208 protein-coding genes, 5 pseudogenes and 1 other annotated feature (2 of these 214 cut by a window edge) are annotated in these 227586 nt (G+C 67.0%); of the genes and pseudogenes, 113 read left to right on the top strand and 100 right to left on the bottom strand.

All coding sequences use genetic code 11. The features are described 5' to 3' along the window. The 3 genes in view from QFZ42_RS15365 to QFZ42_RS15355 are tightly spaced (at most 54 nt apart) and all read right to left on the bottom strand, a layout consistent with a single transcriptional unit that may run on beyond the window. A protein-coding gene (locus tag QFZ42_RS15365; protein ID WP_307701784.1) for a Bug family tripartite tricarboxylate transporter substrate binding protein crosses the window boundary here: on the bottom strand, positions 1–758 show its 5' portion. 220 nt of this gene lie to the left of the window's left edge; the window shows 758 of its 978 coding nt (coding positions 1–758); its start codon is at positions 756–758; its stop codon lies beyond the left edge, outside the window. A 54-nt stretch (positions 759–812) separates the two neighbouring features. Further along, complete coding sequence (locus tag QFZ42_RS15360) at positions 813–1784, bottom strand: Bug family tripartite tricarboxylate transporter substrate binding protein (RefSeq protein ID WP_307701783.1); 972 nt, start codon at positions 1782–1784, stop codon at positions 813–815. Positions 1785–1837: 53 nt separating this feature from the next. Continuing rightward, positions 1838–2791 carry a 2-hydroxyacid dehydrogenase gene (locus tag QFZ42_RS15355; protein WP_307701782.1) on the bottom strand — a complete coding sequence of 318 codons (954 nt, stop codon included), beginning with the start codon at positions 2789–2791 and terminating at the stop codon, positions 1838–1840. Between the two features lie 121 nt (positions 2792–2912). Here QFZ42_RS15355 and QFZ42_RS15350 point away from each other — a divergent pair, with 121 nt between their 5' ends. Together QFZ42_RS15350 and QFZ42_RS15345 are read left to right on the top strand one after the other, a co-directional pair. Next, complete coding sequence (locus QFZ42_RS15350) at positions 2913–4073, top strand: citrate synthase family protein (RefSeq protein ID WP_307701781.1); 1161 nt, start codon at positions 2913–2915, stop codon at positions 4071–4073. A 6-nt stretch (positions 4074–4079) separates the two neighbouring features. After that, positions 4080–5021: an AraC family transcriptional regulator gene (locus QFZ42_RS15345; RefSeq protein WP_307701780.1), complete on the top strand. Its 942-nt coding sequence runs from the start codon at positions 4080–4082 to the stop codon at positions 5019–5021. Positions 5022–5041: 20 nt separating this feature from the next. On the opposite strand, the pseudogene QFZ42_RS15340 reads toward QFZ42_RS15345, so the two are convergent. Further along, positions 5042–5952 (bottom strand): annotated as a pseudogene (locus QFZ42_RS15340) (LysR family transcriptional regulator). Between the two features lie 165 nt (positions 5953–6117). On the opposite strand from QFZ42_RS15340, the gene QFZ42_RS15335 reads away from it, so the two are divergent. The 9 genes from QFZ42_RS15335 (at position 6118) to QFZ42_RS15295 (ending at position 13845) form a co-directional block, all read left to right on the top strand. After that, the gene (locus tag QFZ42_RS15335) at positions 6118–6837 is read left to right on the top strand and encodes a pirin family protein (protein ID WP_307701779.1); all 720 of its coding nucleotides are present in this window, start codon (positions 6118–6120) and stop codon (positions 6835–6837) included. Between the two features lie 141 nt (positions 6838–6978). Then, entirely contained in the window at positions 6979–7632 is a 654-nt protein-coding gene (locus QFZ42_RS15330; RefSeq protein WP_307701778.1) for a hydrolase, read from the top strand. Between the two features lie 17 nt (positions 7633–7649). Further along, positions 7650–7925 (top strand): DUF1427 family protein, encoded by a 276-nt coding sequence (locus QFZ42_RS15325; protein ID WP_307701777.1) that lies wholly within the window; start codon positions 7650–7652, stop codon positions 7923–7925. A 107-nt stretch (positions 7926–8032) separates the two neighbouring features. Continuing rightward, on the top strand, positions 8033–9922 hold the full coding sequence (locus QFZ42_RS15320; RefSeq protein ID WP_307704250.1) for an amidohydrolase: 1890 nt from the start codon (positions 8033–8035) through the stop codon (positions 9920–9922). Next, on the top strand, positions 9922–10323 hold the full coding sequence (locus QFZ42_RS15315) for a DoxX family protein (RefSeq protein ID WP_307701776.1): 402 nt from the start codon (positions 9922–9924) through the stop codon (positions 10321–10323). Before QFZ42_RS15320 ends, QFZ42_RS15315 begins: the two co-directional genes overlap by 1 nt. After that, positions 10316–11911, top strand: coding sequence for an MFS transporter (locus QFZ42_RS15310; protein ID WP_307701775.1), 1596 nt, complete (start codon positions 10316–10318; stop codon positions 11909–11911). The genes QFZ42_RS15315 and QFZ42_RS15310 overlap by 8 nt, the downstream gene beginning before the upstream one ends. Before the next feature lie 38 nt (positions 11912–11949). Then, complete coding sequence (locus QFZ42_RS15305; RefSeq protein WP_307701774.1) at positions 11950–12486, top strand: Dps family protein; 537 nt, start codon at positions 11950–11952, stop codon at positions 12484–12486. A 63-nt stretch (positions 12487–12549) separates the two neighbouring features. Further along, positions 12550–13371: an alpha/beta fold hydrolase gene (locus tag QFZ42_RS15300; protein WP_307701773.1), complete on the top strand. Its 822-nt coding sequence runs from the start codon at positions 12550–12552 to the stop codon at positions 13369–13371. A 159-nt stretch (positions 13372–13530) separates the two neighbouring features. Then, positions 13531–13845 (top strand): GNAT family N-acetyltransferase, encoded by a 315-nt coding sequence (locus QFZ42_RS15295; RefSeq protein WP_307701772.1) that lies wholly within the window; start codon positions 13531–13533, stop codon positions 13843–13845. A gap of 18 nt (positions 13846–13863) precedes the next feature. Here QFZ42_RS15295 and QFZ42_RS15290 read toward each other — a convergent pair whose 3' ends face one another. Beyond that, positions 13864–14568 carry a YoaK family protein gene (locus QFZ42_RS15290; protein WP_307701771.1) on the bottom strand — a complete coding sequence of 235 codons (705 nt, stop codon included), beginning with the start codon at positions 14566–14568 and terminating at the stop codon, positions 13864–13866. 176 nt (positions 14569–14744) lie between these two features. Beyond that, on the bottom strand, positions 14745–15134 hold the full coding sequence (locus QFZ42_RS15285) for a LysR substrate-binding domain-containing protein (protein ID WP_307701770.1): 390 nt from the start codon (positions 15132–15134) through the stop codon (positions 14745–14747). Between QFZ42_RS15285 and QFZ42_RS15280 the strand changes: the two genes are divergently transcribed. Next, positions 15102–16256: a hypothetical protein gene (locus tag QFZ42_RS15280; RefSeq protein ID WP_307701769.1), complete on the top strand. Its 1155-nt coding sequence runs from the start codon at positions 15102–15104 to the stop codon at positions 16254–16256. The genes QFZ42_RS15285 and QFZ42_RS15280 overlap by 33 nt on opposite strands. 62 nt (positions 16257–16318) lie before the next feature. Here QFZ42_RS15280 and QFZ42_RS15275 read toward each other — a convergent pair whose 3' ends face one another. The 7 genes from QFZ42_RS15275 to QFZ42_RS15245 all read right to left on the bottom strand — a co-directional run bounded on the left by QFZ42_RS15275 (position 16319) and on the right by QFZ42_RS15245 (position 22987). Beyond that, on the bottom strand, positions 16319–17836 hold the full coding sequence (locus QFZ42_RS15275) for a tripartite tricarboxylate transporter permease (RefSeq protein WP_307704249.1): 1518 nt from the start codon (positions 17834–17836) through the stop codon (positions 16319–16321). Between the two features lie 10 nt (positions 17837–17846). Then, a complete protein-coding gene (locus tag QFZ42_RS15270) occupies positions 17847–18269 on the bottom strand; it encodes a tripartite tricarboxylate transporter TctB family protein (protein WP_373423343.1) in 423 nt (140 codons plus the stop codon). Between the two features lie 211 nt (positions 18270–18480). After that, complete coding sequence (locus QFZ42_RS15265) at positions 18481–19230, bottom strand: TerC family protein (protein ID WP_307701767.1); 750 nt, start codon at positions 19228–19230, stop codon at positions 18481–18483. 122 nt (positions 19231–19352) lie between these two features. Then, complete coding sequence (locus tag QFZ42_RS15260) at positions 19353–19784, bottom strand: SgcJ/EcaC family oxidoreductase (protein WP_373423394.1); 432 nt, start codon at positions 19782–19784, stop codon at positions 19353–19355. A 216-nt stretch (positions 19785–20000) separates the two neighbouring features. Further along, the gene (locus tag QFZ42_RS15255) at positions 20001–20684 is read right to left on the bottom strand and encodes a response regulator transcription factor (RefSeq protein WP_307701765.1); all 684 of its coding nucleotides are present in this window, start codon (positions 20682–20684) and stop codon (positions 20001–20003) included. After that, positions 20681–22306: a sensor histidine kinase gene (locus QFZ42_RS15250; protein WP_307701764.1), complete on the bottom strand. Its 1626-nt coding sequence runs from the start codon at positions 22304–22306 to the stop codon at positions 20681–20683. The genes QFZ42_RS15255 and QFZ42_RS15250 overlap by 4 nt, the downstream gene beginning before the upstream one ends. 93 nt (positions 22307–22399) lie before the next feature. Beyond that, a complete protein-coding gene (locus QFZ42_RS15245; protein ID WP_307701763.1) occupies positions 22400–22987 on the bottom strand; it encodes an NADPH-dependent FMN reductase in 588 nt (195 codons plus the stop codon). Positions 22988–23021: 34 nt separating this feature from the next. On the opposite strand from QFZ42_RS15245, the gene QFZ42_RS15240 reads away from it, so the two are divergent. The 6 genes from QFZ42_RS15240 to QFZ42_RS15215 all read left to right on the top strand — a co-directional run bounded on the left by QFZ42_RS15240 (position 23022) and on the right by QFZ42_RS15215 (position 28162). Further along, a complete protein-coding gene (locus QFZ42_RS15240) occupies positions 23022–23747 on the top strand; it encodes a GntR family transcriptional regulator (RefSeq protein WP_307701762.1) in 726 nt (241 codons plus the stop codon). A gap of 313 nt (positions 23748–24060) precedes the next feature. After that, the gene (locus tag QFZ42_RS15235; RefSeq protein WP_307701761.1) at positions 24061–24921 is read left to right on the top strand and encodes a fumarylacetoacetate hydrolase family protein; all 861 of its coding nucleotides are present in this window, start codon (positions 24061–24063) and stop codon (positions 24919–24921) included. Between the two features lie 104 nt (positions 24922–25025). Next, the gene (locus QFZ42_RS15230) at positions 25026–25964 is read left to right on the top strand and encodes a tripartite tricarboxylate transporter substrate binding protein (protein WP_373423393.1); all 939 of its coding nucleotides are present in this window, start codon (positions 25026–25028) and stop codon (positions 25962–25964) included. A gap of 28 nt (positions 25965–25992) precedes the next feature. After that, positions 25993–26571 (top strand): amino acid synthesis family protein, encoded by a 579-nt coding sequence (locus QFZ42_RS15225; RefSeq protein WP_307701759.1) that lies wholly within the window; start codon positions 25993–25995, stop codon positions 26569–26571. 2 nt (positions 26572–26573) lie between these two features. Then, positions 26574–27578 (top strand): zinc-dependent alcohol dehydrogenase family protein, encoded by a 1005-nt coding sequence (locus QFZ42_RS15220; RefSeq protein WP_307701758.1) that lies wholly within the window; start codon positions 26574–26576, stop codon positions 27576–27578. 23 nt (positions 27579–27601) lie between these two features. Further along, positions 27602–28162: a VOC family protein gene (locus tag QFZ42_RS15215; protein ID WP_307701757.1), complete on the top strand. Its 561-nt coding sequence runs from the start codon at positions 27602–27604 to the stop codon at positions 28160–28162. A gap of 7 nt (positions 28163–28169) precedes the next feature. Here QFZ42_RS15215 and QFZ42_RS15210 read toward each other — a convergent pair whose 3' ends face one another. From QFZ42_RS15210 to QFZ42_RS15200, 3 genes are read right to left on the bottom strand one after another with little or no spacing between them, the layout of a single operon-like run. Further along, on the bottom strand, positions 28170–28592 hold the full coding sequence (locus QFZ42_RS15210; protein WP_307701756.1) for a secondary thiamine-phosphate synthase enzyme YjbQ: 423 nt from the start codon (positions 28590–28592) through the stop codon (positions 28170–28172). A 41-nt stretch (positions 28593–28633) separates the two neighbouring features. Next, a complete protein-coding gene (locus QFZ42_RS15205) occupies positions 28634–29053 on the bottom strand; it encodes a DUF6766 family protein (protein ID WP_307701755.1) in 420 nt (139 codons plus the stop codon). Further along, positions 29050–29493 carry a low affinity iron permease family protein gene (locus QFZ42_RS15200; protein WP_307701754.1) on the bottom strand — a complete coding sequence of 148 codons (444 nt, stop codon included), beginning with the start codon at positions 29491–29493 and terminating at the stop codon, positions 29050–29052. The genes QFZ42_RS15205 and QFZ42_RS15200 overlap by 4 nt, the downstream gene beginning before the upstream one ends. A gap of 230 nt (positions 29494–29723) precedes the next feature. Between QFZ42_RS15200 and QFZ42_RS15195 the strand changes: the two genes are divergently transcribed. From QFZ42_RS15195 to QFZ42_RS15185, 3 genes are all read left to right on the top strand, one after another. Then, positions 29724–30215 (top strand): DUF2231 domain-containing protein, encoded by a 492-nt coding sequence (locus QFZ42_RS15195; protein WP_307701753.1) that lies wholly within the window; start codon positions 29724–29726, stop codon positions 30213–30215. A gap of 201 nt (positions 30216–30416) precedes the next feature. Continuing rightward, the gene (locus QFZ42_RS15190; protein ID WP_307701752.1) at positions 30417–31193 is read left to right on the top strand and encodes an enoyl-CoA hydratase/isomerase family protein; all 777 of its coding nucleotides are present in this window, start codon (positions 30417–30419) and stop codon (positions 31191–31193) included. A 107-nt stretch (positions 31194–31300) separates the two neighbouring features. Continuing rightward, positions 31301–32536: an acyl-CoA dehydrogenase family protein gene (locus tag QFZ42_RS15185; RefSeq protein WP_307701751.1), complete on the top strand. Its 1236-nt coding sequence runs from the start codon at positions 31301–31303 to the stop codon at positions 32534–32536. A 22-nt stretch (positions 32537–32558) separates the two neighbouring features. Here QFZ42_RS15185 and QFZ42_RS15180 read toward each other — a convergent pair whose 3' ends face one another. After that, positions 32559–33527: a Bug family tripartite tricarboxylate transporter substrate binding protein gene (locus QFZ42_RS15180; protein ID WP_307701750.1), complete on the bottom strand. Its 969-nt coding sequence runs from the start codon at positions 33525–33527 to the stop codon at positions 32559–32561. 199 nt (positions 33528–33726) lie between these two features. On the opposite strand from QFZ42_RS15180, the gene QFZ42_RS15175 reads away from it, so the two are divergent. Both QFZ42_RS15175 and QFZ42_RS15170 read left to right on the top strand, forming a co-directional pair. Beyond that, positions 33727–34956 carry a CaiB/BaiF CoA transferase family protein gene (locus QFZ42_RS15175; RefSeq protein ID WP_307701749.1) on the top strand — a complete coding sequence of 410 codons (1230 nt, stop codon included), beginning with the start codon at positions 33727–33729 and terminating at the stop codon, positions 34954–34956. Beyond that, positions 34956–35576: a glutathione S-transferase family protein gene (locus QFZ42_RS15170; RefSeq protein WP_307701748.1), complete on the top strand. Its 621-nt coding sequence runs from the start codon at positions 34956–34958 to the stop codon at positions 35574–35576. The genes QFZ42_RS15175 and QFZ42_RS15170 overlap by 1 nt, the downstream gene beginning before the upstream one ends. A gap of 13 nt (positions 35577–35589) precedes the next feature. On the opposite strand, the gene QFZ42_RS15165 is transcribed toward QFZ42_RS15170, so the two are convergent. From QFZ42_RS15165 to QFZ42_RS15150, 4 genes are all read right to left on the bottom strand, one after another. After that, positions 35590–36981, bottom strand: a complete 1392-nt coding sequence (locus QFZ42_RS15165) for an amidohydrolase family protein (RefSeq protein WP_307701747.1) — start codon at positions 36979–36981, stop codon at positions 35590–35592. A gap of 14 nt (positions 36982–36995) precedes the next feature. After that, complete coding sequence (locus QFZ42_RS15160) at positions 36996–37880, bottom strand: alpha/beta fold hydrolase (protein WP_307701746.1); 885 nt, start codon at positions 37878–37880, stop codon at positions 36996–36998. An 83-nt stretch (positions 37881–37963) separates the two neighbouring features. Further along, on the bottom strand, positions 37964–38938 hold the full coding sequence (locus QFZ42_RS15155; RefSeq protein ID WP_307701745.1) for a LysR family transcriptional regulator: 975 nt from the start codon (positions 38936–38938) through the stop codon (positions 37964–37966). Positions 38939–38998: 60 nt separating this feature from the next. Then, positions 38999–41599, bottom strand: coding sequence for an ATP-binding protein (locus QFZ42_RS15150; RefSeq protein WP_307701744.1), 2601 nt, complete (start codon positions 41597–41599; stop codon positions 38999–39001). 246 nt (positions 41600–41845) lie between these two features. Here QFZ42_RS15150 and QFZ42_RS15145 point away from each other — a divergent pair, with 246 nt between their 5' ends. After that, a complete protein-coding gene (locus QFZ42_RS15145; RefSeq protein WP_307701743.1) occupies positions 41846–45088 on the top strand; it encodes a sensor domain-containing protein in 3243 nt (1080 codons plus the stop codon). A 73-nt stretch (positions 45089–45161) separates the two neighbouring features. On the opposite strand, the gene QFZ42_RS15140 is transcribed toward QFZ42_RS15145, so the two are convergent. Beyond that, entirely contained in the window at positions 45162–45854 is a 693-nt protein-coding gene (locus QFZ42_RS15140) for a GntR family transcriptional regulator (RefSeq protein WP_307701742.1), read from the bottom strand. Positions 45855–45933: 79 nt separating this feature from the next. Between QFZ42_RS15140 and araD the strand changes: the two genes are divergently transcribed. The 5 genes from araD (at position 45934) to QFZ42_RS15115 (ending at position 50336) form a co-directional block, all read left to right on the top strand. Further along, positions 45934–47661, top strand: coding sequence for an L-arabinonate dehydratase (araD, locus tag QFZ42_RS15135; RefSeq protein WP_307701741.1), 1728 nt, complete (start codon positions 45934–45936; stop codon positions 47659–47661). 51 nt (positions 47662–47712) lie between these two features. Further along, entirely contained in the window at positions 47713–48423 is a 711-nt protein-coding gene (locus QFZ42_RS15130; protein WP_307701740.1) for a ribonuclease activity regulator RraA, read from the top strand. Between the two features lie 43 nt (positions 48424–48466). Continuing rightward, complete coding sequence (locus tag QFZ42_RS15125) at positions 48467–49456, top strand: Bug family tripartite tricarboxylate transporter substrate binding protein (RefSeq protein WP_307701739.1); 990 nt, start codon at positions 48467–48469, stop codon at positions 49454–49456. Positions 49457–49575: 119 nt separating this feature from the next. Continuing rightward, complete coding sequence (locus tag QFZ42_RS15120; RefSeq protein ID WP_307701738.1) at positions 49576–49800, top strand: YgaP family membrane protein; 225 nt, start codon at positions 49576–49578, stop codon at positions 49798–49800. Continuing rightward, a complete protein-coding gene (locus tag QFZ42_RS15115; protein WP_307701737.1) occupies positions 49797–50336 on the top strand; it encodes an RNA polymerase sigma factor in 540 nt (179 codons plus the stop codon). Before QFZ42_RS15120 ends, QFZ42_RS15115 begins: the two co-directional genes overlap by 4 nt. Before the next feature lie 39 nt (positions 50337–50375). Here the strand turns inward: QFZ42_RS15115 and hpaI are convergent, their stop codons facing one another. The 3 genes from hpaI to QFZ42_RS15100 are packed head-to-tail and all read right to left on the bottom strand — an operon-like array spanning position 50376 to position 53807. Continuing rightward, positions 50376–51179, bottom strand: a complete 804-nt coding sequence (gene hpaI, locus QFZ42_RS15110; protein ID WP_307701736.1) for a 4-hydroxy-2-oxoheptanedioate aldolase — start codon at positions 51177–51179, stop codon at positions 50376–50378. Between the two features lie 60 nt (positions 51180–51239). After that, complete coding sequence (locus QFZ42_RS15105) at positions 51240–52763, bottom strand: UxaA family hydrolase (protein ID WP_307701735.1); 1524 nt, start codon at positions 52761–52763, stop codon at positions 51240–51242. A gap of 48 nt (positions 52764–52811) precedes the next feature. Further along, complete coding sequence (locus QFZ42_RS15100; protein ID WP_307701734.1) at positions 52812–53807, bottom strand: tripartite tricarboxylate transporter substrate binding protein; 996 nt, start codon at positions 53805–53807, stop codon at positions 52812–52814. Between the two features lie 134 nt (positions 53808–53941). Between QFZ42_RS15100 and QFZ42_RS15095 the strand changes: the two genes are divergently transcribed. The 3 genes from QFZ42_RS15095 to QFZ42_RS15085 all read left to right on the top strand — a co-directional run bounded on the left by QFZ42_RS15095 (position 53942) and on the right by QFZ42_RS15085 (position 56328). Continuing rightward, positions 53942–54883 carry a LysR substrate-binding domain-containing protein gene (locus QFZ42_RS15095; RefSeq protein ID WP_307701733.1) on the top strand — a complete coding sequence of 314 codons (942 nt, stop codon included), beginning with the start codon at positions 53942–53944 and terminating at the stop codon, positions 54881–54883. 123 nt (positions 54884–55006) lie between these two features. Next, positions 55007–55747, top strand: a complete 741-nt coding sequence (locus QFZ42_RS15090; RefSeq protein WP_373423342.1) for a Crp/Fnr family transcriptional regulator — start codon at positions 55007–55009, stop codon at positions 55745–55747. Positions 55748–55908: 161 nt separating this feature from the next. Then, the gene (locus QFZ42_RS15085; RefSeq protein WP_307701732.1) at positions 55909–56328 is read left to right on the top strand and encodes a helix-turn-helix transcriptional regulator; all 420 of its coding nucleotides are present in this window, start codon (positions 55909–55911) and stop codon (positions 56326–56328) included. 34 nt (positions 56329–56362) lie between these two features. On the opposite strand, the gene QFZ42_RS15080 is transcribed toward QFZ42_RS15085, so the two are convergent. After that, positions 56363–56563, bottom strand: coding sequence for a hypothetical protein (locus QFZ42_RS15080; RefSeq protein WP_307701731.1), 201 nt, complete (start codon positions 56561–56563; stop codon positions 56363–56365). Between the two features lie 233 nt (positions 56564–56796). On the opposite strand from QFZ42_RS15080, the gene QFZ42_RS15075 reads away from it, so the two are divergent. Genes QFZ42_RS15075 through QFZ42_RS15065 form a run of 3 tightly spaced genes read left to right on the top strand, consistent with a single transcriptional unit; the run spans position 56797 to position 59176 of the window. After that, entirely contained in the window at positions 56797–57318 is a 522-nt protein-coding gene (locus tag QFZ42_RS15075) for a hypothetical protein (RefSeq protein ID WP_307701730.1), read from the top strand. A 35-nt stretch (positions 57319–57353) separates the two neighbouring features. Beyond that, on the top strand, positions 57354–58721 hold the full coding sequence (locus tag QFZ42_RS15070) for an SDR family oxidoreductase (RefSeq protein WP_307701729.1): 1368 nt from the start codon (positions 57354–57356) through the stop codon (positions 58719–58721). Next, on the top strand, positions 58703–59176 hold the full coding sequence (locus QFZ42_RS15065; protein ID WP_307701728.1) for a DUF2269 family protein: 474 nt from the start codon (positions 58703–58705) through the stop codon (positions 59174–59176). The genes QFZ42_RS15070 and QFZ42_RS15065 overlap by 19 nt, the downstream gene beginning before the upstream one ends. On the opposite strand, the gene QFZ42_RS15060 is transcribed toward QFZ42_RS15065, so the two are convergent. Then, a complete protein-coding gene (locus QFZ42_RS15060; RefSeq protein ID WP_307701727.1) occupies positions 59177–59437 on the bottom strand; it encodes a hypothetical protein in 261 nt (86 codons plus the stop codon). A 53-nt stretch (positions 59438–59490) separates the two neighbouring features. Further along, positions 59491–60396, bottom strand: a complete 906-nt coding sequence (locus tag QFZ42_RS15055) for a ZIP family metal transporter (RefSeq protein WP_373423341.1) — start codon at positions 60394–60396, stop codon at positions 59491–59493. A gap of 325 nt (positions 60397–60721) precedes the next feature. Here QFZ42_RS15055 and QFZ42_RS15050 point away from each other — a divergent pair, with 325 nt between their 5' ends. Further along, complete coding sequence (locus QFZ42_RS15050; RefSeq protein WP_307701726.1) at positions 60722–61006, top strand: hypothetical protein; 285 nt, start codon at positions 60722–60724, stop codon at positions 61004–61006. Positions 61007–61095: 89 nt separating this feature from the next. Here QFZ42_RS15050 and QFZ42_RS15045 read toward each other — a convergent pair whose 3' ends face one another. The 3 genes from QFZ42_RS15045 to QFZ42_RS15035 are packed head-to-tail and all read right to left on the bottom strand — an operon-like array spanning position 61096 to position 63414. Beyond that, on the bottom strand, positions 61096–61401 hold the full coding sequence (locus tag QFZ42_RS15045) for a hypothetical protein (RefSeq protein WP_307701725.1): 306 nt from the start codon (positions 61399–61401) through the stop codon (positions 61096–61098). Next, positions 61307–62881 carry a hypothetical protein gene (locus QFZ42_RS15040; protein WP_307701724.1) on the bottom strand — a complete coding sequence of 525 codons (1575 nt, stop codon included), beginning with the start codon at positions 62879–62881 and terminating at the stop codon, positions 61307–61309. The genes QFZ42_RS15045 and QFZ42_RS15040 overlap by 95 nt, the downstream gene beginning before the upstream one ends. After that, a complete protein-coding gene (locus QFZ42_RS15035) occupies positions 62881–63414 on the bottom strand; it encodes a protein-tyrosine phosphatase family protein (RefSeq protein WP_307701723.1) in 534 nt (177 codons plus the stop codon). Before QFZ42_RS15035 ends, QFZ42_RS15040 begins: the two co-directional genes overlap by 1 nt. Positions 63415–63648: 234 nt before the next feature. Between QFZ42_RS15035 and QFZ42_RS15030 the strand changes: the two genes are divergently transcribed. After that, positions 63649–65034: a UDP-glucose dehydrogenase family protein gene (locus QFZ42_RS15030; RefSeq protein WP_307701722.1), complete on the top strand. Its 1386-nt coding sequence runs from the start codon at positions 63649–63651 to the stop codon at positions 65032–65034. Positions 65035–65062: 28 nt separating this feature from the next. After that, the gene (locus tag QFZ42_RS15025; protein ID WP_307701721.1) at positions 65063–66115 is read left to right on the top strand and encodes a UDP-glucuronic acid decarboxylase family protein; all 1053 of its coding nucleotides are present in this window, start codon (positions 65063–65065) and stop codon (positions 66113–66115) included. On the opposite strand, the gene QFZ42_RS15020 is transcribed toward QFZ42_RS15025, so the two are convergent. Both QFZ42_RS15020 and QFZ42_RS15015 read right to left on the bottom strand, forming a co-directional pair. Further along, a complete protein-coding gene (locus QFZ42_RS15020; RefSeq protein WP_307701720.1) occupies positions 66034–66990 on the bottom strand; it encodes a beta-xylosidase in 957 nt (318 codons plus the stop codon). The genes QFZ42_RS15025 and QFZ42_RS15020 overlap by 82 nt on opposite strands. Next, positions 66987–68138: an inositol-3-phosphate synthase gene (locus QFZ42_RS15015; protein WP_307701719.1), complete on the bottom strand. Its 1152-nt coding sequence runs from the start codon at positions 68136–68138 to the stop codon at positions 66987–66989. Before QFZ42_RS15015 ends, QFZ42_RS15020 begins: the two co-directional genes overlap by 4 nt. Positions 68139–68435: 297 nt before the next feature. On the opposite strand from QFZ42_RS15015, the gene QFZ42_RS15010 reads away from it, so the two are divergent. From QFZ42_RS15010 to QFZ42_RS14965, 10 genes are read left to right on the top strand one after another with little or no spacing between them, the layout of a single operon-like run. Then, a complete protein-coding gene (locus tag QFZ42_RS15010; RefSeq protein WP_307701718.1) occupies positions 68436–69554 on the top strand; it encodes an NAD-dependent epimerase/dehydratase family protein in 1119 nt (372 codons plus the stop codon). Then, the gene (locus QFZ42_RS15005; protein WP_307701717.1) at positions 69551–70681 is read left to right on the top strand and encodes an NAD-dependent epimerase/dehydratase family protein; all 1131 of its coding nucleotides are present in this window, start codon (positions 69551–69553) and stop codon (positions 70679–70681) included. Before QFZ42_RS15010 ends, QFZ42_RS15005 begins: the two co-directional genes overlap by 4 nt. A gap of 2 nt (positions 70682–70683) precedes the next feature. Beyond that, the gene (locus QFZ42_RS15000) at positions 70684–71637 is read left to right on the top strand and encodes an MDR/zinc-dependent alcohol dehydrogenase-like family protein (protein WP_307701716.1); all 954 of its coding nucleotides are present in this window, start codon (positions 70684–70686) and stop codon (positions 71635–71637) included. Between the two features lie 14 nt (positions 71638–71651). Then, entirely contained in the window at positions 71652–72695 is a 1044-nt protein-coding gene (locus QFZ42_RS14995; protein WP_307701715.1) for a Gfo/Idh/MocA family protein, read from the top strand. Beyond that, a complete protein-coding gene (locus QFZ42_RS14990; protein ID WP_307701714.1) occupies positions 72685–73878 on the top strand; it encodes a glycosyltransferase family 4 protein in 1194 nt (397 codons plus the stop codon). The genes QFZ42_RS14995 and QFZ42_RS14990 overlap by 11 nt, the downstream gene beginning before the upstream one ends. Further along, positions 73866–74987 carry a CgeB family protein gene (locus QFZ42_RS14985; protein ID WP_307701713.1) on the top strand — a complete coding sequence of 374 codons (1122 nt, stop codon included), beginning with the start codon at positions 73866–73868 and terminating at the stop codon, positions 74985–74987. The genes QFZ42_RS14990 and QFZ42_RS14985 overlap by 13 nt, the downstream gene beginning before the upstream one ends. An 8-nt stretch (positions 74988–74995) precedes the next feature. Continuing rightward, positions 74996–76093: a CgeB family protein gene (locus tag QFZ42_RS14980; RefSeq protein ID WP_307701712.1), complete on the top strand. Its 1098-nt coding sequence runs from the start codon at positions 74996–74998 to the stop codon at positions 76091–76093. Beyond that, on the top strand, positions 76090–77187 hold the full coding sequence (locus tag QFZ42_RS14975; protein WP_307701711.1) for a CgeB family protein: 1098 nt from the start codon (positions 76090–76092) through the stop codon (positions 77185–77187). Before QFZ42_RS14980 ends, QFZ42_RS14975 begins: the two co-directional genes overlap by 4 nt. Before the next feature lie 18 nt (positions 77188–77205). Further along, on the top strand, positions 77206–78027 hold the full coding sequence (locus QFZ42_RS14970; RefSeq protein ID WP_307701710.1) for a TIGR04290 family methyltransferase: 822 nt from the start codon (positions 77206–77208) through the stop codon (positions 78025–78027). Continuing rightward, positions 78014–78574 (top strand): DUF1003 domain-containing protein, encoded by a 561-nt coding sequence (locus QFZ42_RS14965; protein WP_307701709.1) that lies wholly within the window; start codon positions 78014–78016, stop codon positions 78572–78574. The genes QFZ42_RS14970 and QFZ42_RS14965 overlap by 14 nt, the downstream gene beginning before the upstream one ends. A 37-nt stretch (positions 78575–78611) precedes the next feature. On the opposite strand, the gene QFZ42_RS14960 is transcribed toward QFZ42_RS14965, so the two are convergent. Further along, positions 78612–79205, bottom strand: a complete 594-nt coding sequence (locus tag QFZ42_RS14960; RefSeq protein WP_307701708.1) for a DUF4142 domain-containing protein — start codon at positions 79203–79205, stop codon at positions 78612–78614. A 156-nt stretch (positions 79206–79361) separates the two neighbouring features. On the opposite strand from QFZ42_RS14960, the gene QFZ42_RS14955 reads away from it, so the two are divergent. Next, positions 79362–79646 carry a hypothetical protein gene (locus tag QFZ42_RS14955; protein ID WP_307701707.1) on the top strand — a complete coding sequence of 95 codons (285 nt, stop codon included), beginning with the start codon at positions 79362–79364 and terminating at the stop codon, positions 79644–79646. Positions 79647–79717: 71 nt separating this feature from the next. Here QFZ42_RS14955 and QFZ42_RS14950 read toward each other — a convergent pair whose 3' ends face one another. Genes QFZ42_RS14950 through rpoN form a run of 4 tightly spaced genes read right to left on the bottom strand, consistent with a single transcriptional unit; the run spans position 79718 to position 81959 of the window. Further along, positions 79718–79972 carry a hypothetical protein gene (locus QFZ42_RS14950; protein ID WP_307701706.1) on the bottom strand — a complete coding sequence of 85 codons (255 nt, stop codon included), beginning with the start codon at positions 79970–79972 and terminating at the stop codon, positions 79718–79720. Beyond that, on the bottom strand, positions 79969–80199 hold the full coding sequence (locus QFZ42_RS14945) for a hypothetical protein (RefSeq protein ID WP_307701705.1): 231 nt from the start codon (positions 80197–80199) through the stop codon (positions 79969–79971). The genes QFZ42_RS14950 and QFZ42_RS14945 overlap by 4 nt, the downstream gene beginning before the upstream one ends. A 19-nt stretch (positions 80200–80218) precedes the next feature. Further along, positions 80219–80467 (bottom strand): hypothetical protein, encoded by a 249-nt coding sequence (locus QFZ42_RS14940; protein ID WP_307701704.1) that lies wholly within the window; start codon positions 80465–80467, stop codon positions 80219–80221. Between the two features lie 55 nt (positions 80468–80522). Beyond that, a complete protein-coding gene (rpoN, locus tag QFZ42_RS14935; RefSeq protein WP_307701703.1) occupies positions 80523–81959 on the bottom strand; it encodes an RNA polymerase factor sigma-54 in 1437 nt (478 codons plus the stop codon). Between the two features lie 250 nt (positions 81960–82209). On the opposite strand from rpoN, the gene QFZ42_RS14930 reads away from it, so the two are divergent. The 4 genes and pseudogenes from QFZ42_RS14930 to QFZ42_RS14915 all read left to right on the top strand — a co-directional run bounded on the left by QFZ42_RS14930 (position 82210) and on the right by QFZ42_RS14915 (position 90154). After that, positions 82210–82524: a histidine kinase dimerization/phospho-acceptor domain-containing protein gene (locus QFZ42_RS14930; protein WP_307701702.1), complete on the top strand. Its 315-nt coding sequence runs from the start codon at positions 82210–82212 to the stop codon at positions 82522–82524. Between the two features lie 118 nt (positions 82525–82642). Beyond that, positions 82643–84092: pseudogene (locus QFZ42_RS14925) on the top strand (sigma-54-dependent transcriptional regulator). 358 nt (positions 84093–84450) lie between these two features. Further along, a complete protein-coding gene (locus QFZ42_RS14920; RefSeq protein WP_307704246.1) occupies positions 84451–89061 on the top strand; it encodes a PAS domain S-box protein in 4611 nt (1536 codons plus the stop codon). Between the two features lie 73 nt (positions 89062–89134). Further along, on the top strand, positions 89135–90154 hold the full coding sequence (locus tag QFZ42_RS14915) for a chemotaxis protein CheB (RefSeq protein ID WP_307701701.1): 1020 nt from the start codon (positions 89135–89137) through the stop codon (positions 90152–90154). A 19-nt stretch (positions 90155–90173) separates the two neighbouring features. On the opposite strand, the gene QFZ42_RS14910 is transcribed toward QFZ42_RS14915, so the two are convergent. Continuing rightward, complete coding sequence (locus QFZ42_RS14910; protein ID WP_307701700.1) at positions 90174–91094, bottom strand: manganese catalase family protein; 921 nt, start codon at positions 91092–91094, stop codon at positions 90174–90176. A 221-nt stretch (positions 91095–91315) separates the two neighbouring features. Here QFZ42_RS14910 and QFZ42_RS14905 point away from each other — a divergent pair, with 221 nt between their 5' ends. Next, complete coding sequence (locus tag QFZ42_RS14905; RefSeq protein ID WP_307701699.1) at positions 91316–91813, top strand: YciE/YciF ferroxidase family protein; 498 nt, start codon at positions 91316–91318, stop codon at positions 91811–91813. Positions 91814–91908: 95 nt separating this feature from the next. Continuing rightward, positions 91909–92112: a KGG domain-containing protein gene (locus QFZ42_RS14900; RefSeq protein ID WP_373423340.1), complete on the top strand. Its 204-nt coding sequence runs from the start codon at positions 91909–91911 to the stop codon at positions 92110–92112. A gap of 30 nt (positions 92113–92142) precedes the next feature. On the opposite strand, the gene QFZ42_RS14895 is transcribed toward QFZ42_RS14900, so the two are convergent. Beyond that, positions 92143–92724, bottom strand: coding sequence for a hypothetical protein (locus tag QFZ42_RS14895; protein ID WP_307701697.1), 582 nt, complete (start codon positions 92722–92724; stop codon positions 92143–92145). A 329-nt stretch (positions 92725–93053) separates the two neighbouring features. Here QFZ42_RS14895 and QFZ42_RS14890 point away from each other — a divergent pair, with 329 nt between their 5' ends. Beyond that, complete coding sequence (locus QFZ42_RS14890; protein WP_307701696.1) at positions 93054–93293, top strand: hypothetical protein; 240 nt, start codon at positions 93054–93056, stop codon at positions 93291–93293. Between the two features lie 17 nt (positions 93294–93310). Here the strand turns inward: QFZ42_RS14890 and QFZ42_RS14885 are convergent, their stop codons facing one another. The 3 genes from QFZ42_RS14885 to QFZ42_RS14875 are packed head-to-tail and all read right to left on the bottom strand — an operon-like array spanning position 93311 to position 96446. After that, positions 93311–94195, bottom strand: a complete 885-nt coding sequence (locus tag QFZ42_RS14885) for an SIR2 family NAD-dependent protein deacylase (protein ID WP_307701695.1) — start codon at positions 94193–94195, stop codon at positions 93311–93313. Positions 94196–94204: 9 nt separating this feature from the next. Next, a complete protein-coding gene (gene ctaD, locus QFZ42_RS14880; RefSeq protein ID WP_373423339.1) occupies positions 94205–95854 on the bottom strand; it encodes a cytochrome c oxidase subunit I in 1650 nt (549 codons plus the stop codon). A 52-nt stretch (positions 95855–95906) separates the two neighbouring features. Next, a complete protein-coding gene (locus QFZ42_RS14875; RefSeq protein ID WP_307701694.1) occupies positions 95907–96446 on the bottom strand; it encodes a DUF2244 domain-containing protein in 540 nt (179 codons plus the stop codon). Positions 96447–96659: 213 nt separating this feature from the next. Here QFZ42_RS14875 and QFZ42_RS14870 point away from each other — a divergent pair, with 213 nt between their 5' ends. Beyond that, the gene (locus tag QFZ42_RS14870; protein ID WP_307701693.1) at positions 96660–96926 is read left to right on the top strand and encodes a hypothetical protein; all 267 of its coding nucleotides are present in this window, start codon (positions 96660–96662) and stop codon (positions 96924–96926) included. Between the two features lie 22 nt (positions 96927–96948). On the opposite strand, the gene QFZ42_RS14865 is transcribed toward QFZ42_RS14870, so the two are convergent. The 3 genes from QFZ42_RS14865 to QFZ42_RS14855 form a co-directional block, all read right to left on the bottom strand. Beyond that, complete coding sequence (locus tag QFZ42_RS14865) at positions 96949–98244, bottom strand: Coenzyme F420 hydrogenase/dehydrogenase, beta subunit C-terminal domain (RefSeq protein ID WP_307701692.1); 1296 nt, start codon at positions 98242–98244, stop codon at positions 96949–96951. A gap of 136 nt (positions 98245–98380) precedes the next feature. Continuing rightward, positions 98381–99484 (bottom strand): polysaccharide pyruvyl transferase family protein, encoded by a 1104-nt coding sequence (locus tag QFZ42_RS14860; protein ID WP_307701691.1) that lies wholly within the window; start codon positions 99482–99484, stop codon positions 98381–98383. A 128-nt stretch (positions 99485–99612) separates the two neighbouring features. Next, a complete protein-coding gene (locus tag QFZ42_RS14855; protein WP_307701690.1) occupies positions 99613–100395 on the bottom strand; it encodes an OBAP family protein in 783 nt (260 codons plus the stop codon). A gap of 337 nt (positions 100396–100732) precedes the next feature. Between QFZ42_RS14855 and QFZ42_RS14850 the strand changes: the two genes are divergently transcribed. Further along, positions 100733–104863, top strand: coding sequence for a chemotaxis protein CheB (locus tag QFZ42_RS14850; RefSeq protein ID WP_307701689.1), 4131 nt, complete (start codon positions 100733–100735; stop codon positions 104861–104863). 354 nt (positions 104864–105217) lie between these two features. On the opposite strand, the gene QFZ42_RS14845 is transcribed toward QFZ42_RS14850, so the two are convergent. After that, positions 105218–106582, bottom strand: coding sequence for an NUDIX domain-containing protein (locus QFZ42_RS14845; protein ID WP_307701688.1), 1365 nt, complete (start codon positions 106580–106582; stop codon positions 105218–105220). A gap of 51 nt (positions 106583–106633) precedes the next feature. After that, entirely contained in the window at positions 106634–106825 is a 192-nt protein-coding gene (locus QFZ42_RS14840; RefSeq protein WP_307701687.1) for a hypothetical protein, read from the bottom strand. Positions 106826–106873: 48 nt separating this feature from the next. Here QFZ42_RS14840 and QFZ42_RS14835 point away from each other — a divergent pair, with 48 nt between their 5' ends. From QFZ42_RS14835 to QFZ42_RS14820, 4 genes are all read left to right on the top strand, one after another. Further along, complete coding sequence (locus tag QFZ42_RS14835; protein ID WP_307701686.1) at positions 106874–107008, top strand: hypothetical protein; 135 nt, start codon at positions 106874–106876, stop codon at positions 107006–107008. A gap of 37 nt (positions 107009–107045) precedes the next feature. Beyond that, positions 107046–107831: an exodeoxyribonuclease III gene (locus QFZ42_RS14830; RefSeq protein ID WP_307701685.1), complete on the top strand. Its 786-nt coding sequence runs from the start codon at positions 107046–107048 to the stop codon at positions 107829–107831. A gap of 120 nt (positions 107832–107951) precedes the next feature. Then, positions 107952–108764, top strand: a complete 813-nt coding sequence (locus QFZ42_RS14825) for an AP2 domain-containing protein (protein WP_307701684.1) — start codon at positions 107952–107954, stop codon at positions 108762–108764. 81 nt (positions 108765–108845) lie between these two features. After that, the gene (locus QFZ42_RS14820; RefSeq protein WP_307701683.1) at positions 108846–109589 is read left to right on the top strand and encodes an EAL domain-containing protein; all 744 of its coding nucleotides are present in this window, start codon (positions 108846–108848) and stop codon (positions 109587–109589) included. Positions 109590–109631: 42 nt separating this feature from the next. On the opposite strand, the gene QFZ42_RS14815 is transcribed toward QFZ42_RS14820, so the two are convergent. From QFZ42_RS14815 to QFZ42_RS14805, 3 genes are all read right to left on the bottom strand, one after another. Further along, a complete protein-coding gene (locus QFZ42_RS14815; RefSeq protein WP_307701682.1) occupies positions 109632–111524 on the bottom strand; it encodes a GspE/PulE family protein in 1893 nt (630 codons plus the stop codon). A 134-nt stretch (positions 111525–111658) separates the two neighbouring features. Next, the gene (locus QFZ42_RS14810) at positions 111659–114703 is read right to left on the bottom strand and encodes a sensor domain-containing diguanylate cyclase (protein ID WP_307701681.1); all 3045 of its coding nucleotides are present in this window, start codon (positions 114701–114703) and stop codon (positions 111659–111661) included. Between the two features lie 152 nt (positions 114704–114855). Beyond that, on the bottom strand, positions 114856–116520 hold the full coding sequence (locus tag QFZ42_RS14805; protein ID WP_307701680.1) for an alpha-amylase family protein: 1665 nt from the start codon (positions 116518–116520) through the stop codon (positions 114856–114858). A 57-nt stretch (positions 116521–116577) separates the two neighbouring features. Between QFZ42_RS14805 and QFZ42_RS14800 the strand changes: the two genes are divergently transcribed. The 3 genes and pseudogenes from QFZ42_RS14800 to QFZ42_RS14790 all read left to right on the top strand — a co-directional run. Continuing rightward, entirely contained in the window at positions 116578–118188 is a 1611-nt protein-coding gene (locus QFZ42_RS14800) for an alpha-amylase family glycosyl hydrolase (protein ID WP_307701679.1), read from the top strand. Between the two features lie 79 nt (positions 118189–118267). Further along, positions 118268–119158, top strand: a complete 891-nt coding sequence (locus QFZ42_RS14795) for a helix-turn-helix domain-containing protein (RefSeq protein WP_307701678.1) — start codon at positions 118268–118270, stop codon at positions 119156–119158. Positions 119159–119286: 128 nt separating this feature from the next. Next, positions 119287–119727 (top strand): annotated as a pseudogene (locus QFZ42_RS14790) (IS5 family transposase); the annotation flags it as partial. A gap of 40 nt (positions 119728–119767) precedes the next feature. On the opposite strand, the gene QFZ42_RS14785 reads toward QFZ42_RS14790, so the two are convergent. Next, positions 119768–120999 (bottom strand): IS3 family transposase gene (locus QFZ42_RS14785; RefSeq protein ID WP_307701677.1). Its coding sequence is split into 2 segments (ribosomal slippage): positions 119768–120711 and positions 120711–120999, totalling 1233 coding nucleotides; the frame shifts between segments, so codons are not numbered across the junction. Continuing rightward, positions 120605–120721, bottom strand: a sequence feature (AL1L pseudoknot). It overlaps the preceding gene by 117 nt. A gap of 50 nt (positions 121000–121049) precedes the next feature. Here QFZ42_RS14785 and QFZ42_RS14780 point away from each other — a divergent pair. The 6 genes and pseudogenes from QFZ42_RS14780 to QFZ42_RS14755 form a co-directional block, all read left to right on the top strand. After that, a pseudogene (locus QFZ42_RS14780) lies at positions 121050–121589 on the top strand (IS5 family transposase); the annotation flags it as partial. 191 nt (positions 121590–121780) lie between these two features. Further along, complete coding sequence (locus QFZ42_RS14775) at positions 121781–123466, top strand: thiamine pyrophosphate-binding protein (protein ID WP_307701676.1); 1686 nt, start codon at positions 121781–121783, stop codon at positions 123464–123466. A 34-nt stretch (positions 123467–123500) separates the two neighbouring features. Further along, positions 123501–124490: a Bug family tripartite tricarboxylate transporter substrate binding protein gene (locus QFZ42_RS14770; RefSeq protein ID WP_307701675.1), complete on the top strand. Its 990-nt coding sequence runs from the start codon at positions 123501–123503 to the stop codon at positions 124488–124490. A 60-nt stretch (positions 124491–124550) separates the two neighbouring features. Then, positions 124551–124868 carry an NIPSNAP family protein gene (locus QFZ42_RS14765; protein ID WP_307701674.1) on the top strand — a complete coding sequence of 106 codons (318 nt, stop codon included), beginning with the start codon at positions 124551–124553 and terminating at the stop codon, positions 124866–124868. Positions 124869–124919: 51 nt separating this feature from the next. Further along, positions 124920–126521, top strand: coding sequence for an L-lactate permease (locus QFZ42_RS14760; RefSeq protein WP_307701673.1), 1602 nt, complete (start codon positions 124920–124922; stop codon positions 126519–126521). A 40-nt stretch (positions 126522–126561) separates the two neighbouring features. Then, positions 126562–127374 (top strand): SDR family NAD(P)-dependent oxidoreductase, encoded by an 813-nt coding sequence (locus QFZ42_RS14755; protein WP_307701672.1) that lies wholly within the window; start codon positions 126562–126564, stop codon positions 127372–127374. 53 nt (positions 127375–127427) lie between these two features. Here QFZ42_RS14755 and QFZ42_RS14750 read toward each other — a convergent pair whose 3' ends face one another. The 5 genes from QFZ42_RS14750 to QFZ42_RS14730 form a co-directional block, all read right to left on the bottom strand. Next, positions 127428–128774 carry an erythromycin esterase family protein gene (locus tag QFZ42_RS14750; protein ID WP_307701671.1) on the bottom strand — a complete coding sequence of 449 codons (1347 nt, stop codon included), beginning with the start codon at positions 128772–128774 and terminating at the stop codon, positions 127428–127430. Further along, positions 128771–129454, bottom strand: coding sequence for a phosphoribosyltransferase (locus QFZ42_RS14745; RefSeq protein ID WP_307701670.1), 684 nt, complete (start codon positions 129452–129454; stop codon positions 128771–128773). The genes QFZ42_RS14750 and QFZ42_RS14745 overlap by 4 nt, the downstream gene beginning before the upstream one ends. 134 nt (positions 129455–129588) lie before the next feature. Beyond that, positions 129589–129927 carry a hypothetical protein gene (locus QFZ42_RS14740; RefSeq protein ID WP_307701669.1) on the bottom strand — a complete coding sequence of 113 codons (339 nt, stop codon included), beginning with the start codon at positions 129925–129927 and terminating at the stop codon, positions 129589–129591. A 43-nt stretch (positions 129928–129970) separates the two neighbouring features. Beyond that, positions 129971–130375, bottom strand: a complete 405-nt coding sequence (locus QFZ42_RS14735) for an Hsp20/alpha crystallin family protein (RefSeq protein ID WP_307701668.1) — start codon at positions 130373–130375, stop codon at positions 129971–129973. A 24-nt stretch (positions 130376–130399) separates the two neighbouring features. Continuing rightward, positions 130400–130837 (bottom strand): Hsp20/alpha crystallin family protein, encoded by a 438-nt coding sequence (locus QFZ42_RS14730; RefSeq protein WP_307701667.1) that lies wholly within the window; start codon positions 130835–130837, stop codon positions 130400–130402. 260 nt (positions 130838–131097) lie between these two features. Here QFZ42_RS14730 and QFZ42_RS14725 point away from each other — a divergent pair, with 260 nt between their 5' ends. From QFZ42_RS14725 to QFZ42_RS14675, 12 genes and pseudogenes are all read left to right on the top strand, one after another. Continuing rightward, positions 131098–131454, top strand: a complete 357-nt coding sequence (locus QFZ42_RS14725) for a hypothetical protein (RefSeq protein ID WP_307701666.1) — start codon at positions 131098–131100, stop codon at positions 131452–131454. Between the two features lie 103 nt (positions 131455–131557). Continuing rightward, positions 131558–131878 (top strand): hypothetical protein, encoded by a 321-nt coding sequence (locus QFZ42_RS14720; protein ID WP_307701665.1) that lies wholly within the window; start codon positions 131558–131560, stop codon positions 131876–131878. Positions 131879–132070: 192 nt separating this feature from the next. Next, positions 132071–133969 (top strand): 1,4-alpha-glucan branching protein GlgB, encoded by a 1899-nt coding sequence (glgB, locus tag QFZ42_RS14715; RefSeq protein WP_307701664.1) that lies wholly within the window; start codon positions 132071–132073, stop codon positions 133967–133969. Further along, positions 133966–136017: an alpha-1,4-glucan--maltose-1-phosphate maltosyltransferase gene (locus QFZ42_RS14710; RefSeq protein WP_307701663.1), complete on the top strand. Its 2052-nt coding sequence runs from the start codon at positions 133966–133968 to the stop codon at positions 136015–136017. The genes glgB and QFZ42_RS14710 overlap by 4 nt, the downstream gene beginning before the upstream one ends. A gap of 10 nt (positions 136018–136027) precedes the next feature. Continuing rightward, on the top strand, positions 136028–139360 hold the full coding sequence (treS, locus tag QFZ42_RS14705; RefSeq protein WP_307701662.1) for a maltose alpha-D-glucosyltransferase: 3333 nt from the start codon (positions 136028–136030) through the stop codon (positions 139358–139360). A gap of 58 nt (positions 139361–139418) precedes the next feature. Next, entirely contained in the window at positions 139419–140165 is a 747-nt protein-coding gene (locus QFZ42_RS14700) for a mechanosensitive ion channel family protein (protein ID WP_307701661.1), read from the top strand. A gap of 63 nt (positions 140166–140228) precedes the next feature. Further along, positions 140229–142391 (top strand): glycogen debranching protein GlgX, encoded by a 2163-nt coding sequence (gene glgX, locus QFZ42_RS14695; RefSeq protein WP_307701660.1) that lies wholly within the window; start codon positions 140229–140231, stop codon positions 142389–142391. After that, positions 142388–144241, top strand: a complete 1854-nt coding sequence (treZ, locus tag QFZ42_RS14690; protein ID WP_307701659.1) for a malto-oligosyltrehalose trehalohydrolase — start codon at positions 142388–142390, stop codon at positions 144239–144241. Before glgX ends, treZ begins: the two co-directional genes overlap by 4 nt. Then, positions 144234–149291, top strand: coding sequence for a malto-oligosyltrehalose synthase (locus QFZ42_RS14685; RefSeq protein ID WP_307701658.1), 5058 nt, complete (start codon positions 144234–144236; stop codon positions 149289–149291). The genes treZ and QFZ42_RS14685 overlap by 8 nt, the downstream gene beginning before the upstream one ends. A 289-nt stretch (positions 149292–149580) precedes the next feature. Beyond that, positions 149581–150363: pseudogene (locus tag QFZ42_RS28325) on the top strand (DUF6531 domain-containing protein); the annotation flags it as partial. A gap of 594 nt (positions 150364–150957) precedes the next feature. Further along, positions 150958–154062, top strand: a complete 3105-nt coding sequence (locus QFZ42_RS14680) for an RHS repeat-associated core domain-containing protein (protein ID WP_307701657.1) — start codon at positions 150958–150960, stop codon at positions 154060–154062. A 20-nt stretch (positions 154063–154082) separates the two neighbouring features. After that, positions 154083–154637 (top strand): tetratricopeptide repeat protein, encoded by a 555-nt coding sequence (locus QFZ42_RS14675; protein WP_307701656.1) that lies wholly within the window; start codon positions 154083–154085, stop codon positions 154635–154637. A gap of 308 nt (positions 154638–154945) precedes the next feature. On the opposite strand, the gene QFZ42_RS14670 is transcribed toward QFZ42_RS14675, so the two are convergent. The 6 genes from QFZ42_RS14670 to QFZ42_RS14645 form a co-directional block, all read right to left on the bottom strand. Beyond that, positions 154946–155758, bottom strand: coding sequence for a hypothetical protein (locus QFZ42_RS14670; RefSeq protein WP_307701655.1), 813 nt, complete (start codon positions 155756–155758; stop codon positions 154946–154948). Between the two features lie 115 nt (positions 155759–155873). Next, positions 155874–156488, bottom strand: coding sequence for a BRCT domain-containing protein (locus QFZ42_RS14665; protein ID WP_307701654.1), 615 nt, complete (start codon positions 156486–156488; stop codon positions 155874–155876). Next, positions 156485–156871 (bottom strand): hypothetical protein, encoded by a 387-nt coding sequence (locus tag QFZ42_RS14660; protein ID WP_307701653.1) that lies wholly within the window; start codon positions 156869–156871, stop codon positions 156485–156487. The genes QFZ42_RS14665 and QFZ42_RS14660 overlap by 4 nt, the downstream gene beginning before the upstream one ends. Positions 156872–157209: 338 nt before the next feature. Beyond that, on the bottom strand, positions 157210–157548 hold the full coding sequence (locus QFZ42_RS14655; RefSeq protein WP_307701652.1) for a PRC-barrel domain-containing protein: 339 nt from the start codon (positions 157546–157548) through the stop codon (positions 157210–157212). 149 nt (positions 157549–157697) lie between these two features. Next, complete coding sequence (locus QFZ42_RS14650; protein WP_307701651.1) at positions 157698–159272, bottom strand: hypothetical protein; 1575 nt, start codon at positions 159270–159272, stop codon at positions 157698–157700. A 26-nt stretch (positions 159273–159298) separates the two neighbouring features. Beyond that, positions 159299–159745: a helix-turn-helix domain-containing protein gene (locus QFZ42_RS14645; RefSeq protein WP_307701650.1), complete on the bottom strand. Its 447-nt coding sequence runs from the start codon at positions 159743–159745 to the stop codon at positions 159299–159301. Positions 159746–159817: 72 nt separating this feature from the next. Between QFZ42_RS14645 and QFZ42_RS14640 the strand changes: the two genes are divergently transcribed. Both QFZ42_RS14640 and QFZ42_RS14635 read left to right on the top strand, forming a co-directional pair. Next, positions 159818–160705, top strand: coding sequence for a class I SAM-dependent methyltransferase (locus tag QFZ42_RS14640; RefSeq protein WP_307701649.1), 888 nt, complete (start codon positions 159818–159820; stop codon positions 160703–160705). Next, positions 160698–161222, top strand: coding sequence for a DUF2938 domain-containing protein (locus QFZ42_RS14635; protein ID WP_307701648.1), 525 nt, complete (start codon positions 160698–160700; stop codon positions 161220–161222). Before QFZ42_RS14640 ends, QFZ42_RS14635 begins: the two co-directional genes overlap by 8 nt. Positions 161223–161244: 22 nt before the next feature. Here the strand turns inward: QFZ42_RS14635 and QFZ42_RS14630 are convergent, their stop codons facing one another. From QFZ42_RS14630 to QFZ42_RS14620, 3 genes are read right to left on the bottom strand one after another with little or no spacing between them, the layout of a single operon-like run. Further along, positions 161245–163773, bottom strand: coding sequence for a cbb3-type cytochrome c oxidase subunit I (locus QFZ42_RS14630; RefSeq protein WP_307701647.1), 2529 nt, complete (start codon positions 163771–163773; stop codon positions 161245–161247). Continuing rightward, positions 163770–164723: a cytochrome c oxidase subunit II gene (locus QFZ42_RS14625; RefSeq protein ID WP_307701646.1), complete on the bottom strand. Its 954-nt coding sequence runs from the start codon at positions 164721–164723 to the stop codon at positions 163770–163772. Before QFZ42_RS14625 ends, QFZ42_RS14630 begins: the two co-directional genes overlap by 4 nt. After that, positions 164720–165133, bottom strand: coding sequence for a c-type cytochrome (locus QFZ42_RS14620; RefSeq protein ID WP_307701645.1), 414 nt, complete (start codon positions 165131–165133; stop codon positions 164720–164722). Before QFZ42_RS14620 ends, QFZ42_RS14625 begins: the two co-directional genes overlap by 4 nt. 78 nt (positions 165134–165211) lie before the next feature. Between QFZ42_RS14620 and QFZ42_RS14615 the strand changes: the two genes are divergently transcribed. Further along, positions 165212–166084, top strand: coding sequence for a c-type cytochrome (locus QFZ42_RS14615; RefSeq protein WP_373423338.1), 873 nt, complete (start codon positions 165212–165214; stop codon positions 166082–166084). A 20-nt stretch (positions 166085–166104) separates the two neighbouring features. Here QFZ42_RS14615 and QFZ42_RS14610 read toward each other — a convergent pair whose 3' ends face one another. Next, positions 166105–166359 (bottom strand): hypothetical protein, encoded by a 255-nt coding sequence (locus QFZ42_RS14610; RefSeq protein WP_307701643.1) that lies wholly within the window; start codon positions 166357–166359, stop codon positions 166105–166107. A gap of 60 nt (positions 166360–166419) precedes the next feature. After that, positions 166420–166851 carry a hypothetical protein gene (locus QFZ42_RS14605; protein WP_307701642.1) on the bottom strand — a complete coding sequence of 144 codons (432 nt, stop codon included), beginning with the start codon at positions 166849–166851 and terminating at the stop codon, positions 166420–166422. A 252-nt stretch (positions 166852–167103) separates the two neighbouring features. On the opposite strand from QFZ42_RS14605, the gene QFZ42_RS14600 reads away from it, so the two are divergent. Beyond that, a complete protein-coding gene (locus tag QFZ42_RS14600) occupies positions 167104–167535 on the top strand; it encodes a hypothetical protein (RefSeq protein ID WP_307701641.1) in 432 nt (143 codons plus the stop codon). 12 nt (positions 167536–167547) lie between these two features. Here QFZ42_RS14600 and QFZ42_RS14595 read toward each other — a convergent pair whose 3' ends face one another. Continuing rightward, positions 167548–169329, bottom strand: coding sequence for a thiamine pyrophosphate-requiring protein (locus QFZ42_RS14595; protein WP_307701640.1), 1782 nt, complete (start codon positions 169327–169329; stop codon positions 167548–167550). Between the two features lie 204 nt (positions 169330–169533). On the opposite strand from QFZ42_RS14595, the gene QFZ42_RS14590 reads away from it, so the two are divergent. Both QFZ42_RS14590 and QFZ42_RS14585 read left to right on the top strand, forming a co-directional pair. Then, positions 169534–169848, top strand: coding sequence for a plasmid stabilization protein (locus QFZ42_RS14590; protein WP_307701639.1), 315 nt, complete (start codon positions 169534–169536; stop codon positions 169846–169848). A 38-nt stretch (positions 169849–169886) separates the two neighbouring features. Next, positions 169887–170375 (top strand): CBS domain-containing protein, encoded by a 489-nt coding sequence (locus QFZ42_RS14585; RefSeq protein WP_307701638.1) that lies wholly within the window; start codon positions 169887–169889, stop codon positions 170373–170375. 30 nt (positions 170376–170405) lie between these two features. On the opposite strand, the gene QFZ42_RS14580 is transcribed toward QFZ42_RS14585, so the two are convergent. Both QFZ42_RS14580 and QFZ42_RS14575 read right to left on the bottom strand, forming a co-directional pair. Next, positions 170406–171002, bottom strand: a complete 597-nt coding sequence (locus QFZ42_RS14580; protein WP_307701637.1) for an isochorismatase family cysteine hydrolase — start codon at positions 171000–171002, stop codon at positions 170406–170408. Positions 171003–171142: 140 nt separating this feature from the next. Beyond that, a complete protein-coding gene (locus QFZ42_RS14575) occupies positions 171143–171346 on the bottom strand; it encodes a hypothetical protein (protein WP_307701636.1) in 204 nt (67 codons plus the stop codon). A 297-nt stretch (positions 171347–171643) separates the two neighbouring features. Between QFZ42_RS14575 and QFZ42_RS14570 the strand changes: the two genes are divergently transcribed. The 6 genes from QFZ42_RS14570 to QFZ42_RS14545 all read left to right on the top strand — a co-directional run bounded on the left by QFZ42_RS14570 (position 171644) and on the right by QFZ42_RS14545 (position 175964). Further along, complete coding sequence (locus tag QFZ42_RS14570) at positions 171644–172459, top strand: SDR family NAD(P)-dependent oxidoreductase (protein ID WP_307701635.1); 816 nt, start codon at positions 171644–171646, stop codon at positions 172457–172459. Positions 172460–172475: 16 nt separating this feature from the next. Beyond that, entirely contained in the window at positions 172476–173648 is a 1173-nt protein-coding gene (locus tag QFZ42_RS14565) for a DUF3182 family protein (protein WP_307701634.1), read from the top strand. Continuing rightward, complete coding sequence (locus tag QFZ42_RS14560) at positions 173629–174408, top strand: alpha/beta hydrolase family protein (RefSeq protein ID WP_307701633.1); 780 nt, start codon at positions 173629–173631, stop codon at positions 174406–174408. Before QFZ42_RS14565 ends, QFZ42_RS14560 begins: the two co-directional genes overlap by 20 nt. Before the next feature lie 148 nt (positions 174409–174556). Beyond that, entirely contained in the window at positions 174557–175054 is a 498-nt protein-coding gene (locus QFZ42_RS14555; RefSeq protein ID WP_307701632.1) for a hemerythrin domain-containing protein, read from the top strand. A gap of 91 nt (positions 175055–175145) precedes the next feature. Further along, the gene (locus QFZ42_RS14550) at positions 175146–175736 is read left to right on the top strand and encodes a hemerythrin domain-containing protein (RefSeq protein ID WP_307701631.1); all 591 of its coding nucleotides are present in this window, start codon (positions 175146–175148) and stop codon (positions 175734–175736) included. A gap of 45 nt (positions 175737–175781) precedes the next feature. Continuing rightward, positions 175782–175964: an aminoglycoside phosphotransferase gene (locus QFZ42_RS14545; protein ID WP_307701630.1), complete on the top strand. Its 183-nt coding sequence runs from the start codon at positions 175782–175784 to the stop codon at positions 175962–175964. Positions 175965–176042: 78 nt separating this feature from the next. Here the strand turns inward: QFZ42_RS14545 and QFZ42_RS14540 are convergent, their stop codons facing one another. From QFZ42_RS14540 to QFZ42_RS14530, 3 genes are all read right to left on the bottom strand, one after another. Then, on the bottom strand, positions 176043–176228 hold the full coding sequence (locus QFZ42_RS14540) for a hypothetical protein (RefSeq protein ID WP_307701629.1): 186 nt from the start codon (positions 176226–176228) through the stop codon (positions 176043–176045). A 147-nt stretch (positions 176229–176375) separates the two neighbouring features. Next, positions 176376–177689: an NAD(P)/FAD-dependent oxidoreductase gene (locus QFZ42_RS14535; protein WP_307701628.1), complete on the bottom strand. Its 1314-nt coding sequence runs from the start codon at positions 177687–177689 to the stop codon at positions 176376–176378. Further along, the gene (locus tag QFZ42_RS14530) at positions 177690–179114 is read right to left on the bottom strand and encodes a homospermidine synthase (protein ID WP_307701627.1); all 1425 of its coding nucleotides are present in this window, start codon (positions 179112–179114) and stop codon (positions 177690–177692) included. Positions 179115–179347: 233 nt separating this feature from the next. On the opposite strand from QFZ42_RS14530, the gene QFZ42_RS14525 reads away from it, so the two are divergent. Beyond that, positions 179348–180955 carry a phospholipase D family protein gene (locus QFZ42_RS14525; RefSeq protein WP_307704244.1) on the top strand — a complete coding sequence of 536 codons (1608 nt, stop codon included), beginning with the start codon at positions 179348–179350 and terminating at the stop codon, positions 180953–180955. Between the two features lie 34 nt (positions 180956–180989). Here QFZ42_RS14525 and QFZ42_RS14520 read toward each other — a convergent pair whose 3' ends face one another. From QFZ42_RS14520 to QFZ42_RS14505, 4 genes are all read right to left on the bottom strand, one after another. Then, the gene (locus tag QFZ42_RS14520; RefSeq protein ID WP_307701626.1) at positions 180990–181493 is read right to left on the bottom strand and encodes a murein hydrolase activator EnvC family protein; all 504 of its coding nucleotides are present in this window, start codon (positions 181491–181493) and stop codon (positions 180990–180992) included. Between the two features lie 152 nt (positions 181494–181645). Further along, positions 181646–182158: a CreA family protein gene (locus tag QFZ42_RS14515; RefSeq protein ID WP_307701625.1), complete on the bottom strand. Its 513-nt coding sequence runs from the start codon at positions 182156–182158 to the stop codon at positions 181646–181648. A 5-nt stretch (positions 182159–182163) separates the two neighbouring features. Beyond that, on the bottom strand, positions 182164–182715 hold the full coding sequence (locus QFZ42_RS14510) for an NUDIX hydrolase (RefSeq protein ID WP_307701624.1): 552 nt from the start codon (positions 182713–182715) through the stop codon (positions 182164–182166). A gap of 19 nt (positions 182716–182734) precedes the next feature. Then, entirely contained in the window at positions 182735–183436 is a 702-nt protein-coding gene (locus tag QFZ42_RS14505; protein ID WP_307701623.1) for a fumarylacetoacetate hydrolase family protein, read from the bottom strand. A gap of 153 nt (positions 183437–183589) precedes the next feature. On the opposite strand from QFZ42_RS14505, the gene QFZ42_RS14500 reads away from it, so the two are divergent. Genes QFZ42_RS14500 through pgeF form a run of 3 tightly spaced genes read left to right on the top strand, consistent with a single transcriptional unit; the run spans position 183590 to position 185973 of the window. Then, positions 183590–184507 (top strand): tetratricopeptide repeat protein, encoded by a 918-nt coding sequence (locus tag QFZ42_RS14500; RefSeq protein WP_307701622.1) that lies wholly within the window; start codon positions 183590–183592, stop codon positions 184505–184507. A 47-nt stretch (positions 184508–184554) separates the two neighbouring features. Then, positions 184555–185193 (top strand): maleylacetoacetate isomerase, encoded by a 639-nt coding sequence (maiA, locus tag QFZ42_RS14495; protein ID WP_307701621.1) that lies wholly within the window; start codon positions 184555–184557, stop codon positions 185191–185193. Between the two features lie 12 nt (positions 185194–185205). Next, positions 185206–185973: a peptidoglycan editing factor PgeF gene (gene pgeF, locus QFZ42_RS14490; RefSeq protein WP_307704243.1), complete on the top strand. Its 768-nt coding sequence runs from the start codon at positions 185206–185208 to the stop codon at positions 185971–185973. Here the strand turns inward: pgeF and QFZ42_RS14485 are convergent. Then, positions 185905–186225 (bottom strand): hypothetical protein, encoded by a 321-nt coding sequence (locus QFZ42_RS14485; protein ID WP_307701620.1) that lies wholly within the window; start codon positions 186223–186225, stop codon positions 185905–185907. The genes pgeF and QFZ42_RS14485 overlap by 69 nt on opposite strands. Before the next feature lie 118 nt (positions 186226–186343). Between QFZ42_RS14485 and phaC the strand changes: the two genes are divergently transcribed. Then, complete coding sequence (gene phaC / locus QFZ42_RS14480; protein ID WP_307704242.1) at positions 186344–188095, top strand: class I poly(R)-hydroxyalkanoic acid synthase; 1752 nt, start codon at positions 186344–186346, stop codon at positions 188093–188095. A gap of 43 nt (positions 188096–188138) precedes the next feature. Then, a complete protein-coding gene (locus QFZ42_RS14475; protein WP_307701619.1) occupies positions 188139–189317 on the top strand; it encodes an acetyl-CoA C-acetyltransferase in 1179 nt (392 codons plus the stop codon). Positions 189318–189807: 490 nt separating this feature from the next. Here QFZ42_RS14475 and QFZ42_RS14470 read toward each other — a convergent pair whose 3' ends face one another. Further along, positions 189808–190719 (bottom strand): LysR family transcriptional regulator, encoded by a 912-nt coding sequence (locus tag QFZ42_RS14470; protein ID WP_307701618.1) that lies wholly within the window; start codon positions 190717–190719, stop codon positions 189808–189810. A gap of 161 nt (positions 190720–190880) precedes the next feature. Between QFZ42_RS14470 and QFZ42_RS14465 the strand changes: the two genes are divergently transcribed. The 5 genes from QFZ42_RS14465 to QFZ42_RS14445 all read left to right on the top strand — a co-directional run bounded on the left by QFZ42_RS14465 (position 190881) and on the right by QFZ42_RS14445 (position 195914). Continuing rightward, on the top strand, positions 190881–191858 hold the full coding sequence (locus QFZ42_RS14465) for a tripartite tricarboxylate transporter substrate binding protein (RefSeq protein ID WP_307701617.1): 978 nt from the start codon (positions 190881–190883) through the stop codon (positions 191856–191858). A gap of 10 nt (positions 191859–191868) precedes the next feature. Beyond that, positions 191869–192777, top strand: a complete 909-nt coding sequence (locus tag QFZ42_RS14460; protein ID WP_307701616.1) for an FAS1-like dehydratase domain-containing protein — start codon at positions 191869–191871, stop codon at positions 192775–192777. Positions 192778–192794: 17 nt separating this feature from the next. After that, positions 192795–193976 carry a CaiB/BaiF CoA transferase family protein gene (locus QFZ42_RS14455; RefSeq protein WP_307701615.1) on the top strand — a complete coding sequence of 394 codons (1182 nt, stop codon included), beginning with the start codon at positions 192795–192797 and terminating at the stop codon, positions 193974–193976. Then, a complete protein-coding gene (locus tag QFZ42_RS14450) occupies positions 193973–194854 on the top strand; it encodes an HpcH/HpaI aldolase/citrate lyase family protein (RefSeq protein WP_373423337.1) in 882 nt (293 codons plus the stop codon). Before QFZ42_RS14455 ends, QFZ42_RS14450 begins: the two co-directional genes overlap by 4 nt. Positions 194855–194954: 100 nt before the next feature. Beyond that, positions 194955–195914, top strand: a complete 960-nt coding sequence (locus QFZ42_RS14445; RefSeq protein ID WP_373423392.1) for a tripartite tricarboxylate transporter substrate-binding protein — start codon at positions 194955–194957, stop codon at positions 195912–195914. A 22-nt stretch (positions 195915–195936) separates the two neighbouring features. Here QFZ42_RS14445 and QFZ42_RS14440 read toward each other — a convergent pair whose 3' ends face one another. The 11 genes from QFZ42_RS14440 to QFZ42_RS14390 all read right to left on the bottom strand — a co-directional run bounded on the left by QFZ42_RS14440 (position 195937) and on the right by QFZ42_RS14390 (position 209251). Beyond that, positions 195937–198189: a xanthine dehydrogenase family protein molybdopterin-binding subunit gene (locus QFZ42_RS14440; RefSeq protein WP_307701613.1), complete on the bottom strand. Its 2253-nt coding sequence runs from the start codon at positions 198187–198189 to the stop codon at positions 195937–195939. 13 nt (positions 198190–198202) lie between these two features. Continuing rightward, positions 198203–198676, bottom strand: a complete 474-nt coding sequence (locus QFZ42_RS14435) for a (2Fe-2S)-binding protein (RefSeq protein ID WP_307701612.1) — start codon at positions 198674–198676, stop codon at positions 198203–198205. Between the two features lie 35 nt (positions 198677–198711). Further along, positions 198712–199089, bottom strand: coding sequence for a c-type cytochrome (locus QFZ42_RS14430; RefSeq protein WP_307701611.1), 378 nt, complete (start codon positions 199087–199089; stop codon positions 198712–198714). A gap of 195 nt (positions 199090–199284) precedes the next feature. Further along, positions 199285–200763 (bottom strand): NAD-dependent succinate-semialdehyde dehydrogenase, encoded by a 1479-nt coding sequence (locus QFZ42_RS14425; RefSeq protein ID WP_307701610.1) that lies wholly within the window; start codon positions 200761–200763, stop codon positions 199285–199287. A 30-nt stretch (positions 200764–200793) separates the two neighbouring features. Next, the gene (locus QFZ42_RS14420; RefSeq protein WP_307701609.1) at positions 200794–201882 is read right to left on the bottom strand and encodes a tartrate dehydrogenase; all 1089 of its coding nucleotides are present in this window, start codon (positions 201880–201882) and stop codon (positions 200794–200796) included. Continuing rightward, the gene (locus tag QFZ42_RS14415; RefSeq protein WP_307701608.1) at positions 201879–203528 is read right to left on the bottom strand and encodes an ABC transporter ATP-binding protein; all 1650 of its coding nucleotides are present in this window, start codon (positions 203526–203528) and stop codon (positions 201879–201881) included. Before QFZ42_RS14415 ends, QFZ42_RS14420 begins: the two co-directional genes overlap by 4 nt. 117 nt (positions 203529–203645) lie before the next feature. Next, positions 203646–204551: an ABC transporter permease gene (locus QFZ42_RS14410; protein ID WP_307701607.1), complete on the bottom strand. Its 906-nt coding sequence runs from the start codon at positions 204549–204551 to the stop codon at positions 203646–203648. A gap of 13 nt (positions 204552–204564) precedes the next feature. Then, a complete protein-coding gene (locus QFZ42_RS14405) occupies positions 204565–205521 on the bottom strand; it encodes an ABC transporter permease (RefSeq protein ID WP_307701606.1) in 957 nt (318 codons plus the stop codon). Between the two features lie 40 nt (positions 205522–205561). Beyond that, positions 205562–207184, bottom strand: a complete 1623-nt coding sequence (locus QFZ42_RS14400; RefSeq protein WP_307701605.1) for an ABC transporter substrate-binding protein — start codon at positions 207182–207184, stop codon at positions 205562–205564. 77 nt (positions 207185–207261) lie between these two features. Continuing rightward, positions 207262–208554 carry an NAD(P)/FAD-dependent oxidoreductase gene (locus QFZ42_RS14395; RefSeq protein ID WP_307701604.1) on the bottom strand — a complete coding sequence of 431 codons (1293 nt, stop codon included), beginning with the start codon at positions 208552–208554 and terminating at the stop codon, positions 207262–207264. Positions 208555–208585: 31 nt separating this feature from the next. Next, positions 208586–209251: a haloacid dehalogenase type II gene (locus QFZ42_RS14390; RefSeq protein ID WP_307701603.1), complete on the bottom strand. Its 666-nt coding sequence runs from the start codon at positions 209249–209251 to the stop codon at positions 208586–208588. 500 nt (positions 209252–209751) lie between these two features. Here QFZ42_RS14390 and QFZ42_RS14385 point away from each other — a divergent pair, with 500 nt between their 5' ends. From QFZ42_RS14385 to QFZ42_RS14370, 4 genes are all read left to right on the top strand, one after another. Next, positions 209752–210630 carry a GNAT family N-acetyltransferase gene (locus QFZ42_RS14385; protein WP_307701602.1) on the top strand — a complete coding sequence of 293 codons (879 nt, stop codon included), beginning with the start codon at positions 209752–209754 and terminating at the stop codon, positions 210628–210630. A gap of 155 nt (positions 210631–210785) precedes the next feature. After that, complete coding sequence (locus QFZ42_RS14380; protein ID WP_307701601.1) at positions 210786–211718, top strand: 2-hydroxyacid dehydrogenase; 933 nt, start codon at positions 210786–210788, stop codon at positions 211716–211718. Between the two features lie 150 nt (positions 211719–211868). Continuing rightward, positions 211869–213272 carry an aspartate aminotransferase family protein gene (locus QFZ42_RS14375; RefSeq protein WP_307701600.1) on the top strand — a complete coding sequence of 468 codons (1404 nt, stop codon included), beginning with the start codon at positions 211869–211871 and terminating at the stop codon, positions 213270–213272. 75 nt (positions 213273–213347) lie between these two features. Then, positions 213348–213842: an Lrp/AsnC family transcriptional regulator gene (locus tag QFZ42_RS14370; protein WP_307701599.1), complete on the top strand. Its 495-nt coding sequence runs from the start codon at positions 213348–213350 to the stop codon at positions 213840–213842. Positions 213843–213911: 69 nt separating this feature from the next. On the opposite strand, the gene QFZ42_RS14365 is transcribed toward QFZ42_RS14370, so the two are convergent. The 4 genes from QFZ42_RS14365 to QFZ42_RS14350 are packed head-to-tail and all read right to left on the bottom strand — an operon-like array spanning position 213912 to position 215862. After that, complete coding sequence (locus QFZ42_RS14365) at positions 213912–214298, bottom strand: VOC family protein (RefSeq protein ID WP_307701598.1); 387 nt, start codon at positions 214296–214298, stop codon at positions 213912–213914. Then, a complete protein-coding gene (locus tag QFZ42_RS14360) occupies positions 214267–214761 on the bottom strand; it encodes a helix-turn-helix domain-containing protein (protein ID WP_307701597.1) in 495 nt (164 codons plus the stop codon). Before QFZ42_RS14360 ends, QFZ42_RS14365 begins: the two co-directional genes overlap by 32 nt. Before the next feature lie 46 nt (positions 214762–214807). Then, positions 214808–215161, bottom strand: coding sequence for a cupin domain-containing protein (locus tag QFZ42_RS14355; protein WP_307701596.1), 354 nt, complete (start codon positions 215159–215161; stop codon positions 214808–214810). 2 nt (positions 215162–215163) lie between these two features. Then, on the bottom strand, positions 215164–215862 hold the full coding sequence (locus QFZ42_RS14350) for an HAD-IA family hydrolase (RefSeq protein WP_307701595.1): 699 nt from the start codon (positions 215860–215862) through the stop codon (positions 215164–215166). A 490-nt stretch (positions 215863–216352) separates the two neighbouring features. On the opposite strand from QFZ42_RS14350, the gene QFZ42_RS14345 reads away from it, so the two are divergent. Then, entirely contained in the window at positions 216353–219493 is a 3141-nt protein-coding gene (locus QFZ42_RS14345; RefSeq protein ID WP_307701594.1) for an autotransporter family protein, read from the top strand. A 214-nt stretch (positions 219494–219707) separates the two neighbouring features. Continuing rightward, positions 219708–220646 (top strand): YihY/virulence factor BrkB family protein, encoded by a 939-nt coding sequence (locus tag QFZ42_RS14340; RefSeq protein WP_307701593.1) that lies wholly within the window; start codon positions 219708–219710, stop codon positions 220644–220646. A gap of 26 nt (positions 220647–220672) precedes the next feature. On the opposite strand, the gene QFZ42_RS14335 is transcribed toward QFZ42_RS14340, so the two are convergent. The 5 genes from QFZ42_RS14335 to QFZ42_RS14315 form a co-directional block, all read right to left on the bottom strand. After that, the gene (locus QFZ42_RS14335) at positions 220673–221737 is read right to left on the bottom strand and encodes a bifunctional nicotinamide-nucleotide adenylyltransferase/Nudix hydroxylase (RefSeq protein WP_307701592.1); all 1065 of its coding nucleotides are present in this window, start codon (positions 221735–221737) and stop codon (positions 220673–220675) included. Between the two features lie 7 nt (positions 221738–221744). Further along, complete coding sequence (locus QFZ42_RS14330) at positions 221745–223445, bottom strand: NAD+ synthase (RefSeq protein WP_307701591.1); 1701 nt, start codon at positions 223443–223445, stop codon at positions 221745–221747. A 5-nt stretch (positions 223446–223450) separates the two neighbouring features. After that, positions 223451–224638, bottom strand: a complete 1188-nt coding sequence (pncB, locus tag QFZ42_RS14325; RefSeq protein ID WP_307701590.1) for a nicotinate phosphoribosyltransferase — start codon at positions 224636–224638, stop codon at positions 223451–223453. A 39-nt stretch (positions 224639–224677) separates the two neighbouring features. Beyond that, positions 224678–225541 carry a cysteine hydrolase gene (locus QFZ42_RS14320; RefSeq protein ID WP_307701589.1) on the bottom strand — a complete coding sequence of 288 codons (864 nt, stop codon included), beginning with the start codon at positions 225539–225541 and terminating at the stop codon, positions 224678–224680. Between the two features lie 68 nt (positions 225542–225609). Beyond that, on the bottom strand, positions 225610–226350 hold the full coding sequence (locus QFZ42_RS14315; RefSeq protein WP_307701588.1) for an NUDIX hydrolase: 741 nt from the start codon (positions 226348–226350) through the stop codon (positions 225610–225612). Positions 226351–226506: 156 nt separating this feature from the next. On the opposite strand from QFZ42_RS14315, the gene QFZ42_RS14310 reads away from it, so the two are divergent. Next, on the top strand, positions 226507–227586 hold the 5' portion of the coding sequence (locus QFZ42_RS14310; RefSeq protein WP_307701587.1) for a helix-turn-helix domain-containing protein. It continues 141 nt past the right edge of the window; only the first 1080 of its 1221 coding nucleotides appear in the window; it begins with the start codon at positions 226507–226509; the stop codon falls past the right edge of the window.

Genomic DNA, 227586 nt, shown 5'->3' with positions numbered 1-227586 from the left:
TTCGTATTGGCGTCGTAGCCCTTGAAGCCCTGTTCGTCCGCGGTCGGCACGTCGGGCAGCAACCGTGTCCGCTTGCGCGTCGACACTGCAACCGCCCGTACGTTGCCGGCCTTCACTTGCGGCAGGATGGCACTGATGGTGTCGATGAAGAGCGCGGTACGTCCGGCCAGCAGATCCGGGTGCGCGGCGGACGAGCCCTTGTACGGGACCAGCAGCATCTGCGCACCGCTCGCCATGCGGAACATCTCGGCCGCCATTTCCTGTGCACTGCCGCGGCCGGAGGTGGCCACCTTGGTCTCGTCCGGATGGGCCTTCATCCAGGCCACGAACTCGGGCAGCGTCTTGGCCGGAAGCTGCGGGTAGATGGCGAACACCAGCGGGACCTCGTGGCTGTAGACGATGGGCTCGAAGCTCGTCGAAGGATCCCAGCCGAGGTTCTTGAACAGGAACTTGTTGATGTTGTGGCTGCCGCCCACGATACCGATCGTGTAGCCATCAGGCGCCGACTTGGCGAGAACGTCCGTGCCCAGGTTGTTGGATGCGCCGGGTCTGTTGTCGACGATCACCGGCTGGCCCATCGACACCGCGAGCTTGTCGCCGACGACGCGGGCGATGGTGTCGATCGCGCCGCCCGGCGGGGCGGGCACGATGATCTTGATGGCGCGCGCCGGGTAAGCCGCCTCGGCCGATGCCGCGATCGGCATCGCGGCTAGCGACGCCGAGACCGCAAGGACCTTGACGAGGGATGTGAGCTGCATGGATGTCTCCTCTTCGGGGTGGATCTGTCGTTTTGAAAGGCCGGCCTGCCGCGCTCACTCGATCGTGATCTTGCGGCTGCGGATGATCTGGGCATAGCGCTGCCTGTCGTCGGCAATCAGCCTCGCAAACTCCTGCGGCGAAGTGGCGCGCGGTACGCCGCCCAAGCCCACGAAGCGTGCCTTGACCGCTTCGTCGGCCAGCACGGCGCGCAGGTCGGCGGCAATCTTGTCGACCACATCCTGCGGCGTGCCCGCGGGCGCCAGCAGGCCGATCCAGGAGATGGCGTTGAAGCCGGGAGCCACGCTTTCCGCGAGCGTCGGAACTTCGGGAAACGCCGGCACGCGCTTGTCGCCGGTCACGGCCAGCGCACGCAGCTTGCCCGCCTTGATGTGGCCGGAGGCCTCCAGCACCGTCATGAACGACAACTGCACATGGCCCGCGAGCAAGTCGGCGATGGCCGGGCCGCCGCCGCGGTAGGGCACATGCAGGATGAAGGAACCGGTCTGGTCCTTGAACATCTCGGCCGCCAGGTGCGGCGCGCCGCCGGCGCCCGAACTGCTGTAGCTCATCTGTCCCGGCCTGGACTTGGCCAGCGACACGAACTCGGCCGCCGTCCTCGCGGGGACCGACGGATGGACCATCATGGCCAGCGGCAGCTCGGCCACCAGCGAGACCGGGGCGAAGGCCTTGTCGGCGTCGTAGGGCAGCCTGGGGTACAGCAAGGGGTTGATCGCTTGCGTGCCGATGTTGCCCAGGAGCAGCGTGTAGCCGTCGGATCTGGACTTGGCAACGAAGTCGGCGCCGATCTGCCCTGCGGCACCGCCCCTGTTCTCCACGATGACAGGCTGGCCCCAACGCCGGCTCAATTGCTCGGCGATGACACGGCCGCCCGTGTCCGTCCCTCCGCCCGGCGGGAACGGAACCACCAGCGTGACGGGGCGGGAAGGAAAGGTCTGCGCAAAGCTTGGCGCGTGGATCGCGCAGAGGGCAAGCGCCAGGAAAATCGCAAGGCGTCGGGTGAACAAGGGTGTCTCCTTTTTTGGTGTAGGTGCGGTCGCTGCGCCCCGCGCGCAGGGGTTCAAGTGGTCAGACTCATGGCGGGGCGCTCGCCTGAGAGGGCCTGGGCAATGCTGGCCAACACCATCTCGGCCATGGCGGTGCGCGTCTCCCAGGTGGCGCTCGCGCGGTGGGCCTGCAGGGTCACGCTGTCGCACTGGCGCAGCGCGAGCGGTACGCGCGGTTCGTTGACGAACACGTCGAGGCCGGCACCCGCGATGCGGCCGGCGACGAGCGCCTGCGTCAGGTCGGCTTCGTTGACGAGCCGGCCCCGGGCCACATTGACGAGAAAACCGCGCGGTCCCAGCGCGTCGAGCACGGCCGCATCGATGATGCCTTCGGCCTGGTCCGCGGCGGCGCACAGCACCAGCGCGTCCGACTCGCGCGCGAGGTCCACCAGGCTCGGCACGAAGCGGTGCGCGACGTCGTCCATGGCGCGCAGGTCGGTGTAGGCGATGGGGCAACCGAAGGCAGCCGCGCGCACCGCCACCGCGCGGCCCACCCGGCCCATTCCGACAATGCCGATGCGCATGCCGCTGAACCGCCGGGCGAGCGGAATGGCGCTGGGCTGCGGATGAAGCTCCCACTGGCCGCCACGCACGAAACGGTCGCCGGCACACAGGTTCCGGCAGGCCGCGATCAGCAGGCCGATGGCCAGGTCGGCCACGTCTTCCGTCAGCGCGCCCAGTGTTGCGGTGACAGGCAGGCCGCGATCGCGGCAGTACGCCAGATCGACGGCGTCGGTGCCGACGCCATTGACGGCCACCACCTTCAGGCGGGGCAGCTGCTCCAGCATCGCCCGCGAAATACCGGTGTGCCCGCCGGTGATCACGGCATCGATCGATGCGCCATGTGCACGCAGCCAGGCCTGCGGATCGGGTAGCTCGAAATGCTTGTGCACCACGTAGAGAGACGCGAGTTTGTCGTTGATCGCCGGGATCAGGATCGGATTGAGTTGAAGGACTTGGGGTTTCATATCGCTGTTCGTTCACGGGAGGCCGAGGTTTCGACGGCTTGGCCGCATGCTAGTAATAGATTGACATACAGGTCAATATTGATACATATAATCAATGCAAATTGACTCTGTCAGAACAGCGATGGCTTCCTGGATTCCGATGAACGAGGCGTGCGACCTCCTGGGCGTTCAGCCCCAGACGATCTACGCCTACGTGAGCCGCGGCAAGCTGGAAGTCATGGCCGACCCCGCCGATACGCGGCGCAGGCTCTACCGCGCCGAAGACGTTGCCGCCTTGGCCAAGCGCAAACAGGCCGGCCGCAAGCATGAGACGCTGGCCTCGAACACCTTGTTCGGTTCGGAGCCGAGCATTCCGACCGCGCTTTGTGCGTTCTCTCGCGGGCGCCCGTACTATCGCGGCCAAGATGCCGTGAGCCTGGCCCGAACGGCCACGTTGGAAGACGTGGCGCAACTGTTGTGGGGCGCAGAGCACGCCGTCAATTTCTCGTCCGCGACGCCGATGCACTCCGGAAAGCCGGGGCGACACGCGGCCTTCGCGGCGCTGGGCAGCCTGGCGGCCGCCGGGCATTCCACAGGGGGGCGTTTGACCCGCGTGCTGCACGCCGAGTGCCAGGGTCTGGTGGGTCAGGTGGCCGCTGCGTTCGGCGCCGGCCCCGGGGACGAACCGTTGCATCTACGCCTTGCGAAAGGATGGAAGCAACCTTCCAGGGTGGCCGATCTGCTGCGAACCGCCATGGTGCTGCTGGCCGACCACGAACTGACCAGCTCAGCCTTCGTCGCACGCATTGCCGCTTCGACCGGCGCTTCGCTGCCGGCCTGCCTTCTGGCCGGATTGACCACGCTCTCCGGCCCCTTGCATGGCGATGCCTCGGGCCGCGTGCGCGCGCTGTTCAGCGAGGTGGAGCGCCTGGGCGAGGACCAGGTGCTGGCCCACTACCTGTCGAACGGCTTGTCACCGGCCGGGTTCGGCCATCACCTCTACCCCGACGGCGACCCTCGCGCGGCCGCATTGCTGGCGTTGTTCGAGCCCCCCAAGGTGATCGTGCGCTTTATCGGAAAGGTGACGAAGCTGACCGGACTGCAGCCCAACATCGACGTCGCCCTGGCCGCGATGGCTGCCCACCATCGGCTTCCCGCCGATGCGGCTTTCGGCCTGTTCGCCACGGCGCGCAGCGTCGGGCTGCTGGCGCACAGCCTGGAGCAACTCGGCACCGCGCAGGTCATTCGCCCGCGCGGACGCTACGTGGGGCCGATGCCCGAACCGTACGCCGAGGGCCGCTGAATGTGCATGGCAGGCCACGCCGCTCCCACGACGTCGAACACGCTTCGCTCCGACTGCCAATTGGGACGGCAGCTGGCGTCGCAGTACGGCATCGACGCAGTTCAGTCGCTCGTGAGCAGGTCGCGCGCCGGGTCTGAACTCGGAATCGCGCGCCTGCGCTATGAGTTGCCGCATCTCTTCGTGCTGGCGCCTCTGCCGCCCGAGGATGCGTTCCTCCTCAGTGTGGAGATCAATTCGGGCGGCAGCCGGCGCATCATCCGGGACGGCGATTCGCGGCAACTGGGCCTGCAGCAGGAGGGCGCTTTCCACATCGCCGATCTGTCGCAGCGCGCCTCGGCCCATGTCAGCAGCCCCTTCCACTCGATGTTCTTCCACCTGCCGCGCGCAACCATCGATGCGTTCACCGAAGAAATGGAAATGCCGCGTGTCGACCGGTTGCGCTGCGACGCCGGTACGGTCGACCCGGTGGTGGCCAATCTGGGCCGGGCCATGCTGCCGGTGCTGATGCGCCCGCAGGATGCGAGCCGGCTGTTCGTGGAGCATGTGGCGCTGGCTCTGAAGGCGCATGTGGTCCATGCCTACGGCGACGTGGCCGGCGCTGCCCCCGTGCGGACCCGGGGCCTGGCGCCTTGGCAGGAGCGTTGCGCCAAGGCGTTCCTGATGCAACACCTTGCCGGCGACGTATCGCTGGCCGACGCTGCTCGCGAATGTGGGTTATCGCGCAGCCACTTCAGCAAGGCGTTCAAGCAGACGATGGGGCAGACGCCACATGCATGGCTCGTGGCGCAGCGCGTGGAAGCGGCACGCCGCCTGCTGCGGCAGCCTCGTCTTCCGATCGCCGAGATTGCCGTGACCTGCGGTTTTTCCGATCAAAGCCATCTGACGCGCGTGTTCACCGCGCACACGGGTACATCGCCGGCGCGCTGGCGACGCTTGAACGCGGGCTGACCCGCGCGCGGCCCTTGCGTTCAGGTCGACCGCGGCAACAGCGCTGGAACCAGCTGCCGGTTCAGCTGCTTCACACCCACCACTGGAGCGCCTTCCCCTTCGCGCCGGTCTTCCAGGCCAGCCAGAACGCCTCTGGGGCGCGCGGCTCTTCGGTCTGCAGCTCGATGAGCGTGCCGCGCTTCAGTTCGCCCTGAATGCAGGCTCGTGGCAGGAATCCGTGGCCCAGGCCCGCGGCCTGGCAGGCGATCTTCGAGGCCATGGTCGGTACGGCCACGCGGTGCTGGCCAGCGAGCAACCCCACGGTGCGGTCGGAGAGAGTGCGCGCGCTGTCGCTCACCACGATGGCATTGTGTTCCAGCAGGTCGCCGCGATGCAGCGGACGCTCGAGCCGGGTCAGCGGATGCGTGGGCGCCACGCAGAACGCGAACTCGAGGCTGCCCACCATCACCGCCTGGTAGCCCCCGCCGGCCGGTCCTTCGCCCGCCGCAATGACGATGTCGGCGCGTCCTTCGCGCAAGGCCTCCCAGCTGCCGGTGAGCGCCTCGCAGCCGATGCGCAGCCGCGTGCCGCAGCGCAGTGCCTCGAACGCGCGGATGTCGTCGATCAGTGCCTGCGTCGGAATCAGCGAGTCGTGCACCAGCCGCAGCTCCGATTCGAACCCGGTGGCGATCTGCCGCATGCGCGATTCGAGATCGCCCGCGGCGCCAAGCAGCCAGCGGCCTTCCTTGAGCATTTCTTCGCCGGCCGCGGTCAGCGTCACGCGCGGCCCGTTGCGCACGAACAGCAGCATGCCCAGTTGCTCCTCGAGCTTGCCGACGGCGTACGAGATGGTCGAGGGCACCTTGTTCAGGCGCGCGCCGGCAGCAGCGAAGGAGCCATGGCGTGCGATGGCGTCGACGAGTTCGATGGCTTCGAGGCTTAGCTTCCGCATGGGCAGGTCCTTGGAAATGAATCATCGAAAAATTCGATGATGAACGGATAAAAATTTCGTCAACAAGCGCCGGTGAAAGAAAGATGATTCAGCCATGCCTCGGGAATTTCTCTCCGGGGCCATTGTGAATCAGATCGAACTCGTCGGACACAAAGGACATAAATCATGTTGGAAATTCGCAGCGCCAACGACCGCGGACTCGCAGACTTCGGCTGGCTCAAGTCCCGCCACACCTTCTCTTTCGGCCATTACCACGACCCGGAGCAAGAGGGCTTCTCGGATCTGCTGGTGATCAACGACGACCGCGTGCATCCCGGCCGCGGCTTCGGCACCCACCCGCACCGCGACATGGAAATCTTCTCGTACGTGCTCGACGGCGCGCTCGAGCACAAGGACTCGATGGGCACGGGGTCCGTCATCCGGCCCGGCGACGTGCAGATGATGAGCGCGGGCACCGGCGTGCGCCACAGCGAGTTCAACTCGTCGGCGACAGACCCGCTGCATTTCCTGCAGATCTGGATCGTGCCGAACGCCAAGGGCGTCGCCCCGCGCTATCAGCAGGTGCACTTCACGCCTGAAGAAAAACGTGGCCGCCTGCGGTTGATCGTGTCGCCCGAGGGCACCGACGGCTCGCTCGCCGTGCACCAGGACGCCCGCGTCTACGCCGGCTTGTTCGATGGCGGTGAATCCACCTCGCTCACGCTCGGCACCGATCGCCATGCCTATGTGCATGTGGCGCGCGGCAGCGTCGAAGTGAACGGCCAGCGGCTGGGCGAAGGCGACGGTGCGCGGGTGCGCGGCGAGCAGCGGCTCGACCTGTCGCACGGCGAGGGCGCCGAGGTGCTGGTGTTCGATCTGCGCGGGAACGAGTTGCCTTCCTTCTGACAGCGCATGTGCGCCCAGGGCCGGCGCGGACGCAAATGTCCAAACGGCCTCACTAATCGACAAGACATGCATCGACGCCGAAACGACGATGCATGACAAGGCAAGACCATTTTCTTAAATCACCAACTCGCGGAGAGTCTCATGTCCATCAAAGCCACCCCCATCGCCGGCGCCAAGCTGCTGACCCCCACCGACCATACGCTGGTCATGATCGACTTCCAGTCGCAGATGGCGTTTGCCACGCATTCGATCGACGCGGTCAACCTGCGCAACAACGCTGCCCTGGTGGCCCATGCGGCGGCCGGGTTCGGCGTGTCGACCATTCTCACGACCGTGGCTGAAAAGAGTTTTTCGGGCCCGATGTTCAGCGAGATCGCCGATGCCTTCCCGGGCCAGAAAATGCTCGACCGCACTTCGATGAACACGTGGGAAGACGCCGCGGTGATCGACCGCGTGAACGAGATCGGCAAGCAGCGCATCGTGCTGGCGGGCCTATGGACCGGTGTATGCATCGTCGGCCCCGCGCTGTCGGCCATCGACCAGGGCTTCGAGGTGCTCGTGATTGCCGACGCCTGCGGCGACGTGTCCACCGAGGCGCACAACCGCGCCATGGACCGCATGGTGCAGGCCGGCGCACAGCCGATGACCTCGCTGCAATACCTGCTCGAGCTGCAGCGCGACTGGTCCCGCACCGACACCTACGAACTCACCACCGGCATCGCGAAGAAGTTCGGCGGCGCCTATGGCCTGGGCATCACCTATGCCAAGACCATGTTCGGCGCCCACGAAGGCTGACCACCGGCGTGAAAGCAATGAAGCCCTACGTCCTGTCGCTCGCGCTCGGCCTGCTGGTCGGTGTGATCTATGCACTGTTCCAGGTGCGCTCGCCGGCCCCGCCGGTCATCGCGCTCGTGGGGCTGCTCGGTATCTTGCTTGGCGAGCAGATCCCGCCGCTCGTCAAGGGCGCGATGAAGCCCGATGCCGCGGCCACCTCGTGGCTGCAGCACCAGGTCAAGCCGCACATGTTCGGCGAACTGCCGCAATGCGCCAAGGCCGGCCAGGCCGTCACACCGGACAAAAACGCATGAGCGATCCATCTTTCGACGAACAGCGCCGCCGGCTGTGCCTCGGCACGCTCGGCGCCGCGCTTGCCGGCACGGCCATGGCCCAACCCAACCCTTCGAGGACGCCCGACATGGCAGGCACCACCGCCCCCCAACTGATCCTGCACAACGGCCGCTTCACCACGCTGGACCGCGCCAACCCCGTCGCCGATGCGGTGGCCATCAAGGACGGCCGCTTCACCCGCGTGGGTCGCGCACAAGAGATCCTGCCGCTGGCGGACGGCAGCACGCGGGTCATCGACCTGCAAGGCAGGCGCGTGCTGCCGGGCCTCATCGACAACCACCTGCACATCATCCGCGGCGGCCTCAACTTCAATCTCGAACTGCGCTGGGATGGCGTGCGCAGCCTGGCCGACGCCATGGCAATGCTGAAGCGCCAGGTGGCGATCACGCCGGCGCCGCAATGGGTGCGCGTGGTGGGCGGCTTCACCGAACACCAGTTCGTTGAAAAGCGCCTGCCGACCATTCAAGAGCTCAACGCCGTGGCGCCCGATACGCCGGTGTTCCTGCTGCATCTGTACGACCGTGCGCTGCTCAACGGCGCAGCGCTCCGAGCGGTGGGCTACACCAAAGACACGCCCGCACCGCCGGGCGGAGAAATCGTGCGCGACGCGGCCGGCAACCCGACCGGGCTGCTGCTTGCCAAGCCCAACGCGAGCATCCTCTATGCCACCCTGGCCAAGGGACCGAAGCTGCCCTTCGAATACCAGCTCAATTCCACGCGCCACTTCATGCGCGAACTGAATCGTCTCGGCGTGACCGGCGCCATCGATGCGGGCGGCGGTTTCCAGAGCTTTCCCGAGGACTACCAGGTGATCCAGCAGCTGGCCGATGCCGGCCAGCTCACCATCCGCCTGGCCTACAACCTGTTCACGCAAAAGCCCAAGCAGGAGAAGCAGGACTTCCTCAACTGGACCGCCACCTCGAAGTACAAGCAGGGCAACGACTACTTTCGCCACAACGGCGCGGGCGAAATGCTGGTGTTCTCGGCGGCCGACTTCGAAGACTTTCGCCAGCCGCGGCCCGACATGGCGCCCGAGATGGAAGGCGAACTCGAAGAAGTGGTGCGCGTGCTGGTGCAGAACAAGTGGCCATGGCGCCTGCATGCCACCTACGACGAAACCATCGACCGTGCGCTCGGCATTTTCGAGAAGGTCAACCGCGACACACCGCTTGCCGGCCTGAACTGGTTCTTCGACCACTGCGAAACCATCTCCGAAAAATCGATCGACCGCATCGCCGCGCTGGGCGGCGGCATCGCGGTGCAGCACCGCATGGCCTACCAGGGCGAATACTTCGTCGAGCGCTACGGTGCTGGCGCGGCCGAGGCCACGCCGCCGGTCAAGCGCATGCTCGAAAAAGGCGTGAAGGTGTCCGCGGGCACCGACGCCACGCGCGTCGCCTCCTACAACCCGTGGGTGTCGCTCTCGTGGCTGGTCACGGGCAAGACCGTGGGCGGCATGCAGCTCTACCCGCAGCGCAACTGCCTGGACCGCGAGGCCGCGCTTCGCATGTGGACCGAGAACGTCACCTGGTTTTCGAACGAGGTCGGCAAGAAAGGCCGCATCGAAGCGGGCATGTTCGCCGACCTGGTGGTGCCGGACCGCGACTTTTTCGCCTGCCCGGAATCGGACATTGCCGACACCACGGCGCTCCTGACCATGGTCGGCGGCAAGGTGGTGTATGCCGCAGGCCCGTTCCAGCCGCACGACGAAGGCGCGCCGCCGCCGGCCATGCCCGACTGGTCGCCGGTGCGCAGCTTCGGCGGCTATGCCGGATGGGGCGATGCCGAGGGCGCGCCGCTGCAAAAGGCCATGCGCCACGCCGCCATGGCTTGCGCCTGCGCCAATAACTGCAGCGTGCACGGCCACCAGCACGCAACCGCCTGGAGCAGCAAGCTGCCGATTGCCGACCTGAAGAGCTTCTGGGGCGCGCTGGGCTGCGCCTGCTGGGCGGTGTGATGGCAACGCGCTGGACCACTTCACCCGCAGTGCGCTGGGTTGCCTTGCTGATGCTCTGCGCGGCCTACCTGCAGGGCGGGCTCAACAAGGCCATGGACTTCAACGCGGCCATCGCCGAGATGAACCACTTCGGCCTGTCGCCGGCGGCGCCGCTGGCGCTGGCCGTCATCGTGCTGGAACTGGGCGCCTCGGCGCTCATCCTCACGGGCTTCCTGCGCTGGCTCGGCGCGCTGGCGCTGGGCGGCTTCACGCTGATGGCGACCTTCGTCGCATTGCGCTTCTGGGAGATGCCGCAGCCCGAGCGCTTCATGGCGGCCAATTCATTCTTCGAGCATCTGGGCCTGGTCGGCGGCTTTGTGCTCGTGGCCTGGCTCGACCTGAAAGAGCGCACCCATGACTGATCCCCTCAAAGGCGCTGTTGCTTCGCCGCCCGGCGCCTTTGCGCCGTTGCGCCAACCGGTGTTTGCCGTGCTGTGGGCGGCCACCGTGCTCGGCAACATCGGCAGCTTCATGCGCGACGTGGCGAGCTCGTGGCTGGTCACCGATCTCTCGGCCAACCCGACCGCGGTGGCGCTGATCCAGACCGCGGCCACGCTGCCGGTCTTTCTGCTGGCGATTCCGGCGGGCGTGCTCTCCGACATCCTCGACCGGCGGCGCTTCCTGATCTTCGTGCAGCTGGTGCTCGCGGCCGTGAGCGGCACCCTGCTGGTGCTCTCCCACACCGGCGCGCTCACTGTCGAATACCTGATTGCGCTGACCTTTGTCGGTGGCATCGGCGCGGCGCTCATGGGGCCGACCTGGCAATCGATCGTGCCCGAGCTCGTACCGCGCAGCGATCTGAAGAGCGCGGTGGCGCTGAACTCGCTGGGCATCAACATCGCGCGCTCCATCGGGCCGGCGGCCGGCGGGTTGATTCTGGCGAGCTTCGGCGCGGCGGTGACCTACGGCCTGGACGTGCTGAGCTATGCGTTCGTCATTGCGGCGCTGCTGTGGTGGAAGCGCCCCGCGGCCGCCGACACCGGACTGTCGGAGAACTTCTTCGGCGCCTTCCGCGCGGGCATCCGCTATACGCGGGCGAGCAAAGAGCTGCACGTGGTGCTGCTGCGCGCGGCGGTGTTCTTTCTGTTCGCAAGCTCCGTGTGGGCGCTGCTGCCGCTGGTGGCACGCCAGATGCTCGGCGGCACTGCCGGCTTCTACGGGGTGCTGCTCGGCGCCGTGGGCGCGGGCGCCATCGGCGGCGCGCTGGTCATGCCGCGGCTGCGCGCCCGGCTCGATGCAGACGGCATGCTGCTGCTGGCTTCGCTGCTCAGCGCCGCCGTCATGGGCGGGCTGGTGTTTGCGCCGCCGCAGTGGCTTGCGGTGGTGCTGCTGTTGCTGCTGGGTCTGGGCTGGATCATTGCGCTCACTACGCTCAACGGCGTGGCGCAGTCCATCTTGCCGAACTGGGTGCGCGGCCGCGGGCTGGCCGTGTACCTCACGGTGTTCAACGGCGCAATGGCGGCCGGCAGCCTGGGCTGGGGTCTGGTTGCGCAGCAGATCGGCGTGCCGTACACGCTGGTGGCGGGCGCCGTCGGCCTGGTGGTGGCCGGCCTCGTCTTCCACCGGGTGCGCCTGCCCGCCGGCGAGGCCGACCTGCAAGCCTCGAACCACTGGCCCGAGCCATTGCTGGCCGAACCTGTGGCGCATGACCGCGGGCCGGTGATGGTGCAGGTCGAATACCGCATCCGCAAGGAAGATCGCCCTGCCTTCAAGGAGGCGGTAAGGCGCCTGTCGACTGAGCGCCGCCGCGACGGCGCCTACGCGTGGGGCGTGACCGAGCACACCGGCGACCCCGAGCGGGTGATGGAGTGGTTCCTGGTCGAGTCATGGGCCGAGCACCTGCGCCAGCACCATCGCGTGTCGCATGCCGACGCCGACCTGCAGAACGAAGCCGTGCGCTTTCACATGGGCCCCGGAAAGCCCGAGGTTCACCACTTTCTTTCCCTCTGATCTTCTTCACTGCCTTTCAATCAACTTCGAATAGAAACATGGCCAATCCGAAAACCGCCAAGTCCATCAAGACCACAAAGGCACGGCGCCAGGCACCGCTGCATACGCCGAGCGACCTTGGCGCAGACGCCACGCGCGACATTTCCGCCGCGCTCAACCTGCTGCTGGCCGACGTATTCGCGCTGTATTTCAAGACCAAGAACTTCCACTGGCACATGTCGGGCCCGTCGTTCCGCGACTACCACCTGCTGCTCGATGAACAGGCCGACCAGATCTTCGCCACGGTCGATCCCATTGCCGAGCGCGTGCGCAAGGTAGGCGGCACGACGCTGCGCTCGACCGGCCACGCCGCGCGGTTGCAGCGCCTCTCGGACAACGACGCCGACTTCGTGACCCCCATCGGCATGCTGGCCGAGCTGCGCGAAGACAACCAGCGCCTGGCCGGCTTCATGCGCGCCACGCACGGCGTCTGCGACGAGTACGGCGACGTGGCCACTGCGAGCGTGCTGGAGAACTGGATCGACGAGGCCGAGCAGCGCACGTGGTTCCTTTTCGAGTCGGTGCGCCAGAGCTGAGAACGGCCGCGCCTGTTGCATTTCCCTCCTTCCCTTCAATCCACTCCAACACCCAAAAAAATCATGACCACACTCACATTGCGCGACGGCACCGAGCTCTACTACAAGGATTGGGGCACGGGCCAGCCCATCCTTTTCAGCCACGGCTGGCCGCTCAGTGCCGACATGTGGGACGCGCAGATGCTGTTCTTCGCGGAACGCGGCTACCGCGCGATCGCCTTCGACCGCCGCGGCTTCGGCCGCTCGAGCCAGCCCTGGACCGGCTACGACTACGACACCTTCGCCGACGATATCGCCGAGCTGATCGAGAAGCTCGATCTGAAGGACGTGGTGCTTGCCGGCTTCTCGATGGGCGGCGGCGACGTCACGCGCTACATCGCGCGCAAGGGCAGCGCACGGGTGGCAAAGCTGGCACTCATCAGCGCCGTGACGCCGCTGTTCATGAAGACTGAAGACCACCCCGTGGGCCCCGACGCATCGCTGTTCGCGGGCATCCGCGCCGGCCTGGCCGCCGACCGTCCGCAGTTTCTCGACGATTTCAGCACGCTCTTCTACGGCACCAACCGCCCCGGCGCCAACGTGTCGCAAGGCGTCTTCAAGCAGACGCTGCAAATTGCGCTGCAGGCCTCGATCAAAGCCACCATCGACTGCGTGACCGCGTTCTCGGAGACCGACTTCCGCCCCGACATGGCCAGGATCGACGTGCCCACGCTCGTGATCCACGGCGACGACGATCAGGTCGTGCCGATCGACGCCACCGGCAGGCTGGCGGCCAAGATGATCAAGGGCAGCCAGTTCAAGGTTTATGCAGGCGCGCCGCACGCCACCTGCACCACGCACAAGGACCAGGTGAACGCCGACCTGCTGGCGTTCATCCAGGCCTGACCGTTCGCGGGCGAGGGCGTGCAAGGCGCCTGCGGCGTCTCCTGGGCGGTACGTCGCGCTGCCTTCCGCACCCGCCCTCGTCATGCGGCCGCGTGCCGGACCCCGCGGCACTCGCGGTGCATGCACTGAATCCACCTCTGCCCATTCGAGATCCTTTTCATGACCACGCCTTCTTCATCCCTCGTTCAAGACAACCCCTCGAAGCACCGCTTCGAATTCGCATCGCAGGGCGAACGCGCGGTCGCCATCTACAGCCTGGCGGACGGCGTCATCACTTTCGTCCACACGCTGGTGCCCGAGGCGCTGCAAGGCCAGGGCGTGGCCCGGCAGCTGGTTCTCGCGGGCCTGGCTTCGGCGCGCGAACGCGGCCTGCGCGTCATTCCGCAGTGCCCGGTGTTCGCGGCCTACATGCGCTCGCATCCCGAGACGCATGACCTGCTGGCCGAAGAAGGCCGCACGCTGCTGGGCCTCTGACCCGGCCGGGGCGGACCTTCAGCGGCGGGAGCCGGCCGTTTCGGCGGCCTCGCCTTCGTGCGTGGCGCGCTGGAGCAGCACGGCGCAGGCAGCCAGCACCGGTGGCACCACGAAGCACCAGACATTCACGCGGCTGTAGATGAGCGCGGCGGCGGCGCAACCCGCGGCGAACACGGCGACGCTGCGGGTCATGCGCCGCAGCCGGGCGCGCGCCACGACGGCATCTTCCGGCGGCAGGCCTCGCAGCAGGTCGGTGATGTCGATCATCACCTGCGTGGTGGTGCCTGTCATGAGCGTGGTCGGCGGGGCGTTGCCCAGATGCAGCCGGTGCACGGCGTTCTGGATCGCCATGGCCGACACCAGCGACATGCCGGTGAGCATCGCGAGGCCGCTGTCGCTGTCGTTGAAGGGCCCGTGGCAGATTGCGAAGGCCGCGCCCGCCGCCAGCAGCAGCGCCTTGAGCACCAGCATCGTGCGCAGCACCGGCAGGCCGAGAGCGGGCAACCCGTGACCGAGCCATCGCGCGAGGACCACCACGGCGCAGAACACCGGCAGCGCGACCAGCTTGGTCAACGCGCCCGAGGTGCCGTGCACCAGCGCCGCGCCGATGGTCACGAAGTTGCCCGTGACATGGGCCGTGAACAGGCCCTGCAGCGCCAGGAAGCCGGCGGTGTCGACGAAGCCGCCGTTGAGGCTCATGAGCAAGGGGAGGCTGGGTTTCATAGGTCACCTTCGCGCAAGGAGAAAGAGGAGGGAATGCATGCTCCATGCTGCGTCGTTTCGCGCGCAACCCGCGCGAGTCCAGCGCTGCAATTTCAATGCAATCTTGTCACGGCCAGCGTGTTGCATGCAGTGCCGCCTCACCTGGATCCGGCAACCTCTGCGATCAGCGACCTCAATCACTGCTGCGCGGGATGGGCATCGTTGCGCCGATGCCAGATCAGGTTGAAGGCAATGCTCGGCAAGGGCACCGGGGGCGGGAACATCACCAGCTTTCGCCGTGCAGGCGAGGCCAGCGCCACCTGCCTGGGAACGGTGGCGGCCAGATCGGTTTCCGCCACGATGGCCGGCGTTGCGAACATCTGCGGCAGGGTCAGGCGCAGCGTGCGGCGCTTGCCCGCCTGCGCCAGCAACTGATCCACCAGGCCGTGCCGGTCGCCTTCCGGCGACACCAGCACGTGCTCGAACGCCCCGAGTGCCGAGTGCGGCTGAACGGCCGACTGTATTCCAGCGCAATGTCTGGTAGAAAAGTGCCCATGACCGTCTCGCTCGCGGCTTCCCTCGCCCACCTCCTGCTCGGTTCGGAACTCGGGCCTTCAGGCAGCGCGGCTCGCAACCGCTGCTCGTTCGAGGGCATCTCTTGGGAGCCCAGGCAGGAGGGCGTGCTCGAGGTCGGAATCCGCGAGTTCGAAGCGACGGCGCTTCGGCTGGCATCGGGAGCGCTTGTGCTGGAGATCGGCCGCGTCGCCGTGCACCAACTGGCGGGGCAGGTGCGCACGGAGGCCGGCATCCCGCGTCTGTCTGCCGCCCAGGCGGTCGAGGCCGAGCTCTCGGGAGTGACGCTGCAGGGCCCCTTGGTCATGCCGCCGCACCTGCTGGCGATGTGGGAGGCCTTGCGGGAAGCGGGCAGGGCGGCGTCCTCTGCCGGCGCCGCTCCGGCGCTCCCCATAGCAGCCAACGCATGGTGCCTTGGCCCGCTCGGCGAGGCCGAGGGCACGATTCGCGGGCAGATCACCGACGCGCACTTGCTGTTCGACGCCGAGGTCACGGTGCCCATACGGCAGGGGCAGGTCGACTTCAACGACGCGACCGTCGAGCATGTGGGGCCGGACTCGCGCATGGGCGTGAGCCGGCTGGGCCTTTATGTCGATGCGCCGAATGGCCGCAGCTACCTGTACCAGTTCGCCTCGGCGCCGCTCGCAGGTGTGGAGTTCGAGCGCCGCGGGGCCTTGCTGAGCCCATGGGTCTCCGAGCGCGGCAAGCTGCACCTGCAGGATTTTGCCGAGGCGATGCTGCGCCAAGGCGTCGATGGCGGAAGCCAGGGATTGACGCAGCAGGCGCGCCTGCTGCTGGGCCGCACCGCGCTGTCGGGCAAGGTGCAACTCGGCGACGGACGCATGGCCGTGCCGGGAATGCAAGCGCACATGGAGGGAAGCGGTCAAGGTGCCAATGCGGTCGGACTGCGCTCCGAGGCGCTGGACGACGGTTTGACCGTCGAGATGGCTTCACTGTCGGTCCGCGATGCAGCGGCGACGTGGAGGGACCTGCGGCTGAGCTGCGACACGATCACGGCGCGGCTCAAGCTCCAGATTCTTATCGATGAAGGCGCGCGCATGCGCTTCGTCCTCCACATCGAGGACTGCAAGATCGCAGGGCCTCGGCTCGGTCTTCATCGCCCCGAAAGCGCGTGAAACCGGTCACGAGCGGCCTGTCGTTCAAGAGGCCGCTCGTGTGAATGCACTCCGGCTTACTTTTATGGCTCCAGCGCCGCGAGAGGAGGTTCGACGACGCTTTTCTTTCGCGCCTGCAGGATGAACGAAGCCAGCTGCCAGACGATGAAGATGGCAATCAGGGCCATCAGCGTGCCGCTGATCGGGCGCGTGGCGAAGGGGCTGAAGCTGCCGCGGCTCAGCAGCATTGCGCGGCGGAAGTTTTCTTCGAGCATCGGACCGAGGATGAACCCGAGCATGAGCGGCGCCGCATCCAGTTCCAGCCGCATGAACATGTAGCCCATGAACCCGAAGGCGGCCGTGATGAAGACGTCTTCCAGATTGTTGTTCACGCTGTACGTGCCGATGCAGCAGAAGAACAGGATCGACGGGAACAGCACGCTGTACGGAATCTTGAAGACCGAGAGCCAGTAGCGCACCAGCGGCACGTTCAAGACCAGCAGAAAGACGTTGCCGATCCACATGCTGGCGACCAGGCCCCAGAACAACTCGGGGTGGCTGGCGATCATGTTCGGGCCCGGCTGAATGCCCTTGATGATGAAGGCGGCCAGCATCAGCGCCATCACGGCGTTCTCCGGAATCCCGATGCTCATCAGCGGAATGAAGCTCGTGCGCGCGGCCGCTTCATCGGCAGCGGCCTGCCCGGCCACGCCTTCGATGCAGCCGGTGCCGATCTCATGCTTGTACTTGCTGACCTTCTTGTCGAGCGCATACGCCGCAAACTGCGCAATAGTCGGGCCGCCGCCGGGAAGGATCCCCAGCAGCGAGCCGACCACGCTGCCGCGCAAGGCACTGGGGATGATCCGCTTGAACTCCGCCCAGGTGGGAATCAGGTTGATCTTGCCGTTGAACGGCGAGCGCTCTTCCCGGGAGTCGAGGTTCTTGGTGATCTCGGCAATGCCGAAGCAGCCCAGCGCGATGCTCACGATGCCGACGCCATCCGTCAGGAAAGGCAAGTCGAGCGTGAACCGCGCCATGCCGCTGTTCACGTCGGTGCCGATCGTTCCCAGCAGCACGCCGATCATGCACATCGCCAGGCCGTTCAGCAGGTTGCCGGTGGTGACAAAGCTCACGCACACGAACCCCACGAGCATCATCGCAACGTAGTCCGCGGGGCCGAACAGGAAGGCCACCTCGCCCAGCATAGGTGCGAAAAACGACAGCACCAGGATGGCGACCGTGCCGCCGATGAAGCTGGAAAAACCGGCCGTGAACAGCGCCAGCCCCGTCTGCCCCTTCAGCGTCATCTGGTAGCCGTCGATGCAGGCCACGATGCTGCTGGCATGCGGGATCTTCATCGTGATGGCGCTCACGCTGTCGCCGTATTGCGCACCGTAGTAGATGCCGGCCAGCATGATGAGCGCGCCGGTCGTGGGAATGGAATAGGTCAGCGGCAGCAGCAGGCTGATGGTGGCCAGCGGACCCAGGCCGGGCAGCAGGCCGACCAGCGTGCCCACGGTGCAGCCGATGGCGCAGAACATCAGGTTCTGCCATGTCAGGGCGTGTGAAAAGCCAAACGCCAGGTTGTGGAGGACTTCCATCATCGGCCTTTCAGAAGAGCGGCAGGTTCAGGCCGAGAAGTTTCTGAAGCGCGAATGCCATCGCGATCAGGCCGGCCGAGACTTTGACGTTGCGCACCCACGAGTACGAACTGCCCGCGAATGCCGAACAGAACACCATGAAGACAATGCCCACGACCATGTCCAGGTACATCGAGATCAGCGCGAACCCGCAGAGGCTTCCGAGAATGAGCGCGATATTCCTGAAGTTGAGTTGCAACGGCACCTGCTCGACGAAGAACGACCGGAGGACCGTCGCAATGCCGATCAGCAGCAGCATGCCGCTCACCAGGGCAGGGAACAGCCCCGCCCCCGCGCGGCTCAGATCTCCGATGGGGTAGCGCAGCGCCGTCAGTCCGAAGGCCAAGGCGATGGCCATGAGGAACAGACCTCTGACAAGGTTTCTATTTTTCATACGCTCAGGATGTGATGTGAATTGAATCCACCCGAGCCGGAGCATCGGCGCGGGTTTGTCTCCGTCCGGATGAAACTCCGGACGGTCACATGCTCTTTTTCCGAACTGATCGGAATCTGACGAGCGCCTGAGGGGAACTACTTACGCCTGCATGCCCGAGCGGGCTGCAGGCCTGCACCGAACTGGCCAGCGGCAACCGGCGCGGGCCGCCTCAATCCCCGGGGATATGGGGTGGGTGCAGTTCCACCCGCTTGGCCGACTTCTTGCGCATTCTGATGTTGAGCATCTCCACGGCCACGGAGAAAGCCATCGCAAAGTAGACGTAGCCCTTCGGCACGTGATGGCCGAAGCCCTCCGCGACAAGGACCACGCCCACCACCACGAGAAAGGCCAGCGCCAGCATCTTGATGGTCGGATGGTTCGAGACGAAGCGGCCGATCGGGCCGGCGAACAGCATCATCAGGAACACCGAGACAATCACGGCGGCGATCATGACGCGCACGTCGTCCACCATGCCGACGGCGGTGATGATCGAGTCCAGCGAGAACACGAGATCGATGACCATGATCTGCAGGATCACCGACGCGAAGGTGGCCTTGACGGCGCTGGGCTTCTCTTCGTGGCCGCCTTCCAGCGACTGGTGAACCTCGCTCGTGCTCTTCCAGATCAGGAACAGGCCGCCCAGGATCAGGATCAGGTCGCGGCCCGAGATCCCCTGGCTGAAGATCGAGAAAAGCGGCGCCACCAGGCCGACGATCCAGGCGAGCACCAGCAACAGCCCGATGCGCATGAACATGGCCATGAACAGCCCGACCCGGCGTGCGAACTCACGCTTGGCGGCGGGGAGCTTGTCGACCAGGATCGAGATGAAGATGATGTTGTCGATACCCAGAACGAGCTCGAGCGCGGTCAAGGTAGCGAAGGCGATCCAGACCTGCGGATCGGTCAAGAGTTCGAGCATGGAAGTCCTTTCAGCGCGGCGGTGCCGGGGAAGGTGGGCCGGAAATATCCGCAGAGGATGCCACGAGAAGACGGGTGCCGCCGCGCTTGTGCAGCCGCGGGGGCACCGATGGCGGGGCTTTTTTACCTCGCCGCGACGACTTCGGGCATTGCCGACGAGTGGTGGTGGGCAATCAGCCATTGGCCGTTCACCCATTCGTAGACATAGGTGTACCTGGCATGGACGGTCTTGCCGTCCTTGAACTTGAAGGTGTAGGTGCCGACGTCCTGCGCCACGTTGCAGCCGACCTTGATGATGCGGTGATCGATCTTGCCCTGCGGCGATCCCTTCAGAAACTTGACGAAGTAGTCGCGAATCTCCGCCGGGTTGGTGCGCGGCGTGTTCGACACGGTCGGCAGCAGCACACCGTCCACGGCGTAGTTGGCCACCACCTTGTCGGCATCCAGCGTGCGCAGCGAGTCGTTCCAGCGGTCGAACAGCGCCGCAATCTGCGGCTCGGTGGCCGGCACGCAAATCCCTGCGGCCGGCGCCTGCGCGAAGGCCGAGGTCGACATGGCGAGCACCGCCGCCGTGGTTGCCGAGAGAGAAAGCGTACGAAGCACGTTCATGGAGTTTTCCTTTTTTTCCAATGGAGGGTCGAATCACCGGCATCTCCGGTGCCGCATCGTTGTTGCGATGCAGGACTTCATTGTTCGGTTTCTCCCTGAACGCCACCGGGGGTCCGCGATGAATCGGGTGTGACGCGCAGATGAACATCGGATGAACCGGCATCAGGCCGCCGCGGCATCGAGCCGATAGCCGAGCCCGCGCACCGTCTTCAGCAAGGCCACGGGATGGCCTTCGTCGATCTTGCCGCGCAAGCGCCGCATGTAGACGTCGACGATGTTGGTCAGCGGGTCCTCGTTCGTGCCCCAGACGTTGGAAAGAATCCGCTCGCGGCTGTAGACGCGGCCGGGTGCCGCCATCAACAGCTCGAGGAACGCAAGCTCCTTGGCCGTCAGCGGCACGAGCTTGCCGGCGCGGGTCACCTCCATGCGTTCGCGGTCGAGCACCAGGTCGGCCACCTGCAGCGTGGTGGCCCTTGGCCGTTGCTCCCGGCCGCGGCGCAGCAAGGCCTCGATGCGCGCCAGCAGCTCCTCGAAGGCGAAAGGCTTGGTGAGGTAGTCGTCGGCGCCCAGGCGCAGGCCGCTGACCTTGTCCTCCGTGTTGCTCAATGCGGTGAGCATCAGCACCGGCACGTGGTGGCCTTCGGCGCGCAGCGTCTGGCACAGCTCCAGCCCGCTCAGGCCCGGAAGCATCAGGTCCAGCAGCAACAGCGACAGCTCGCTGCTGCGCGCGAGTTCGAGGCCTTCGGGCCCCGTGCGCGCAAGTTGCACGCGGTAGCCCTCGGCGCCCAGGCCGCGCAGCAGAAAGTCGGCGACGCGCGCGTCGTCTTCGACAACCAGGATGTTCATGTTTGATGTGTCAGGTTGGGAAAGTGGCACGGCAGCTCGATGCGCACCTTTGTGCCCTGTTGGGGAGCGCTCTCGATCTCGATGCGGCCGTGGTGGGCCTGCACGATGGCCTGCGCGATCGACAACCCGATACCGGTTCCATCGGCGCGGTGCAGGCGCGCCCGGCGGCCACGCACGAAGCGTTCGAACACCTTCGGAAGTTCATCCGCATCGATGCCGATTCCCTCGTCGGCCACGACCACCTGCACGCGGCTGTCGAGCAACCGCCAGCTCACACGCACCGTTCCTTCGTTGCGCGAGTAGCGCACCGCGTTGTCGAGCACGATCACGAGGGCCTGCCGCAGGCGGTCGGCATCGGCCTGCAGCATGACCGCGGGCCGCTCCGCTTCGGGGGCTTCGAGTTGAACGCAAACGTTGTGCCGCGCACCCAGCGTCGAGGCCGTTTCGGTGGCGTCGCCCAGCAGTTCCGCAAGATCGACCGCGCCGAAGCGCATTGCGAGTTGATCCGCCTCGGCCCTGGCGACCAAGAGAAGGTCGTCGATCACGCCGGTGAGCTGCTTCACACCGCCGACGATGCGCGTCAATGTCTGGTGGTACTCGGCGATCGGCTTCTCGGCGCCGCGCAGCGCGATCTCCGCCTCGCCGCGGATCGCGGTGGCCGGGGTGCGAAGCTCGTGGCTCAGGTCGGCAAGAAGCTGGCGCCGCCGCTGGTCGATCTGTTGCAGCGTCTGGTGCGCGGCGCTCAGTTCGCTGGTGCGCTCCAGCACCGCATCCTCGAGCCGGCGGCGCGCGGCGTCGGCCTCGAGCCGATGCCGCTGCAGCTCGGCCGCCATCGCGTTGAAGTGCTCGGCAACGCGTCCGAACTCGTCGCGCGAAGGCAGTGCGATGCGGTGGTCGAGTGCGCCGGCCTGCAATGCCTGCGTGCCTTCGAGCAGGCGGTCCAGCGGCCGCTGCAGCCGCCGGTTCAAATACAGCGCCAGCACGATCGCGGCGGCCAGCGTGAGCGCTGCAAGCCGGACCGCCTGCTGCCGCAGCTGGTCCAGCCCCCGTTCGGTCGCGGCGCGAGCCACGGGCATCACATTGCGCTGCCGTTCGATGGCGCCGTTGATCAACTCGCGCAGATCGCGGCCGCGCGCCACGTCGAAGACTTCGTTCAGCTCCTTCCAGACGCTGGCGAACTCCGCACCGCGCTCCAACGGCGCCAGCCTCAGCAAGCGCGTGCGAACGGCGGCGATGTTGTCGTTGAGCAGTTCGCTCACGGAGACGAGCTGGTCGACTTCCGGCGGTATCGGCACGCCGTCGCGCGCGGCGATACCGTTCCAGAGGAAGAGGTCGCGGCGGGCGAGCTGCCTGAGCGTCTCCGCGCTGTTCTGCATGCGCGCCAGCTGGCTGTCGCGCACCTCGGGCGACGCATCCGCATCCATCAGCTGCTGGGACGCCCAGACGCGCAGCCTTTGCTTGCTGGCCGAGAGATCCAGCAGTTCCGACAGGATGTCGCTTGCCAGGCGGCTGTGCTGGGCGTAGTCGTTGACCCGGTTCGAACCCCAGTAGACGAAACCGGCCTGGGCGCAGACCAGCGCGACAAGAACGGCGAATGCGATGGACAGGCGGAGGCGGAACATGAAGCGACTTTAGCGCCGCCTCGGATGCTCCCGCATGAACAACAGATGAACGCAAGAGGCAGCGGCAGTTCCCGGAATCGAGCCGCTGCCGCCTCAGGCCTGCCGCTGGCGCGCGCCGGCCAGCAACGCGATTTCGTCCAACAGCTCGCCGAGCGCCACGCGGATGAAGTCGAGCGTCGGCGCGTCGACCAGCCGGCCGTCCTGGATGCGCGAGGCCACGTTCGCGATGGCGACATGCTGGCGCACCAGCGGGCGCGCCAGCGTGGCAGCCAGCGCATCGCGAATCTGCGCCTGCGCGCGCACGCCGCCCGCGGTGCCGGGCGACGCGGTCATGATGAGCGCCGGCTTGCCCTTGAGCGGCGATGCAAAGCTCGGCCTCGATGCCCAGTCGATTGCATTCTTCAGCACGCCCGGCATGCCGTAGTTGTATTCGGGAGAGCACAGCACCAAGCCGTCCGCCGCGGCGATGGCGCTCTTGAGCCGCACCACCGGCTCGGGCGGCGAGCCGCCGTCGAGGTCGGCGTTGTAGGGCGGAATGTCGTCCAGCGGGACGATCTGCAGTGTCGCGTGCGGCGGCAGCAGGGGTTGCAGGCTGCGGAGCACGGCGGTGCAATTCGACGCGCGGCGAATGCTGCCGGAGATGGCGACGAGCTGCAGGGTGGGTGGGTGATCGGCCTTCAATGCTATCGACTCCTGTTTCATGAGGCGCGAGTTTATGCATAAAATTGAAACCATGTACAAAAATGACGTGCCTGCCGCGCGGGCGCTTCCGCTGGTCGACCAGGCCTTCCTTCGGTTGCGCCAGGACGTGCTGTCGGGCACCTACGGGGCAGGGGCCAAGCTCAAGCTGGACGAGCTTCAAACCGCCTACGGCTTTTCCAGCAGCCCGTTGCGCGAAGCGCTCAGCCGGCTCGCGCAGGAGGGGCTGATCCGCGCCGACGAGCGCCGGGGCTTCAGGGTTGCGGACATCTCGGCGGAGGACCTGGCGGACATCAGCCGGATGCGCCTCATGCTCGACATCCCCGCGCTGCGGGAATCGATTGCGAACGGCGACGACGCGTGGGAAGCCCTCGTGGTCGGCGCCTTCCACCGCCTGGAGAAAGTCGAAGGCCGGCTCAGCGACGGACCGGTCGTGCTCGACGACAACTGGACCCAGGTCCATACGGCGTTCCATGCCGCGCTGATTGCGGCCTGCCCGTCGGAGCGCATGCGCTCGTGGAGCGCGAGCCTGTTCGACCAGGCGGAGCGCTACCGCCGCTATTCGGCCCGCTTTCGCAAGACGGCCCGGCGCAAATCGGCCGAGCACCGCAAGATCATGGATGCCACCTTGCGGCGCGATGCGAAGACGGCCTGCGCGCTGCTGGAAGAACACATTCTCAGCACCCAACGCAATGTCACGGCGGTGCTCGGCACGCTGGCCGGCCGCGCTGGCCGAAGCTAAAGCCTAGCCGAACTGAAACCGCCGCGTACAGGCGTCTGTACGCAAGACGAGAGATGCGCACGCCCGCTCGCGGCGTTCGATGGACCGGTGCTGCGCACCGGGCTCCACTCACCAAGCGATCCCACCCTTGACTCTGCGCCCCTCGCGCAGCCGCAGGCGTGGGCGCTCGCGTTCATGGCCGTCTTCATGCTCGGTAAAAACCACTATGCATGACATCAGTTTTATGCACAAAAATATGTTCATGCATTAATCTGTGCATCGAGCGGGTCGAGGTCGATCCGGTGTGCAACGTCCCATCCGAAAGAAGCAACGCATGAAATTGATGTCCTACTCACTCGCCGGCCGCGAAACCTGGGGCGCCGTCGTCGACGGCGGCGTGGTCGAACTGGCCGCACGCACCGGCCACGCCACCTTGGCCGACTTCATCGCCAGCGCCGACTTCGCGCGGCGCGACGCATTGGTCGCGGGCCTCGCCGCCGATGTGCCGCTCTCCGACGTCCGCTACCTGCCTGTGATTCCGAAGTCCGAGAAGATCGTCTGCGCCGTGCGCAACTACATGGACCATCACCAGGAGGTGCTGGCCGCGGGCATGCACCGCGAACTCTCCGAGGAGCCGCCGATCTTCCTGCGCGTGTGGCGCTCGCAGACGCCGCACGAAGGCCCCATCGTCCGCCCGCGCGTGTCCGAGTCGCTCGACTGGGAGGGCGAACTGGCCGTGATCATCGGCAAGGCCGGCCGCGACATCCAGGAGGCCGATGCATGGGCGCACGTGGCCGGCTACAGCTGCTACAACGACGGCAGCGTGCGCGAGTGGCAGTTCCATGCCAAGCAGATCGCCTCGGGAAAGAACTTCGAATCCACCGGCGGCTTCGGCCCGTGGATGGTCACGGCCGACGAGATCGCACCGGGCCGCGAACTCAAGCTCGAGACGCGCCTCAACGGCGAAGTGGTGCAGTCCAGCCACACGGGCCACATGATCTTCCCGATCCCGCGCCTCATCGCCTATGCGTCGACCATCTTCACGCTCGTGCCCGGCGACCTGATCATCACCGGCACGCCGGCCGGCGTGGGCTGGAGCAAGAAGCCGCCGCGGTTCATGAAGCCGGGCGACGTGGTCGAAGTCGAGATCGAAGCCGTGGGCCTGCTGCGCAACCACGTGGTTGCACAGGACTGAAATAAAGAAAGCCTCTTCGACCGAGCATCGTGCGAGACGTCCCGCGAAGGACGCCGCCTCAGGAGACAAACTTGAAACGAAGAACACTTCTCTCCGCCTGCGCGATGACGGCGGCCGCGTGGCCCGCGTTTCGGGCCTTTGCGCAAGGCTACCCGGAGCGCGCGGTGAAGCTCTACCAAGGCTTCGCGCCGGGCGGCAATGCCGACGCGATTGCCCGCGCCATCGGCGCCGAGATGGGCAAGGCGCTCGGCCAGCCGCTGGTGGTCGAAGCGCAGGCCGGCGCGGGAGGAACCATTGCCGCCGCCACCGTGGCGCGCGCCAAGCCCGACGGCTATACGCTGCTGCTGGCCACCGGCGGGCATGCGGTGGCGGGTGCGCTGTACAACACGCTGCCGTACAAGACGGTGGGCGACTTCGAGGCGGTTTCGACCATCACCTACTTTCCGTTCCTGATCGTGGTCAACGCCAGTTCGAAGGTGCAGGGGCTGGCCGAAATCATCGCGTCAGCCAAGACCGCGCCGGGCACTGTTGCCTACGGCACCGCGGGCATCGGGTCGACGCACCATCTGGCCGGTGAACTGCTCGCGAAGATGGCGGGCGTCTCGCTGATGCACGTCCCCTACCGGGGCGATGCCGCCGCCGTCACCGCGCTGCTCGGGGGCGAGGTGCCCTTCATCATTGCGCCGCCGACGGCCGTGATGTCGAACATCCAGGCCGGCAAGCTGCGCGCCATTGCGACGACCGGCCCTCAGCACTGGCCGGGCCTGCCCAAAGTGCCTGCGGTTGCGGAGCAGGGCGTGGCGGGCTACGACGTGAGGTCCTGGGCCGGCATCCTGGCGCCGGCGGGTACGCCGCGCGCCATCGTCGAGCGGCTCAATGCCGAGACGCTGCGCGCGCTGCAATCGCCGGCCGTGCGCCAGCGGCTGGAAGACATGGGCGGCGAAGCGCGCGGCAGCACGCCCGAAGAAATGAAGACGATGGTCACCCGGGAACTCGAGAGGTGGACCCAGGTGGTCGCCGATGCCAAGATTCCCAGGCAATGAATGAATGAATGAACGAAAGAACCGAGCCATGTCACTGATCGCGCTGCGCAAACGAAGCCTGACCATCGAAACCGTCTTCCACGAGGGCGGCCCGCCGTCCGGGAAGCCGCTGCGCATTGCCGCCGCGTGTGCGGTCATCCGCAATCCCTACGCCGGCCGCCACGAGCCCGACCTGATGCCGTTCATGGCGGAACTGCGGAGCCTCGGCACCTCGCTGGCGGAAGAACTCGCCGCCGCGCTGGGCAAGGACACGGTCGAGGCCTACGGCAAGGCGGCCATCGTCGGTGTCAACGGCGAGCTCGAGCATGGCGCCGTCTGGCACGAGGCGGGCGGTTGGGCCATGCGGCAGGTGCTCGGCGAACCCAAGGCCATCGTGCCTGCGGCCAAGGCGGTGGCCGCAACCGGCTACCGGCTGATGGTGCCGCTGCACTACATCCATGCCGCCTACGTGCGCAGCCACTTCAACACCGTCGAAGTCGGCATCCAGGACGCGCCGCGGCCCGACGAGATCCTGTTCGCGCTGGCGATGGCGGACGGCGGGCGCATCCACTCGCGCCTCGGCGGCCTGACCAAGGACAAGGTCTCGATGAACGACGGGCAGCGCTGAGCATGGCGATGCACACCATGCGCGCCGTGCAACTGTCGGAGACGGGCGGGCCCGAAGTCCTTGGGCTGGTCGATCTGCCGCTGCCCGAGCCCGGGCCGGGCCAGGTCCGCGTCAAGGCGGCGGCCATCGGCGCCGGCGGACCCGACGTGCTCATCCGCAACGGCACCTACAAATGGATGCCGCCGCTGCCTGCCATTCCCGGCAACGAAATGGCGGGAACGGTCGATGCGGTCGGTCCCGGTGTCGCGCGGCTGCCGGTGGGCGAGCGCGTGCTCGTGAGCGCGCGCGAGCTGCCGCAGCGCGGCGGCTGCTACGCCGAATACATCTGCGTGAGCGAAGCGGCGCCTTTCGTGCTGCCGGCGTCCATCGGCTTCGAGGACGCCGTGAGCCTGGGCAACTTCCAGCTTGCCATCGCCTTGCTCGCGAGCAACGGCCATCTGCCGGCGCAGACCGTCCTCGTACCCGGAGCCGCCGGGGGCGTTGCAACCGCGCTGGCGCAGGTCGCCCGCGCGCGCGGCCTGCGCGTGATCGGCACGGCTTCTTCGGAAGAGAAGCGCGCCTTCGCACGCGAGAACGGCGTGAGCGAGGTGATCGGCAGCGACGCCGCGGCGCTGCCCGAACGCGTGATGGCGCTGACCGATGGACGCGGTGCGGACCTGGCGTTCGACCACGTCGGCGGGCCGCTCTTCATCGCCTGCCTGCGGTCGCTCGCGCCCTTCGGCATGGCGGTCTCCTACAACATCCTCGCCGGCCCGCCATCGAGCGATGTGTTCGACGAACTGCGCAAGCTGCTGGGCAAGAGCCTGGCGATCCGCACCTTCTCCATCCACACCGTCGACAACGACGTGGCGCAGCGCCGCGGGCTGATGGAGGAGGCGATCGCGCTGATGGCGGCGGGAAAGGTGCGCGCCCCGCGCGCCACCCGCATGCCCCTCGCCGATGCCCGGCAGGCGCATGAACTGCTCGACCGCGGCGGTTCGCTCGGCAAGCTCGTCCTGATTCCCTGAACCCCCGAACCCTGAAAGCCGCCGTGAACGCACCCTACATTCCCAACCTGTCCCACTGCGGCATCTTCTGCCGCGACCTCGTGGTGATGAAGCGCTTTTACACCGGCGTGTTCGACATGCAGGAGACCGACCGAGGCGTCGGCGGCACCTTCCGGTACGAGCTCGTGTTCCTGAGTGGTCGCGACGACCAGCATCATCAGCTGGTCCTGGCGGGCGGCCGCGGCGCCGATACGCCCAGCACCGTGATGCAGCTCTCGTTCAAGGTCGAGACCATCGATCATCTGCGCGAGGCACGCCGCCGCGCACTGTCGCTCGGCGCGACGAAGATGCGGGGCCTGAACCACGGCAACGCGCTCTCCATCTACTGCATGGACCCTGAAGACAACACGGTCGAGGTCTACCTCGATACGCCGTGGTATGTCAGCCAGCCACACGGCGATCCGCTCGAGCTCGACGAGACGGACGAAGCGATCTGGGCCCAGACCGAACGGGTGGTCCGATCGGACCCGAGCTTCATGCCGGCCGAAGAATGGGCGGCCCGCTTCGCCCAGCGCAGCGAGGCGCTGAGGGCCGCGAGCCACTGAAGCGACGCTAGGAGCCGATCAAGTGCAGGACCACTTGCCTTGAATGCGGCTTCAGCCGGTGCTCCCAGAGATAGATGCCCTGCCAGGTGCCTAGCGCCATGCGGCCCTGCGTGACCGGAATCGACAGCTGAACCGCGGTCAGCGCCGCACGGACATGCGCGGGCATGTCATCCGGTCCTTCGTCGCGGTGCCTAAAAAGAGAGTCGCCGTCGGGTACCAGCCGCGCGAAGAAGCGGTCGAGGTCCGCCTGGACATCCGGATCCGCGTTCTCCTGCACCAGCAGACTGGCCGACGTATGCCGGACGAAGAGCGTCAACAGGCCGGTCTGAAGGCCGGAGCGCTCCACCCACTGGCCAACGGCGCCGGTGATCTCGACAAGGCCCCGGCCGCGGGTGCCGAAGTCGAGCGTTGTCGTTGTCTGCTCGAGCATGAATGAAGGCTTCCCGGCTTTCCTTTTTGCACGCGGGCGACTTACGACGCGTCTTTCTCTGCCAGCTTTGTCCAGCGCCGATCGGTGTGCCGTCCCGCGTATTCCTGGTCGATTTCGTCGATCAGGACATCGGCATTCTTCGGGTCCACCGCCGCCAGGATCGCATCGATCTTGGCCTCCATCCGGTCGTCTCCCTCCTTGGATTGCGGCGAGCCGACATAGAGAAGGAAAGCCAGGCCCCCGATCTGCCACAGCAGTTGCAGGAACTCCGACTGCCAGTTCTCCAGGGTGTCCCTCGACATCTGGATCAAGTAGCCCGACATCTCCGGCGGAACGCCGAAGTTCTTTTGCTCGTCGACATAGGCGAACCAGCCAAAGACCCAATGCCCGACCAACGAAACGAGGAAGAAGCCGAGGGTGACCCACCCATAGCCGTACAGTTTCCAAATCGATTTCTTCATGTTTTGCTTTCCGCTCTGGTTGCTTCGTTGACTACGCCCTTGTGCGCGCGCCGCACGCGTTCGTTGCGCGTCTTGTCGAGCGCCGCGTGGCTCACTTTGGCTGCCCGTTCGCATTTCTCGTGCAGTTCGGCCAGTTCCTTGTCCGTCAACTTCTCGATGCCGATGAACTCGTCACCGGCGCTCGACGAACGGATCAACTCGTCGAGCTTGGTCTGAAGCGCCGCCCCGTCGCGGTTTTGCGTGTTCTGGATCAGGAACACCATCAGGAACGTGATGATGGTGGTGCCCGTGTTGATGGTCAGCTGCCAGTTTTCCGAAAAATGGAAGAACGGGCCCGAAACCGCCCACGCGATGACCAGCGCGATGCAGATCAGAAAGGCGAGTGGACTGCCGGCCGCGTGCGCCGTGGCATTGGCGAAAGATGCAAAGAACTTGTCCATGCCGCGAAGCCTGATGCATCGGGGCGCGCGAGGCGTCATCCATCGCCGATAAAAGGAAGTTGAAATTTCCCTTTGGAGGTGTGGGTGGCGAGCTATCTGCTCGCTTGACGGCGTAGTGCGCGCTGCCGTGCGAGGGTAGGACAGTGCCGACCCTGACTGGCGGCGGCGGCCCGCGCGGGGGTGCCGCCGTTGTGGCTCAGATGGCGGTCTCAGTCAACGGAGGTGATCCCATGCACGCAAGAGCCCGTTTTCTCGGCCACCCGGTGCACCAGATGCTGGTGGTGTTTCCGCTGGGACTGCTCGCCACGGCGGTGGTGTTCGACATCATTTACCTGATCAGCAGCAGCCAGGTCATGGCCGCCGTCTCTTACTGGATGATCGCGGCAGGGCTCGTGGGCGGCCTGCTTGCCGCGCCTTTCGGCACCATCGATTGGCTGGGCATTCCGGCAGGGACCCGGGCGAAGCGCATCGGCGCGATGCACGGCGCCGGCAACGTCGTCGTCCTGCTCCTGTTCGTCCTGAGCTTTCTATTGCGCGACAGGGAGGACTATGCCCCGGGCTTGGCCCAGATGATCTGGTCCTTCGCGGGCGCCGGCCTCGCGATGGTCACGGCCTGGCTGGGTGGCGAATTGGTGGACCGCCTGGGCATCGGCGTCGATGAAGACGCCGGCATGAACGCATCCAGCTCGCTGGACAAGCGGCATGTCGCGACCGGCAAGTAGCCTCCTGCCGTCGATTCCGCAGCTTGCACCGGACGATCGGTAGCCGGGCCAGGCGAGCGCCCCGCTCGTACGGGCGCCGGTATGCATCGAAGGCCATATCAGGTCTGCACGCCGCGGAGCCTCCCCGCGTGCATCCGTCGATAGACTGGCCGGACGGCCCCTCGGCACGATGCACGAGGCAGGCCCCGGAGACAAGCAACGATGAACGACCTGACCCAGCTCGACTACCAACTGCACGACCACGTCGCAACGCTCACGCTCAACAGCCCGCCGGTGAACGCACTCACGCGCGTGCTCAATGACGAGCTCACGCTCGCGCTCGATCGCATCTCGGAATTGGACGACGTGCGTGTCGTCGTATTGACGGGCGCAGGCAAGGTGTTCTGCGCCGGCGCCGACCTGAAGGGGCGCGCCTCGGTCATCAAGGGACCGGGCGATCTCCCGGCGCATTCGCGCCGCACGCGCGAGTGCTTTCATGCCATTCGCGAATGCGCCAAGCCCGTGATCTGCGCCATCAACGGCGCCGCGCTCGGTTCGGGCCTTGCCATGGCCGCGTCGAGCGACATCCTGATCGCTTCCGAAAAGGCCACGCTCGGGCTGCCCGAAGTCGACGTGGGCCTGCTCGGCGGAGGCCGCCATGCAATGCGGCTTTTCAGCCACTCGCGCCTGCGCCGCATGATGCTCACGGGCATGCGCGTCACCGGCGCCGAACTCTACCGGCTTGGAATCGTCGAAGCTTGCGTGGCCCCCGATGAACTGATGCCCGCCGCACTCGATATCGCCACGGCCATTGCATCCAAGAGCCCGGTGTCCACCCGCATGGGCAAGCACACGCTCAACGTGATCGAGGACATGAGCCTGCGCGACGGCTATCGTTACGAGCAGGACATGACGGCGCAGATCGCGAAGACCGACGACGCGAAAGAAGCCCAGCGCGCCTTCGCCGAAAAGAGGAAGCCGGTGTTCACCGGACGCTGAGCTGCGACGCGTGCTGCGCACGCCCGCGTGCCGCTCTCGCGTCACTTTCGGGACGGCTCGCAAGCATCGGTGGTGTTTGAATTCTCCAAACCCACACAAGGAACCTCATGTTTGCCGAACCCTCCGCCAAGACCCGCGCGCTGCTCGATCGACTTCAGCAGTTCTTCGACCAGCACATCTATCCCAACGAGGCGCGCTACCACCACGAGATGGATGCCTTCCGGCGCCAGGGCAACGCCTGGCAGGTGTCGCCGCTGATCGAGGAACTGAAGCCGATTGCGCGCGCGGCCGGTCTCTGGAACATGTTCCTGCCGCATGCGCACCGCGACGTCCCCGCCATCTCCAATCTCGACTATGCGCCGCTGTGCGAGGTGATGGGCCGCGTCTCCTGGTCCGGCGAGGTGTTCAACTGCTCGGCGCCCGATACGGGCAACATGGAAACCATCGAGCGCTACGGCACCGAGGCGCACAAGGACGAGTGGCTGGCGCCGCTGCTCGCCGGCGAAATCCGCTCGGGCTTTCTCATGACCGAGCCGGCCGTGGCCTCGTCGGATGCCACCAACATCCAGTGCACCATCCGCCGCGAAGGCGACGAGTACGTGATCAACGGCCGCAAGTGGTTCTCTTCCGGCGCGGGCAGCCCGCGCTGCAAGATCTTCATCGTGATGGGCAAGACCGACCCCGACGCGCCGCGCCACGCGCAGCAGTCGATGGTGCTGGTGCCGCGCGACTCCAAGGGCATCACGGTGCTGCGCCATCTCTCGGTGTTCGGCTACGACGACGCACCGCACGGCCACATGGAAGTGCTGCTGGAAGACGTGCGCGTTCCCGCGGCGAACATCCTGCTGGGTGAAGGGCGCGGTTTCGAGATTGCGCAAGGGCGGCTCGGCCCGGGGCGCATTCACCATTGCATGCGCTCCATCGGCGCCGCCGAGCGCGCGCTCGAGTTGATGTGCGACCGGTTGCGCAGCCGAGTCGCCTTCGGCCGCCCGCTGGCGGAGCAGTCGATCTGGCACGAGCGCATCGCCGAGTCGCGCTGCCTGATCGACCAGGCCCGCCTGCTGACGCTCAATGCGGCCTACAAGATGGACACCGTGGGCAACAAGGAAGCGCGTGCCGAGATCGCGATGATCAAGGTGGTCGCACCCAACATGTCGTGCAAGGTGGTCGACTGGGCGATCCAGGCGCACGGTGCCGCCGGCGTCAGCCAGGACTTCTGGCTCGCCGAAGCCTATGCGCACCAGCGCACGGTGCGCATCGTCGACGGGCCCGACGAGGTGCACCGCAACGCCATCGCCAAGCTCGAGCTGGCCAAGCGCGCGCAGCCTGCCGCCGCGCGCTGAGCGCAGGAAGCGAAGGGGGCGCTCAGTCCAGCTTGGCGCCCACGGCGCGGGCCAGGGCGCCCCAGCGTGCGGTTTCCGCAAAGATGTAGGGGCCGAACTCTTCGGGCCGGCTGCCCACCACTTCGATGCCCTGTTGCGCGAAGCTCTCCTTGAGCTCCGGCGTGCGCAATGCGGTGTTCACCTCGCGGTAGAGGCGATCGACGATCTCGGGCGGGGTGCGCGCGGGAGTCAGCATGCCGTACCAGTTGTAGACCTCGACCTTGGGCAGGCCGAGTTCGGCCGTGGTCTGCACTTCCTTGAGCACCGGAATGCGGCGGATGCCGGTCACTGCCAATGCGCGCATCTTGCCGGCCTTGATGAAGGGCAGAACCACGGGCACGTCGGCCATCATCAGGTCGACCTGTCCGCCCATCAGGTCGGTGAGCGCCGGAGCGGCGCCGCGGTATGGAATGTGGTTCATCTGGACCTTGGCCTCGCGCTTGAGCAGCTCGACCTCCAGGTGCGTGGTGGTCCCGCTGCCGGCCGAGGCGTAGTTGAGCTTGTCGGGATTCGCGCGCGCCGCATCGAGCAGGTCGGCCAGCGTCTTGAATTTCGAGTCGGCCGAGACGACCAGCACCGTCGGTACCTTGACGGCCAGTGTCACGGCCTGCAGATCCTTTTGCGGGTTGTAGGGCATCGAGGGCGCGATGTTCGGCACGATCGACAGCGCGCCGGCCGACGAGAAGAGCAGGGTGTAGCCGTCCGCGGGCGCCTTGGCCACCGCATCGGCGCCGAGCACGCCTGCGGCGCCGCCCTTGTTGTCGATGAGCAGCGGCTGCTTCAGTGCGGCGCCGACCCTGGTGCCCAGCGCGCGCGCCGTCTGGTCGACCGGCCCGCCCGCGGGAAAGGGCACGATCATGCGGATGGGCTTGGACGGCCAGGCCTGCGCCCAGCCTGCGACGGCGCTCGATGCCAATGCCACTGCGGCCGCGCATCTCAAGAATCTGTTCATGCAGTTGTCTCCGGTTATGAGCGAACTCTAGGCAGCGGGAAGCCGCACGGCAGCAACCTGCGGCGCATAGCTGCTATGCGGCAGGCCGAAGGCGCTGCACGCAGCTATGCCGCCCGGCACATCACAGGGTTGCCGCCCGGCCGGTAGCCCGGGGCGGGAGGGCTGCCCAGAATCGATCTCCATCCAAGGAGACCATTGAATGACCATTGCCAACGGCCCGCTGTCGCATGTGCGGGTGCTCGATCTCAGCCGAATCCTCGCTGCGCCATGGGCCGGCCAGATACTCGCCGATCTTGGCGCCGAGGTCATCAAGGTCGAGCGGCCCGGCGCCGGCGACGACACGCGCTCGTGGGGGCCGCCCTTCCTGAAGGATGCCCAGGGCAGGGACACGCGAGAGGCGGGGTATTACCTTGCCGTGAACCGCGGCAAGCGCTCGATCACCGTGAGCCTCGAGAAGCCCGAAGGGCAGAAGATCGTGAAGGCACTCGCCGCGCGGGCGGACATCGTGCTGGAGAACTACAAGGCCGGCACGTTGGCGCGCTACGGCCTGGACGAGGCCTCGCTGCGCAAGGTCAATCCACGCCTCGTCTATTGCTCGGTGACGGGGTTCGGCCAGACCGGGCCGCGCCGCGACCAGCCCGCCTACGATTTCCTGATCCAGGCCATGGGCGGGCTGATGAGCGTGACCGGCGAGAAGGACGGCCGGCCCGGCGGCGGCCCGCAGAAGGTCGGCGTTCCCATCGTCGACCTGATGACGGGCATGTATACCGCAGTGGCCGTGCTCGCGGCACTGGCGCGCCGCAACGAGACCGGCACGGGCGACAGCATCGACATCGCCATGCTCGACGTGCAGGTGGCCGCGTTGTCCAATCAGGCCATGAACTATCTGGTCTCGGGCAAGGTGCCGCAACGCAGCGGCAATGCCCATCCCAACATCCAGCCGCAAGACGTGTATGCCTGTGCCGACGGCGATGTGATTCTGGTGGTCGGCAACGACAGCCAGTTCGCCCGGCTGTGCGGCGTGTTCGGCCGCGCCGAATGGGCGGCCGACCAACGCTTTGCCACCAACGCGCAGCGCGTGCGCAACCTCGGCGAGCTGTCGGCCCTGCTGCGCAATGCGTTCGCCGGATGGACCCGCGCGGCGCTTGTGGCCGCGCTCGACAAGGCCGGCGTGCCATGCGGCGCCATCAACTCGTTGGCCGAGGTGTTCGAAGATCCGCAGGTCAAGGCGCGCGGAATGCTGCGCCACGTGCCGCATCCGCATGGCGTCGACGTGCCGCAGGTGGCCAGCCCGATGCGATTTGCCGAGGCCGGCTTGCAGGCCCGGAGCGCACCGCCGCTCTTGGGCCAGCACAGCGAAGACATCCTCGCCGAACTCGGCTACGACGCCGCCGCCATCGAGGCGCTGCGCAGCGCGGGAGCCATCTGATGGACGAGCCGACGATGAAGCTGCATTGGTCGCCCAAGTCGCCCTATGTGCGCAAGGTGGTGGTTTGCGCGCACGAGCTGGGCCTGCTGCCGCGCCTGGAGTTCGTGCGCTCGGTGGCCGCCATGCTGAAGCCGAACCCGGCCCTCATGGCCGACAACCCGCTTTCGAAAATACCGACGCTGGTGCTCGCCGACGGGCGCACGCTGTTCGATTCCGCCGTGATCTGCGAGTACCTGAACGATCTCGGCAACGGCGGGCTTTTTCCGGCGAGCGGCGGCGCCCGCTGGCGGGCGCTGCGCTGGCATGCACTGGGCGATGGAATGCTCGACGCACTCATTCTCTGGCGCAACGAGCGAGAGCGCGAGCAGCCGCTTCAGGTGCTGATCGACGCTTTCGACCTCAAGATGCGCGCGTCGCTCAAGCAGCTCGACGGCGAGGCCGAGGCACTGGGCAATGCGCCGTTCTCCATCGGCCACGTGGCGCTCGGCTGCGCGCTCGGGTACTTCGACTATCGCTTCGGAATGCTCGGGTGGCGTGAGCTCGCGCCCCGGCTCGCCGGCTGGTTCGAGGTCTTGCGCGAACGGCCCTCGTTCCAGTTCTCCGAACCGGTCGACGGCTGAGGGCCCCCGCGCCTCATCGGTAGAGGTGTTCGGGATTGGTCTCGAGCACTTGCCGCACCACGGCTTCGCTGCCTGCCCAGTCCTTGAACATTGCGAGCAGCCGCACGGCGTCGGGCGCCGGCGCCACACGCAGGTGCGGCCAGTCGCTTCCCCACAGCAGGCGGCCGGGATTGACTTCGACCATCTTTTGCTGGAACGGACGACCCGCCTGCCAGTCGGGCGTGTTCAGCAGGTTGCGGTAGGCGCAGAGCTTGACCCACACCTTGCCGGACGCCAGCAGCTTGAGCAGCGTGCGAAAACCCGGCGCATCGATGCCCGCATCCACACCGAAGCCTCCCATGTGGTCGATCACGACCGGCACCGGCAGCGCCATCAGCGCATCGGCGATGCTGCCCAGCGCATCGCAGTCCGTCCACAGCTCGGCATGCAGGCCCGCTTCGGCGAGCGCGGGCGCAAGTTCGCGCAAATCGTCGAACGATGCACTGCCCGCGAAATTGGCGTCGGCACCGCTGCGATGGCTGAAGCGGGCGCCTCGCACCCCCCGCTCGCGCAGGCCGCGCAGCGCCAGCGCGCCGCCCGGCCGCACCACGACCACCCCGCGCAATGCGGGCTGCCGTGCGAGCGTGTGCAGCAGCAGTGCGGGGTCGTCGCCGTAGGCGCTCGGGTGCACCAGCACGCCGTGCGCGAGGCCGAGCCTGGCAAGCAGGTCCAGGTAGTGCGCCTCGAGTGCCTCCGGCGGCGTGTAGCTGCGATCGGGCGCGAGCGCAAAGCGTTCGTAGGGGCCGAACAAGTGGGCGTGGCAGTCCCAACCCGCCGCTGCGGCTGCGGTGCTCATCGGAGCTCCGACTGCTGCGGCAGTGCAAAGGCGGGTGCCACGCCTTCGGGCAGCGGTATCTCGTGGGCGTTGAGCGTCATCGCCACCATCGTGTAGTAGCCGATCAGCGCCGTCAGTTCCACGACGGTCCGTTCGCCGAAGCGCGCGAGCGCGGCGGCGTAGGTTGCATCGGAGACCGAGTTGTGGGCGGTTGAGCTCGACTGCGTAGCGGTACACCGCTGCGTCGTCCGCGCAAAGGCCGGGCGGGTCCGCTTCGGCCAGGATGGCTTCGATGACCGGCTGCTCGATGCCCGCCTTTTCGGCTTCGAGGCGGTGCGCGTACCACTCGAAGGGCGAGCAGCAGGCGCGGCCGGTCACCAGAATGGCAAGCTCCGACAGGCGCGGCGGCAAGGTGGTGCCGTAGCGCAACAGCGCACCGAGCGCCTGCCACTTGTCGGCCAGTTCGGGGTTGTGCAGTGCGGCGCGCAGCGGTCCCTGCACCTTGCCGCGCGGGCCCGACACGATCTTGTCGTGGACCGCGCGCTGGGCGGCATTCATGGTTTCCGGCGGGGGCAGGGAGATGCGTGGCATGGGGCTTGGGAATGTCAGCGGGGAAGGGTGGAAATCCAGCCGGCGATGGCGCGCGCCACAGTCTCCGGCTGTTCGGGAATGAGCGCATGGCTGGCGCGCGGCACGACCTGCACCGTCACCTTGTCGCCCAGCACATCCTTGAGTTCGTTGCGCGTGGCGGGCGGGCGCCAGGGGTCTTCGGCGCCTTGCAGGTCGAGAATGGGCGAGTGGCTCACGGGCCACCAGGCTTCCTTGGGCGGAATGCTGCCGGCGCGCCGATAGGTCTCGCGCAGTTCCGGATGCCAGCCTTCGAGCCAGGGGGTGGGATCGTTGCCGGGCGCGAAGAAGGCTGTGCGCAGTCCCCCCAGCCGCGCATCGCGGGGCTGCGCCGGGTCGCTGGCGACGGCGAGCGCCTGCGCCATGCCGGGCGGGAAGGTGCGCGCGGCGCCGCCCGCGACGACCACGCCGCGCACGAGGCCGGGATGGTCGAGGTCCGTGACGCGCGCCACGAAGTGGCCGTAGGCGTGGCCAACCAGCACGGCACGGCCGCCGCCCAGCTGCCGGACCGTGGCCGCGACGTCGGCGGCGAGCGCGTGCAGGCTCAGGTGGCTCATCGGTCCGCTCGATGCACCCATGCCGCGCGGCTGCGGCCGCAGCACCTTGAAGCCGGCTGCGGCCAGGCGTGCCGCCAGGTCGTCGAAGTCTTCGGAGTCGCGCTGGGAAGAGGGCAGCAGCACGACCGTGGGCCCTTCGCCGTCGACGATCACGTCGATGCGTACATCGCCATCGGTCAGCAGGACGCGCCGGCGCGCCGCGGCACGCCCCGAAGCGAAAGGCGCGCAGGCGCCGAGCGGGAGTGCGCAAGCCAGTGCCATCAGTGCGGCTCGGCGCTGGCGCAATACGGAAAAGTTGAACGGCACGGCGTGTTGTCTCCTCGGGGCACGGCTTGCGCGAAGCATAGGCCGCCATGTCCGCCCGACCCATGCATGGCCGCGAAAGGCTGCTATGCAGCGGGGGCGCCCGGGCGCCACAGTCCCAGGCGCGTGCTTTCCTCCACCGCCTGCACGATCTGCGCAGCCACGGCCGAGACCGCCTTGCCCGGCCCCTTGCTGCGCGCCGTGGCCATGGAGACGATGCGTTGCAGGCCGGGCGAGACGATCCTGGACGCCTGCAGGCGCCCCTCTTTCACCTCGGCCCAGACGGCGTGCAGCGGCAGCACGGTATAGAGCCGCTCCTGCGCGACGACCGAACGCATCAGCGGCAGCGAGTCGGCTTCGAGCACCGGCGCAAGGGCGATGTGATGCTGGCGTGCAAGCGCATCGAGCGCGCTGCGCAGGCCGTTGGGCGCGCCCGGAAGAATGAACGGCAGGCCGTCGAGCGCCTTGAAGGGCAGCTCCGGCTGGGCGGTGAGACGGTCGCCCGCGGTGCCGATCAGATAGCTGTCGACTGTTGCGAGCGCCTGTTCCTGCTCGGGCAGCGTGGTGCCGTAGCGGTACAGAATCGCGATGTCCACGCGAGCGTCGGCCAGCCACTCTTCGACCTGTCCGCTCGATCCTTCGAGGATTCTGAGCTGGATGCCGGGATGGCGCGCTTGCAGGCGGCTGAACAGCTTGCCGACGATCGGGTTGGTGATGGAGGGCAGCGAGCCGATGGTGACGCGGCCGGCCGGCTCGCGCGCCTCGCCGCGGATTTCAAGCTCGAGCTGCTCGGCATCCGACAGCAGTGCCTTCACATGCGGAAAGAGGCGCTGGCCCACCTCCGACAGCTGCACGCCGCGGCCGGTGCGGTTGAACAGGCGTGCGTTGCACTCGCGTTCGAGCGCATTGAGATGGCGGCTCAGCAGCGACTGGCTGCTGTCGAGAAACAGCGCGGCCCGCGTCAGGCTGCCCAGCTCGGCAATGGCGAGGAAAGCGCGCCATTTCTGAAGATCGGACGTGAGGTCGAGCTGGATGTGGGTGGCTTTGCTGGGCGGCTGCATCGCGGCGGAAAGAACGAGTGAGAGGCGGGCATTCTGCCCCCGCAGCCATCGGCTCGAATCTCAAGCCTGAACTTGTTCGGCCCTGTCGGCTGCATCGGCAGCATCGGCAGCATCGGCCGTATCGACCGACAGCGCGGCTTGCAGCACCTGGTCTGCTTCCACGGGTTTGACGAAGTGGCCGTCCATGCCGGCGTGCATGCTTTTTTCCCGATCGGCCGGCTGGCCGAAACCCGTCAGCGAAAAAATCTTGAGAGGCGCCGCTTCACCCAGTTCCTTTCGCAGCAGACCGGCCAATTCGTAGCCGTCCATCACGGGCAGGCCGATGTCCAGAAAGGCGACTTCCGGCTTGAAGGACGGGACCAGCATCAGGGCCGTGGCCGGGTCGTACGCCACTCTCGCGTCGTGCCCGTGTTCCCGGAACAGGGCGCCGAGCAGATCCGCGGCATCCTGGTTGTCGTCGACGATCAAGACCCGCCGCCGATGGCTCGCCACTTGCGAGAGCGCGGGAGCCTTGGGCGCCACGGGATTCAGCCGTTCGTGGGAGGGCAGGGGCAGGCGAACCGTGAACTCGCTGCCTTGCCCCGGTCCGGCGCTGCGGGCTTCCACGGTCCCGTGGTGCGCCGCAACCAGGCTCTTGACGAGCGCCAAGCCGACACCGAGGCCGCCGGCGGCACGCTCGATGGTTTGCGCCCCTTGATAGAACAGATCGAAGACCTGCGGCAGCGCATGCGCATCGATGCCTCGTCCGTTGTCGGTCACGGAGATGACCACGCCGTCTTCTTGCTGCCTTGCCTTCAGTTGAACGAGGCCGCCCACAGGCGTGTAGCGCGCAGCATTCGTCAGCAGGTTGCTGATCACTTGCGCCAGGCGGGCCGGATCGCCATGCCAGAGCAGCGGCTCGTCTGGATAGACGACATTCAAGGTGTGCTGGCGCTGCTCCATCAGCACGCTCACCATCTCGACCGCCTTCGCCAGCACCGATGCCAGCTGCACGGTCTCCTGCCGCAGCGTCAACTTGCCCCGGGTCACGCGGGACACGTCCATCAGGTCGTCGACGAGCCGGATCAGGTGCTGAACCTGGCGCTGAATCGTGTCTTGCTCGCGGGAGGTCTTGAGGTCGCCGCGCCGCTTCATCAACTCGAGCGCCGTGACGATTGGAGCCAGCGGGTTGCGAAGCTCATGCCCCAGCACCGCGAGAAATTCGTCCTTCGTGCGGCTGGCACGCTCGAGCTCCTGCAGCAGCGCTTCGCGCTCGGCACTGGCCCGCTCCTGGCCGCGCCGGGCGAGGACCAGGTCGGTCACGTCCACCGCAATCACCATCAGGCCGTAGACGCGGTCGACCCGCTTCAGCGGTTGCACGCTGAGTTTGAAATACCGTTCATCGAACTGCCCGCTGCCCGTGCGGTCGATGAGCGCCGGATGCTCCTCGGCCACGTACGGCAGCCCGGAGCCGAAGGCTTCATCCAGAACGCGAAGCGTGTCCTCGCGCCTGCAAAGTTCGGGCAATGCTTCGGCGTAGGTCCTTCCTTCGAGATCGGATTTGCCGACCATGGACTTGTAGGCATCGTTGGCCAGTTCGAACCGGTGTTCGGCGCCCATCAGCAAGGCAGCGGCCACGGGTGCCTGGCGCAGCAGGTCGTTTCGTTCGCGCTCCGCTTGTTCTCGCGCGACGCGCTCGGTCACGTCGCGCGAAAAGCAGCGCGTGTAGCGCAACACGCCGTTTTCGAATCGGCCGTTCGACTGGATGAGAACATGCTTGATGGCGCCGTTCTTGCAGACAAGACGGGCAGGATAGTTGCGCAGGGTCTCGCCGGCGCCGAGCCGTGCGAGCATGTCTTCGATCACCGGCGGGTCGAGATAGAACCGGGAGATGTGCTGGCCCAGGTACTCGTCGGCGCTGTAGCCCAACAGATCCAGCTCGGCCCGGTTGGCCCACAGGATCGTGCCGTCGGCAGCCAGCTGATGCAGGCCCTCCGCGGCGTTTTCGACGAACTCCGCCAGCTCACGCTCGCGTGCACGCGTGGATTCTTCCGCCTGGCGGCGGCGAACAATCTCGTCGTCCAGCGACAGCACCTTCTGCTGGAGCATTGCCATCTCCGCGGGGGACATGGCCGCGGTGCCCCGGATCGGTATCACCGTGGAATGCGCCTGGCAGACGTGGCGGAAGGCGGAGGCATGCTCGGTGCCCGGGAATACGGACAGCGGGTAGCCGCAAAAAAGCTCGAAATCGCGCCGCGCCGCCAGCCGGTTCCAGTACCTCTCGAGTTCGATGGCATCTTCGTGCTTGCCGTCCGCGCAAAGCAGAGCGACCAGTTCCCCGTAGATGCGCAGCTTTCCATGGCTCGCCATGGCATCGAGCAAGCCTGTGACGACCTTGTTGAACAGGCGCTCATCGGGCTTGCCGTTCACCACGACTTGCCCAAGCGCTTCGGCTGCATCCACGAAAAGGATTTTTTCGCTCGGGCAAAGCCCGCTGAGGCGCGTCCAGAAGCTGCGGCGATGCGCCGCGGTGGCAAGAATCAGCGCGCAGCCGCCTTCAGCCAAAGTCTCGGCCAGAAAGTCCGATGCCGACGCGATCAGAATCTTTTCGTCGTCATAGAACTGCACCTGGTGCGCGCAGGGGGCTGCCGCGGGCCTGGCAGAGAGGGTATTGGCGCTCATGCCGGATATTTTCGCGCCCGTTTAATCCATTCGGATTCAACACGGGACGCTGTCCGACACGCTTTCCACACCCACCACGCCCCGGCAGTTGTTTCCTTCAGACATGCGGCGGAACCGTCCCGCTCCGTTCTGCGAAGGCAACCTCATCCACCCGATCGGATCGCGGCCCCGTTCATGGCGTTTCGGGCTCTCGACCTACACCGCGAAAAGGGCGCGCCAACAAAAAATCCCAGGCTGAACCCAAACATGAGCCCCTCTCCGATGCACTGCGATCCCTCGCGGGGCCTTCTGCCGTTCTCCCTCGTTCTCGACCTGGTCGAGCAGGCCGTCATCGTCAAGGACGAGGCGTCGCGGTTCGTGCACGCCAACGCTGCGGCTTGCGCCCTGCTCAACGCTTCTCTGGATGAGTTGAGAGGAAAGACAGACCACGACTTTCTGACGAGAGAACAGGCTGACCGGCTCAGGCAAGCAGACCTTGAGGTGCTGAACAACGGTCAGGAGCGTACTTTCGAAGAACACATCACGCTCGAAAACGGCACGGTAAGAAGTTTGCTCACAAGGAAGCAGCGCATCGTTGTGCCGGGTCTCGCGACTGGCAAGCTGCTCGTGGTCGTCATCTCCGATGTCACCGGCCTGCGCAATGCGGAAGCCATTCTGCAGGCCGCTGAAGAGCACCACCGCGCGTTCGTGGAACTGCATCCACAGACTCCCTGGACCGCCGATGCGCGCGGTGCGGTGACGGAGATCGGTCCGGGCTGGCGGCAGGTCTCGGGCATGCCGCCTCAGAAAGCGCTGGGCTCAGGCTGGGAGAACTCTGTTCACCCCGACGATCTGGAAGAAATTCGTGCCAAGTGGACAGTGTCCGTCCGGCAAGGCCAACCGCTGGATGTCGAATGCAGGATATCGAGTCCTTCCGACGGCAAATACCGCTGGTTCAGAAATCGCGCGGCCCCTCGTCGCGACGAGGCCGGCCACGTGGTGCAGTGGTACGGCCTGCTCGAGGATGTTCATCAACAGAAACTCGCGATGGACGCCTTGCGCGAGAGCGAGGAACTGTTCCGGGGGATCGCCGACAGTGTCCCCGTGATGATGTGGCTCACCGACCAGAACGGCCGCGCGACATATCACAGCAAGCGATGGCTCGAGCTGACAGGTCAAAGCGAAACCGATGCGCTTGGAGACGGATGGAGCCGCGCTGTTCATCCGGACGATCTCGCCTCCGTACTGGACAAGTTCGCCAAGGACCTGGCCAACAGCGCCTTCGTCACGCTCGAATACAGATTGCGGCGCTCGGACGGGAGCTGGGCCTGGGTCATCGACACCGGCGCGCCCCGGCTCTCCGCCAGCGGCGAGTTGCTCGGCTATGCCGGTTCCATCCTCGACATCACGGACAGGCGCGTCGCCGAACTGGCGCTGCAGGAGAGCGAAGCTTCGGTCAGAAGCATCTTCGACAGCAGCCCGGATTGCATTCGCCTGCTGGACATGGAGGGCAGGCCGCTGCTCATGAACAGGGCCGGGCGGGAGTTCCTGGGGCTGAGCTCGACGGACGGCATCGAGAGCCAGACATGGAAGAAGATTTTTTCAGAGCACGATATGCCCAAGCTGGAGGCCGCACTCGAAAGTGTTCGGCAAGGGGGCACGGCGAGATTGGAGGCCGGAGCGATTGACGCTCGGGGCAATCACCGGTACTTGGACGTGATTGCGGCACCCGTGTTCAATGCAGGCGGCACACCGGCCCGGACGGTGACCATCTGGCGCGACATCACGGAAGCGAAGGCCGCGCACGATGATGCAGAAGCGGCACGCCGCGAAGCCGAAGATGCGGCGCGACAACTGTCGGCAGCCCTGGAGGCCACGATGGACTGCGTCGTGGCCATCGATCGCTCATGGCGAATCACCTACGTGAACCAGAACGCACGAAAATTCCTGAAACTGGACCACGAGGCGATCGGCTATGGGCTGCTGGACCTGTTCCCCACGGAGTTGAATGGACCTTTCGCGGACCATTGCCGGCGAGCATTGACGAGCGGCAAGCCTGTGTCCTTCGAGGAATACCTGCCCACCTTGGGCGTGTGGCTCGAAGTCCATGCCTCGCCCACGCCGGTCGGCCTCTCCATCTTCTTCCGCGACACCTCGGCGCGTCGGGCGGCCGAGCAGGAACGCTTCCATGCACAGAAGCAGGTGTTCCACATGTCCCGGCACGATGTGTTGACCGGCCTTCCCAACCGCGTGGCTTTTGTCGAGGCCATGGAAGAGCACCTGCGCCACGCGACGGCGAACTTCGCATTGGCTTTGCTGACGGTGGACCTCGACGACTTCAAGGCCGTCAACGACAGCTATGGCCATCATGCCGGCGACAGCCTGCTGCGCCAGGCCGCGGAGCGCTTGCGCCATTGCGTCAGGGATACCGATTTTGTTGCGCGGCTCGGAGGCGACGAGTTCGCCGTGGGCTTGCCCGGGCTGCGTCGGCCGGACGACGCCGGGGAGATGGCGCGCCGCTTGATAGCCGTGCTCTCCCAGCCTTTCGACATGGACGGGCCCAGCGTGGTCATCGGTGCCAGCGTCGGTATCTCGGTCGCGCCGGACGATGGCACCAGCGCCTATCAGATCACCAAGGCATCGGACGTGGCTCTGTATCGGGCAAAGGCCGCCGGAAGGGGAACGTACTTCCGGTATGTCGAGGGCATGGACGCGCAGCTTCAGGCCCGCCTGGCCTTGAAGCTGTCTCTTCGCGAGGCGCTGGCCCGAGGCGAATTCGAGGTGCACTACCAGACGCTGGTCAGTCTCCGGTCGAAGCAGGTCACCACGTGTGAAGCACTGCTGCGCTGGAGGCATCCGGACAAGGGCCTGGTCTCTCCCGCCGACTTCATTCCGATTGCAGAGGAGACCGGCCTCATCGTGCAGATCGGCGCGTGGGTTCTCCAGGAAGCCTGCCGGCAAGCCGCGAGCTGGCCGGACGACATCAGCGTGGCCGTGAACCTGTCGCCCGTGCAATTCAAGAGCCCCCATCTGGTGGAGACCGTCAGGCAGGCCATGGACACAGCGGGACTTCCCGCGTCGCGCCTGCAGCTCGAGATCACGGAATCGGTGCTCCTCGACGAAGACGACAGGAACCTGCAGACCCTGGAGCAAATTCGCCAGCTCGGCGTGAAGATCGCGATGGACGATTTTGGAACGGGATACTCGTCGCTGGGTTACCTGCGGAGCTTTCCTTTCGACAAGATCAAGGTGGACCGCAGCTTCATCTCCGATCTCCCTCAAGGAAAGGAATCGCTGGCCATCGTGAGGGCTGTCGCGGGCATCGGCAAGAGCCTCGGAATCACCACCACCGTGGAGGGCATCGAGACAGCGGAACAGCTGGAAGTGGTCAACCTCGAGGGCTTCGACGAGGCGCAGGGCTACTTGTTCGCCCGACCGCTGCCGGCCTCGGAAGTGCGCGAACTGATCTCTTCGCAGCGGAAAACCGCGCAGCGTATTCGGGAAAGTTGAGGTTCGTCGATCTCGGAGGATGCGCGCACGCGGCGTCTGCGCTTGCCTCAGGTTTGCCGATGCCAAGCAGGCGTCACGGCGCGATGAAGTCCGGGTAGCGCGCGCAAATTTCCGGCAGCGAACTCAACGTGCCCGAGAGGTGCTCGCGCAAGGCCTTCTGCGCGCCGTCGCCGTCGCCTTGTGCAATGGCACGCACGATGGCGCGGTGGTCGCGAAGGATCGCCTCGGTCTTGCCGGCGGTGGGCAGGTGCAGGCGCCGCAGCCGGTCGACGTGGCCCGAGACGCGGCTCACCATGTCCCACAGGCTCGGCACGCCCGCGGCTTCGTACATCAGGTGGTGAAACTTGCGGTCGGCACCGACGAAGTCGCTGTACTGCCGCTCGGCTGCCAAGGTCGCCTGCAGCGCGATCTGTGTTTTCAGCTGCGCCACGAGATCGGGCGTCGCCTGTTCGGCCAATTGGTGCACGATTTCGAGTTCGATCGAGCGGCGCAGAAAGTGCGCCTGCCTGGCCGCGTCGATGTCGATGCGGCTGACCAGCGTCGCGTGCTGCGGGAACACATCCACCAGGCCTTCTTCCGCCAGGCGCAGCAAGGCCTCGCGCACCGGCGTCTGGCTCACGCCGAACCTGTCGGCCAGCTCCTGCCGCACCAGCACCGTGCCGGGCACGAGTTCGAGCGAAAGGATGGCGTCGCGCAGTTTCTCGAGGACCTGGGGGGCTGCGAGGCGTGTGCGGTCGAGTCGGATCTGGGGGAGGAGGGCGGTCATTCGCAGGAATTCTCGCTTTGCTGAATTGATATATTAGTGTTTTAATGTAGTTGATTTCACGAAGACCGCAGTCCCTCCGATGCAACGTTCCTACGACACCCTGCGCAGCGCACGCTGGTTCGCGCCCGACGACTTCCGCTCCTTCGGCCACCGCTCGCGGGTCATGCAGATGGGCTACGCGCCCACCGACTGGGTGGGCAAGCCGATCATCGCCATCGTGAACACGTGGAGCGACGCCAACCAGTGCCATTCGCACTTCAAGCAGCGCGTCGACGACGTCAAGCGCGGCATCTTCCAGGCGGGAGGCTTTCCGCTCGAGCTGCCGGCCATCTCGCTGTCCGAGAGCATGGTCAAGCCGACCACCATGCTCTACCGCAACTTCCTCGCGATGGAGACGGAAGAGCTGCTGCGCAGCCATCCGGTCGACGGCGCGGTGCTGATGGGCGGCTGCGACAAGACCACGCCGGGTCTCACCATGGGCGCGCTCAGCATGGGCCTTCCGTTCATCTACCTGCCGGCCGGCCCGATGCTGCGCGGCAACTGGAGAGGGCAGGTGCTGGGCTCGGGCTCGGACGCCTTCAAGTACTGGGACCAGCGCCGCTCCGGCCAGCTGAGCGACCAGGCCTGGCAAGAGATGGAGGCCGGCATCGCACGCAGCCATGGCACCTGCATGACCATGGGCACCGCGGCCACCATGATGGGCATTGCCGAGGCGGTGGGCTTTTCTCTTCCGGGCGCCTCGAGCATTCCGGCCGCCGATGCCAACCATGTGCGCATGAGCGCCGAATGCGGTCGCCGCATCGTCGAGATGGTGTGGGACGACCTCACGCCGGCCAAGATGCTCACGCGCGCCAACTTCGAGAACGGCATCGTCTGTGCCATGGCGATGGGGTGCAGCACCAACGCCATCATCCATCTGATCGCCATGTCGCGCCGGGCCGGCCATCCGGTCACGCTGGGCGACTTCGATGCCGCGAGCCGCGAGGTGCCGGTCATCGCCAACATCCGGCCGAGCGGCGACACCTACCTGATGGAAGACTTCTTCTACGCCGGCGGCCTGCCCGCGATGCTGGAGCGCATCCGCGGCCACCTGAAGACCGAGGCGCGCACGGTCAATGGCCGCACCATCGGCCAGAACATCGCGGGTGCCGAAGTCTTCAACGACGACGTCATCCGGCCGCTCGAGAACCCCATCTATGCCGAAGGCGCGCTCGCCGTGCTGCGCGGCAACATCGCCCCCGACGGCGTGGTGATCAAGCCGAGCGCCTGCGCGCCGCATCTGCTGCGGCACACCGGCCGTGCGCTGGTGTTCGACGACTATCCGGCACTCAAGAAGGCGGTGGACGATCCCGAGCTGGACGTGACCGGCGACGACATCCTGGTGCTGCGCAACGCCGGACCGCGCGGTGCCGGCATGCCCGAATGGGGCATGCTGCCGATTCCGACCAAGCTGCTGAAGCAGGGCGTGAAAGACATGCTGCGCCTGTCGGATGCGCGCATGAGCGGCACCAGCTACGGCGGCTGCCTGCTGCACTGTTCGCCCGAGGCGGCCATCGGCGGGCCGCTCGCATTGGTCAGGACGGGAGACCGCATTTCCGTCGACGTGCCCGCACGGCGCATCCACCTGGAAGTGAGCGATGAAGAGCTGGCCCGCCGCAAGGCCGCCTGGACGCCGCCGCCGCCGCGCTACGAGCGCGGCTATGGATGGATGTTCGGCCGCCACATCCTGCAGGCCAACGAAGGCTGCGACTTCGACTTTCTCGAAACCACGTTCGGCAAGCCGGTGCCCGAGCCCGACATTTTCTGAAGACCTCTTTCCCCCTACCGAACCAACGATCAAGCAAACGGAGACCCCGACGTGAATTCCCAAACCCGCGAGAAGCTGATGCAGGTCAGCACCGCCACCCTGTGCACGGCCTTGTTCAAGCGCGGGCTGCGCAACCAGTTCATCCAGAACGTGCATCCGCTCAATCCATCGCTGCCCAACATGGTCGGCGAGGCCTTCACGCTGCGCTACATGCCCGCGCGCGAGGACCTGAACCCGATCACCGTGTTCAACGACCGCAACCATCCGCAGCGCCAGGCCGTGGAGCAATGCCCGGTGGGCGCGGTGCTGCTGATGGACAGCCGCAAGGACGCGCGCGCCGCATCGGCTGGCGGCATCCTGGTGAGCCGGCTCATGAAGCGCGGCGTGGCCGGCGTGGTCACCGACGGCGGTTTTCGCGACAGCCCCGACATTGCGAAGCTGGGCTTTCCCGCCTACCATCAGCGCCCGAGCGCGCCGACCAACCTCACGCTGCACCAGGCCATCGACATCAACGTGCCCATCGGTTGCGGCGACGTGGCGGTGTGGCCCGGCGACGTGGTGGTGGGCGATGCCGAAGGCGTCATCGTGATTCCGGCGGACATTGCCGACGAAGTTGCGGCCGAGGCCACCGAGATGACCGTCTTCGAAGACTTCGTGCAAGAGAAGGTGCTCGAAGGCCGCTCGATCCTCGGCCTCTACCCGCCGACCGAGGAGCAGAGCCGCACCGAATTCGCTGCCTGGCGGCAGGCCCGCGGCCGCTGACGGCCTGCTTTTTTCCCCGACAACGACAAAGAGAGACAAGACCATGCCCTTCATCCACCGTGCCGCACGGCTGCTGTTCGCTGCATCCGCCTTCGCACTGGCTCCCGCTCTGGCGCTTGCACAGGCCGAATGGCCCGCCGCCAAGACCATCACCTACGTCGTGCCCTTCACGGCCGGCGGCTCGACCGACATCGTGGGGCGCATCCTCGCCAACAAGCTGCAGGAGAGCCTGCACCAGTCGGTGGTGGTCGACAACAGGCCGGGGCAGGCCGGCGGCATCGGCGCCGCCTATGTGGCCAAGGCCGCGCCCGACGGCTACACGCTGTTCGGCGGCACCATCAGCACGCACGCCATCAATGCCAGCCTCTACAAGAAGCTGCCCTATGACCCGATGAAGGACTTCGAGCCCGTGTCGCTGGTCGGCCGGCTGCCCAACGTGCTGATCGTCAACAGCCAGCTCGGCGTGAACTCGGTGGCCGAGCTGATCGCGCTGCTCAAGAAAGACGAATCCAAGCGCACCTTCGCCTCTTCCGGCGCGGGCACCTCGACGCACCTGGCGGGCGAGATGTTCGCCGACATGATCGGCGTGAAGCTCACGCACGTGCCGTACAAGGGCACGCCGCCCGCGATGACCGACGTCGCATCGGGCCTGGTGCCCTTCATGTTCGACCAGGTGACCGCCGCGCTGCCGCTCGTCAAGAGCGGCAAGCTCAAGCTGCTGGCCGTGACCACGGGCAAGCGCATCGCGCTCGTGCCCGAGCTGCCGACCATGATCGAATCGGGCGTGGCAGGTTTCGAGATGTCGTCCTGGCAGGCCGTGTACGCGCCCAAGGGCACGCCCAAGCCCATCATCCAGCGCCTGAACGCCGAGATCGTGAAGGCGCTCAAGCAGCCGGACGTGCAGGCCAAGCTCTCGGGCCAACTCGCCATGGACATCGCCGCCAGCACGCCCGAGGAACTGCGCGACCACATGGCCCGCGAGATTCCGCGCTGGGCCGAACTGGTGAAGAAGTCGGGCGCCACCGCGGACTGACGCCGCGGCGTCGTAGAACAGCCGCGGGGCCTTTGCGGCCCGCGGCGGAATTTCTTTTAGAGTTCCTGAATCCTTCTGGCCATGAAGTGCCCTCTATGCAAGGGTCAACATCAACCGGAGTGTTCAACGTGTTCCATCTCAAACGCAATCTCCCCGCGTGGGAGCGCATCGTTCGCCTGTGCCTGGGAACCTTCGCCGCCGCGGGCGCGTTCTACTTTTTGCCGGCCGGAACGCTTCGCCTCCTGGGGTTTGCCATGGCCGGAATGCTTGCGTCCACCGCCATCGTCGGCTTCTGCCCGGCCTGCGCGATGCTCGGCCGAAAAGCGCCGGGCCCGGCGAAATGATCCGTGCGTCCGCGCCGCTCATCGAGGCCGCCTGCGCGGGAGACGAGCGCGCGCTGTCCCAATTGCTTTCCGTCTGCCAGCCCGATCTCAAGCGATTCGCGCGCCGGACATGCGCCAGCAGCGAAGACGCCGAAGATGCGGTTCAAGTGGCGCTCTGGCAGCTGCATCGAAAGATCGGCACGCTGGGCACAGTGGCCGCCTTTGCCACCTGGCTGTTCCGCATCGTCGAGCGCGAGTGCTACCGGATATTCAGGCGCAGCTCCGCGGGAGGCGCTTTTTCAGAGCCTTCCGCTGCAGAAGCCGCAGCGCCGCAAATTCCCACCGACCTGCGGCTCGACCTGACGAAGGCCATTGCCGCGCTCCCGGAGGCCTACCGCATTGCGCTGGTCTTGCGCGATGTCGAGGAGTTGACCGCCCCCGAAGTCGCGGCAAGCCTGGGCGTGAGCGTGGAGGCCGTGAAAAGCCGGTTGCACCGCGCCCGCGCGATGGTGCGGGAAAGCCTGATGAACGGCGGCTATTGGAATCAGGAAGGCTGATCCGATGCGCCGCCGCCGCGCTGGAGGACGCGTGGGGCTTCAGTAGGCCGCGCGGGACGCCGGCTCGGCGGCTGGTGGCGCGCCGGTGAAGTCGGCGGCCAGCTTTCGTGCGGCGCCGGCATACAGCAGCAGGTCGACACCCACCGCAACGAAGGTGCAACCCAGCTCAAGGTAGCGGCGCGCCAGCTTCGGGTCCGAGGTCAACGTGCCTGCCGCCTTGCCGGATCCCACGATGGTCCGCATGGCGGCTTCGATGGCAGCCTGAACCTCAGGATGTCCTGGTCGACCCCGATGGCCCATCGAAGCGGCCAGGTCGGCCGGTCCGATGAAGACGCCGTCGATACCGTCCACGCCGCATATCTCCGCCAGGTTGGAAAGCGCCGTCACGGTTTCCGCTTGCACCAGCAGGCAGATTTCTTCGTCGGCGACATCCAGGTAATCGGTGCGAGCGCTCCACTGCGACGCACGCCCCACGGCGCTGCCGACGCCGCGGATGCCCAGCGGCGGGTAGCGCGTGGCCGACACCAGCGCGCGGGCCTGTTCGGCGGTGTCGACCATTGGGACCAGCAGGTTCTTTGCGCCGATGTCGAGCAACTGCTTGATGAGCGCCGTGTCGCCCTGCACCGCGCGCACCACCGGCTGGGCGGCATGGGGCGCAACGGCCTGCAGCGCGGCCAGGGTCGAGCGCAGGTCGTTGGGCGCGTGTTCGCCGTCGATCAGCAGCCAGTCGAAACCGGCGGTGGCGCTCACCTCCGCCATGTAGGGATCGGCCATCGAGAGCCAGAGGCCGATTTGCGGCCGGCGCGCGGCCAATGCGGTCTTGAAGGGGTTGTGGGCGGGCATGGGGTCTTTTCTTTTCAGTGGTCGGTGTTGCGCTGCAGATCCGGGTCTATTCGCACCTTCTCAGCTCACGATGCCGAGGTGCCACGGCACGAACTCGTGGTCGCCCAGGCCCAGCGCCTCGCTGCGCGTGCGCTCGCCCGAGGCATGGCGAAGGATCTGCTCGAAGATCTGCTGCCCCATCTCGGGCACGGAGAGTTCGCCGTCGATCACCACGCCGCAGTTGATGTCCATGTCTTCTTCCAGGCGCTTGAACATCGGCGTGTTGCTGGCCAGCTTGATCGTCGGTGCCGGCTTGCTGCCGAACATCGAGCCGCGTCCGGTGGTGAAGCAGATCAACTGCGCGCCGCTGGCAATCTGGCCGGTGACGGCCACGGGGTCGTAGCCCGGCGAATCCATGAAGACGAAGCCGGTCTTGTCGATGGTCTCCGCATATTCGTACACCGCCTGCAGCGGCGTGGTCCCGCCCTTCATGGCCGAGCCGAGCGATTTCTCGAAGATATTGGCCAGCCCGCCGGCCTGGTTGCCGTGCCCGACCACACCGTTGAACTGCGCATTCTGGCCCGCGGCATAGCGCTCCCACCATGCCAGCCGGTCGAGCAGCTTCTGGCCGACCTCGGGCGTGGCGGCGCGCCGCGTGAGCATGAACTCCACGCCATGGATCTCGGGCGTTTCGGAGAGGATGGCCGTGCCGCCGTGGCGCACCAGCACGTCCATTGCCGCACCGAGCGCGGGGTTGGCCGTGATGCCCGAGAAGCCGTCCGACCCGCCGCACTCCAGCCCGATCTTCAGATGGTTGGCGCCGACGCGGGTGCGCCGCGCGGCATCGGCTTCGGGCAGCATGTCCTCGATGGCGCGAATGCCGGCTTCGATCGTCTGGCGGGTGCCGCCCACCTCCTGCATCACCATCGTGCGCATGAGCCGGCCCTGCTGGAGCCCCTGCGAATCGACCAGCGCATCGACCTGGTTGCGCTCGCAGCCCAGGCCCACGATCAGCACGCCGGCCAGGTTGGGGTGGCGCGCGTAGCCCGCGAGCGTGCGGCGCAGCACGTCGAAATGCTCGCTCGGCGAGGACATGCCGCAGCCGCTGGTCTGTGCAAAGGCGGCCACGCCGTCGACGTTCGGAAAGGCCGCCAGGCGCTCGGGCGTGAAGTGCGCCGCAATGCGCTTGATCACGGTGGCCGAGCAATTGACCGACGACAGGATGCCGATGAAGTTGCGCGTGCCGACGCGGCCGTCGGCGCGCACGAAGCCCATGAACGTGGCGCGCTCCGCCTCGGGCACATAGGCCACCGGCCGCACGTCCTGGCAGAAGGCCGGGTCGCGGTAGGAGTCCACCAGCGTGAGGTTGTGGCTGTGCACGTAGTCGCCCGCCTCCAGGGCGCGCGAGGCGACGCCGATCACGGTGTCGTACTTCTTCACCTGCTCGCCGGCCGCAATCGCGCGCGACGCGATCTTGTGCCCCGCGGGAATCTGCGCGCGGGCGCGCACGCCGAATTCGGCAATGGTTTCACCCAGCGCGATCGGGGTCTTGGCAACCAGCACGTTGTCGTGCGGATGCAGGCGAAGCAGGGGGCTGTCGGTCATGAAGAGGGTGCGTGGAAGGCTGTAGAGGAGGGCCGGGGGCGTGGCCGCTCAGCCCTTCGCCATCAGTTCCTTGAGGTTGAGTTTGCGGATCAGCTCCGTCTCCTGCCGGTACACGGCTTCGACGTACTTCTGGTAGTCGGGGCCGTCCTGGTACATGACCGGCGCATCGATGCTCTCGGCGACCTTCCTGAATTCTTCGCTGTTGACGGCAACGCGGAACGCGTCGCGCAGCTTCTTTTCCACCGCCGCCGGCAGCCCGCGCGGCGCGCCGATGCCGTTGGGCGCTTCCACCACCACGTCGTAGCCCAGTTCTTTCAGCGTGGGCGTGTCCTTGAAGCGTGGCGTGCGCGCCTCGCCCCAGGTGGCGAGCAGGCGCAGCTTGCCGCTTTCCACGTGCGGCGCCCAGGAGCTGCTGTCGGCCAGCATGTCGACCTGTTCGCCCAGCACGTCCTGCAGCGCGGCGGAACCGCCCTTGTAGGCGATGGCATTGAACTTCACGCCCGCCGCCTGCGCGAACTGCTCCATGCCCACGTGGGTGGCGCCGCCGACGCCCGCGTGCGCATAGGTGATGACGCCCGGCTTGGCCTTGGCTTGCGCCACCATGTCCCGCAGCGACTTGAACGGCGAGCTCGCGGGCACCGCGATGCCGAAGGTCTGGCCCGAGGTGCGGGCCAGGTAGCTCAGGTCCTTGAGCGGATCGATCTGCACGGTGCCGATCTGGGCGAAGCGCGTGACCGAGATCGGGATCTGCCCGATGGTGTAGCCGTCGGGCCGGGCGGAAGCCAGGGCCTTGGTGCCGATCATTCCGGACGCGCCCGCACGGTTTTCCAGCGCAATGGGCTGCCCGAGTTCCCGCGCGGCAATCTGGCAGATGGCACGCATCGAACGGTCGGCCGTACCGCCGGCCGGCCAGGGGCAGATGAAGGTGATCGGGCGGTCCGGATAGTCGGCCGCGAATGCGCGGGCAGGTGCGGTGGCCAGTGCGGCGGCGCCGAGGCCGCCCAGCATCCATTGACGTCGCCGTGGGGAGCGATTGAAGGTCATGTCTGTCTCCGACGGTTTGTAGTTCGATGAAAGCAGAGCGCATTCTTCAGTAGACAATCATTGCAATCCAATGAAATAGCGGACTCGCTTCATAGCCTGGAGGTTATGTAGGCGAAAGCCCGCTGGCACCCACGATGAGCCAGATCGACCGCGTTTTGCGTTCCAACCTCAAATTGCGCCACCTGCAGATGCTGGTGGCGCTCGATCAATTTCGGCACCTCGGCCGCGCGGCCGAGTTTCTGTCGGTCACGCAGCCGGCGGTCTCCAAATCGCTGGTGGAAATCGAACGCATGTTCGGCCTTGCGCTGTTCGAGCGCTCCACGCGCGGGACCGAGCCCACGCCCTATGGCGAGAGCGTGGTGCGTTTCGCGCGCTCGGTGCTCGCCGATTACGACCGCACGCGCGACGAGATTGCCGCCGTGGCCAGCGGTGCCGCGGGCCGCACCAGCGTGGGTGCCATGGTGGTCGCCATGCCGGTACTGATGGCCCGCGCCGTCGAAATGCTCAAGACGCATTCCTCGCAGACCACCGTGCTGGTCGAGGAGGGCGACCTCACGCGGCTGCTGCCCAAGCTGCGCCTGGGCGAGCTGGACCTGTTCGTGGGCCGGCTGGAGCCCGGCTATGCGGCACCCGACCTCGAAACCGAGGCGCTGCTTGCCGAACCCATGGCGGCGGTGGCGCGGCCCGGGCATCCGCTGGCGGCGAAGCGCCGGCTGAACTGGGCCGACCTCGCGAAGGAGCGCTGCGTGATGCCGCCGCCCTGGGCATCGCTGCGCGTCAAGCTGGACCAGATGTTCTTTCGCGACGGGGTTCATCCGCCCGCCGACATCATCGAATCGGCCTCTTTCCTGGCGCAGATCAGCTTCCTGCAGCAACGCGATGCCGTGGCGTTCATGGCGCGCTCCGTGGCACGGCACTTCCAACACCAGGGAATGCTGAAGGTGCTCCCGCTCAAGGTGCCCATCGATCTGCCGCCGGTCGGCCTGATCACCATGCGCGGACGCAGGCGAACGCCCAGCACGCAGCAACTGATCGAATGCCTTCGGCGCGCAGCCAAGGTGAAAGCCGAACGCTAGGCTTTCGCAACGCCGGGGCCGTTCCGCTGCGCTTGCCTTGTCGTGGAGCCATGCCCGGGATGCATCCCCTCCGGCATCTCCTCCCGCATCCCCTGTTTATGGGTTCCGCCCGGTGGCGCCGTCATGCACCATGCATGCATGTATCTGCACACGCTGGTCGCCAGCCTGCCCCAGGCAGAGCGCGCGGCATTGGTCCAGGCCACCGAACTTCGTTCCTACCGGCGCAACGAAAGCGTGCTGGCCGCCGACGAGTGGACCGACAGCATCTACTGTGTCGCGAGCGGGCTGCTGCGCGTCGTGGCGCATGGCAGCAGCAGCGGCGGCGATGTCACCACCGACTTCATCCGCCAGGACGATTTCTTTCTCGGTCCTTCGTTCGGCGAAGACCGCTACCGGGTCGCCCACACGCTGATCGCGGCGCTTCCCTCGTCGGTGTATCTCATTCCGGTGTCCGAGATGCGGAGGCTTTGCGCATCGCATCCCGAAATTACCTTGAAGCTGCTCGCGATTGCCATGGAGCGCATGAGTGCGATGCGCGGGCAGTTGCGCAGGGTTTCGTCGTTTTCGTCCGAAGATCTCGTGGGCCGCGTGCTTCATCAGCTGGCGCAATTGGCGCCGTCGTCCACGGGGGGTTACGACAAGCGCATCACCCAGGCGGTGATCGCGTCGTATTCGGGTCTTTCGCGCGAGGTGGTGAACAAGACGATGCGCAACATGGAAGACCGCGGGCTGGTGCGGCGCGATGAGCACGGCTTGCATGTACCCGCGGAGTTCGCCGCAACCGATTTCCAGTCGCTGATGGCCGACCCAGGCGCTTTCGGGCCTGCCGCGTCTTCGCTGAATCCCTGTTCCCCGAACGACTGAAGCCCCGCTCGGGCCCCTGTGGCCGAAGCGGGTGTTTTTCGCTCCCGCATGTGACGTGGCACACATCCGTGGTTCGAAAGCGGATGCCGCAAGCCGCGCTTCTGCGTACATTGGGTTCGGTCGTCAATGTCCTGCGGAGCTTGCAACGTGATGGTCTTCAGATGAACTCCGCCATGGCGGCCGGCGCCGCGCGCCATCTCTTCGCCGAGGCGAACCAAACGGACCTGGCTTTCCTGATGCGTTCGATCGAGCTCGGCGACTCCCTGGCGGCTTCGCAGGTCGCGCGGCGGATCGTGGGCGGTATGGCCGCGCACGCCGAGCCAAAACTGTCCGCCGGCAAGGCGCCGCGCTCCGAACACCTCGATCCGAAAGGGCTGCTTTCCCCTCGCGAACTGAACGTGCTGCGGCTGATCGCAGAGGGCAAGACCGACCGGCAGATCGCCGATGAGAGCCAGCGATCGACGCACACGATCAGGGCCCACCTCAAGAGCATCTACTTCAAGCTGGCCGTCAAGTCGCGCACGCAGGCCGTGTGCGAGGCCACTCAGAAGGGCCTTCTGAGCTGGAACGGATCTTTGTGACGGTGCCGGCACCGGCCCTCGGCCGCGCCTGCACCTACTTTGACGGCGGATTCGCCGGAGCCGGCTGAGGCGCACTCTGGGTCGGCGTGTCCGGCTTGACCGGGCCTTCCTCCCGCGTCTGCGTCAGGAGGTTGTAGGCCAGCGCCAGCAGGAACACGACGATGGCCGCGCCAATGCCCCATCGAAAGACACGCCTGTTGTCACGTTCGTCGCTTCGGGCTTGTTGAACCTTCATCTCGATCATCCTTCAATGCAGTCCGCCAACGGTGCACCGGCGCGCGGGGGCAGAGTGTCGGACAGCGGCGCGCACCCCTGTCGCGAAACCGCCGAACGGCGGCCGCCCCGTGTAGCAATGCGCGGGCCGGTTGGCGTGTCGGTCGATGGAGACGGCGCTGTATCGCCACCCGCCTACGCCGTCGTGCTCCGAGCCGCACTCGCGCGGCGTCTCGAAGCGCTCAAGCTCCAGGCATGCAGCAAAGAGCAAGTAAATCTCGAAGCACGGACACGTCGACCGGAACCCCCACGACATCGGCGCTCAGGACCGGGCTGATCGCAGGCGCATTCGCCAGCGTGGCGTCGAGCATCGCGCTGGCGATATTCGGCCGCTACGAGGCGGGGAGTTCCGCGGCGCCCACCAACGCCATCAGCCATTGGGTGTGGGACCGCGAGGCCCTGTTCAAGAAGTCTCCGTCGCTCCGGCACACGGTGCTCGGCTATGCGATTCACCACGGCTCCGCGACCTTCTGGGCGGTTCTCTATGCGTGGCTTCACGCCAACCGCCGCCCCGTGCAATCGGTGCCGGCGGCGCTCGGGAGTGCCGGTGTCGCGGCGGCCACGGCATGCGCGGTCGACTATCTGGCAACGCCGCGGCGCTTGACGCCGGGGTTCGAGCATCACCTGTCGAAAAGTGCCATGGCCGCGGTGTACGCGAGCTTTGCCGTCGGACTGGCGCTGGGCTGCGCGGTCGCGAACCGCGAGCGGCAGCGCTGAGGCCGCATGGGCCGACGCATGGCGAAAGGCGAACTGTGAGAGTGGTCATCGTCGGCGCATCCGGCTTTCTCGGGCGCGCAATGGCCGAAGCCTTCGCGCATCGGGGCGCCGACCTGCTGTGTACCGCACGCAATGCAGACGAGGCGCGCGCCGAGGCGGCTTGGCCGCAAGCGCATGCGCAGTGGATATCGGCCGATCTTGCAGAGGTTCCGCCGGCCTCGTTCTGGCTGGCGCAATTGCGCCCCGGCGATGTGGTCGTCAATGCGGCCGGCATCCTGCGCGAGGGCCGTGCGGGCGAGTTCGACGCCGTGCATCACCGCGGGCCGGTGCAGCTTTTCGAGGCCTGCGCCACGGCGGGTGCCGCGCTGGTGATCCAGGTCTCGGCGCTGGGCGCGGCGCCCGACGCGGCCGGCGGCTACTTCAGCAGCAAGGGAGAGGCCGACCGCCATCTGAGGCAGTGCCGCGTCGCATCGGCCGTCGTGCAGCCTTCGCTGGTGTGGGGCGACGAGGGCGCGAGCGCGCGCCTGTTCGCGGCGCTGGCTGTCATGCCGATGCTGCTGTTGCCGGGCGGAGGCCGCCAATGGCTGCAGCCCGTTCACTTGCATGACGTGGTGGCGGGCGTGCTGGCGTTGGCCGAGGCGCGGCCCGTGGGCCGCCGCACCCTCGCTTTCGTGGGCCCCGAACCGCTGAACCTGCGGGACTACCTGGCCGACCTGCGCCGGCAGCTGGGCTATGCGCACGCCGCATGGGTGCTGCCGATGCCGGTGACTCTGTTCCGGTTCGGCGCGATGCTGGCGGGCCGGTGGAAAAGCAGCTTTCTCGACGCCGAGACGGCGGGCATGCTGCTGCAGGGCAACGCCGCGCCCGCGGACGATTTCGCGCATTGGCTGGGACATGCACCGCGCTCGCACCGCGCGTTCGTTCCCGCTCATCGGGTCCAGGCGCTGCGCCGCGCCGCGTGGCTGCAATGGATGCTGCCGCTGCTGCGCTGGGCCGTCGCGCTGGTGTGGATGTGGACTTTCGTCGTTTCCATCGGGCTCTATCCGCGCGACCAGAGCCTGGCGCTGCTGGCGCGCGTGGCTGCCAGCGGCGGGTGGGCCGAACTGCTGCTCGACGGTGCGGCGGTGTTCGACCTCGCGCTGGGCATCGGCACGCTCGCGCTGCCCGCTGCCTGGCGCAGCCGCGTGCTGTGGCCGCTGCAACTCGCGCTGATTGCCTTCTATACCGCGGCCATCACGTGGGCGATGCCGGAGTTCTGGCTGCATCCCTTCGGTCCGCTCTCGAAGAATCTGCCGATGTGCGCGGCCATCGCGCTGCTGTGGACCATGGAGCCGCCCACGCGCCGCAACGCGCGTGCCGCACCGAAGCCACCCGGAGAGCCGCCATGGAATACCTCGTCCTGAAATACGTGCACGTGATCTCGTCGACCCTGCTGTTCGGTACCGGCATCGGATCGGCCTTCTACCTGCTGGCCACCACCTTGTCGCGCGACGTGCGGGCGGTGGCGGTGGTTTCGCGCATGGTGGTGCGCGCCGACTGGCTCTTCACCGCCACCACCGCGGTGCTGCAGCCGCTCACCGGGCTCTGGCTCGTGCATCGCATGGGCCTGCCTCTGTCCACACCGTGGCTGGCGGCCTCGCTGGCCTGCTATGCGCTGGCCATCGCATGCTGGCTTCCGGTCGTGTGGTTACAGATGCGGCTGCGCGACCTGGCGGCGCAGGCGGCGCGCGACGGCACGCCGCTGTCTCCGCGTTACTGGGTTTTCTTCAGGTGGTGGGTGGCGCTCGGCGTGCCGGCCTTCTTTCTCTTTCTGGCGCTGTTCTGGCTGATGATCGCCAAGCCCGCGCTCGGCGCCTGATCAGGCCGCGGCTTTTGCGCGCTCGATGATTCCGCGCACGGTGATCGAAAGCGTGCAGAGATAGCGGGCGTCCGCCGAGAGCGAACGGCTCATCGCGATGATCAGCTCTTCGAAATCGCCATCTGCCGGACCGTTGCCCGCATCGCCGTTGCGTCGGGCAAGCGAGGCGCTGATCCGGCTCTGCAGCTGCAGGTAGTCGGCGCGCAGCAGCACGCTGCGCGCAAGCAGCACATCCAGGTTCAAAAGGTCCAATGCGGTCATGCGATGCGCCCCTTCTTCTCTGCTTCTCTGCTTCTCTGCGAAAGACCGGAATCTCAGCTCAGCGCCGTGTCGAGCACCATCATCACCACGAAGCCGATCATCAGGCCGCCCGTGGCATAGGCTTCGTGCCCTTGCCGGTGCGATTCGGGAATGATCTCGTGGCTGATGACGAACAGCATCGCGCCGGCCGCCAGTGCAAGGCCCCAGGGCAGCAGGCTGGCCGTCAGCGTGACCACCGTGGCACCCAGCACCGCCATGGCCGGTTCCACCAGCCCCGAGGCCACGCCCAGGCCGACCGACATGAGCCGCCCGTAGCCGACGCCTCGCAGCGCGAGCGCCACGACCATGCCTTCGGGCACGTCCTGAATCGAGATGCCGGTGGCCAGCGCCGTGGCCGCTACCGGGTCGGAGCCCGCAAAGGCCACACCGATGGCCAGGCCCTCGGGCAGGTTGTGCAGTGCGATGGCCAGCACGAAGAGCCACACCCGTTTCAGTTTCTTGGCCTTCGGCCCTTCGAGGCCCTTCACGAAGTGCTCGTGGGGAACCAGGCGGTCGATGGCCAGCAGCAAGGCTGCCCCCAGCAGCACGCCGCCGCCCACGATGCCGCCCGCCGCCCATGCGCCGGCGCCTTGGGCCCTGGCCGCGTCCAGCCCCGGAATCACGAGCGAGAACGATGTGGCCGCGAGCATCACGCCGGCGCCGAAGCCGAGCATGGTGTCGTAGCTGCGCTGCGAAAACTGCTGCGACAGCAGCACGGGCAGCGTGCCCAGCGCCGTGGCCAGTGCGGCCAGGCTGCCGCCGAGCAGGGCGCCGCGCACCCGTGCATCGCCGGCCACCATCGCCTCGGCGGCCTCGAACGCCAGCAGGCCGAGGCCCACCGCAACGATGCAGAAGCCCAGCAAGCGCCGCACCGGCCGCATTCTGGAGCCGCGCGCAAACAGCAGATCAAGAGTCGTCATCTTCGGCCAGGCCATGAGCCTGCAAAAAAGGCGGCGGCCACCACGGCCGCCGCCAAACTCGCACCCACGGAGAGATCAGGCGTTCGAGTCGGTGTTGTTGTCACCCGATCGAAGATTCAAGTCGCGCCCGGGCGCTTCGCGTAGGAACGTTTCTCGTGTGGCCCGCGAGCGCAGACTACATGCGGTGCGTTCGAGCCGCTGCTTTGAAAACTTCGGTTCGCAAGACCCGTCCCGGAGCGCCATCGAGGCTCGGATCGAAAGCCCGGCCGCGCGGGCATGCGGCTTGCCGACGAAGCTGCATTCACATCAAAGCGAGGCGCCCACCATGCACATGGCCTATCTGGCGCAACTGGCACGCGAGGCTCTGCCCGCGACTGTCGACGAGCCGGCAAAGATCGCGATGCTGCGGTCGCTGGATCGGACCGGCCACCTCCGGGCTCGCTTCTATTCGGTCGACGACACGCCGCTCGCCACCGTGGAGGCGGTGACACCGCTGGGCCTCAAGGTCATCAGTTGCTTTCGCCATCGGCCCTCGCCTCGTCTCACCACGGCGTTCTGGGCGTTCCGTGTGCGCGAGGCCGAAGCGCCGGGCTCGGCCGCGGCGCTCTGAAGAATCCGGGCCACTCCGCCGCACAATTTGCTGCAGCCGGAGAGGTAGAACTTACCGGGAGGCGGCGCCCCGAAGGGGAGAGGAGGACGTCAGCTGTTCGCAAGATGGCGGCGGAGCGCGCGCGCGTAGCGTTCGCCGTGCGCTTCGAGGCGCCTTCTCTCGGTAGGTGAACGGGCGTCCTGCGCCGCTAGCCGGAAGTGGCCGAGCTGGAATGCGAGATAGGCCGGCGCATAGAAGCCCAGCAGTTCCCCATCGATGAAGCAGCCGCGCCGCGAAAGACCGTCGACCAGCGCATGCGATTCATCGGCGTGCAGCCCGAGCTCCGCCTCGGCGCCGACAACGTCCCAGGCCGGGTCCTGGCAGCCGATCAGGTCGTGGCCTGCGTGGTGGTCCACGGCATCGGTCTTCAAGAGGCGCTCGCCATTCGCCAGCCATTCCCATGCGTGCATGCGGTTGTCCGTTTTCACGCGCCGTACCCGGCCCTGCAGCCGATCCGCCTCGCTGCGGTGGCGCTTCCATGCGTCCGCAAAGCCGCTGCCGAGGGCTTCGATGCTGTTGTGACGGCCCATCTCGCACAAGGCCTGCAGCGAGGGCGCCGCTTTCGCCGGGCGCGGGAAAGCTTCGCGCGCGAAAGGCGATGTAGTCCGCTAGGCCTTCGATCAGCCGTGCGCGGAGCGCGGCATTGCCGAGGCGCGCAGGCGAGAGCGGCGCCATGTCGCCGTGCCAGCGCTCCACCATGAAGCCGTGGCACAGGCCGGCAACGGCAGGGGAGAAGCCGGCCTCCGCCAGCGCCTTGGCACAGCCGAAGCGCTGCCGCGCGGCGTGGCCGAGGCCGATGAACTTCACGAGCCAGCACCCGTCGCCGCCGCTTGCCAGAAACTTGCGGCGCTCCTGCCAGGGATGGGCCGGGGGCAGTTCGTCAGGCGTGCCATCGTGCGCGTGGCGCCATTCCCCGGCGGTGACCTCCGAGAGCGGCGCATGAAGCGGGCCGATCAGCGCTTCGACCCAGCTCTGCAGCCGGTGCGCGGGATTCTCCGCGCGCAAGATCAGCTCGTCGAATCCGACCACGTGCGTCGCGGCCTGTGCCCACAGCGCTCGCACCTCCGGGCCCGATCGGACACCGGGGCCGTTCGCGTGGCCGGGAAACAGATGGATGTGGTCCGCCGGCACGCCTTCATTGCGCAACTGCCGGATCACGCCCGCCATCGACGAGCCCGAGAGGCCCGGCCCTTCATCGACGATGGCGTGGTGCGCGGCCGGCATCGCCAGCGAGGCATTCCCCAGCGCGAGGCGGCGGTCGAAAGGATGGCCGACGGGCCTCAGCGTCAGGGGCGCGGCATCGCCGAGTGCCACCGCCACCATGGCGGAGAGGCTGGTGCCGATGCTGCGCAGGCCGATCACGCGCCAGGGCCTGCATTGCAGCCGCTTCGCAGCAACGAAATGGCCGTCGGGGTACAGCGCGTAGAAGGCGTATCCCTCGGGCTGCTTCACGTCGACTTCCTCGAACGGGGACAGCAGGGCTTCGCACGCGGCAAGCGCGTCTTCCGGGGCGCCTTGCCGGCGGGCGCTTTCGAGCGCGGGCGGCTCGGGGGAGAACGATGTTTCCCACGACCTCGCGCACAGCCTGGCCACTGCCATTGCGAGCGCCATGGCGGCGTCCACCTCCGGCGAGCGCACGTCGCGCTGGCCGGCGGCGTGGAAGCGCGCGTCGGCAAGGCCCTGCACCAGTTCGCCCGCTTCGATCAGCGCGTCCACGAGCAGGCTGTGCCTGCCGATGCCCGCCGGCGAGGCCTGCGCGGCCGAGAGCAGATTGCGCAGCCGCGCCAGCATTTGTGCGGCAGGCTCCCGCCGCGTGGCGTCGCCGTAGACGAGCATCAGCCGGTCCGCAGGTGGCGGTAGGCAATGGCCTGGAACGCATCGAAGTCGGGCACCTCCCACGGCGTGCCCTGCAGTTCGCGGTGGCGCGCCAGCCATTCGCTCCAGCAGGCGAACTGCGCGGGGGAGGGCGACACCAACGCCCTGCGGCTTTTCATCTGTTCGAGTGCGTCGAGCGGACGCTCGCCGCGAAACACCATCACGCAAAGGGCGAGCGTCGCCGAGCGGCCGATGCCGTGCTCGCAGTGAATGAGCACGCGTTCGCCGCGGTCGAGCGCGGCATCGGCAAAGGCCACGCCTTCATCGAGCTGCGCGGCATCGACGCCGCACATGTCCTCGGTCGGCAAGTGCAGCAGCGTGATGCCGTGCCGGTGCAGCAATGCCTCGTCGTCCTTTGCTTCATTGCGCAGGTCGACCACCGACCGGATGCCGTGCGCCGACGCAAGCTCTTCGGCGCGCTCCGACGGAAAACTGCCGCCCACCGCGAGCGCGTGCGTGATCCAGCTGAAGTTGGGTGTCCAGGTTGTTGTCATTCGTTCATTGTCGGCAGGGGCGGACCGCCGCGTGCAAGGCCGCGGCAACAGCATCACGGCAACCGGCATGCCCGACGGCTGTGGCGCGAGTCCGTGGCGCCACGCTACTTGCGCTCATCAATGCAGTCAACGGCGCGCCACGGTGCTGTCCTGTTCCTTCCCGGAAAAATTTCTGCTAGGTTTTTTCAACACGCTTACATCAACAACGCAAATCGGCATCCACTCGCTCCCCCCATGAAAATCTCAGTCCTCGGTACCGGCTATGTAGGTCTCGTCACGGGCAGTTGCCTGGCGGAGATCGGAAACGAAGTTGTCTGCTTCGACGTCGACGAACGCAAGGTCGACATCCTGCAATCGGGGGGCGTACCGATCCACGAGGAGGGGCTGCCGCAGCTCATCGAGCGCAACGTGCGCACCGGCCGGTTGCACTTCACGACGGATGTCGCACGGGCCGTGCACCACGGCGACCTGATCTTCATCGCGGCCGGAACGCCGCCCGGTGAAGACGGCAGCGCCGATCTGCAATACGTGCTCGCCGCCGGACGCAGCATCGGCCGCCACATGCAGGGCTTCAAGGTGGTGGTCGAAAAATCGACCGTGCCCGTGGGCACCGCCGGCAAGCTGCGCGCGGCCATCGAGGAAGAGCTTTCGGAGCGGCGCAGCAAAGGCGACCACGCGGCCGGCAGCGGCCTGCAGGGGCTTCCGGTCGCCATCGTGTCCAACCCCGAGTTCCTCAAGGAAGGCGCGGCCGTCGACGACTTCATGCGGCCCGACCGCATCGTGGTCGGCACCGAACCCGGCGAGGCCGGGCAGCAGGCGCGCGACGTGATGACCCGCCTGTATGCGCCGTTCAACCGGCAGCGCGACCGCATGATCCACATGGACGTGAAGGCGGCCGAGTTCACCAAGTACGCGGCCAATGCCATGCTCGCCACGCGCATCAGCTTCATGAACGAGCTCGCGAACCTTGCGGAAAAGGTCGGTGTCGACATCGAGCAGGTGCGCCGGGGCATCGGCTCCGATCCGCGCATCGGCTACAGCTTTCTCTATGCCGGCCTGGGCTACGGCGGCAGCTGCTTTCCCAAGGACGTGCAGGCGCTGGTGCACACCGCCGCCACGCATGGCCAGCGGCTGCAGGTGCTGGAGGCCGTGCGCGCCGTGAACGATGCGCAGAAGCTGGTGCTGATCGAAAAGATCGTCCGCCGCTTCGGCGAAGACCTGCGCGGCCGCCGCTTCGGCATCTGGGGCCTGGCCTTCAAGCCCGACACCGACGACATGCGCGAAGCGCCGAGCCGCCTCGTGATCAAGGCGCTGCTGGTGCGCGGTGCCGAGGTGGTCGCGCACGACCCGGTCGCCATTGCCGAAGCGCGCAAGGTTCTTGCGGGCGACCTCGATGGCATGCCCGAGCTGGTGGCCCGCTTGCGCTACGTCGAGAACCCGATGCAGGCCGTGGAAGACGCCGATGCGCTGGTCATCCTCACGGACTGGAAGGCGTTCAAGAGCCCCAGTTTCAGCGCGTTGAAGACCGCGCTGAAGCAACCGCTGATCTTCGACGGACGCAATCTGTACGACCCGGAGATCCGCTCGCAGGGCTTCGACTACCTGGCCATCGGGCGCTGAACAAATACCGAAAACAGGAGCTTCGATCATGCGTATCTACAACACCCAGCGCCGCATCCTCGTGACCGGAGGCGCGGGCTTCCTGGGCAGTCATCTCTGCGAGCGCCTGTTGGCGCAGGGGCACGACGTGCTGTGCGCCGACAACTTCTTTACCGGAACACGGCGCAACGTGGAGCACCTGCTCGGCAATCCGCATTTCGAGCTGATGCGCCATGACGTGACCTTTCCGCTGTACGTGGAGGTGGACCAGATCTACAACCTCGCATGCCCGGCGTCGCCCGTGCACTACCAGCACGACCCGGTGCAGACCACCAAGACCAGCGTTCACGGCGCCATCAACATGCTGGGCCTTGCGAAGCGCGTGCGCGCGCGCATTCTCCAGGCGTCGACCAGCGAGGTGTACGGCGACCCCGACGTGCATCCGCAGCCGGAGAGCTATTGGGGCAAGGTCAACCCCATCGGCGTTCGCAGCTGCTATGACGAAGGCAAGCGCTGCGCCGAGACGCTGTTCTTCGACTACCACCGCCAGCACCGCGTCGACATTCGCGTGGCGCGCATCTTCAATACCTACGGGCCGCGCATGCATCCGCGGGACGGACGCGTGGTGTCGAACTTCATCGTGCAGGCGCTGCGCGGTGACCCGATCACCATCTACGGCGAGGGCCTGCAGACGCGCAGCTTCTGCTTCGTCGACGACCTGGTGGAAGGGCTCAACCGCTTCATGGACGCTTCGGCCGGCGGCCCGGGGCCGGTGAACATCGGCAACCCGGTCGAGTTCACCGTGCGCGAGCTTGCGCAGCAGGTCATCCGGCTGACGGGCTCGTCGTCGAAGCTGACGTTTGCGCCGCTGCCCTCGGACGACCCGATGCAGCGCCGGCCCGACATCCGGCTCGCAAAGAAGATGTTCGGCTGGCAGCCGAGCGTGCAGCTCGAGGAGGGCCTGCGCAAGACCATCGAGTATTTCGATGGCCTGCTCTCGGCCGGTGAACTGTCGCCGGCTCAGCTCGCGGGCATGCGCGACGGCGCCGTGGTTCCGGCGGCCGCGAAAGGCAAGACGGTGCACGCCCGGTTCGACGCATAGCGGCGCACCATGCCCGCGCAGAACTCGGCGAATTCCTCGGGTTGCTGCGGCGGGCTGGTGTGGTGCGGCGCAATGCCGCGGTGTTCGGGCGTGAAGCAGAAGGTGAGGGTGACGTCGAAATCTTCCAGCGCACGCATCTGGCGGTCGAACCATCGCTCGGCGTTCGGGCGGAAGCTGTCGGCCCAGCTGAGCCCCGTGCGCAGATGGCGCACGCCCAGCCGTTCGAGCCAGCGCACCGCCTCGTCGAGGCGGTGGTCTTCGAAGTGGAACCACTGGCAGATGCCCATCGCGGGCGTGTAGCTGGCGAATTGCTCGCACGCGATCTTGGGCGTGCCGTCTTCACGCAGCAGCCCCATGTGAAAGTGCCGGTAGTAGCTCGACCCTTCGGCCTCGCGGTGCCGCGTGGTCGCGGGCCAGGCCTGGGGCAGGTCGTAGAGCGAATACCAGAAGATGCGCGGCACGCGGCCGATCAGCAGCTCGGCCGTGCGGCGCAAGCCGAACTCCTGCACCTCTTCGGCGCCGAAGGTCGAGACGCCGACCTCGGTCACCCACACCGGCAGGTGCGTCACCGCCTCGATCTCGGCGATGCGGCGCGGCCATTCGTGGATCTGCCAGTTGTTCCAGTCGAGCGGAAAGCCGTGCACCGCCACCGCGTCGAGCCCGTCGAGCACGCCGCGGTCGCGCAAGCCCGCCATGAAGTGCGCGTCGATGGGCGAGATGCCGCCGAGCACCTGCGTGAGCGTGCTGTTCTCCGCGCGCACCGCGCTCGAGGCCAGCTTGACCATCTGCGCATAGGCCGACCAGTCGGGGTCGAGTTCGAGGTCCCAGTGCGACTTGTTGTTGGGTTCGTTCCAGAACTTGACGGCTTCGATCATGCGAGCTTGCTCCTCTTCGCATGGCGCGGGGCCGGTTCGTGCGCATGGGCTTTGCGCTCGGGCGGCGCCGCGGCCTCGGCATCGCCGCGAATGAACGCCTCCACCAGTTCGCGGGCCTCGTCGTCGGTGAACTGCTGCGGCGGCGACTTCATGAAGTAGCTCGAAGGCGCCAGCACCGCGCCGCCCACGCCGCGGTCGAGCGCGAGCTTGGCGCAGCGCACCGCGTCGATCACCACGCCGGCGGAGTTCGGCGAATCCCACACCTCGAGCTTCACCTCGCACTGGAGCGGCACGTTGCCGAAGGTGGTGCCTTCCATGCGGATGTAGCACCACTTGCGATCGGCAAGCCACGGTACGTGGTCGCTCGGCCCCACGTGCACGTCGGAACCCTTCATGGGGTGCCCGAGCTGGCTCGTGACGGCCTGCGTCTTCGAGATCTTCTTCGAGAGCAGGCGCTCGCGTTCGAGCATGTTGAGGAAGTCGGTGTTGCCGCCGAAGTTGAGTTGGTAGGTGCGGTCCAGCCGAACGCCGCGCTTCCTGAACAGGTCGGTCAGGATGCGATGCACGATGGTGGCGCCCACCTGCGACTTGATGTCGTCGCCGATGATCGGCAGGCCGCGCTCGGCAAAGCGCCGCTCCCATTCCGGCCGCGAGGCGATGAACACCGGCACGCAGTTGACGAAGGCGCAGCCGGCCTCCAGCACCTGCTCTGCGTACCACTGGGTGGCCTTCTCGGAGCCCACCGGCAGGTAAGAGACCACCACGTCGGTCTTCGTCTCCTTGAGGATCTTCGCCACGTTCTGCGCCCTGCCGGGTGCAAGTGGCACCACGTCCTTCAGGTAGGTGCCGATGCCGTCGTGCGTGGGTCCGCGGTGCACGGGTACGCCGAGCTTGGGCACATCGGCGAAGCGGATGGTGTTGTTGGGTGCCTCGTAGATGGCTTCTCCCAGGTCGCGGCCGACCTTGCGCGCATGCACGTCGAAGGCCGCGCTGAACTCGATGTCCGACGGGCGGTAGCCCGCCAGGTCGAGATGCATCAGACCGGGAATGAAGTCGGCGCCCTGGGTGTTGCCGTAGAAGTGGACACCCTGCACCAGCGAGGAGGCGCAGTTGCCCACACCGACGATCGCGACACGTACCTTGCTCATGTGAAAACCTTTTGCGAGTGCCGCCGCACGAGCGCGCGGCGGGCGTGATGAACCGAAGCCAAAGCTTTGTTGCTTGGCAATCTACGCTCGTTTGAGGCCCTGCGCGCGCCCGAAACACCCGCGATGCACATCACCAACTCAGCAGTGGCGTAACAGGGCAGCGCGCCTACACACAGGTAAGTACCTTCGCACATGAAGGCGGCAATTTTTCGACGAATTTCGAGCTTCGCCAGGGCGTTGGAAAACGATTTTCCTTTTCTCGACGCTTCGCCGGCGACTCAAACAAAAAGGGGTTTCATGTCGCAGCACATTCTCATCACCGGCGGCGCCGGTTTCATCGGCTCGCATCTTGCAGACGAGCTTCTCTCCCACGGTTATCGCGTTCGCGTTCTCGACAACCTTGCGCCTCAGGTGCACGGCGACAGTGGGCGCAGGCCGGACTACCTCGAGGCCGATGTGGAACTTGTCGTCGGCGATGTGTGCGACCCGGCAGCGGTGCGCAGTGCGCTCAAGGGCGTGGATGCGGTCTACCACTTCGCGTCGGCGGTGGGCGTGGGCCAGAGCATGTACGAGGTGGCGCACTACACGCGCATCAACAACCTCGGCACTGCGGTTCTGCTCGAAGCGCTGATCGAGAAGCCGGTGAAGAAATTGATCGTCGCGTCCAGCATGAGCCTGTACGGCGAAGGCCTCTACCGCACCGCGGGGGGCGAACTCCGCACGGTGCAGGAGCGCACGCTCGAGCAGCTGCGGCGCGGCGACTGGGAGTGGCGCGACGAGGACGGCCTGGCGTTGGTGCCCGCACCCACGCCCGAAGACAAGGCGCCCGCGCTCGCATCGGTGTATGCGCTGTCCAAGTTCGACCAGGAGCGCATGTGCCTGATGATCGGCCGCGCGTACAACATTCCGACCGCCGCGCTGCGTTTCTTCAACGCCTACGGCCCGCGCCAGGCGCTGTCGAACCCCTACACCGGCGTGCTCGCGATCTTTGCCTCGCGCCTGCTCAACGACAGCCCGCCGAAGATCTTCGAAGACGGCCACCAGCAGCGCGACTTCGTGAGCGTGTACGACATTGCGCGTGCCTCGCGGCTCGCGCTCGAAATGCCGGCGGCCGCCGGCGAAGTGTTCAACATCGGCAGCGGCGAAGCCTACAGCGTGCGCGACATCGCGCAGCGCGTGGCCGAGGCCGTGGGCAAGGAAAGCCTCGCGCCCGAGATCACCGGCAAGTACCGCGTCGGCGACATACGACATTGCTACGCGGACATATCCAAGGCGCGCCGGGTCCTGGGCTATTCGCCCCGCGTGAGCCTGGATGACGGCCTGGCCGAACTCGCGGCCTGGCTCGAAGGGCAAGCGGCCGTCGACCGCGTGGCGCAGGCGAGCGCCGAGCTTTCCGCCCGCGGGTTGGCCATATGAACAGCCGGGACCCCGTACTCACTCCCCGGCGCGCGCTCAACGGCAAGGATCGGGTCACGCTCATCACGGGTGGCGCGGGCTTCGTCGGAGCCAACCTCGCCCACCGGCTGCTGTCCGACGGGCGGTGCGTGCTGGTGTTCGACAACCTCTCGCGGCCCGGCGTGGAGCGCAATCTCGAGTGGCTTCGGCAGAACCACCCGACCCGGCTCGACGTGATGGTGGCGGACGTTCGCGATGCCGCCGCGGTGGAGCGCGCGGTGGCACGAGCCGACCATGTCTTTCACTTCGCGGCGCAGGTGGCGGTCACCACCAGCCTGGTCGATCCGCGCGAGGATTTTTCGGTCAACGCACTGGGCACGCTCAACGTGCTCGAGGCGGCCCGCGCGCAGCCGGTGCCGCCGTCGGTGCTGATGACCTCGACCAACAAGGTCTATGGCGGCCTCGAAGACGTCGAGCTCAAGCTTGAGGGCCAGCGCTACGAACCGGTGGCGCCGGACATTGCGAGCCACGGCATCTCGGAAGCGCGGCCGCTCGACTTCCACAGCCCCTACGGCTGCTCCAAGGGAACGGCCGACCAGTACGTGCACGACTATGCGCGCAGCTACGGCCTGAAGACCGTCGTCTTCCGCATGAGCTGCATCTACGGCCAGCGCCAGTTCGGCACCGAAGACCAGGGCTGGGTGGCGCACTTCCTGTTGCGCGCGCTCGACCGCGAGCCGATTACCCTGTTCGGCGACGGCAAGCAGGTGCGCGACATCCTGTTCGTCGACGACCTTGTCGACGCCTTCGTGCTGGCGCAGCGCCATATCGGCAAGCTCGCGGGCGGCGCCTTCAACATCGGCGGCGGCCCGCGCAACGTGATCAGCCTGCTCGACCTGCTCGACCAGATCGAAGCGCTCGACGGCAAGCGCCCCGAGACCACGTACGAAGACTGGCGCACCGGCGACCAGCGTTACTACGTCTCGGACACGCGCCGCTTCGAGGCGGCCACCGGCTGGCGGCCGGCCGTCGATGCGCGGCACGGCATCGAGCGCCTGCACCAGTGGCTGCGCGAGATGCGCGCCCAGCCGGCCTCCGTCCGCAAGGCCGCACAGCGCGGCGTCGTGCTGGCAGCGGCCGGGAGGTGAGCATGTTCGCAAGCGTCATTGCTTCGCCGGGACAGGCGGTCGTGCGGCGGGTGGAAACGCCCGAGCCGGCCGCCGGGCAGGTGCTGCTGAAGCTGGAGGGCTCGGGCGTCTGCGCCTCCAGCCTGCCGCTGTGGGAGGGCCGCTCGTGGTTCGAATACCCGCAGCCCGCGGGCGCGCCGGGGCACGAAGGCTGGGGCCGCGTGGCCGCGGTGGGCGAGGGCGTCGAAGGCCTGGCCATCGGCGACCGCGTGGCCGCGCTCACTTACCGCGCGCATGCCGAGTACGACGTGGCCGATGCGGGCGCGGTGGTGCCGTTGCCGGCCTCGCTCGCCGATGTGGCCATGCCCGGCGAGCCGCTGGGCTGCGCGGTCAACATCTTCCGGCGCAGCGACATCCAGGCCGGCCAGACCGTGGCCATCGTCGGCATCGGGTTTCTGGGTGCCATCCTCACGCGGCTCGCCGCGCGGGCGGGTGCACGGGTCATCGCCATCTCGCGCCGGCCCTTCGCACTCGAAGTGGCGCGCGAAGCCGGCGCCGAGCACACCCTCGCGATGGACGACCACTGGCGCATCCTCGACGAGGTCAAGCGCCTCACCGGCGAGCAGATGTGCGAGCGCACCATCGAGGCGGTCGGCCTGCAGTGGCCGCTCGACCTTGCGGGCGAGCTCACCGGCGAGCGCGGCCGCCTCGTCGTCGCGGGCTACCACCAGGACGGAACGCGCCAGGTCAACATGCAGATGTGGAACTGGCGCGGCATCGACGTGATCAACGCGCACGAGCGCGACCCGCGCATGTACGTGCAGGGCATTCGCGAAGCCGTCGACATGATGGCGGCGGGCGTGCTCGACGCGGAACCGCTCTTCACCCACCGCCTGCCGCTCGACCGGCTGGGCGAGGCGCTCGAGCTCACGCGCACGCGGCCCGACGGGTTCCTGAAAGCGGTGGTGACCACGTGAGGGCGGCGCACGCCATGAACGCGCTGGACCCCGGCCCGGCGTCCGGCGCCGGGGCTGCGCTGGCCAGCGCGCTTCGCAAACCGCGGCTGGGCTTCCTCGGCGTCGGATGGATCGGCAGGAACCGCATGGAAGCCATTGCAAAGGATGGCGCGGCGGAGATTGCCGCCATCGCCGATGCGCATGACGACGCACGCGAAGCCGCATGCGCGCTGGCGCCCGGCGCGGCCAGCTTACATTCGCTCGATGCGCTGCTCGAACACGAGCTCGACGGCCTCGTGATCGCCACGCCGAGCGCGCTTCATGCCCGGCAGGCCGAAGCGGCGCTTGCGCGCGGCATGGCGGTGTTCTGCCAGAAGCCGCTGGCGCGCACCACCGAGGAGACCCGTGGCGTGATCGATGCGGCGCGGCGCGCCAACCGGTTGCTGGGCGTCGACCTGTCGTACCGGCGCACGGCAGGCATGCAGCGCATTCGCGAGCTCGTCTCGGCCGGGGACATCGGCGACGTCTATGCCATCGACCTCGTGTTCCACAACGCCTACGGACCCGACAAGCCGTGGTTTCGCGATCCGGTGCTTTCCGGTGGCGGCTGCGTGATCGACCTCGGCATTCACATGGTCGACCTGGCGCTGTGGACGCTGGGCTTTCCGCGCGTCGAGGCGGTATCGAGCCGCCTGCATGCGGGCGGCCGGCGTCTCGCGCTGCCGTCGGCCGTGGTCGAAGACCATGCGGTGGCGCAGATCGACCTCGCGGGCGGCTGCGTGGTGCGGCTCGCGTGCTCCTGGAACCTGCCGGCCGGCCGGGACGCCGTCATCGAGGCCAGCTTTCACGGCACGCGCGGCGGCGCCTCGTTTCGCAACGTGGGCGGCTCGTTCTACGATTTCGTCGCTGAGCGCTTCGACGGCACGCGCGCAATGCCGCTCGCTTCGCCGCCCGACGATTGGGGTGGCCGCGCCGCCGTGCACTGGGCCCGCGCTCTCGCGAACGGCGGCGCCTTCGATCCCGAGATCGAGCGCCTGGTGGAAGTTGCAGCGGTACTGGATGCGATCTATGAACGCTGACGCGCTGCCCCACACGCCAGAGCGCGCGCCACCCCATGTGCCGCAGCACGTGCTGATGACAACCGACACCGTCGGCGGCGTCTGGAGCCACGCCCTGGAGCTTGCGGCCGGGCTCGGCGAGGGGGGCGTGCGTGTCTCGCTGGCCACCATGGGCGCGCCGCTCACGCCGGTGCAGCGCGCGCAGGCCGCATCGCTCCCTGGTCTGCAACTGCACGAGAGCGATTGGCGCCTCGAGTGGATGAACGAGCCATGGGACGACGTGCGGCGCGCAGGCGATTGGCTTCTGGGGCTCGAGCGCGCCGTGCAGCCCGACGTCGTTCACCTGAACCAGTTCGCGTTCGGCGCACTGCCGTTCGCCGCGCCGAAGCTCGTGGTCGCGCATTCGTGCGTGGCGTCCTGGTGGCGCGCGGTGCATCGCCAGCTCGCGCCGGCGGGTTGGGACACCTACCGGAAGGCCGTGCGGCAGGGGCTGGACGGCGCCGACGTTGTCGGCGCACCGACGGAAGCCATGCTGTCGTCGCTGGCCCTCGACTACGGCTACATCGAGGGAGGCCTCGTGCTCCCCAACGGCCGCAGCCCCGCGATGTTCGTTCCGGGCGACAAGGAGCCGGTCGTTCTCTCGGCCGGGCGGCTGTGGGACGCGGCCAAGAACCTGGCGGCGCTGCAGGCCGTCGCCACGCGGTTGCTCTGGCCCGTGTGCGTGGCCGGATCTGCCTCACCGCCCGGCGCCGGCGAGTGCGGCATTCAAGCGCCCGGCGTGCTGTGGCTCGGCGAACTGGCGCCCGATGCGCTGGCGGCGCAGTTCTCGCGCGCATCGATCTATGCCTTGCCTGCGCGCTACGAGCCGTTCGGGCTCACGGCGCTGGAGGCTGCGCTGTCGCAGTGCGCGCTGGTGCTGGGCGACGTGCCCAGCCTGCGCGAGGTCTGGGGCGATGCCGCGCTGTATGTGCAGCCCGAGGACCACGAGGCCTTGCACGCCGCACTGATGCGGTTGATCGACGACCCGCCCTTGCGGCAGCAGATGGCGCTGAAGGCATGGGAGCGCGCGCGGCATTTCACGCCGGCGCGCATGGTGGATGCCTACCTGTCGGCCTACGCCCGTTTGCTCGCGCCCGCGGCGCCGCGCACGGCGGGCGCCAGGCGGACTCGAAGGAAAGCCAAGGAGCCCGCATGCGCTTCGTGATGTTCTGCCATTCGCTCGTTTCCGACTGGAACCACGGCAACGCTCATTTCCTGCGCGGCATCTGCAGCGAACTGCTCGCGCGCGGCCATGAGCTTGCGGTGTATGAGCCGCTCGGCGCATGGAGCCGAACCAACCTCGAGGCCGAGCACGGCAAGGCACCGCTCGAAGAATTCGCGCGCGTGTACCCGGAGCTTCACAGCACCGCCTGCGACCCCGCCACGCTCGATCTCGACGAGGCGCTGGAAGGCGCGGACGTGGTGCTGGTGCACGAATGGAACGACCACGCACTGGTGCGCCGCATCGGCCTCCACCGGCGCGATGGGGGGCGCTACCGGCTGTTCTTTCACGACACGCACCACCGCTCGGTGACCGACGAGAAAAGCATGGCCGGCTACGACCTCTCGCACTACGACGGCGTGCTGGCCTTCGGCAACGTGATTCGCGACCTGTACCGCAAGAAGGGCTGGGCGCGCCGCGCCTGGACCTGGCATGAAGCCGCCGACGCGCGGCACTTTCATCCGATACCGGACGAGGTGGAAGAGGGCGACCTGGTCTGGATCGGCAACTGGGGCGACGACGAACGCGAGGCCGAGCTCGACGAATTCCTGCTCGGCCCCGTGCGCGATCTGCGCCTGAAGGCGCGGGTGCATGGTGTGCGCTACCCCGACCGGGCACTGGATCGTCTTCGCGCGGCCCGAATCCATTTCGGCGGCTGGCTGCCCAACTACCGCGCACCGCGCGTCTTCGCACGCCATCGCGTCACGGTGCACGTGCCGCGCAGGCCCTACGTCGAGGCGCTGCCGGGTATTCCGACCATTCGCGTGTTCGAGGCGCTGGCCTGCGGCATTCCGCTGGTCTCCGCGCCGTGGAACGATGCCGAAAGCCTGTTCACGCCGGGCCGCGATTTCCTGGTGGCACCGGATGGCGCGGCCATGCGGCGCCACCTGCGCGACGTGCTGCACGACAAGGACCTGGCGCGCGCATTGCGCGAACAGGGCCTGGAAACCGTGCTCGCGCGTCACACCTGCGCCCACCGCGTCGACGAACTGCTCGCCATTCACGCCGAACTCGAAGGCGAGCCCTCTCATCTCCGGAGCATTCCTGCATGAAGAAAAAAATGAACATCGCCTTTTTTGCCTCCAGCCTGGTGTCCGCCTACTGGAACGGTGCCGCCACCTATTACCGCGGCATGGTTCGCGCACTGCACGAGCGCGGCCACCGCGTGCGCTTCTACGAGCCCGATGCCTTCGGCCGGCAAAAGCACCGCGACATGGACGACCCCGATTGGGCGGAGGTCATCGTCTACCCCGGCGAGGGCGATGCCAACGCGCGCCGCATGGTCGAGCATGCGCGCGGCGCCGACCTGGTGGTCAAGGCCAGCGGCGTCGGCGTGTTCGATGCGCTGCTCGAAGAGGCCGTGCTCGATCTGCAAGGCCCGGGCACGCGCGTCGTGTTCTGGGATGTCGATGCACCCGCCACGCTCGACCGGCTGCAGGCCGATGCCTCGGACCCTTTTCATGCGCTGGTGCCGCGCTACGACATGGTGCTGACCTACGGCGGCGGCGATCCCGTGGTGCAGGCTTATCGCCGCGCCGGCGCGCGCGACTGCATTCCGATCTACAACGCGCTCGATCCGTCCACGCACCATCCGGTCGGCCCCGATCCGCGCTTCGAGGCTGACCTGGGCTTCCTCGGCAACCGCTTGCCCGACCGCGAGGCGCGCGTGGAGGAGTTCTTTCTTCGCGCCGCGAGCCTGTTGCCCGAGCGGCGCTTCCTGCTGGGCGGCAGCGGCTGGGACGACAAGCCCATGCCGTCCAACGTCCGCAATGTGGGCCATGTCTACACCGCCGACCACAACGCGTTCAACCGCACACCGATGGCCGTGCTGAATGTGAGCCGCGACAGCATGGCGCGCTACGGCTTCTCGCCGGCCACTCGCGTGTTCGAGGCGGCCGGCTCGGCCGCCTGCCTGATCACCGATGCGTGGGAAGGCATCGAGCTCTTTCTCGAACCCGGAAAGGAAGTGCTGGTGGCAGCCGATGGCGATGGCGTCGCAGCCCATGTGCGCCAGCTCGATGCCGTGGCGGCACGCCGCATCGGCGAGGCAGCCTGCCGGCGCGTGCTGGCGGAGCACACCTATGCGCACCGCGCGGCGCAACTGGAGGCGCTGCTCGAGGGCCGCGATGCCGTGCAGGCGCTGGAGGTGCTGGCATGAAGAGCCACGATGCGCCGCTCAAGATCGTCATCCTCGGGCTTTCGATCACCTCGTCGTGGGGCAACGGCCACGCCACCACGTACCGCGGCCTCGTGCGCGAACTCGTGCGGCGCGGGCATGACGTGCTGTTTCTCGAACGCGACGTGCCCTGGTATGCAGAGCATCGCGACCTGCCCCATCCTCCTTTCGGACGCACCGCGCTATATGCCGACCTGCCCGGCCTGCAGCGCGACCATGCGGCGCAGATCGGCGAGGCCGACCTGGTGATCGTCGGCTCGTTCGTGCCCGACGGTGTCGCGGTCGGCGACTGGGTGCAGTCCGAAGCGCCGGGCCGCACGGCCTTCTACGACATCGATACGCCGGTGACGCTGGCCGCGCTGGCACGCGGGGGCACCAGCTACCTCGAGGCGCGGCAGATCGCGGGCTACGACATGTACCTGTCCTTCACCGGCGGCCCCACGCTCGGCCGGCTGGAACGCGAATTCGGCTCGCCCGCGGCGCGCAAGCTCTACTGCTCGGTCGATCCCGAGCTGTATTACCCCGAGCCCGTGGCGCAGGACTGCGACCTCGGCTACATGGGCACCTACAGCGACGACCGGCAGCCGACGCTCGAAGCCCTGCTGCTTTCGCCCGCGCGGCAGTGGCCCGAGGGCCGCTTCGACGTGGCCGGAGCGCAGTATCCGCAGGGCATCGAGTGGCCGCCGAACGTGCGCTACATCGCGCATTTGCCGCCCGCGCAGCACCGCGCCTTCTACAACCGGCAGCGCTTCACGCTCAACGTGACCCGCGCCGACATGATCCAGGCCGGCTGGTCGCCCAGCGTGCGCATCTTCGAGGCGGCCGCATGCGGCACCCCGATCATCAGTGACCGCTGGGACGGCATCGAGTCGCTGCTCGTGCCGAGCGAAGAGATCTTTCTCGCCGATTCTCCCGGCGAGGTGCTGCGGCTCTTGCGCGACCTGCCGGACGAAGAGCGCCGGGCCGTGGGAGAGCGCGCGCGCCGGCGCATTCTGTCGGAGCACACCGCAGCCCATCGGGCCGCAGAACTCGAGGGCTACGCGCGCACGCTGCTGCAAGCGCGGGAACCCGCATGAACAGGAGGAGGCATGCCCATGCATAACCCAAAGTCGGCCGCCGCGCTCGCCGCCAACCAGGAACAGGGTTCCGTTCGCCAGCAGATCGAGGCGCTGGGTCCGTGGTTCCACAATCTGCACCTGCCGGGCGGCGTGCAGACGCTGCCCCATCATTTTCTAGGCGGCGACTTCCCGAACTTCAAGTGGCAGGAGATCAAGCCTTTCGTTCCCGAAGACCTCCGCGGATGGCGCGTACTCGACGTGGGCTGCAACGCCGGCTTCTACAGCTTCGAGCTCGCGCGGCGCGGCGCCTCGGTGCTGGGCATCGATGTCGATGCGCACTATCTCGCGCAGGCCCGGTGGGCCGCCGGACAGCTGGGGATGGCGTCGCAAGTGGAGTTTCGCGAAATGCAGGTGTACGACCTGGCGCGCTCCGACGAAAGCTTCGATCTGGTCTGGTTCATGGGCGTTTTCTATCACCTGCGCTATCCGCTGCTCGCGCTCGACCTGCTGGCTGCGCGGACACGCCGCATCATGATGTTCCAGACGCTCACCATGCCGGGAGACTCCGTCTACACCGACACGGCCGACTGCAGCATCGACAACCGCATGCCGCTGCTCGAAAGCGGCTGGCCGCGAATGGCCTTCATCGAGCACCGGCTGGCCAACGACCCGACCAACTGGTGGGCGCCCAACCATGCCGGCGTGGAGGCCATGCTGCGCTCCAGCGGCCTGCGCATCGAAGCCCGGCCGGGCCACGAGATCTACCTGTGCGTGCCCGACGCGCGGGCGCAGGGCGCGCGCGCCCTCTATGGTTCGCAGTACGAGTCGGCCACGGGAGTGATCCGTGGCGGCGGCTGAATCGCGCCCACCCGGCCGGAGCGACGAGCCGCCCGTTGCGGCTGTCGTCGACCGCAACATTGCCGCGCTGGTAAGACGGCGCCAGCAGCAGAAGATTTCCACCGGACTGCAGGACAGGATGGCCGACGCCATTACCCGTTTCGCGGGCAGCATGAGGTTCGTGTACCTGCACCTCTTGATCTACGGCGGATGGATCGTGGTCAACCTCGGGTGGGTGCCCATGGTGCGCGCCTTCGATCCGACCTTCGTGGTGCTGGCCATGGTCGCGTCGGTCGAGGCCATCTTCATCTCGACCTTCGTGATGATCAGCCAGAACCGCATGGCCGCGCTTGCGGACCAGCGCGCCGACCTCGATCTTCAGATCAGTCTTCTGGGCGAGCACGAGATCACGAAGATCATGACGCTGGTCGCGGAGATCGCCAAGCGCATGGAAATTCCGGCTGCGCACGACCCGGAGCTCGACGAACTCCGCGAGAACGTTTCGCCGGACCGGGTGCTCGACCGCATCGAGCATCCGTCGAAAGAACCCGGGCAGCCGGACGGGTAGGGCGGCCCTACAGCGGGGCCGCACTTGTCTTTCTTTCTTACTTCTTGCCGATGACCTGCTGCGCGGTGGTCAGGTGGCCGTGAACCACGGGCAGCGTCTTGGCCGCATAGGCTTTCAGGTCCGGGTCGGCCGCGTTGCGCTGCACCTTCTCCAGCATCTCGTGCGTCTTCTTGTGGTCGGAAAGGCCCGCCATCGACATGTACTGCTTGTCGAAGGTCTCGCCGCTCAGGGCCTTCAGCGCGGTAGCGGTGCCCTTGTGCTTCGCGTCGGGTTCGGTCGGCAGCTCCACGCCTTTCTTCGAGGCGATTTCCTGCAGTTCGCTCAAGGCCTTGCTGTGGTCGTCGACCATGGTCTTGCCGAACTGCTTCACCTCGTCCTTCGACGCCTTTTCCTGTGCCAGCTTTCCGGTTTCTATTTCCGCGATGTTGGCTTGCGCGATGTCTCTCATCATGCGCTGGTCCGCCTTGGAGGGCTTGCCTGCGGGGTCCGACTTGCCGGCCGCGCTTCGCGTGCCGGTGGCCTGCTCGCCGCGGGAGTTGGCGCTCTGGGCCGCGGCAGGAAGACCCGCCGTGAGTGCGCAGGCGGCCATCGCGGCAGCGCCGAGCCGGAATGCAGTGCGTTGAATGGTCATCGATGTTCTCCTTGAACGATGGTGTTTTCAGGCCCGCCCGGTAGAGCGGGGGCTCCGCTTCCTGCGTGGCAACGCGCGTGCCTGCGCGGATGCAGGCATGCCGCTTGCTGCGCACGAGGCTCTGCTTCCTTCCCTTCAACGCTCGGGTGTCCTCTCATGAAAAGATCGCAGCCACGTGCGGGCCATGCCAGCGAGTGCTATGAACTGCTCGAATTCCTCTGCCGCCGGCAGATGCCCGTGGTGTGCTCGGAGCCCGACGACATCCACAGGATTCTTGCGCTGCGAAGCGCGTCGCTGCTCCAGGCGTCGACCGAGCCGACGGTCGTGCTGCGCACGGGCGAGCGAAGAATCGAACGCGCGATCGTCACGGCGATCACGGCCGAAGGCCGCGCCGCCTGCATGATGCGCAGTGCAATGGCCCTTCCTGCCGGGCGGCGCTGACTGGCTGCCCGCGCCGCGCTGTCCAGGCATCTTTTGCGGCAAGCGTTTCCACGCTGCGCCGGGTGCGCATTTCAGAGCTGCCCCTGGCCGTCGCCCGTGCGGTCGTGCACCCAGCGCATGGCTTGCTGCTGCGCATGCCGAAGCGCCTCTGCCTCCGTGGCGTAGGCGATCTCGTCGGTGTCGTCGGGCAGCATCGTTTCCTCCGCGCCCGGTTGCTGGCCGAGGCAGACCACTTCGGGGCGGTACACGCCCGTGGCCATGCGGCGGGCGCCATAGGCGAAGCGCCAGCCCCTGTAGAGGAAGATGTGGCGTTGCGCTTCGTTCATTGCGGGTGCTCCGATTCGGATGGGTCGACATTGCGAACCGCGCGCCAGCCGGCGGGCGTCAGCGCCCGCACTTCGCCGAACTGCTCCGCGCAGGAATCGGGCGGATAGAAGCGGGCGTCGACATGCCCGGTTGCCGCGAGCTGCCGCAGCACGCGCACCTTGGAGGGCCGTGCCACGAAGACGGGAAGGCGCAGGCGGGCCAGCCTTGCAAGATAGCGGTAAGACATGCCGATGTCCTTATGTCCTTTACTGCATCGCGGCTTCTGCGCCGCCAGAGCGTTGAGCTTCGCCGTCCGCCAAGCCGAGAGCGCTGCGGCCGTCGGGCGTCAGTGCGAGAAAGCGGGCCACCTCGCGCCCGCCGGTGCCGGGCTTGAGCGTCAGGGCCACGACCAGGCCCGCGGCCCGCAGCACCAGGAGGTTGTCGACGTCCTGTGGACGGGTCAGTGTCAGAGGAGGGGTGCACTTCGAGAGCGCTCGCAGGAATTCGATGGACATGGTGTCTCCTTGTGCCGATGGCGCCGACGTAAACCGCGGCGCTCTGGACAACCGGCTAGGCCGGTGCTCCCATTTCTCCGCCTTGGGCGCGGCGGCGCTCGAAGGGGTCGATGTTCATGCTCTGGCGATACTTGGTGACGGTGCGGCGCGCAATGCGGAAGCCTTGCTGTGCCAACTGACGCGCCAGCGCCGCATCGCTCAGCGGTGCCACGGGTTTTTCGACCGCGATGAGTTCGCGGATCAGGCCCTGCAGCGCCACCGGCGCACTCGCGCCGCCGGCCGCGTGGTTCAGGCCGCGCGAGAAGAAGTGCTGCAACTCGAAGATGCCGGCCGGCGTGGCCATGTACTTGTTGTGCACGGTGCGCGACACCGTGGATGGATGCACGCCCACTTCCTCCGCGATCTCGCGCAGGCCCAGCGGCTTCATGGCGAGCGGGCCGTGCTCGAAGAACATCTTCTGCCGCGCGACGATGGCGCGCGCCACGTCGAGAATGGTGGATGCGCGCTGCGACACGCTGCCGACCATCCAGCGCGCCTGCTCCAGGCATTCCTTCATCGCGGTGCACTGTGCGCCGTGCTTCTCGAGCAGTTGCGCGTAGCCCGTGTTCAGCTTCACGCGGGGCAGGGCGCTGGCGTTGAGCGAGGTTCTCCATGCACCGCGCACTTTCTTCACGGTGACGTCGGGTATCACGATGCGCGAAGCGGTCTCGCCGAACTGCCAGCCCGGATGCGGGTTCAGGCGCCGGATGCAGTCGATGGCGCACTGCACCTCCTGCGCGGACGCGTCGAGCGCCTTGGCCAGCTTGCCGGCATCGTGCGCCGCAAGCAGGCCGATGTGGCCCTCCAGAATCCGGCGCGCGAGTCGGCGGGTGCCTTCGCTCGCGTGGTTCGACGCGGCATCGAGCTGCAGGCAGAGGCACTCGGCGACGTCGCGCGCCGCCACGCCGGCGGGGTCGAGCGCTTGCACGCGCCGCAGGGCGGTGCGCAGCTCGCGTTCGGCATCGGCGCCGGTTTCTCCCAGCGCAGCGCCGATGTCTTCGAGCGAAATTCGCAAGTAGCCGTCATCGTCCAGCGCCTCGACCAGCGCGCGGGCAAACGCCATCTCGCGCGCCGACAGGCGCAGCACGCCGAGCTGCCCGTGCAAGTGGGTGCGCAGCGAATCGGGCAAGGGCACGCGCTGCATCAGGTCGAAGCTCTCGTCGTGCGACAGGTGCCGCTCGCCCGAGGCGGGGGCCGCGGTGATTCTGTCGAACGCGGCGGCGGCTTCGATGTCCGCGGCGGCATCGAGTTCGGATCCGGCCGGCGCGGCCGTGGCGACGTCGTCTTGCGCGGCCGTGTCGATTTCGAGAAAGGGGTTCAGTTCGGCCGCATCGCGCAGCGCTTGCGCGTACTCCTGCGATGACATCTGCAGCAGCCGCACGGCATGCTGCAGCCGGGGCGAGAAGACAGGCGCCTGCACTTGGCGGGCCTGCAAGACAATCGACGTGTTCATGGTTCTCCGTAGCCTCCGATCCTTGGCGGCGGGAATGCAGCGCAACGGTCGTGCCAGGGCGATTCCCTCCCGGAGGGCTTGAAAATTACTTTAAAAGTTCACAGAATCGCCGGCTGACCGACGCCGCCTGCCAGCCTTGCGGCAAATCTTGCGGTTCTCCCGGGGAAGACAGGAACAGGGACCTTGTCGCAAACTCCGCGCTATGAAAAATTCATTGGGGGAAGCCGGTGAACATCCGGCATGCACGGCAATGCTGGTCGCCGCTTGCGCCGCGCTCGCGGGCCTGGGCCTTCTGTGCCGGCAGAAAGATCGGTCCGCGCGGGCCGCGAACGAGATGCTGACGATCCATCACGCGCGCCAGGCCCGGCAGATTCTTCGGGCGCAACGCCTCGAACACGATCTGCGAAGCCCGGTGGGCGCCATGGCGGTGGCGCTGGAGCTTTTGCGGACCGCCGACGACAGCGCCACGCAGCTCGAAGCCATCGAGGTGCTCGAGCGGCAGGTCGCGCGTATGACGTCTCTGACAGAGCAAGTGCACGAATTCGCACAGAGCTTGAACGATTGAACCGTCCGGAGCGCTCTCGCCGAGAGCGCAAGATTCGAATCATGGGAGATGGGTGCGCGCGGAGCGTTGAAAACGCACGCATCCGCAGCGCAGCACGGGCACCGAGCCAGGAACGAAGTTGAGCCACACACTCATTGTTGAAGACGACGAAGATTCGGCGAAGATGATCGCCGCCCTGGTCGCGCGCGAGGGGCACACGGTGATGTGCGCGCACTCGATCGCCGCCGCACGCCGGCTTATTGCGATGCAGCGGCCCGATCTGCTGCTGCTCGACCTGCATCTGCCGGACGGGAGCGGGTTCGATCTGCTGAACGATCCCGAGATCGTGAGCGACACCATGCTGATCCTGATGACGGGGCAGGCGAGTCTCGAAACCTCCATCAAGGCCTTACGGCTCGGCGCTGCCGACTACCTCGTCAAGCCCATCAATCCGCAGCATCTGAAGGGCCTGCTGTCGCGCCTGATCGCCCCGTCGCAATTGCGCGCCGAGCTCGACGAGGTGCAGGAACTGTGGCGCGAGACCGGACAGTTCGGTCACATCATCGGCCGCTCGCAGCCCATGCAGCGTGTCTACCCGGCAGATCTCGCGGGTGGCCGGCACGGCCGTCACGGTATTCATTCATGGCGAAAGCGGCACGGGCAAGGAGCTCGTGGCCCGCGCCGTGCACGACCTGAGCCGGCGGCGCGAGCAACCGTTTCTCGCGGTGAACTGCGGCGCGTTGTCGCCGCATCTCATCGAGAGCGAAATCTTCGGCCACGAGCGCGGCAGTTTCACCGGCGCGGAGCGCCAGCACCAGGGCTTTTTCGAGCGTGCCCACGGTGGCACGCTGTTCCTCGACGAGGTGACCGAAATGCCGCCCGAACTGCAGGTGAAACTGCTGCGCGTGCTGGAAAGCGGCACCTTCATGCGGGTCGGTTCCACGCAGGTGCAGCAGACCGACGTGCGCATCATCGCGGCGACCAACCGCGACGCCGCCGAGGCGGTGGCGCGCGGCACCATGAGGGAAGACCTGCTGTACCGCCTCAACGTGTTTCCGATTGCGCTGCCGCCCTTGCGGGAGCGCGGCGACGACGTGGCGCTCATTGCCACGAGCTTTCTGCAAGAGCTTGCGCGCCAGGAAGGCGGCACCAAGCATTTCACGCTAGGCGCGCTGGCGCGGTTGGCCGCGCATCGCTGGCCGGGCAATGTGCGCGAGCTGCGCAATGTGGTGCAGCGCGCCTGGGTGATGGCCTCCGGCAGCGAGATCGACGAGGAATGGCTCCCCGCCGGCGCAGGGCAAGGCCCCAGCCCCGGCCCGGGGCCCCGCGTCGAATTCGAGTCCGAGCCGCCGCGCAGCCAGGCCCTTGCGCCGCCGGCGCTCAATGGCCAGCGGCACGCCGTGGCAACGCCCCCGGATGCCGGCGAGAACCAGATCGTGGTCGAAGTGGGAACGCAACTCGCGGAGGTAGAACGGCGTGTCATTCTTGCCACCTACGAGCGCTGCGGCCGCCACAAGGAGCGCACGGCGGCGCTGCTCGGCATCAGCATGAAGACGCTCTACAACCGATTGAAGGAATACCAGCAATGAGAAGGTGCCTGCGGCTGCACCGGTGCATGCCGATGGGCGCATGAGGAATGGCCCGGCGCGGCTGCCGTGCGCATTCGTGCGCGATAGCGCTCCTTCCAGCTGCGCAGGCGCAATCTGTACGCCGCGGCGCCGGCGGGATCGAAGTCGGTTCCCAGATAGTTCGCCGGATTTTCACGGGGATGGCGGGCGAAATAGCTGCTGAGTTCATTCATGCGTATCTCCGGGTGCGTGAGGGTTTTCGTTCGGCGAAGTTCTCGCGTCAGGCGTTGGCCGACCGGCAAACTGCGTGCCGACCGGCGCCCCCGCCGGGCCGGTATGCCGTTTGCCGCTGCAACAAGGAGAAAGCGCATTGGATGAAATGAAACCCGACCATGCCGAGGAAGAACTGGCCGACCAGATCGACGACGCCGTGCCCTCGCGCGGCTACCGCATGTTGCCCGTCGTGGGGCTCGGCGGCTCGTCCGGCGGCATCGAGGCCGTGGGCGCCTTCTTCGAGGCCACGCCGTTCGATACGGGCATGGCGTTCGTGGTCGTTCTCCATGTGTCGGCGGCGCACGAGAGCGCGCTGGCCCAGGTGCTGCGGCGCTCCACCCGCATGCGGGTGGTACCGGTGGCCGGCAGGGAGCGCATCGAGCCCGACACGGTGTATGTCGTTCCGCCCGGCAAGGCGCTGCGCACGCGCGGGGAACTCATCGAACTGGCCGCGTTGCCGCCGGGGCAGGGCCACCACGTGGCGGTCGATTTCTTCTTTCGCACGCTGGCCGATACGCATGGCCCGCACGCCATCGCGGTGGTTCTTTCCGGCGCGGACGGCGACGGCGCCATCGGAATCAAGCGCATCAAGGAGCGCGGCGGCCTGACCGTCGCGCAGGACCCGCAGGAGGCCCGGCACGGCGGCATGGCGCAATCGGCCATCGCCACCGGCATGGTCGACTGGGTCTTGCCCGTGCACGAGATGGGCGCGCGCATTCATGCCTATTACCGCATCGAGCGGCAGCTCAGGCTCCCCCCCGAGCAGTTGCCGAACGACGGCAAGGACGACCCACCACCGCCCGCCGATATCGACGAGGCGACGTTCCGCGAGGTGCTGGCATTCGTGCGAAGCCGCAGCGGGCGCGATTTCGTCGACTACAAGCGCGCCACGGTGCTGCGGCGCATCGGCCGCCGCATGCAGGTGAACGGCGTGAGCGATCTCGCCGCCTACCTCGATTGCCTGCGCACCCGTCCGGGCGAGGCCGGCGCGCTGCTGCAGGACATGCTGATCAGCGTGACCAATTTCTTCCGCGACGGCGAATGCTTTGCCGCGCTCGAAGGCATGGTGCACGAGCTGTTCCGCAACAAGACGGCGGCGGACACCATCCGCGTCTGGGTGGTCGCGTGCGCGACCGGTGAAGAGGCCTACTCGATCGCGATGCTGCTCAACGAGCACGCGCGCACGCTGGAGAGCCCGCCGTCCATCCAGATCTTTGCCACCGACCTCGACGAAGACGCGGTGCGAGCCGCCCGCGAGGGCGTCTACCCCTCGCTTGCCGAGGCGGATGTCTCCGAAGACCGCTTGCGGCGTTTCTTCGTCCGCGAGCCGCGCGGTTACCGCGTGCGCCGCGAGTTGCGCGAGATGGTGCTGTTCGCGGTGCACGACGTGCTGAAAGACTCGCCGTTCTCGCGCATCGATCTGGCCACCTGCCGCAACCTGCTCATCTATCTCAACCGGGAAGCGCAGACCAGGGTGTTCGAGACGCTGCACTTTTCGCTGCTGCCCGGCGGTCGGTTGTTCCTCGGCGCATCGGAAGCGGTCGACGACAGCAGCCCGCTGTTCTCGGTGATCGACAAGAAGCACCGCATCTACGCGCAACGCACTTCGCCCAAGGCCGCGCTGCCGGTGCCCACCGGCCGCAGCAGCGCAGCCATCGCGCTGGAGCTCAAGCATTCGTCGCCGGTCGTTCCGGGGCCGGCCTTCGTTCAGTTGCAGCGCACCACGCTGCCGCTGGCCGGCGGCCGGACGATGAGCTGGGCCGAGCTGCACCTGCGGCTGCTCGACCGTCTCGCGCCGCCTTCGATCCTGCTCGATGCGGACCACGAGATGCTGCATATCTCGCCGGCGGCAACGCCGTTCCTGCACTTCAGCGGCGGCGAGCCGTCGCGCAACGTGCTGCGCGCCATCGTGCCCGACCTGAAGGCCGAGTTGCAGACCGCGCTCTATCACGTGAACGAAAGGCGCCAGCCGGTGGAAGTGGCGCCGGTGCGGGTGCGGCTGGGCGCGGGCGAGGCCGAGGTGTCGCTGCACGTGATCCCGGTGGAAGAGTTCGGCGGCGGCTTGCTGGTGCTGCTGCGCAGCGGCGATCCGGCAACGAGCGGCCGCGGCAGCATCGTGGTGCCGCGGGTCGACGCGGAGCCCATCGCCGAGCACCTGGAGCGGGAGGTCGGGCGCATGAAGTCGCAGCTGCGCGAGACCGTGGAGCAGTACGAGACGTCGACCGAGGAGCTCAAGGCGAGCAACGAAGAACTGCACGCCATGAACGAGGAGCTTCATTCGGCGACCGAAGAGCTCGAGACCAGCCGCGAAGAACTGCAGTCCATCAACGAGGAGCTCACCACCGTCAACCACGAGCTCAAGAGCAAGGTGGACGACCTCGGCCAGGCCAACAGCGACATGCTGAACCTGATGGACGCGACCGCCATTGCCACCGTGTTTCTCGACCGCGAGTTCCACGTGACCCGCTTCACGCCCAGCGCGGTGGCGATCTTCAAGCTGATCGCCACCGACGTGGGACGGCCGCTCTCGGACCTGACCACCCCGCTCGACTACCCGCAGCTCGCCGCGGACGCGCGCCGGGTGCTCGAGACGCTGCAGCCCAGCGAGCGCGAGGTGGGCGATGCCGCCGGCAACTGGTACCTGGCGCGCGTGCGGCCCTACCGGACCATCGAAGACCGCATTGCCGGGGTGGTGCTGACCTTCGTCGACATCACCGAGCGAAAGGAGGCGCAGGAGTCGCTGCGGCAGTCGCAGGAGCGCTTCAGCGCCATCGTCAACCAGGCGTCGGTGGGCGTGGCCCAGACCCGGCTCGACGGCGAGATCACTTTTGCCAACACCTGCTATCACACGCTCATGGGCTACGGCGAGCGCGAGCTCGTCGGCGTGCGCGCGCTCGACCTGGTGCATGCCGCCGACCGTGAGGCCATGGCGGTGCGGCTCGCGCGGCTTGCGCAGCACGGCGAGCCGTTCCAGAGCGAGAGCCGCGACATCCGGAAGGACGGCTCTTTCATCTGGCTGCACAAGAGCGTGACCGTGCTCACGGATGCGAGCGGCAAGCCCGACTCGGCGCTCATCGTCTGCAGCGACATCAGCGAGCGCAAGGCCGCGGAAGAAGCGCTGCGCGAGAGCGAGGAGCGGTTCCGGCTCATGCTCGAGAACGCCGTCGACTACGCGATCTTCTCGGTCGACATGGAGCGCTGCGTGAAGAGCTGGAACACCGGCGCCGAGCGGCTCCTGGGCTACACCGAAGCTGAAATCCTGGGCCGCTCGGCCGACATCATCTTCACCGAGGAAGACCGCGCCGCGGGCGCCCCGCTGGAAGAGGCGCGCACCGCGCTCAGCGCCGGCAGGGCGGCCGACGACCGGCTGCACCAGCGCAAGGACGGCTCCCGCTTTTGGGCCAGCGGCGCGCTCATGCCCATGCACAACGGCGAGGGTGCCGTCGTCGGCATGGTGAAAGTGCTGCGCGACCAGAGCGAGCAGCGCGCCGCCCAGCAGGAGGTGGAGCGAAGCCGCGGCGAGTTGCTCGACGCGCTGCGCGCCAACGAGGCCGCGCGCAAGGCGCTCGAAGCCGCGGATGCCGCCAAGGACCGCTTTCTGGCGGTGCTTTCGCACGAGCTGCGCAATCCACTGGCCTCGATCAGCGGCGCCGCGGAACTGCTCGCGCCGCAAGAGCTTGCCACCCAGGAGCAGGCGCGCGCCGCGCGTGTCGTCCGGCGGCAGGCGTCGGCCATGAAGGTGCTGCTGGGCGATCTGCTGGACGTCTCCAGCCTGCGCCGGGGCCGGCTGGTGCTGCGGCGCGAACGCGTGACGGCGCAGAGCATCGTCGACGCGGCCGTGGAGGCGACCCGTCCGGTGATGGAAATGGGCCGCCACCGGCTCGCGCTGGAGATTTCCGCCGCCGAGATACCGCTCGACGCCGATCCCATGCGCTTGACGCAGGTGGTTTCCAACCTGCTCTCCAATGCGGCCAAGTACACGCCCGAACGCGGCGATATCCGGCTGTCGGTGCATGCCGACGGCGGCGATGCGATCTTCGTGGTGACCGACAACGGAATCGGCATGGAGCCGGACACGGTCGACACCATGTTCGAGATGTTCACGCAGAGCGTGCATGCGCACGAGCGCTCGGCCGGCGGATTGGGCATCGGGCTGGCACTGGTGCGCAACATCGTCGAGCTGCATGGCGGCACGGTCACGGGCGAGAGCCGGGGCCTGGGGCACGGGAGCCGGTTCACCGTGCGCGTTCCGCTGGCCGAGGCGCGTGCGGCCGAAGCCGAGTTGGGGTCCGCGCAAGCACCGCCGGCGCCTCTTCCGCCTCCGTCCGAAGGACCCCCGAAGCGCGTGCTGCTCGCCGACGACAACGTGGACGCGCTGTGGGGCATGGCCCGGATGCTGTCCATTTCGGGCTTCAGCGTGAAGACCGCCGACAACGGAATCGATGCGCTGCAGATGGCCGAGAATTTCCGGCCCGACGCGGCCGTGCTGGACATCGGCATGCCGGGGCTCGACGGGCACGAGGTGGCGCGCCGGATCCGTGCGCAGCCCTGGGGGCGCGGCATGCTCCTTGTCGCGGCGACCGGATGGAGCCAGCCCGAGGACAAGCTCGCCGCACTCGAAGCGGGCTTCGACGAGCACCTGGTCAAGCCCGTGGCCGCGACCGACGTGCAGCGCCTGCTGCGCACGCGCGAGGGCACGGCGCTGTCGTCCGACTGAGGCCACGCCACCACGGGGCACTCCGCGAGCGGGCACGCCGCTTGCCGAACAAGACAGAACCGCGTACTTCCGCATGTCGAAAATACCCAACTCCGCCGGCCGGCAGCAGGCCATCTTCATCGGTGCCTCTGCCGGCGGCGTCTACGCCATGCTCGATCTGGTCGCCGCGTTGCCGGCCGATTTTCCTGCGCCCATCTTCTTTGTGCAGCACATCGGCGCCCACCGCAGCCAGCTGGCCTCTTTGCTGAGCGGCCGCGGACCCAACCGCGCGGTCGAGGCGAAGGAGGGCGACGTGCCCGCCGCGGGCACCATCTACATCGCGCCGTCCGACCACCACATGCTGCTCGAAGGCGGCGTGGTTCGCTTGAGCCGCGGCCCCAAGGAACACCATGCCCGCCCCGCCATCGATCCGCTGTTTCGTTCCGCCGCGCTGGACTGCGGCCCGCGCGCCGTGGGTGTGGTTCTCACGGGCATGCTCGACGACGGCAGCGCCGGGCTGCGCGCCATCAAGGACTGCGGCGGCATTGCCGTCGTGCAAGACCCGGCCGATGCCCACGAACCCAGCATGCCGCAAAGCGCGATGGCCGCGGTGCAGGTGGACCACGTCGTCGGCTTGCAAGAGATGGGCCGCCTGCTGTTCGAACTGGCGCAACCCCGCGCCGAAGTGCAGCCCGCCGAACCGCCGGCCGAACTGCGCCGCGAATACGCCCTCGGTGTGGGAGACCGTGCCATGGAGAACCTGAAGTCGATTGCGGAGCCGTCGGTATTCAGTTGCCCCGATTGCGGCGGCGTGCTCTTCGAATTGAACGACAAGCACCCCGTGCGCTACCGCTGCCACACGGGCCACGCGTTCAGCCTGCGCAGCCTGGCCGCCACGCAGGAGCAAGTGACCGATGCGGCCCTGTGGTGCGGCTTGCGCACGCTGCAGGAAAAAGAGGCCATCCTGCGCCGGCTCGCCGAAGTCCAGGTGAGCGAAGGCCTCGGCGATGCCGAAGCGTCGCTGCGCGAGGCGGACGAACTCGCGGCCGCGAGTGCCGCCCTGCGCAAGCTCACGATGAAGGCGCCCAGCCCCGCGAGCTTCGACGCGGGCTGAGCTGTTCGTTCCTGCACTGCTATTTCTTCGGCCGCGCGGTGCCGGCGGTGTCCGCAGGCAAGGCGGGGCCTTCGCCCATGCCGAGCTCCGCGCCGGTGAGCGGATCGCCGTCGGTGCGCGACTGCGTACGGGTGGCCATCTGCTGCAGCACCGGTGCGTCCGCATCGCTGAGCTCGACCGTCGCCAGACCGTCGCCGCCGTCCACCGGCCCCGACTCTTGCGTGACCGGCACGAAGTCCCAGCGCTCGCCCTGGTTCCACGGCCCGCGCAGGTCCGCCTCGCCCTTCGACATCCGGAAGTACACGTTGGTGAAGCGCGGGTCGCCCGGCAGCTTGCCCGGCGGGAAGTTCGGCTCGATGGCATAGAGCGCCTTCTCGAACGACTTCTGGTGCGCGATCTCGCGTGTCATGAGGAAGGTCAGCGCATCCTTCACGCCCGGATCGTCCGTGAGGTTGATCAGCCGCTCGTAGACGATCTTGGCGCGCGCCTCGGCCGCGATGTTGGAGCGCAGGTCGGCCGTGGGCTCGCCGATGGTGTCGATGTAGGCCGCCGTCCAGGGCACGCCGGCGGAGTTGACCAGCGGGGGGCCGCCGCCGTAGAGCACCTGCGTGATGTGGCTGTCGTTGCCCGCGCCGGTGATGGTGCGGTACATCTCGCCTTGCTCGTCGACGCCTTCGGCCAGCCGCCCCTTGGCGCCTTTGTTGAGCATGCCGACGATCGTGCCGATGATTTCGAGATGGCTCAGCTCTTCGGTCGAGATGTCGAACAGCATGTCCTTGCGGCCCGGGTCGTCCTCGCCGATGGCCTGCGTGAAATAGCGGCAGGCCGCGGCGAGCTCGCCTTGCGGACCGCCGAACTGTTCGAGCATGAGATTGGCGAGACCGGGATTGGTTTCGCTGACGCGTACCGTGTATTGCAATCGCTTGTTGTGAGAAAACATGGGGGACTCCTTGCGTTGGATGGGCTCTGGGGTTGGAACGGCTGCACGTGTCGGCGCCGCCGCACTTTTTTCGCGGCAAGCGGCGTGCCCCCCGATGCGTGCGGCGAAGGCTGACAAGGCCATGGGAAACCGCCTTGCCTGGTGTCCCTGCGCGCGCCACAAACATCGGCCGTGTTCCCTCCACCACTCCCCTTCAACTCACTTTTTTTCAAGGAACCGACATGCCGATCAAGAGCCTTTCCGATCTCTTCGTCCACGAGCTTTCCGACACCTACAGCGCGGAGAAGCAGATGACGCGTTCGCTGTCGAAGCTCGCCCGCGCGGCCACCGACGAAGGCCTGGCTTCGGCCTTCGAGACGCATCTGGAGGAAACCCGCGGCCAGGTCGAGCGGATCGAAGAAATTGCCGAGCTGCTGCAGATCAAGATCAAGCGCATCAAGTGCGACGGCATGGCCGGACTGGTCGAGGAAGGCGATTCGCTGATCGACGAGATCGAGAAAGGCCCGGTGCTCGACGCGGCACTCATCGGCGCGGCGCGCAAGGTCGAGCACTACGAGATTGCGGGCTACAACTCGTTGTGCACGCTGGCCAAGCAGCTGGGGCACACCGAGGCCGTGGCATTGCTCGAAGCTTCGCTGGCGGAGGAAACGGCCACCGACGGCAAGCTCAGCGCGCTGGCCGAGGCGCATGCCATGGAAGAGGCCGTGGCCGCGGAGTGAGCGGGCGGGCACGCCGCTTGCCCATAGACGGTCTGGCGCGCAACTGTTGCGCGCGCAGGGCCGCACTGGTTCGCGGATCGAAGGAAAGCATGTCAATGAACGACCAAGAAGGGCGCATTCGTACCCGGCGCGGCTTTGCCGGAATGGATCCTGAACGCCAGAGGGAGATCGCCAGACTGGGCGGGCGCACCGCCCACGAGCTGGGACTCGCCCACGAATTCACCCCTGAAGAGGCTCGCCACGCAAGGGCCAAGAGCTTGAGCGCGCGGGCGCAGGCGGCCGCGCGGCAGCAGGAGTAAGCGCAGGGCCGCCCGCCGCCGCGGTCGGGGTCAGTTGATCGCGGCGCGCAGGGCGGCAGGTTCGAAGGATCTGGCAAGCACGGCATCGAAACCCGCGATACCGCCCTGGTCCTGCGGCTCTTGCGGATCTTGCGCCAGCGACGAGCCCCAGACGGCGACCATGCGGCCTTCGAAACCGGCGCCTCGGGCGCGCCGGCCCAGCAGGAGCGCCGCGCCGGTCGAGGTGCGCACATCGACCACCGCAATTTCGGGGGCACGCTTCACGAGTACGTTGTAGCCGCTGTCGCTGCTTGCGGCCAGATCGACCTTGTAGCCCGCATCCGAAAGGAGCCCGCCCATCACGGCCAAGAGGCCGGCGTCGTCGGAAACCGCCAGCGCGCGGCCGGCGTCCCCCGCGCCGCGCTGCGCGTGCGCGACCAGTTCGCTCATTCGGGCCGAGAGCTGGCGGACCTGGCGCGCCACCACCACGCCCGCTTCGCGCAGCACGGCCTGCGGCAGCTCCACGCGCGCGAGCACTTCGCTGGCCGACGAAATGGCGGCCAGCGCATTGCGCGCGTCGTGCACGCAGCGGTTCAGATCTCGGGTGTCGTCGACGATGGAAGGTTCGGACATGGGAAACGGGTGCATGGGTGAGGCACTTCCCATGGCATTCGGCGTGCCCGGGGCAAGGCAAGGCAAGGCAAGGCAAGGCAAGGCAAGGCAAGGCAAGGCAAGGCAAGGCAAGGCAAGGCAAGGCAAGGCAAGGCAAGGCAAGGCAAGGCGTGCGCCAGCCCACTGCGCTATTTGCAGCAAGTTTTGCCGGCTCGAACGGCTGCGGAGCGCGGCTGACAGAGGCCGAAGCACCGGGACGACAAGGCCCGCCATGCTCTCGACCACCATGGAATGCATCCGTTGAACAAGGCCGCCGGCCACAGCGCCGCAGCCGCCATCCAGGAGCAACCATGACCCGAACCCCCGAACAATCGCCAGTGAACATCGACCAGAACCGCGCGGTCGGGCAGGACAGCCCGGCCGAGGGCAGCCAGATCGGCCGCGAGGCGAACAAGCGCCGCGGCTACCCCGGCTCGCGCGACATCGGCACCAACGCCTCGCAAAGCATGCAGGTGGGCGAAAAGCCGCCGCCGAGAGACGCGCCCAAGTCGGGCGAGAGCGAGTCCGGCTCCGAAACCGCCGAGCGGTAGGCAGCGGCGCATTCGCGCTAGCTGCCGACCACGGCCTCGAGGAACTCGATCAGTGCCTTCGAGGGGTCGTCCCGCGCCAGCGGAATCATCTCGATGCCCCACTGCGCGAGCACCGCCTGCTGCACTTCGTTCGCCGACGGCGAGAACAGGTAGGAAACCGGCTGTGCCACATCGGGCACCGACTGCTTCCACAAGCGCGAGAGCTTGTAGAACAGGTAGCGGATGTTCACGTCCGCCAGGCTGTAGCCGATGAAGACCACCGAGCGCCCGAGCACGTCGGCGCGCAGCTTGATGTCGAGCGGCGATTCGAAGTCGAGCCGCGCGAAGTAGCTGCTTTCGTCGAGCACGATGGACGTGTCGTCCTCCAGGTCGCCGTGGAACTTGATGATCTGCGTGGCGCCGGGGCGCAGCTTGGCGAGATCGGCAACGCTCACGATCTTGGTGTACTTCACCTTGTGGTGTTCGAAGGCAGTCTCGAGCCAGCGGTCGTAGTTGGTGGTGTAGATGATCGGAAAGCGGCCCTTCGCCAGCAGCTCGTGGATGCGCGAGGTCTCCACGCGCACGTCGTTGCGGTGCCATTCGCGGTCCATCCAGCTGCGCAGCGGGCCGATGCTGCCGTGCCTGAGCCGGAAGTATTCGGCCAGCGTCAGGTAGCCGCCTTTGTCGCCGAAGGAGCGCGCATCGATGCCCAGCTCGCGCGCCATGTGCTCGATGAGCGCCGACCACGGCGGCAGGCCCAGCCCCATCGAGATGCCCGCGCCCACGAAGAGCACAACCTTGCCGCGGCGGTGCGCCTCGCGCAGCTGCGCGAGCTTTTCGTCGTCGGGCATTTGCGTCGAGATGCGGGATGCACGGCGCAGCGCGGTGCGTGGCGCAGCGCGCTGGCCGGTGCGGCGCTGCATGGGCACGGTTCAGCCGACGACCCGGGTGGCGGTGCTGTCCAGCCGGGGCGGCGTCTCGAAGGTATGAAAGGGCGCGGGTGAAGGCACCTCCCACTCGAGCCCTTCGGCGCCTTCCCACGGTTTGGCGGGCGCGGGTTTCCCGCGCTTCCTCATGGCCGGCAGCACGACGAAGAAGACGAAGTAGGCCTGCGCGAGCGCGAAGACGAACGCGCCGATGCTGGCGATGTGGTTGAAGTCCGAGAACTGCATCGGATAGTCCGCATAGCGGCGCGGCATGCCCGCGAGCCCAAGAAAATGCAAGGGAAAGAAGCCCACGTTGAAGCTGGCGATCGACACCCAGAAATGAATCTGGCCGCGAAGCTCGTCGTACATCACGCCGGTCCATTTGGGCGACCAGTAGTAGTAGCCCGAGAACATGGCAAACAGCGAGCCGGCCACCAGCACATAGTGGAAGTGCGCCACCACGTAATGCGTGTCGTGCACCTGGATGTCGATGGGCGAGATCGAAAGAATCACCCCGCTGAGTCCGCCGATGGAAAAAACGAAGATGAAGCCCAGCGCGAACAGCATGGGCGTTTCGAGCCTCAGCGAAGACTGCCACATGGTCGCGATCCAGTTGAACACCTTCACCGCCGTGGGCACCGCCACCAGCATGGTGGCGTACATGAAGAAGAGCTGCCCCGTCACCGGCATGCCGGTGGTGAACATGTGGTGCGCCCAAACGATGAACGAGAGAATCGCGATGGAAGCCGTGGCATAGACCATCGACGCATAGCCGAACAGCCGCTTGCGCGAGAAGGCCGGCACCACCTGGCTGATGATGCCGAAGGCCGGCAGGATCATGATGTAGACCTCGGGGTGGCCGAAGAACCAGAAGATGTGCTGGAACAGCACCGGGTCGCCGCCGCCCGCGGGGTTGAAGAAGCTGGTGCCGAAATGTCGGTCGGTGAGCAGCATGGTCACCGCGCCGGCCAGCACCGGCATCACCGCGATCAGCAGGTACGCGGTGATGAGCCAGGTCCAGCAGAACATCGGCATCTTCATGAGCGGCATGCCGGGCGCGCGCATGTTCAAAATGGTGACGATGATGTTGATGGCGCCCATGATCGAACTCGCGCCCATGATGTGCACCGCGAAGATGCCGGCGTCCATGGCGGGGCCCATCTGAAGGCTCAGGGGCGGGTAGAGCGTCCAGCCCGAAGCGGCGGCACCGTCGGCCGTGAAGAAGGGCGCAATCAGCATCAGCCCGGCGGGCGGCAGCAGCCAGAAGCTGAAGTTGTTCATGCGCGCAAAGGCCATGTCCGATGCGCCCACCTGCAGCGGGATCATCCAGTTCGCAAAGCCCACGAAGGCGGGCATGATCGCGCCGAAGACCATCACCAGCCCGTGGATGGTGACGAACTGGTTGTAGAGCTCGGGGTTGAGAAGCTGCAGCCCCGGCTGGAACAACTCGGCGCGAATGCCCAGCGCGAGAATGCCGCCCACCATCAGCATCGTGAGGCTGAAGAGCAGGTAGAGCGTGCCGATGTCCTTGTGGTTGGTGGCCAGCACCCAGCGGCGCCAGCCGTGGGGCATGGCATGGTGCTCGTCGTGCGCATCGGCGGCCGTGAGGGCATCGTTCGCGGCGAGGGAAGCGAATGGATGGTGTGTGGGGCTCATGGCGCGCTGGGGTGTGGATGGCATCGGCGTTCGGCAAGCCGCGTGCCCGGCTTCATGGCGCGCTGTCGAGTGTCCGCGCGCCGGCCAGCAGGCGGCTGAAGTCTTCGGCGAACTTGCGGCGCTGCGCAGCGCCCAGGTGCACGGCCACGGGCACGCGGGTGCGGCCGCTGCACAACGTCGGTGGTTCCGAGCCCGCCGGAAATTCAAGGCGGGTCCAGCAAGGATTCAGGCGAACAGTGGTCGAACGAAAGCCGCGAATGCATTGCACTTCGAGCGTTTCGCCGGTCAGCACGAGCTGCTCGCCGTCGAGCGCGTGAATCGTGTAATGAACCATGGCCGACAGGAGCGCCAGTGCCTGGCAGGCGCAGAAGCCGAACACCAGCGGATAGCCCGCGACCCAGAATCCGATGCCGATCGCGCAACTGCCGCCCGCCGCCGCGCCCATGTGCAGCATGAAGATGCGCGGCGTCGTCGCGAGATTGCGCGTGAGGGTCCAGCGCACGGCGGCGCGTGCGCTGCCCTCAGCGGATGCTTCGGCATGGGCTGTGGCATGTGCTGTCGCAGGTGCGGCGTGCTCGATGTCGCGGGGCATTTTTTCTCCAGCTGTTGTTTTCTTCGGTTGGCGTGCGCACAGCACACGGGGCCGGTCGTTCCGCCGCAACGGTGTCGGCAACCAGCGTGCCCGCGGCGTGCAGCGCCATGTGGGTGCTATCCGACGGGGCCTGTGGGCGTCTGCTGGCGCATTGCTCGCGCATGCAGCGGATGCTTGCCGCCGTGTTCCACTTTCGCGGGGGCAGAGACAGGCATGAAGAAAGACTCGAAAGATTCGGTCAAGCAGATCCGACCCGGCGCGTTCTCGGAGTCGGTGACGGGCGAAGAAGACCCGGGCGCATCGGTGGACCTCGTTCAGCCGCCGCCGATGCAGCCGGGTGACGAGGCGCCGCCTGGCGTACCGGGAACCGGCGAAACCGTGTGCCGCCTGTGCGGCGGCAGCGGGCGCGGGAAGGGCGGCGAGACCTGCCCCGAATGCGGCGGAACCGGCAAGGTCAACGTCGGCGTGGGCGGCGGCTGAGCGCCAAGCTGCGTGGCTTGCTTCAGCGGCCGCCCGGGTCGTCGGGTGCCAGGCGCGCCATCCATGAACCGAGGCGGCCCCTGGAATACGCCAGTGCGTGGTACAGCGCCAGCGCGCCGCGGGCCCATCGCACATACAGCGAACGGCTGCCCGTCGATCGTGCGAGCGCGAACAGGCGCCGGCTCCACCGGGTGATGGCGGCGCGCATGCGGTAGATGAGTTTTCGGCGCCAGGGCAGGGCGCGGCCGGGGCGCACCCGCTTGACCGGCTGCAGGCTGCGATGCCGCCCCGGGCGCCGCCAGCTGAGCCTGTAAGCCAGCCCTTCGCGCCGCTGGCGGAAGCCGGCCGCCTGCGTCTGCGCAAGAAATGCCGCATCGACGGGCGCCAGGCAGAGGCGACCCGCGGCGACTGCATCGGCCACGAGCGCATGCAGCACCGGGGAGCGCACGATCACCACGTTGGTCCCACGCCCGTCGGACGAATAGGGCTCGACCCATGCGTCGCCGAACGAAATGTCGGCGGTTTCGGAAACGACGTCGTCGCAGAAGTTGCAGGCCTCGTTCTGGAAAAAGCCGGAGCCCCAGTCTCCCTCGGCCAGATGGAACCAGTCGCGCTGCACGCTGCGTCCGTCGCGCAGGGTGAGTTGCGCGGTGTACCAGTTGGCGGGCCGCCGGGCGTCCTTCAGGCGGTACTCCACGGCGCGGATGTCTTCGACACCCACGCCCATCTGGTAGGCAAAGCTTTCGACCAGGCGCGCGCTTTTCATGTGGCCGCAAAACAGGCCCAGCGTGAATGCGATGCGCTCGCGCATCAGCGGGTCTTCGCGGCGCAGCAGTTGCACCGCCTTGATGAAGCAGGGCACGCCGACCACCGCATACCGGCCCGGCACGGCGCGTATCGTCTCGAGCACCTCGGACATTTCCACCGGGTAGTAGCGAGACTTGGCGCCGGCATCGATCTCCTCGGGCGTGCGCGACAAGCGGTAGCGAAAGAACCGCTCGTCGTCCGACGGCACGACGTGGGCCACGGCATCGACCCGCCCCGTGCGCAGCAATTCGGAGACGGTCCAGCTGACCATGCCGCCGGAGCTGCCGTGCGCGCGAAAATTTCCTTCTTCTGCATGCCCTACGTAGGCGCTGTGAAAGCGTCCTACCAGCGGGTCGTCGTGAACGGCTTCGGGGAAAAGTCCGGCCGCAAGCTCGGTCTCGTTGCGCGCCGCGGGAGAGAACGGGCAGGTGCGCGAGAAGGCCTCGGTGCCCTGTCGCAGCCACGCCGCGGGCCCCTCCGGCTTGAGTTCGCCGTGCCGGTCGAGACGCATGCGCGGCGCTTCGGGATCGCTCGCCGGAAGCCCCGGCCTTGTCGCGCTGCGCGCCTGCGCCACGCAACTGCCGCACCCGATGCAAAGACCCGAGCGCATGACCTCGGAGGGGGCAGGGCGCGGGTTTTGTCGCGGCTCATGCATGGGCGCACCCCGATGCGCGGGAATCCGGTTCTTCCTGCAGCGCCTGGTGGAGGTATTCCGCCGATGAGGCGCGCATGGCCGCGATGCGCGCGTCGATCGAGGGCGCCAACGGCTCCGACAGGCTGGCGTCGCAACGCACAGCCGGCGTGGCGGCATCCGCGAGATGGCTCTGCGCACCCAGAGCGGACAGAAGATCCTGGATCTTGATCGCCCGGTAGGGCGAGTTCTCGCAGAGAAACGGTTTGCGGTTGCGGAGCGCGAACACGCAGCCGTGAAAGAAGTTGGTTGCGACCGCGTCCGCATCGGCCATGAAGCGCGCGAAATCCTCGGGGCCCGCGGTGAGCCACTGGGTGTCGGCCCAGTCGTTGCGGTAGCCGATGCTCACCAGCCGCATGTTCCGCTTGCGGGCCCACTCGCGCATGCGTGCCGCGAACCATCCGCTGAAGTTGTGGCCGTACACGGCGACATGGCGCGCCCCCCGTTCCCTGCCCGAATCGGGCGGCGGCGCGAACTGCAGGCAAGGGTCGAGCACCAGTTCGGGGGCGTGCCCGAGCGCCCTGCCCAGCAGCGCGCGCGAGTTGCCGTCGCGCACAGACACGCGATGGAATTGGTGCAGCATCCGTGCCCAATGTTGCGGCAAACCTTGCTCGACCGGGTAGTTGCCGAAGCTGGCCGCGTATGCGATGAGCCGCTTCGCGCGCAAGCGCTCGCCGAAGAACAGGGGGCACTGGCCATACCAGGGATGAGAGAGGTTCCACACTTCGTCGCTGCCGACCACCACCGTGTCGAAGTCTTCCATTTCTTCGGGATGGTCCAGTGCGAAGCGGCGCGAGCGGGGGAGCGCGTGGATCGATGCCAGAAACTTGCGTGTCTTCTGCCCGTAGAGCTTCCGGTCCGCGGCGGACACCGGTGTGGGCAGCACCGGGCGGAGCGCGCAGCGCCATTCGGCCATGTCCACGCGATGCGAGTGGTGGTCGAGCAGCACGGCGCGGTGGCCCATGTCGCGCAAGGCTTCCACCAGGCAACGCGCCTGCCAATACGAGCCGTAGTTGATGCAGCGGTGAAAGGTGAGCACGCCGATCTTCATCGGGTGCATCGCGGCAAGTATCGATGGTGTGCGGTCGGGCGCTTGCATCGCTCCGACGCTAGGCATTGCGTCGGGTGCGAGGCGTCGGACGACGTGCCGTCGGCCAGTCCGCGCGGCACGCAGCGGTGGCGGTCGTCCTACTTGTTCGGCGATGGTCCCGCCGCGGCGGCGCCCTGGGGTGGGTGGTGATCGGTCCCGGTGGGGTCCGCAATCTGCACCGCCTTGCCGGTCTGCCAGCTGTTCGCGCCTTCGGCAATCGGTGGGGCGGGAATGTCCTCGCGGCTCTTTTTCTTTTCGGCGGAGTCGATGCCGAAGCGCTTGTCGCGTTCGGCGACCATGCCGGCATTGACCTGGCCGTCGGCGGTGAATCCCATCATGACTTGGGGAACGCCAATGGGGAGCTCCTTCTGCAGATCGGTGTGCCAGGTGTGAAAGGTCTTGCCGTAGGTTCCGACGAGCTTTTTCATGAGTTCGTGCTCGGCCGCCTGCGGAATGCCCGGTGCGACGAGCTGGCCCGACTTCACCTCGTGCACATGGCTGTGCCACAAGGCTTTTTCCTGCGCCGGCAGCGACTTGAAAAGCCGGTCGCTCACGATGTACTCGACGCCCATGATCTTGGCGTTCTTCACGTTGCCGTCGTAGATCACGCACTGGATCAGCTCTTCGTTGAGCATCGCGCAGTAATGATGCGCTTCCATCTGCGCCTGCATGTTGCCGCTGTAGAAATGAAAGCCGTCCAGGTACGCGTTCAGCGCCTCGAGCGGCGGCTTGTCCTGGAGCGCCGCGGCGCCGGTTTCCAGCGTCGCGGTCTTCGCGCTCTTGCCGGCGCCCGGCGCCTCGACGTTCGACGCCGTGTTGCTGCCGCCGCATGCCGCAAGCAGCGCTCCCAGGGCCAGCGGAAAGATGATTCGCGATTGCATGGTCGATCCTCTTGATGAAGCAGAAAGCAGAAAGCAGAAAGCAGAAGCAGAAAGCAGAAAGCAGAAAGCAGAAAGCAGAAAGCAGAAAGCAGAAAGCAGAAAGCGCGACCATGCGCCGCAACCATTCGGCGACGGCAAGAGGCCGTCGACGGGGCTTGTAGGAACAGCGCGAATACCCGGTCGGCCGCGAATCCGGCTGATCGCACGCCGCGAATGGACAAAAAAGAAAGGAAAACCCGCCCCAAAGCGAAATATGGCGACGACAAGGGGCAGAATTTCAGGTTCGAACGCCGTCCGCGGCAGGCCCCGGGGCTGTGCGGCCCCGCAATGACATTCAATGCCCAAATCGAAGCCGTCTTCTCCCTCTCGCGCCGATGAACGCAAGCTCACGCCCAGCACGTTGAGCTTTCCGGTCATCGGCATCGGCGCTTCCGCGGGCGGGCTGGAAGCATTGATCCGCTTTTTCGAGCAGATGCCGGCCGACGCGGGCATGGCCTTCGTCGTCATCCTGCACCTGTCGCCCGAGCATGAGAGCAATGCCGCCGACATTCTTCAGCGTTCCACGCACATGCCCGTGAAGCAGGTCACGCAACCGATGCCGGTCGAGGCGGACCATGTCTACGTGATTCCGCCGGGTGTCGAGCTCACGATGAACGATGGCTACCTGCGGGTGGCCCCCAGCGAACGCGTCAAGGGCCAGCACGTGGCGGTGGACGTGTTCTTTCGCGCCATGGCCGAGGTGCACAGGGAACGTGCCGTCTGCATCGTGATGTCGGGTACCGGAAGCGACGGCGCGGTCGGCCTCACGCGCGTGAAGGAGAACGGCGGCGTTGCCATCGCGCAGACGCCCGAAGACGCGGCGCACGACGGCATGCCGCGCGCGGCCATTGCCACCGGCATGGTGGACATCGTGCTGCCGGCGGCCGACATGGGCCAGCGCCTGGTCGAGCATTGGCGCAACGCCCAGCGCATTCGCATGCCATATGGCGAGCAGGCCGAATTCGCCCAGGAGCCCGACAGCGACGCCGCGGCCAAGGCGGCCGAAAAGGCGCTGCAGGAAATCATGGCGCAGCTGCGCACCTACACGCGGCACGACTTCCGCCACTACAAGCGCGCCACGGTGCTGCGCCGCATCGAACGCCGGCTGCAGGTGAACCGCCTGGCCGACCTGCCGGCCTATCGCGACTTCCTGCACGACCACCCCGAAGAAGCGGGGCCGCTGCTGCAGGACATGCTCATCAGCGTGACCAATTTCTTTCGCGACGCCGAAGCCTTCGAGGCGCTCGAGCGCGATGCGATTCCGCTGCTGATCGAAAACAGGCAGGCCGGCGAGCAGGTGCGCGCGTGGGTGGCGGGCTGCGCCACGGGCGAGGAAGCCTATTCGCTCGGCATGTTGCTGCGTGAACAGATCGACCGGCAGTCCAAGCCGCTCGGCATCCAGATCTTTGCCACCGACATCGACGAGCGTGCCATTGCCACGGCGCGCCGCGGCCTCTACGCGCAGGGCATTGCCGAGGACATCTCGCCTTCGCGGCTGCGGCAGTTCTTCGTGGCCGAACAAGACCAGTACCGCATCGCGACCTCAGTGCGCGAGCCGGTGCTCTTCGCGCTGCACAACCTGCTGCGCGACCCGCCGTTCTCGCGGCTGGACATCATCTGCTGCCGCAACCTGTTGATCTATCTCGACCGTGCGGCACAGGCCCATGTGCTGGAGATGTTCCGCATCGCGCTGCGGCCCGGCGGCTACCTGTTTCTGGGCACATCGGAGTCGATCGACGCGGTGGGGAACCTGTTCACCGCGGTCGACAAGAAGAACCGCATCTACCGCGTGAACACCGAGTTGCCGCCGGGGCGCCACATGCCGCTGATCAGCGATGCGCCGGTCAAGCCGGGCTCGCCGGTGCCGCTGGCGGCGCTGCGCTCGCCCAAGCGTGCCGCCGGCCTGAGTTTTGCAGAGCTGCACCAGCGCGCGCTGGAGCAGTTTTCACCGCCGAGCGTGCTCATCGACAGCGAGCACGACGTGCTGCACCTGTCCAACGGCGTCGGCCGCTTTCTCGAGCGGGCCAGCGGCGAGCCGTCGAACAACCTGCTGAACAACGTGCGGCCCGACTTGCGGCTGGAACTGCGGACCGCGCTCTTCAAGGCCGCGCAGACCTCCCGCAGCGTGGAAGCCCGGCTGCTGCAGAGCCGGGAGGACGGCCGGCAGGTGTTTCTCAACATCACGGTGCGGCCGCTGCAGCAGCAGGAGGAGGGCGCGCCGCAGCTCACGCTCGTGGTTTTCGACGAGGTGGAAGACAGCATGCGCGCGGAAGGCGGCGAGCCGGCCGACGCGGCGCGCGAGCTGCTCATCGGCCAGATGGAAGACGAGATCCGCCAGCTCAAGCTGCACCTCCAGGACACCATCGAAGGCGCCGAAACCTCGACCGAGGAACTGAAGGCCTCCAACGAGGAGCTGCAGGCCATCAACGAGGAGCTTCGCTCCGCCACCGAAGAACTCGAGACCAGCAAGGAAGAGCTGCAATCGATGAACGAAGAGCTCGTGACGGTGAACTTCGAGCTCAAGATGAAGGTGGAAGAGCGCGGCCACATCAACGACGACCTGCAGAACCTGATCGCGTCGTCCGAGATTGCGACCGTGTTCGTGGACCGCGGCATGCACATCAAGCGCTACACGCCGCATGCGAGCAATCTGTTCAACCTGATCCAGTCGGACATCGGGCGTTCGCTGTTCGACATCACCAGCCGGCTCGACTACCCGCAGCTTGCGGACGACACGGCCTCGGCCTTCAAGGAGCTGCGCATCAGCGAGCGGCATGTCACCAGCGTGGACGGGCGGCATTTTATGGCGCGGATACTCCCCTACCGCACGGCGGAAGACAAGATCGAAGGCGCGATCCTGAACTTCTTCGACATCACCGACCTGCACACCGCCGAGGAGCGGGTGCGCGCGGGCGAAGAGCGGCTGCGCCTGGTGGCCGCCACCACGCGCGACTTTGCCATCATCACCACGGACGACCAGGGCCTGATCACGAGCTGGAACGCCGGTGCCCAGCGCATCTTCGGCTACACCGAGGAAGAAATGCTGCACCGGCCCCTCGCGGTGATCTTCACCGCGGAAGACCAGGCGAACGGGGTGCCCGAGCTCGAAATGCGCCGCGCCGTGGAACGGGGCCGGGCCGAAGACGAGCGTTGGCATCAGCGCAAGGACGGCAGCCGATTTTTCTGCAGCGGCGTCACCACGCCGGTGGAGCCCACTGCGGGCGGCGGTTTCGCCAAGATCGCGCGCGACATGACCGGCACCAAGCAGCACGAGCTCGCGCAGGAGCAACGGCTTTTCAAGGAAAAGAAAGCCAGCCTCAGCGCGCAGGCGGCCAACGAGCTCAAGGACCAGTTCCTCGCCGTGATGTCGCACGAACTGAAGCAGCCGCTCAACCTGATCCAGATGAACGCCGAGCTGCTGATGCACATGCCGAACACCGCGGAGCAGCCGGCGGTGCGGCGGGTGGGAGAGACCATCAAGCGCGCCGTGGCCAGCCAGACGCGCATCATCAACGACCTGCTCGATCTCTCGCGCATCCGCACCGGCAAGCTGCGCCTGAACCGCGTGGCGGTCGACCTGGGTGAGCTGGTGCAGACCACCGCGCACGCCGCGGTGAGCGACGTGGCGGGCAAGAAGCTGGTGTTGGACGCGCATTGCGAAGCCGGTGTGCGTTGCAGCGGCGACCGGGTGCGGATGGAGCAGATCGTCTGGAACCTGTTGAGCAACGCCGTCAAGTTCACGCCCGACGGCGGCCGCATTTCCGTTCGCGTGGTGGCCGAGGAGAATTTCGGCAAGCTGACCGTGGCCGACACCGGCTGCGGCATCGACGCGGAGTTTCTTCCGCAGGTGTTCGGCATGTTCAACCAGGCGAGCGGCGACTTGACGCCGCCCAATGGCGGCCTGGGCATCGGGCTCGCGCTGGTGCACGAACTCACGCGGGCGCACGGCGGCCGTGTCGAGGTCCGCTCGGCCGGTGTGGGCCTCGGGGCCGAGTTCAGCGTGTGGCTGCCGCAGGTGGGCGCGGCGGTCGAAACCTCGGCGGAAAGGAAGCCGGCCGAAGTGAGCCTCAGCGGCTGGCGCGTGCTCGCGGTGGACGACTATGCCGACGCCCTGGCCCCGTTCGCCGAGGTGCTGCGGCTCGAGGGCGCGATCGTCGATGTCGCGCAAAGCGCGAAACGAGGTCTTGAATTGCTCGAGTCGAACAGCTACGACCTGCTGGTGTCGGACCTCGGCATGCCCGAGATGGACGGCTACCAGTTCATTGCCGAGGTGCGGCGGCGGCCGGCCACGCGCGAGCTGCGTTCCATTGCCATGTCGGGCTTCGGCCGGCGCGCCGATGCACGCCGCGCGCTGGAAGCCGGCTTCAACGCGCACCTGCCGAAACCGGCATCCATCCAGGATCTCAAGGCGCTCATCGGCAAGCTGTGAGCCGCGCGGGGTGAGGGTGCTGTGCGGGCGTGCGGCTCGCACGCCGTCGCCTTCGCCCAGGAGTCTGCGCGGCAGAAGCCGGCTTTTCTCCCTCTCCCTCTGGGAGAGGGTTGGGGTGAGGGCGGCGGCGCTGGCGAGTCGGCCTGGTTGGCATGAGGCGGGTTACCGCTGCATTTCCACCAGCTACCTGCCCTAGCAGCCTGACCAGGACTTCAGGCAGTCCAGTCTGCGGGGGCTGCACCGCGCTGAGCGTGCGCCGAATGCGGTTCCTCGAGCGCCGCAGCCCTCACCCCCGCCCTCTCCCAGAGGGAGAGGGAGCAAGAAAAACGCTCTGCCGCGCAGACTCCCAAGTGCTCAGGCAATGTGCCGGAAGATGAAGCCGCGGGCCGGCGCGATCCACTCGAGCTCGTCTCCGGCGTGCACGGCAGGTGCACCGGCCTCGCCGGTGAACAGGGTGCGCTCCTCGGGCAGCAGAAACTGAAGCGCGCGAGGTGTGGATATGCCGTCACCGGCCTGGCGCACCTGCAGATTGGCGCCGCCCAGGTCGAGCGTGTCGCCGGGCTCGGGCCACAGCACCGACGCATCGGGCCACGAAGATCGCAGGCGTTCAAGCGATTCGGCCGCCGCCGGCGTGCGCGGCGCGGTCGAGAGCAGCCACCGCACCTGTCCGGGCGCCGCCGCGTGAAGCGCTTCGCCACCCGCCGTGCCATCGGGCAGGGGATCGATCAATGCCCAAGTGCCGCTTTCGCCGCCCACGAAATAACTGTGCGGCCCCGGTGCGCTCGTCGATTCGCCGGCGCTGCCGGTCACTCGACACACGCGTGCGGAGAGCTGGGTGACGAGGCCGGCCTCGAGCGCATAGCGTGCATGGCCGGTGCCGTCGGGGTCGAGGCGGCTGATCTCCTCATAGGCGGCTTCTTCGATGTTCACCGCGCGGCGTCCCGAAGGGCCATCGGCCAGGCGCGGCATGTTCAGCGAAATCCGGGTCAGGCTCCGCGCATGGGCCATGCAATCGGCGGTGCTGTCGAAGGTGGCCAGCTGTTCGAGCGTGCGGCGCGTCACGTTCATCAGCTTGAGTCCGCGCGCGGGGCTCACGGCTTCGGCCGGCTTCAGCCACATGTGTTCGACGATCTCGCGGCCGTCGGGCTTCACGCCTTGTCCGCGCGGCATCTGCGCGATGAAGAAGCGGGTGTCGAACCGGCGCGGCATGCCGGGCGGCGTGAGCCAGTGGCTGAAGTAGGCGAGCCGGTCGACCGCCAGGCGCCAGCCTTGCGCGTCGCACATCGCAAGCAGTGCGTCGGTGCCTTGCTCGGCGGCATGCCGCATGGCCTCGAGCCGGGACGGCGGCAACCGGTCGAGTTCGACCACCTTGTCTTCGGCGTCGCTCGCGAACAGGACGCCGGCTTCCTCGAAGCATTCGCGCACCGCGGCGGCGTAGTAGTCGAGGCCGCCATCGGCCACGCCGAGACGCGCGCTCGCCGCCGCATCGTCGAGCCCCTTGCACATCAGGTGCAGGCCGCGATCGTGCGTGTCGACCACGCCGCCGGGGAACACGCTGGCGCCGCTGTTCTGGTCGTCGGCCTTGTCAGCCCGGCGCAGCAGCAGGACTTCCATGCCGTCGGCACCGTCGCGCAAGAGGATCAATGTGGCCGCAACGCGAATGGGGCGCGGCAGGGGCGGTGACGAACCCGATGGGGCCGCCGAGGGCTTGGCATTCATGGGCGCCGATTGTCGGGCCAACGCGGCCCCCGGGGCACCACCCGAACCGTCTCAGTCCTTGGGCGTGAGCTGTCCCGCCGCGCCGCCGGCGGAAGAGTTGGCGGACTTGCCGAGCGATGCGCCCTCGTTGACCTTGGGCGTGGCAACAGGGCCTTCGGATTTCTTCGTGGCCGGCGCCCGCAGGCTGGTTGCGGGCTGAACGGTCCGCGGGGAGCGGGTCTGCTTTTGCTTCGATGGGCTCATGCATGCCTCCTGGGGTTCGAGCCACGTTATCGGAGCGGCTGCGCGCCGGTGTCGGACAGCCTGCATGCCGGTGTAGGACGGGAGGCGTTGCATCGCGTGCAAGCAGGGCTGCTGCCGGTGCCCGTGGCCGAACGCCCGCAGGGCGTGTTCTCCGACATGGCCACGGCGGCTTTCGGGCCATGATCTGTCCACTTCGTTCCTGTGCTTTCATGCCGCGCTCATGAAGATTGCGACCTTCAACGTCAATGGCGTCAACAGCCGGCTGCCACGCCTGCTCGAGTGGCTTGACGAGTCCCGCCCGGACGTGGCCTGCCTGCAGGAACTGAAGTCTCCCGACGCGAACTTTCCGGCCGAGGCGATCCGCGACGCGGGCTACGGCGTGCTGTTCCACGGGCAGCGTTCATGGAACGGCGTGGCCATTCTTGCGCGCGGAAGGGAGCCGATCGAAACCGGCCGCGGGCTCGACGGAAACTCCGAAGATGAACAGAGCCGCTATCTCGAAGCCGTGGTGAACGGCGTGATCGTCGGCTGCCTGTACCTGCCGAACGGCAATCCGCAGCCCGGCCCCAAGTTCGACTACAAGCTCGAATGGTTCGAACGGCTCAACGCCCATGCGCGCCGCCTCTACGGCTGCGGCATGCCGGTGGTCTTGGCCGGCGACTTCAACGTGGTGCCGACCGACGCCGACATCTACAACCCCGCGTCGTGGCGGAATGATGCGCTGCTGCAGCCCGAAAGCCGCGCCGCTTTCGCGCGCTTGCTGGCGCAGGGGTGGACCGACGCAATTCGAACCCGCCATCCGGGCGAGGCGATCTACACCTACTGGGACTACTGGCGCAACCGCTGGCCGCGCAACGCGGGCCTGCGCATCGACCACCTGCTGCTGAACCGGGAGCTCGCGCCTTTGCTCGTCGATGCGAACGTGGACCGCGAGGTGCGCGGCCGCTCCGGCGCGAGCGATCATGCGCCCGCCTGGGTCGAACTCAACCTTCCCATGGTGGCCTGAACGATGCGTACCGCCGCTTGCAAATATGGCCGCGCGGACCCTGCCTGGCCACCTGGCGGCGCCTAGAATCCTTTGCAAAAAATAGACTCGGCGCCTTCCCGTTCGCGCAAGAGCACCCGCATGCCATGCGCGCGGGGCCGGCGAAACGGCGGTGCCGATCAGGGAGCCGGTCAGCAAGCAGAACTGCCGAGCGGCAGGTATCCGTCAATGCCAAAAGGTGTTCCCAATCCGGCCGCCATGTATGGGATCTACGCCCGTTCCTGGGGCTTCGAGGTTTCCATCGTCAGAAGCGGGGTCCGGTATTTCCAGCAGTTCGGCAAGGCGAGCTACGGCGGCGCCGAGCATGCGCTGCGGCGCGCGCAGGAATGGCGCGATGCCGTCGTGAAGAGCGTGCCCCCGGTCACGCGGCGCGAACGGGCGGAGAAGCTCCGGGCCAGCAACACCACGGGCGTGCCGGGCGTCTTCTGCCTGGCGTCGCCCGACGGCAAAGGGCTGTCGTGGCTTGCCAAGACCTACATCGCGGCGGAAGAAATACTGCGCGCCAACTTTCCGATCCACAGCTGGGGCGACGCGGCACGCAAGCTTGCCATCGAGGAACGCGCAAGGCAGCTGGATCGCATGACCGGCCTCGCCGCGCTGCATCCCGCCGAAGAGGCGATCCGGAAAGCCAGCGTCGCTGCACCTGCCGATCCGGGCCCGCCCAAGCGGTCGCGTTCCGAGATCATCCGCAAGTCGAACTCCAGCGGGATGAGCGGCGTGCACTTCAAGCGGCCCCGGTCCGACCACCCCGGTTATTGGCTGGCAATTACCTATACCGCAGGCAAGGGCAGCGTCAGCAAGGCTTTCTCGGTCAAGGCGCATGGCTACGATGAAGCCAAGAGCTTGGCGGCGGCCGAACGCACGCGCCAGTTGTATCAAAAGGGTATCGGTTGAAGAAGGGGTTACATTTACGCACTATTGTGTCGCCATGTAGTTCAAAATAATTACCCCAGGCTTGCCGCGAGATCCACACCAGTGACCACCGAAACTTCGGCAAGCGCCAGCTTTTCAGGCCTCGACGCGGGGTTCGTCATGGCTTTTCAGCCCATCGTGGACTTCGAGCGGCGGGAGATATTCGCCCACGAGGCACTGGTGCGCGGCACAGCGGGGGAAGGGGCGTTCGAGGTGCTTTCGCGCGTGAATCCCCTGCACCGGTTCGCGTTTCACGAGGCTTGCCGGGTGAAGGCCATCGAAACGGCCTCGGCGCTGGGCATGGAATCGAAGCTCAGCCTCAACGTCATGCCCAACGACGTCTCGGGGCAGACCGAGTGCTTTCATACCGCAATGACCGCGGCCCGGCGGTGCAACTTTCCCGTGCACCGGCTGATGTTCGAGATTACCGAAGGCGAACGCGTGGCCGACCTGCCGGGGCTTGCCGCCGTCTTTCGGGCCCACAAGGCCTATGGCTTCACCTCCGCCATCGACGACTTCGGGGCCGCGTATGCGGGTTTCGAGCTCCTGGCCGGTTTTCAGCCCGACTTGGTCAAGATCGACATGGGGCTGGTGCGCAACATCCACAACGACCCGGTCCGGCTCAGCATCGTGAGGGGCTTTGTCGGCACCTGCGACGAACTCGGCATCAGGGTGGTGGCCGAAGGCGTCCAGGCATCGGAAGAAGTCCATGCGCTCCGGGCGCTGGGCGTCGGCTTGTTCCAGGGCTACCTGTTCGCCAAGCCCGGCGTCGCCATGCTGCCGGCGGTGGCATGGGACGCGGCCTGACCGGCTGCGCCACCCGCTTGGCCTGCCCCGCGGGACAATGACTCACACGTTGCTGGTCGCGCGGACCTCCTCGATGGTGGTCTTTCCCGCAAGTACCTTGTCGATGCCGTCCTGGCGCAGCGTGCGCATGCCTTCCTGCAGCGCCGCCTCCTGAAGCTCTTCGGCGCGGGCTCCGCCCTGGACCAGCCGCCGCAGCGTTCTCGAAATCACCATCAGCTCATGAATGCCGACGCGTCCGCTGAAACCGGTGTTGTCGCAGTGTTTGCATCCGGGGCTCGCAAAAGCCTGCAGCTGGCCGTCCCGTCCGTAGTGGCGGTGCCAGCCATGGCGTACCGCCTCGCGTTCGGCCGGCGTGTCGTGCGCCGCAAACGAGTGCATGTAGTCGGCCAGCAGTTCCTCGACTTCCTCGGGGCGCATCGGGCGGCTGACGATGCAGTGGGTGCACAGGCGGCGCACCAGGCGCTGCGCCAGCACCGCCAGCAGGGAGTCGGCGAAGTTGAACGGGTCCATTCCCATGTCCAGCAGCCGTGTCACCGTTTCGGGCGCGCTGTTGGTGTGCAGCGTCGAGAGCACGAGGTGGCCGGTCAGCGAGGCCTCGATGGCGGTCCTGGCGGTTTCCTCGTCGCGGATTTCGCCGACCATGATCACGTCCGGGTCGGCGCGCACGAAGGCACGCAGCGCCTTGGCAAAGGTCCACTCGATGCGCGGGTTGACCTGGACCTGGCGCAGGCCGGCCTGCGTGATCTCGATCGGGTCTTCGGCGGTCCAGATCTTTCGTTCCGGCGTGTTGATGTGCATGAGCGCCGAGTGCAGCGTGGTGGTCTTGCCCGAGCCCGTGGGGCCGACGCACAGCACCATGCCGTAGGGCCGCTCCACCGCCTTCGTGAACTCCGCAAGGTTGCGCTCCGACAGGCCGAGCTGGTTCAGCGCAATCGGCTTGGCCGAAGCCAGGATGCGCATGACCACGTCTTCCAGCCCGTTGCTGGTCGGAATGGTTGCCACGCGCAGCTCGATGCGGTGCTGCGGCGAGTACTTGGCGAAATTGATCTTGCCGTCCTGCGGCTTGCGCTTTTCGCTGATGTCCAGGTCGCACATGATCTTCACGCGCGCGACCACCGCGTTGCGGTAGCTGGCCGGCAGCTCCAGGTGGGTGTGCAGCCGGCCGTCGCGGCGAAAGCGGATGCGGGTCTTTTCCTTGCCCGGATAGCTTTCGATGTGAATGTCGGAGACGCCTTCGCGGTGCGCGTCGACGATCATGCTGTTGATCATTCGCACCAGGGAGTTGTCCGATTGCTCGATGCCTTCTTCCTCGACGGCCGGCGCGGGGCGTTCCTTTTCGAGGGTGACCAGCAGCTCGCTGGTGCCCCCCACGCTGAAGTCGAAGTCGAGCGGCCGCGAGGGGTCGTGGACGATGGTCGGGTCGAGCGTGTCGTTGCCGATCTTCCCGTAGGTCTTGTAGAGCACGGTGTCCAGCACAAGGCATTCGCCGATCACCGGCACCACCTTCATCTGCGTGATGAACTCCACTTCGTCGATGGCGGCATGACGGCTGGCCGGGTCATCGAGGGCCAGGATCAGGCGGCCCTGATGGATCATCAGTGGCATGACCTGCAGGCGCCGCGCGACGCCGTGATTGAGGGTGCGCAAGGCGTCCACGGCAGCGGGGAACACATGCAGGTTCACCAGCGGGTAGCCCATCTTGCGCACCAGCGCGGTCTTCAGCTGCTCCCGCGTGACCGCGCCCATGCGAACCAGCGTTTCGCCCAGAGGCACGCTGCGGTCGAGCTGCTGCTGCTCGAGGCCCGCGCGCAACTGCTCTTCGGTGATTGCGCCCAGCGCCATCAACGCCTGGCCGATGCGCAGGATCGGCATGCGGCTTTGAACCTCCAGCGCGTGCAGCAACTGCTCGGGCGTGACGACTTCGGTGGGGGACATGAAATGGATCTCCTATGGGGCGATTCTGCGGGGGGCGGGGGGGCTTGTCAGCAGGAGCCGCGCCTCCGATGCGAGGCAGCGATGCATGGCCACTACCAAAGTTCTCATTGCCGAGGGTGCCCGGGCGAAACGCCTCAATCGGAAAACCCGAAGGTGTTGCGCCCCGCCGACTTTGCGCGGTAGAGCGCGGCATCGGCACGCGCCAGCAGTTCCGATGCCGTGGCGGGCGCTTCGCTCGCGGGTTGAAACGCCACGCCGATGCTGGTGGTGACACTCAGGCTCTGTCCCTCGATCTCGAACGGCGTACCGCCGATCTGGTCGACGATCTTCCGTGCAATGGCCGCGGCGGCCTCGCGCACATGCAGGTTTTCCAGCACCACCACGAACTCGTCGCCGGCAAGGCGCGCCACGGTGTCGGTGTTGCGCACGCCGGCCAGCAGGCGGCGGGCGTACTCCATCAGCACGCCGTCGCCGGTTGCATGGCCGAGCGTGTCGTTGATGGTCTTGAAATGATCGACGTCGAGAAACAGCACCGCCAGTGCGCTTGCCGTGCGCTGCGCGCGGGCGATGGCGCCGGGCAGGAACTCGTTGAAGGCGAGCCGGTTCGCGAGGCCGGTGAGCGGGTCGACGCGCGCCAGGTCGATCAGCTTGCGCTCCACCGCCTTCAGCGCGCTGATGTCGAGGCTCAGCGAAAAAATGCCGCGCGTCACGCCATCGACCCCGGTGTCGGGTACGTAGCTCACGCGGGTGATGCGGTCTGAAGACTTGGTCCGGGTCTGGGCCTCGAACTCAACGCGCTCGCCGGCCAGGGCGCGCTGGATCATGGGTTTGCGCGAAAGATACAGTTCGGGCCCCGCGACGTCGCTCAGGTGGTGGCCCAAAATCGCGGAAGGTTCCACGCCCAGCCATTCCCGGTAGGTCGCGTTCGCGAAGGTGACCCTTTCCTCGCGGTCGATATAGGTGATCAGCGCCGGCATGTTATCCGTGATGGTGCGCAGGCGCATTTCGCTTTCGGCCTGCCGCAGCTCCGCTTTCTTCAACGCGGTGATGTTGAAGGTCATCAGATAGAAGCCGAGGAACCGGCCCTCCAGGTTCCTGTCGGGAATCAGGTTCACCTGAAAGTAGCCCGTCTTGCCGTGCAGCGGCGCCCGCACCGGAAACCGCACCGCCTTGCCTTCGCGCACCATGGAGAGATAGGGCAGCTGCTGCTGGTACACCACATCGCCTACCGCCCTGCGCAGATCGACGCCGGTCAGCGGTCCGTTGCCCAGACTGGCCATTCGCCGCGCCCTCACGTTCGCGAAAAGACAGTTCTCGTCTTCGTCGAAATAGCCCACCAGCGCCGGAATGTTGTCGGTGACGTCGCGCAGCCGTTTTTCCTGCTCGGTCAGGGCCTTGCGGATGTTCACCTCGTCGGTGATGTCGAAGGTCATGGCGAACACGCCTTGCACCACGCCGTTCGCGTCCTGGTCGGGGATGTAGTGCGCCTTGAAGGTGCGGTCCCCGATGCCCAGCCCCGGATCCCCGGGTTTCTCGATGACCACCGTTTCGCCGGCCAGCGCGCGCCGGTAGGAGTCGGCCACCAGCGAAAAATCTTCCGGGCCGCGGACCTCCGGCATCAGCTGGCCGACCAGGGCCTTGTCCTTGTGCAGCACCTTGATCTTCGCGTTCACGAAGGTGTACTTCAGCGACGAGTCGACGTGCGAAACCAGCGCGGGAATGTTGTCCGCAATGATGCGGACCTGTGCCTCGCTGTGGGCCAGGCTCATCTCGATGCGCCTGCGTTCGGTCACGTCGGAGGTCATGGCGTAGTAGCCGCGAATCTGCCCCGCCTGGTCGCGGTCGGGAATCAGCTCGGTGTGAAAGAAGCGGTCTTGCGCGCCGCGGCTCGCATCGCCCCGGCTCTCGAAGCTGACGGCCTCGCCGGCCAGCACGCGGCGAACGGCGGCGTCCACCGCCTCGTCTTCGCCGACGATCCGTGCGGTTCGCCCGATCAGCTGCGCCGGCCAGCGGTCGAGCTCCCTGCAGAGCTGCGCGTTCACGAACGTGTAGCGGCCCTGCGCATCCACGTGCGACACCATCGCGGGCAGGTTGTCGGTGATGTCGCGCAGGAACTTCTCGCTCGACTTGCGCAGCCGCATCAGTTCGTCGAAGGTTCGCGCAAGGTCGCCGATCTCGTCGCGGGCATAGATGCGCGGCACCGCACTTTCGAGCGCCGCGTTGTCCACGTCCAGCATGTGCCGATGCAGATACCTGAGCGGCCTGAGCTGGCGGCTCACCACGCCCAGCGCCACCGCGCCCGCAATTGCAGCAAGCACCAGCGCTCCGATCCAGGCCGCGCGCTCGATGGCGTCGACCCGGGCGAACGCTTCCTTGCTCGGGTACATCGCGCCCAGCATCCAATCGGTCTGCTGAACGCGCTTGAAGGCATACAGGCCATGCACGCCCGCATGGTTGACCCCCTCGGCCACGCCTTCATAGCCTTCCATCGGGCGATCGATCTCGGGATTGCCCGCGCCCTTCAAGCCCGCCTGGTTGATGATGAGTTCCGTGCGCGGGTGGTCGATCACCACGCCCTCCCGGCTGGTGATGAACAGATAGCCGGTTTCGCCGAACTTCATATCGGCGAGTTCGCCCAGGATGTTCCGCTCCTTCAGGTCGATGGCGCCCGAGATCACGAACTTCACCTCGCCGGCGCGGTCGAGCACCGGCTCGGTGATGGCGATCTGCGCCAGGCCGCTCAGGCGGTTGAGATAGGGCTCGGAGATCACGCCGGTCTTGGATGCGAGCGTTTCCCGGAAGTACGCGCGGTCCTTGATGCTGATCTTGCCGGGCTGCTGCGCACCGCTGAGGCTGGCGATCAGGTCGCCGTCGGCGGTAAAGAAGGCGACATTGCTGAAAGCCTTGTGCAGCGATCCATGCCTTTCGAGAAAGGCCTGCAACGCCGCGGTGTCCGGGAAGTCGTTCGATCCGACGCTGGCGGCGAAGGTCTCGAGCAGGAGGCGCCGGCTGACGAACTTTTGATCGACCGTGTTGGCGACGGCCGACAAGCGAGCGAACTCTTCGCTCTCGATCGAGGCCTTCATGCTGGCCTTGACGAGCTGCAATGCCACCGAGCCAATCGCGAACGTCGCCGCCAGGACCACCGCGGCAACGCTGAGGCCGAGGCGCGTATTCAAGCTGATGCGAATGTTCCGGAGACCTGATGGTTTCATTGTCGTGGACAGGCGTCGCGAGGGAATCCGCGTTGCGCAATGTAGTGTGTCAGAAGAAGCGGGATTCCCGGTGCTTTGCGAGAATCTCCCTTCATCGCTGCGTTGCCGGCACGGCATCACATCTCGTCGCGCTTGAGCAGATAGTCGAGCGGACCGACGCGAAACCACCGGTAGCCGTACGACTCGATCACCATGCAGTGCTTTCCTTTCGAATTGGCGCGGCTGTGCGCGTTCGACAGCAGGTTGATCAATTGCCTGCCGTGCTTGCCGAGCGCCTTGGCGTCGATCTTGACCTCCAGCGGGTTCGCTTCGAAGTTGTGGATGAAGACCACCGCGTTGCCCCGCCATTCATAGCGCAGCACCAGCACCGAACGCTCCTCGTTGGGAATCACCGTGAAGTCGCCCCATCCGATTTCCGGCACCTCCTTGCGCATGCGGAACACGCGCTCCATCCAGTTGAGCAGCGAGTCGGGGTCGCGCCGCTGGGCCGCCACGTTCACGTGCTCGAAGCCGTAGGCGCCGCCCGTGATCACCGGAAGCACCGGTTTCGACGACGTGGTGAACCCGCCCTGGCGTTCGGTGGACCACTGCATCGGCGTTCGCGCGCAGTTGCGTTCCGGAAGGCTCAGGTCGTCGCCCATGCCGATCTCGTCGCCATAGCGCATCACCGGCGTGCCGGGAAGGGTGAGCATCAGGCTGTACGCGAGTTCCAGCCGGCGCCGGTTGCCCCCGAGCATCGGCGCGAGGCGCCGGCGTATGCCGCGGTCGTAGAGCTGCATGTCCTTGTCGGGGCCGAAGGCCTCGAACACGCGCTGGCGCTGCGCGGGCCGCAGGCGCCCGAGGTCGAGCTCGTCGTGGTTGCGCAGGAACATGACCCACTGCGAAGTGGGAGGGCGCTCCCTCGTGGCCTCCAGGGCCTTGACCAGCGGCCGCGTGTCGCCCACGGCCATGGCATAGAACAGGTTCTGGTTGACCTGGAAGTTGAACATCATGTGCAGCCGCTCGCCCTCGTCGCCGAAGTACGCCATGTTGACCTTCGGCAGCACATTGGCCTCGGCCAGGATGATGGCATCGCCCCGGCGCCATTGGAGCAGTTCGCGGAACTGCCGCAGCATGTCGAATTTCTCGGTCGGGTGCACGACCTTCGGGCCCTTTGTGCCGATCACGAAAGGCACCGCGTCCATGCGGAAGCCCGACACGCCCAACTGCGTCCAGAAGCCCATGATCTTCAGGATTTCCGCTTGCACGGCCGGGTTCGCCGTGTTCAGGTCGGGCTGAAAATCGTAGAAGCGGTGAAAGTACCAGCGTCTCGCGAGCTTGTCGAAAGTCCAGGTCGACTTCTGCACGCCTGGAAAGACCACACCGTCCGTGAAGTGGGACGGCTTCTTGTCGGACCAGACATACCAGTCGTGGTACTTTGACTTTCGGCCCTTGCGCGCCTCCTGGAACCAGGGATGCCGGTGCGAGGTGTGGTTGACGACCAAATCCATCATCACGCGCATGCCGAGTTGTTCGGCCGAGTGCGTGAACTCGACGAAGTCGCCGAGCGTGCCGAAGCGAGGGTCGACGTTGTAATAGTCCGAAACATCGTAGCCGTCGTCGTTGCCCGGCGATGGATGGAACGGCATCAGCCACAAGGTGGTAACGCCCAGGCCGTGAAGGTACTCCAGCCGCCGCGTGAGGCCCTCGAAGTCGCCGCAGCCGTCGCCGTTGGAATCCATGAAGGTTCCCACGGAGAGGCAATACACCACGGCGTTCTTGTACCAAAGGTCGTTGATCATGCCGGGGAACCTCCTAAAAATAGGAACCTCGCAACACAGAACACGAAAGGAAACTCGATGTCGGCTGATGCTTGGTGGAAGAACGGAATCGTCTATCAAATCTATCCGCGCTCGTTCCAGGACAGCGATGGAGATGGCATCGGTGACCTGAGAGGCATCCGGAAGCGACTCGATTATCTGGTCGAGCTCGGCATCGATGCTGTCTGGATATCGCCGATCTACCCCTCACCAATGGCCGACTTCGGGTACGACATTTCCGACTACTGCAATGTCGATGCGCGTTTCGGCACGCTCGAAGACTTCGATGCGCTGTCCGCTGAATGCAAGGCGCGCGGCCTGAAGCTGGTGCTCGATTTCGTGCCCAACCACACGTCGGACCAGCACCCGTGGTTCGTGCAAAGCCGGGCCTCGCGCAACAACCCGCGGCGCGACTGGTATCTCTGGCGAGACCCCGCGCCCGGAGGCGGCCCGCCCAACAACTGGCTCAGCAACTTCGGCGGCCCGGCATGGACCTTCGACGAAGCCAGCGGCCAGTACTACTGCCACTCGTTCCTGAAGGAGCAGCCCGATCTCAACTGGCGCAACCCCGAAGTGCGGGAAGCGATGTACGAGGTGCTGCGCTTCTGGCTGCGGCGCGGCGTCGATGGCTTTCGCATCGACGTGCTGTATCACCTCGTGAAGGACGAGCTGTTTCGCGACAACCCGCCGAACCCGGCTTTCCAGCCGGGGCAGGATCCCTCGCACCGCTTGCTTGCGCTCTACACCACCGACCGCCCCGAGATGCAGGACATCGTGGTCGAGATGCGCCGCGTGGTCGACGAGTTCAGCGACGAAGCCTCCACGCGGGTACTGATCGGCGAACTCTATCTGCCGCTCGAACGGCTCATGGCCTACTACGGGTCGACCGCCGACGGGCTGTTGCAGGGCGTGCAGCTGCCGTTCAACTTTCAGCTCATTGCCGCGCCATGGCATGCGGCCGAAATCGACCGCATCGTGCGCAACTACGAAGCGGCGCTGCCGCACGGCGCGGCGCCCAACTGGGTGCTCGGCAACCACGACAAGCCGCGCATCGCGAGCCGTGTCGGGCAGGAGAGGGCGCGGCTCGCGGCGATGCTGCTGCTCACGTTGCGCGGCACGCCCACGCTCTACTACGGCGACGAGATCGGCCTGACCGACGTTCCCATTCCGCCCGAAGAAGTGCAAGACCCCTTCGAGAAGAACGAGCCGGGCAAGGGGCTCGGGCGCGATCCGCAGCGCACACCGATGCAGTGGAGCCGCGCCCACGCCGCCGGCTTTACCGACGGCACGCCGTGGCTGCGGCTCGGCGGCGACTGGGGCATGCGCAACGTCGAGTCGCAGGCGGCCGATCCGGCGTCGATGCTGCAGCTCTACAAGCGGTTGATCGCGCTGCGGCGGCACGAGCCCGCGCTGCATGAAGGAAGCCACGAGCAGCTCGATGCGGGCGCCGATGTGCTGGCCTACGCAAGAAGCTCGGGCGCGCGGCGGCTCGTCGTGCTGCTGAACTTCGGCGTCGCCGAGACCACCGTTCCTGCGAAGCTGCTGCCGGCCGAAGTGGTCGTGCTGGCCTCCACCCACGCCGACCGCACCGGCGCGGTCAAGGGCGAGCTGGTGCTCAAGCCGCTCGAGGGGGTGATCGTCGCGCAGTAGCCTCGCGCAGGAGCGGCGCGGCCGCGCCTCCTAGAATGGCGCCCCTTTTCGGCGCTTCCATACCAGACACCCGACCCGCGTGACCGCTCTTGCCGCTCCGGACTTTCCGACCTTCGACAGCTCTGACTTCAGCGGCGAAGCCGGCGCGTTCTACTTCGATCTGGTGCGGCTGCAGGACCGTCCGGACATTCCGCGTGCCTTTCCGCACCGGCACAACTACTACCACCTGCTCTGGATGAGCGACGCCGCCGGCACGCACATGCTGGACTTCGAGGGCTTCGAGGTCCGGCCCAACACCGTGTTCTTCGTGTCGCCCGGACAGCTTCACTCCTGGGCTTCTTCGGTGCGGCCGCGCGGCTACGTGATCAACTTCAGCACCGAATTTTTCGTGCAGATGTTTCCGCGCTCCGAAGACATTGCGCAGTTCCCTTTCTTTCACATCGCCCGCGATACCCCGGTGCTCTACCTCGACCAGGACCGGCACGACGAGCTGATGCCGCTGCTGCAGGAGATGGAGAAAGAGGTCATGAGCCGCGGGGAAGGCCGCTTCGACATCGTGCGGTCTTACCTGCTGATATTGCTCACGCGGCTTCGCCGGCTCTATCCCGAGCATGAAGCCGATGGCGTGTCGCCGCAGAGCTATTCGCTGACCAAGCGCTTCAAGCTGTTGATCGAGCAGCACTATCTCGACTTCGGGCCCGTGCGCGACTACGCCGAGGGCCTGCACGTGACCGAGCGCCAGCTCAACGATGCGGTCAAGCGAACGCTGGGCAAGACGGCGGGGCAGCTGGTGCACGAGCGCCTCATCCTCGAGGCCAAGCGCTTGCTGAGCAACACCGACGTGGCGGTGGCAGAGATCGCCTTCCAGCTCAACTTCGAAGACTTCGCCTACTTCTGCAGGTTCTTCAAGAAGCACACGCAGCTCACGCCCGGCGAGTTCAAGAAGCGCTATTCCGATCCGGTGAAGTAGCCGCGTGCGGCGAGGGCGCCGCTGCGGAAAAGTGCAATTCAAGCTCGCTTAAGTCCTAAGGAACGTCTGATCAAGTCCACCGATAGACGGTCTGAACGTTGATCACGCATGCTGAAGGAGCGCCAAAGATGAGCCAGATCAGTTTTTCGGATGCTGAGCATGCGGGCAAGAGGAAGAAGACACGCCGGGAAGTCTTCCTTGCCGAGATGGAACTGGTGGTGCCTTGGAAGGCCCTGCTCAAAGTCATCGAGCCGCACTACCCTGTGGCAGGCCGCGGACGCCGGCCGTATCCGCTCGAGGCGATGCTCCGCGTGCACCTGATGCAGAACTGGTTCGCGCTGAGCGATCCGGCGATGGAGGAAGCCCTGTACGAGATCGCCTCGCTGCGCGCGTTCGCGGGCCTGGGGATGGAGTCGGTTCCCGACGAGACGACGATCCTGAACTTCCGCCACCTGCTGGAGGCCAGCGATTTGGCCGAGGACATCTTCAAGCAGGTCAATGCCCACCTGGCCAAGAAGGGGCTGCTTCTGAAGAGAGGCTCCATCGTGGACGCCACGATCATCGCGGCACTGAATCGCCCCGGCTTTCGTGGAGGCCGGTTGGTTTAAGTCATACCACCGCCGTGGCGGTCTGACTGGCGAGTTGCCGATAGTAGTTTGCCTCAGCTTCTGCAGGCGGGATGTAGCCGATCGGTTCGAGCAGGCGTTGGTGGTTGAACCAGGACACCCATTCGAGCGTTGCGAACTCCACCGCCTCCTTGGTCTTCCACGGTGCTCGGCGATGGATCAACTCGGCCTTGTAGAGCCCATTGATCGTCTCGGCCAGGGCGTTGTCATAGGAGTCGCCTTTGCTGCCTACTGACGGCTCGATGCCCGCCTCGCCCAGCCGTTCGGTGTACCGGATGCTGACGTATTGCGAGCCGCGATCCGAGTGGCAAATCAAGCTGCCGTCGCGCTCGGGCTGACGGTCGTACAGCGCTTGCTCCAAGGCATCGAGCACGAAGTCCGTGCGCATCGAGCTACTGACCCGCCAGCCCACAATGCGCCGGGCGAACACGTCGATCACGAAGGCCACGTAGAGCCAGCCCTGCCAGGTCGACACGTACGTGAAGTCCGAGACCCACAGCTGGTTCGGACGCTGCGCGCGGAACTGCCGGTTGACCCGGTCCAGCGGGCATGGCGCCCTGGCATCGCTGATCGTGGTCTTCACCACCTTGCCGCGCATCACGCCTCTCAGCCCCAAGCGCCGCATCAGCCGCTCGACCGTGCAGCGCGCCACCGCAGTGCCCTCGCGTGCCAGTTGCCTCCAGACCTTGTCGGCCCCATAGACCTGCATGTTGGCCTGCCAGACGCGTTGTATCGCCGTAATGAGGACATCGTCGCGGCGTGCTCGGGCGCAGCGCTTGTGCGGCTCGCGCAGCAGTGCTGCGTGTCGCCGGTAGCCCGACGGGGCAACCTGCAAGACCTTGCAGATCGGCTCGACCCCGAAGGTGGCGCGATGCTTGTCGATGAAATCCCTCAGGACTTCAGCCGGCGGTCGAGCTCCGCCTGGGCGAAAAACGCGCTCGCCAGCTTCAGGATCTCGTTGGCCCTGCGCAGCTCCTTGACCTCGCGCTCGAGTTCCTTCAACCGCTGCGCCTCGCTGGTCGTCACGCCTTCTCGCACGCCGTGGTCGATCTCGTCGCGTTTGACCCATTCGTTCAGCGTCTGCGGCACGCAGCCGATCTTCGGTGCAATCGATTCGATCGCAGCCCATAGCGACGGGTACTCCCCACGGTGCTCCTGCACCATCCTCACCGCGCGCTCACGCACCTCGGGTGAAAACTTGTTCGACTTCTTCATGGCTCAATCCTCTCAGAGTGTTGAGCCTCCACGAAATCCGGGGCGATTCAGCACCCAGTTCGACCAAGAACGAGAGCGGGCAGCGAGACCCGGAGATGCACCAGACGAAGAAGGGCAACCAGTGGCACTTCGGGATGAAGGCGCACATCGGCGTGGACGCGGACTCGGGGCTGGTGCACACGGTGACGACCACGGCGGCCAATGAGGCCGACGTGGAGCAGGTGAGCGACCTGCTGCATGGCAAAGAGGACGCGGTGTGGGCCGACTCGGGCTATCGCGGAGCACAGAGCCGAGTGGAGCGCAGCGTGCAATGGCACATTGCAGGGCGCCCCAGCGACATGGCGAAGATGCCGGAGGGCCGGGCCAAGACCAGAGCGCGCAAGCAGGAATATCAAAAGGCCAGCATCCGGGCGAAGGTGGAGCACCCGTTCCGGGTGATCAAGCGGCAGTTCGGCCTTGCGAAGGTGAGGTTCAAGGGGCTGGCCAAGAACACGGCGCATGTGATCACGCTGTTTGCGTTGTCGAATCTGTGGATGGCCAGAAGGCAACTGATTGCGATGATGGGACAGGTGCGTCCGCAGACGGCGTGAATGGGCCGCAAAGGCTCTCAAACGCATGGCATGCCCACTGCAACGAGCCTTCGCGCGCAGCGGGACAGCAAGCACACTCGTCCTCAAGCCAATTTGCGACTTGATCAGACGTTCCCTAACGGCCAAGGGGCGTGCCTGCATAGAGTTCATCACCTTTCCAACTCACCGCGGCGACGCGGGCGATTGCAGTGATGAATGACATTCCCAAGCTCCGCACGGGCGGCCAACAGGTCGTCGACGCCTTGCTGGCGCAAGGCACCGACACGGTCTTCTGCGTACCGGGCGAAAGCTACCTGGACGTTCTGAATGCGCTCTATGCCGAGCAGCAGGCGCTGCGCGTCATTGCCTGCCGCCACGAAGGGGCGGCCGCGTTCATGGCCGAAGCGCACGGCAAGCTGACGGGGCGGCCCGGCGTCTGCATGGTGACCCGCGGCCCCGGCGCCACCAACGCCAGCATCGGCGTGCACACCGCGTTCCAGGACTCCACGCCGATGATCCTGCTGATCGGGCAGGTGGGGCGCGACATGCTCGAGCGTGAAGCGTTCCAGGAAATCGACTACCGGCGCATGTTCGGCACGTTCACGAAGTGGGTCGCGCAGATCGACGACGTGTCGCGCGTGTCGGAGTACATGACGCGCGCCTTCTCCGTCGCGATGTCGGGCCGCCCCGGCCCGGTGGTGCTGGCCCTGCCCGAGGACATGCTGACCGACTCGGCGTTTGCGCGCCGCTCGCCGAAAGTGGAGATCCCCGAGCCGCATCCCGCGCCCGAGGCGATGGCGAAATTGCGCGAGTGCCTGGTGCAGGCGCGCAAGCCGCTGCTGATGCTCGGCGGGCCGGGATGGAGCGACGCCGGCCTGCGCGACATCGAACGCTTTGCCACGCAGAACGGCCTGCCCGTGGCCTGTGCATTCAGGCGGCAAGACCTGTTCGACAACCGCGGTTCGCACTATGTGGGAGAAGTCGGCATAGGCCTGAATCCCGAACTGGCGCAGGCCGTACGCGAGGCGGACCTGCTGATCGCCGTGGGCACGCGCCTGGGAGAAATCGTGACCAGCGGCTACACGCTGCTCGAAGTTCCCGTGCCGCAGCAGCGGCTGGTGCACGTGCTGCCCTGCGCCGAAGAACTGGGCCGCGTGTACCAGCCGGAAGTCAAGGTGCTCGCCGGCATGAATGCGTTCGCCAGTGCTGCGGCAGCGCTCGCGCCCGTGGACGCCTCGGCCTGGCGGGACTGGCTGCACGACCTGCACGCCCGCTACACGCGCTACGTGGCGCCGGCACCGCGTGAGGCGCGCCTCGACCCCGCGCGCGTGATCGCGGCGCTGCGCGACACGCTCGAGCCCGATGCCATCCTGACCAACGGAGCGGGCAACTACAGCGCATGGGCGCATCGCTACTACCAGTTCTCGCGTCCGCGCAGCCAACTTGCGCCCACCAGCGGCGCCATGGGCTACGGCGTGCCCGCCGCCATTGCCGCCAAGCTGCACGATCCGTCGCGGCAGGTGGTGTGCCTGGCGGGGGACGGCTGCTTCCTGATGACTTCGCAGGAGCTCGCCACGGTGAAGCAGCACGCGCTGGCGATCATCTTCATCGTGTTCAACAACGGCATGTACGGAACCATCCGCATGCACCAGGAGGCGAACTATCCGGGGCGCCCCATCGGCACCGACCTGTGTAACCCCGACTTCGTCGCCTATGAGCAGTCCTTCGGCATCGAGGCCGAAAGGGTCGAGGACAGCGCGTCGTTCGGCCCCGCGCTGGACCGTGCGCTGGCTTCGGGCGGCGCACGCCTGATCGAACTGGCCATCGAGGCCGAGATCCTGACGCCGCGGACCACGCTGTCGGCCCTGCGGCGCTCGGCGCTCAAGTCGACCGCCTGAGCAATTCATCGGAAAAAAACCAAGGAGACACGACATGAAGAGAGCATGGAAGGCGCCGGCCGTGGCGCTGGGCATCGCTGTGGGCGCAAGCATGGGCGCAAGCGCGCAGCCCGCGGCATCGGCGGCGGATTTCCCGAACCGCCCCATCCGCATCGTGGTGCCCTTTGCAGCCGGCGGCGCCACCGACGTGATCGCACGCGTGGTCGGGCAGAAGGTGTCGGAGCAACTGGGCCAGCCGGTGGTGGTCGAAAACAAGGCCGGCGCCAACGGCAACATCGGCGCCGTGTCCGTCGCCCGCGCGGCGCCCGACGGCTACACCGTGCTCATGGCCACGTCCAGCCATGCGATCAATGCCACCCTGTACCGCAAGCTCGACTACCGCCTGACGACCGATTTTGCGGCGCTGTCGAATCTCGCGTCGGTGCCGCTGGTGCTGGTGGTGCACCCGTCGCTGCCCGCCCGGACGCCGGCGGAACTCGCTTCCCATGCCAAGTCCAACGACGGCAAGGTCAACTTCGCCTCCGGCGGCACCGGCACCGCGGCGCACCTGGCGGGCGAGCAGTTCAACACGCTGGCCGGCGTCCGCATGATGCACGTGCCCTATAAGGGCGGCGCGCTGGCGCAGAACGACCTCGTCGGCGGGCAGGTGCAGGCCATGTTCGCCAACCTGCCCGAGGCGCTCGCGCAAGTGCAGGCCGGGCGCCTGCGGCCGCTGGCCGTGACCGGCGGCACCCGCCGCGCGAACCTGCCCGACGTGCCCACCTTTGCCGAAGCGGGCTACCCGAAGCTGGACGCACGCTCGTGGTTCGGCCTCTTCGCACCGGCCGCTACGCCAGCGCCGGTGGTCGCCAGGCTGTCTTCCGCCATCGCCCGCGCCGTGGCCGATCCCGCCGTTCAGGCGCGGTTGAAGGAACTGGGGGCCGACCCCGTCGGCGACCAGCACGAAGCGTTCCAGAAGTTCGTGGGCCAGGAAGTGACGCGATGGGGTGCCCTGGTCGAACGCTCCGGCGCGACTGTGGACTGACGCACCGATCGATCCGTCCGCCCATTCATCTCATCGAGCAACAACAAACAAGGAAGTCCCATGCTCTACGACGTTCGCACCTACACCTGCCGACCCGGCACATTGAAGAAGCACCTGGCGCTGTATGCCGAGCACGGCTACGGCGTGCAGCGCCGCCATCTCGGCGAGCCGCTCGCGTACCTGCAGACCGAAACCGGCAATGTGAACAGCTACACGCACATCTGGATGTTTGCCGACGCCGCCGACCGCGAGCGCAAGCGCGCCGGCATGCAGCGCGACCCGGAGTGGGCCGCCTATCTGGAGAAGAGCGCGCAGGCCGCCTACCTGGTGTCGCAGGACACGCGGCTGATGGTACCCACGCCGTTCTTCAAGCCCTGAGCCCGCGGGCCAGCGCATTCGAGAACAAAAGAAACCCCGGAGACAAAAAACTTGTACCAACAAATCTACGACCCGATCGGCGGGTCATTGCTCTTGTCGTCGGCATTGGCCGCGCTTCCGCTCCTCGTCATGTTCCTTCTCTTGGGGTGGCTGAGGGTGGCGCCGCATATCGCGGCGCTGATATCGCTGGCCGTGTGCATGCTGGTGGCCGTGCTCGCCTACGGCATGCCGCTGGCGGCGACGCTGAACCTGGGGCTCTACGGCGCGGCGTTCGGCGTGCTCACGGTGCTGTGGATCATCGTCAACGCCATCTGGCTCTACAACATGACCGTGAAGTCGGGGCACTTCGCGGTGCTCAGGGACAGCTTTGCGCGCATCAGCCCCGACCCGCGCATCCAGGCCATCATCATCGCGTTCAGCTTCGGTGCCCTGATCGAGGCGCTGGCCGGTTCCGGAACCCCGATTGCAATTTCGGGCGCGATGCTGCTGGGCATCGGCGTGCGGCCGATGAAGGCGGTGGTGCTGGCGCTGGTCGCCAACACGGCGCCGGTGGCCTTCGGTGCGCTGGCGGTGCCGATCGTCACGCTCGCCAAGGTGTCGGGCGAGCCCTTCGGCTTGCTGGGAGCCATTGTCGGGCGCCAGACGCCGCTGCTCGCCGCCTTCGTTCCGCTGATCCTGATGTTCATCTTCGACGGCAAGCGCGGCCTGCGCCAGGTCTGGCCCGCCGCCGTGGTGGCCGGCGTGGCCTTCGCGGTTTCCCAATGGATCGCCGCCAACTACATCTCGGTGGAACTGGCCGACGTGTTCGGCGCCCTCGGTTCCGCCGGCGGGCTGCTGCTGTTCCTCAAGGTCTGGACGCCGGAGCCGTGCGGCGACATCGAAGACGTCGAGCCCGCCCCGGCGAACGTGGAGCGGCACGGCGGCGGCGCGTTGTGGCTGGCTTATGCGCCCTATGTGCTCATCATCGTCGTCTTCTCGCTGGCGCAGGTGGCCGGCATCAAGCAGTGGCTCGGGTTCGGCACCTTCCGTTTCGCATGGCCGGGGCTGGAGATCGCCAACGCCGCGGGTGCTCCGGTGGCCACGCAGTTTGTGCTCAATGCGCTCTCGGCGACCGGCACCTTGCTGCTCTTTGCGGGCGTGCTGTCGGCGCTTCTGCTGCGCGTGCGACCCGGTGTTGCCGTGGAGATCTACGGCGCCACGCTGAAGCAGCTGCGCTGGGCCATTCCGACCGTGCTTTGCGTGCTGGCGCTCGCCTTCGTCATGAACTATTCGGGCCAGACCATCACGCTCGGCCGCTGGATGGCGCAGACCGGGTCGGCCTTTGCGTTCCTGTCGCCAGTCATCGGCTGGCTCGGCGTGGCCGTGACGGGCTCCGACAACTCGTCCAACGCGCTCTTCGGCGCGCTGCAGGTTGCCGCCGCGCAAGAGACCGGCATGCGGCCGGCGCTTCTGGCGGCCGCCAACGCCTCCGGCGGCGTGCTCGGCAAGATGATCTCGCCGCAAAGCCTGGCAGTGGGGGCCGCCGCGGTCGGCGTCATCGGCCAGGAGGGCATCATCTTCCGCAAGACCATCGGCTGGAGCCTGCTGCTGTTGCTGGCTCTCTCGGTGCTGGTCTATCTTCAGGCGGGGCCCTTGGCCTGGATGCTGCCCTGAGCCGCCGGTTCTCCGCTTTCTTTTCAACGGATCTTTTCCCATGCAGAACTATCGTCAACTCTTCGACCTGAACGGAAAAATCGCCGTGGTGCTGGGCGCCGCATCGGGCATCGGCCAAGCCTCGGCCCATGCGCTGGGCGACCTCGGCGCGCACGTGGTGTGCGCCGACCGCGACACCGAAGGCGCGCGCGCCACCATGCAGGACATCACCGGCAAGGGCGGTTCGGCCGAATGGATGCCGGCCGACGCCGCGAGCGGGGCGGACATCGCGGCCCTGGCGGACCACACCGTGGCCGCGCACGGCCGGGTCGACATTGCGGTGGCGACGCCGGCGCTGAACATCCGCAAGCTCATCGTCGACTACACCGACGACGAGTTCGACCAGGTGATGAACCTCAACCTGAAGGGCGCCTTTCATTTCCTGCGCCGCTTCGGCGAACCCATGATCAAGCAGCGCGCGGGCAGCATCGTGCTGTGCTCGTCGATGCGTGCGGTCACCCTCGAGCCGGGCCTGGGCATCTACGCGGCCAGCAAGGCCGGCATCGCCCAGATGGTGAAGGGCTTTGCGTCGGAAGTCGGCCCGCACGGCGTGCGCGTCAATGCCGTGATGCCGAGCGTGATCGAAACGCGGCTCACGGCGCCGCTGAAGGAGCGGCCCGAAATCTACGACACCTATGCGGCGCACACGGTGTTCAACCGCTGGGGCCAGCCCTCCGAAGTGGGCGCGGCGGTCGCGTTCCTGGCCTCGGACGCAGCCAGCTTCATCACGGGCAGTTCGCTGTCGGTCGATGGCGGCTGGACCGCGATCGACGGCCCGCCCACCGGGCTGACCCGCACGCGGCCGTCGGAATAGCCGCGTCGCCTTTTTTGCGCGCGTTCACGCGCGGCGGCTATTTGCCTACTTGTCTACTTGCCGGAAGGATAGGTTTCCGGAACGCCGGAGTCCTTCGCCGCCGCATCGCGTTCCAGCGGCTCGACCGCGCGGGTCTGGTCGACGTGCAGGATCGCGTCGAACTGCACCGGCAGCCGCGCGAAGAAGTAGTGGCTCTGCCGTTCGGTTTCGGGCCGGTAGATGACGCCGATGGCGCGTTCGAGCCGCGGCTCCCGAAGCGCGAAGCAGTGGCTGCCTTCACCGCGCAGCGGCAGCATGAAGCGCTCGAGGCCGGTTTCGTGCATGAGGCCCTCGTGGCTGTCCGGCCGCGACGGAACGACCTGCTTGCGCTCGGCGGGCGCGCCCCAGTCGGAGGCCGCCATCACGGTGCCCGTGTGGGTGGTGAAGCCCACCAGCACCGCGTTGCGGCCTTCGCGTTCGCGCACCAGCTGGCCGACGTTGAGTTCGCCGCGGTCTTCGCCCATTTCGGTGGCGCGCGCGTCACCCAGGTGCGAGTTGTGCGCCCACACCACGATCTTGGGCCGCCCGCTGCCGCGCCACAGGTGGCGCTCGATCTCGCCCAGCGTCTCGACCATGTGCCGGTCGCGCAGGTTCCACGAGGAGACGTCGCTCAGGTACATCGAGCGGTAGTACGCCTCGGCGTTCTTGACGAGGCGCGCGTTCTGCTCGGCGTTGAAGGCGTGTTCCTCGTCGGCCACATCGCCGCTGCGCCAGGCATCGGCGGCGGCGCGGCGCATTTCCAGCAGCATGTCGACCACTTCCTGCTGGCAGGAAGGCGAGTTGCCGAGGCCCGCCATCAGGCCGTAGACCTGGTCGCGGTCGCCGAAGCGGTCGAAACAGCCGTAGCGCTCGCGTGCGAGCCGCGCGGCCTCGGGGTCGGTCCGTTCGAAGTAGGCGAGCACCGCTTCGATCGAGCCCTGCAGGCTGTAAAGATCGAGCCCGTAGAAGCCCGTCTTGCCCTGGGGCGGCTCGGCGTTGTTGAAGGCGCGCTGCCATTCGACGAAGCGGGCGACATCTTCGTTGCGCCACATCCAGGTCGGAAAGCGGCGAAAGCCCGCCAGCGCCTCGGATGCGCTCGCGTCGTCGCCGGCGCCTCTGACATAGCGGTTGACGCGGTAGACATCGGGCCAGTCGCCTTCGATGGCCACGGCGTTGAAGCCTTTCTCGGCCAGCAGGCGCCGCGTGATGTTCGCGCGCTCGGCGTAGAACTCGTGCGTGCCGTGCGAGGCTTCGCCGAGCAGCACATAGTGCGCATCGCCGATGAGGTCGAGCAGGGCGTCGTGGTCGTCCGGCGAACCGTCCATCGGATAGGCCGCGTGGCGCAGCGCCTCCGTCTCTTTCGACATGCGGGATGGCTTCATCGTGCAACGTCCTCAGGCTGGAGCGTGCGGTGGTGATGGCTCGCGTCTTCGAGCAGGCTGCACACTTCCTCGTCGCTCGTCTGCGAAAAATCGAGATACCAGCGTCCGACACCCAGGAATGGATCCAGTACTTCGGCGCAGACCAGTTCGTCGGCCTCGCGGCGCAAGAGCTCGCAGGCCTCGGGCGACGCGACCGGCGCGGCGACGACGATGCGGGCCGGCGCCTGCCGGCGTACCGCGCGCACCGCAACCCACATGGTCGATCCGGTGGCAAGCCCGTCGTCGACGAGGATCGCGGTGCGGCCGCGCAGATCGGGCGCGGGCCGCTCGCCGCGGTACGCGCGCTCGCGGCGTTCGAGTTCGCGCTGCTCGGCGCGCACCACGTCGTCGATCGCCTTCGCACCGATGCCAAGGTCCCGCACGAGTTCGTCGTCCAGCACCCGTTCGCCGCCGCCCGCAATGGCGCCCATGGCGTACTCCTCATGCCCCGGCACGCCCAGCTTGCGCACCACCAGCACATCGAGCGGCGCGTGGAGCGCCTCGGCCACCTCGTACGCGACCGGCGTGCCGCCGCGCGGCAGGGCCAGCACGATCAGGTCAGGCCTGTCTGCGTAACTTGTCAGTTTCTCGGCGAGCACGCGGCCCGCGTGCTGCCGGTTCCGGAAAAACTCGAACGCCATTTCGATGTCCTCCGGAACACCTTATTTTCAGCGGCGCATCGAGGCTGTAGGGGGATGCGCACATCGGCGTAGGCGTGCGCTGCCATGGCGCGGCCGGCAGGGTCCGGGCAGGCGCGCAAGGGCGCGGGGCGCTCCTAGGCGTTGCGCTGCAACGGCCCGGACCGGTAGCGCTGGGCAGCCTCCCAGGCATCGACGATCAGCGCGCGCGCCTTCGGGTGCTCCGGGTCCGTGGCCACCCATTCCGGATACGCATGCGGAAGGCTGGCCGCAGCCACGCGGATGGCATCGAACTCGTTCGGAGGCAGCGGCGGCGTTGCGCCGGCGCGATGGGCCAGCGTCTTGCGCAGGCCCGCCTTCCATGCATCCGGCAGGTGATCGACGGCGGGCAGGAGCGCCAGCGCGATATGCGCCGCGCGCGGACTCAGGGCTGCGGCATCGGCGCGCAAGCGCGCCAGGCATTCGGTACCGCTCATCTCTCACCTCCGGAGCATGTGCACATCTCGGCGATCGGCCGGCTCAGGCCGCCTGAATTTCGATGCGCCGCGGCTGGGCGTGTTCCGCCTTCGGAATGCGCAGCTTCAGCACACCCTGCTTGAGTTCCGCCGAGATGGCGGCCGTGTCCAGTTCCTTGCTCAGGGTGAACACGCGGCGGAAGCGGCCCAGGCCCACTTCGGTGTGGCTCGACTTCAAGCCCTCGGGAACCGCCAGGTCGGACTCCGCCTCGATGGTCAGCGTGTCGGACGCGACATGCAGGCCGAGCTTGTCGCGCGAAACGCCGGGCAGGTCGGCGAACAGGGTGATGCCGCCGCTGTCCTCGATCACGTCCACCGGGGGCGTGAGGGCGGCGTCGCTGTAGCGCGCGTCCTCTTTCCGGGCCAGTTCCTTCGACTCGGCGACACGGGGCGATGTGGTGTTGTTCATGGTCGTCTCTCCTTTCTTTCTTTGTCATTGAACGGCAATGCGCCGGGGCTGCGACGAAGCACGGCGCTGCACGGAGATGTGCAGCACGCCGTCGCGGTACTTGGCCTGGACGGCTTCAGGGTCGGCGTCGTCGGGCAAGGTCAGCACCCGCCGGAAGGCGCCCTCGAAGCGCTCGTTGATGTGAACGGCCGCCTTGTCATCGCCCTCGGGCAGCGCGTTGCCGCGCTTTCCCGCGATGGTGAGGAGGCCGCGCTCGAGGTTGACTTCGAGCGAGGACGGGTCGACGCCCGGCGCGAACGCGTAGATCTCCACGGTCTGTGGCGTGCCGCCGACGTTCAGGGCAGGGAAGCCGTTGCGGCCAAAGCCGCGGATGGTCGGAGACAGATCGAAGGCCTGCTGCATCTCGCGCTGCAGGCGATCCATCTCGGCGAACATGTCGCGCGGAAACAAGGATCGGTACATGGCGAAAACCTCCATTCGAAAGTGATTGAACGGAGCGCCGGAGGCCCCTCCAGCGCTTCCGATCAGCGAAATAGGCGCTGCCGGCGCGTTTTCAAGAGGGGGGTTTTTGCGACGCGCGGCGGCGCGAATCGCATGCTATGAGCCCGGCGCCGGCGATTGAAAAGAACATCGTTCGAGTCCCTTGAAGGACGGCCCGGCGGACCTAGTTCGATCGTCGTGGAAATCGTCAATCGTCATTCCAGACCTAGAGGAGATTTGTCATGTCGATGGACCTGCTCAAGCAAATTGCCGCGTCCCGCCTGCCCGTGTCTTTCCGCACACCCAAGGAGATCGACGAGGTCAGGATTCTTCGCCAGGCCGGATTCGTGATCGCCTTCGTTCCGGCGCCCGCCGATCCGCTGAAGCTTTCAGGCGCCGAGCCCGCCGCGCAAGTGCTGGCCATCACCGAAAAAGGCCGCGAAGAGTTGTCGCGCATCCGGTATCCGGGCGAAACACCGCGACCCCAGTCCCGCCACGGGGGCCTGAAAAACTGGCTCATCAATGCGCGCCATCGGCAGAGATTGCAGCAAGGTTTGCCTTCGCGCGGCAAGGATTCCCGGCCCTCCCAAAGCGTGTAGGCCGCTTCCTTCCTGAACATGCGCGGAAGTCCATGCCGGCGTATGCGCCGTTCCGCGCTGAATCCGATTCGCCATTCACTACAAGCGCGTACAGGAGACAGACATGGACTTCGAAGGCATCTACTGCTTTGACACGGCGACCGTCCGGTTTGCGGTCTACCCGGACGGTCCCGACGGCGCGCGGATCATCGCGCAGATTTCGGAAGAAACATTGCATGACGTGTTCGGCACGAGGAACCTCGGCGACCGGTTGCTCGAAACCTGCAGGACGCACTTCGACGCCATCGGCGCCGCCGCCCTGAAGCGCTACCGGGCCAACCCGAACCACGCCATCGTGCTCACCGTGGACGATTTTTCCCGCCGCATCTACCCAAGGTCCGCGGGTGTGCACACAGGGTCGCCGGCGACGTCGCTCGCGGCCTGAAACAGCCACGCGGGCAGGAGATTTTTTCTTCCCTGATCGCGTGATGGGTAACTCTCCGACACGGCAACGGGGTTTAAGCCTTACCCGCTGCACACGCTTTCTTTGCAAATTGTGTGCTCAGGCCTTGTAGATGCCGAAAGCGTGTTCCGTTGAGCACCCGGTCGCTGGCCTTCATGCGAGCAAGGAACACCGGTGCCAGTGACCCAAGCGCTATCAGAGCCCGAGGCGCAAGACGCCTACCTGTTCCGGGAGGGAACGCATTCCCGCTTGTACGACCTTCTGGGATGCCATCTTCGAAAAGAGGGCGGCGCCCGGTTCGCGGTATGGGCGCCCAACGCGGAATCGGTGGCGGTGGTCGGCGACTGGAACCATTGGTCCGGCGACGCCGACCCGCTGGTACCGTCGCCGGATGGCACCGGCATCTGGCAAGGCGATGCGGCCCACGCGGCGCCGGGCCAGGCCTACAAGTACCGCATCCGCTCACGCTTCGGCGGCTATGTGGTCGACAAGGCCGACCCGTTTGCGTTCTGCGCCGAACACCCGCCCGCCACGGCCTCGCGCATCTGCGAACTTTCCTACGAATGGAACGACGCCGAATGGATGGCCACGCGCGCGGCGCGCAACGCGCTCGATGCGCCGATGTCCGTCTACGAAGTGCACCTGGGCTCGTGGCGGCGGCAGGGCGGCGTCTTCATGGGCTACCGCGAAATCGCGCATGAACTGTCGGCCTACGTGAAGCACATGGGCTTCACGCATGTGGAGCTCATGCCGGTGACGGAGCACCCGTTCTACGGCTCATGGGGCTACCAGACCACCGGCTACTTTGCGCCCACGGCCCGCTTCGGATCGCCGCAGGATTTCATGTACCTGGTCGATCACCTGCACCAGAACGGCATCGGCGTGCTGCTGGACTGGGTGCCTTCGCATTTCCCCACCGACGAGCATGGGCTCGCGTTCTTTGACGGCACGCACCTCTACGAACATGCCGATCCGCGCCAGGGCTTTCACCCGGAATGGAATTCGAGCATCTTCAACTACGGGCGTCCGGAAGTGCGCAGCTTCCTGGTGTCGTCGGGCCTGTTCTGGCTCGACCGCTACCACCTCGACGGGCTGCGGGTCGACGCGGTGGCGTCGATGCTGTACCTCGACTATGCGCGCAAGCACGGCGAGTGGATTCCCAACCGCCACGGCGGCCGCGAGAACCTGGAGGCCATCGATTTCCTGCGGACGCTGAACCGTGCCATTTACCGCGAGCACCCCGACGCCATCAGCATCGCCGAGGAATCGACCGCGTGGCCGCGCGTTTCGCGCCCGACCGACATGGACGGCCTGGGCTTCGGCGAGAAATGGAACATGGGCTGGATGCACGACGTGCTCGCCTACATGAAGGAAGAGCCCGTCCATCGCAAGTACCACCACCACAAGCTGACGTTCTCGCTGGTCTATGCGTTCCACGAGAACTTCGTGCTTCCGCTGTCGCACGACGAAGTGGTTCATGGCAAGGGCTCGCTGCTCGGCAAGATGCCCGGCGACCCGTGGCAGCAGTTCGCCAATTTGCGTGCTCTGTTCGGCTTCATGTGGGCGCATCCGGGCAAGAAGCTGCTGTTCATGGGCGGCGAGTTCGGCCAGCGGCGCGAGTGGACGCACGACGGCGAACTCGAATGGTGGGTGTGCGACCTCGAAGGGCACTCGGGCCTGCAGCGGCTCGTTTCGCAGCTGAACCGGGTGTACCGCGGCGCGCCCGCGCTCTACCAGCAGGACTTCACCCCCTCGGGGTTCGAGTGGGTGGTGGCGGACGACGCCGAGCACAGCGTGTTCGCGTTCGTGCGCAAGGCGCGCGACGGCCATCCGCCGCTGCTGGTGGTGAGCAACATGACGCCGGTGCCGCGCACCAACTACCTGCTGGGCGTGCCGCTGGGCGGTTTCTGGCGCGAACTCATCAATACCGACGCAGTGGAATTCGGCGGCTCGGGCTGGGGCAACCTGGGGGGCGTCGAGTCCGCACCCGTGCGTTCGCATGGCCGCATGCACTCGGTGTGCGTGAGCTTGCCGCCGCTCTCCACGCTGATTTTCGAGCACCGGCCATCATGAAAAAACTGTTCACCACTCCCCAGGCGCCCGCGGCTTCGAGAATGCCCGAGCTGCAGGGCGGCGACAGGCGCGCGGTGATCGACACCGTCCTGCCGGCGGTGGACAACGGCCGCTTCCCGGTGAAATGCACCGTGGGAGAAATGGTGCGCGTGAAGGCGCATTGCTTCACCGACGGCCACGACGTGCTGCGGGTGCAGCTGTGCTGGCGGCCGCAGGACAAGGCCGAGTTCCGCGAAGTGGCGATGAAGCCGCTCGTCAACGACGTGTGGGAGGCCGCCTTCTCGCCGCCCGCGCTCGGCCGCTATGTCTACACCGTGGTGGCATGGGTCGACCCCTTCGAATCGTGGCGCAGCGAGATGACGCGCCGTGTCGATGCCGACGACGTGCGCATCGCGTCGCAGGTGGGCGCGCTCGAGGTGGCCGCGGCCGCCGAGCGGGCCGAGGGCGCCGACCGGCAGGCGCTTGCGCGCTGGGCCACCGAGCTCGACGCCGTGGCCGCCCATCCCGCCACCGAGGCGTCGACCCTCAAGGCACTGGCGCTCGACGAAGAGCTCGCCATGCTCGCGCGCCGCCACCCGGACCGCCGGCGCGAGGTGCGCTACCCCATCGAGCTGCCGCTGGAGGCCGAACGCGCGCGCGCGCGCTTCAGCACCTGGTACGAACTGTTCCCGCGCTCCACGAGCCCGACGCCCGGCGTGCACGGCACCTTCAAGGACGTGGAGGCGCGCCTGCCGGCCATTGCGGCCATGGGCTTCGACGTGCTCTACTTTCCGCCGATCCACCCTGTCGGCCGCCTGCAGCGCAAGGGGCCCAACAACGCGCTGGCCAGCGGACCCGACGATGTCGGCAGCCCCTGGGCCATCGGCGCGGCCGAGGGCGGGCACAAGTCGATTCTTCCGGCTCTCGGAACGGCGGAAGATTTTCGCCATCTGTATGCGCAGGCCGCGGCGCACGGGCTGGAGATTGCGCTGGACATCGCGTTCCAATGCGCGCCCGACCACCCCTACGTGAAGGCGCATCCCGACTGGTTCCGCTGGCGGCCCGACGGCAGCGTGCAGTACGCGGAAAACCCGCCCAAGAAGTACCAGGACATCTATCCCTTCAACTTCGAGAGCGAAGACTGGCGCGGCCTGTGGGCGGAGCTGCGCAGCGTCATCGAGCACTGGATCGGCGAGGGCGTGCGCATCTTCCGCGTCGACAACCCGCACACCAAGGCCTTTCCGTTCTGGGAGTGGGCCATCGGCGAAATCCGGCGCGAGCACCCGGACGTGATCTTCCTTGCGGAGGCCTTCACGCGGCCCAAGGTGATGCACCGGCTGGCGAAGCTCGGCTTCTCGCAGTCGTACACCTACTTCACCTGGCGCAACACCAAGCAGGAACTCACCGAGTACTTCACCGAGCTTTCCACCGCGCCCGGCGTCGACTACTTCAGGCCCAACGTGTGGCCGAACACGCCCGACATCCTGCACGAGCAGCTGCAGGGCGGAGAGCCCTCCGTGTACATGGCGCGGCTGGTGCTTGCCGCCACGCTGTCGGCCAACTACGGCATCTACGGGCCCGCCTACGAACTGCGCGAACACCGGCCGCGCTCGCCCGGCAGCGAGGAATACCTCGACTCCGAGAAATACCAGCTGCGCCACTGGAACCACGGCGACCCCGGCAGCCTGGCACCGTTCATCGCCCGGGTGAACCGCATCCGGCGCGAGAACCCTGCGCTGCAGCGGGACCGCAGCCTCCGGTTTCTTTCCATCGACAACGACCAGTTGCTGGCCTATGTGAAGGTCTCCGAGAGCGGCGACAACGCGATCGTGACCGTGGTGAACCTCGATGCGTACAACGTGCAGTCGGGCTGGCTCCAGTTCGACCCGCACAGCGTGGGCATCGACAGCGCGCGCCCGTTCCAGATGCACGACCTGCTGAGCGGACAGAGGTTCACCTGGCAGGGCGGCTGGCACTTCGTCCGGCTCGACCCGCACAGCGTGCCCGCGCACATCTTCGTCGTACGGCGGCGCCATGGCGACGAGCGCGACTTCGACTACTTCCTCTGAGGCCGCGCCCATGAACGCACCTGTCTCCCACATAGCGCTCGAAACGGTCGAAATCGATATCAGCGACGACCCGCTGTGGTACCGGGACGCGGTGATCTACCAGCTCAACGTCAAGGCGTTCTTCGACTCGAACAACGACGGCATCGGCGACTTCAAGGGCGTGACGGCCAAGCTCGACTACGTGAAGGAACTCGGCGTCAACACCATCTGGCTGATGCCGTTCTACCCTTCGCCGCTACGCGACGACGGCTACGACATCTCGGCCTACGAAGACGTGAACCCGCAGTACGGCACGCTGGACGACTTCCGCGAGATGCTCGACGCCGCGCACGAACGCGGGCTGCGCGTGATCACCGAGCTGGTCATCAACCACACCTCGAGCGACCACCCCTGGTTTCAGGCCGCACGCCGCGCACCGGCCGGCTCGCCCGAGCGCGACTTCTACGTGTGGAGCGATACCGACCAGATCTACCAGGGCACGCGCATCATCTTCACCGACACCGAAACGTCGAACTGGGCATGGGACCCGGTAGCCAAGGCCTACTACTGGCACCGCTTCTTCAGCCACCAGCCCGACCTGAACTTCGACAACCCGGCGGTGCTGGAGGCCATCTTCAAGGTGATGCGCTTCTGGCTCGACATGGGGGTGGACGGCTTCCGCCTCGACGCCATTCCCTACCTTGTGGAGCGCGACGGCACCAGCAACGAGAACCTGCCCGAGACCCATGCGGTGATCAAGAAGGTGCGCGCCGCCATCGACGCGCAGTACAAGAACCGGTTTTTGCTGGCCGAGGCCAACATGTGGCCGGAAGACGTGCGCGAGTATTTCGGCGACGGCGACGAGTGCCACATGGCGTACCACTTTCCGCTCATGCCGCGCATGTACATGGCCATTGCGCAGGAAGACCGGCACCCGATCGTCGAGATCATGCAGCAGACGCCCGACATTCCCGAGGGCTGCCAGTGGGCGATCTTCCTGCGCAACCACGACGAGCTCACGCTCGAGATGGTGACCAGCAAGGAGCGCGACTACATGTACACCATGTATGCGGCCGACCTGCGCGCGCGCATCAACCTGGGCATTCGCCGGCGCCTGGCGCCGCTGATGGAAAACGACATCGACCGCGTGAAGCTCATGAACGGCATGCTGCTGTCGATGCCGGGCTCGCCCATCATCTACTACGGCGACGAGATCGGCATGGGCGACAACGTGTTCGTGGGCGACCGCAACGGCGTGCGCACGCCCATGCAGTGGAGCCCCGACCGCAACGCCGGCTTCTCGCGCGCCGACCCGCAGCGCCTGTATCTGCAGCCCATCATGGACCCGATGTTCGGCTACGAAGCGCTCAACGTCGAGGCGCAGGCGCGCGACAGCAGCTCGCTGCTCAACTGGACCAAGCGCATGCTGGCCGTGCGCAAGACCAGCCATGCCTTCGGCCGCGGCAAGCGGCGCTTCCTGAAGCCGGGCAACCGCAAGATCCTGGCCTACCTGAGCGAGTACGGCGACGACATCATCCTGACGGTGTTCAATCTCTCGCGCGCCGCGCAGCCGGTGGAACTGGACCTGTCGGCCTTCAAGGGCCGGGTGCCCATCGAGATGCTGGGCCGCGCGCCGTTTCCGCCGATCGGCGAGCTGCCGTACCTGCTCACGCTGGCGTCGTACGGCTTCTACTGGTTCAGGCTCACGTCCGACGCCGAGATGCCGAGCTGGCACCAGGAGGGCGTGGCGCTGCAGGAGTGGCCGACGCTGGTGCTGTTCGACGGCTGGACCAGCTTCTTCCGCGACCGCGTGATGCCGTGGCGCATCGGCATGTCGGAGCGCCTGCGCGCGCAGTTCGAGCAAGAGGTGCTGCCGCGCCACATCGAGATCCAGCGCTGGTATGCGTCGAAGGGAACGACCATCGAACGGGCGCGCCTGGCGGACCACGCGGTGTGGGAAGTCGGCGCGCAGAGCTGGATGATGCCCCTGCTCGAACTCGACGGGCCGCCGGGCGGCGCCACCTATTTCATGCCGCTGGCGCTGGCCTGGGAAGAGCGCGATGAAGAGCGCATGGCAGGCGTGGCGCAGGCGGCGCTCGCCAAGGTGCGGCAGCAGGCGCAAGTCGGCCTGATGGGGGACGCGTTCTACGACGAAGCCTTTTGCCGCGCGCTGGTGCAGGCCATTCGCGGCGGCATGGAACTGGACACCGCACAAGGGCGGCTGCGTTTCCGCGCGACCGCCGCTTTCGCCGCCATCGAGGCCGATATCGGCAGCCTGCCCGTCGGGCGCCCGAGCGGCGTGAGCAGCAACACGGTGGTCACGGTGAACGAGACCCTGTTCCTCAAGGGCTACCGGCACCTGCGCGAAGGCTTGAACCCCGAGCTGGAAATGGGCCGCTTCCTGACCGAAGTCGCGCACTATCCGCACTGCGTTCCGGTGCTGGGCGCGCTCGAATACACCGCCAACGACGGCCGCACCATGACGCTGGCCATGGTCCAGTCCTATGTGTCCAACCAGGGCGATGGGTGGGACCACACGCTCGGCTACCTGGAACGCTTCCTGCGCGACTACGCCACCACCGACGGCGGGCTGCTGCCGGACCCGACGGCCGTGCACGGCGGCTTCATCGCGCTCATGGCCACGCTGGGCCGGCGCACGGCCGAACTGCACGCGGCGCTGGCAATGCGCACCGGCGCGGCGGCGTTCGAGCCCGAGCCGCTGCTGGCCGACGACATCGCCCGCTATACGGCGCAGGCGAGGGCCGACGTCACCGCCACTCTGGCGCTGCTGCGCGAAAGAGTGGCCCAGCTGCCGGCCTCGGCGCAGCCCGATGCGCAGGCACTGCTCGCCATGGAAGACGCGCTGCAAGCCTCGGTCGCCGCATGCAAGCCGCAGGCACAGGGCGGCATCAAGAGCCGGTACCACGGCGATTTCCACCTGGGCCAGGTGCTGCTGCGGGATAACGATTTCGTCATCATCGATTTCGAGGGCGAGCCGGCGCGCAGCTTCGACGAGCGCCGGACCAAGGGCTCGCCGCTGCGCGACGTGGCCGGCATGCTGCGCTCTTTCAACTACGCGCGCTGGGCTGCCCTGCGGCGCGTGGCGCAGAGCGTGGACGAGGCCGCCTACCTCGCGCCGCCGGCCGCCGCGTGGGAACAGGCAGCGCGCCAGGCCTTCCTGGACGGCTACCTGGAAGCAGCGCCAGGGGAGGGCGGCGCGCGCATCGACACCGAACTGCTCGCGCTGTTCGAACTCGAGAAGGCGTTGTACGAACTGCGCTACGAGCTCAACAATCGCGCCGACTGGGCGCAGGTGCCGCTGAACGGCGTGCTCGCGCTCCTGCAGGCGGAGCGGTCCGGTTGATGCTTGCACCGCATCCGCCGCTTTCGTCCGCAACCGCAACCCCGCACCGGAGAGACACATGGACCGATTTGGCATTCACCTGGAGCCATTGAACGCGATGCTTTACCAGGTCGGGGCTTTCGTGCCTCGCCTGGCCATTGCACTGGTGGTGGTGCTCGCCGGCTGGCTCATCGCCAAGACGGTGCGCTTCGCCGTCACGAAAGCGCTGCGCGCGATCAACTTCAACGTGCTGACGGAGCGCGCGGGGCTGGACAACTTCCTGCGCCAGGGAGGATGGCCGGGCGACACCTGCAGCCTGTTCGGCGTGCTGGCCTACTGGCTGGTGATCTTCGCGGCGCTGCTGCTGGCCTTCAACGGCATGGGCCTGAGCTACATCGCCGACCTGCTCGGGCGCGTGGTGTGGTTCGTGCCGAATCTCTTCGTCGCCTTGCTGGTGCTGGCCTTCGGTTCGTATTTCGCCCGCTTCGTGGGAGAGGCGGTGTCGAGCTACTTCCGGGGCGCGCAGCTGCGCGACGCCGCGCTGCTGGGGCAGATTGCGCGCTATGCGGTCATGGCGTTCGTGATCCTGATTGCGCTCGACCAGGTCAAGGTCGGCGGCGACATCGTGCGCGAGAGCTTCCTGGTGGTGCTCGCGGGCGTGGTGTTTGCACTGGCCCTGGCTTTCGGGCTCGCGGGCAAGGACTGGGCCGCGGCGCAGATCGAGCGCTGGTGGCCGCGCCTGCCCAAGGACAACGGGACCACCAGCAGCACCATCATCACAGGCACCCACAAGGCCAGTCCACCCGACGACCGACCGCCGCGCTGAGATTCCTGTTTCCGTTTTCCCCCGCATCCCTTTCCGCAGCATCCCTTTCTCCCACCCGACTCGATGACACGCAGCAAACGACCCACCATCACGGCCGTATGGCCGGGACGCCCCTACCCGCGCGGGGCCCACTGGGACGGCGAGGGCGTCAACTTCGCGCTCTTTTCCCAACACGCGCAAGGCGTGGAACTGTGCCTCTTCGACGAGAAGGGCCGCCACGAGATCCAGCGCATTCCGATTCGCGAGCGCACCGACGGCGTCTGGCACTGCTACCTGCCCGAGGCCCGTCCCGGGCTGGCCTATGGCTATCGCGTGCACGGGCCCTATAAGCCTGAGGAAGGCCACCGCTTCAATCCGCACAAGCTGCTGGTCGATCCGTACGCGAAAGACCTGGTCGGCGAACTGCGCTGGGGCGATGCGCTCTATGGCTACACCGTGGGCAGCAAGCGCGAAGACCTGTCGTTCGACCGCCGCGACAGCGCGCCGCTGGTGCCCAAGGGCCGCGTGCTGGAGCCCGCCTTCACCTGGGGCGACGACCACCGGCCGTCCGTGCCATGGCAGGACATGGTGATCTACGAACTGCATGTGCGCGGCTTCACCATGCGCCACCCCGACGTGCCGACCGAATTGCGCGGCACCTACGGGGGCCTGTGCTGCGCGCCCGTGGTCGACTACCTGAAGCGGCTGGGCGTGACCACGGTCGAGCTCCTGCCGGTGCACAGCTTCCTCAACGACAGGCACCTGGCTGAAAAGGGCCTGCAGAACTACTGGGGCTACAACTCGCTGGCCTACTTCGCTCCCGAGATGCGCTACAGCGCCTCGGGCAAGGTGAAAGAGTTCAAGACCATGGTGAAGACGCTGCACTCGGCCGGCATCGAGGTGATTCTCGACGTGGTCTACAACCACACCTGCGAAGGCAACCAGCTGGGGCCCACGCTCTCGATGCGCGGCGTGGACAACACCTCGTACTACATCGTCAACGCCGAGCACCGGCGCTACTACGACGACTTCACGGGCTGCGGCAACACCGTCAACCTCGAGCATCCGCATGCGCTGCAGCTGGTGATGGATTCGCTGCGCTACTGGGCGGAAGAGATGCATGTCGACGGCTTTCGCTTCGACCTGGCGTCGGCGCTGGCGCGCGAATCGGGCAAGGTCGAGAACCTCGGCGGATTCTTCGATGCGATTCGGCAGGACCCGACGCTCAACCGCGTCAAGCTCATCGCCGAGCCGTGGGACCTCGGCCATGGCGGCTACCAGGTGGGCAACTTTCCGCTCGGCTGGGCCGAGTGGAACGACCGCTACCGGGACGGCATGCGCGGTTTCTGGAAGGGCGACCCAGGCGTGATCGGCGAAGTGGGCAAGCGGCTCACCGGTTCGGAAGACCTCTACGGCTGGTCGGGCAAGCGGCCCATCGCGAGCATCAACTTCATCACCGCGCACGACGGCTTCACGCTCAACGACCTCGTTTCCTACAACGACAAGCACAACGAAGCGAACGGCGAAGACAACCGCGACGGAAGCAGCCACAACATCTCGTGGAACTGCGGCGCCGAAGGGCCGACAGCGGACCCGGAAATCGCGGCACTGCGCGAGCGCCAGAAGCGCAACCTGCTGGCCACGCTGCTGCTCTCGCAGGGCGTGCCGATGCTCTTGGCCGGCGACGAGCGCGGCCACACGCAGAACGGCAACAACAACGCCTACTGCCAGGACAACGACATCGGCTGGCTCGACTGGACGCCCACCCCCGAGCGCCAGGCGCTGGTCACTTTCGTGGAGCGCACCATCGCGCTGCGGCGCGCCCATCCTTCGTTCCGGCGGCGCAGCTTCTTTGCCGGCAAACCGCTCGAATCCGAAAGCGTGACCGACGTGGTCTGGCTCAAGCCCGACGGCGCCGAGATGCAGCCGCACGACTGGAGCGACGCCAACGCGAGGTGCTTTGCCATGTACATGTCGGGCGGCGGCATTGCCGACCGCGGGCCGCGCGGCGAAGCGCTGCACGACGACGACTTTCTGGTGCTGTTCAACGCGCACCATGACGAAATCAAGTTCACGCTGCCTGCCGCGCCCTACGGCGCCTGGCGGCTGCTGCTCGACACCGCCAGCGGCACGCCGCCGCCTGCCACCGAGGACGTGGCGGCGCTCGCGCCCGCTTGGTCGGAGCCCGCCTATCCGTTGCAGTGCCGCTCGCTGGTGGTGCTGAGCCGACCGGATGTGCGGCCATGAAGTCCATTCACCACATGCCCTTCGGGGCCGCGGCGCACGGCAACGGCGTCGACTTTGCACTTTGGGCGCCCTCGGCGGACGGCATCACGCTGGTGCACACGCCCGCGCAAGGGGTGGCTTCGTCGCACGCGATGCAGCGCGGCGCGGACGGCTGGCACCGCCTCACGTTGGCCGATGCGCGCCACGGCGACAGCTACGCCTACCGGCTGGCGGACGGCCTCACCATTCCGGACCCGGCCTCGCGCTTCAATCCGCAGGATGTGCATGGCCCGAGCCAGGTCGTCGACCCGGCCCGCTTCGAATGGACCGACACGGCCTGGCGCGGACGCCCCTGGCACGAGGCCGTGGTCTACGAACTGCATGTGGGCACCTTCACCGAAGAGGGCACCTTTCAGGCCGCGCGCGAACGAATCGGCGAACTGGCGGAGCTGGGCATCACCGCCATCGAGCTCATGCCGCTGGCGGATTTTCCGGGCGCGCGCAACTGGGGCTACGACGGCGTGCTGCAGTTCGCGCCCGACGCCAGCTATGGAACGCCCGACGACCTGAAGGCGCTGGTCAGCGACGCGCACGCGCTCGGACTCATGGTGCTGGTCGACGTGGTCTACAACCACTTCGGCCCGGAAGGCAACTACCTACACGCGTGCTGCCCCGAGTTCTTCAACGCGGCAGAGCGCACGCCCTGGGGCGCCGCGATCAACTTCGACGGCGACCAGTCGCGCACCGTGCGCGACTTCTTCATTCACAACGCGCTCTACTGGGTCGAAGAGTTTCACCTCGACGGCCTGCGCATGGATGCGATCCATGCCATTCGGGATTCATCTCCGAAGCACATCGTGCAGGAAATTCGCGAGGCGCTGAACGCGGGGCCGGCGCGCGAGCGGCATGTGCACCTGGTGCTGGAGAACGATGCCAACCAGGCTTCCTTGCTGGCGCGCGACGGCAACGGCTTGCCTGTGGCCGGCACCGCGCAATGGAACGACGACCTTCACCATGCCGCGCACGTGCTCGCCACCGGCGAGCGCGACGGCTACTACGCGGACTATGCCGACGACGCCGCAGGCCGTTTCGCGCGTGCGCTGGCAGAGGGCTTCATCTACCAGGGGCAGCCCTCGGCGTTCCGCGGCGGCGAGCCGCGCGGCGAACCGAGCACGCAATTGCCATCGACAGCCTTCGTGTCTTATTTGCAGACCCACGACCAGGTCGGCAACCGTGCCTTCGGCGAGCGCATTCATGCGCTGGGCGATCCGGCGCTGGTGCGCGCGGGGTTGGCTTGCGTGCTCCTGTCGCCGCATGTGCCGATGCTCTTCATGGGCGACGAGTTCGCGGCCTCGTCGCCGTTCCTGTACTTCTGCGACTTCGGTCCCGAGCTGGCGACCGCCGTGGCCGAAGGGCGGCGCGCGGAGTTCGGCGGTTTCGCGGCCTTTGCGGACGACGCGGCCCGCGCACGCATTCCCGATCCCAATGCCGAAGAGACCTTCACCAATTCGAAGCTCCGGTGGCGCGAGCGCGGCACGCAGCCGCACTTTGCGCGCCTGTGCGAGGTGCAGCAGCTGCTCGATGCGCGCCATCGCCTGCTGGTGCCCCATCTGGCCGGCGCGCGCCGCGCGGGAAGCCATCGTTGTGAAGACGGCGTCGTGCACGTGCAATGGGAGTTGGCTGGCGCCACTGCCGACGCGCCGGCCAAACGCCTTCATCTGCTCGCCAACTTCGGCGCGCAGCCGGCGACGCAAGCCGCGGTGCTGCCCGGCGAACTGATCTACAGCTCAGGCGCCGCGGCGGACGCGGCCGGCCTGCGGCTCGAACGCGGCGCAGTGCATGCGACGCTGGAGGACATGGCTGGTGGATGATTCGAGTCAGCGGCCGAGCGATGTGCTGGAACGCCTGTGCAGGCACTACGGCATCTCCGCCACCTATTTCGACGCCTTTGGAAAGCAGCGCCAGGCCACGCCCGAAAACCTTGCCGCATTGCTGGCCGAGTTCGGTGTGCAAGCGGGTGCCGCAAGGGGCGATGCGGCCGAGCCGATCGCCGTAGCGGCCATGCCACCGGTGCAGGTGGTTGCACCGCACGCGCCGCACTGGGCCGTGCAGCTGCCGCAAGGCCAATTCGCGGCCAGGCTCCGCTGGCAGCTTTGCGATGAGGAAGGGCGCCTGCGCCACGGCGAGGCCGATGCGCAGACGCAGCCCGATGGCGGCTGCACCCTGCACTTGGAGGCGCCGCTCGCGCCCGGCTATCACTGGCTGCGGATCGATGGCCTCGAAGGCGAGACCATGGTCATCGCTTCGCCCGGCCGCTGCTACCGGCCGCCCGCCGTGCGCGACGGCGGGCGCGTCTGGGGGGCGGCCGTGCAGCTGTACGCGCTGCGCTCACCGCGCAACTGGGGCATCGGCGACTTCGGCGACCTCGACACGCTGATCGACTGCATGGCCGGGCAGGGCGCCGACGTGATCGGCCTGAACCCGCTGCACGCGCTGTTCCCGACCGACCCGCAACGCGCCAGCCCCTACAGCCCGTCGTCGCGGCAGCGGCTCAACGTGCTGTACATCGATGTCGAGGCGGTCGCGGACTTCGGCGCTTGCGAAGCCGCACGCCGCCGCGTGGAATCGTCCGGGTTCCAGTCGAGGCTGGCGGCCCTGCGCGAGGCACCGCTGGTCGACCATGCCGGCGTGGCCGCCGCCAAGTTTGAAGTGCTCGAACTGCTCTTCGAACACTTCAGGACGCACCATCTTTCATCGACCAGCGCACCGGACAAACAGGGCAAAGCCTTCCTGGCCTTTGTCGAGGAGCAGGGCGAACCGCTTCGCCGGCATGCGTTGTTCGAGGCGCTGCAGGCCCACTTCGCCGCAGCGGATCCGCAATGCTGGGGCTGGCTCGCCTGGCCGGAGGCTTACCGGCAGATCGACTCGCCCGAAGTGCAAGCCTTTGCGGCGCAGCATGCGGATCGCCTGCAGTACCACCAGTACCTGCAGTGGATCGCCGAACGCCAGCTTGCGCGCGCCGGCCAGCGTTGCGAGGCGCTCGGCATGGGCATCGGGCTCTACCTGGACTTGGCCGTCTCGGTGGACCGCGGCGGCTCCGACGCCTGGGGCGCGCAGCATTGCTTCGCGGTCGGCGCGAGCATCGGCGCGCCGCCGGACGAGTTCAACCCGGCCGGGCAGAACTGGGGATTGCCGCCGCTGCGCCCGGACCGCCTGCGCACTCATCACTACCAGCCCTTCGTGCAGATGCTGCGCGAGAACATGCGCCATGCGGGCGCATTGCGCATCGACCATGTGATGGGGCTGATGCGCCTGTTCTGGATTCCGCCGGGCCGCACCGCGCACGACGGGGCCTATGTTCGCTACGCGGTCGACGAGATGCTGGCCATCGTCGCGGTCGAAAGCCATCGCCATCGCTGCATGGTCGTGGGCGAAGACCTGGGTACCGTGGAAGACGCGATGCGCGACGCGCTCGCGCGTGCCGACGTGTTGTCTTACCGGCTGCTCTACTTCGAGAAGCAGCAGGGCGGCGGGTTCACGCCGCCCGCGTCGTATCCGCCCGCGGCCCTGGTGGCCATCAGCACGCACGATCTCGCCACGCTCGCGGGCTGGTGGTCGGGCCACGACCTCCGGCTGCGGCTGGCACTGGGCCTTTTCCCCGACCCGCGGCTGTTCGACACTCAGCTGCTGAGCCGTGCGCAGGAGCGCATTCAACTGATGCTGGCGGTGCGCGAGGCCGGCCTGCTCTCGGACGACGAAGCCGCGCAGGCCCTGGCGCTTGCAACGCCTTCGCCGCGGGCCATGCAGGCGATTCATGCATTCCTTGCCACGGCACCGTCGGCGTTGATGATGTTCCAGCTCGAAGACGTGGCCGGCGAGGTGGAGCAGGCCAACATGCCGGGCACCATCGACACGCATCCCAACTGGCGGCGCAAGCTGGCGTCGTCGGTGGAGGCGCTGGCCGCGAGCGATGCCATGCAAGGCCTGGCCGGGCACCTGCGTTCGATACGGCCGCGCCGCAGCGTGGGGTCGGAGCCCCCGCCGCTGCTGCAGGCGCGCGTGCCGCGGGCCACCTACCGCCTGCAGTTCCACAAGGGCTTCGGCTTCGACGATGCGATTCGCGTGCTGCCGTATTTGGCGCAGCTCGGCGTGAGCCACGTGTATTGCTCGCCGATCCAGCGCGCGCGCGCGGGCAGCACGCACGGCTACGACGTGGTGGCGCACGCCGAGATCAACCCCGAGCTCGGCGGCGCCGAGGGCTTTGCGCGCTTCGTTGCGGCGCTGCAGGCCAACGGGCTCGGCCAACTGCTCGACATGGTGCCCAACCATATGGGCGTGCTCGGCGCCGACAACGCATGGTGGATGGATGTGCTGGAGAACGGCCCCGCCTCGCTCTTCGCGCAGTATTTCGACATCGACTGGCAACCGCTCAACGAAGAGCTGACCGGCAAGGTGCTGCTGCCGGTGCTCGGCGGCCACTACGGCGAAGTGCTTGCTAGCGGCGAACTGGTGCTGCACTTCGAAGCGGCAGAGGGCAGCTTCGCACTGCGCTACTTCGACCACCGGTTTCCGCTCGCGCCCGAGAGCTATCCGGTGGTGCTGGCGCGTGCGCTGCCGCACCTGAAAGACCCGGCGCTCGCGGCCGAACTCGCCAGTCTTTCGACCGCCTTCGGGCACCTGCCGGGCCGGCATGCGCAGGCGCCGTCGGGTCGCGCCGAGCGCGTGCGCGACAAGGAATTGTTCAAGGCCCGCCTGGCGCAGCTGGTGCAGGCGCACCCGGCAGTGGCGCGCGCCGTGCTTGCCGCCGTGGCCGAGCTCAACCTCGCCTCGGACCCGGCGCGCGACGCGCTGCACCGCCTCATCGAGGTACAGGCTTACCGGCTCGCCTACTGGCGCGTGGCGGCCGACGAAATCAACTACCGCCGCTTCTTCGACATCAACGACCTCGCGGCGGTGCGCATGGAGCGGGGCGAGGTGTTCGAAGCCACGCAGTCCTTCGCGCTCGACCTTGCCGCGGCCGGCGCTGTGGACGGCCTTCGCATCGACCACCCCGACGGTCTGTATGACCCCGCACGCTACTTCCGCCAACTGCAGGAAGGCTATGCGCGCCGCGCGGGGGGCGTGCTGCCGGCCGCCGGCCCGGACGGCAGGCCGCCGCGCCCGCTGTACGTCGTCGCCGAGAAGATCGCCGCCTCGGAAGAAGAAGTGCCCGTTGAATGGCACGTGCACGGCACCACCGGCTACCGCTTTGCGAACGTGGCCAACGGCGTGCTGTTGAACACCGCCGCGGCCGAGGCATTGCGGCAAACCTGGCACGACTTCACAGGCGAGACGCAAGACTTCGACGCGGTCGCCCGTTCGGGCAAGCACGAGGTCATGCGCAGCGCGCTCGCGTCGGAACTGAACGTGCTCTCTACCGAGCTGCTGAGAATTGCGCGCGCCGACCGCAGCACGCGCGACTACACGCTGAACGCACTGCGCCGCGCGCTGGCCGACGTGGCTGCGTGCATGCCCGTGTACCGCACCTACATCGTCGACGCACCCTCGGTGCAAGACGCGCATTTCATCGACGCCGCCACCGAGGCCGCCGAACGCCAGAGCCTGGAAGCCGACCGCTCCATCTTCGCTTTTGTGCGCCGCTCGCTGCGCGGCGAGGCCGCCGAGCATGCGCCCGCTGAAATGGCCGAGCGCGTGCGCCGGTTCGCCGTGCGCTTTCAGCAATTCAGCGCGCCCGTTGCGGCCAAGGGCGTCGAAGACACCGCGTTCTATCGCTACTTTCCGCTCAGCTCGCTCAACGAGGTGGGCGGCGAGCCCGACCAGTTCGGTTTCGACGTCGACGAATTCCATGCGCTCAGCGCCGACCGCGCGCGGCACTGGCCCCACACCATGCTCGCGACCTCGACGCACGACAACAAGCGCTCCGAAGAGGTCCGCAACCGCATCGGCGTGCTTTCCGAAATGCCCGGCGAGTGGCGGGAGTCGCTGGCGCGCTGGCATGGGCTCTGCCGCCGCGGGCAACCAGCGGCCGCGCCTTCGCGCGCCGACGAGTACCTGCTTTATCAAACGCTGCTGGGCACCTTGCCATTCGGCGGACTCGATGCCGCCGCCGTTCCGGCGTACCAGCAGCGCGTACTGCAGTACATGCAGAAGGCCGCGCGCGAAGCCAAGCTCCGCACGCGCTGGACCCAGCCCGACCCGCAGTACGAAGCCGCGCTCGAAGCTCTGGTGCAAGGAATTCTCTCGGACCGTTCGGCGGACGGGTGCCTTGCCGACATCCAGCGCCTGGCCGATCGCCTCTCGTGGTTCGGTGCGTGGAACGGCCTGACGCTGACGCTGCTGAAGTACACCTCGCCCGGCGTGCCCGACCTTTACCAGGGCAGCGAGCTCGTCGACCTGAGCCTGGTCGACCCCGACAACCGGCGGCGGGTGGATTACGACCTGCGCGTGAAACGGCTTGAGGAACTCCGCGCGATGGCCGGTGACGCTGATCTAGCCGTGCGGCTGCAGTCGCTCGCCGAGGCGCCGCACGATGGCAGCGCGAAGCTCTGGTTCATCTGGCGGCTGCTGTCGATGCGGCGCGAGCATGAGGAGCTTTTTGGGGACGGCAGCTTTGAAGGGCTGAAGGTCGAGGGGCCGCTGGCGCGGCATGTGGTGGCGTTTGCGCGGAGGCACGAAGGGCGGACGCTGGTGGTGATGGCGGGGCGGTTGTTTGCTGGCATTGCGCGCGCGGGGGTGGGTGGTGTCGCGCCGGTGCTTCCTGAGGCGGATGCTTGGCGGGGGACGAGGGTGGTGGTGCCTGAGGGGTTCGGGAGTGCGGGGCTGGAGAACGTGCTTACCGGGGAGCGGTTGGTGGTTGATAGCAATGTCGTTGCGCTTGACGAGGCGTTTTGTCGGATGCCTTGGGCTGCGTTCAAGGGCTGAGCACCTGGTTCATCGAATCAGTTAATCGCAGTTCAGAAACGCGGGCGGCTGGACCGTCGTAGCGCGACAACAGCGCTCGCGAACTTTCATATTCATTCCGACCAGTAAGGCATCAGCGGCTTTGAATTGTTGTTGTCTGACAGCAGGCCTTCGGCTATCTTGAAACAAGTTGTACGGTAGCGCCATGCGCGTGTCGCCTGAGGGGGCGGTTGACCGTTCAGCGATTGAGCGCCACGACAACAGTCAATTGGCAATGCTCACGTAGACGAGAAAACTCCAGGGAGGTCGCATGAATAAGCGAAATCACGCTCCGATTGAGCGGTCAATGCACGGCTCGGTGAAAGAATGGTGGAAATTCCGTCGCCCCGAGGGGATAAGCGCATTTTTCAAGTTTTGCGGAACGCTTTTAGTATTGGCTGCTCTTGGCCCTCCCGCTCACGCCGGGATTCCGCCGAAAGTCAGATATATAGCCGACCATACCGTTCATCCAGACGGTTTCCCAACTGCTCTAGAGGCCTGCGTTGACATCGTCAATTACAACAACGCGAAATATGGACCGCTCCCGCAAAGCCAATATCCTTGGATTGCGAAAAATCCGCGACTGAACGGGGAGACTGGATGCATCGTTGATCTGTATTGGAAGGAGCCCGCAGGTCAACTAGGAATAGAGAATTTCTCATATGCGCACATCGGCTATCGACAGGATTGCCCGAGCAAAAGCACGTTGTATATGGGCAGTTGCGTCTGTCAGGAGGGCCTGCAAGATGATGTCGCTGCATTTGCGTGCCGGCCTGCGCAGCCGAAACAACCGATTGGGCAATGCACGCCCGATGGTTTGTCAGCGGGCAATCCGATCTTGCCAGCCACGAAAGAGAAATACCAGGCCGAGAATGATTGGCAAGACGGAGGGGTAGCCCCTCTCTCGTTTTTGCGCACTTACCGAAGTAGTTGGGGTCTAGATGCTGTTGATACATCGGCAAAGCTGGGCTCAGGTTGGGGTCACAACCATGCTTGGCAGTTGGTTCACTCGTCCGACGGCCTGAGTACCTCTGTCGTTATGCCCGAGGGACATAACCGTAGTTTCACAAAGCAAGCCGGCTTCTCTAATACATGGGTCACCAGCAACGGGGCCGACGTGCTGACCGAAGTCGGCGGTGCTTGGATCTACAAGCGAACAGAGGACGACAGTGTTCTCACCTTCAACTCCGACGGCAAGCTACAGACCAGAACCGAGCGCGGCGGGCTCGGTTACGCCTACACATACGACGGGACTGGCCGGCTGGCGACGGTGAGCAACGGCTTCGGCAGGACTCTCGTCTTCGCATACGCCGGCAACCAGCTGGCCACCGTCACCACCCCCGAGGGGCGCGTCATCGGCTACAACTACGACGCCCAGGGTCGACTGTCCACAGTCCTGTATCCCGACGGCAATAGCCGAGGCTTCCTCTACGAGAGCAGCATCTACCCCAACGCTCTCACCGGCATCATTGATGAAGCGGGTGCCCGCTGGAGCACCTTCGCCTATAACAGCCAAGGCCAGGCCGTTAGCACCGAACGGGCAGGCGGTGTCGAACGCTATGAAGTCAGTTACCCGGGTGCTGGGGCTCAAGTCAAAGATCCCCTGGGGACAACACGGGAGTATCGATACCAAGTCGATTTGGGCAACTTGGCGGTTCGCTATGCCACGCTTCCATCAGGATCGAGGCACCCGGACATGGGTTGGCGCGTGCAGGACGCCAACGGCCTGATCACCAGCGAAACCGACTTCAATGGGGTGGTCACCAAAACGACCTGGGACGTTGTCCGTCGATTGCCCACCACTGTGGTCCACGCTTCCGGCACTCCCGAAGCGCAGACCGTCACGACCCAGTGGCATCCGACCTTCTCGCTGCCCACTCTCGTTACCGAAGCTGGTCGCACCACCGCCTACACCTACGGCACTCTTGGGAACACGCTGTCCCGCACGGTCACCGACACCACGACCAACCAGGCCCAGCTCTGGCAGTGGACCTACAACGCCCAGCAGCTCGTAGCCACCGCGACCGAGCCCAACGGCGCCGTCACGAGCTACACCTACGACCTCCGCGGCAACGTCCTCACTTCCACCAACGCCCTGGGCCACGTCACCAGCCACACCTACGACACGGCGAACAGAGTTGTCAGCACCACCGCCCCCAATGGTCTCGCCACCACCTACACCTACGACCTGCGCGACCGCCTCCTGACCCAGACCACCGGCGGCCAGACCACCACGCTCACCTACAAGCCCTACGGCAGCGTCGAGACGATCACGCTGCCCACCGGCCTGGTCCTAACCTACACCTACGACGCCGCCCACCGCCTCATCGGCTGGAGCAACAACCGCGGCGAGAGCGGGCTCTACGCCCTGGACGGCATGGGCAACCGCACCGCCGAGCAGATCAAGGACGGCGCTGGGAACGTGGCATGGAATGCCGCGCGCACGATCAACAATCTCAACCGGCTCAGTGCCCAATCCGAAGGCCCCAATCAGACCAACACTTTTGGGTATGACGGCAACGGCGAACTCATCCGCACCACCAATGGGCTGAACCAGAGCACTCAGCACACCCTGGACGGCCTGCGCCGCGTCAAGGCCGTGACCGATGCGGCCAACGCCACCGCCACCCTCAAGTACAACGCCCTGGACGCCATCACCGAAGCCAAGGACTTCAAGGGCGTGGCCACCACCTACGCGCGCGATGCCCAAGGGAACGCGACGGCCGAGGTCAGCGCCGACACCGGTGGCGCCAGCACCCAGTACGACGCCCTGGGCCTGCCCAGCCAGATCACCGACGCCCTCGGCCAGGCCACCACCATCACCCGCGATGCCCTGGGCCGCCCCACCGGCCTGGTCTTCGCCGACGGCAAGACCACCACCCTGCGCTACGACCTGAGTGCGAACAGCAAGGGCTACCTCTCCGAGATCGTCGACCGCAGCGGCACCACCGAGTACACGCGAGACAGCTTCGGCCGCGTGACCCTGAAGAAGCAGACCTTGGCCAACGGCAGCGTGCAGCAGGTCAGCTACGGCTACAACGCGAACGGCACGCTGGCCAGCATCGGCTACCCCAACAATGGCGGGCTGCTCACCCACAGCTACGACGCCACCGGCCGCCTCACGGGCCTGAGCCTGAACGGCAATCCCCTCGTCACCGGCATCGCCTGGAACCCGCTGGGCCAGCCCACCGCCTGGACCTGGGCCTTCGCCAGCCCGAGCCTGGCCGCCAGCCGCAGCTACGACACCGCCGGCCGGATGACCGCCACCGAGTTCAGCAGCTACGTCTATGACGCGGCCGGGCGCATCACCAGCCTGACGCAGACCCTCTACGCCCCGGGCGACACCGACCCCACCCACAGCACCATCGGCGCCAGCGACATCACCTGGACCGTCGGCTACAACAGCGTGGGCCGCATCACCGGCTTCAATGCCACCGGCAGCACCGCCGGCTTCGGCTACGACGCCAACGGCAACCGATCCAGCAGCACGAGGGTGCTCGGCACCCAAAGCACCAGCCGCAGCTACACCGTGGGCGCCACGAGCAATCGCCTCACCGGCTTCACCCAGAGCATCAACGGCGCCAGCAGCACCAGCGTCACCTACGGCTACAACGCCAACGGCGACCTCGTGAGCGACGGCCTCAGGAGCTACACCTACGACGCCGAGGGCCGGCTGGCCGCGGCCACCACCGGCGCCACCGACGTGAGCCCGACCACGCGCTACGCGCACAACGCGCTGGGCCAGCGCGTGTTCAAGACCGAGCCGCTGTACCCACCGGGCCAGGGCGACGAGGCCGACCCCGGCTTCATGCAGAGCTTGATCGCGTTCTTCACCAAATTGTGGAACCCGACGACCAACCAGGCCGAGCAGCTGGGCTACGCCTATGTCTACGACGAGAACGGGGCCCTGATCTCGGAGGCCGGTAGCGGCGGCGCGAACAGTGCGGGGCAGGCCAGCTACATCTACCTGCCGACGGCCCACGGGCCGATGCCGGTGGCGGCGGTGATCAACGGCGCCACCTATGCGGTGCACAGCGACCACCTGAACACGCCGCGCAAACTCAGCAACGCGGATGGGCAACCCGTCTGGCAGTGGAGCTACAGCGCGTTCGGGGAGGACAAGCCGACCATTGCGAAGCGCCGATTTGCCAACTTGGACACCACACCGAACCCGGGCACCACCAGCGTCTCCGAGGTGAAGTTCAACCTGCGCTATCCGGGGCAATATGCGGATGAGGAGTCGGGGCTGTTCTACAACTACTTCAGGAGCTACGACGCCAGGACCGGAAGGTACAGTCAGCCGGATCCGATTGGACTTGGTGGGGGGTGGAATCGATTTGGGTACGTCAGTGGGAATCCGCTCATGTTCACGGACCCTGAAGGTTTGCTCGAAATCTATCGAGGCGACGGTGTCGCTTTCAACGCATATCCCGGGCCCCAGGCTGGCGGCATTGAGCACGCACGACATGGTCCTGGCCAGAACTATCATCTCCATCTACGCGACAGTTCTGGCAGAGAGGCACGCCTGTCTTCAGAGACTTGGAAGCCGCTGACGCCAGACGATAAACGTATCTTTGACAGCAGCAAACAGATGCAACGAGCATGCGATAACCTGACAGACGGGCAGAAAAAATTCTTCGATCGAGTCAATCGAGAAGTTTTCCACCGCGGTGTTCCCACGGGCAATCAGCTCCTGCGTTTGATTCCGATGCGTCCGGGTAGCGCGGGAAGCGGTGGGCGAGGTAACGAGTGATGATTCCGTCCCCACAGTTCATGGCCGCCATGACCGCCTATGACGAAGATCGAAATGAGGAAGCGTTGCGGTTGATGGAGAGTTGTGCTGAAAATGGCGATCCCGTCGCTTGCTACGTTGCTGCCTTGTGGTATCGAAATGGTGAAGGAACTCCAGTCGACTTGAAGCGGAGCGACGAGCTAATGCAGCAACTTGAATTGCTGGCGGAAAGCGGTAACGCTGTAGCGCAGTGGGAGGTAGGTCAGCACTACCGATTTGCTGATCTGCTGCCATTGAATATCAAACGAGCCAACTACTGGCTCGAGGCCGCAGCCCAAAATGGGCATGGTGACGCGCAGCATCATCTCGCTTGGTATCTTGCGACCGGGCAGTACAACTACTCGGTTGATCCAGAGACTAGTGAGAAGTGGTATTTGCGTGCGTTTGAACAGGGCCATCCTGAAACGCTTTACACCTTTGCATTGCGCGAGTTCAGGAATGGGGAAATCACGGAAGAGGCTATCGCGCTACTCAAGCAGGCCGCCGACAAAGGCTTCAAACAGGCCGAGCAAGTCCTTCGACAGTACACGCATTGAAAGCGCAGCAGCAAAAGCCGCCTGCTGCCGCACAGAGACTCGCGCCAACCGATAAGCGCTAAAACCGGGAGGAATGCTTGGGGCTGGAACAAGGCGTCAGCGGGCAGCGCGGCTCGAAAGCCTTGCGGCGGTGCGGCATCTCGGTGCACGCGAAGTTGCGGAGCGCCTAACCACGCGATAACGCCGTGCCGCAGCAAGAGTGAGACAGCGGGGTTCGAGACTGCGCGCTCCAAACTGCTCGGCGGATTCGCATTTACTGGCAGCAGGTCCGAGTCCATTCGCATTTATCGACGTTGCTTGCAGCCTGGCTACTCAGTTGGTTGATCTTGGCCTGGGCTTGCGATGAGCCAAGCCATGGCGCCGGCCTTTCCTTCGCCCTTAAATAGGCGGCGATCCTCGGGAGGCGACTCCCCAAACTCGAGCCATTTCACTAGTTCCTCTTCACTGACCTTGTAGCCACGTCGGTCGTCGCCACCCAGTCCAGTGTGAACTTCAAAGTCTTCGCTATTGACGGAGGCGATCTGGAGGTAGCGAGTTCCGTCGGCGGAGTAAAAAATGTAGCCCTGTTCGAATCCGTAGATTGGCGGCGTGTCCAACGCCCAGGCCGTGTATGGCTTCTTCTGCTTCACGAAAGTGCGCATGGTCACCCCCAATGTCCCCCAATGGTGGCGCTCGATGCGATAGCTCCACCCAACGAAGAGTGCGGTCGGATCCGGTATCTGCTGTGACCGGCTTCGCTTCTTGGTCGGACTTGCTGGATTGGGTGTTTCGACCAATTCGGCTACAGCCGAGTGTTTGGTCACTTCGTCTATGCGGAGCGCAGGCATCAGGGATAACGCGTGTCCTGATGCTTCTTGGCAGGCTGCAGCGTAAAGAGCAAGAAATGCGCTTTCGTAAAACACCATCGTTGTGCTTGCAGAGAAGCCGCTTTCTTTGTTCTTACCGTAGGAGAGGCCAGCTTCTGTCAACCGGGTGTAGCTCTTGATCTCTCCGCTTCCGGTGCTCGATCTGTACTCAACGTCTTCGGCCAATCCCATCTGGATCAGGATCGCGTAAAGCGCATTTGCATTGAGCAAGGCGTTGATGCCTTGAAGCAGTTCCTTGGCGGAAGCAGTTCTCATGTTGGGAGTCATGGGCAAAAGTAGGTGATATGAAGCCCGCCGGGCCTAATCGCGGAAATCATCGATGAACGTCTGGTCCTACTCTGTGGCAGGCTCATGCGGGTGACCATGGGCGTCATCCGCGCAAGGAAGCGGCCCAAGTATCTTCGTGCACGATGAACAGCGGCACCCCGGCCTCTTTGTGCTGAATGGCTTTCTCGATCTTGGTGCCGAAGCTGCCATGCTTCCATTCCGCGCTCCCGAGGCCCCCGACCACAAGGTAGTGCAGCTTCTTGTTGACGCCTGAAATCGTCCCGCCGCGTGTTTCGATGGCTTGCTCGCAGAGCTTGCGCGGCCCGAAAACGAAGTCGCCGGTAAAGCAGAAGAGCTTGTTGGGAATCTCGATCCCTTCAAGACGATCGATTGGCAGTTCGGTCACGAAGCTCGCATCCGCAATCTCGTCCAGCTTGCCGCCGACGAGCTGACGCAAGGTTTCGGCGAGATGGCTGCGCTCTTCCTCGGTCACCAGCCCATCCGCCAGAATGCTTTCGATCTGGGCTTTGATCACCGTACCTGGCCATGTCAGCGCAACTGTTTCGGCGCCAGTAAGCCATGACTTGAGGAAGCCGATTTCGGCGTCGTTGAGATGGCCGTCTGACATGATGCCTTGGACGATGCCGACCAGCGCCGCACATGAGGTGCGCATCTCGTTTCGGAAGGCTGTAGCTTGGCGCTGGTAAATGTTGATCACTCGATGCCTCCAGGTTCGCCGGCCGCCTTCCAGATGGCAGAGGCATCTCCAGTGAATGTGACAGCCATACCGGTCAGGGTGCATGTGCGCGTGGCTCCTGCAACAAGATCGATGTTCAGGTCGTCACCACGTAGCCCTTGCCACATGGCCAGATAGTGCAGCGCCCCGACACGCTTGCCCGCCTTGATGGCTTTACCTCCACCCACCCAGGGCAGACTTGGTAATTCGCCGCGCGAAGCTTGTCCGGCGAGTTCGGGGGATTCCTTCGCCTTCTCGATTCCCCTGAGCCAAGAACAGATGAGGCCTTTGTCGGGGCCGCCCCATCGTTCCGACCAAGACTCGCCTTGAGATGGGGCGGAGCTGAAACTGCATTCAACGATCATGCTCACTCCATTCGAGGGAGGTACGAGAAAAATCCAGGGCGCATCTTAGCGCTCGGCTCATACACGATCATGCGCGTGAACCCTCAGATCACTGGGAGCAATGGCAGGGCCCGTTCGCGTGCGGCTGCTCGGACTTTGCTTCTGTGCGGGATAAAAGCTGGAGTGAACCGCGCCGGGTTTCGCGGAGGCTCGAATCTTTAAGACGATAGAGCCATGAAGGAGGCAATGAAGTTCCCCGAAAGCTCGGGAGCTCGCCCAGCGCATGCATTCGAGCACCGCGGCAAGCACGAGTCCGCAATGGCCGCAGTCTCCTCCAAAGCCCCGCGGCCATATGCCCTTCAAAGCCCGTAATACTTATCCACCGTCCCGCTGTACGCATCGTCGTACTCAGGCACCCGGTCGCTCGCATACCGGGGTGCGCCCTCGATCTGCGCCTTGTCCAGCGGCACCACGTAGCCGTCCTGCGACGTGTCGTACTTCAGCATGGCCCACGGGATTGGATAGCGGTCTGTGCCCATGCCCAGAAAGCCGCCGAATTCCATTACGGCGTAACGGACCTGGCCCGAGATCTTGTCGATCATGAGTTCGTCGATGGTGCCGAGTTTGTCTCCCGCCACGTTGTAGACGGCGGTCCCCTCGACTCGCTCTGAAGAAATAACCGGATTGGCGCTTGTCATGGAAGGATGTCTCCGGCCGGCATTTCTGGGGATGACGGCGTCGATGTTGCAATGCCCAGAACTGCAACTTTCGACCTGGAAAAATCCGCGCGCATCGGCCAAGCGATGATCGTTCTGTAGGAGCCCGCCCGCCCGCGCGGCGGCGCAGGTCAGATCAAGATCAGCAGCACCAGGCCAACCGCGGTCAAGCCCATGTAGAGCAGATCGGCCGCTGTGATGCTGAGCAGCCGCCGCACGGTCAGCGTGGCCAGCGGCAGCAAGAGCACAAGGCCGATCCAGAGGTCCAGCGGGACAAGGCAGATGCGTGCAAGAGCCCACAGCCAGGCGCAGTGGGCGACAAAGCCCCAGAACTCGGCGCGGCTGGTGGCGGAACCCAGGTCCATCGTCTGGCGCCAGCCTTTGACCACGGTCTGCCACCAAGTGATTTCCTCGTCGTCCAGCAGCTTGTACAGGCCGTGCAACGCCAGCACGCACAGCAGAACGGGGCCGAAGTAGGCACTCCACAGGACAATGCCGGTGTACAGGGGATGGCCGTAGCCCGTGCCACCGCCGCCCAGGCTGGCGGCGGCCAGCACGGTCATGCCCATGCCGGCCAGCAGCGTACCCGCTCCCACGACGAATTTCGGCATGCCCACGCGCAGCAGGCCGCGCCCGAGGGCGAACAAGCCGAGCGCGAGCACGGTGGCGGCCATGAAATTCTTCAGCGCCTCGGCAGACGACTTCCAGCCCCTGTGCGGCCCCGCGGCCCAACGGCTCGCCGCGGGAGGCTCCAGCGGCTTTGCGCCGGGCGCCCATTGCCGCGCGGGTTCCTGCTGCGCGGCCAGCCGACGCCGGCCCCAGTCTTCGGTTTGCGGCGCGAGGTTTCTCAGCGCGAGTTCCAGGTGGTACACGCGCTTGGCGTTGTCCATGTCGTGCGGCACCAGAAGCGGCTTTGCGGCGGCACTGGCGCCGTCTGCCATGAGCGCCGGCAACTGCTCGCGCCAATACATGGGCGCGGGCTGCGCCTCGCAGGCCAATGGATCGGACGTTGCGCCGGGCTGCACCAGGGTCACCGCATTGGCCTGCATTTCGCTCAGCTTCCGTTCGGGGCCATCCCAAGCGCAGGCAAACGTCAAGTCGCCCAGAACGATGTCGGGCCGGAACACAGGGAGCGGCTGCGCCGAGGTGTTGGCCAGGCGCAGTGCCAGCATCAGGCGGACGCCGCCGCCGCCCGCCGGTGCGGCCCACACGCCAGGCGCAATGGGCTGCATGTCGCGCATCACCACCGTGAAGAAGGGGGCGCGCGTAGCCCCGGTCTCCCATCGCGGAGTGAACCCCTGGTTGAGCGCCCCTTGCCAGGCGGCGCGAAAAGGGGCGTCGAGCACGTTGCTTCGCGCGTGGCCGCGCGCAATGGCGGCGGCCACGGTGTCTTCAGGGGCGCGTGCCATGCCGGGCAAGCGGCGCTTGAAGGACTCCCATGCGCCGGGGCGGGGCGGCGCGGGCGCTGCGGCCGGGGTGGCGATCTGCGCCACGTACGCATGCAGGAGTTCGCGGCGCAAGGCTTCGATGTCGGCGCGGGGCGCCCCGGTGTCACGCAACTGGCCGACGAGGAAGAAGGCCTGCGCTGCATTGCCGCCTATCGCCGTTTCGCGCAGCGCGGCGGCGAAGGGAGAAGGCTCCGATGCGAAGGCCCATGCCGGCAGGCACAGCAGGACACAGAGAACGCGGCGCAGGAAATGCGTCATGGGCAATGCAAGGCCGGAGGCCGAGTTCAGGGGCGGGCGGATCTTAGTGCACTTGCCTTGGGCGAACGCTTGGCCGCCCCGTACGCCGCAGCCCGCAAGATGCGCTGGAACGTCGGGCACTCCATGTGGCTGGGCGCCGGGCAAGCGGCGGCGTGCCGCAGCCCGTCGCGCATGGCGCTGAGCTTGCGGATCGTCCTGTCGAGCTCGTCGGCCTTGGCCGCGAGCATCTGCCTGTCGATGCGCGGCACTCCCTCGGGCGCGAACATGTGCCCGATCTCATCGAGCGAGAAGCCTGCGGAGCGTCCCACCGCAATCAATGCCAGCCGCTCCAGCACGCCCGCTTCGAACAGGCGGCGCAGGCCGCGCCGGCCGGTCGAGGCGATCAGCCCCTTTTCCTCGTAGAACCGCAGCGTCGATGCGGGAACGCCGGATCGCTGTGCCACTTCGGCGATGTCCAGATGATTTGCTGCCACCTCTTGACCTCAAGTCGACTTGAAGTTGCACAGTCTAGCTTCCGCCTCGACAGGCACGCAAGGAAAACGATCATGAGCGTCAATCAAGAGACAAGCAGTGAGCAGGCCGCACTGTGGAACGGATCCGCCGGACGGGCCTGGGTCGATGCGCAGCAGTCGCTCGACAGGTTGTTCATGCCGTTCGAAAACCTGCTCGTGGACGAGGCGCGCGCCGCGTCTGCGCACCGGGTGCTCGATGTGGGCTGCGGCACGGGCGCCACCACGCTCGCCGTTGCACGGGCGCTCGGCGGGGAAGGGCATTGCGTCGGCGCCGACATTTCGGAGCCGATGGTCGCCGCCGCACGCGCACGCGCACGCGCAGAGCGTGAAGGCACGCCGGCAAGCTTCATCTGCGGCGACGTGCAGAGGCACGCCTTCGAGCCGGGCAGTTTCGACCTGATCGTTTCGCGCTTCGGCGTGATGTTCTTCGACAGCCCGGTGCAGGCCTTTGCGAACCTGCGGCATGCCGCGAGGGATGGCACCGCGCTCCGCGTCATCGCATGGCGCAGCGCCGCGGAAAATCCGTTCATGACGACGGCCGAGCGCGCCGCGGCACCGCTGCTGCCTAACCTGCCCGTGCGCCAGCCGGGCGGACCGGGGCAGTTCGCTTTCGCAGACCGGCAGCGGGTCTCCGCCATCTTGGAAGAGAGCGGCTGGGCCGGCATCGACGTCCGGCCGATCGACGTCGAGTGCACCTTGCCCGAACGGGACTTGATCGGCTATCTCACGCGGCTCGGACCGGTGGGCCTGATTCTTCAGAACGCCGACGAGCGCACGCGCGCGCAAGTCGTCGACACCGTGCGCGCCGCCTTCGACCCGTATGTGCACGGCACCGAGGTCCGCTTCACCGCCGCCTGCTGGATGATCGGCGCGCAGGCGCCTTCAGCGCCGGCCGTGCCCGCGGAGGCCACCCGTGTCTGAGGCCGCGAGCTATCTGGTGTGCGCTGTTCTGATCGGCGGCGGCGCAACGGTGCTGATGGACATCTGGGCGGTGGTGCGAAAGCGGCTGCTCGGCATGCTTTCGCTGGACTATGCGCTGGTGGGCCGCTGGCTCGTCTACCTGGCGCGGGGGCGCTTTCGTCATCACCCCATTGCCGCATCGCTGCCGGTGAAGGGCGAGCGGCTGATCGGCTGGGTTGCCCACTACCTGACCGGATTCCTCTTTGCGGCCGTGCTGCTCGCGTTCTGGGGCCTTGGCTGGGTCTGCCGCCCGACGCTCGGGCCCGCGCTGATCGTCGGATTCGGCAGCGTGGTGGCTCCGTTCTTCCTGATGCAGCCCGGCATGGGCGCCGGCATTGCGGCCAGCCGCACGCCACGGCCAGCGGCAGCGCGTTTTCACAGCCTGGTCACACATGGGGTTTTCGGCCTTGGCCTCTATGCGGCCGGCTGGGTCGTCGGCAGCTTGTTCGGCCCCTTGCCATGGCGAAGCTTTTGCTAGCCGAAAGCGCGTTGGGCCCTCTTCAGCCCAACACCCTCGGCACCAACTGCACCATGAGTGCGCCGACGATTCCCTGCACGGTCACGCAGTGCCACATCAGCCCGGTGTTGTCGATCGTCGCGCGGGCCGCTGGCTGCAGCCGGCCGGTCCAGGAGCGCACCAGCACGTAGCCGCCCATCAGCATCAGCACGGCGATGTGAAAGGCCTGGTAGCCCAGCAGCATGCCGACCGATGCGCTCCAGCCCTGCGCGCGCGGATCGAGCCCTGCCATCAGGTGGCCGCCGATGTCGAGGCTGGCCGCGGCGGTTGCGCAGGCCATGGCCAGCGCCACGAGCATGCGCAGCAAGCGCTGGCCGCGCGCATGCGCGGTGCGCAGCGTGCGCGTGGCGGCGAGCATGGCAACCGAGCCGGCCGCGAGCAGCAGCGCGGCGGCCAGCGGCCAGTGCATGGCGGGCAGCGCAGCGCCGGGCGGTGGGCACACATCGCTGGCCATCGCCAGGTGCGCATGGGTGTAGAGCAGCGACACGAAGATCGTCATGTCGACCGCAATCAGCACGATCATGGCCCACCACGAGTGCGAGGCGCGGCCGTGTGCGCCGACGGGCAGTCGCGCGCCCCGGCCGACGTCGACCGTTTCGAACGGCGGCGGAAGGTCGGAATCCCAAAGCCACCGCAGGATGCACACCACCGCGAGCACGCCGCAGGCAAATGCGGGCAGGGTCTGCGAAACCGTCAGAAGCAGAAAGAAGCCCGCCGTGCCCGCGGCCGCGCCCAGCGGCCACCAGCTGTCGCTTGGCAGGCGCAGCAGGTGCATCGGCCGCGCGTCGCGCAGGCTGGTCACCAGGGTTTCGCGGCCGCCGAACACCGTGCCCGGCAGCCAGTGGTAGCCGGCCTCGACCTCTTGCGGCAGCGTGGGCCGCTTCCACAGCGGATAGCGCGAATCCACCGGCGGAATGCTGCGGGCGCCGTACTCGCGCGCCGGCAGCCATTCGAGGGTGCCCGCGCGCCACGGGTCGCCATGGTCTTGCGAGGGCCGCCGCAGGGTGCGGAACGCATCGGCAATGAAGAGCAGCACGCCGGCCGCCAGCGTGTACGCACCGATGGTCGACAGCAGGTTGAGTGCGTTCCAGCCCAAATCGCCGCCATAGGTGTACACGCGGCGCGGCATACCGAGCATGCCCGCGATGTGCATCGGAAAGAACGCGAGGTTGAAGCCGCCGAACATGAGCCCGAACACCCAGCGGCCCCAGCGCTCCGAAAGCCGGTGGCCGTTGAAGAGCGGCGCCCAGTAGTAGAACCCCGCGAACACCGGAAACACCATGCCGCCGATGAGCACGTAATGAAGGTGCGCGACGATGAAGTAGCTGTCGTGCGCCTGCCAGTCGAACGGCAGCACCGCCACCATCACGCCGGTGAGGCCGCCGAGCACGAAGATGAAATGAAAGCCGAGCAAGAAAAGCGTGGGTGCGTTCAGCGCCACGCGGCCGCGCCAGAAAGTGGCGATCCACGCGAACACCTGCACGCCACTCGGAATGGCCACGATGAAGCTCGCGGCGGACACCACCAGCAGCGAGAGATTGCCCAGGCCCGCGGTGAACATGTGGTGCGCCCACAGCGCGAAGCTCACCACGCCCACGCCGATGAGCGCCAGCACCACCGCGCGGTGGCCCACCAGCGGCGTGCCCGAGAGCGTGGCGACCATCATCGAGACCATGCCCGCGGCCGGCAAGAAGATGATGTAGACCTCCGGGTGGCCGAAGAACCAGAACAGGTGCTGCCAGAGCAGGGGATCGCCGCCGCGCGCCGGCAGGAAGAAGGGCCAGTCGAATGCGCGCTCCAGTTCCAGCAGCATGGTGGCGGCGATCACGGCCGGAAACGCGATGACGATCATCAGCGCGCTCACCAGCATGGCCCACGCGAAGATGGGCATGCGCATCAGCGTCATGCCGGGCGCGCGCGTGAAGAGAATGCCCACGATCAGTTCGATGGCGCCCGCAATGGCCGAGATCTCGATGAAGCCGATGCCCAGCAGCCACCAGTCGGCGCCGCGCCCGGGTGAGAATTCCTTGCCGGTGAGCGGCGGATACATGAACCAGCCGCCGTCCGGCGATTCGCCAAAGAAAATGGTGCAGAAGAAGGCGAGGCCGCCGATCGCATAAGCCCAGAAAGCGTAGGCCGAGAGCAGCGGAAACGGCAGGTCGCGCGCGCCGAGCATGCCCGGCAGCAGGTAGATGGCCACCGCCTCGACGATGGGAACCGCGAACAAGAACATCATCACGGTGCCGTGCATCGTGAAGAGCTGGTTGTAGGTGCGGGCGTCGATCAGGTCGTTGTCGGGCACGGCCAGCTGCGTGCGCATCAGCAACGCCAGGATGCCGGCCAGCACGAAGAAGAGCATCGCCGTCGCGATGTAGAACACGCCGATGCGCGTGTTGTTCACGGCCGAGAACTGCCGCCAGCCGGTGGGGGGCTGCCAAGCCCGCTCGAGCGCCTCGCGCTCTCCTTCGGGACGCGGCGGCAGGGTCGAGATGTCGTCGGCAGCGTGGGTCATTTCAGTTGCGCGAGCCAAGCCGCGATCCGTTGCAGGTCGGCCTCGCCGATGCGCTCGCCGGACGACGGCATGCGCGCGCCCGGCTTCAGCTGCTGCGTGTGGGCGACCCATGCGGCGAGCTGGGCGGGTTCGTTGGCCACGGTGCCGGCACCCAGGTGCAGCCGACTGCCCACATGGGTCAGGTCGGGCCCGAGGCGGCTTTCTTCGCTCACGCCGCGCACCGTGTGGCATGCATTGCAGCGGTGCGCAAGGAAAGCCTCGCGGCCGCGCTCGATGTCCGGCGATGAAGCCGGTGATGACGTTGGCGATACGGCAGCGGGCCTTGCCTGCGCCGCCAGCCAGGCGTCGAATGCCGCGGGCTCTTCGGCCACCACATGCAGCGCCATGCGCGCGTGCTGCTCGCCGCAATATTCGGCGCACTGTCCGCGCCAGGTGCCGGGCCGGTCGGCCTGCAGCTGCAGGTGCTGCACGCGGCCCGGCAGCATGTCCATCTTGCCGCCGAGCGACGGCACCCAGAAGCTGTGGATCACGTCGGCGCTGCCGAGCCCGAAGTAGACGGGCCGTCCGATCGGGATGCGGATCTCGTTCGCGGTGACCACTTCGGCGCCGGTGGCGGGGGCGCGGTAGCGCACCTCCCACCACCACATGTGGCCCGTGACGCCGACGATCAACGCGTCGGGCGGCGGCACGGGCCGCCACGGCGGCCGGTGCCATTCGCTGTAGGCGAACAGCGCCGCAAGCACCACCGTCGGAAAGACGAGACCTCCGCCAATGAGCCACCGGCGCGTGTTCACCGTGCCGTTCCGGCGGCGGACAGCGAGCACCAGCAGCACCATGACGCCTGCAAAGATGAGCGTGCCGCCCACCACGAGCACACCGCTCGCCTGCAGCAGCGTCTCGGCCACCGGGCCTGCGGCGCGCAGCGCGGACTGCGATGAACCTTGGCTCATTCGAGGGCGAGCAGATAGGCCGCCATGTCGCGCGCGTCCTCCGGGGAAACGCCCATTGCGGGCATCAGGGTGCCGGGAACTAGCGCGGCGGGTGCCACGATCCATCGCACGAGGTGATCGGGCCCGTTCGGCACATGCCCCGCGATGTAGCTGCGCCGGCCGAATGCCGCAAGCGCGGGACCGGTGCGCCCGCGTGCCGCCTGCACATCGGGAATGGTGTGGCAGCTGCCGCATTGGTACTGCGCGAGCAGCAGCCTTCCTCGCTCCAGTTGGACGGACGACGCATGGTCGAACGCGGGCCCGCTCTCCCGCGATGTGCAGCCGCCCGAGAGCAATGCCAGCACCAGCAGCGCGAACGGACACACCGCGCGGTACGAGAGGGAAGGGAGGGCGGGGATGGCGGCCACCATGCCGCGATTCTGCGGACAGGAACGCGGCTTGCGCCGACACGGCGGCGCCGCTGTGCGTCGGACAATGCCGCCAATTGAATGCTGCCGATGGGTGCACCCAAGATCGTTCTTCTCACCATCGCCGCGCTGGGCCTCGCGGGCGCTGCGGTGGGCGCGCTGGTGGTGTTCGGCGGTCTCTACAACGTCGCCGCCACCGTGCAGCACACGCAGCCGGTCTACTCGCTGCTGGAAACCGCGATGCACCAATCCGTGAGGATGCGCGCCCGCAACATCGAGCCGCCGCCGCTCGGCGACGAACGGCTGGTTATGCGCGGCGCGGCCTGCTTTCGCGACAAGTGCGTGCAGTGCCACGGCGCACCGGGCGTCGCGCAGGGCGACATCGGAAAGAGCATGCAGCCGCTGCCGGGACCGCTGGTGGATGCGCGGCGCCACTGGAAGCCGCGCGAGCTGTACTGGGTGACGAAGCACGGCATCAAGATGAGCGGCATGCCGGCCTGGGAATACAGACTGTCCGAGGAAGAGCTGTGGTCGGTGGTGGCCTTCCTCGACCGGCTGCCCGACATGACGCCGCAGCAGTACGCCGAGGCGGCGCGCATGGAGGTGGCGAGTGCGCAGGGTGCAGCCACGGGTTCGGCATGCGGGGCCGCGCCCAGCCCTCTGCCGGTTCGCGTGGGCGATGCCGATCGCGGCAAGCGGGCGCTTCACCAGTACGCGTGCAACGCCTGCCACACCATTCCGGGGGTGACGAGCTCATCGCCCCACGTCGGCCCTCCGCTGGCGGGCATTGCGGGACGTTCCCTGATTGCCGGAAAGCTCGCCAACACGCCGGACAACATGGTGCACTGGCTGCGGCACACGAAGGAAGTCGATCCGCTGACGGCGATGCCGGAGCTCGGCGTGACAGAGCGGGATGCGCGCGACATCGCGGCGTATCTTGCAACGCTGCGTTGATGGCCGCGACGCGTCCAGGTCTAGTATTTCGCCGCGGTGCGCTCGTCGTCGACCGTGGCGATCCGCAGCCGGGCTCGCTCGTGCTTGATGACGAGCTCGGCGCATTGCTCCTGCATGGAGGCATCGGCGGGCGGCTGCTCCCTGCAATCGACCAGGAGCTGAGACTCGCCGAAGTCCAGGCCATGAAGAACCTCCTGGCCATGCGAATTGATGGCCAGGAGGTTTTCCGCCGACAACTGGGTGCGCAGGGCCTCGGAAATGGCGAGTGTCTGCACGGGCTTCACCGCGTCGCCGCCCCGCCTGCGGTTGCTGGAATGACTCGCGTCACTTGGCGGTCACTTCTTCATGGCCTTGATTTCGGCCTTGCCTTTTTCGTGGTCGGCCTTGGCCTGCTTCACGCAAGCGTCCTTGGCGTCGCCCTTCTGGTCGTCGCACTTTTCCTTGGCAACGTCGTAGGCGACTTCCACCTTGGCCTCGGCCACCTTGCGGGCATTGCCGTCGCTGGGTTTCTGCTTCTGGTCGAGCTCGGCCTTGGCGATTTTTTCCTTGCCCTTGGCTTGTTCCATGCAGACGTCCTTGGCGTTGTCCTTCATGGCGTCGCAGGCGGCCTTGTCGGCCTTGTAGTCGGCCGAGATCTTGTCGCGGGCGGCCTTGAATTCGGCCATGGCCGGATCGACCGCCGCCGAGGGTCCGGTGTTCACTTGCGCATGCACCTGGACCATTCCAAGGCACGATGCCGCGGCGCAAATCATTAACAGCTTCTTCATGATGATCTCCTTGACGCCGGTGGTTGTTCTGCAAGGAAGGATTCGGCGTCTGAAGTCAATATAGAAGTCGCTCGCGTCCCACCGGTAGGACGCGTCGCGAAGCGTCCGTAAGCACATGCTGACGCTCCCGTCGGCGGCGCTGCTCGGGCGCTGCGCGTCGGCGGCGGCCCGGGGCCGGCTTGGGCGCACGTCCTACCGGTGCAGCAGAGGCGGCGCGCACACTGCCCGAATGCGGACGTACAGGAGATTGCCATGCAAAAGCTTTACGCGTTGTTCGCTGCTGCACTGCTTTGGTTCGCCATGGCCGCGGCAAGTGCGCAAGACGTTCGGCCGCACCCGGCCGAGATCGATCCGGCGATGGTCGAATACGGCGCCGCCCGCGAACGCATCGGCGCAAACCTCAAGGCGGCGCTGAGCCAATGCGAGACGCAGGCCGAACCCGCACGACCGGTCTGCATCAAGGAAGCCCAGGGCCGCGAGAAGATTGCAGCGGCCGAGCTCGACCACCAGCGCAGTCCCAGCGATGCGAATGCCCGCCGGCTTGCCGAAACCCGAGTGGCGGTGAACTACGAAGTGGCCAGGGAGAAGTGCAACCAGCGGCAAGGCGGCGACAAGGCCGCGTGCCTCCCGCGGGCCAGCGAAGAAGAATCGAAGGCAAGGGCGGGCCTCAGGACCGGCGGGTAGCGGCGCAGGGGCTCAGGCCGTGGCGCTGGCCCAATATTCCCGAGCGGCGGCCTTGATGATGCGCATCCCTTCCGGGTCGCCATGCCAGAGGGCGGAAAGGTACGCCTTGGCCTGCGCGAGCGACACATCGGGCGGCAGCGGCGGCACGGCGGCGTCGGTGACCATCTCCAGCAGCACCGGCCGGTCGGCGGCAAAGGCGGCGTCCCATGCGGGGCCGATGGCTTCGGGCGTGTCGACACGCAAGGCCCCGAGGCCGAGCATTTCCGCGAAGCGCGCATAAGGGAAATCGGGCAGCACCTGCGAGGCCTCGAACTTCGGATCGCCGCCGAGCACGCGCTGTTCCCAGGTCACGAGGTTGAGGTCGCGGTTGTTGAGCACCATCACCACCAGGCGCGGGTCGGGCCAGTCGCGCCACATGCGCGCGAGGGTGATGAGTGCGTTCAGGCCGTTCATCTGCATGGCCCCGTCGCCCAGCATGGCGATGACCGGCCGGTCGGGATGAACCAGCTTGGCGGCAATGGCGTAGGGAACGGCGGGTCCCATGGTGGCGAGGCCGCCGGACAGGCTGGCCTTCATGCCGCGGCGCAGCTTGACGTCGCGCGCGTACCAGTTGGCGGCCGTGCCGCTGTCGCAGGTCAGGATCGACTGCTCGGGCAGCCGCGGAGAAAGCTCCCAGAACACGCGCTGCGGATTGAGTGGCGATGCCTCGACGTGGGCGCGCGCCTCGAGCACGCGCCACCATTTCGCCACTTCGGCCTCGATGCCGCGGCGCCACGGGCCGTGATCCTTGTGCTCGAGCAGCGGCAGCAGGGCCGCGAGCGTGGCGCGGCTGTCGCCGACCAGGCCCAGCTCCGCGGGGTATCGCAGGCCGATGGCGCGAGGGTCGGTGTCGATCTGTATGCAGCGCGCCTGTCCCTCGGACGGCAGGAACTCGGCATAGGGAAACGAGGAGCCCACCATCAGCAGGGTGTCGCAGTCTTCCATCATGCGGGAGCTCGGCCGCGTGCCGAGCACGCCGATGGCGCCGGTCACGAAGGGAAGATCGTCCGGCACGGCCGCCTTGCCGAGCAGGGCCTTGGCAACGCCCGCTCCGAGACGCTCGGCCACATGAATCAACTCGTCGGTGGCGTGCAATGCGCCCGCGCCTGCCAGGAGGGCGACCTTGCTGCCCGCATTGATGATTTGCGCTGCGCGCTCGAGCGCGGGCGCGGCCGGCACCGCCGCGGTGGCCGTGGAGCCGATGCCGCTGTGCACCGTGCCGTGCTCGCGCGGAGGCACCGGCACCGCGGGCAGTTCCTGCACGTCGTTGGGAAAGATCACGCAGGTCACGGCGCGGCGGTCGCGTGCAATGCGCATGGCGCGGTCGATCAGGTGGCGAACCTGTTCCGCGCTGGTGGCCATGTGCACGAACTCGTGAGCCACATCCTTGAACAGCGAGACCAGGTCGACCTCCTGCTGGTAGTCGCCGCCCAGCGCACTGCGCTTCTGCTGGCCGACGATGGCGACCACGGGCTGGTGGTCGAGCTTCGCGTCGTAGAGGCCGTTCAGCAGGTGAATGGCGCCCGGCCCCGACGTGGCCAGGCACACACCCACTTCGCCCGAAAACTTGGCGTGCGCGCAGGCCATGAAGGCGGCAAGTTCCTCATGCCGGCTCTGAATGAATTCGATGGCACCGTCCGCCCTGTCGAGCGCGCCCATGAGGCCGTTGATGCCGTCGCCGGGATAGCCGTACACACGGCGCACGCCCCAGTCGTGCAGGCGCTGCACCACGAAATCGCTGACTGTTTGCTTCATCGCGCCATGTTCGCGAGTGCCGAGATTTCATATGTCGTGCAATCGGCTCCAGGGGACGTCGGCGCAATCCCACACGCGGGCGTGCTGCGCGCGCCCTCGAGCCGATCGCCAGACTGCTCCCACGCGCAAGCCCTGTGTCCTCCGACCCGAGGCGTCGAGGGCAGGCGCAGGATGAAAAGCTTCTTCACCCTTCAGGAGAACGCCATGCCAAGAGGTGACAAATCGTCCTATACGGGCAAGCAGAAACGAAAGGCCGAGCACATCGAGGAAAGCTACGAGCACCGCGGTGTGGGCAAGGCCGAAGCCGAGAAACGCGCGTGGGCCACGGTCAACGCCGAGACCGGCGGCGGCAAGAAGAGCGGAAGCGGCCGCGGCAAGGCCGAGAACCACGCGCCTTCGCGCAGAGGCGGCCACAAGGGCGGCGCCGCGGCGGCATCGCGCACCGCCGCCGAACGTTCCGCATCCGCCAAGAAGGGCGCCGCCACGCGCAAGCGCAATGCCGAACACCGCAGCGGGTGACGGCTGACGAACGAACAGGCAGACAAAGGAGATCCGCAATGACTCGAGTTTCCGAACTGATGACCCGCGGCGTGCGAACCCTGGCGCCCACGGACCCTGTGGCGCTGGCCGCACAGGCCATGGACGAGCTGGACATCGGCGCCATTCCGGTGTGCGACGGCCAGCGCCTGCTCGGCATGGTGACCGACCGCGACATCGTGCTGCGCGTCGTGGCGCAGAAGCGCTCGCTGGACACCTCGTTGTCCGAAGTGATGTCGAAGGACGTCAAGTGGTGCACCGACAGCGACAACGTCGAAACGGTGATGGACGAAATGGCCGGCTACCAGGTCCGCCGCATGCCGGTGGTGGACCGCGACAAGCGGCTGGTGGGCATGCTGTCGCTCGGCGACACGGCTGCGAAAGGCGACATCGGCAAGGCCGGTGACACGCTGAACATCATTTCCCAGCCGGCCGAGCCGGACCGCTCCAGCCAGTCCGCCGCGAGCGGGCCCAGCGGAGGTGGGTCGTCGCAAGCCGGGCCTCACTGAATCCCGTCGCTCGGGCGCATGCGCGCCGGCTCAGTGCTTTGCGGGCAGGCGGATGCGGGGGCCGGGTGTGGTGCGAACCCGCAGTGCTTCTTCCGCCTGGCGCAGAAAGCGCTCATTGCGCTCACGCGTCTGCGAGGCGACGCAATCGCGGGGGGCCACGGCTTCCAGGTCGCGCATTCCCGCGTCGGCCAGCGTGGCCCAGATGCATTGGTCGCTTGCGACGCCGGTCACGATCAGGCGTGTGGCCTTCAGGTACGCGAGCAGCGGTTCGAGCGGCGTGGCGAAGAAGGCGGATTGCTTGGGCTTGAGCACGAAATAGTCCGTCTCGGCCGGCAGCAATGCCGAGGTGATTTCTGCGCCGGCACCGCCCGAGGCGAGCGACATCTCCACCAGCTTCGGAAAGTCGGAGCGCCAGCGCCCGCGGTTGTCGTTGACGTAGATCGCGGGTACCCCCGCGCGCGTGCAACGCGCCTTCAGCGCCGCAATGCGCCCGGCGATGGTGTGTGCGCCGGGCAACAACTTGTCCGCATCCGGAAAATCCCAGCAGCTGATCATGTCGATGATCAGCAGGGCGGTGTGGCCGGCGGCGGGCGCCGCGGCGAGGGCAGGGGGCGGGGAAGAAGCCATGAGGGCGGACGCAAGTCTCCGGACAGCGGAGACACCACCATTCCCAATGCCCGCGGCCGGTCCCGTAGGAAAGCTGCGCGCACCCGCGAAAGTCGTGGTCGAGAGATCGGCCGGGCGTCAGGGCCGGCCCGGACGGTAATTCACTCGTCGGCGGCTGGCACGCCGTACGCCGCGCGGACCTCGTCGAGCCGCGACTGTGCAACCTGGAAGCATTCGGCCAGTTGCTCGGGCGTGGCCGCCGGATAGCCCGCCGGCGGCTGCAGCGCGTTGCCCAGCCGTTCCCAGGCCGCCTCCCAGGACAGCTTGGCGAGCGCGCGGGACTCCGGGGTGGAAGGAGCGGGCATGTTCGTCCTTGGTCCTTGGTTGTGGCGCAGCGAAGTATGCGCCCAAGGAAGGCCGGGAGATCAGATGCGCCGGCACGCCGAACCCGGGAAGGTGCGTAGGAGGCCGCTTTCACAACGACGCGTGTTATCCCGCCCCGCCGGGGCGAAAGCTGTTCGACTATCGGCGCGAGGACGACGACGGCTGCTGCAAAGCAGAAAACTAGGCCGGTGTACAAAGGTGCCTTGTAGGAGCCGGACGCGTCGACATGCACGGATCGTCGCCGTGCGCCCCGCAATCGTTCACAAGGAGCTCTTCCGATGAACACTTCCCCGATGGACACTTCCGCTTTCACCCGGCCCTTCGCCATCGTGACTGGCGCTTCCTCCGGCATTGGGCTGGAACTGGCGCGCTGCTGCGCCAAGGAAGGCTTCGATCTCCTGATCGCGGCCGACGAACCCGGCATCGAAGATGCCGCAGTCCAATTGCGCGGCCTCGGTGTCGAAGTGCAACCGGTGCTGGCCGACCTTTCCACCACCGAGGGGGTCGACCGCCTTCTGGCCGCCGCGGGCCAGCGCCCGGTCGGGGCGCTGCTCGCCAATGCAGGGCGGGGCCTCGGCCATGCCTTTCTCGACCAGAACTTCTCCGAGGCGCGGCACGTGCTCGACACCAACATCACCGGCACGCTGTACCTGATCCATGCGGTAGGCGGCGCAATGCGCGCGCGCGGGCAGGGGCGCATTCTCATCACCGGCTCGATTGCGGGCTTCATGCCCGGCAGCTTCCAGGCGGTCTACAACGGCACCAAGGCCTTCCTGGATTCGTTTTCCTTTGCGCTGCGCGAAGAGCTGAAGGACAGCGGCGTGACGGTGAGCTGCCTGATGCCCGGGCCGACGGACACCGAGTTTTTCGATCGGGCCGACATGCTCGACACCAAGGTGGGGCAGGACGACAAGAAGGCGGACCCCGCAAAGGTCGCCAAGATCGGCTTCGAAGCCATGATGAACGGCGAAGGCGACGTGGTCGCGGGCTGGAAGAACAAGCTCCAGGTGGCCGTTGCCAACGTCACGCCTTCGGCGCTGCTCGCCAAACAGCATCGCAGGATGGCCGAACCCGGCACGGCGGAGCACCGCTAGTACCGGAGCGCATGCCATGGACACTTTTTTCGGCTCGGGAGTCGCCCTCGTGGACACGGTCCTCAAGAGCACCGGCGGCAGCGTCGTGGTCTGGAGCGCGGACCCGCAGGCTTACGGCAGCGATCACGAACGCGCCACGCGCGGCAATTTCGCGCAGCGGCTTGCGGCGCTGAAGCAGTTCCGCTTTGCCGGCGAATACGACGCCTCGCGCGCACGCGAAAACACGCCGCTGTACTTCGTGCCGAGCGACACCATCCCCAGCACGCAGCTGGCCCGCTCGCTCGGCATCTCGACGCTGCATGACCTGTTCGGGGGCGTGGTTCCTTACCCCTTCGTGGCCACCAAGGCCATCACGCATCCGCTCGTCGGCAGGGCCGCCGCGTGTCCCGAGGGATGGGCGCCCGCTTTCGCTTCCGACATCTCGCATGCGGCGCTTGCAGGGTTCTCGGCTTTCTCGGCCGAAGACGCGCGATGGGCCGGGCGCCGGCTGCTGGAAAGCGGCGCGGTGCGCGTGAAGCCGGTGGGCGCCACCGGCGGCCGGGGCCAGACCCGGGTTACGGATGCCGACGCGCTGGACCGCAGCCTCGCGGCGCTGGACGAAAGCGAGATTGCGCTGCACGGCGTGGTGATCGAGGAAAACCTCGAACGCCCTGAAACCTACAGCGTCGGGCAGGTGATCGTCGACCACATGACCGTGAGCTATTTCGGCCGCCAGCGCATGACGCCCGACAACACCGGCCAGAGCGTGTATGGCGGCTCCGATCTCACGCTTGTGCGCGGCGACTTCGACGCGCTGCTGGCCAAGACCAGCCCGAATCCCGCGCTCTGCCTGGCAATCGAACAGGCGCGGCGCTATCACCAGGCGGTGATCGATTGCTTCCCCGGCTTTCTTGCATCGCGCGTGAACTACGACGTGGCGCAGGGCGTCGGCGCGGCAGGCGCATGGTGCTCGGGCGTGCTCGAGCAGTCGTGGCGCGTCGGCGGCGCAACCGGCGCCGAGATGGTGGCGCTCGAATGCTTCTGGCGCGAGCCGGCGCTCGAGCGCCTGCGCGTCTCCTGCTTCGAGGCCTATGGCGCGGCGGCGCCGATTCCGGCGGATGCCAAGGTGCACTATCGCGGCATCGACCGTCAGATCGGCCCTTTGACCAAGTACGCATTGATCCAGCCGTATGCCAGCGACACGACATAACGTCATCGATATTGCCGTAGACGGCCAGCACATTGCCGGAACGCTGGTCGCCGCCTCGACGATGGTGCCCGGCGTCCTGCTGGTCCACGGCTGGGACGGCAGCCAGGAGCAGTACATTGCGCGCGCGCACGACATTGCCGCGCTCGGCTGCGTGTGCCTGACCTTCGACCTGCGGGGCCATGCGCGCCACGCCGCGCTGCGCAAGGAGGTCACGCGCGAGGACAACCTGCGCGACGTGCTCGCAGCTTACGACACGCTGGTCAGCCACCCCACGGTCGACCCGAATGCGATCGCCATCGTCGGCAGCAGCTACGGCGGCTACCTCGCGGCGCTGGTCAGCGCCATGCGGCCGGTGCGCTGGCTCGCGCTGCGCGCGCCGGCGCTCTATCGCGACCGCGAGTGGCTGTCGCCCAAGGGGCAGCTCAGCAGGTCCGATCTCGTGGCCTACCGCCGCACGCTGGTCGGCCCGCGCGACAACCGCGCTCTTGCGGCCTGCGAAGCCTTCAAGGGCGACGTGCTGATCGTCGAATCGGAGCACGACCAGATCGTGCCGCACCCGGTCATCGAGAACTACCTGGGCGCGTTCAAGCGCGTGCGCTCGGCGACCTACCGCGTCATTTCGGGCGCCGACCATGCCCTGTCGAAGCAGTCGTCCCGCCAGGCCTACGGGCAGCTGCTCGTGTCCTGGATGACGGAAATGACGCTGGGCGCGAAGGCGACCGGTGCCATGACCCGCGCCGTGTCCGAGAGCCCTGCCTAGGTGTCCGGATGAAAACCAGCCTACGGCTTCCGCCGGCGCCGCCGCGAGTAGTGGGCGCTGCTACGTGCACACAGGCAGCTTTCCTACGTCGCGCTGCATCGAGTCCCTCCATGGTTCAGCTTCCACCAACCTTATTCCGGAGCCCACGATGCCCACCTCTACCAAGCGCGCAGCACCCGATGCATGCAGCCTTCTCGATACGGACCACCGCAACGTCAAGAAGATGTTCAAGGAGTACGAGGAACTGACCCATTCGCGGGCTGCCGGCGCGCAGCAAAAAAAGCGCGAACTGGCCAACCAGATCTGCATGGAACTGACGGTGCATGCGCAGATCGAGGAAGAAATTTTCTATCCGGCCCTGCGCGAAGCGCTCAGCGAAACCGATCTTCTCGACGAAGCCGAGGTCGAGCATGCCAGCGCCAAGGAGCTGATTGCGCAGATCGAAGCCGCGGCCGACGTGGACGACAAGTTCGACGCCAAGGTCATCGTGCTGGGTGAATACATCGATCACCATGTGAAAGAAGAGCGCAACGAGATCTTCGTCAAGGCGCGCGCGGCCAGGGGTCTCGACCTGATGGCCATGCGCGAGCAGCTTGCGGCCCGCAAGGAAGAGCTGATGGAAGAACTCACCGGCGTGGCCGCCTGAGCACGGACTCGGGTTCCCTCGCTGCAAGTCCCTCGCTGCCCGGCCGCCTGCCGGCCGGGCGCATTGCTTTCCCCTTCGCCTTGGAGGTCCCATGACAAATCTCGTCTCCCGGCTGTTTCCCACGGCGACCAACATGATTCGCCTGGATCACACGCACGTGCTTTCCACTTTTCACCAGTACAAGGCAAGCGCACCGGCCCGAGTGAAAAAGGGCTTGGTCAACACCATTTGCACCGCGCTCGAAATCCATGCGCAGCTCGAAGAAGAAATTTTCTATCCCGAAATGCGCAAGATCGACGATGAGCGCATCACGAAGGCCATCGACGAGCACTCCGAGATGCGCCGGCTCATCGGGCTGCTTCGCGCCATGGAGCCGGAAGCCCGCGACTACGACGAAACGCTGTCGGCGCTGATGCGCGACGTGATGCATCACGTGGCCGACGAGGAAACCATCTTGCTGCCCGCAGCCGAAAAGCACCTGGAGGACAAGCTCGGCGATCTGGGTGCGCAAATGACCAAGCGCAGGCTGCAGCTTGCCGGTCCGCGCACGGGCGAGATCGCGCTCGACATGGGGCGGGCGGCTTCCGGCAACACGGCCGCCATCGCCATGGTGGGGCTGGCGGCGGCAGGGCTTCTGCTCGCGCGGCGTTCCGGCCACCTGCGCTGGCACGCGCGCGCCTGACCGCGCGCGGCCTCCGAAACCTTCACGCCCCAAGGAGACGGCGCCATGCCCGAAGACGCGAACATTCCGCTGCCTGTCGCGCCCGAGTCGCCGCGCGCGGCTTTTCAGGCACTGGCCGAGCGGGTGGGGGTTCTGGCGCCCGGGGCACCGCTGTCGGACGAACTCATGAAATTTGCCGAGGGCGTGCTTCGGCTGGCGGCCGAGGGCAAGGTTCCGCGCGAGCGCTGAACCGCACAGGCGGAAGCCGGCGATAAAAAAGCGGGTCCTCGGACCCGCTTTCAGCGCTTTTTCATTCAGCTACTCGTTTCATCGGCTGTTCTTGTGGCTTTGGCGCCCGGCCTCGGCGTGCTGCGCCGACGAGCCGCCGCGCGTTCCGCTCGACTCGCTGCCACTGTTCTTGTGGCTCTGCTGGCCTGCGCGAACGTGCTGCTCGTGCGAGCCGCCCCGGTTGCTAGAGCCCGAGTTCTGGGTATGTTGGTTGTTTGTTGGCATATGGCTAACTCCTTGAGATATTGCGCATGGCACCATTGCCTTGCACAAAATCCAGTCTAGGGAGGGCGCGCGGCGCCTGTGTAGGACTCATGGCAATGCCCAAGCCGGAACGTCCGTAGTCGGGCGCCGGGGTGATCCCACGTCTTCCTACAGCAGGTCGCGCAGGCGGTAATACATCATTCCCAGCACGAGCGCGGGGGTGCGCAGCAAGGTGCCGCCAGGAAAGGCGTGGTGCCCGATGCGGGCGAACAGGTCGAAGCGCTCCGCCTGTCCCGCAATGGCCTCGGCGGCGAGCTTGCCCGCCATGCCGGTGAGCGCAAGGCCATGGCCGGAGAAGCCTTGCAGGTAGTAGATGTTGGAACCGATGCGCCCGAAATCGGGGGCCTTGTTCATGGTGATGTCGACGAAGCCGCCCCATGCGTGGTCGATGCCCAGGTCGGAGAGCTGCGGAAACACCGCGAGCATGCTCTTGCGGATTTTCTCGATCAGGTTGCGCGGGGTCCGCGCGCTGTAGCTGTCGCCCGAGCCGAACAGCAGCCGGTGGTCGGCGCTCAGGCGAAAGTAGTCGAGCACGAAGTTCGTGTCCGACGCGGCGGGCCTGCCGCGCATGAGCGCATCCGCGCGCGCCTTGTCCATCGGCTCGGTCGCGATCATGTAGGTGCCCACGGGCATGATGCGCGACGACACCTCCGGCGCCACGTCCCCGCCGTACTCGGCCAGGTACACGTTGCCGGCCAGCACCACGAAGCTGCACCGCACCTCGCCCTGCGCGGTCTTGACGACGGGCCGGGGTCCGCGTTCGATGATCTGCGCGGCCGAGTTCTCGTGCAGCTGCGCGCCGGCGGCCCGCGCCGCGGACGCCAGGCCGAGCGAATATTTCAGCGGGTGCAGATGGCCCGAGAACGCATCGAAGGCGCCGGCGTCGAAGCGCTTGCTGTCCACCCACTGCGCCACGTCGCCGGGCGACAGCCATTGCAGCGGATAGCCGTGGACCCGGCCCACGTGGTCCATCCAGCGGCGAAGCGCGCGCGACTTCGACGGTTTGACCGCCAGGTTGAGGTAGCCGGGCTGCCAGTCGCAGTCGATGGCATGGCGAGCCATGCGGTCGCGCAGCAGGTTCAGGCCTTCGACCGAGATGTTCCAGGCACGGCGCACGTCTTCGGCTGGAAACTGTTTCTCGATGGCTTCTTCGCCGTCGGAGCCGAAGCCGACGATCGCCTGGCCGCCGTTGCGGCCCGAAGCGCCCCAGCCGACGCGCTGCGCCTCGAGCAGCACCACGGCATAGCCGCGCGAAGCCAGCTCGAGCGCCGCGGAGAGCCCCGCGAGGCCGCCGCCCACCACGCAGACCTCGGCGGTGGCAATGCCTTCGAGCGGACGCGCGGCTTCGAACCGTTCGGCGCGCTGCACGCTCGCTTCGTAGTAGGAGTTCTCGACGACGCCGAGTTCTTTGCGCAGCAGCAATCAGGCCACCCGGAAGTTGAGGAACTGCCAGGGGTCCTCTTCATCCTTTTCTTCGTTGAAGAGCGGGCTGCGGTCTTTCAGCGGCGTCCAGTCGCCGTACACGCCCACCACCTCTCCGAGGTAGGGCGTCGCGGCTTCCAGCACGACGCGGTGATCGAGATCGTCCGGCTCGACCAGGCCGGCATCGGGATTGCGCAGCGCCCACGACATGCCGCCGAGGATGCCGGCCACCACCTGCAGGCTCGTGGCGCTGTTGGCGGGCGCCAACTCGCGCGCCTGCTCGATCGTGAGCCGCGAGCCATACCAGTAGACCCCTTTGGAGTTGCCCATCAACAGCACGCCGAGCTCGTCCATGCCTTCGACGATTTCGTCGCGGATGATTTTCTGGCGGTGCTGCAGCTGCCAGTTCTTGCCCGCAACCTCGTGCAGCGAAAGCACCGCGTCGTCGCAGGGGTGGTAGGCGTAGTGCACCGTGGGGCGGTACACCACCTCGCCGTCCTTGCGCAGCGTCAGGTGGTCGGTGATCGAAATCGATTCGGCGTGGGTGACCAGAAAGCCGTGGTACGGGCCTTCGAGCGGCGTCCAGCTGCGCACGCGCGTGCCGATGCCGGGGCGCCCGAGGTAGATGGCCGCGTCGCTGCCGAAGCCATGCCGCGCGGCATCGACGGGCCAGTGCCGCTCGTGGGTTCCCCATCCCAGCTCGGCGGGCTGCAGCCCCTCGTCGACGAAGCCCTGCACCGACCAGGTGTTGACGAACTCGCCCCGTTGCTTGCGCTGCTTCGCCACCTGGGTGTCGCGTTCGGCGATATGAATCACCTTGATGTCGAGCTGCTTGGCGAGCGCCGCCCATTCCTCGTAGCTCGAGGGCATCGACTCGAGCTGGGTATGCGTATCGGCGGCGATGTTCAGCAATGCCTGTTTGAGCAGGGCCGAAACCAGGCCCGGATTGGCGCCTTGCGTGATCACCGCCGTGGGGCCGCTGCGCTTGTCGAGCCGATACGCCAGCAGTTCCTCGCGCAGGCTGTAGTTCGAGCGGCGGGAAGGGGGAAGGCCGGGGTCGTCGTAGCGGCCGCTCCAGGGCTCATTGCAGGTATCGAGATAGAGGGCGCCGCGTTCGCGGCAGAGCTTGATGAGCGCAAGGCTCGACACATCGACCGACAGGTTGACCAGGAAATCGCCTTTGTTCACCAACGGCTCGAGCACGGCGGCGAAGTTGCCTTCCTCGAGCCGGGTGGGAATGACTTCGACGCCCAGCTCTTTGGCCAGGCCGCTGCGGTCTTCGCCGGCCTTGACGATCTTGATGTCCGAAGCCTTGAGGCCGAAATGGCGCAGCAGCAGGGGCAGCAGCGCCTGGCCGATGGAGCCGAAGCCGATCATCGTGAGCCGGCCGTCGAGACGCGCCAGCAGTTCGTTCTTCTTCGTCATACGCAACCTCGCTGTGCGGCGGCAACCGAGCCGCCCGAGTGTCTGGTTTGCTCCGTTTTCTTGCCGGAAAATGCAGCCGCACGGCGAATGGGCGCGTCAGCTTGCCTTTGCCGATGGTGTAGGAGAGCTCCATGAACGCGCCGCTCGGGCTCATGGTAGAAAGCCGCCACCTTGCGCGCGTTGCGCATCGCATCGACCCGATGACAGAAGACTCTTACTCCCGAATTCCCGTCATGGCCACCGGCCCGCGCCTTCCCCGGCTGTTGTGGCTGCTGCTCGGCCTTGCCTTGTTGTTCATGGGCGGCTGCGCAGGCCTGCCGGCGAGCGTGGAGCGCAAGCCGTCGGTCGCCATCACGAACGGCGCGGACACGACGCTGGGGCGCCTTGTCACGGCGGCTTCACCGCCGGGGCAGGCGCTGAGCGGCTTTCGTCTGCTGCCGATGCCGCAGTTCTCGCTGCATGCGCGCATCGAGCTCGCGCAGCGCGCCCAGCGTTCGATCGACGTTCAGTACTACCTGGTCCAGAACGACGAAACCGGCCGGTACCTGCTGCGCGCATTGCGCGATGCGGCGGAGCGCGGCGTGCGCGTGCGGCTGCTGGTCGACGACCTCTATACCGCGGGCGCCGACCCGCTGTTTGCCGGCTTTGCGGCGCACCCGAACGTCGAGGTGCGGATGTTCAATCCGTTTCCCGCCGGGCGCGACCACCTGGGCACGCGCTGGGCCGCGTCGCTGCTCGACTTCGACCGCGTGCACCGCCGCATGCACAACAAGCTCTTCGTGGTGGACAACGTCATGGCGGTGATGGGCGGGCGCAATATCGCGAACGAGTACTTCCTGCGCGACGGCGGCTCCAACTTCATCGACATCGACACGCTGGTGGCCGGCACGGTGGTGCCGCGGCTCTCGTCGCTGTTCGACATGTACTGGAACAGCCCGTATGTGTATCCCCTGGAGTCGCTGGTGTCGAACGCCGGGGCCACGCCGCAGCAGCTGCGCGAACGCTTCGAGCAACTGACCGGCGGACCGGACACGCTGCACCCCGGGCCACTGGTTTCCACCGACTTGCTGGGCAACAACGCATTGGCCAAGGACCTGGACGAAGGCGCGCTGTCGCTCGTCTGGGCGCGCGCCGAAGCCTATGCCGATGCGCCCGCCAAGGCATTGGGGCCGACCGACGAGGCCCGCGGGCTGCCGGCCGACGAATCGACCGACAGCGTGCTCTACAACGTGCGGCGCTACATACGCGACGCGGAGCACGAGGTTCTGCAGACCACGCCGTACCTGATCCCGGGGCGCGGCGGCATGGAGTCGATCCGCCTCGTGCGGCAGAAGGGCGTGAGCTACACCATCGTGACCAATTCGCTCGCGGCCACCGACGAATCGCTGGTGCACATCGGCTACCGGCGCTACCGGCCCGAGATGCTGCGGCTCGGCGTGGCGCTCTATGAATTGAGCCCCAAGCGCGTGGAGGAAACCAAGCGCTTCGGCATGTACGGTTCGGCGAGCGGACGGCTGCACGGCAAGTCGGCCGTGATCGACCGCAATATCGTCTTCATCGGCTCGATGAATTTCGACCCGCGCTCGATGCTGCACAACACCGAGATCGGCCTCTTCATCTTCAGCCCGCAGATCGCGCAGCAGCTCACCAGCCTGATCGGTTTCATCCGGCTCGACGGTGCGTATCAGCTGCAGCTGGGGCCCCGCGGCGGCATCGAATGGGTGAGCCCCGCATCGGGCGACGCTGCCGACACCATCCTGCATGTGGAGCCGGAGACGGATTTCTGGTCGCGCTGGAAGCTGGAGCTGTTCGCGCCGCTGGTGCCCGAGAGCCTGCTCTAGCGCGGCCCGGTAGAGGGCGCGGGCCTGTTGCTTGCTATTGCTGCAGGCGCCCGCTCAGGTAGGGCTCGGGATCGACGGCGGTGCCGTTCTTGCGGATTTCGAAATGCACCTTCACGCGGTCGGCGTCGCTCTTGCCCATTTCCGCGATTTTCTGGCCTTGGCGCACCACCGCGTTCTCCTTGACGAGGATGGTTTGCGCGTGGGCGTATGCGGTCAGGAAGGTCTCGTTGTGCTTGACGATGACCATGTTCCCGTAGCCGCGCAGTTCGCTGCCCACGTACACCACGCGGCCGTCGGCCGAGGCGACGATGGGGTCGCCGAGATTGCCCGCGATGTCGAGTCCCTTGCTGCGCACGCCGTCGAAGCGGGCAATGGTGGAGCCGCTGGCGGGACGGATGAACTGGGCCTGCGGCTGCTGGACCGGCGGTGGAATGTTCACGCCCGGCCGAACAGGCGGTTGCGGCGTGGTGCAGGCTGCAAGGCCGGCCGCCACGAGGAGCGCGGCGCCGGTACGGAAAAGGATGGTTTGAACGTGCATGACTCTGTTGGAACGAATTCGTTGCTGAGGGTTCCTTCGGCTCGGCGCGCCGGGCGAGCCACCTCGCGCATGCTAGCAAACCCGCGGGAGCCGGCGATGCGGGCGGGTGAAGGAGGCGAAGCGGCTGGCCGGCTTTGGATCTGGCTCCGGATCTACTTGAGAGGAATAGGGGTGCCGCGGTCGATCGGCACCGCCGTCACGCTGTTCTTGGGCGAGCCGTCGATCAGCAGGTCGGAATAGGTGAGATAGACCAGGGTGTTGCGCCTGGCATCGACCATGCGCACCACGCGCAGCCGCTTGAAGAGAATCGACAGCCGCTCGGTGTACACCTCCTCGCGCTTGGGCAAGGGCTGCGTGATGCTGACCGGACCGACCTGGCGGCAGGCAATGGAAGCTTCGGACTTGTCTTCCGCAACGCCGAAGGCGCCGGCCAGGCCGCCGGTCTTGGCGCGCGAGACGTAGCAGGTCACGCCGCTGACCTTGGGATCGTCGTAGGCCTCGACCACGATCTTGTGGTCGGGGCCGATGAGCTTGAACGCGGTGTCGACGTCGCCCACTATTTCTGCTCGTCCCGGCGAAGCCAGCGCAAGGCCCAGGCCGACGACAACGGTGGATGCGAGCGCTGCGCGCAGGAGCGCGGGCGCGCGTTGTGCCTGGATGGTCATGTGTTTCAAACGATGCTGAGTTCGTGCACGCGGTCGAAGCTGCCGCGCCGCCGGTCTTCGAAGAAATGTTCCAGCGCCTCGCGCACAGTGCGAAAGGCGATTTCTTCCCACGGAATTTCTTCCTCGGTGAAGAGCCGGGCCTCGATGGTTTCGTGGCCCGGGTCGAAGCGGTCGTCGAGCAGGCGGGCGCGGTAGAACAGGTGCACCTGGCCCACGCGCACCACGCTGATCACCGCATACAGGCCCTGCATCTCGTAGTGGGCGCCAGCCTCCTCGTCGGTCTCACGGGCCGCGCCCTGGGCCGCGGTTTCGCCCAGCTCCATGAAGCCCGCCGGCAGCGTCCACTTGCCCCAGCGCGGCTCGATGTTGCGCTTGCACAGCAGCACCTTGTCGCCGAGGACGGGAATGGTGCCCACCACGTTCAGCGGGTTCTCGTAATGAATGGTGCTGCAGGCCGGGCACACGGCGCGTTCCTTGGTGTCGCCGTCGTCCGGAACGCGGTAGACCACCGCGGTGCCGCAGTTCTTGCAGTGCTTGATGGGGACGCGCAGGATCATTGGAGCGTGGCGTGGGGCTTCAGATGACCTTGACGGTCAGCTTGGGCAGGCCGGCCACTTCGCCGACCAGCGTGTCGCCCGCCACCACGGCCGCCACGCCTTCGGGCGTGCCGCTGTAGATCAGGTCGCCGGGCTGCAGCTCCCACGCGGCCGACAGGTGCTCGATGGTCTCGGCCACGTTCCAGATCAGCTTGCTCACCGTGCTGCGCTGGCGGTCGGTGCCGTTCACCTGCAGCGAGATCTCGGCGTTCTCTGCGTCCCCGGCTTGGGCCACCGGCACGATGGGGCCGATGGGTGCGCTCTGCTCGAAACCCTTGCCGATGTCCCAGGGGCGGCCCTGCTTCTTCATCTCGCCTTGCAGGTCGCGGCGCGTCATGTCCAGGCCGACGGCGTAGCCATAGATGTGCTTGTGCGCATCGGCCGCCGTGATGTTCTTGCCGCCGGTGCCGATGGCCACCACGAGTTCGATCTCGTGGTGCAGGTTCTTCGTGAGCGTGGGGTAGGCCATGGTGCCGGTCTGGCCCGCATCGACCACCACCAGCGCGTCGGTGGGCTTCATGAAGAAGAAGGGCGGTTCGCGGCCGGTGAAGCCCATTTCCTTGGCGTGATCTTCGTAGTTGCGGCCCACGCAGTAGATGCGGTGCACCGGAAAACGGGCCGGCTGCCCGACGACGGGAATCGAAACGGTCGGGGGCGGGGCGAAAACAAACTCGGAAGCCATTGCGTCTGTCCTTTTCAGCGGAACGGAGAAAAACGGCAGTGTGCCAGAGGTGGGGCAGGGCATGCCGCAGGGCCTGGCTCGGGATGGTCGGGCGGCTCACAATAGGCGCCCGCGCTATTTCCTCGATCTTCCCCGATCTCCTCCCAGCACACCATGCCTCTGCGAATCAGCAAAGCCGGCAAAGCCACGGCCTACAACGAACTCGGCCGCCGGCGCGACGACGAGGGCGACCAGGACGGCGCCCTCGAGGCGTATGCCCAGGCGAGCGCGATCCATCCCGGATGGGCAGTGCCTTGGTACAACGCCGGCCTCATCCACAAGTACCGCGGCGAATGGGCTGCCTCGCTGCAGGCCAACGCGCGGGCCGTGCAGTGCGAACCGGGCTACGAGGGCGCGCTGTGGAACCTGGGCATTGCGGCCACCGCGCTGGGCGACTGGGCCACGGCACGCCGCGCATGGCGCCAGTACGGCATCGGCATTCCGGACGGCGAAGGGCCGGTCGATTATTTCGTCGGGCTCACGCCGATTCGCGTGCACGGCGACGAGGGCACCGAGGTGGTCTGGGCCGACCGCATCGATCCGGCGCGGGCCATCCTGCGCAACGTGCCCACGCCCGCCTGCGGCCACCGCTATGGCGACCTGGTGCTGCACGACGGCGCGCCCAATGGCTACCGGCTGCGAGGCGAACGCGAGGTGGCGGTGTTCGATGCGCTGGAGCTGATTGCGCCGTCGGAGCACGCGACCTACGAGGTTTCGGTGGAGGGCGTGAGCTCGGAGGACATCGAGGCGCTGGTGCAGCGCTTCAAGACCGTGGACACCTTTGCCGAGAACTGGACCGACAGCATGGAGGTGCTCTGCCGCGCATGCTCCGAAGGCCGTCCCCATGGCGAGGGCAGGCACAACCACGGCGAGGGCGAGGCGGCCGGCACGCTCGGGCCGTGGCGACTGGGCATCGCCTCGCGCGAGGAGGCCGGAGCGCGCCGCATTCTCGACGAATGGCAGGCCGCAACCGCGCCGAAGGCCGTGCTGCACGGCTTCCGCTGCGTGCTGCCGGCCCCCCGGCGTTGCTGACCGAAGCCCCGTTGCCGGCGCACAGCGGCGCTATCCTTGGAAACATCATGAAGCTGCATAACTACTTCCGCTCCTCCTCGTCGTTCCGCGTGCGCATCGCGCTCAATCTGAAGGGCCTGGACTTCGACTACGTGCCGGTGCACATTGCCCGCGGCGACCATCGCACGGGTCCCTATTCGGCGATTTCGGCCGACATGCTGGTGCCGCTGCTCGAAGACGAGGGCGAGCGCTTTTCGCAGTCGATGGCCATCATCGAATACCTCGACGAAACCCACCCCGAGCCGCCGCTGCTGCCGCACGACCCGGTGGGCCGGGCGCATGTGCGCGCGCTGGCCCAGTCGATTGCCTGCGAGATTCATCCGCTGAACAACCTGCGCGTGCTCAAGTACCTGGTGAAGGAGCTCAAGCTCGACGACGAAGCCAAGAACACCTGGTACCGCCACTGGGTGCGCGACGGCATGCTGGCCTTCGAGCGCCAGCTCGCGCAGCACCCGGGCGGCACCTTCTGCTACGGCAACACGCCCACGCTGGCCGACTGCTGCCTGGTGCCGCAGATCTTCAACGGCAAGCGCTTCGACTGCGACTTCAGCGGCCTCCCGCGCACCATGGCCGCCTTCGAGGCCTGCATGAATCTCGACGCCTTCCAGCGCGCCCAGCCTTCGCAGGCGCCCGATGCGGAAGCCTGATTGAGCGCCGCCATGGACCCGCGCTGGCTCGTGCCCGATTGGCCGGCGTCGTCGAACCTGCGGGCGCTGTGCACCACGCGCGGCGGCGGCGTGTCGACCGGGCGCTATGAAAGCCTCAACCTCGGCGACCACGTAGGCGACGAGCCGGCGCATGTCGCTGCCAACCGCGCACGCCTGCGGCAGGCCATCGGCGCGCAGCCGGTCTTCCTGCAGCAGGTGCATGGCAACGGGGTGGTGGCGCTCGAATCCGGCAACGGCCCCTTGCCCGACGGCGCTGCCGCCGATGCCTGCACCACCACGGCGATCGGCCCGGCTTGTACGATCATGGTGGCGGACTGCCTGCCGGTGCTCTTCGCCGACGCGTCGGGACACCGGGTGGCTGCTGCGCATGCAGGATGGCGCGGGCTGGCGGGTGGGGTGCTCGAACACACGTTCAAGAGCTTCGAGACCGGGCCGGCACGTGGCGCGGCCAACGTCATCGCGTGGCTGGGACCCTGCATCGGCCCTGCGGCGTTCGAGGTCGGACCGGAGGTCAAGGCCGCGTTCGAAGCGCATGCGCCCGAAGCTGCAAATTGTTTCAAACCCGCGCCAGCGCCCGGCAAATGGCTGGCCGACCTGCCTGCATTGGCACGCCAGCGGCTGCGCGCCGCCGGTATCGAGGCGGTGTATGGCAACGACGGCGGCGCCGATTGGTGCACCGTCGGCAACGCGTCACGGTTCTTTTCGCACCGGCGGGACGGCATCAGCGGGCGCTTCGCCGCGTTGGTCTGGAAGGTGTGAGCCTTCCTTCGCGGCTGCCTCGCCGGCGGCGGCGCGGCGGGCCGCCTCCTGCGCCTCGGCTTCGCGCTGCTTGACCGCGCGCCGCCGACCGGGGGCACCCATCAGGTAAACCACCAGTGCCACCGGCGCCAATCCGTACAAAAGAAATGTGAAGATGGCGCCCAGCACGGTGCCCGTGGTGTTGGTGGCTTCGGCCACCGCCATCATCACGACAACGTAGAGCCAGCCGATCACGATCAGGTGGATGAACACAGGAAGTTTCAGTCGGTAAGTAGGTGGGCGGCGTTGTGAGCGCCTTGTGAAATGCAGCATACTCAAAACACGAGCAGCCATCCGTACCGACTCAGTCAGGCGAGGACCAGGAGACATGATGAAGCAACCAGCCACCGGGGCCGATGCGTTCGCGCCTTTTCAGCAAGCGCTTTCAGAGGGATGGACCCAGGCGCTGGAGTCGTTCCAGCAATCCGCCGCGCAGGGGGCTTCGGCCTTCAACGTGGGCGGCACGCCGCTGTGGCAGATGCCCCAGGCAGCCAAGATGCCTGATTTGCCCAAGCTCTCGATCGACCCCGAGAAGCTTCAATCCATCCAGCAGCAGTATGTGGCGGAGGCCTCCGAACTCTGGCGCCAGGGCTTGGCCGCCAAGCCCGAAGGCGACAAGCGCTTTGCCTCCGAAGCGTGGGGCAGCAATCCGCTCGCGGCCTTTTCGGCGGCCGTGTACCTGCTCAACGGCCGCACCATGCTGAACATGGCCGAGGCCATCGACGCCGATGAAAAGACCAAGGCCCGCCTGCGCTTCGCCGTCGAGCAATGGATGGCGGCCTCGTCGCCGAGCAATTCGCTGGCGTTGAATGCCGAAGCCCAGAAAAAAGCCATCGAGACGCAGGGCGAGAGCATTGCCAAGGGCATTCAGAACTTGCTGCACGACGTCAAGCAGGGCCACCTCAGCATGACCGACGAGAGCGCCTTCGAGGTGGGGCGCAACGTGGCCACCACCGAGGGCGCCGTGGTGTTCGAGAACGAGCTGTTCCAGTTGCTCGAATACAAGCCGCTCACGGCCAAGGTGTACGAGCGGCCCTTCCTGCTGGTGCCGCCCTGCATCAACAAGTTCTACATCCTCGACCTGCAGCCCGAGAACTCGCTGATCCGCTATGCGAACGAGCAGGGACACCGGGTGTTCGTGGTGAGCTGGCGCAACCCCGACGAATCGCTCGCCAACGCCACCTGGGACGACTACATCGAGAACGCCGCCATCAAGGCGATCCGCACGGTGCAGGAGATCAGTGGCAGCAAGCAGATCAATGCGCTGGGTTTCTGCGTGGGCGGCACCATCCTGAGCACCGCGCTGGCCGTGCTCGCGGCGCGCGGCGAGAAGCCGGCCGCCTCGGTCACGCTGCTCACCACGTTCCTGGACTTCAGCGACACCGGCATTCTCGACATCTTCGTGGACGAGCCGATGGTGGCGTACCGCGAAATGCAGCTCGGCAAGGGCGGCCTGCTGCCGGGCATGGACCTGTCCTCGACCTTCAGCTTTCTGCGGCCCAACGACCTCGTGTGGAACTACGTCGTCGGCAACTACCTCAAGGGCGAAACGCCTCCGCCGTTCGACCTCTTGTACTGGAACAGCGACGCCACGAACCTGCCGGGCCCGTTCTACACCTGGTACCTGCGCAACACGTACCACGAGAACAAGCTCGCGAAGCCCAATGCGCTCACGGTGTGCGGCCAGAAAGTCGACCTCGGCAAGATCGATGTCCCGGCGTACATCTACGGCTCGCGCGAAGACCACATCGTGCCCATCGGCGGCGCGTACGCGTCGACACAGCTGCTGCCGGGCAAGAAGCGCTTCGTCATGGGCGCTTCGGGCCACATCGCCGGCGTGATCAACCCGCCCGCCAAGAAGAAGCGCAGCCACTGGATCCGCGAGGACGGCAAGTTTCCGAAGACGCAGGCCGAGTGGCTGGCCGGCGCGACCGAGCACCCCGGCAGCTGGTGGACCGACTGGGCACAATGGCTCAAGGGCCATGCGGGCAAGCAGGTTCCCGCACCCAAGACCTACGGCAACGGCAAGACCTACAAGGCCATCGAGCCGGCGCCGGGCCGCTATGTCAAGGCGCGCGCCTGACCCATCGCTTTCATTTTTTCAGATCACTTCAACGGAGAACCTCATGGAAGACATCGTCATCGTTTCGGCTGCGCGCACGGCGGTCGGCAAGTTCGGCGGCTCGCTCGCGGGCATTGCGGCCACCGAGCTGGGCGCCCTCGTGATCAAGGAAGTGATTGCACGCGCCAACCTCACGGCCGACCAGATTGGCGAAGCCATCATGGGCCAGGTGCTGGCCGCCGGCGCGGGCCAGAACCCCGCGCGGCAGGCATGGCTCAAGAGCGGCGGCGCCAAGGAAACCCCGGCGCTCACCATCAATGCCGTGTGCGGTTCGGGCCTGAAGGCCGTGATGCTCGCGGCGCAGGCCGTGGCCACCGGCGACAGCGAAATCGTGATTGCCGGCGGCCAGGAGAACATGAGCGCTGCGCCGCATGTGCTGCCCAACTCGCGCAACGGCCAGCGCATGGGCGACTGGAAGCTGGTCGACACCATGATCGTGGACGGCCTGTGGGACGTCTACAACCAGTACCACATGGGCATCACCGCCGAGAACGTGGCCAAGAAGTTCGGCATCGACCGTGCCGCGCAGGACGAACTCGCGCTCGGCAGCCAGACCAAGGCCGCGGCCGCGCAAGATGCAGGCAAGTTCAAGGACGAGATCGTGCCGGTGAGCATCCCGCAGAAGAAGGGCGACCCGATCGTCTTCGACAAGGACGAGTTCATCAACCGCAAGACCAACGCCGAAGGCCTCGCCGGTCTGCGCCCGGCTTTCGACAAGGCCGGCGGCGTGACCGCGGGCAACGCCTCGGGCCTGAACGACGGCGCCGCCGCCGTGATGGTGATGACGGCCAAGAAGGCCGCCTCCCTCGGCCTGAAGCCGCTGGGCCGCATTGCGAGCTACGCCACCGCCGGCCTCGACCCGGCCATCATGGGCATGGGCCCGGTGCCCGCGTCGACCAAGGCGCTGCAGCGCGCGGGCTGGAAGGCCGCCGACCTCGACCTGCTCGAGATCAACGAAGCCTTCGCCGCGCAGGCCTGCGCCGTGAACAAGGAAATGGGTTGGGACGTGAACAAGGTGAACGTGAACGGCGGCGCCATTGCCATCGGCCACCCCATCGGCGCGTCGGGTTGCCGCATTCTCGTGACGCTGCTGCACGAAATGCAGCGCCAGAACGCCAAGAAGGGCATTGCGTCGCTGTGCATCGGCGGTGGCATGGGTGTGGCGCTGACGATCGAGCGTTGAGTTTCCTTGGGGGCGCCTCGATCGAGCGGCGCCCTCGGTTTGAATGCGCTGCCTGTTCAGGGCGGCGCACCCGCCGACGGGGTACCTTGCTCCGCGAATGTCCCCCGCCCTTCGGGCTCCTCCTTGATTTCGCTGCGCAAGGCACCCCATCGACGGGTGCGTTATGCGCGCCGGTCGTTGATCGGCTGCACACCAGCAGCGTGCCTTGGTGCACAGGGCATCGGGTGCTCCCCGCAGCGAAATCAAGGAGGAGGCGAAGCCGGGGGACATTCGCGGAGGGGAGTACCCGGTGGCCTGTGCACACGCCCTGAACAGCAACTCCACTTTGTTCACCGCACAAATTTTCAGCAAACTGATTATTTTCTTTGTAAAACAACAACTTAAATCGCATTTACAAGGAAGCACATCAGTTATCCCCAAAGTTGTCCACGGAAAATGGGGATGGCACCGGCTTCTTCACGATTCGCGTGCAAGTCCTTGTTTTCTGGTCTCAGTCGATTGCAGCCTGCTCAACGGCATAGTGCCGGCACAGCGTTTCGACCAGCGCCTGCGCATAAATCGGTAGTGCCGCCCGGTCGCGCACCAGCAGATAGCGCTCCCGCACACACCACGCGTCGCTGAGGTCGATCAGCGCGAGCTGCATGCTCTCCTGGTTGCGCCGCGCCGCCGACTCCGGCACCACGCCAATGCCCACGCCGCTGCCGATCATCCGGCACATCGCATCGAAGCTGCCGAGCTGGATGCGCAGCTTCTGGCGCTTGCCGAGGTTGTCGGTGATCTGCGAGAGAAACGCTTGCAGCGTGCTGCCTTGCTGCATGCCGATGGCATCTTCGTCGAGCGTCTCCGCGAATGAAATCTTGCGGCGCTTTGCGAAGCGGTGCTTGCGCGAGGTGACGAGCACCAGCCGGTCAGTGCTGAAGTGAATCGCTTCCAGCCCCAGCGTGTCGACGCGGCCGGCCGCGATGCCGATGTCGGCGCGTCCGTCGAGCACGCCGCGCGGGATCTGAGCATTCGGTTTTTCTTGAAGGTCGACGTTGATGCGCGGGTTGTGCGCCAGGAAGCCGGGGAGGATCTCGGGCAGGAAGTCCGTTACCGCCGTGGTGTTGGCGAACACGCGCAAATGGCCGCGGAGGCCTCCGCCGTATTCGAGCAGATCGGCGCGCAACTGCTCGGTCTGGTGCAGCACCAGGCGTGCGTGGTGCAGGAAGGCTTCTCCCGGTGGCAGGAGCCGCACGCCGCGTGCTTCGCGCTGCAGCAGCTGCAAGCCCGCCTGCGTTTCGAGCGCTTTGATGCGCGCACTGGCCGCCGCAAGCGACAAGTGCTGCCGCTCGGCCGCGCGCGTGAGGTTGCCGAGTTCGGCCGCGGCAACGAAAAGGCGCAGGTCGGTCAGATCGAAAAGCATGGTGCCATCGTACCCAAGCCTTCGGGAATTCAGAAGGCTGGGTTCCGAAATCGCAGATTGCGCGCAGCGGTGGGGCGGAACACCATGCGGCCATGGAGACACAACAACACCAACCAGCGACCAACGGATTAAAAGTCCGCTGCTCTACCAATCTTGCAAACATGGGGTTTCGCGCGCTCGCGACCCTGGCGTTTGCCGCCGCTGCCGCCCTGATCCACACCGGCCCAGCGCGCGCCGAACCCTATCCATCGCGCCCGGTCACCCTCATCGTGCCGCAGGCCGCGGGCGGCACCAACGACATCGTGGGCCGCCTCGTCGGCCAGAAGCTCGGCGAGGTGATGAATGCCAGCGTGGTGGTCGACAACCGTCCCGGCGCCGGCGGGAACATCGGCACGCAGTTCGTCGCCAAAGGACCGAAGGACGGCTACACGCTGCTCATGACCATCAGCAGCAGCCAGGCGATCAACCCGGCGCTCTACAAGAACGCGGGCTTCGACCCGGTGAAAGACTTCAAGCCCGTGGGCCTGATCGGCGCGGTGCCCAACGTGCTGCTGGTCAACCCGTCGTTTCCCGCGAAAGATCTCAACGAGTTCCTGAAGCTCGCGCGGCAGAAGGGCGCCAACTACCAGTACGCCTCGGCCGGCAACGGCACGCTCAACCACCTGCTGGGCGAAATGCTCAACAGCATGGCGGGCATTTCGCTGCAGCACGTGCCGTACAAGGGCGTGGCGCCCGCGCTGAACGACGTGCTCGGCGGGCAACTGCCGATCGTGTTCGCGAGCCTGCCCTCGGCGCTCTCGCACATCAAGGCCGGCAAGCTGCGCGCGCTGGCGGTCAGCGGCGACAAGCGCTCGCCGGTGCTGCCCGATGTGCCCGCCATTGCCGAGGCGGTGCCGGGCTACAACGGCACGCTCTGGATCGGCCTGTTCGCGCCCGCGGGCGTGCCGGCCGATGTGCTGGCCACGCTGCAGGAGGCCACGCGCAAGGCGCTGGCCGCCAAGGACCTGCGCGACAAGCTCGACCAGCAGGGCGTCGAGATTGCGGCGCCCACCACGCCCGACCAGTTTGCGAAGCTGCTGCAGGACGACCTCGCCAAGTGGGCGCGCATCGTCAAGGCATCGGGTGCGGCGGTGGATTGAAGAAAAAACCATGAGCAATCACATGCAGGAAAAGTCCTCCCCATCGATCGACAGCGACACGCTGGCAAAGCTCCAGGGTTGGCAGGGCCGCAGCGAAACGCTGGCCGACGAGATCACCGCCGCGCCCGTGCGCGCGCTCTCGGCCACGCTCGATCGCGACGACCCACTTCCTGGCACCGGTACGCGCCTGCCCGCGCTCTGGCACTGGCTCTATTTCCTGCCGCACCATCGCCAGTCCGAGATCGGCGAGGACGGCCATGCGAAGCGCGGCAGCTTCCTGCCCCCGGTGCCGCTGCCGCGCCGCATGTGGGCCGGCGGGCGGCTCGCGTGGGAAGAGGGCAATCCGCTGCAGGTGGGCGATGCGGTCGAGCGCACCTCGACCATCGCCTCGGTCACCCACAAGGCGGGCCGCAGCGGCGAACTGGTGTTCGTGCTCGTTCGGCATGAAGTGCACAACGCGCGCGGCCTCGCGTTGACCGAGGAGCACGACATCGTCTACCGCGCCGCGGCCGAACCCGGCGAGAAAACCCCGCCGCCCACGCCGGCACCGAAGGACGCCGCGTTCAGCCGCGAGCTCGTCCCCGACGACGTGCTGCTGTTCCGCTACTCCGCGCTTACTTTCAACGGCCACCGCATCCACTACGACCGCCGCTACGTGACGCAGGTCGAGGGCTATCCGGGGCTGATCGTGCACGGCCCGCTGATCGCCACGCTCCTGGTCGACCTGCTGCGCCGCAACGTGCCCGGCGCACAGCTTGCGCGCTTCGAATTTCGCGCCGTGCGGCCGACCTTCGACATTGCGCCGTTCCGCGTGCACGGCAAGCCGGCCGAAGGCAGCACCGACGGCAAGACCTTCAGTCTGTGGGGCGAAGACGCCGACGGCTGGCTCACGATGCAGGCCACGGCCGTGCTCGCATGAACAGGGAGAACAAGCGCATGACAAGACCTCTCGACGGCATCACGGTCGTTTCGCTCGAACACGCGATTGCGGCACCGTTCTGCACGCGGCAACTGGCCGACCTCGGCGCCCGCGTGATCAAGGTGGAACGCCCCGGCGTGGGTGACTTTGCGCGCGCCTACGACGCGCGCGTGGGCGGCGAAGCCTCGCACTTCGTGTGGGTGAATCGGTCGAAGGAAAGCCTCACGCTCGACCTCAAGCAGCCCGCCGCGCTCGCGGTGCTGCAGGAGCTGGTGGCCGAGGCCGACGTGCTGGTACAGAACCTGGCGCCCGGCGCGGCTGCGCGCATGGGCCTGGGGGCCGAAGCGCTGCAGGCGAAGCATCCGCGGCTCATCGTCTGCGACATCTCGGGCTACGGCGAAGACGGCCCGTATCGCGACAAGAAGGCCTACGACCTGCTGATTCAGAGCGAAGCGGGTTTCCTGTCGGTCACGGGCACGCCGGACGATCCGTGCAAGTCGGGCAACTCCATTGCCGACATTGCGGCAGGCATGTACGCGTACACCGGCATCCTCGCGGCGCTGCTGCAACGCGGCAAGACCGGCAAGGGCTCGCACATCGACGTGTCGATGCTCGAATCGCTCGCCGAGTGGATGGGCTATCCGATGTACTACGCCTACGACGGCGCCCCGCCGCCGCCGCGCAGTGCCGCTTCGCACGCGACCATCTATCCTTACGGGCCGTTTCCCGCGGGCGACGGCGGCACGGTGATGCTGGGGCTGCAGAACGAGCGCGAATGGCGCACGTTTTGCGAGAAGGTGCTGCTGCAGGCGGGGCTCGCCACCGACCCGCGCTTCGACAGCAATGCGCGGCGCAACGACAACCGCGAGGCGCTGCGCGCCATCATCGTGGAGACTTTCGCGGCGCTCAGTACTGTGCAGGTGGTCGAGCGCCTCGACGCCGCGCAGATTGCCAATGCGCGCATGAACGATATGGCCGGGCTGTGGGCGCATCCGCAATTGCAGGCGCGCGACCGGTGGCGGCAGGTGGGTTCGCCGGCCGGCGATATTCCGGCCCTGCTGCCGGCGGGCCGCCAGAGCGCGTTCGACTACCGCATGGACCCGGTGCCCGCCGTCGGCGAGCACACCGAAGCCATTCTGCGCAGCCTCGGGCGAGGCGATGCCGAGATTGCCGCGCTGCGCGAGGCGGGGGCGGTGTGAACACGACGCATGCGGCGGCGGCACTGCTGAAGCTGGCATCGGCGCGCACCTTCCTGTTCGTCCCAGCGGACCGGCCCGAGCGCCATGCGCGCGCGCTGGCCAGCGGCGCGGGCGGCGTGATCGTCGACTTGGAAGACGCCGTGGCGCCCGATCGAAAGGTGGAGGCGCGTGCGCAGCTGAGGGCTTCTTTCTCTGCCCTGAGCGTGGCGCAGCGGCAGCGCCTGCTGGTGCGCATCAATGCCTGTGGCACGCCGTGGCACGACGGCGACCTTGCCGAGTTGGGCGAGCTCGCCACTCAAGGCTTGATCGCCGGCGTGATGTTGCCGAAGGCCGAGCGTGCGGCGGACCTGCAACGGCTCGGTGTGACCATCGGACCGAAGGGCCTGCTCGTGCCCTTGATCGAATCGGCCGCCGGCCTGGAGGCCGCGCGCGAACTCGCGGCCGCGCCGCAGGTGCTGCGGCTCGCATTCGGCAATCTCGATTTCCAGGCCGACCTGGGGCTGGCCTGCGATGCGGAAGAGGCCGAACTTGTGCCGGTGCGCCTGGCGCTGGTGCTGGCCTCGCGCCTCGCCGGGCTTGCGGCGCCCATCGACGGCGTGACGCCCGATTGGCGCGATACGGCGCGGCTCGCCAACGATGCAGCACGCGCACGGCGCGGCGGCTTCGGCGGCAAGCTTTGCATTCACCCGGACCAGGTCGCTCCCGTGCATGCCGCGCTCGGTCCGAGCACCGCAGAGCTCGCATGGGCGCGCCGCGTGGTGGAGGCGACGCACGCCGCGGGCGGCGGTGTCGTCAGCCTCGACGGACGCATGGTCGACGCACCCGTGGTGCGGCTTGCGGAACGCCTGCTGGCACTCGAATCGCAAGCGCCGCCCTGAACGCGGCGGGGCTTCGGACATACCAAACCAATAACCTCAAGGAGACAACGAAGTGAAAGCAACAAGGAACTGGAAGACACGGGCTGTACTCGCGGCATCGCTGGGCGCCTGCCTGCTGGCCGCTCAAACGCCGGCCACGGCGCAGCAAGCACCCTGGCCCGACAAGCCCATCACCATGGTCGTGCCGTATTCGGCCGGCGGCCCTACCGACGTGGTGGCGCGCATGCTCGCGATTCCCATGGGCAAGTCGCTCGGGCAGACCGTCATCGTCGAGAACACCGTGGGCGCGGGCGGCACCATCGCACCCGGGCGCGTGGCCAAGGCGGCGCCCAACGGCTACACCATCCTGATCCATCACATGGGCATGGCGACCGCGCCCGCGCTCTACAAGAAGCTCAGCTACGACCCACTGAAAGACTTCGAATACGTCGGCCAGGTGATGGACGTGCCGATGACGCTGCTTTCACGCAAGGACTTTCCGGCCAACAATTTTCAGGAACTGCTGGCCTATGTGAAGGCCAACAAGGACAAGGTCACGCTCGCCAACGCGGGCATCGGCGCCGTGTCGCAGCTGTGCGGCATGCTCCTCGCGCACCAGATCGGCGTGCAGCTCACCACCGTGCCCTACAAGGGCGCCGGTCCCGCGCTCAACGATGTGATGGGCGGGCAGGTCGATCTGCTGTGCGACCAGACCACGCAGACCGCACCGGTCATCAAGGACGGCAACCGCGTCAAGGTGTTCGGCGTGACCACGCCCAAGCGGCTGTCCAGCATGCCCAACATCCCGACGCTCGACGAGCAGGGTCTCAAGGGCTTCGACGTGAAGGTGTGGCACGGCATCTACGCGCCCAAGGGCACGCCGCCGGCGGTGATGCAGAAGCTCAACACGGCCTTGCGTGCCGCGCTGCAGGACGACATGGTCAAGCACCGCTTCGCCGAACTGAGTACCGAGGCCGTGCCGATGGACAAGGTCACGCCCGAAGCCCTGCGCAGCCACCTCGCGGCCGAAACCGAGAAGTGGGGCAAGGTGATTCGCGCGGCGGGCGTGCAGGCGGACTGAGCCCTGCGCCGCGCGACAACGCTCACGCCAGGTTGAAAGGCAGCTGGCGCAGCGGCTTGCCCGTGAGCCGCGCGAGGGCGTTGGCGAACGCCGGCGCCAGCGGCGGCAGGCCGGGCTCGCCGATGCCGGTGGGCGCATCGGCGCTCGGCACCACATGCACTTCGAACTCCGGCATCTGGGTGATGCGGGCCACGGCAAAGTCGCCGAAGTTGCTCTGCTGCACTTCGCCGTCCTTCAGCGTGATGGCGCCGCCCGGCAGGCACATCGACAGGCCCATGACCGCGGCGCCCTGTACCTGCGCTTCCACGCTGCGCGGATTCACGGCCAGGTTGCAATGCACGCCGGCGGTCGCCCGGTGCAGCACCGGCTGGCCGTCCTTGACCGAAGCCTCCACCACATAAGCCACGACCGACTGGAAGGATTCGTGCACCGCCACGCCCCAGGCGCGGCCCTGTGCCAGCTGCTTCTTGCCGTAGCCGCTCTTGTCGACCGCCAGTTGCAGCGCGGCGCGGTGCCGCGGGTGCTTGTCGCCGAAGAGCTGCATGCGGTAGGCCACCGGGTCCTGCTTCGTGCTGCGCGCGATTTCGTCGAGCAGCGTTTCCATCACGAAGGCGGTGTGCGTGGAACCCACGCTGCGCCACCACAGCACCGGCACATTGACTTTGGGATGGTGCACCGTCAGGCGCATCGGCAGCGGATACGGTTCGCGCATGCCTTCGGTGGCCGAAGCGTCAATGCCGTCCTTGACCTGGAACGACTCGAACACCGTGCCCGTGAGGATCGACTGGCCCACGATGACGTGGTCCCACGCCAGCACCTTGCCGCGCTCGTCGAAGCCGATGCGCGCGCGGTGCAGGTGCATGGGGCGGTAGTAGCCGCCCTTGATGTCGTCCTCTCGGCTCCACAGCAGGCGCACCGGCGCAGTCAGGCCCGCGGTGCGCGCGGCCTTGGCGATTTCGCAGGCCTCGACCACGTAGTCGCTCGAGCCCACGAAGCGCCGGCCGAAGCCGCCGCCCGCCATTTGTACATGCACGCTCACCTGCTCGGGCTTGAGGCCGAGCACACGTGCTGCCGCGGCGGCGTCCAGCCCGGCGCTCTGCGTGCCGACCCAGAGCTCGGCGCGGTCGGCCGACAGCTTCACGGTGCAGTTCAGCGGCTCCATGGGCGCATGGGCCAGGTAGGGGAAAACGAACTCGGCTTCGAGCTGCCTGGGCGCCCTGGCGAGCGGCGCCATGTCGGCGTCGAACTTGCGCGGGCCGGGCTTGGCGGCCAGTTCGCGGTACTGCACCAATTGCTTTTCGCTGTCGACCTTCTCGACGGCCGAGGTGTCCCACTGCAGCTTGAGCGCATCGCGGCCCAGCTTGGCCGGCCAGTAGCCGTCGGCCACCACGGCCACGCCTTCGGCGCCGCGGTCGAGCGGCACGCGCAGCACCGCCTTCACGCCCTTCACGGCGCGCGCCGCGCTGTCGTCGACCGACTTCAGGCGCGCGCCGAACACCGGCGGATGGGCCACCACCGCGGTGAGCTGCCCGGGCTGCTTGACGTCGATGCCGAAGTCTTGCCGCCCGCTGCTCTTGGCGCGCGCATCCAACCGCGTGGTGGGCCGGCCGATGATTCGGAAGTCCTTCGGGTCTTTGAGCGTGACCTTCTCGGGCACCGGCAGCGCCATGGCGGCTTCGGCCAGTTCGCCGTAGCCCAGCTTGCGTCCGCCCGGGCCCAGCACCGTGCCGGCCTGCGTGCGCAGCGTGGCCACGTCGACGTTCCAGCGCGCAGCGGCGGCTGAAAGCAGCATGGCCCGTGCGCGCGCGCCGAGTTCGCGGTATTGCGTGAAGCTGTTCTTGATGGAGTTGGAGCCGCCGGTCAGGTGCATGCCGAACACGGGGTCGTGATAGGCGGCATCGTTGGTGCCGCTCTTGCTGCGCACCAGGCTCCAGTCGGCATCGAGCTCTTCGGCCAGGATCATCGGCAGCCCCGTTTGCACGCCCTGGCCGAACTCGAGCCGGTTGTGCGTCACGGTGACTTCGCCGTTGGGCGCAATCTGCACGAAGGCCAGCGGCTGCTGCGACGGCTTGAGCCCGCCGGCCGGCTTGGCCGCACCGTCGGCCTGCGCCATCGCCATGTGGGGAAAGGCGCCGATCGCCAGGCCGCCGACGCCGGCCAGCTTCAGGAAGCTGCGGCGGGGCAGGGCGGCGGCGCCGGGCTCAGGCTGGCTTGCGGCCATCAGGCGTTGCAGGGCGCGCGGCAGTTCGCTCGGATCGATATGTGTGGGCAGCATGGCGGGTGTTCCTTCAGGCCAGGGTCTTGGCGGCGTCGGCCACCGCGGCGCGAATGCGGGCGTAGGTGCCGCAGCGGCAGATGTTGCCGGCCATGGCCGAGTCGATCTCGTCGGTGCTCGGCTGCTTGCCGGCAGGCAGCGACTTGATGAATGCGGTGGCGCTCATGATCTGGCCGCTCTGGCAGTAGCCGCACTGCGCCACGTCGTGCTTGACCCATGCGGCGTGCACGGCTGCGCCCACGCGGTCGCTGCCGTCGGTGGCGGCTTCGATCGTGACGATCTTCTTGCCTTCGGCCGCCGAGATGGGCGTGATGCACGAGCGGATGGCCTGGTCGTCCAGGTGCACGGTGCAGGCGCCGCACAGCGCGGCGCCGCAGCCGAACTTGGTGCCGGTCATGCCCAGCGTGTCGCGCAGGGCCCAGAGGATGGGGGTGCCGGGATCGGCATCGACCGTGTGTTCACGGCCATTGACGTGGAGCGCGCTCATGTTCTTTTCTCCGCAGGTGGGTTGGTTTCTTGCGACTACTTGGCGCCGTCGAGCAGCCATTGCGCGAGCAGCTGTGCGTCGGCATCGGGAACCTGTGCTTGCGCGGGCATCGGCATCGGGCCCCACTTTCCGGAGCTGCCGGCCTTGATGCTCGTGGCGAACTGCGCGGCCGTTCCCTTGCCGTCGCCGTACTTTGCACCGATGTCTTTCCAGGAGGGGCCCACTACCTTGGCCGCGGGCTGATGGCATGCGACGCATGCGTACTTCTGGGCCAGTGCCTGGCTGGCCGCAGCGGGTGCGGGCCAGGCAATGCCCGCGGCAATGCACGGCACCGCCACGAGCGAAGCCAGCAAGGCGCGTGGAATGGCGGTGGTGCGGGCTGGGCCGCGTGGCGGTTTCCGGTCTTCGTTCATTTCTTTCAGGCCCCTTGTGTTGCGGCGCTCATCGTGTGATGCGCGACTGTAAAGAAGGGGGTCTGAAAGAAACAGTGGCGAATGCAGCATGCCTTTTGAAGTGCTGCTTCAAAATATAAGGGGCGCATCACGGGGGCCGGAAGGCCCCGAAGTGTCAATTCTGCAGGCGCGCCAAGGCCACCCGCGGGGGCAGGCTCAAAGGCCGCCCTGGCACAGGTACTTCGTGTGCATGTAATCGTCCAACCCGTGCACCGAGCCCTCGCGTCCGTAGCCTGACTCCTTCACGCCGCCGAAAGGCGCGGCCTCGGCCGCGAGCGCGCCTTCATTGATGCCGACGATGCCGGATTCCAGCGCCTCGGCCACGCGCCAGATGCGGCGCACGTCGGTCGAATAGAAGTAGGCGGCCAGGCCGAAGGGCGTGTTGTTGGCGGCCGCGATCACTTCGGCTTCGGTTTCGAAGCGCGTGACCGGCACCACGGGCCCGAAAGTTTCTTCGCAGCTGCACTCCATGGACGAATCGGCATTCGCCAGCACGGTCGGTGCGTAGTAGTTGGGTCCGTCGCAGCGCGCGGAGCGCAGGCGCTCGCCACCCACCACGATGCGCGCGCCGCGGGACACGGCGTCGCGCACGTGGCGCTCGATCTTCTCGACAGCGCGGGCGTTGATCATCGGGCCGATCTGCGAATCGGGCTCGGTGGCGGGGCCGACCTTGAGCGCGCCCACGCGCGCCGCGAGTTTGTCGACGAAGGCGTCGTGCACCTTCGACTGCACGAACACGCGGTTCGGGCTCACGCAGGTCTGGCCGCCGTTGCGGAACTTGGCGGCCATGAGGCCATCGACCGCGGCATCCACGTCGGCATCTTCGAACACGACGAAAGGCGCGTTGCCGCCGAGCTCGAGCGACAGCTTCTTGAGCGTGTCGGCCGAGGCGCGCGCGAGGTGCTTGCCGACCGGCGTGGAGCCCGTGAAGCTGATCTTGCGCACCCGCGCATCGGCCAGCCACACGTCGACCACTTCGGGCGTGCGCTCGCGCGAAGCGGTCACGATGTTGAGCACACCGGCCGGCACGCCGGCCTCCTGCGCGAGCTTCACGAGCGCGAGCGAGGTCAGCGGCGTGTCCTCGGCCGGCTTGCACACCACGGTGCAGCCCGCGGCCAGCGCCGGCGCAATCTTGCGCGCGATCATCGCGGCCGGAAAGTTCCACGGCGTGATCGCGGCGACCACGCCCACGGGCTCCTTCAGCGCGAGCATGCGGCGGCCTGTGACCGGCGCGGGAATCACGTCGCCGTTGGCACGCGTGGCTTCTTCGGCAAACCACTCGACGTAGCTCGCCGCATAGGCCACCTCGCCACGGCCCTCGGCCAATGGCTTGCCTTGTTCGCGCGAGATCAGGCGGCCCAGGTCTTCCTGGTGCGCCAGCATCAGGTCGTTCCAGCGCTTGAGGATCTGTGCGCGCTGCTTGGCCGGCACGGTGCGCCAGGCGGGGAAGGCGGCGTGCGCGGCAGCCACCGCGGCACGCGCGTCGGCGGCGGTGCCGTCGGGCACGCTCGCGAAGACGCTGTCTGTGGCGGGGTCGGTCACATCGAGGCGGCGGCCGTCGCTGGCGTCGCGCCATTCAGCGCCGATGAGTTGGCGGCCGGGCAGCAGGTCCTGGCGCTCTAGTGTCAGTGTCATGGTCGAAAAGGTTTTGAATGAATTGGAAGCTCAGGCGGCGGCGACGCGTTCGGCAATCGCCATTCCGATCTCGGTGGTCGAGGCCGTGCCGCCCAGGTCGCGGGTGCGCGGCCCGTCGCGCAGCACCGCCTCGATGGCGCCGAGGATGGCATCGTGCGCGGCGCGGCCCGCGCCCTGGCCCTGCGTGAGGAAGTCGAGCATCAGCGCGCCCGACCAGATCATCGCGATCGGATTTGCAATGTTCTGACCGTAGATGTCGGGCGCCGAGCCGTGCACCGGCTCGAACAGCGACGGAAACTTGCGGTCCGGGTTGAGGTTGGCCGATGGCGCAAGGCCGATGGTGCCGGTGGTGGCAGGGCCGAGGTCGGAGAGGATGTCGCCGAACAGGTTGCTTGCCACCACCACGTCGAAGCGCGTGGGCTGCAGCACGAAGCGCGCCGAGAGAATGTCGATGTGCTGCTTGTCGACCGTCACCTCGGGGTAGTCGCGGCCGATGGCATCGGCGCGGCCGTCCCACCACGGCATGCTGATCGCAATGCCATTGCTCTTGGTCGCCACCGTGAGGTGTTTGCGCGCACGGCTTGCGGCAAGCTCATAGGCGTAGCGCAGCACGCGGTCGGTGCCGTGGCGCGAGAAGACCGATTCCTGGATCACGACCTCGCGTTCGGTGCCTTCGTACATCACGCCGCCGAGCGAGGTGTATTCGCCCTCGGTGTTCTCGCGCACCACGAAGTAGTCGATGTCGCCGGGCTTGCGGCCGGCCAGCGGGCAGGGCACGCCTTCGAACAGGCGCACAGGGCGCAGGTTGATGTACTGGTCGAACTCGCGGCGGAACTTCAAGAGCGAACCCCAGAGCGAGACATGGTCCGGCACGGTGCTCGGCCAGCCGACGGCGCCGAAATAGAGCGCGTCCACGCCGCGCAGCTGCTCCTTCCAGTCGTCCGGCATCATCTGGCCGTGCTCGGCGTAGTAGTCGCAGCTGGCCCAGGCTATGGTGCGGCAGTCGAGTTCGAAGCCGAAGCGCTCGGCGGCGGCCAGCACCACGCGCAGGCCTTCGGGCATGACTTCCTTGCCGATGCCGTCGCCGGCAATCAGCGCAATCCGGAACGTGGGGGTCATGCGTGTATCTCCCTGGTGGTGCGGGCTGCCGCCGAGGCCGCGTGGTCCATGTCGTCGAGCCAGCCGCGGCGCAGTTCGGGCACCGATCGCGCGAGCAGCTGGTAGTAGGGGTGGTGCGGCCCGCGGTCGTAGTCGGCGCGCGCCACTTGCGAGAGCTTGCGCCCGTGCTGCATGACCACGATTTCGTCGCACACCGAGCGCACGGTGTGCAGGTCGTGGCTGATGAAGAGGTAGGACACGCCGAGTTCGCGCCGCAGTTCGGCCATGAGGTCGAGCACGGCCGCGGCCACCACGGTGTCCAGCGCCGAGGTCACCTCGTCGCACAGGATCAGGTCGGGCTCGGCCGCCAGTGCGCGCGCCAGGTTCACGCGCTGCTTCTGCCCGCCCGAGAGCCCGCCCGGCAGCCGGTCGGCCACGGTGCGCGGCAGCTTCACGAGGTCGAGCAGTTCGTAGATGCGCTGCTTGAGCGGCTCGCCGCGCAAGCCCTTGTAGAACTGCAGCGGCCGCGCCAGGATGCGCCAGATGGTCTGCGAGGGGTTCAGCGCCGTATCGGCCATCTGGAACACGATCTGGATGCGGCGCAGCTCCTCGGGGGTGCGCTGCTGCAGGGTCGGCTTGAGCGCGTGCCCGTCGAACATGATGCTGCCATGGCAGGGCTTGAGCAGACCCGCAACGGCACGTGCGAGCGTGGTCTTGCCCGAGCCCGATTCGCCGATCACGCCGATGGCCTGCCCCCGGTACAGCTTGAGGTCGATGCCCTCGAGGATGAGCTTGGCGGGCTGCCCTTTGGAGTCGACCGCGCCATAGCCGCACGAAAGCTTGTTCACGTGAAGGAGCAGCGCTGAATCGCCGGACGCCTGGCCCGAGGCGCGCACCGCGGGCCGCGCGGCCGCCAGCAGGCACTTGGTGTAGTCGTCGACGGGGGCCGAGAGGATCTGCTCCGTGGCGTTCAGCTCGCTCATCTTGCCGTTGCGCAGCACCAGGATGTGGTCGGCCATCTGCGCCACCACGGCCAGGTCGTGGCTCACGTACACGGCCGTGGCGCGGCGCTCGCGCACCACGCGGCGGAAGGCGCGCAGCACTTCGATCTGCGTCGTCACGTCGAGCGCGGTGGTCGGCTCGTCGAGAATCACGAGGTCGGGGTCGCCGATCAGCGCCATGGCGGCCATCAGCCGCTGCAGCTGGCCGCCGGAGACCTGGTGCGGATACCGTGCACCGATGGTTTCCGGATCGGGCAGCGCCAGTTCGCGGAACAGCTGCACTGCTTTCGCTTCCGCCTCGGCCCGCTTGCACAGGCCGTGGATCACCGTGGGCTCGACCACCTGGTCCATGATCGTGCGCGAGGGATTGAACGACGCCGCTGCGCTCTGCGCGATGTAGGAGACCGTGCGGCCGCGCAGGCTGCGCTGCCGCGCCGCATCGAGCGCCAGCACGTCGGTGTCGCCGATCTGCACGCGGCCCGCCGAGATGCGGCAACCGCTGCGCGCATAGCCCATCAGCGCGAGCGCGGTGGTGGTCTTGCCGGAGCCCGACTCGCCGATCAGCGCCAGCACTTCGCCGGGCTGCACCGAGAAGCTCAGGTTGTCGACCAGCGTGCTCGCGCCGGCGCAGATGGTCAAGTTGTTGACGGTCAGAGTTGCGCCCATGTCATTGGCTCCCGTTTGCGCCAGGAACACCGCGGAACCGGCTTTGCCGGGCCGCTGGTGTTGCCCCCGGAGAGGGGGTTGGAGGCCACACGAAGTGGGCAAGCCTGGGGGTGAGTTTCATCGTGCTCCTCTTTCGCGGGCGGTGCGGCCCGGCAGGTTGTCGATGACGAGATTGACCGCGATGGTCAGGCTCGCGATGGCCAGCGCCGGCACGATCACCGAGGCGCCGCCCATGGCCAGCGCGCCGATGTTCTCGCGCACCAGCGAGCCCCAGTCGGCCGCGGGCGGCTGGATGCCCAGGCCCAGGAAGCTCAGGCTCGCCAGCAGCAGCACCACATAGACGAAGCGAAGGCCCAGGTCGGCCAGCATCGGGCCGAGGATGTTGGGCAGGATCTCGCGCAGCATGATGTAGAGCGTGCCTTCGCCGCGCGTGCGCGCCACCGTCACGTAGTCGAGCGCGTTGATGTTCACGGCCAGCGAGCGCGCCATGCGGTAGGCGCCGGGCACGTAGATGATGGCGGCCGTGACCACCAGCATCGGCACCGAGGAGCCGAAGCCCGCCACCATGATCAGCGCGAACATCTTGCTCGGGATCGCTGTGAGCGTGTCGAGGCCGCGGCTCAGCACCGCGTCGATCCAGCGCCCCGTGGCGGCGGCCAGCAGCGCCAGCACGGTGCCGGTTCCGCTGGCCAGCAGTGTGGCCAGCAGTGCAACGCCGATCGTGTAGCGCGCGCCCTCGATGATGAGCACCAGCATGTCGCGCCCGAGGTAGTCGGTGCCCAGCCAGTGCGTTGCGCTGATCGGCGCGAACACGTTCGAGGTGCCCGTGGCCGCCGCGCCCTGCGAGAGCAGCCAGGGGCCGAGCAGCGCCGCGAGCAGCCAGAACAGCAGCACCGCGAGACCGAGCAGGCCGGAGGGACCGAAGCTGGCGAGCCAGCGCAAAGGGCCGCCGCGGTGTTCCTGGGCAACCGGCGCCAGCAAGGCGGTGGCGCTCACGGCCGTTGAAGTTGTGGACGTTTCCATGAAGAAGCCTCCTTCAGCGATGCCGCAGCCGCGGGTTGGCGAGAATGCCGCAGACGTCGGCTGCCGTCACCAGGATCAGGTAGGCGCAGCAGAAGATCATGGCGCAGGTCTGCACCAGCGGCATGTCGCGCTGCGAGACGCCATCGACCATCAGCTTGGCGATGCCCGGATAGTTGAAGATGGTCTCGACGATGATCACACCGCCGAGCAGGTACGACAGGCTCAGCGCCACGGCGTTGGCAATCGGCCCCACCGCATTGGGCAGCGCGTGCGCCAGCACCATGCGCATCGGCGAGGCTCCCTTGAGGCGCACCATCTCGATGTAGGGCGCCTCGAGCTGGTCGATCACCGCGGCGCGCGTCATGCGCATCATCTGCGCAATGATCACGCAGCACAGCACCAGCACCGGCATTGCGAAGGCGCGCAGCATCTGGCCCAGCGACTCGATGTCGTTCACGAACGAGAGCGCGGGCAGCCAGCGCAGCTTGACCGCGAACACCAGCACGGCCAGCGTGGCGACCAGGAACTCCGGCACCGACACCACGCCCACCGCCGCGGTCGAGGCGGCGCGGTCGAACCACGAGCCGCGCCAGACCGCCGAGGCGATGCCGAGCGCCAGCGCGATCGGCACCGAGAACAGTGCCGTGACCGCGGCCAGCAGCAACGAGTTGGGCAGGCGGCTGGCGACCAGCTCGGCCACGGGCATCTGCGTGGTCGCGGAGAGGCCGGGGTTGCCCTTCACCATGCCGACCAGCCACTTCGCGTAGCGCTCGGGCGCCGGCACGTCCAGGCCCATCTGCGCGCGCAGCGCGGCCACCGATTCGGGGGTGGCGTCCTGGCCGAGCTGTTCCTGCGCGGCATCGCCGGGCAGCACCGCGGTGATCGAGAACACGACCACCGATACCGCCAGCAGCGACAGGAGCGCCAGCGCGATGCGCTGGGACAGAAGCTTCAGGATCACATGGTTCATGTCGATGCTCCGGGCAACGAGGCGGACGGCCGCGGACGCGTTATGCCTCCAGCCATACGCTCTCGGCGAAGTTGTAGCCCATGAGGCCGCCCAGCGGAATGGGCGACAGGCCCTTGAGCTTGGAGGTGTGCCCGTCGATGCTCGAGAGGAACAGCGGAATGCCGATGCCTGCGTCCTGATGGATCATGGTCTGCATGTCGGCATACATCTGCTTGCGCTTGGCCAGGTCGGTCTCGGCGCGCGAGGCCAGCAGCAGCTGGTCGAACTTCTCGCTCTTCCAGCGCGACTCGTTCCACGCCGCGCCCGACTGGAAAAACTGCGTCAGCAGCACGTCCGCACTCGGGCGCGGGTTCACGTTGCCGAAGCCCACGTGGCTGTTGAGCCAGTGGTTCGACCAGTAGCCGTCGGCCGGCATGCGCTTGATGTCGATTTCCAGCCCCGCGCGCTGCGCGGTCTGCTGCAGCAGCAGCGCCATCTCCACCGAGTACAGCGCCGCGGGCGAGGCTACCATCGGCACCTTGCCGGTGATGCCGGACTTCTGCAGGTGGAACTTCGCCTTGTCGAGGTCGAAGGGTCGCTGCGGCAGGCCGGCGAAGTGGAAGCGGTTGGTCGGGTCGATGGGCTGGTCGTTGCCGACCACGGCGTAGTCGAGCGCAATCGTCTTCTTCATCTGCTCGCGGTCGAACAGGTGCTTCATGCCGAGCACGAAGTCGGGATTGGCGCCGGGGCCCACGTCCTTGCGCATCACGAGGTCGGAGTATTGACCCGACTGTGTGACCAAGAGGCCGAAGCCGGGCGTGCCCTTCACGCGCTCCACCGAACGCGGATTGACCGAGCCGACCAGGTCCAGGCCGCCCGACAGCAGCGCGTTGACGCGCGCGCTCTCGTCGGTGATGCCCACGAATTCGATTTCGTCGAGGTAGGGCTTGCCGGGCTTCCAGTAGGCGTCGTTGCGCACCATCAGCGAACGCACGCCGGGCTTGAACTCCTTGAGCTTGTAAGGGCCGGTGCCGATGCCGGCGTTGAAGTCGGTGGTGCCTTCCTTGACGATGTGGAAGTGGAAGGTACCCAGGATCACCGGCAGGTCGGCATTCGGTGCGCTGAGCACGAAGGTCACTTCGTTCGGACCGGTGGCCTTGGCGCTTTCGATCTGCTCGGCCAGCACCTTGGCCTTGGACGCGGTGGCCGGGTCCTTGTGGCGCATCACCGAGAACACCACGTCGGCCGGCGAGAGTGCCTTGCCGTCGTGGAAGGTCACGCCCTTGCGCAGCGTGAAGACCCAGGTCTTGGCGTCCTTGGTGGCGAACGATTCGGCCAGCGCGGGCTGCGGCGTGAGGCTGCCGTCCAGCGAGGTCAGGCCGTTGTAGACCATGTTGCAGCGAGAATAGTCGGTCTGGTTCGACTGCTTGGCCGGATCGAGCGTATCGCTCGCGGCGGCGGTGGCGCCCGCTACCCGGATGCGGCCGCCCTTTCTGGGCGTCTGCGCATGGGCCGACACCGCCATGCCCGCCAGGCTGCCGGCGAGCGCGGCCTGCATGCCGCCGGCCATCAGCATTGCGAGGATGTCGCGCCGCGATGCGCCGCGTTTCAGCGATGCCATCACGCGAAGGCTTTCGTCGGGTCCGACGAGGTTTTCGAACCTCTTGTTGTTGCTGTCGCTCATGGTGGGGTACTCCTGTGGGCCGGTGACTGAAGGTTGAAGAACGAACACGGAACGGAAAACGGCGGATCGCGCGGCGCTCAGGCCAGCTTGTCCTTGAGCGAGTAGTAGAGGCCGACCGCCGGCAGGAACCAGGGCGGACCGACGTGGCCGGGAATGGCGGGCCAGTCGCGGCCCTGCCAGGGGTTGGCGCCGGCATCGCCGTTCATCACGGCCGCCATGCGCTCGCCCATGTGCACCGACATCTGCGTGCCGTGTCCGCTGTAGCCCATGGTGTAGTAGAGGCCGTTGCGCTCGCCGGCGTGGGGCAGGCGGTCCTGCGTCATGTCGACCAGTCCGCCCCAGCAATAGTCCAGCCGCACCGCGCCGAGCTGCGGGAAGGTCTGGGCCAGCCCGGCGCGCAGGATCTCGCCGCTCGCGGCATCGGCCTGTGGACTGGAAATCGAGAAACGCGCGCGTCCGCCGAACACCAGCCGGTGGTCGGCCGTGAGCCGAAAGTAGTGATGGATGTTCGCGACGGTCGTGTAGGTGCGCCGAGCCGCGAGCAGTGCCTGCGCGCGCTCGGCGCCGAGCGGCTCGGTCACCACGATGAAGCTGCCGATCGGCACGATGCGCCGGCGCAGCCAGCCGAAGCTGCCGTAGCCGCCATGCCGCGTGGCACCGGTGGCCAGCAGCACCTGCTGCGCGGTGACGGTGCCGACGGCTGTGTGCAGCCGATGCGCGTGGCCCTGGCCGAGCCGCTCGATGCGGTTCACCTGGGTGCCGGTGTGGATCTGCGCGCCATGGCGCTGCGCGGCCGCGGCCAGGCCCTGGGCGAAGCGGCCCATGTGCATCTGGCCGCTGCGCTTGTAGAGCAGGCCGCCATGGAAGCGCTCGCTCTGCACCTCGCCGCGCACCTGTGCCGCGTCGAGGACTTCGACGTCGGTGTCCACGCCGTCGCCCATCAGGCGCTGCGCACTGCGCTCGAGCGCGGCCATCTGGTTGGCGCGCGTGGCGAGCTTGAGCTTGCCGTGGCGCATGAAGTCGCAGTCGATCGCTTCGTCGCGCACCAGCCGCGCCACGGTCTCCACCGCATCGTCGTAGGCGTGGTACCAGGCACGCGCCTTGTCGATGCCGACCTTGGCGGCCACATCGGCATAGTCCACCGCCAGCCCGTTGTTGACGTGGCCGCCGTTGCGCCCCGACGCCTCGGCCGCCACGCGCGTGCCGGCCTCCAGCACCGCGACGCGGGCACCGCGGCTGGCCAACGCCCGCGCCGCCGACAGGCCGGTGAAGCCGCCTCCGACGATTGCGACGTCGACCTGCGCCGGCAGTGCATGCACCGCGGGAGCGAAGGCCGGCGCGGAATCGGTCCAGTAGGAATCGAGCTTCATGGCGTGGGGCGGATGAACGTGCGGAAAAAGATCAGAGGCCGACGACGCCGGGCAGGCCGCCGATGTCCTGGATCTCGGTGTAGCGGTAGGCCGGGTTGCCCGGGCCGTGGCCGCGGTTGACGAACACCTTGTTGACGATGCCGATGTCGTCGGCCGACATCAGGTCGTAGCGCAGGCTGGACGACACGTGCAGCACGTCTTCGGGGTTGCAGCCGAGCGAATCGAGCATGTATTCGAAGGCCTGCAGGCGCGGCTTGTAGGCCTGTGCCTGCTGCGCGGTGTAGACGCGGTGGAACGGCGCGCCGAGCATGGCGACGTTCTTCTGGATCTGGTCGTCGGACGCGTTCGACAGAATGACGAGCGGGATTTCCTTGGCCACCTTGGCCAGGCCGGCGGCCACGTCGTCGTGGGGGCCCCACGTCGGCACGGCGTCGTAGTACTTCTGGCCGTCGCTGTCGAAGTACTGGATCTTCCATTTCTTGCACAGGCGGCGCACCGCGTTCTTCAGCACCACCTCGTAGGGCTGCCACGCGCCCAGCACTTCGTCGAAGCGGTAGGCGGTGAAGTCGGTGACGAACTGCTCCATCTGCTCGGGCCGGATGCGGTCGGCGAAGAGATCGATGGTCAGCTCCTTCATGCGGAACCGGGTCAGGGTGCCGTAGCAGTCGAAGGTCACGTATTTGGGACGGAAAGTCATGGTCTCTGTTCCTGTGTTGAAGGTGGCAAATGCGACAAACTCATTACGAAGCGATTGCAGCACGCCCTCGCTCGAGGTATGTAGGGAAAAACGGGGCTTGGCGAAACGAAGCTGCGGTTTGCGGGGCCGGCGACGGCATGCCGTGCGGTGTGCCCTGCGCCTGTGCAGCCGTGCACCTCGATGCATCGCCGCACAGCCGACGAGCACGCTTTTGAAGCGCAGATTCACCTCGGCTGCCTGGCGCCCCAGGTCCTTGCCGATGGATGTTGTGCGGGTGGAAGGCTTGCATGGCGGAGGTCGTGGAAAGTGGCGTCGATCCTAGGGAGGTTGGCGCAGCATTTGTGTGCGTATGCAGGCGCGCCGCCGCAGCGAATTGCGAAACCGGGGCGCGCGGCAACCGAAGCTTGCAAGTTGCGAAACAGGTCGATTTCGGTCTGGTGCAGCGCCGCAATGTCGTCCAAGATGGATGCGCCATTCCGCCGAAACTGAGAGTTTTCCCTATGCCTGAACCCACTTCGAACGCACCCTCCATGGACGGCGTGGTGCTCCGACCGATGACGGCGGCCGACCTTCCGCGTGCGCATGCGCTCACGGCCGAACTGCGCTGGCCGCATCGCCCAGCGGACTGGGAGCTGATGTTCTCGCATGCCGAGGGCGTCGCGGCCGAGCGCGACGGCGAGCTCGTCGCGACAGGCCTGCGCTGGCTCTGGGGCAAGACCCACGCCACCATCGGCCTGGTGATCGTTTCGCCCGCCTGCCAGGGCCGGCGCATCGGGCACCGGCTCATGAGCGCGTTGCTCGAAGGTCTGGAAGACCGCACCGTGCTGCTGCATGCAACCGCCGAAGGGCGGGGGCTCTACGAGCGGCTCGGCTTCGTGCGCACGGGCGAGGTGCGGCAGCACCAGGGCATTGCGCTGCCGGCACCATTGATTGCGCTGCAGCCCGGCTGGCGACTGAGGCCCGCGGGCCTCAATGAGTTGCCCGCGCTGCAGGCGCTCGACACGGCAGCGCGAGGCATGCCGCGCGACGCGCTCGTCGCCGAGCTGCTGCAAAACGCCGATGCCTGCGTGGTGCTCGACCATGACAACGAGCCGAAGGGCTTCGCCATGCTGCGGCGCTTCGGGCGGGGCCATTCCATCGGCCCGGTGGTCGCACCCGATGCCGAGGGCGCGAAGGCGCTGATCGCGCACCTCGCGGGCTTGAACGCGGGCAACTTCACGCGCATCGATATCGACTTCGACAGCGGGCTGGCCGAATGGCTCGAGAGCATCGGCCTGTTGCGCGTGGATGCGCCGACGACGATGGTGCGCGGCGACGCGCTTGCTGCTTCTGCGCAAGGGCCCGCGTTGTTTGCCCTTGTGACGCAGGCTGTTGGTTAGATCAGGGTGCACTCCCGCCGACGGGGTACCTTGCTCCGCGAATGTCCCCCGGCCTGCGGCCTCCTCCTTGATTTCGCTGCGCAAGGCACCCCGCCAGCGGGAGCGTGATTCAGAGCAGTCGTTGATCGAACGACAAACGCAAAACACACCTCATCATGAAGACCACCTTCCTCTACAAGTCAGACCCCGTACGCGGCCGCCAATGGGCCGACGTGTTCGGCCGCCACCGCCCCGACATCGACTTCCGGATCTGGCCCGACATCGGCGACCCGGTGCAGGTGCGCTTTCTCGCGGCATGGGAGCCGCCGCAAGACATCGCCGAGCGATTCACCAATCTGAAGGTGCTGTTCTCATCGGGTGCCGGTGTCGACCAGTTCGACTTCGCGGTGTTGCCGCCGACATTGCCCGTGGTGCGCATGGTAGAGCCCGGCATCGTCAGCGGCATGGTCGAGTACGTGACGCATGCGGTGCTCGGACTCCACCGAGACATGCCGCAGTACCGGCGCCAGCAGCAGGAAGGCCAATGGAAGCCGCTGCCGGTTCGGCCCGCAAGCGAGCGGCGAGTGGGTGTGCTGGGACTCGGCTCGCTCGGCCAAGCCGTCCTGGAACAGCTGGTCTCATTGGGTTTCGATTGCGCCGGCTGGAGCCGCTCACGGCATGACGTGGAGGGCGTGCGGTGCCATGCGGGTGCCGAAGAGCTGCCCGTCTTTCTTGCGCGCACCGACATCCTCGTGTGCCTGCTGCCGCTCACCGATTCGACGCGCGGCTTTCTCGATGCGAAGCTGTTCTCGATGCTGCCCATGGGCGCAGGGCTGGTGCACGTGGGGCGGGGGCCGCATCTGGTCGAACATGACTTCCTGGAAGCGCTGGCCAGCGGCCGCATCAGCGACGCCGTGCTCGACGTGACCGACCCCGAACCGCTGCCGCCCACGCATGCCTTCTGGCGCCATCCCCGCATCGAACTCACGCCGCACATCGCCAGCATGACGCAGCCGCTGAGCGCCGCACAGGCCGTGCTCGACAACCTGCGCCGCTTCGAAGCGGGCGAGCCTATGGTCGGGCGGGTGGACCGCGCCAAGGGCTACTGAAAAACCCGACCGCATGATGTGCTGTGGCGGGGCGCATAACCGCAGCGTGCTTCGCGCAGCACCCCTAAAGCAGCACCACGCCATGCGCCGCGCCGCCTAAGCTGAGGGCATTCGAAAGCTTCCTTCGCTCTCGCCTCACACGACACCGCCATGACGCATCCCACCGCATTGCCGCACCTCGCCACGCTCGACGCCATCGACCGGGCTCACCTCATCCATCCCGTCTCGCCCTGGCGCACGCACGAAGAGCGCGGTCCCACCGTGCTGGCCTCGGCCAAGGGCGCGTGGCTCACCGATGCGAACGGCCATGAACTGCTCGACGCCTTCGCCGGCCTCTGGTGCGTGAACGTCGGCTACGGCCAGGAGAGCGTGGTGCAGGCCGCGGCCGACCAGATGCGGCGCCTGCCGTATGCCACCGGCTACTTTCACTTCAGCAGCGAGCCGGCCATCCGTCTCGCCGAGAAGCTGGTGCAGATCACGCCCGCGTCGCTGACCCGGGTGTACATGACGCTCGGCGGCTCCGAAGCGATCGATGCCGCCGTGCGCTTCATCGTGCAGTACTACAACGCCATCGGCAAGCCGTCGAAAAAACAGTTCATCGCGCTGGAGCGCGGCTACCACGGCTCCTCGTCGACCGGCGCCGGCCTGACGGCACTGCCGGCGTTTCATCGCGGCTTCGATCTGCCGCTGCCCACGCAGCACTACATTCCGTCGCCCAACCCATACCGCCACGCGCAAGGCGCCGACCCGCAGGCGCTGATCGCCGCGTCGGTGGCCTCGCTGCGCGCCAAGGTGGCCGAGCTCGGCGCGGACAACGTGGCCGCGTTCTTCTGCGAACCCATCCAGGGCTCGGGCGGCGTCATCGTGCCGCCCAAGGGCTGGCTCAAGGCCATGCGCGATGCGGCGCGCGAGCTCGACATTCTTTTCGTGGTCGACGAGGTCATCACCGGCTTCGGCCGCACCGGCCCCATGTTCGCCTGCGAGGCCGAAGGCGTGGAACCCGACCTGATGACCATGGCCAAGGGCTTGACCTCGGGCTACGTGCCGATGGGCGCGACCATGATGTCGGAGAAGGTCTATGCCGGCATTGCCGACGGTGCGCCCGCGGGTGTTCCGGTCGGCCACGGCGCCACGTATTCGGCCCACCCGGTGAGCGCCGCGGTGGCTCTCGAGGTGCTGCGCCTGTACGAAGAGGGCGGGGTGCTCGCCAACGGCCAGCGTGTCGCGTCGCACTTTGCGGCCGGGCTCGACGCACTGCGCGCGCATCCGCTGGTGGGCGATTCGCGCCATCGTGGCTTGCTGGGTGCGCTCGAACTCGTGAGCGACAAGCAAAGCAAGCGCGGCTTCGATGCGGCGCTCGGCTTGCCCGACCGCATCTTCGCGGCTGCCTACCGCAATGGCCTGGTGTTCCGCGCCTTCGGCGACAACATCCTCGGCTTTGCACCGGCGCTGACCTTCACCGAGGACGAGTTCGCCCAGATGTTCGTGCGCCTGAAGAAAACACTCGACGAGGTGCTGAACGCCGCCGACGTGCGCGCGGCGCTGGCAGGCTGACCGGGAAAGCACTGCCTCAGCGATCCGCAGGCAAAGCAGAATCGGACCCTCTCTCTGTTTTTTTCCAGGACCGCCATGTCTGAAGCTTTCAAGATCGACCGACTCGACCTGCGCATCCTGGCCCAGCTGCAGCAGAACGGGCGCATGACCAACGTCGACCTGGCCGATGCGGTCGGCCTGTCGCCCAGCCCCTGCCTCATTCGCGTGAAGCGGCTCGAGCAGGCCGGCTACATCGCCGGCTACGGCGCGCACCTGCGGCTCGAAAAGCTCGGCGACACGCTCACCGTGTTTACCGAGGTCACGCTGCAAGACCATCACCGCGAAGACTTCGTGCGCTTCGAGGCCGCGATCCGCGAGGTGGACGAGGTGCTCGAATGCCACCTGGTGAGCGGCGGCTACGACTACCTGCTGCGCTTTCTGACGCGCGGCGTCAACCACTACCAGGAAGTGATCGAGGAACTGCTCGAACGCAACATCGGCATCGCGAAGTACTTCAGCTACATCGTCATCAAGTCGCCGTTCATCAAGACGCACTGCCCGATCGAGCGGCTGTTTCCGCACCAGCGCTGACCGGCGCTTGCCGCGGCGATGTCCGAGCACGCGCGCCGTGCCTCTCGTCCGCGCGAAGGTCGTCGCGTCTCAAGCGCGGTGCTGATAGACCTGGATCAGGTTGCCGCAGGTGTCCGCGAACACGGCCAACCTGACCGGGCCATGATCCGCGGGGTCCTGCGTGAAGCGAACGCCGTGCTCGCGCAGGCGCTTCACGTCGGCTTCCAGGTTGTCGCTCTCGAACGCGATCGCCGGAACCCCCTGGCTCATCAACGCCTGCTGGTATGCGAGCGCCGCGGGGTTGGCATTGGGTTCGAGGGAAAGCTCGGTGTCGCCGCCTTCGGGTGACTTGACGGAAAGCCACTTGTACTTGCCGACCGGGAAGTCCTGGTTTTTCACGAAGCCGAGGATTTGCGTATAGAAGGCCAGGGCCTTGTCCTGGTCGTCAACGAAGATGCTGGTGAGATTGATGCGCATGATGGATGGTTGGCTCTGGGGTGAGGATGCCATCCTGCTTGATCTGTCCCGGCGCGACTTCGCCGAAATTGAGGTCGCGTGCAAAGGCCTGGTTCATGAGCGCGATGCATCCCGGCGGCGGCACGGCCGGCTGGGCGGTGCGGCGGTAGGCCCGCGGAGGCACACCGAAGTGCCTCGTGAACAGGCGGGAGAAACTGCCCAGGCTGTCAAAGCCCAGGCCCAGGCCGATCTGCGTGGCGGGCTCGTCCGTGGAAAGGAGAAGATCCCGCGCGCGCTCCAGGCGGGCGCGGGTTCGGCATTGCAACGGTGTCTGGCCGAACAGGGCGCTGAACTGGGTGATGAAGTGCGAGGTCGACAGGCCGGCTTCTCGCGCCAGGTGCGCCACGCTCGCCGGTGGCTCCAGTTCGAACTGGAGGCGGTTGCGGGCATGACACATTCGTTGCAGCAGATCGGGCGTGATCATGGATACGGGCGGCGTGGCAAGCCGCATTGTCACCGCGCACCGCGAGCTACATCGCCATGACGACGAAGACCTTGCGCAAGGTCTGGTGTACATGCCATTCGCCGGTGGTGTTTGCTGGAAAGAACAGCGTGTCTCCGGCCCGTATCTGAAGCGGGGCGGCGCCGGTCGGCGTGAAGGTGCCCGCGCCCGTCAGGATGTGCATGACCTCGGCATTGGCCAGCTGGCGCTCGAAGCGGCCGGGCTCGCACTCCCAGAGGCCGCTGTTGTTGTCGCCCGCGCCCGCGAGTTCGACGTCGATGCCGCGCAGGCGGCAAGGCGGCTGGGTCAGCGGACGCGCGGGCCAGCCCTGGTCTTTGAGGCCGGGGAGGGTGGCGGACTGGTGCAGAACGACGATGCTCATGGTCAGGCTCGCGCCTCGACGGCATCGGCCAGTTCGGCCAGCGTGCGGAAGTGGTAGTCGGGTTCGGTGCGCTGCGACTCGATGGTGCCGCCGGAACCTTTTTGCGCATGGCGGCGTTCGATCCAGCAGGTGGCGATGCCGAGTTGCTTCGAGATGCCGATGTCGTGATATTGGCTTTGCGCCACGTGCAGGTTGTCGGCCTGCTTGTAGCCCCAGGCGCCTTCGAAGCGGCCGCGCGCGTAGGCGAAGTAGCGCGCATCGGGTTTCTCGCACAAAGCGTCGTCGCAGCTCAGCAGCATGTCGAAAGGCGAGTCGAGCGTCTTGTCGAAATGCGCCAGCGCCCAGTGCTGCGCGTTGGTCATCGTCACCAGCTTGAAGTGCTTGCGCAGCCGCTTCAATGCGTTCACCGAATCCGGGAACGCGGGCCATTGCGCGACCGAGTCGCGAAGGCCTTGTGCCAGCGCATCGGTGTCGGGCAGTTCCAGCGCGGGTGCAATGGCGTGCCAGCAGCGCTCCAGATCGTCGGGATACCAGCCGGCGTTGCCGTCGGCGCGCGCGCTTCGGTAAGCGGCCAGAAATTCGTCGTCGCTCACGCGTGCATCGGGCACTGCCGAGCGGAGGTAGGCGAGCATGCCGCCTTCGAAATCGATCAACGTGCCGACCACGTCGAACGTGAGAACCTTGAAATCTTGCAGGGACATGCGAAAAGCTCCAATCGAGGCAGGGAGTGAAAGCGCGGGCGCCGCAGTGGCGTTAGACCGGGGGCGTGCGCTACCAGCATAGGAGCGTCGATGTCGTGCTCAGGATCGAAGTGAGCCTCTGAATCAGCATGGGATTTCGCAATCGCTCCCGGGCCGGCATCTTCTGTCGCGATCGAGCCCGACGCGTTCTCTTCGCGAGCGCCTGTCTAGAGAAACATTAATTACATCTAGACGCAACCATCCGGGGCAAGGCTGATTTCTCGGCCCACGGCAGCGCAATTTGCGTCCGGCTTCCTTGGCCGTCGGCCGTCCGGCGGGCCCATGCGACTTCGCCCAACTTGCCTCGAATGAGGTAGCCGACGGGGTATGTCACGACTTAATACGTCTGTTTACATTGCTCTTGCGGAGTGAGGTCCAGGTGATTCGAGGCAGCTTTTTCAAATGCCTTTCTGGATGTAGCCGCAAGAACTTAAGCACCAAGGAAAAGGCTGTGAACAAGACTATTCGCACATTTTGGAATGCCGCGCCCGAAGCCCGGGTCGCGGCCCCCCAGCTCTCGCGCCCCGGGGCCCCCGCCCTCACCGACCTGCACCTGCACGCCATCGCCCTGTCGGTGCTGCTGCTGGGCGCCGGCCTGGCCCTGCCCGCGGGCGCTGCGGGAGGCATCGGCGGCCAGCCCGTTGATCCCTCCCTGCACGCCGGCAGCGGCGGCAGCGACGGCCAGGGCGGCAGCGGCGGCCTCAACGACACCACCGTCAACGCCCACGGCGGCGACGGCGGCGCCTCCACCGAAGCCGGCGCCAGCGCCGGATCCGCCGCCGACATCGGTGCCTTCGGCGGCGCCACCCCGGGCACGGGCGGCGCGGCCGGCGCTTCCACCAGCCTCGTCTCCCCCGGCGTGCTGCAAGGCGACGCCGGCGCCGCGGGCCAATCCCAGACCGGCGACTTCACCAGTGGCAACGGCTATGGCGGCGGTGGCGGCGGCGGCCATGCCGGCGACACCATGGCGCCGGCCACCACCAGCGCCTCGGGCAGCGCCACCGGCGGCGCGGGCGGCGCGGGCGGCCACGGCTACTGGGCTGCAGGCGGCGGCGGTGCCGGCGGCTTCGGCGCCACCCTGCTCGATCCGCTGTCCAGCGTCTCCAGCAGCGGCGTCTTCACCGGCGGGGCCGGCGGCGCCGGGGGCGATGCGTATTCACAGGGCGGCGGCGGCGGCAGCGGCGGCGGCGGCTTGTTCCTGCGCGCGGCCACGCCCGGCCTGGGCTTCACGAGCAGCGGCACCCTCGCGGGCGGGGCCGGCGGTGCGGGCGGCTCCGAACTGCTGCCGGCGCGCAGCAACGCCGCGGGCGGCGGCGGCGGTGCGGGCGGGGCCGGCCTCACGCTGGGCGGCAGCACGGTGAGCGTGATCAACAGCGGCCAGATCCTCGGCGGTGCCGGGGGTGCGGGCGGGGCCGGTGGCGGTGGATTGGGCGGTACCGGCGCCCCCGGCAGCGGCGGCGACGGCGGCGACGGCGGGGCCGGGCTGGTCTCCACCGGCGCCGGTGCCACGCTCGTCAACAGCGGCACCATTGCCGGCGGGGCGGGCGGCCTGGGCGGGGCGAACAGCAATGGCGGGGCCGCTGGCGCGTCCGGCGTGGGCGGGGTGGGGGTGAGCGGCGCCAACCTGAGCCTGCTGCACAGCGGCACCATCGCCGGCGGGCTGGGCGGCGACGGCGTCACGCGCGCCGCGGCGATTGTCTTCACGGGCGGCAGCAACAGCCTGACCCTGAACGCGGGCGCCTCGCTGCTCGGGGCGATTGCCATCGAGAGCGGCGCGAGTGCCAGCGTGATCGCCGGCGCCGACGGGCTGAGCCTGGGCAATGCGCTGCAGTTGGGCGGCACGGGCACCTTCGATACCCAGGCCTACAGCCTGGGCTGGTCCGGCCCGGTTTCGGGCGCCGGGGACCTGGTGAAGGTCGGGTCGGGCACGCTGACGCTGAGCGGGACGAACACGTACACGGGCGCCACCCAGGTGGCGGCGGGCAGCTTGCGCGCGGGCGCGGCGGGCACCTTCAGCAGCGCGAGCGCGGTGACGGTAGCCGCGGGGGCGATGCTGGACCTGGCGGGCCACAGCCAGACGATTGCGGCGATGGCGAATGCGGGCACGGTGTCGCTGCTGAGCGGTGCGCCGGGTGCGACGCTGACGGTGCACGGGCCCTGGGTGGGGGCGAACGGCACGCTGCGCCTGGGCACGGCGCTGGGCACGAGCAGCAGCCTGAGCGACCGGCTGATCCTGAGCGGCTGCACGGCGATTGCGAGCGGCACGACGAACATCCAGATCACGAACCTGGGCGGGCTGGGGGCGCTGACCACGGGCAGCGGCATCGAGGTGGTGACGGCCATGAACGGGGCCACGACGACGGCGCAGACCAGCCGCGATGCGTTCCGCCTGGCGGGCGGGCATGTGGATGCGGGGGCCTATGAGTACCGGCTGCATGCGGCCGATGCGAGCGGGGCGGGGGAGAACTGGTATTTGCGCTCCACCACCACCACGACCGTCACCCCTCCGGGCGATGGCGATGGCGGTGGCGGTGGCACCCCGCCCACCGGCGGCGGCGGGGCGGCCGCACCGAGCGGCGAGGGCCTCGCCGCACCCGCGCCCGCATTCGTCGTGACCGTGCCCACCTACCGCGCCGAAGCCTCGCTGTATGCGGCGCTGCCGAGCCAGCTGCGCCAGGGCAACCTCGCGATGCTGGGCGACCTGCACAAGCGCATCGGCGATGAAGATCCGAAGAGCGCCACCACGACATCGACCGGTTCGGAACGCCGCGCCTGGGCGCGCGTGCTCTCCACCGACATCGACATCCGCCAGGGCGGCACCGTCTCGCCCTCCAGCAAGGGCCGCGTGACCGGCTTCCAGGCCGGCACCGACCTGCTGGCCACGCCCGACTGGCGCGCCGGCCTGTACGTCGGCCAGCTCGACGGCGATGCACGCGTCAGCGGCTTCGCCAGCGGCCTGCAGAACCTGCCCGTGGGCCGCAACGACCTGCGCAGCCAGTACTTCGGCGTCTACGGCACCTACACCGGCAACAGCGGCTTCTATGCCGACGCGGTGGTGCAGGCCGGACGCCACCGCTACACCGCGGAGCCCACGCTGGGCGCTGGCGTCGAAGGCAAGGGCCACAGCCTGCTCGCTTCCATCGAAGTCGGGCAGGCCTTTCCGCTGGGCGACAGCGGCTGGAGCGTGGAGCCGCAATTGCAGCTGATCCATCAGAACCTGGACCTGAACAACTCGGCCATCGCCGGGGCCATCGTGCAGCCCGATGCCGACAGCGGCTGGATCGCGCGCGCCGGCGTGCGCGTGAAGGGCGAGCTCGGCACCGGGCTGGGCACGCTGCAGCCGTATGGCCGTTTCAACGTCTACAAGAGCTCGAGCGGCACGGACATCGTGCGCTTCGTCAACGGCGCGAGCCGGACCGACATCGCGGCGCCCACCGGCGGCACGAGCACCGAGCTGGCGGGCGGCTTCACGCTGGCGCTGGGCAACACGACGAGTCTCTACGGCGAAGTGGGCAAGCTGTGGTCTTCGGGCGGCGACGCCAGGGTGAAGAGTGCGATCAATGCATCGCTCGGGGTGCGGGTGAAGTGGTGAGGTGCTGAAGCAGTGAGGTGGGCACTGCGGGCGCGCTGTGCCCGGTCCACCGCGCCAGGCTCCGCAGCCGCCGGAATCCGACGGCGCCAGCACACCGACGCGGTGTCTACCTACAGCGAGCGCAGCATGAAAGAGCGACGTTCGGCATGCGGGCGGGCGGCGGCGCGCCCGCCGCCGAACGTTGACATCCATCGGGGCCTCGCGAATGCCCACCATGAACAAGCTCAAGCATCTACCCCGCCTTTGCAAGGAGGCGGCGGTGGCCTGGGTGGACGACTTCGCGCCCAGCATGGGCGCGGCGATTTCGTACTACACGATGTTTTCACTGGCGCCGTTGCTCGTGATCGTCATCGCGGTGGCGGGCGCACTCTTCGGGACGGAGGCTGTGCAGGGCCAGGTCGCCGCCCAACTGGCGGGACTGATCGGGCAGGAGGGGGCGCTGGCGGTGCAAGCCCTGGTCAAGAGCGCGAACGAGCCGTCGCGCGGACTGATCGCCGGGACCATCAGCATCGGGGTGCTGGTCGTCGGCGCAACCACGGTGTTTGCCGAACTGCAAAGCGCACTCGACCGCATCTGGCATGTGCCCGAACGCGCAAAGCCGAGCGGCGTGTGGGGCATCCTGCGTGCGCGGGTGCTGTCGTTCGGCTTGATTCTCGGGCTCGCCTTCCTGCTGATGGTGTCGCTCATCGTGAGCGCCGTGCTGGCGGCGCTGGGAGGCTGGAGCACCGGGCTCTTTCCCGGGTGGGAGCTTCTGCTGCAGGTTGTCAACGCGCTGGTGACGCTGGGCATTCTCACGCTGCTGTTCGCGATGATCTTCAAGTTCATGCCGAGCACACCCATCGCATGGCCCGACGTGTGGATCGGCGCGGCGGTCACCGCGGTTTTCTTCGAGGTCGGCAAGGTGCTGATCGGTCTCTATCTCGGCAAGAGCAGCGTCAGCGAATCGTTTGCGGCGGCCGGCTCGCTGGTGGTGCTACTGGCCTGGGTGTATTACGCCGCGCAAATCTTTCTGCTGGGCGCGGAGTTCACCAAGGTCTACGCCAATGCCCATGGTTCGGTGGCTGCGGCCAAGGCGCAGGCTGCGACGGACGCCACGGCGCAGCAGGCCAGATTGGGCACCGATAGCGCCGCCGTGCAAGCCGAAACCAGGTGAATTTCACTCGCAACGGGCTGCAGCCGCTAGTTGGCCTGCGTCAGCCCAAGGAAGGAATCGAGTATGTGGAAGTGATCGTCGTGGAACTGGTCTTCCAAGCCGGCCAGCTTCGCAATGGGCACCCACTCGGCGGATGCAGCATCGTCGCCGGCCGTCAGCTCCGGCGGGCGGCGCGGGCCCAGGTCGAACCAGTGCGCATGGGTAATGACGCGGCCCTTCTGGCTGCGGTCTGGGTTGTCGAACACCTGCACCGCCTTGAACGCGCCCTGAATGTCGCTGTCGAGCAGGCGCAAGCCGGTTTCCTCGTCGAGTTCCCGCAGGGCCGACTGCCAGACCGTTTCGCGCGGCTCGAGATAGCCGCCCGGCACAGCAAGCATGCCCTTGCCCGGCGAGCGGCCGCGCCGGATCAGCAGCACCTGGTCGCCGCACTGAACCACCGTGTCGACCGTGACGAAGATGACCGGGTAGGGCGAGCCGGCCCACATGGCCTTGTCTTGGCGCAGGCTCTCCCATTCCTGCGCCAGCACGGCGTAGTGCGGCAGCTTGGCCCAGGCGCTCAAGAACTGAAGCGTGCTCGCCGGCGCCTGGTTCACCAAGGCGGCCAAGGCTGCCTCCAGCGACCCATCGGCTGCCGCTCCGAAGTACGCGTCGCGCAATGCGCTGGCGTGAATGTCGCCCTGCAACCCGGTGTCGTCGAGCGTCCATTGCGGAAAGTCGCGCAGGTACACGCTGGTCGCGTCCTTCAGATGGCCCACCAGCAGGACTGACGGTTGACCGGGATACATCCCGGCCACGCCCTGCTTCACGGCGGCCACCCAGCGCGCCGGGTCGTAGTAGTCCCGCACGGGCAGGAACTTCAGGCGCCCCCGGTCCGCTTGCGGAAGGGCGAGGCGGATCATTTCTGCGCGCTCTTCCCATGTGAAAGGGTTGCGCGGGGTGCGGGCCTGAAAAGACGAGCCCAACACGACGACGCACTCGGGTGCCGCGGTCAGCGCGCGCCGAAGCAGCGCCAGCTGCGCGTTGTGGAAGATCTGGAACCGGCCGATGTAGACGGCGACGTCGTGTGCTTTGGTTTGGGGTTGGTTTGTCATTGGGTTCTCAGGACAGTTTGGCTGCAATCGGCATCTGGCGGCCGGAGCCGAAGGCTCGCGCCCTGACCCGGACGATGGGCGGCGATTGCCGCCGCTTGTACTCGTTGCGCGCGACCATGCCGCGGATGCGTTCGACCAGAGCCTGGCCGGAAGGCTGCGCCCGCAGCGCGTCGACGAATGCGCGCGCTTCTTCGTACTCGTGCTGCACGAGTCGCGGTCCTTCGATCAGCAGCTTGAGGATCTGGTCGAGCACGGGATAGGGTGGCAGGCTGTCGACATCTCTTTGCCCCGGCGCCAGTTCGGCCGAGGGCTCCTTATCGATGATGGCCTGGGGAATGATCTCCCGGCCGGCCGTTTCGTTCAAGTGCCGCGAGAGGGCGAAGACCTCGGTCTTGTAGAGATCGCCGATCAGGCCCAAGCCGCCGTTGGTGTCACCATAGAGCGTGCAGTAGCCAACCGAGATCTCGGACTTGTTGCCCGTGGTCAGCAGCAGGTGGCCGAAGCTGTTGGAGTAGGCCATGAGAATGGTGCCCCGCACGCGCGCTTGAAGATTCTCCAACGCGACGCCGCGCAGCTCGCTGGAGAATGCCGATCCGAAACCTTGCGTGAACTGCGACACGATGCCCGCAATGGCGTGGTGCATCAGCGGCACGCCGAGGTTGCGGCAAAGGGCTTCGGAGTCGCTGACCGACCCCTCCGAGGAGAAGCTCGACGGCATGGTGATGCCCACCACGTTCTCGGCGCCCAGTGCTTCCACCGCGAGCGCCAGGGTCAGCGCCGAGTCGATGCCGCCGGACGAGCCGATGACAGCCTGCCGGAAACCACAGCGCCGTGCATAGTCGCGCAGGCCCAGCACGATCTGCTGCCGATAGAACTCCAGGGCCGGCAAGCCCTCCGGCGCAACGGGCGGCGGAGCCTTGCCGGCCGGTGTCAAGAAGCGGCCCTTGTCGAAACACAGTGTGCTCACGTCTTCCGCGAAGCGACGAGCCTCGTACACCACACCGGCCTGCGGCTCGACGGCAAACGACGCGCCGTCGTACACCAACTGGTCATGGCCCCCGACCTGGTTGACGTAGAGAATCGGCAGCCCATTCCGGCGGCTGGCCGTGCCGAAGATCTGGTGCCGTTGCTCGCGCTTGCCGATGTTCGACGGACTCGCGTTGATGGACACCACCAGATCGGGCGCCGCATCGCGCATGCGGTCGAACGGATTCACGAGGTAGTCCTGGCCCCCGTCGTTCCAGCCGTCCTCGCAGATCAACAATCCCACCTGAATGTCGCGAATGCGAAGCACGCGGGCCACGTCGGGCCCAGGTTCGAAGTGGCGGCGCTCATCGAAGATGTTGTAGGTCGGCAATAGCTGCTTGGCGTATTCGAGCAGCACCTCGCCTCCGCGGATGACGCGCAGCACGTTGCGAAGCTTCTTGCCTGCGCCTTCGTGCCGCGCCGGCAACCCCACGGCCCAGTGCAGCGCCGGCATCTGGCGGGAGACCGAGAGCAGCTCCTGGAAGGCGGCCTCTACGCGGGCCATGAAGTCTTCTTCCTCCAGCAGGTCGGCCGGGTAGTAGGCCGTGAGCGACATCTCGGAAAACACGACCAGGTCGGCCTCGTCGGCCGAGGCCTTGCGTGCAGCCTCGATCATCCGCGCAGCATTGCCGTGCAGGTCACCGATGGTGTAGTTGAGTTGGGCGGCAGTGATTCGGAGCATGGCGCTCAACCTTCGATGTGAAAGACCTGACGCAGATAGGCCAGGAAGGTCTGGTCTTCGCACAGCGTCTTGCCGGGGCTGTCGGACAGCTTTGCGACCGGTTGTCCGTTGCAGCCGGTGAGCTTCATCACGATGTTCAGCGGCGTGAGGCCGACGTCGTTGGTCAGGTTGGTGCCGATGCCAAAGCCGGTCTGGGTGCGATCGGCGAAGGTGCGGTACAGCCGGATGGCGGTCTGCAGGTCGAGCCCGTCGGAGAACACCAGGCGCTTGGTGTGCGCATCGATGCGCAGCCGGGTGTAGTGCGCCAGCGCCTTTTCGCCCCAGGCGACAGGGTCTCCCGAGTCGTGCCGGAGGCCGTCGAACAGCTTGGCGAAGTACAGGTCGAAGTCGGCCAGGAAGGCGTCCATGCCAACCACGTCGGTCAGCGCCACGCCGAGGTCGCCGCGGTACTCCTGCACCCAGCCTTCGAGCGCCGCGTTCTGGAAATCGCGCAGCCGCACGCCCAGCGCCTGGTAGGTCTGCAGGTATTCGTGGGCCATGGTGCCGATGGGCACCAGGTCCAGCTCCTTCGCCAGCAGCACGTTGGAGGTGCCCTTGAAGTACATGGGCACTTCGCGCTTGAGCGTGCCGACCACCTCGCGCTGCCAGTCGCGCGAAAAGCGGCGGCGTACGCCGAAGTCGAAGAACTCGAACGGATGCCGGGCCGCCGACTCCTTCGCGAAGTTGCGCAGCAGGTCGATCTTGGCCTGCAGGCGCTTGCGGCCCTCGGCCAACGCGGCGTCCGCGTCGAAGCGGCGGAAATACAGCTCATTGACCATCGCGAGCACGAAGATCTCGAAAGCCATGGTGTGGACTTGCGGCCCGACCGCCCGGATGCGCAGCGCATCGCCTTCGACCGCGGCCGAGATGAACTCGCGCTGAAAGCTGAAGATGCGCAGGAAGTCGACGAAGTCGCTCTTGATGTAGCGCAGGCTGCCCAGGTAGGCGAGCTCATCGGGCGCAAAGCGCAGCGTGCAGAGGTGGTCGAGCTGCTGGTTGACGTCCGAAAGCAGCTCGGCGAGCGGATAGGCTGGCTGGTTGCGGCAGACGAAGGTGTACTCGGCCTGCGTCTGCGGATGGCTGTGCAGCATCGCCTGCCACATCGTGAACTTGTACAGGTCGGTGTCCAGCAGGCTGCGGATGATGGGTTGCATGGTATGGGTCCTTCGCCGTTTTCTCGGTCGGGTGTTGGGTCAGGTGTTGGCGGCCAGCAGGGAAAGTACTTCGGCACTGGTGAGAAGCTGGGCGCCGCGGTTCCCCATGTCTTGCAAGAACGCCTGGTGCTGCGCCTCGAAGCCGCCTACCGGGCTCATGCAGTCGGTAACCAGCACCAGCTTGGCGGGCTTGCCGGAGGGCAGGTTGGCGGCAATGTGCTCGGTGGTGGCCTTCACGCAATGGCTGCTGGCTTCGCCCGCGATCACGATCAGGTCGGCCCGGTCGAGCGACTCCACCAACCGCATGTTGAGCAGGGTGGCGGGGTCGTCCGCATCCGGCACTTCGGCCTGAATCGCGCTGTAGTGCTCGGTCCAGGGGTTGCTGCCCTTGCCGACCTTTTCCACCACGCGCAGTTGCTGGTCCTCCCAGGCGTTGTAGGCGGCCTTGACGGCCGCATGCACGTTATGGCCCCAGCTGCCGATCTCGCAATGCACCGGCCACACCATCAGCGTGTAGCGCCCCCGGCGCTCGAGCTCGTGGATGTAGGCCAGCGCCCGGGGCAGGGCAGCAGGGTCGCGCGGGCGGTAGTCGCCGGCATTGACCTGCGCCGCGGTGATCGAAGTGAAAGGCGGCACACCGGTGCCGTCGCGCGTCTGCCAGAACGTAGGGTGCGCGATGTCGAACCTGTGGTGCGAATCCAATGTGACCGTGATGCCGCCGATGCCTTGCGCGCCTTCGCGGATGAGCTGGGCCAACCGCAGCATGTCAGCGTGGGCACCGGCCACCGGCAATGCCGGCTGCAATTGCGCGCCGGTGGATCGATCAGCCGGAAGCCAGCCGGCCGGAAGGTCGCAGAAGTCGTTCTGCGGATCGATCAGAAGAAGATGGATGTTCTGCTTCATGGTGCTCTCGGTGAGAGTTGTATTGTGCAACTAATATGGGTTGCATAGTACAACTTAGTCTAGAAAAGTCAAGCGCCGGGCTCCGCAGAGTCGCGCGGGCTGAACGTGCGGGGGAACAGGGCGGCCTGGGACCGGTCGCGCAGGCGGTAGCCCATGGCCGGCCGGCCGAAGGTGCCTTCGACGGTGCCGGCTTCTTCCATGAAACCGGCGTCGAGCATCCGCTTGCGAAAGGCGCTCTTGTCGACCGGGCGGCCCAGTACCACCTCGTAGGTGTGCTGCAACTGCGGCAGCGTGAAGGGTTCGTTCAGGAGAAACGCGGGCAGCGAGGTGTATTCGACCTTGCTGCGCAGGCGTGCGAGGGCAGCTTCGACGATCTCGGCGTGATCGAAAGCCAGGCGCTTGCGGCTCGCTGCGGCGGCATCTATCCATTCGACTTGCGCGGCATTCGCTCCTTTTTCGAGCACGAGATCCTGGCTGGGCATGAGCGCGAAGAACGCATGGGTGGTCGACCAGCCCCGGGGGTCGCGCGCGGCATCGCCCCAGCTGCCCAATTGCTCCAGGTACGGTGCGGACACACCGGTTTTTTCCCGCAGCTTGCGCAAGGCGCAGCCGAGCAGGCTGGTGTCCTTGTTGACATCGATGAACCCTCCGGGCAAAGCCCAACGTCCCGGAAAGGGATCGTCGGCATCGCTCGGGCGGCGCACCAGAACGACCTTCAGCGCGTCTTCCAGCACGGTGAAGATGACCACGTCGACGGTGACCAGTGGCCTGGGAAATTTCAACTCGGCTTGTGCGTGGGATGGTTTCAAGACTTGGCATCCTTTTTCAATATGGTTGCACTGTACAACTCCAAAGGAGGAAATAGAACTAACGACAAGGAACAGGAAGCCGGGAGCGACTCTGGAGAAGATCGGCGGCGGGCAAGCTTCTCGGGCCATGCCGTCCCGGCCGGTTAATCTGTCGCCATGGATTCCCTGATTGCCGCCTCCGCCCGCGCCCTTGCCGCTGGCGATGCGCTCGGCGCCCTCAAGCGGGTCGCGCTGCGCGACGACCCGCCGGCCCTGGCACTGCGCGGCATCGCCATGGCGCAGCTGGGCGAGCACCCGCGCGCACGCGAGCTGCTGCGGCGCGCGGCGCGCGGCTTCGGCGCTTACGAAGAACTGGCGCGGGCCCGCTGCGTGGTGGCCGAGGCCGAGGTGGCGCTGGCCATGCGCGATCTCGGCGGCACGCCGCGCGCTCTTGCGGCTGCGGCGGACACGCTCGAGGCGCACGCCGATCACGGCAACGCACTGCAGGCGCGGCTGATCGCGGCGCGCAAGCTCTTGCTGCTCGGCCGGCTCGACGAGGCCGCGGCCGCGCTGGCGCTGCTCGATGCGCGCGGCCTGCCGCCGTCGCTGGCGGCGGTGGCGGAGCTGATCGCGGCCGAGCTGGCGCTGCGCTCGCTGCGCACCGGCCCGGCGCAGGCGGCGCTTGCCCGGGCGCACGAGGCGGCCGAGCGTGCGCGCGTGCCGGCGCTCCTGGCCGAGGTGGCGGAGGCGCGCGCTGCGCTCGACCGTCCCGCCGCAAGGCGCCTCTCAGCCGGCGCCGAGCAGACGCTGCGCCTCGACGAGGTCGCGGCGCTTCTGGCCTCGGACGCGCTGGTGGTCGATGCCTGCCGCCGCGGGGTGGGCGCGGGCGACGCATGGCGGCCGCTGGCGCGCCGCCCGGTGCTGTTCGCGCTGGCGCGTGCGCTGGCCGAGGCGTGGCCCGGCGACGTTGATCGCGAAAGCCTGATTGCCTACGCGTTCAACACCCGCCACCCTGATGAGACGCTTCGCGCGCGCCTGCGGGTCGAGATCGGCCGTCTGCGGGCGCTCGTCGCACCGCTGGCGGGTATCGAGGCCACCGCGCGCGGTTTCGTTCTCAAGGCGCAGGGCGACCGCGAGGTCGTCGTGCTGGCGCCGCCCATCGACGGTGACCAGGCGTCGGTGCTGGCGCTGCTTTCCGACGGGGCGGCCTGGTCGACCTCGGCGCTGGCGCTGGCCCTGAACGCCAGCCAACGCACC

The sequence above is a fragment of the Variovorax paradoxus genome (assembly GCF_030815855.1).
Classification (GTDB): Bacteria; Pseudomonadota; Gammaproteobacteria; order Burkholderiales; family Burkholderiaceae_C; genus Variovorax; species Variovorax paradoxus_M.
Note: the sequence above shows the minus strand (reverse complement) of the source record. Positions and strands in the feature narration are given on the sequence as shown.

Coding starts and splice junctions, on each gene's coding strand:
- QFZ42_RS15355 (WP_307701782.1), bottom strand. CDS start 2,791: ATGAAACCCCAAGTCCTTCAACTCAATCCGATCCTGATCCCGGCGATC.
- QFZ42_RS15350 (WP_307701781.1), top strand. CDS start 2,913: ATGGCTTCCTGGATTCCGATGAACGAGGCGTGCGACCTCCTGGGCGTT.
- QFZ42_RS15345 (WP_307701780.1), top strand. CDS start 4,080: ATGGCAGGCCACGCCGCTCCCACGACGTCGAACACGCTTCGCTCCGAC.
- QFZ42_RS15335 (WP_307701779.1), top strand. CDS start 6,118: ATGTTGGAAATTCGCAGCGCCAACGACCGCGGACTCGCAGACTTCGGC.
- QFZ42_RS15330 (WP_307701778.1), top strand. CDS start 6,979: ATGTCCATCAAAGCCACCCCCATCGCCGGCGCCAAGCTGCTGACCCCC.
- QFZ42_RS15325 (WP_307701777.1), top strand. CDS start 7,650: ATGAAGCCCTACGTCCTGTCGCTCGCGCTCGGCCTGCTGGTCGGTGTG.
- QFZ42_RS15320 (WP_307704250.1), top strand. CDS start 8,033: ATGGCAGGCACCACCGCCCCCCAACTGATCCTGCACAACGGCCGCTTC.
- QFZ42_RS15315 (WP_307701776.1), top strand. CDS start 9,922: ATGGCAACGCGCTGGACCACTTCACCCGCAGTGCGCTGGGTTGCCTTG.
- QFZ42_RS15310 (WP_307701775.1), top strand. CDS start 10,316: ATGACTGATCCCCTCAAAGGCGCTGTTGCTTCGCCGCCCGGCGCCTTT.
- QFZ42_RS15305 (WP_307701774.1), top strand. CDS start 11,950: ATGGCCAATCCGAAAACCGCCAAGTCCATCAAGACCACAAAGGCACGG.
- QFZ42_RS15300 (WP_307701773.1), top strand. CDS start 12,550: ATGACCACACTCACATTGCGCGACGGCACCGAGCTCTACTACAAGGAT.
- QFZ42_RS15295 (WP_307701772.1), top strand. CDS start 13,531: ATGACCACGCCTTCTTCATCCCTCGTTCAAGACAACCCCTCGAAGCAC.
- QFZ42_RS15290 (WP_307701771.1), bottom strand. CDS start 14,568: ATGAAACCCAGCCTCCCCTTGCTCATGAGCCTCAACGGCGGCTTCGTC.
- QFZ42_RS15280 (WP_307701769.1), top strand. CDS start 15,102: ATGACCGTCTCGCTCGCGGCTTCCCTCGCCCACCTCCTGCTCGGTTCG.
- QFZ42_RS15275 (WP_307704249.1), bottom strand. CDS start 17,836: ATGGAAGTCCTCCACAACCTGGCGTTTGGCTTTTCACACGCCCTGACA.
- QFZ42_RS15270 (WP_373423343.1), bottom strand. CDS start 18,269: ATGAAAAATAGAAACCTTGTCAGAGGTCTGTTCCTCATGGCCATCGCC.
- QFZ42_RS15265 (WP_307701767.1), bottom strand. CDS start 19,230: ATGCTCGAACTCTTGACCGATCCGCAGGTCTGGATCGCCTTCGCTACC.
- QFZ42_RS15260 (WP_373423394.1), bottom strand. CDS start 19,784: ATGTCGACCTCGGCCTTCGCGCAGGCGCCGGCCGCAGGGATTTGCGTG.
- QFZ42_RS15255 (WP_307701765.1), bottom strand. CDS start 20,684: ATGAACATCCTGGTTGTCGAAGACGACGCGCGCGTCGCCGACTTTCTG.
- QFZ42_RS15250 (WP_307701764.1), bottom strand. CDS start 22,306: ATGTTCCGCCTCCGCCTGTCCATCGCATTCGCCGTTCTTGTCGCGCTG.
- QFZ42_RS15240 (WP_307701762.1), top strand. CDS start 23,022: ATGCATAAAATTGAAACCATGTACAAAAATGACGTGCCTGCCGCGCGG.
- QFZ42_RS15235 (WP_307701761.1), top strand. CDS start 24,061: ATGAAATTGATGTCCTACTCACTCGCCGGCCGCGAAACCTGGGGCGCC.
- QFZ42_RS15230 (WP_373423393.1), top strand. CDS start 25,026: ATGACGGCGGCCGCGTGGCCCGCGTTTCGGGCCTTTGCGCAAGGCTAC.
- QFZ42_RS15225 (WP_307701759.1), top strand. CDS start 25,993: ATGTCACTGATCGCGCTGCGCAAACGAAGCCTGACCATCGAAACCGTC.
- QFZ42_RS15220 (WP_307701758.1), top strand. CDS start 26,574: ATGGCGATGCACACCATGCGCGCCGTGCAACTGTCGGAGACGGGCGGG.
- QFZ42_RS15210 (WP_307701756.1), bottom strand. CDS start 28,592: ATGCTCGAGCAGACAACGACAACGCTCGACTTCGGCACCCGCGGCCGG.
- QFZ42_RS15205 (WP_307701755.1), bottom strand. CDS start 29,053: ATGAAGAAATCGATTTGGAAACTGTACGGCTATGGGTGGGTCACCCTC.
- QFZ42_RS15200 (WP_307701754.1), bottom strand. CDS start 29,493: ATGGACAAGTTCTTTGCATCTTTCGCCAATGCCACGGCGCACGCGGCC.
- QFZ42_RS15195 (WP_307701753.1), top strand. CDS start 29,724: ATGCACGCAAGAGCCCGTTTTCTCGGCCACCCGGTGCACCAGATGCTG.
- QFZ42_RS15190 (WP_307701752.1), top strand. CDS start 30,417: ATGAACGACCTGACCCAGCTCGACTACCAACTGCACGACCACGTCGCA.
- QFZ42_RS15185 (WP_307701751.1), top strand. CDS start 31,301: ATGTTTGCCGAACCCTCCGCCAAGACCCGCGCGCTGCTCGATCGACTT.
- QFZ42_RS15180 (WP_307701750.1), bottom strand. CDS start 33,527: ATGAACAGATTCTTGAGATGCGCGGCCGCAGTGGCATTGGCATCGAGC.
- QFZ42_RS15175 (WP_307701749.1), top strand. CDS start 33,727: ATGACCATTGCCAACGGCCCGCTGTCGCATGTGCGGGTGCTCGATCTC.
- QFZ42_RS15170 (WP_307701748.1), top strand. CDS start 34,956: ATGGACGAGCCGACGATGAAGCTGCATTGGTCGCCCAAGTCGCCCTAT.
- QFZ42_RS15165 (WP_307701747.1), bottom strand. CDS start 36,981: ATGCCACGCATCTCCCTGCCCCCGCCGGAAACCATGAATGCCGCCCAG.
- QFZ42_RS15155 (WP_307701745.1), bottom strand. CDS start 38,938: ATGCAGCCGCCCAGCAAAGCCACCCACATCCAGCTCGACCTCACGTCC.
- QFZ42_RS15150 (WP_307701744.1), bottom strand. CDS start 41,599: ATGAGCGCCAATACCCTCTCTGCCAGGCCCGCGGCAGCCCCCTGCGCG.
- QFZ42_RS15145 (WP_307701743.1), top strand. CDS start 41,846: ATGAGCCCCTCTCCGATGCACTGCGATCCCTCGCGGGGCCTTCTGCCG.
- QFZ42_RS15140 (WP_307701742.1), bottom strand. CDS start 45,854: ATGACCGCCCTCCTCCCCCAGATCCGACTCGACCGCACACGCCTCGCA.
- araD (WP_307701741.1), top strand. CDS start 45,934: ATGCAACGTTCCTACGACACCCTGCGCAGCGCACGCTGGTTCGCGCCC.
- QFZ42_RS15125 (WP_307701739.1), top strand. CDS start 48,467: ATGCCCTTCATCCACCGTGCCGCACGGCTGCTGTTCGCTGCATCCGCC.
- QFZ42_RS15115 (WP_307701737.1), top strand. CDS start 49,797: ATGATCCGTGCGTCCGCGCCGCTCATCGAGGCCGCCTGCGCGGGAGAC.
- hpaI (WP_307701736.1), bottom strand. CDS start 51,179: ATGCCCGCCCACAACCCCTTCAAGACCGCATTGGCCGCGCGCCGGCCG.
- QFZ42_RS15105 (WP_307701735.1), bottom strand. CDS start 52,763: ATGACCGACAGCCCCCTGCTTCGCCTGCATCCGCACGACAACGTGCTG.
- QFZ42_RS15100 (WP_307701734.1), bottom strand. CDS start 53,807: ATGACCTTCAATCGCTCCCCACGGCGACGTCAATGGATGCTGGGCGGC.
- QFZ42_RS15095 (WP_307701733.1), top strand. CDS start 53,942: ATGAGCCAGATCGACCGCGTTTTGCGTTCCAACCTCAAATTGCGCCAC.
- QFZ42_RS15090 (WP_373423342.1), top strand. CDS start 55,007: ATGCACCATGCATGCATGTATCTGCACACGCTGGTCGCCAGCCTGCCC.
- QFZ42_RS15085 (WP_307701732.1), top strand. CDS start 55,909: ATGAACTCCGCCATGGCGGCCGGCGCCGCGCGCCATCTCTTCGCCGAG.
- QFZ42_RS15080 (WP_307701731.1), bottom strand. CDS start 56,563: ATGAAGGTTCAACAAGCCCGAAGCGACGAACGTGACAACAGGCGTGTC.
- QFZ42_RS15075 (WP_307701730.1), top strand. CDS start 56,797: ATGCAGCAAAGAGCAAGTAAATCTCGAAGCACGGACACGTCGACCGGA.
- QFZ42_RS15065 (WP_307701728.1), top strand. CDS start 58,703: ATGGAATACCTCGTCCTGAAATACGTGCACGTGATCTCGTCGACCCTG.
- QFZ42_RS15060 (WP_307701727.1), bottom strand. CDS start 59,437: ATGACCGCATTGGACCTTTTGAACCTGGATGTGCTGCTTGCGCGCAGC.
- QFZ42_RS15055 (WP_373423341.1), bottom strand. CDS start 60,396: ATGACGACTCTTGATCTGCTGTTTGCGCGCGGCTCCAGAATGCGGCCG.
- QFZ42_RS15050 (WP_307701726.1), top strand. CDS start 60,722: ATGCACATGGCCTATCTGGCGCAACTGGCACGCGAGGCTCTGCCCGCG.
- QFZ42_RS15040 (WP_307701724.1), bottom strand. CDS start 62,881: ATGCTCGTCTACGGCGACGCCACGCGGCGGGAGCCTGCCGCACAAATG.
- QFZ42_RS15035 (WP_307701723.1), bottom strand. CDS start 63,414: ATGACAACAACCTGGACACCCAACTTCAGCTGGATCACGCACGCGCTC.
- QFZ42_RS15030 (WP_307701722.1), top strand. CDS start 63,649: ATGAAAATCTCAGTCCTCGGTACCGGCTATGTAGGTCTCGTCACGGGC.
- QFZ42_RS15025 (WP_307701721.1), top strand. CDS start 65,063: ATGCGTATCTACAACACCCAGCGCCGCATCCTCGTGACCGGAGGCGCG.
- QFZ42_RS15020 (WP_307701720.1), bottom strand. CDS start 66,990: ATGATCGAAGCCGTCAAGTTCTGGAACGAACCCAACAACAAGTCGCAC.
- QFZ42_RS15015 (WP_307701719.1), bottom strand. CDS start 68,138: ATGAGCAAGGTACGTGTCGCGATCGTCGGTGTGGGCAACTGCGCCTCC.
- QFZ42_RS15010 (WP_307701718.1), top strand. CDS start 68,436: ATGTCGCAGCACATTCTCATCACCGGCGGCGCCGGTTTCATCGGCTCG.
- QFZ42_RS15005 (WP_307701717.1), top strand. CDS start 69,551: ATGAACAGCCGGGACCCCGTACTCACTCCCCGGCGCGCGCTCAACGGC.
- QFZ42_RS15000 (WP_307701716.1), top strand. CDS start 70,684: ATGTTCGCAAGCGTCATTGCTTCGCCGGGACAGGCGGTCGTGCGGCGG.
- QFZ42_RS14995 (WP_307701715.1), top strand. CDS start 71,652: ATGAACGCGCTGGACCCCGGCCCGGCGTCCGGCGCCGGGGCTGCGCTG.
- QFZ42_RS14990 (WP_307701714.1), top strand. CDS start 72,685: ATGAACGCTGACGCGCTGCCCCACACGCCAGAGCGCGCGCCACCCCAT.
- QFZ42_RS14985 (WP_307701713.1), top strand. CDS start 73,866: ATGCGCTTCGTGATGTTCTGCCATTCGCTCGTTTCCGACTGGAACCAC.
- QFZ42_RS14980 (WP_307701712.1), top strand. CDS start 74,996: ATGAACATCGCCTTTTTTGCCTCCAGCCTGGTGTCCGCCTACTGGAAC.
- QFZ42_RS14975 (WP_307701711.1), top strand. CDS start 76,090: ATGAAGAGCCACGATGCGCCGCTCAAGATCGTCATCCTCGGGCTTTCG.
- QFZ42_RS14970 (WP_307701710.1), top strand. CDS start 77,206: ATGCATAACCCAAAGTCGGCCGCCGCGCTCGCCGCCAACCAGGAACAG.
- QFZ42_RS14960 (WP_307701708.1), bottom strand. CDS start 79,205: ATGACCATTCAACGCACTGCATTCCGGCTCGGCGCTGCCGCGATGGCC.
- QFZ42_RS14955 (WP_307701707.1), top strand. CDS start 79,362: ATGAAAAGATCGCAGCCACGTGCGGGCCATGCCAGCGAGTGCTATGAA.
- QFZ42_RS14950 (WP_307701706.1), bottom strand. CDS start 79,972: ATGAACGAAGCGCAACGCCACATCTTCCTCTACAGGGGCTGGCGCTTC.
- QFZ42_RS14945 (WP_307701705.1), bottom strand. CDS start 80,199: ATGTCTTACCGCTATCTTGCAAGGCTGGCCCGCCTGCGCCTTCCCGTC.
- QFZ42_RS14940 (WP_307701704.1), bottom strand. CDS start 80,467: ATGTCCATCGAATTCCTGCGAGCGCTCTCGAAGTGCACCCCTCCTCTG.
- rpoN (WP_307701703.1), bottom strand. CDS start 81,959: ATGAACACGTCGATTGTCTTGCAGGCCCGCCAAGTGCAGGCGCCTGTC.
- QFZ42_RS14930 (WP_307701702.1), top strand. CDS start 82,210: ATGCTGGTCGCCGCTTGCGCCGCGCTCGCGGGCCTGGGCCTTCTGTGC.
- QFZ42_RS14920 (WP_307704246.1), top strand. CDS start 84,451: ATGAAACCCGACCATGCCGAGGAAGAACTGGCCGACCAGATCGACGAC.
- QFZ42_RS14915 (WP_307701701.1), top strand. CDS start 89,135: ATGTCGAAAATACCCAACTCCGCCGGCCGGCAGCAGGCCATCTTCATC.
- QFZ42_RS14910 (WP_307701700.1), bottom strand. CDS start 91,094: ATGTTTTCTCACAACAAGCGATTGCAATACACGGTACGCGTCAGCGAA.
- QFZ42_RS14905 (WP_307701699.1), top strand. CDS start 91,316: ATGCCGATCAAGAGCCTTTCCGATCTCTTCGTCCACGAGCTTTCCGAC.
- QFZ42_RS14900 (WP_373423340.1), top strand. CDS start 91,909: ATGAACGACCAAGAAGGGCGCATTCGTACCCGGCGCGGCTTTGCCGGA.
- QFZ42_RS14895 (WP_307701697.1), bottom strand. CDS start 92,724: ATGTCCGAACCTTCCATCGTCGACGACACCCGAGATCTGAACCGCTGC.
- QFZ42_RS14890 (WP_307701696.1), top strand. CDS start 93,054: ATGACCCGAACCCCCGAACAATCGCCAGTGAACATCGACCAGAACCGC.
- QFZ42_RS14885 (WP_307701695.1), bottom strand. CDS start 94,195: ATGCAGCGCCGCACCGGCCAGCGCGCTGCGCCACGCACCGCGCTGCGC.
- ctaD (WP_373423339.1), bottom strand. CDS start 95,854: ATGAGCCCCACACACCATCCATTCGCTTCCCTCGCCGCGAACGATGCC.
- QFZ42_RS14875 (WP_307701694.1), bottom strand. CDS start 96,446: ATGCCCCGCGACATCGAGCACGCCGCACCTGCGACAGCACATGCCACA.
- QFZ42_RS14870 (WP_307701693.1), top strand. CDS start 96,660: ATGAAGAAAGACTCGAAAGATTCGGTCAAGCAGATCCGACCCGGCGCG.
- QFZ42_RS14865 (WP_307701692.1), bottom strand. CDS start 98,244: ATGCGTCTCGACCGGCACGGCGAACTCAAGCCGGAGGGGCCCGCGGCG.
- QFZ42_RS14860 (WP_307701691.1), bottom strand. CDS start 99,484: ATGCACCCGATGAAGATCGGCGTGCTCACCTTTCACCGCTGCATCAAC.
- QFZ42_RS14855 (WP_307701690.1), bottom strand. CDS start 100,395: ATGCAATCGCGAATCATCTTTCCGCTGGCCCTGGGAGCGCTGCTTGCG.
- QFZ42_RS14850 (WP_307701689.1), top strand. CDS start 100,733: ATGCCCAAATCGAAGCCGTCTTCTCCCTCTCGCGCCGATGAACGCAAG.
- QFZ42_RS14845 (WP_307701688.1), bottom strand. CDS start 106,582: ATGAATGCCAAGCCCTCGGCGGCCCCATCGGGTTCGTCACCGCCCCTG.
- QFZ42_RS14840 (WP_307701687.1), bottom strand. CDS start 106,825: ATGAGCCCATCGAAGCAAAAGCAGACCCGCTCCCCGCGGACCGTTCAG.
- QFZ42_RS14830 (WP_307701685.1), top strand. CDS start 107,046: ATGAAGATTGCGACCTTCAACGTCAATGGCGTCAACAGCCGGCTGCCA.
- QFZ42_RS14825 (WP_307701684.1), top strand. CDS start 107,952: ATGCCATGCGCGCGGGGCCGGCGAAACGGCGGTGCCGATCAGGGAGCC.
- QFZ42_RS14815 (WP_307701682.1), bottom strand. CDS start 111,524: ATGTCCCCCACCGAAGTCGTCACGCCCGAGCAGTTGCTGCACGCGCTG.
- QFZ42_RS14805 (WP_307701680.1), bottom strand. CDS start 116,520: ATGATCAACGACCTTTGGTACAAGAACGCCGTGGTGTATTGCCTCTCC.
- QFZ42_RS14800 (WP_307701679.1), top strand. CDS start 116,578: ATGTCGGCTGATGCTTGGTGGAAGAACGGAATCGTCTATCAAATCTAT.
- QFZ42_RS14775 (WP_307701676.1), top strand. CDS start 121,781: ATGAATGACATTCCCAAGCTCCGCACGGGCGGCCAACAGGTCGTCGAC.
- QFZ42_RS14770 (WP_307701675.1), top strand. CDS start 123,501: ATGAAGAGAGCATGGAAGGCGCCGGCCGTGGCGCTGGGCATCGCTGTG.
- QFZ42_RS14765 (WP_307701674.1), top strand. CDS start 124,551: ATGCTCTACGACGTTCGCACCTACACCTGCCGACCCGGCACATTGAAG.
- QFZ42_RS14755 (WP_307701672.1), top strand. CDS start 126,562: ATGCAGAACTATCGTCAACTCTTCGACCTGAACGGAAAAATCGCCGTG.
- QFZ42_RS14750 (WP_307701671.1), bottom strand. CDS start 128,774: ATGAAGCCATCCCGCATGTCGAAAGAGACGGAGGCGCTGCGCCACGCG.
- QFZ42_RS14745 (WP_307701670.1), bottom strand. CDS start 129,454: ATGGCGTTCGAGTTTTTCCGGAACCGGCAGCACGCGGGCCGCGTGCTC.
- QFZ42_RS14740 (WP_307701669.1), bottom strand. CDS start 129,927: ATGAGCGGTACCGAATGCCTGGCGCGCTTGCGCGCCGATGCCGCAGCC.
- QFZ42_RS14735 (WP_307701668.1), bottom strand. CDS start 130,375: ATGAACAACACCACATCGCCCCGTGTCGCCGAGTCGAAGGAACTGGCC.
- QFZ42_RS14730 (WP_307701667.1), bottom strand. CDS start 130,837: ATGTACCGATCCTTGTTTCCGCGCGACATGTTCGCCGAGATGGATCGC.
- QFZ42_RS14725 (WP_307701666.1), top strand. CDS start 131,098: ATGTCGATGGACCTGCTCAAGCAAATTGCCGCGTCCCGCCTGCCCGTG.
- QFZ42_RS14720 (WP_307701665.1), top strand. CDS start 131,558: ATGGACTTCGAAGGCATCTACTGCTTTGACACGGCGACCGTCCGGTTT.
- QFZ42_RS14710 (WP_307701663.1), top strand. CDS start 133,966: ATGAAAAAACTGTTCACCACTCCCCAGGCGCCCGCGGCTTCGAGAATG.
- treS (WP_307701662.1), top strand. CDS start 136,028: ATGAACGCACCTGTCTCCCACATAGCGCTCGAAACGGTCGAAATCGAT.
- QFZ42_RS14700 (WP_307701661.1), top strand. CDS start 139,419: ATGGACCGATTTGGCATTCACCTGGAGCCATTGAACGCGATGCTTTAC.
- glgX (WP_307701660.1), top strand. CDS start 140,229: ATGACACGCAGCAAACGACCCACCATCACGGCCGTATGGCCGGGACGC.
- treZ (WP_307701659.1), top strand. CDS start 142,388: ATGAAGTCCATTCACCACATGCCCTTCGGGGCCGCGGCGCACGGCAAC.
- QFZ42_RS14675 (WP_307701656.1), top strand. CDS start 154,083: ATGGCCGCCATGACCGCCTATGACGAAGATCGAAATGAGGAAGCGTTG.
- QFZ42_RS14670 (WP_307701655.1), bottom strand. CDS start 155,758: ATGAGAACTGCTTCCGCCAAGGAACTGCTTCAAGGCATCAACGCCTTG.
- QFZ42_RS14660 (WP_307701653.1), bottom strand. CDS start 156,871: ATGATCGTTGAATGCAGTTTCAGCTCCGCCCCATCTCAAGGCGAGTCT.
- QFZ42_RS14655 (WP_307701652.1), bottom strand. CDS start 157,548: ATGACAAGCGCCAATCCGGTTATTTCTTCAGAGCGAGTCGAGGGGACC.
- QFZ42_RS14650 (WP_307701651.1), bottom strand. CDS start 159,272: ATGACGCATTTCCTGCGCCGCGTTCTCTGTGTCCTGCTGTGCCTGCCG.
- QFZ42_RS14640 (WP_307701649.1), top strand. CDS start 159,818: ATGAGCGTCAATCAAGAGACAAGCAGTGAGCAGGCCGCACTGTGGAAC.
- QFZ42_RS14630 (WP_307701647.1), bottom strand. CDS start 163,773: ATGACCCACGCTGCCGACGACATCTCGACCCTGCCGCCGCGTCCCGAA.
- QFZ42_RS14625 (WP_307701646.1), bottom strand. CDS start 164,723: ATGAGCCAAGGTTCATCGCAGTCCGCGCTGCGCGCCGCAGGCCCGGTG.
- QFZ42_RS14620 (WP_307701645.1), bottom strand. CDS start 165,133: ATGGTGGCCGCCATCCCCGCCCTCCCTTCCCTCTCGTACCGCGCGGTG.
- QFZ42_RS14615 (WP_373423338.1), top strand. CDS start 165,212: ATGCTGCCGATGGGTGCACCCAAGATCGTTCTTCTCACCATCGCCGCG.
- QFZ42_RS14605 (WP_307701642.1), bottom strand. CDS start 166,851: ATGAAGAAGCTGTTAATGATTTGCGCCGCGGCATCGTGCCTTGGAATG.
- QFZ42_RS14600 (WP_307701641.1), top strand. CDS start 167,104: ATGCAAAAGCTTTACGCGTTGTTCGCTGCTGCACTGCTTTGGTTCGCC.
- QFZ42_RS14595 (WP_307701640.1), bottom strand. CDS start 169,329: ATGAAGCAAACAGTCAGCGATTTCGTGGTGCAGCGCCTGCACGACTGG.
- QFZ42_RS14590 (WP_307701639.1), top strand. CDS start 169,534: ATGCCAAGAGGTGACAAATCGTCCTATACGGGCAAGCAGAAACGAAAG.
- QFZ42_RS14585 (WP_307701638.1), top strand. CDS start 169,887: ATGACTCGAGTTTCCGAACTGATGACCCGCGGCGTGCGAACCCTGGCG.
- QFZ42_RS14580 (WP_307701637.1), bottom strand. CDS start 171,002: ATGGCTTCTTCCCCGCCCCCTGCCCTCGCCGCGGCGCCCGCCGCCGGC.
- QFZ42_RS14575 (WP_307701636.1), bottom strand. CDS start 171,346: ATGCCCGCTCCTTCCACCCCGGAGTCCCGCGCGCTCGCCAAGCTGTCC.
- QFZ42_RS14570 (WP_307701635.1), top strand. CDS start 171,644: ATGAACACTTCCCCGATGGACACTTCCGCTTTCACCCGGCCCTTCGCC.
- QFZ42_RS14565 (WP_307701634.1), top strand. CDS start 172,476: ATGGACACTTTTTTCGGCTCGGGAGTCGCCCTCGTGGACACGGTCCTC.
- QFZ42_RS14560 (WP_307701633.1), top strand. CDS start 173,629: ATGCCAGCGACACGACATAACGTCATCGATATTGCCGTAGACGGCCAG.
- QFZ42_RS14555 (WP_307701632.1), top strand. CDS start 174,557: ATGCCCACCTCTACCAAGCGCGCAGCACCCGATGCATGCAGCCTTCTC.
- QFZ42_RS14550 (WP_307701631.1), top strand. CDS start 175,146: ATGACAAATCTCGTCTCCCGGCTGTTTCCCACGGCGACCAACATGATT.
- QFZ42_RS14545 (WP_307701630.1), top strand. CDS start 175,782: ATGCCCGAAGACGCGAACATTCCGCTGCCTGTCGCGCCCGAGTCGCCG.
- QFZ42_RS14540 (WP_307701629.1), bottom strand. CDS start 176,228: ATGCCAACAAACAACCAACATACCCAGAACTCGGGCTCTAGCAACCGG.
- QFZ42_RS14530 (WP_307701627.1), bottom strand. CDS start 179,114: ATGACGAAGAAGAACGAACTGCTGGCGCGTCTCGACGGCCGGCTCACG.
- QFZ42_RS14525 (WP_307704244.1), top strand. CDS start 179,348: ATGGCCACCGGCCCGCGCCTTCCCCGGCTGTTGTGGCTGCTGCTCGGC.
- QFZ42_RS14520 (WP_307701626.1), bottom strand. CDS start 181,493: ATGCACGTTCAAACCATCCTTTTCCGTACCGGCGCCGCGCTCCTCGTG.
- QFZ42_RS14515 (WP_307701625.1), bottom strand. CDS start 182,158: ATGACCATCCAGGCACAACGCGCGCCCGCGCTCCTGCGCGCAGCGCTC.
- QFZ42_RS14510 (WP_307701624.1), bottom strand. CDS start 182,715: ATGATCCTGCGCGTCCCCATCAAGCACTGCAAGAACTGCGGCACCGCG.
- QFZ42_RS14505 (WP_307701623.1), bottom strand. CDS start 183,436: ATGGCTTCCGAGTTTGTTTTCGCCCCGCCCCCGACCGTTTCGATTCCC.
- QFZ42_RS14500 (WP_307701622.1), top strand. CDS start 183,590: ATGCCTCTGCGAATCAGCAAAGCCGGCAAAGCCACGGCCTACAACGAA.
- maiA (WP_307701621.1), top strand. CDS start 184,555: ATGAAGCTGCATAACTACTTCCGCTCCTCCTCGTCGTTCCGCGTGCGC.
- pgeF (WP_307704243.1), top strand. CDS start 185,206: ATGGACCCGCGCTGGCTCGTGCCCGATTGGCCGGCGTCGTCGAACCTG.
- phaC (WP_307704242.1), top strand. CDS start 186,344: ATGAAGCAACCAGCCACCGGGGCCGATGCGTTCGCGCCTTTTCAGCAA.
- QFZ42_RS14475 (WP_307701619.1), top strand. CDS start 188,139: ATGGAAGACATCGTCATCGTTTCGGCTGCGCGCACGGCGGTCGGCAAG.
- QFZ42_RS14470 (WP_307701618.1), bottom strand. CDS start 190,719: ATGCTTTTCGATCTGACCGACCTGCGCCTTTTCGTTGCCGCGGCCGAA.
- QFZ42_RS14465 (WP_307701617.1), top strand. CDS start 190,881: ATGGGGTTTCGCGCGCTCGCGACCCTGGCGTTTGCCGCCGCTGCCGCC.
- QFZ42_RS14460 (WP_307701616.1), top strand. CDS start 191,869: ATGAGCAATCACATGCAGGAAAAGTCCTCCCCATCGATCGACAGCGAC.
- QFZ42_RS14455 (WP_307701615.1), top strand. CDS start 192,795: ATGACAAGACCTCTCGACGGCATCACGGTCGTTTCGCTCGAACACGCG.
- QFZ42_RS14440 (WP_307701613.1), bottom strand. CDS start 198,189: ATGCTGCCCACACATATCGATCCGAGCGAACTGCCGCGCGCCCTGCAA.
- QFZ42_RS14435 (WP_307701612.1), bottom strand. CDS start 198,676: ATGAGCGCGCTCCACGTCAATGGCCGTGAACACACGGTCGATGCCGAT.
- QFZ42_RS14430 (WP_307701611.1), bottom strand. CDS start 199,089: ATGAACGAAGACCGGAAACCGCCACGCGGCCCAGCCCGCACCACCGCC.
- QFZ42_RS14425 (WP_307701610.1), bottom strand. CDS start 200,763: ATGACACTGACACTAGAGCGCCAGGACCTGCTGCCCGGCCGCCAACTC.
- QFZ42_RS14420 (WP_307701609.1), bottom strand. CDS start 201,882: ATGACCCCCACGTTCCGGATTGCGCTGATTGCCGGCGACGGCATCGGC.
- QFZ42_RS14415 (WP_307701608.1), bottom strand. CDS start 203,528: ATGGGCGCAACTCTGACCGTCAACAACTTGACCATCTGCGCCGGCGCG.
- QFZ42_RS14410 (WP_307701607.1), bottom strand. CDS start 204,551: ATGGAAACGTCCACAACTTCAACGGCCGTGAGCGCCACCGCCTTGCTG.
- QFZ42_RS14405 (WP_307701606.1), bottom strand. CDS start 205,521: ATGAACCATGTGATCCTGAAGCTTCTGTCCCAGCGCATCGCGCTGGCG.
- QFZ42_RS14400 (WP_307701605.1), bottom strand. CDS start 207,184: ATGAGCGACAGCAACAACAAGAGGTTCGAAAACCTCGTCGGACCCGAC.
- QFZ42_RS14395 (WP_307701604.1), bottom strand. CDS start 208,554: ATGAAGCTCGATTCCTACTGGACCGATTCCGCGCCGGCCTTCGCTCCC.
- QFZ42_RS14390 (WP_307701603.1), bottom strand. CDS start 209,251: ATGACTTTCCGTCCCAAATACGTGACCTTCGACTGCTACGGCACCCTG.
- QFZ42_RS14385 (WP_307701602.1), top strand. CDS start 209,752: ATGCCTGAACCCACTTCGAACGCACCCTCCATGGACGGCGTGGTGCTC.
- QFZ42_RS14380 (WP_307701601.1), top strand. CDS start 210,786: ATGAAGACCACCTTCCTCTACAAGTCAGACCCCGTACGCGGCCGCCAA.
- QFZ42_RS14375 (WP_307701600.1), top strand. CDS start 211,869: ATGACGCATCCCACCGCATTGCCGCACCTCGCCACGCTCGACGCCATC.
- QFZ42_RS14370 (WP_307701599.1), top strand. CDS start 213,348: ATGTCTGAAGCTTTCAAGATCGACCGACTCGACCTGCGCATCCTGGCC.
- QFZ42_RS14365 (WP_307701598.1), bottom strand. CDS start 214,298: ATGCGCATCAATCTCACCAGCATCTTCGTTGACGACCAGGACAAGGCC.
- QFZ42_RS14360 (WP_307701597.1), bottom strand. CDS start 214,761: ATGATCACGCCCGATCTGCTGCAACGAATGTGTCATGCCCGCAACCGC.
- QFZ42_RS14355 (WP_307701596.1), bottom strand. CDS start 215,161: ATGAGCATCGTCGTTCTGCACCAGTCCGCCACCCTCCCCGGCCTCAAA.
- QFZ42_RS14350 (WP_307701595.1), bottom strand. CDS start 215,862: ATGTCCCTGCAAGATTTCAAGGTTCTCACGTTCGACGTGGTCGGCACG.
- QFZ42_RS14340 (WP_307701593.1), top strand. CDS start 219,708: ATGAACAAGCTCAAGCATCTACCCCGCCTTTGCAAGGAGGCGGCGGTG.
- QFZ42_RS14335 (WP_307701592.1), bottom strand. CDS start 221,737: ATGACAAACCAACCCCAAACCAAAGCACACGACGTCGCCGTCTACATC.
- QFZ42_RS14330 (WP_307701591.1), bottom strand. CDS start 223,445: ATGCTCCGAATCACTGCCGCCCAACTCAACTACACCATCGGTGACCTG.
- pncB (WP_307701590.1), bottom strand. CDS start 224,638: ATGCAACCCATCATCCGCAGCCTGCTGGACACCGACCTGTACAAGTTC.
- QFZ42_RS14320 (WP_307701589.1), bottom strand. CDS start 225,541: ATGAAGCAGAACATCCATCTTCTTCTGATCGATCCGCAGAACGACTTC.